The organism is Bradyrhizobium sp. USDA 4486, from assembly GCF_054057995.1.
The window spans coordinates 2,695,930-2,920,099 of record NZ_JBSRZV010000001.1 but is presented as its reverse complement, the minus strand read 5'-3'; the positions used below and the strand labels follow the sequence as shown (position 1 = coordinate 2,920,099).

205 protein-coding genes, 1 tRNA gene and 15 pseudogenes (2 of these 221 running past the window's edge) are annotated in these 224,170 nt (G+C 64.4%); 142 read left to right on the top strand and 79 right to left on the bottom strand.

The window, feature by feature from the left end; genetic code table 11:
* From ACVWY3_RS14410 to ACVWY3_RS14385, 6 genes are all read right to left on the bottom strand, one after another.
* On the bottom strand, positions 1 to 453 hold the beginning of the coding sequence (locus ACVWY3_RS14410) for a lipid A biosynthesis lauroyl acyltransferase (RefSeq protein WP_456839040.1). It extends 480 nt beyond the left edge of the window; 453 of the gene's 933 nt are visible here — the first part of the coding sequence; its start codon is at positions 451 to 453; its stop codon lies beyond the left edge, outside the window.
* Positions 454 to 461: 8 nt separating this feature from the next.
* On the bottom strand, positions 462 to 1,739 hold the full coding sequence (locus ACVWY3_RS14405) for a beta-ketoacyl-ACP synthase (protein ID WP_456839039.1): 1,278 nt from the start codon (positions 1,737 to 1,739) through the stop codon (positions 462 to 464).
* Between the two features lie 51 nt (positions 1,740 to 1,790).
* Positions 1,791 to 2,996: a beta-ketoacyl-ACP synthase gene (locus ACVWY3_RS14400; protein ID WP_456839038.1), complete on the bottom strand. Its 1,206-nt coding sequence runs from the start codon at positions 2,994 to 2,996 to the stop codon at positions 1,791 to 1,793.
* A complete protein-coding gene (locus ACVWY3_RS14395; RefSeq protein WP_200468413.1) occupies positions 2,993 to 3,463 on the bottom strand; it encodes a 3-hydroxyacyl-ACP dehydratase FabZ family protein in 471 nt (156 codons plus the stop codon). The genes ACVWY3_RS14400 and ACVWY3_RS14395 overlap by 4 nt, the downstream gene beginning before the upstream one ends.
* A gap of 10 nt (positions 3,464 to 3,473) precedes the next feature.
* On the bottom strand, positions 3,474 to 3,761 hold the full coding sequence (locus ACVWY3_RS14390) for an acyl carrier protein (RefSeq protein ID WP_007592476.1): 288 nt from the start codon (positions 3,759 to 3,761) through the stop codon (positions 3,474 to 3,476).
* 224 nt (positions 3,762 to 3,985) lie between these two features.
* Positions 3,986 to 4,327 (bottom strand): hypothetical protein, encoded by a 342-nt coding sequence (locus ACVWY3_RS14385; RefSeq protein ID WP_456839037.1) that lies wholly within the window; start codon positions 4,325 to 4,327, stop codon positions 3,986 to 3,988.
* 308 nt (positions 4,328 to 4,635) lie between these two features.
* Here ACVWY3_RS14385 and ACVWY3_RS14380 point away from each other — a divergent pair, with 308 nt between their 5' ends.
* Entirely contained in the window at positions 4,636 to 5,265 is a 630-nt protein-coding gene (locus ACVWY3_RS14380; RefSeq protein ID WP_456839036.1) for a ParB-like protein, read from the top strand.
* A gap of 15 nt (positions 5,266 to 5,280) precedes the next feature.
* On the opposite strand, the gene ACVWY3_RS14375 is transcribed toward ACVWY3_RS14380, so the two are convergent.
* Positions 5,281 to 5,436, bottom strand: a complete 156-nt coding sequence (locus ACVWY3_RS14375) for a hypothetical protein (RefSeq protein ID WP_456839035.1) — start codon at positions 5,434 to 5,436, stop codon at positions 5,281 to 5,283.
* 275 nt (positions 5,437 to 5,711) lie between these two features.
* Between ACVWY3_RS14375 and ACVWY3_RS14370 the strand changes: the two genes are divergently transcribed.
* Both ACVWY3_RS14370 and ACVWY3_RS14365 read left to right on the top strand, forming a co-directional pair.
* Positions 5,712 to 5,855, top strand: a complete 144-nt coding sequence (locus ACVWY3_RS14370) for a hypothetical protein (protein ID WP_456839034.1) — start codon at positions 5,712 to 5,714, stop codon at positions 5,853 to 5,855.
* A 163-nt stretch (positions 5,856 to 6,018) separates the two neighbouring features.
* A complete protein-coding gene (locus ACVWY3_RS14365; protein ID WP_456839033.1) occupies positions 6,019 to 6,186 on the top strand; it encodes a hypothetical protein in 168 nt (55 codons plus the stop codon).
* Positions 6,187 to 6,265: 79 nt separating this feature from the next.
* Here ACVWY3_RS14365 and ACVWY3_RS14360 read toward each other — a convergent pair whose 3' ends face one another.
* From ACVWY3_RS14360 to ACVWY3_RS14345, 4 genes are all read right to left on the bottom strand, one after another.
* Entirely contained in the window at positions 6,266 to 8,479 is a 2,214-nt protein-coding gene (locus ACVWY3_RS14360) for an alkaline phosphatase family protein (protein WP_456839032.1), read from the bottom strand.
* Between the two features lie 304 nt (positions 8,480 to 8,783).
* Positions 8,784 to 9,245 carry an MgtC/SapB family protein gene (locus ACVWY3_RS14355; RefSeq protein ID WP_456839031.1) on the bottom strand — a complete coding sequence of 154 codons (462 nt, stop codon included), beginning with the start codon at positions 9,243 to 9,245 and terminating at the stop codon, positions 8,784 to 8,786.
* A gap of 10 nt (positions 9,246 to 9,255) precedes the next feature.
* Positions 9,256 to 9,837, bottom strand: coding sequence for a peroxidase-related enzyme (locus ACVWY3_RS14350; RefSeq protein ID WP_456839030.1), 582 nt, complete (start codon positions 9,835 to 9,837; stop codon positions 9,256 to 9,258).
* A gap of 203 nt (positions 9,838 to 10,040) precedes the next feature.
* Positions 10,041 to 11,780 (bottom strand): ATP-binding protein, encoded by a 1,740-nt coding sequence (locus ACVWY3_RS14345; protein ID WP_456839029.1) that lies wholly within the window; start codon positions 11,778 to 11,780, stop codon positions 10,041 to 10,043.
* Between the two features lie 412 nt (positions 11,781 to 12,192).
* On the opposite strand from ACVWY3_RS14345, the gene ACVWY3_RS14340 reads away from it, so the two are divergent.
* Positions 12,193 to 13,161 carry a catechol 2,3-dioxygenase gene (locus tag ACVWY3_RS14340; protein WP_456839028.1) on the top strand — a complete coding sequence of 323 codons (969 nt, stop codon included), beginning with the start codon at positions 12,193 to 12,195 and terminating at the stop codon, positions 13,159 to 13,161.
* On the opposite strand, the gene ACVWY3_RS14335 is transcribed toward ACVWY3_RS14340, so the two are convergent.
* Entirely contained in the window at positions 13,158 to 16,676 is a 3,519-nt protein-coding gene (locus ACVWY3_RS14335; RefSeq protein WP_456839027.1) for a molybdopterin cofactor-binding domain-containing protein, read from the bottom strand. The two genes, ACVWY3_RS14340 and ACVWY3_RS14335, sit on opposite strands and share 4 nt — an antisense overlap.
* Positions 16,676 to 17,158 (bottom strand): (2Fe-2S)-binding protein, encoded by a 483-nt coding sequence (locus tag ACVWY3_RS14330; RefSeq protein WP_456839026.1) that lies wholly within the window; start codon positions 17,156 to 17,158, stop codon positions 16,676 to 16,678. Before ACVWY3_RS14330 ends, ACVWY3_RS14335 begins: the two co-directional genes overlap by 1 nt.
* 239 nt (positions 17,159 to 17,397) lie before the next feature.
* Here ACVWY3_RS14330 and ACVWY3_RS14325 point away from each other — a divergent pair.
* The 8 genes and pseudogenes from ACVWY3_RS14325 (at position 17,398) to ACVWY3_RS14290 (ending at position 25,517) form a co-directional block, all read left to right on the top strand.
* Positions 17,398 to 18,857, top strand: a pseudogene (locus ACVWY3_RS14325) (6-hydroxynicotinate reductase).
* Positions 18,854 to 19,750 (top strand): UPF0280 family protein, encoded by an 897-nt coding sequence (locus tag ACVWY3_RS14320; RefSeq protein ID WP_456839025.1) that lies wholly within the window; start codon positions 18,854 to 18,856, stop codon positions 19,748 to 19,750. The pseudogene ACVWY3_RS14325 and the gene ACVWY3_RS14320 overlap by 4 nt, the downstream one beginning before the upstream one ends.
* A gap of 15 nt (positions 19,751 to 19,765) precedes the next feature.
* Positions 19,766 to 20,350, top strand: a complete 585-nt coding sequence (locus ACVWY3_RS14315; RefSeq protein ID WP_024338309.1) for an amino acid synthesis family protein — start codon at positions 19,766 to 19,768, stop codon at positions 20,348 to 20,350.
* Between the two features lie 33 nt (positions 20,351 to 20,383).
* Positions 20,384 to 21,586 carry an ABC transporter substrate-binding protein gene (locus ACVWY3_RS14310; protein WP_456839024.1) on the top strand — a complete coding sequence of 401 codons (1,203 nt, stop codon included), beginning with the start codon at positions 20,384 to 20,386 and terminating at the stop codon, positions 21,584 to 21,586.
* A 70-nt stretch (positions 21,587 to 21,656) separates the two neighbouring features.
* A complete protein-coding gene (locus tag ACVWY3_RS14305; protein ID WP_456839023.1) occupies positions 21,657 to 23,546 on the top strand; it encodes an ABC transporter permease in 1,890 nt (629 codons plus the stop codon).
* Entirely contained in the window at positions 23,543 to 24,334 is a 792-nt protein-coding gene (locus tag ACVWY3_RS14300; protein ID WP_456839022.1) for an ABC transporter ATP-binding protein, read from the top strand. Before ACVWY3_RS14305 ends, ACVWY3_RS14300 begins: the two co-directional genes overlap by 4 nt.
* Positions 24,331 to 25,035: an ABC transporter ATP-binding protein gene (locus ACVWY3_RS14295; protein WP_456839021.1), complete on the top strand. Its 705-nt coding sequence runs from the start codon at positions 24,331 to 24,333 to the stop codon at positions 25,033 to 25,035. Before ACVWY3_RS14300 ends, ACVWY3_RS14295 begins: the two co-directional genes overlap by 4 nt.
* Before the next feature lie 14 nt (positions 25,036 to 25,049).
* Entirely contained in the window at positions 25,050 to 25,517 is a 468-nt protein-coding gene (locus ACVWY3_RS14290; protein ID WP_456839020.1) for a MarR family winged helix-turn-helix transcriptional regulator, read from the top strand.
* Positions 25,518 to 25,628: 111 nt separating this feature from the next.
* Here ACVWY3_RS14290 and ACVWY3_RS14285 read toward each other — a convergent pair whose 3' ends face one another.
* Complete coding sequence (locus ACVWY3_RS14285; RefSeq protein WP_456839019.1) at positions 25,629 to 26,825, bottom strand: amidohydrolase family protein; 1,197 nt, start codon at positions 26,823 to 26,825, stop codon at positions 25,629 to 25,631.
* Between the two features lie 157 nt (positions 26,826 to 26,982).
* Between ACVWY3_RS14285 and ACVWY3_RS14280 the strand changes: the two genes are divergently transcribed.
* From ACVWY3_RS14280 to ACVWY3_RS14245, 8 genes are all read left to right on the top strand, one after another.
* The gene (locus ACVWY3_RS14280; protein ID WP_456839018.1) at positions 26,983 to 27,756 is read left to right on the top strand and encodes a ferredoxin--NADP reductase; all 774 of its coding nucleotides are present in this window, start codon (positions 26,983 to 26,985) and stop codon (positions 27,754 to 27,756) included.
* Between the two features lie 204 nt (positions 27,757 to 27,960).
* Positions 27,961 to 28,287 carry a hypothetical protein gene (locus tag ACVWY3_RS14275; RefSeq protein ID WP_456839017.1) on the top strand — a complete coding sequence of 109 codons (327 nt, stop codon included), beginning with the start codon at positions 27,961 to 27,963 and terminating at the stop codon, positions 28,285 to 28,287.
* Positions 28,288 to 28,382: 95 nt separating this feature from the next.
* Positions 28,383 to 29,654, top strand: a complete 1,272-nt coding sequence (locus tag ACVWY3_RS14270; protein WP_456839016.1) for a cytochrome P450 — start codon at positions 28,383 to 28,385, stop codon at positions 29,652 to 29,654.
* A 151-nt stretch (positions 29,655 to 29,805) separates the two neighbouring features.
* A complete protein-coding gene (locus ACVWY3_RS14265; RefSeq protein WP_456839015.1) occupies positions 29,806 to 29,991 on the top strand; it encodes a hypothetical protein in 186 nt (61 codons plus the stop codon).
* A 13-nt stretch (positions 29,992 to 30,004) separates the two neighbouring features.
* Positions 30,005 to 30,202, top strand: coding sequence for a hypothetical protein (locus ACVWY3_RS14260; protein ID WP_456839014.1), 198 nt, complete (start codon positions 30,005 to 30,007; stop codon positions 30,200 to 30,202).
* On the top strand, positions 30,199 to 30,432 hold the full coding sequence (locus ACVWY3_RS14255) for a hypothetical protein (protein WP_456839013.1): 234 nt from the start codon (positions 30,199 to 30,201) through the stop codon (positions 30,430 to 30,432). The genes ACVWY3_RS14260 and ACVWY3_RS14255 overlap by 4 nt, the downstream gene beginning before the upstream one ends.
* Complete coding sequence (locus ACVWY3_RS14250; protein WP_456839012.1) at positions 30,433 to 30,588, top strand: hypothetical protein; 156 nt, start codon at positions 30,433 to 30,435, stop codon at positions 30,586 to 30,588.
* A 41-nt stretch (positions 30,589 to 30,629) separates the two neighbouring features.
* Positions 30,630 to 30,863, top strand: coding sequence for a hypothetical protein (locus tag ACVWY3_RS14245; RefSeq protein WP_456839011.1), 234 nt, complete (start codon positions 30,630 to 30,632; stop codon positions 30,861 to 30,863).
* A gap of 61 nt (positions 30,864 to 30,924) precedes the next feature.
* Here ACVWY3_RS14245 and ACVWY3_RS14240 read toward each other — a convergent pair whose 3' ends face one another.
* On the bottom strand, positions 30,925 to 32,175 hold the full coding sequence (locus tag ACVWY3_RS14240; RefSeq protein WP_456839010.1) for a DUF763 domain-containing protein: 1,251 nt from the start codon (positions 32,173 to 32,175) through the stop codon (positions 30,925 to 30,927).
* 123 nt (positions 32,176 to 32,298) lie between these two features.
* Between ACVWY3_RS14240 and ACVWY3_RS14235 the strand changes: the two genes are divergently transcribed.
* Positions 32,299 to 33,447 carry a mechanosensitive ion channel family protein gene (locus tag ACVWY3_RS14235; protein WP_456839009.1) on the top strand — a complete coding sequence of 383 codons (1,149 nt, stop codon included), beginning with the start codon at positions 32,299 to 32,301 and terminating at the stop codon, positions 33,445 to 33,447.
* Between the two features lie 62 nt (positions 33,448 to 33,509).
* Here the strand turns inward: ACVWY3_RS14235 and ACVWY3_RS14230 are convergent, their stop codons facing one another.
* On the bottom strand, positions 33,510 to 34,490 hold the full coding sequence (locus ACVWY3_RS14230) for a tripartite tricarboxylate transporter substrate binding protein (protein ID WP_456839008.1): 981 nt from the start codon (positions 34,488 to 34,490) through the stop codon (positions 33,510 to 33,512).
* Positions 34,491 to 34,602: 112 nt separating this feature from the next.
* Between ACVWY3_RS14230 and ACVWY3_RS14225 the strand changes: the two genes are divergently transcribed.
* The 7 genes and pseudogenes from ACVWY3_RS14225 (at position 34,603) to ACVWY3_RS14195 (ending at position 40,798) form a co-directional block, all read left to right on the top strand.
* Positions 34,603 to 35,310, top strand: coding sequence for a TetR/AcrR family transcriptional regulator (locus ACVWY3_RS14225; protein WP_456839007.1), 708 nt, complete (start codon positions 34,603 to 34,605; stop codon positions 35,308 to 35,310).
* A gap of 30 nt (positions 35,311 to 35,340) precedes the next feature.
* The gene (locus tag ACVWY3_RS14220; RefSeq protein ID WP_456839006.1) at positions 35,341 to 36,225 is read left to right on the top strand and encodes an amidohydrolase family protein; all 885 of its coding nucleotides are present in this window, start codon (positions 35,341 to 35,343) and stop codon (positions 36,223 to 36,225) included.
* Positions 36,222 to 37,523 (top strand): C4-dicarboxylate transporter DctA, encoded by a 1,302-nt coding sequence (dctA, locus tag ACVWY3_RS14215; protein WP_456839005.1) that lies wholly within the window; start codon positions 36,222 to 36,224, stop codon positions 37,521 to 37,523. The genes ACVWY3_RS14220 and dctA overlap by 4 nt, the downstream gene beginning before the upstream one ends.
* Before the next feature lie 68 nt (positions 37,524 to 37,591).
* Positions 37,592 to 38,305: a PIG-L deacetylase family protein gene (locus ACVWY3_RS14210; protein ID WP_456839004.1), complete on the top strand. Its 714-nt coding sequence runs from the start codon at positions 37,592 to 37,594 to the stop codon at positions 38,303 to 38,305.
* Entirely contained in the window at positions 38,302 to 38,985 is a 684-nt protein-coding gene (locus ACVWY3_RS14205; protein ID WP_456839003.1) for a 4-carboxy-4-hydroxy-2-oxoadipate aldolase/oxaloacetate decarboxylase, read from the top strand. The genes ACVWY3_RS14210 and ACVWY3_RS14205 overlap by 4 nt, the downstream gene beginning before the upstream one ends.
* A gap of 28 nt (positions 38,986 to 39,013) precedes the next feature.
* Positions 39,014 to 39,884 (top strand): annotated as a pseudogene (locus ACVWY3_RS14200) (ABC transporter substrate-binding protein).
* Entirely contained in the window at positions 39,881 to 40,798 is a 918-nt protein-coding gene (locus ACVWY3_RS14195) for a DUF1932 domain-containing protein (RefSeq protein WP_456843364.1), read from the top strand. Before ACVWY3_RS14200 ends, ACVWY3_RS14195 begins: the two are co-directional and overlap by 4 nt.
* Here ACVWY3_RS14195 and ACVWY3_RS14190 read toward each other — a convergent pair.
* Both ACVWY3_RS14190 and ACVWY3_RS14185 read right to left on the bottom strand, forming a co-directional pair.
* Positions 40,788 to 41,132, bottom strand: a complete 345-nt coding sequence (locus ACVWY3_RS14190) for a hypothetical protein (RefSeq protein WP_456839002.1) — start codon at positions 41,130 to 41,132, stop codon at positions 40,788 to 40,790. The two genes, ACVWY3_RS14195 and ACVWY3_RS14190, sit on opposite strands and share 11 nt — an antisense overlap.
* Before the next feature lie 193 nt (positions 41,133 to 41,325).
* Positions 41,326 to 42,567 (bottom strand): amidohydrolase family protein, encoded by a 1,242-nt coding sequence (locus ACVWY3_RS14185; protein ID WP_456839001.1) that lies wholly within the window; start codon positions 42,565 to 42,567, stop codon positions 41,326 to 41,328.
* Between the two features lie 207 nt (positions 42,568 to 42,774).
* On the opposite strand from ACVWY3_RS14185, the gene ACVWY3_RS14180 reads away from it, so the two are divergent.
* The 5 genes from ACVWY3_RS14180 (at position 42,775) to ACVWY3_RS14160 (ending at position 47,661) form a co-directional block, all read left to right on the top strand.
* Entirely contained in the window at positions 42,775 to 43,191 is a 417-nt protein-coding gene (locus tag ACVWY3_RS14180) for a nuclear transport factor 2 family protein (protein WP_456839000.1), read from the top strand.
* Positions 43,192 to 43,325: 134 nt separating this feature from the next.
* Positions 43,326 to 44,234 carry an amino acid ABC transporter substrate-binding protein gene (locus ACVWY3_RS14175; RefSeq protein WP_456838999.1) on the top strand — a complete coding sequence of 303 codons (909 nt, stop codon included), beginning with the start codon at positions 43,326 to 43,328 and terminating at the stop codon, positions 44,232 to 44,234.
* Between the two features lie 309 nt (positions 44,235 to 44,543).
* Positions 44,544 to 46,595, top strand: a complete 2,052-nt coding sequence (locus ACVWY3_RS14170) for an FUSC family protein (protein ID WP_456838998.1) — start codon at positions 44,544 to 44,546, stop codon at positions 46,593 to 46,595.
* On the top strand, positions 46,592 to 46,798 hold the full coding sequence (locus tag ACVWY3_RS14165; protein ID WP_456838997.1) for a DUF1656 domain-containing protein: 207 nt from the start codon (positions 46,592 to 46,594) through the stop codon (positions 46,796 to 46,798). Before ACVWY3_RS14170 ends, ACVWY3_RS14165 begins: the two co-directional genes overlap by 4 nt.
* A complete protein-coding gene (locus tag ACVWY3_RS14160) occupies positions 46,795 to 47,661 on the top strand; it encodes an efflux RND transporter periplasmic adaptor subunit (protein WP_456838996.1) in 867 nt (288 codons plus the stop codon). The genes ACVWY3_RS14165 and ACVWY3_RS14160 overlap by 4 nt, the downstream gene beginning before the upstream one ends.
* A gap of 699 nt (positions 47,662 to 48,360) precedes the next feature.
* Here ACVWY3_RS14160 and ACVWY3_RS14155 read toward each other — a convergent pair.
* From ACVWY3_RS14155 to ACVWY3_RS14145, 3 genes and pseudogenes are all read right to left on the bottom strand, one after another.
* Positions 48,361 to 48,584 (bottom strand): annotated as a pseudogene (locus ACVWY3_RS14155) (acyl-CoA dehydrogenase); the annotation flags it as partial.
* A gap of 39 nt (positions 48,585 to 48,623) precedes the next feature.
* Positions 48,624 to 49,742, bottom strand: a complete 1,119-nt coding sequence (locus tag ACVWY3_RS14150; RefSeq protein ID WP_456838995.1) for a glycoside hydrolase family 172 protein — start codon at positions 49,740 to 49,742, stop codon at positions 48,624 to 48,626.
* Positions 49,743 to 49,842: 100 nt separating this feature from the next.
* The gene (locus tag ACVWY3_RS14145) at positions 49,843 to 51,468 is read right to left on the bottom strand and encodes a long-chain fatty acid--CoA ligase (RefSeq protein ID WP_456838994.1); all 1,626 of its coding nucleotides are present in this window, start codon (positions 51,466 to 51,468) and stop codon (positions 49,843 to 49,845) included.
* A 179-nt stretch (positions 51,469 to 51,647) separates the two neighbouring features.
* Here ACVWY3_RS14145 and ACVWY3_RS14140 point away from each other — a divergent pair, with 179 nt between their 5' ends.
* The 9 genes and pseudogenes from ACVWY3_RS14140 (at position 51,648) to ACVWY3_RS14100 (ending at position 58,664) form a co-directional block, all read left to right on the top strand.
* Positions 51,648 to 53,480 carry a flavin-containing monooxygenase gene (locus ACVWY3_RS14140; RefSeq protein WP_456838993.1) on the top strand — a complete coding sequence of 611 codons (1,833 nt, stop codon included), beginning with the start codon at positions 51,648 to 51,650 and terminating at the stop codon, positions 53,478 to 53,480.
* Positions 53,481 to 53,485: 5 nt separating this feature from the next.
* On the top strand, positions 53,486 to 54,286 hold the full coding sequence (locus ACVWY3_RS14135) for a shikimate dehydrogenase family protein (protein WP_456843363.1): 801 nt from the start codon (positions 53,486 to 53,488) through the stop codon (positions 54,284 to 54,286).
* A gap of 121 nt (positions 54,287 to 54,407) precedes the next feature.
* A complete protein-coding gene (locus ACVWY3_RS14130) occupies positions 54,408 to 55,223 on the top strand; it encodes a lytic murein transglycosylase (RefSeq protein WP_456838992.1) in 816 nt (271 codons plus the stop codon).
* Positions 55,224 to 55,422: 199 nt separating this feature from the next.
* A complete protein-coding gene (locus ACVWY3_RS14125; protein WP_007592399.1) occupies positions 55,423 to 55,644 on the top strand; it encodes a hypothetical protein in 222 nt (73 codons plus the stop codon).
* A gap of 12 nt (positions 55,645 to 55,656) precedes the next feature.
* A complete protein-coding gene (locus ACVWY3_RS14120; RefSeq protein ID WP_456838991.1) occupies positions 55,657 to 56,079 on the top strand; it encodes a hypothetical protein in 423 nt (140 codons plus the stop codon).
* Between the two features lie 450 nt (positions 56,080 to 56,529).
* A complete protein-coding gene (locus tag ACVWY3_RS14115; protein ID WP_456838990.1) occupies positions 56,530 to 56,976 on the top strand; it encodes a MaoC family dehydratase in 447 nt (148 codons plus the stop codon).
* 195 nt (positions 56,977 to 57,171) lie between these two features.
* A pseudogene (locus tag ACVWY3_RS14110) lies at positions 57,172 to 57,288 on the top strand (LuxR family transcriptional regulator); the annotation flags it as partial.
* A 203-nt stretch (positions 57,289 to 57,491) separates the two neighbouring features.
* Positions 57,492 to 57,749 (top strand): hypothetical protein, encoded by a 258-nt coding sequence (locus ACVWY3_RS14105; protein ID WP_456838989.1) that lies wholly within the window; start codon positions 57,492 to 57,494, stop codon positions 57,747 to 57,749.
* Between the two features lie 186 nt (positions 57,750 to 57,935).
* Positions 57,936 to 58,664: a sulfite exporter TauE/SafE family protein gene (locus tag ACVWY3_RS14100; RefSeq protein WP_456838988.1), complete on the top strand. Its 729-nt coding sequence runs from the start codon at positions 57,936 to 57,938 to the stop codon at positions 58,662 to 58,664.
* 145 nt (positions 58,665 to 58,809) lie between these two features.
* Here ACVWY3_RS14100 and ACVWY3_RS14095 read toward each other — a convergent pair whose 3' ends face one another.
* Positions 58,810 to 62,010, bottom strand: coding sequence for an efflux RND transporter permease subunit (locus ACVWY3_RS14095; RefSeq protein ID WP_456838987.1), 3,201 nt, complete (start codon positions 62,008 to 62,010; stop codon positions 58,810 to 58,812).
* Between the two features lie 153 nt (positions 62,011 to 62,163).
* On the bottom strand, positions 62,164 to 63,405 hold the full coding sequence (locus tag ACVWY3_RS14090) for an efflux RND transporter periplasmic adaptor subunit (protein ID WP_456838986.1): 1,242 nt from the start codon (positions 63,403 to 63,405) through the stop codon (positions 62,164 to 62,166).
* A gap of 200 nt (positions 63,406 to 63,605) precedes the next feature.
* Here ACVWY3_RS14090 and ACVWY3_RS14085 point away from each other — a divergent pair, with 200 nt between their 5' ends.
* The gene (locus ACVWY3_RS14085) at positions 63,606 to 64,211 is read left to right on the top strand and encodes a TetR/AcrR family transcriptional regulator (protein ID WP_456838985.1); all 606 of its coding nucleotides are present in this window, start codon (positions 63,606 to 63,608) and stop codon (positions 64,209 to 64,211) included.
* Between the two features lies 1 nt (position 64,212).
* On the opposite strand, the gene ACVWY3_RS14080 is transcribed toward ACVWY3_RS14085, so the two are convergent.
* A complete protein-coding gene (locus tag ACVWY3_RS14080; protein WP_456838984.1) occupies positions 64,213 to 65,694 on the bottom strand; it encodes an amidase in 1,482 nt (493 codons plus the stop codon).
* Between the two features lie 514 nt (positions 65,695 to 66,208).
* Here ACVWY3_RS14080 and ACVWY3_RS14075 point away from each other — a divergent pair.
* The 6 genes from ACVWY3_RS14075 to ACVWY3_RS14050 all read left to right on the top strand — a co-directional run bounded on the left by ACVWY3_RS14075 (position 66,209) and on the right by ACVWY3_RS14050 (position 71,879).
* Positions 66,209 to 67,426, top strand: a complete 1,218-nt coding sequence (locus tag ACVWY3_RS14075; protein ID WP_456838983.1) for a multidrug effflux MFS transporter — start codon at positions 66,209 to 66,211, stop codon at positions 67,424 to 67,426.
* 29 nt (positions 67,427 to 67,455) lie between these two features.
* On the top strand, positions 67,456 to 68,838 hold the full coding sequence (gene guaD, locus ACVWY3_RS14070) for a guanine deaminase (protein WP_456843362.1): 1,383 nt from the start codon (positions 67,456 to 67,458) through the stop codon (positions 68,836 to 68,838).
* A 10-nt stretch (positions 68,839 to 68,848) separates the two neighbouring features.
* A complete protein-coding gene (locus ACVWY3_RS14065) occupies positions 68,849 to 69,832 on the top strand; it encodes an antibiotic biosynthesis monooxygenase (protein WP_456838982.1) in 984 nt (327 codons plus the stop codon).
* Between the two features lie 51 nt (positions 69,833 to 69,883).
* Positions 69,884 to 70,786, top strand: a complete 903-nt coding sequence (gene rnz, locus ACVWY3_RS14060) for a ribonuclease Z (protein ID WP_456838981.1) — start codon at positions 69,884 to 69,886, stop codon at positions 70,784 to 70,786.
* 406 nt (positions 70,787 to 71,192) lie between these two features.
* Positions 71,193 to 71,513 carry a hypothetical protein gene (locus tag ACVWY3_RS14055; RefSeq protein ID WP_456838980.1) on the top strand — a complete coding sequence of 107 codons (321 nt, stop codon included), beginning with the start codon at positions 71,193 to 71,195 and terminating at the stop codon, positions 71,511 to 71,513.
* A gap of 78 nt (positions 71,514 to 71,591) precedes the next feature.
* Positions 71,592 to 71,879, top strand: a complete 288-nt coding sequence (locus tag ACVWY3_RS14050) for a hypothetical protein (RefSeq protein WP_456838979.1) — start codon at positions 71,592 to 71,594, stop codon at positions 71,877 to 71,879.
* A gap of 53 nt (positions 71,880 to 71,932) precedes the next feature.
* Here ACVWY3_RS14050 and ACVWY3_RS14045 read toward each other — a convergent pair.
* A tRNA-Gln gene (locus tag ACVWY3_RS14045) sits at positions 71,933 to 72,006 on the bottom strand.
* A 257-nt stretch (positions 72,007 to 72,263) separates the two neighbouring features.
* Here ACVWY3_RS14045 and ACVWY3_RS14040 point away from each other — a divergent pair.
* From ACVWY3_RS14040 to ACVWY3_RS14015, 6 genes are all read left to right on the top strand, one after another.
* Positions 72,264 to 72,620 carry a DUF1428 domain-containing protein gene (locus ACVWY3_RS14040; protein ID WP_456838978.1) on the top strand — a complete coding sequence of 119 codons (357 nt, stop codon included), beginning with the start codon at positions 72,264 to 72,266 and terminating at the stop codon, positions 72,618 to 72,620.
* A 446-nt stretch (positions 72,621 to 73,066) separates the two neighbouring features.
* On the top strand, positions 73,067 to 74,320 hold the full coding sequence (locus ACVWY3_RS14035; protein ID WP_456838977.1) for an ABC transporter substrate-binding protein: 1,254 nt from the start codon (positions 73,067 to 73,069) through the stop codon (positions 74,318 to 74,320).
* 65 nt (positions 74,321 to 74,385) lie between these two features.
* Positions 74,386 to 75,249 (top strand): branched-chain amino acid ABC transporter permease, encoded by an 864-nt coding sequence (locus tag ACVWY3_RS14030; protein ID WP_456838976.1) that lies wholly within the window; start codon positions 74,386 to 74,388, stop codon positions 75,247 to 75,249.
* Positions 75,249 to 76,220: a branched-chain amino acid ABC transporter permease gene (locus ACVWY3_RS14025; protein WP_456838975.1), complete on the top strand. Its 972-nt coding sequence runs from the start codon at positions 75,249 to 75,251 to the stop codon at positions 76,218 to 76,220. The genes ACVWY3_RS14030 and ACVWY3_RS14025 overlap by 1 nt, the downstream gene beginning before the upstream one ends.
* Positions 76,210 to 76,977 (top strand): ABC transporter ATP-binding protein, encoded by a 768-nt coding sequence (locus ACVWY3_RS14020; RefSeq protein ID WP_456838974.1) that lies wholly within the window; start codon positions 76,210 to 76,212, stop codon positions 76,975 to 76,977. Before ACVWY3_RS14025 ends, ACVWY3_RS14020 begins: the two co-directional genes overlap by 11 nt.
* Entirely contained in the window at positions 76,974 to 77,693 is a 720-nt protein-coding gene (locus ACVWY3_RS14015) for an ABC transporter ATP-binding protein (RefSeq protein ID WP_456838973.1), read from the top strand. The genes ACVWY3_RS14020 and ACVWY3_RS14015 overlap by 4 nt, the downstream gene beginning before the upstream one ends.
* A gap of 24 nt (positions 77,694 to 77,717) precedes the next feature.
* Here ACVWY3_RS14015 and ACVWY3_RS14010 read toward each other — a convergent pair whose 3' ends face one another.
* From ACVWY3_RS14010 to ACVWY3_RS14000, 3 genes are all read right to left on the bottom strand, one after another.
* Complete coding sequence (locus ACVWY3_RS14010) at positions 77,718 to 78,281, bottom strand: invasion associated locus B family protein (RefSeq protein ID WP_456838972.1); 564 nt, start codon at positions 78,279 to 78,281, stop codon at positions 77,718 to 77,720.
* A 76-nt stretch (positions 78,282 to 78,357) separates the two neighbouring features.
* Positions 78,358 to 81,504, bottom strand: a complete 3,147-nt coding sequence (locus ACVWY3_RS14005) for a multidrug efflux RND transporter permease subunit (protein WP_456838971.1) — start codon at positions 81,502 to 81,504, stop codon at positions 78,358 to 78,360.
* Positions 81,501 to 82,673, bottom strand: a complete 1,173-nt coding sequence (locus ACVWY3_RS14000) for an efflux RND transporter periplasmic adaptor subunit (RefSeq protein ID WP_456838970.1) — start codon at positions 82,671 to 82,673, stop codon at positions 81,501 to 81,503. Before ACVWY3_RS14000 ends, ACVWY3_RS14005 begins: the two co-directional genes overlap by 4 nt.
* Before the next feature lie 389 nt (positions 82,674 to 83,062).
* Between ACVWY3_RS14000 and ACVWY3_RS13995 the strand changes: the two genes are divergently transcribed.
* The 6 genes from ACVWY3_RS13995 (at position 83,063) to ACVWY3_RS13970 (ending at position 88,985) form a co-directional block, all read left to right on the top strand.
* A complete protein-coding gene (locus ACVWY3_RS13995) occupies positions 83,063 to 83,302 on the top strand; it encodes a hypothetical protein (protein ID WP_456838969.1) in 240 nt (79 codons plus the stop codon).
* A gap of 225 nt (positions 83,303 to 83,527) precedes the next feature.
* The gene (locus ACVWY3_RS13990) at positions 83,528 to 86,071 is read left to right on the top strand and encodes a TonB-dependent receptor (RefSeq protein ID WP_456843361.1); all 2,544 of its coding nucleotides are present in this window, start codon (positions 83,528 to 83,530) and stop codon (positions 86,069 to 86,071) included.
* 19 nt (positions 86,072 to 86,090) lie between these two features.
* Positions 86,091 to 86,780 (top strand): Fe2+-dependent dioxygenase, encoded by a 690-nt coding sequence (locus ACVWY3_RS13985; RefSeq protein WP_456838968.1) that lies wholly within the window; start codon positions 86,091 to 86,093, stop codon positions 86,778 to 86,780.
* A complete protein-coding gene (gene exbB, locus ACVWY3_RS13980) occupies positions 86,777 to 87,721 on the top strand; it encodes a tonB-system energizer ExbB (protein ID WP_456838967.1) in 945 nt (314 codons plus the stop codon). The genes ACVWY3_RS13985 and exbB overlap by 4 nt, the downstream gene beginning before the upstream one ends.
* A gap of 3 nt (positions 87,722 to 87,724) precedes the next feature.
* Positions 87,725 to 88,186, top strand: a complete 462-nt coding sequence (gene exbD, locus ACVWY3_RS13975; protein ID WP_456838966.1) for a TonB system transport protein ExbD — start codon at positions 87,725 to 87,727, stop codon at positions 88,184 to 88,186.
* A 10-nt stretch (positions 88,187 to 88,196) separates the two neighbouring features.
* A complete protein-coding gene (locus ACVWY3_RS13970; RefSeq protein WP_456838965.1) occupies positions 88,197 to 88,985 on the top strand; it encodes an energy transducer TonB in 789 nt (262 codons plus the stop codon).
* A 33-nt stretch (positions 88,986 to 89,018) separates the two neighbouring features.
* Here ACVWY3_RS13970 and ACVWY3_RS13965 read toward each other — a convergent pair whose 3' ends face one another.
* From ACVWY3_RS13965 to ACVWY3_RS13950, 4 genes are all read right to left on the bottom strand, one after another.
* The gene (locus ACVWY3_RS13965) at positions 89,019 to 89,441 is read right to left on the bottom strand and encodes a hypothetical protein (protein ID WP_456843360.1); all 423 of its coding nucleotides are present in this window, start codon (positions 89,439 to 89,441) and stop codon (positions 89,019 to 89,021) included.
* A gap of 61 nt (positions 89,442 to 89,502) precedes the next feature.
* Positions 89,503 to 90,183 carry a site-2 protease family protein gene (locus ACVWY3_RS13960; protein ID WP_456838964.1) on the bottom strand — a complete coding sequence of 227 codons (681 nt, stop codon included), beginning with the start codon at positions 90,181 to 90,183 and terminating at the stop codon, positions 89,503 to 89,505.
* Positions 90,184 to 90,251: 68 nt separating this feature from the next.
* Positions 90,252 to 90,425, bottom strand: a complete 174-nt coding sequence (locus ACVWY3_RS13955; RefSeq protein ID WP_456838963.1) for a hypothetical protein — start codon at positions 90,423 to 90,425, stop codon at positions 90,252 to 90,254.
* The gene (locus ACVWY3_RS13950) at positions 90,422 to 91,135 is read right to left on the bottom strand and encodes a LysR family transcriptional regulator (protein ID WP_456838962.1); all 714 of its coding nucleotides are present in this window, start codon (positions 91,133 to 91,135) and stop codon (positions 90,422 to 90,424) included. Before ACVWY3_RS13950 ends, ACVWY3_RS13955 begins: the two co-directional genes overlap by 4 nt.
* 89 nt (positions 91,136 to 91,224) lie before the next feature.
* Here ACVWY3_RS13950 and ACVWY3_RS13945 point away from each other — a divergent pair.
* A pseudogene (locus ACVWY3_RS13945) lies at positions 91,225 to 92,125 on the top strand (DMT family transporter).
* Positions 92,126 to 92,133: 8 nt separating this feature from the next.
* Here the strand turns inward: ACVWY3_RS13945 and ACVWY3_RS13940 are convergent.
* From ACVWY3_RS13940 to gntR, 6 genes are all read right to left on the bottom strand, one after another.
* Positions 92,134 to 92,526: a GFA family protein gene (locus ACVWY3_RS13940; RefSeq protein ID WP_456838961.1), complete on the bottom strand. Its 393-nt coding sequence runs from the start codon at positions 92,524 to 92,526 to the stop codon at positions 92,134 to 92,136.
* 3 nt (positions 92,527 to 92,529) lie between these two features.
* Entirely contained in the window at positions 92,530 to 93,681 is a 1,152-nt protein-coding gene (locus ACVWY3_RS13935) for a serine hydrolase domain-containing protein (RefSeq protein ID WP_456838960.1), read from the bottom strand.
* 28 nt (positions 93,682 to 93,709) lie between these two features.
* Positions 93,710 to 94,456 carry an SDR family NAD(P)-dependent oxidoreductase gene (locus tag ACVWY3_RS13930; RefSeq protein WP_456838959.1) on the bottom strand — a complete coding sequence of 249 codons (747 nt, stop codon included), beginning with the start codon at positions 94,454 to 94,456 and terminating at the stop codon, positions 93,710 to 93,712.
* A gap of 118 nt (positions 94,457 to 94,574) precedes the next feature.
* Positions 94,575 to 95,306: an SDR family oxidoreductase gene (locus ACVWY3_RS13925; RefSeq protein WP_130362352.1), complete on the bottom strand. Its 732-nt coding sequence runs from the start codon at positions 95,304 to 95,306 to the stop codon at positions 94,575 to 94,577.
* A 163-nt stretch (positions 95,307 to 95,469) separates the two neighbouring features.
* Entirely contained in the window at positions 95,470 to 97,299 is a 1,830-nt protein-coding gene (locus ACVWY3_RS13920; protein WP_456838958.1) for an IlvD/Edd family dehydratase, read from the bottom strand.
* A gap of 122 nt (positions 97,300 to 97,421) precedes the next feature.
* Positions 97,422 to 98,522, bottom strand: a complete 1,101-nt coding sequence (gntR, locus tag ACVWY3_RS13915; RefSeq protein WP_456838957.1) for an HTH-type transcriptional regulator GntR — start codon at positions 98,520 to 98,522, stop codon at positions 97,422 to 97,424.
* Between the two features lie 201 nt (positions 98,523 to 98,723).
* Here gntR and ACVWY3_RS13910 point away from each other — a divergent pair, with 201 nt between their 5' ends.
* The 12 genes and pseudogenes from ACVWY3_RS13910 (at position 98,724) to ACVWY3_RS13855 (ending at position 110,321) form a co-directional block, all read left to right on the top strand.
* Complete coding sequence (locus ACVWY3_RS13910; protein ID WP_027557397.1) at positions 98,724 to 99,791, top strand: ABC transporter ATP-binding protein; 1,068 nt, start codon at positions 98,724 to 98,726, stop codon at positions 99,789 to 99,791.
* 39 nt (positions 99,792 to 99,830) lie between these two features.
* Positions 99,831 to 101,150 (top strand): ABC transporter substrate-binding protein, encoded by a 1,320-nt coding sequence (locus ACVWY3_RS13905; RefSeq protein ID WP_456838956.1) that lies wholly within the window; start codon positions 99,831 to 99,833, stop codon positions 101,148 to 101,150.
* Positions 101,151 to 101,214: 64 nt separating this feature from the next.
* Positions 101,215 to 102,168 carry a carbohydrate ABC transporter permease gene (locus ACVWY3_RS13900; protein ID WP_456838955.1) on the top strand — a complete coding sequence of 318 codons (954 nt, stop codon included), beginning with the start codon at positions 101,215 to 101,217 and terminating at the stop codon, positions 102,166 to 102,168.
* Positions 102,161 to 103,087 (top strand): carbohydrate ABC transporter permease, encoded by a 927-nt coding sequence (locus ACVWY3_RS13895; protein WP_456838954.1) that lies wholly within the window; start codon positions 102,161 to 102,163, stop codon positions 103,085 to 103,087. The genes ACVWY3_RS13900 and ACVWY3_RS13895 overlap by 8 nt, the downstream gene beginning before the upstream one ends.
* Before the next feature lie 68 nt (positions 103,088 to 103,155).
* On the top strand, positions 103,156 to 104,142 hold the full coding sequence (denD, locus tag ACVWY3_RS13890) for a D-erythronate dehydrogenase (protein ID WP_456838953.1): 987 nt from the start codon (positions 103,156 to 103,158) through the stop codon (positions 104,140 to 104,142).
* Between the two features lie 29 nt (positions 104,143 to 104,171).
* Positions 104,172 to 105,141 (top strand): annotated as a pseudogene (locus ACVWY3_RS13885) (sugar kinase).
* 13 nt (positions 105,142 to 105,154) lie between these two features.
* Positions 105,155 to 105,805, top strand: a complete 651-nt coding sequence (gene eda / locus ACVWY3_RS13880) for a bifunctional 4-hydroxy-2-oxoglutarate aldolase/2-dehydro-3-deoxy-phosphogluconate aldolase (RefSeq protein ID WP_456838952.1) — start codon at positions 105,155 to 105,157, stop codon at positions 105,803 to 105,805.
* 61 nt (positions 105,806 to 105,866) lie between these two features.
* Positions 105,867 to 107,036: an acetyl-CoA acetyltransferase gene (locus tag ACVWY3_RS13875; protein ID WP_456838951.1), complete on the top strand. Its 1,170-nt coding sequence runs from the start codon at positions 105,867 to 105,869 to the stop codon at positions 107,034 to 107,036.
* 119 nt (positions 107,037 to 107,155) lie between these two features.
* Positions 107,156 to 107,362, top strand: coding sequence for a hypothetical protein (locus ACVWY3_RS13870; RefSeq protein WP_456838950.1), 207 nt, complete (start codon positions 107,156 to 107,158; stop codon positions 107,360 to 107,362).
* A gap of 121 nt (positions 107,363 to 107,483) precedes the next feature.
* Complete coding sequence (locus tag ACVWY3_RS13865; RefSeq protein WP_456838949.1) at positions 107,484 to 108,683, top strand: CaiB/BaiF CoA transferase family protein; 1,200 nt, start codon at positions 107,484 to 107,486, stop codon at positions 108,681 to 108,683.
* Positions 108,684 to 108,828: 145 nt separating this feature from the next.
* Positions 108,829 to 109,965, top strand: a complete 1,137-nt coding sequence (locus ACVWY3_RS13860; protein ID WP_456838948.1) for a thiolase family protein — start codon at positions 108,829 to 108,831, stop codon at positions 109,963 to 109,965.
* Positions 109,962 to 110,321 (top strand): Zn-ribbon domain-containing OB-fold protein, encoded by a 360-nt coding sequence (locus ACVWY3_RS13855; protein ID WP_456838947.1) that lies wholly within the window; start codon positions 109,962 to 109,964, stop codon positions 110,319 to 110,321. Before ACVWY3_RS13860 ends, ACVWY3_RS13855 begins: the two co-directional genes overlap by 4 nt.
* Before the next feature lie 353 nt (positions 110,322 to 110,674).
* Here ACVWY3_RS13855 and ACVWY3_RS13850 read toward each other — a convergent pair whose 3' ends face one another.
* Positions 110,675 to 110,872: a hypothetical protein gene (locus ACVWY3_RS13850; protein ID WP_456838946.1), complete on the bottom strand. Its 198-nt coding sequence runs from the start codon at positions 110,870 to 110,872 to the stop codon at positions 110,675 to 110,677.
* Positions 110,873 to 110,892: 20 nt separating this feature from the next.
* Between ACVWY3_RS13850 and ACVWY3_RS13845 the strand changes: the two genes are divergently transcribed.
* Entirely contained in the window at positions 110,893 to 111,420 is a 528-nt protein-coding gene (locus tag ACVWY3_RS13845) for a carboxymuconolactone decarboxylase family protein (protein ID WP_456838945.1), read from the top strand.
* Positions 111,421 to 111,445: 25 nt separating this feature from the next.
* On the top strand, positions 111,446 to 111,748 hold the full coding sequence (locus ACVWY3_RS13840; RefSeq protein WP_456838944.1) for a nucleoside triphosphate pyrophosphohydrolase family protein: 303 nt from the start codon (positions 111,446 to 111,448) through the stop codon (positions 111,746 to 111,748).
* Between the two features lie 217 nt (positions 111,749 to 111,965).
* Here the strand turns inward: ACVWY3_RS13840 and glsA are convergent, their stop codons facing one another.
* The 4 genes and pseudogenes from glsA to ACVWY3_RS13820 form a co-directional block, all read right to left on the bottom strand.
* Positions 111,966 to 113,813, bottom strand: a complete 1,848-nt coding sequence (gene glsA / locus ACVWY3_RS13835; RefSeq protein WP_456838943.1) for a glutaminase A — start codon at positions 113,811 to 113,813, stop codon at positions 111,966 to 111,968.
* 21 nt (positions 113,814 to 113,834) lie between these two features.
* A complete protein-coding gene (locus ACVWY3_RS13830) occupies positions 113,835 to 115,910 on the bottom strand; it encodes a TRAP transporter permease (RefSeq protein WP_456843359.1) in 2,076 nt (691 codons plus the stop codon).
* Between the two features lie 425 nt (positions 115,911 to 116,335).
* Positions 116,336 to 117,503, bottom strand: a pseudogene (locus tag ACVWY3_RS13825) (TAXI family TRAP transporter solute-binding subunit).
* 346 nt (positions 117,504 to 117,849) lie between these two features.
* Positions 117,850 to 118,070 (bottom strand): annotated as a pseudogene (locus tag ACVWY3_RS13820) (acetyl-CoA carboxylase biotin carboxyl carrier protein subunit).
* Positions 118,071 to 118,165: 95 nt separating this feature from the next.
* Between ACVWY3_RS13820 and ACVWY3_RS13815 the strand changes: the two are divergent.
* The 4 genes from ACVWY3_RS13815 (at position 118,166) to ACVWY3_RS13800 (ending at position 123,111) form a co-directional block, all read left to right on the top strand.
* On the top strand, positions 118,166 to 119,140 hold the full coding sequence (locus ACVWY3_RS13815) for an IclR family transcriptional regulator (RefSeq protein ID WP_456838942.1): 975 nt from the start codon (positions 118,166 to 118,168) through the stop codon (positions 119,138 to 119,140).
* Positions 119,070 to 120,629, top strand: coding sequence for an acyl-CoA carboxylase subunit beta (locus tag ACVWY3_RS13810; RefSeq protein WP_456838941.1), 1,560 nt, complete (start codon positions 119,070 to 119,072; stop codon positions 120,627 to 120,629). Before ACVWY3_RS13815 ends, ACVWY3_RS13810 begins: the two co-directional genes overlap by 71 nt.
* Before the next feature lie 89 nt (positions 120,630 to 120,718).
* The gene (locus ACVWY3_RS13805) at positions 120,719 to 122,416 is read left to right on the top strand and encodes a GMC family oxidoreductase (RefSeq protein WP_456838940.1); all 1,698 of its coding nucleotides are present in this window, start codon (positions 120,719 to 120,721) and stop codon (positions 122,414 to 122,416) included.
* Positions 122,417 to 122,760: 344 nt separating this feature from the next.
* Positions 122,761 to 123,111: a hypothetical protein gene (locus ACVWY3_RS13800; protein ID WP_456838939.1), complete on the top strand. Its 351-nt coding sequence runs from the start codon at positions 122,761 to 122,763 to the stop codon at positions 123,109 to 123,111.
* 24 nt (positions 123,112 to 123,135) lie between these two features.
* Here the strand turns inward: ACVWY3_RS13800 and ACVWY3_RS13795 are convergent, their stop codons facing one another.
* The 3 genes and pseudogenes from ACVWY3_RS13795 to ACVWY3_RS13785 form a co-directional block, all read right to left on the bottom strand.
* The gene (locus ACVWY3_RS13795; RefSeq protein WP_456838938.1) at positions 123,136 to 124,611 is read right to left on the bottom strand and encodes an FAD-binding oxidoreductase; all 1,476 of its coding nucleotides are present in this window, start codon (positions 124,609 to 124,611) and stop codon (positions 123,136 to 123,138) included.
* Between the two features lie 187 nt (positions 124,612 to 124,798).
* A complete protein-coding gene (locus ACVWY3_RS13790; protein WP_456838937.1) occupies positions 124,799 to 125,083 on the bottom strand; it encodes a LysR substrate-binding domain-containing protein in 285 nt (94 codons plus the stop codon).
* Positions 125,084 to 125,130: 47 nt separating this feature from the next.
* A pseudogene (locus ACVWY3_RS13785) lies at positions 125,131 to 125,709 on the bottom strand (LysR family transcriptional regulator); the annotation flags it as partial.
* Between the two features lie 125 nt (positions 125,710 to 125,834).
* Here ACVWY3_RS13785 and ACVWY3_RS13780 point away from each other — a divergent pair.
* From ACVWY3_RS13780 to ACVWY3_RS13770, 3 genes are read left to right on the top strand one after another with little or no spacing between them, the layout of a single operon-like run.
* A complete protein-coding gene (locus ACVWY3_RS13780; protein ID WP_456838936.1) occupies positions 125,835 to 126,794 on the top strand; it encodes a hydroxymethylglutaryl-CoA lyase in 960 nt (319 codons plus the stop codon).
* Entirely contained in the window at positions 126,791 to 128,005 is a 1,215-nt protein-coding gene (locus ACVWY3_RS13775) for a CaiB/BaiF CoA transferase family protein (protein ID WP_456838935.1), read from the top strand. The genes ACVWY3_RS13780 and ACVWY3_RS13775 overlap by 4 nt, the downstream gene beginning before the upstream one ends.
* A 45-nt stretch (positions 128,006 to 128,050) precedes the next feature.
* Positions 128,051 to 129,046 (top strand): Bug family tripartite tricarboxylate transporter substrate binding protein, encoded by a 996-nt coding sequence (locus ACVWY3_RS13770; RefSeq protein ID WP_456838934.1) that lies wholly within the window; start codon positions 128,051 to 128,053, stop codon positions 129,044 to 129,046.
* A 416-nt stretch (positions 129,047 to 129,462) separates the two neighbouring features.
* Here ACVWY3_RS13770 and ACVWY3_RS13765 read toward each other — a convergent pair whose 3' ends face one another.
* Positions 129,463 to 129,738, bottom strand: a complete 276-nt coding sequence (locus ACVWY3_RS13765; RefSeq protein WP_456838933.1) for a DUF3303 domain-containing protein — start codon at positions 129,736 to 129,738, stop codon at positions 129,463 to 129,465.
* 265 nt (positions 129,739 to 130,003) lie between these two features.
* Here ACVWY3_RS13765 and ACVWY3_RS13760 point away from each other — a divergent pair, with 265 nt between their 5' ends.
* The 4 genes from ACVWY3_RS13760 to ACVWY3_RS13745 all read left to right on the top strand — a co-directional run bounded on the left by ACVWY3_RS13760 (position 130,004) and on the right by ACVWY3_RS13745 (position 133,601).
* Positions 130,004 to 130,573, top strand: a complete 570-nt coding sequence (locus ACVWY3_RS13760) for a TetR/AcrR family transcriptional regulator (RefSeq protein ID WP_456838932.1) — start codon at positions 130,004 to 130,006, stop codon at positions 130,571 to 130,573.
* 49 nt (positions 130,574 to 130,622) lie between these two features.
* Positions 130,623 to 132,071 carry an MFS transporter gene (locus tag ACVWY3_RS13755; protein WP_456838931.1) on the top strand — a complete coding sequence of 483 codons (1,449 nt, stop codon included), beginning with the start codon at positions 130,623 to 130,625 and terminating at the stop codon, positions 132,069 to 132,071.
* Complete coding sequence (locus ACVWY3_RS13750) at positions 132,068 to 132,592, top strand: nuclear transport factor 2 family protein (RefSeq protein WP_456838930.1); 525 nt, start codon at positions 132,068 to 132,070, stop codon at positions 132,590 to 132,592. Before ACVWY3_RS13755 ends, ACVWY3_RS13750 begins: the two co-directional genes overlap by 4 nt.
* Before the next feature lie 91 nt (positions 132,593 to 132,683).
* Positions 132,684 to 133,601, top strand: a complete 918-nt coding sequence (locus ACVWY3_RS13745; protein WP_456838929.1) for an alpha/beta fold hydrolase — start codon at positions 132,684 to 132,686, stop codon at positions 133,599 to 133,601.
* A 1,189-nt stretch (positions 133,602 to 134,790) separates the two neighbouring features.
* On the opposite strand, the gene ACVWY3_RS13740 is transcribed toward ACVWY3_RS13745, so the two are convergent.
* Positions 134,791 to 135,966 (bottom strand): patatin-like phospholipase family protein, encoded by a 1,176-nt coding sequence (locus tag ACVWY3_RS13740; protein ID WP_456838928.1) that lies wholly within the window; start codon positions 135,964 to 135,966, stop codon positions 134,791 to 134,793.
* A gap of 224 nt (positions 135,967 to 136,190) precedes the next feature.
* Between ACVWY3_RS13740 and ACVWY3_RS13735 the strand changes: the two genes are divergently transcribed.
* The 3 genes from ACVWY3_RS13735 (at position 136,191) to ACVWY3_RS13725 (ending at position 139,510) form a co-directional block, all read left to right on the top strand.
* Entirely contained in the window at positions 136,191 to 136,970 is a 780-nt protein-coding gene (locus ACVWY3_RS13735) for an acetoacetate decarboxylase (RefSeq protein ID WP_456838927.1), read from the top strand.
* A gap of 116 nt (positions 136,971 to 137,086) precedes the next feature.
* On the top strand, positions 137,087 to 138,106 hold the full coding sequence (locus tag ACVWY3_RS13730; protein WP_456838926.1) for a transporter: 1,020 nt from the start codon (positions 137,087 to 137,089) through the stop codon (positions 138,104 to 138,106).
* 6 nt (positions 138,107 to 138,112) lie between these two features.
* Positions 138,113 to 139,510, top strand: a complete 1,398-nt coding sequence (locus ACVWY3_RS13725) for a carbohydrate porin (protein WP_456838925.1) — start codon at positions 138,113 to 138,115, stop codon at positions 139,508 to 139,510.
* 97 nt (positions 139,511 to 139,607) lie between these two features.
* Here ACVWY3_RS13725 and ACVWY3_RS13720 read toward each other — a convergent pair whose 3' ends face one another.
* From ACVWY3_RS13720 to ACVWY3_RS13710, 3 genes are all read right to left on the bottom strand, one after another.
* Positions 139,608 to 140,903 (bottom strand): MFS transporter, encoded by a 1,296-nt coding sequence (locus tag ACVWY3_RS13720; protein WP_456838924.1) that lies wholly within the window; start codon positions 140,901 to 140,903, stop codon positions 139,608 to 139,610.
* A 228-nt stretch (positions 140,904 to 141,131) separates the two neighbouring features.
* Positions 141,132 to 142,328 (bottom strand): acetyl-CoA C-acyltransferase, encoded by a 1,197-nt coding sequence (locus ACVWY3_RS13715; protein WP_456838923.1) that lies wholly within the window; start codon positions 142,326 to 142,328, stop codon positions 141,132 to 141,134.
* 276 nt (positions 142,329 to 142,604) lie between these two features.
* Complete coding sequence (locus ACVWY3_RS13710) at positions 142,605 to 143,375, bottom strand: enoyl-CoA hydratase (protein ID WP_456838922.1); 771 nt, start codon at positions 143,373 to 143,375, stop codon at positions 142,605 to 142,607.
* 153 nt (positions 143,376 to 143,528) lie between these two features.
* Here ACVWY3_RS13710 and ACVWY3_RS13705 point away from each other — a divergent pair, with 153 nt between their 5' ends.
* Entirely contained in the window at positions 143,529 to 144,056 is a 528-nt protein-coding gene (locus ACVWY3_RS13705; RefSeq protein WP_456838921.1) for a PaaI family thioesterase, read from the top strand.
* Positions 144,057 to 144,126: 70 nt separating this feature from the next.
* A complete protein-coding gene (locus ACVWY3_RS13700; protein WP_456838920.1) occupies positions 144,127 to 144,744 on the top strand; it encodes a TetR/AcrR family transcriptional regulator in 618 nt (205 codons plus the stop codon).
* Positions 144,745 to 144,860: 116 nt separating this feature from the next.
* Here the strand turns inward: ACVWY3_RS13700 and ACVWY3_RS13695 are convergent, their stop codons facing one another.
* A complete protein-coding gene (locus tag ACVWY3_RS13695; RefSeq protein ID WP_456838919.1) occupies positions 144,861 to 145,769 on the bottom strand; it encodes a LysR family transcriptional regulator in 909 nt (302 codons plus the stop codon).
* 102 nt (positions 145,770 to 145,871) lie between these two features.
* Between ACVWY3_RS13695 and ACVWY3_RS13690 the strand changes: the two genes are divergently transcribed.
* The 8 genes from ACVWY3_RS13690 (at position 145,872) to ACVWY3_RS13655 (ending at position 155,279) form a co-directional block, all read left to right on the top strand.
* Positions 145,872 to 147,368 (top strand): CoA-acylating methylmalonate-semialdehyde dehydrogenase, encoded by a 1,497-nt coding sequence (locus tag ACVWY3_RS13690; RefSeq protein WP_407112707.1) that lies wholly within the window; start codon positions 145,872 to 145,874, stop codon positions 147,366 to 147,368.
* A 120-nt stretch (positions 147,369 to 147,488) separates the two neighbouring features.
* Positions 147,489 to 148,634: an isobutyryl-CoA dehydrogenase gene (locus ACVWY3_RS13685; protein ID WP_456838918.1), complete on the top strand. Its 1,146-nt coding sequence runs from the start codon at positions 147,489 to 147,491 to the stop codon at positions 148,632 to 148,634.
* Positions 148,631 to 149,698, top strand: coding sequence for an enoyl-CoA hydratase/isomerase family protein (locus tag ACVWY3_RS13680; protein WP_456838917.1), 1,068 nt, complete (start codon positions 148,631 to 148,633; stop codon positions 149,696 to 149,698). The genes ACVWY3_RS13685 and ACVWY3_RS13680 overlap by 4 nt, the downstream gene beginning before the upstream one ends.
* A 25-nt stretch (positions 149,699 to 149,723) precedes the next feature.
* Positions 149,724 to 150,614 (top strand): 3-hydroxyisobutyrate dehydrogenase, encoded by an 891-nt coding sequence (mmsB, locus tag ACVWY3_RS13675; RefSeq protein WP_456838916.1) that lies wholly within the window; start codon positions 149,724 to 149,726, stop codon positions 150,612 to 150,614.
* Positions 150,614 to 152,329 carry an AMP-binding protein gene (locus ACVWY3_RS13670; protein ID WP_456838915.1) on the top strand — a complete coding sequence of 572 codons (1,716 nt, stop codon included), beginning with the start codon at positions 150,614 to 150,616 and terminating at the stop codon, positions 152,327 to 152,329. The genes mmsB and ACVWY3_RS13670 overlap by 1 nt, the downstream gene beginning before the upstream one ends.
* Positions 152,330 to 152,809 (top strand): MaoC family dehydratase, encoded by a 480-nt coding sequence (locus ACVWY3_RS13665; RefSeq protein WP_456838914.1) that lies wholly within the window; start codon positions 152,330 to 152,332, stop codon positions 152,807 to 152,809.
* A 119-nt stretch (positions 152,810 to 152,928) separates the two neighbouring features.
* Positions 152,929 to 153,846 carry an SDR family NAD(P)-dependent oxidoreductase gene (locus ACVWY3_RS13660; protein WP_456838913.1) on the top strand — a complete coding sequence of 306 codons (918 nt, stop codon included), beginning with the start codon at positions 152,929 to 152,931 and terminating at the stop codon, positions 153,844 to 153,846.
* A gap of 194 nt (positions 153,847 to 154,040) precedes the next feature.
* Positions 154,041 to 155,279: an NAD(P)/FAD-dependent oxidoreductase gene (locus tag ACVWY3_RS13655; protein WP_456838912.1), complete on the top strand. Its 1,239-nt coding sequence runs from the start codon at positions 154,041 to 154,043 to the stop codon at positions 155,277 to 155,279.
* On the opposite strand, the gene ACVWY3_RS13650 is transcribed toward ACVWY3_RS13655, so the two are convergent.
* Positions 155,274 to 156,491, bottom strand: a complete 1,218-nt coding sequence (locus ACVWY3_RS13650) for an MFS transporter (RefSeq protein ID WP_456838911.1) — start codon at positions 156,489 to 156,491, stop codon at positions 155,274 to 155,276. The genes ACVWY3_RS13655 and ACVWY3_RS13650 overlap by 6 nt on opposite strands.
* Positions 156,492 to 156,583: 92 nt before the next feature.
* On the opposite strand from ACVWY3_RS13650, the gene ACVWY3_RS13645 reads away from it, so the two are divergent.
* A complete protein-coding gene (locus ACVWY3_RS13645) occupies positions 156,584 to 157,486 on the top strand; it encodes a LysR family transcriptional regulator (protein ID WP_456838910.1) in 903 nt (300 codons plus the stop codon).
* On the opposite strand, the gene ACVWY3_RS13640 is transcribed toward ACVWY3_RS13645, so the two are convergent.
* From ACVWY3_RS13640 to ACVWY3_RS13630, 3 genes are all read right to left on the bottom strand, one after another.
* Positions 157,483 to 158,562, bottom strand: coding sequence for a D-TA family PLP-dependent enzyme (locus ACVWY3_RS13640; RefSeq protein WP_456838909.1), 1,080 nt, complete (start codon positions 158,560 to 158,562; stop codon positions 157,483 to 157,485). The genes ACVWY3_RS13645 and ACVWY3_RS13640 overlap by 4 nt on opposite strands.
* A 64-nt stretch (positions 158,563 to 158,626) precedes the next feature.
* Positions 158,627 to 160,438 carry an ABC-F family ATP-binding cassette domain-containing protein gene (locus ACVWY3_RS13635; protein ID WP_456838908.1) on the bottom strand — a complete coding sequence of 604 codons (1,812 nt, stop codon included), beginning with the start codon at positions 160,436 to 160,438 and terminating at the stop codon, positions 158,627 to 158,629.
* A 2-nt stretch (positions 160,439 to 160,440) separates the two neighbouring features.
* A complete protein-coding gene (locus tag ACVWY3_RS13630) occupies positions 160,441 to 160,944 on the bottom strand; it encodes a YaiI/YqxD family protein (RefSeq protein ID WP_456838907.1) in 504 nt (167 codons plus the stop codon).
* A gap of 108 nt (positions 160,945 to 161,052) precedes the next feature.
* Here ACVWY3_RS13630 and ACVWY3_RS13625 point away from each other — a divergent pair, with 108 nt between their 5' ends.
* Positions 161,053 to 161,853, top strand: coding sequence for a hypothetical protein (locus ACVWY3_RS13625; RefSeq protein WP_456838906.1), 801 nt, complete (start codon positions 161,053 to 161,055; stop codon positions 161,851 to 161,853).
* A 188-nt stretch (positions 161,854 to 162,041) separates the two neighbouring features.
* On the opposite strand, the gene ACVWY3_RS13620 is transcribed toward ACVWY3_RS13625, so the two are convergent.
* Positions 162,042 to 164,414 carry a xanthine dehydrogenase family protein molybdopterin-binding subunit gene (locus ACVWY3_RS13620; protein ID WP_456838905.1) on the bottom strand — a complete coding sequence of 791 codons (2,373 nt, stop codon included), beginning with the start codon at positions 164,412 to 164,414 and terminating at the stop codon, positions 162,042 to 162,044.
* 216 nt (positions 164,415 to 164,630) lie between these two features.
* On the opposite strand from ACVWY3_RS13620, the pseudogene ACVWY3_RS13615 reads away from it, so the two are divergent.
* Together ACVWY3_RS13615 and ACVWY3_RS13610 are read left to right on the top strand one after the other, a co-directional pair.
* Positions 164,631 to 165,705: pseudogene (locus ACVWY3_RS13615) on the top strand (Ppx/GppA phosphatase family protein).
* Between the two features lies 1 nt (position 165,706).
* Positions 165,707 to 166,399, top strand: a complete 693-nt coding sequence (locus tag ACVWY3_RS13610) for an RlmE family RNA methyltransferase (protein WP_456838904.1) — start codon at positions 165,707 to 165,709, stop codon at positions 166,397 to 166,399.
* Between the two features lie 19 nt (positions 166,400 to 166,418).
* Here ACVWY3_RS13610 and ACVWY3_RS13605 read toward each other — a convergent pair whose 3' ends face one another.
* The 3 genes from ACVWY3_RS13605 to ACVWY3_RS13595 all read right to left on the bottom strand — a co-directional run bounded on the left by ACVWY3_RS13605 (position 166,419) and on the right by ACVWY3_RS13595 (position 171,137).
* A complete protein-coding gene (locus ACVWY3_RS13605) occupies positions 166,419 to 168,896 on the bottom strand; it encodes an Ig-like domain repeat protein (protein WP_456838903.1) in 2,478 nt (825 codons plus the stop codon).
* Positions 168,897 to 169,122: 226 nt separating this feature from the next.
* Positions 169,123 to 169,314, bottom strand: coding sequence for a hypothetical protein (locus tag ACVWY3_RS13600; RefSeq protein ID WP_456838902.1), 192 nt, complete (start codon positions 169,312 to 169,314; stop codon positions 169,123 to 169,125).
* A 77-nt stretch (positions 169,315 to 169,391) separates the two neighbouring features.
* Positions 169,392 to 171,137, bottom strand: coding sequence for an autotransporter domain-containing protein (locus ACVWY3_RS13595; RefSeq protein WP_456838901.1), 1,746 nt, complete (start codon positions 171,135 to 171,137; stop codon positions 169,392 to 169,394).
* A 264-nt stretch (positions 171,138 to 171,401) separates the two neighbouring features.
* Here ACVWY3_RS13595 and ACVWY3_RS13590 point away from each other — a divergent pair, with 264 nt between their 5' ends.
* The 3 genes from ACVWY3_RS13590 to ACVWY3_RS13580 are packed head-to-tail and all read left to right on the top strand — an operon-like array spanning position 171,402 to position 174,618.
* On the top strand, positions 171,402 to 173,402 hold the full coding sequence (locus ACVWY3_RS13590) for an ATP-binding protein (RefSeq protein WP_456838900.1): 2,001 nt from the start codon (positions 171,402 to 171,404) through the stop codon (positions 173,400 to 173,402).
* A 36-nt stretch (positions 173,403 to 173,438) separates the two neighbouring features.
* The gene (locus tag ACVWY3_RS13585; RefSeq protein WP_456838899.1) at positions 173,439 to 173,966 is read left to right on the top strand and encodes an Hpt domain-containing protein; all 528 of its coding nucleotides are present in this window, start codon (positions 173,439 to 173,441) and stop codon (positions 173,964 to 173,966) included.
* Entirely contained in the window at positions 173,941 to 174,618 is a 678-nt protein-coding gene (locus ACVWY3_RS13580) for a response regulator transcription factor (protein ID WP_456838898.1), read from the top strand. The genes ACVWY3_RS13585 and ACVWY3_RS13580 overlap by 26 nt, the downstream gene beginning before the upstream one ends.
* A gap of 4 nt (positions 174,619 to 174,622) precedes the next feature.
* On the opposite strand, the gene ACVWY3_RS13575 is transcribed toward ACVWY3_RS13580, so the two are convergent.
* The gene (locus tag ACVWY3_RS13575) at positions 174,623 to 176,113 is read right to left on the bottom strand and encodes an MFS transporter (protein WP_456838897.1); all 1,491 of its coding nucleotides are present in this window, start codon (positions 176,111 to 176,113) and stop codon (positions 174,623 to 174,625) included.
* A 441-nt stretch (positions 176,114 to 176,554) separates the two neighbouring features.
* On the opposite strand from ACVWY3_RS13575, the gene guaB reads away from it, so the two are divergent.
* The 3 genes from guaB to ACVWY3_RS13560 all read left to right on the top strand — a co-directional run bounded on the left by guaB (position 176,555) and on the right by ACVWY3_RS13560 (position 179,667).
* Positions 176,555 to 178,048 (top strand): IMP dehydrogenase, encoded by a 1,494-nt coding sequence (guaB, locus tag ACVWY3_RS13570; RefSeq protein WP_456838896.1) that lies wholly within the window; start codon positions 176,555 to 176,557, stop codon positions 178,046 to 178,048.
* Positions 178,049 to 178,197: 149 nt separating this feature from the next.
* Positions 178,198 to 179,220, top strand: coding sequence for an NADP-dependent oxidoreductase (locus ACVWY3_RS13565; protein ID WP_456838895.1), 1,023 nt, complete (start codon positions 178,198 to 178,200; stop codon positions 179,218 to 179,220).
* A 150-nt stretch (positions 179,221 to 179,370) separates the two neighbouring features.
* Positions 179,371 to 179,667: a hypothetical protein gene (locus ACVWY3_RS13560; RefSeq protein ID WP_456838894.1), complete on the top strand. Its 297-nt coding sequence runs from the start codon at positions 179,371 to 179,373 to the stop codon at positions 179,665 to 179,667.
* A gap of 113 nt (positions 179,668 to 179,780) precedes the next feature.
* On the opposite strand, the gene ACVWY3_RS13555 is transcribed toward ACVWY3_RS13560, so the two are convergent.
* On the bottom strand, positions 179,781 to 180,623 hold the full coding sequence (locus ACVWY3_RS13555) for a metallophosphoesterase family protein (RefSeq protein ID WP_456838893.1): 843 nt from the start codon (positions 180,621 to 180,623) through the stop codon (positions 179,781 to 179,783).
* A gap of 112 nt (positions 180,624 to 180,735) precedes the next feature.
* Positions 180,736 to 181,004, bottom strand: a pseudogene (locus ACVWY3_RS13550) (acriflavin resistance protein); the annotation flags it as partial.
* A 131-nt stretch (positions 181,005 to 181,135) separates the two neighbouring features.
* On the opposite strand from ACVWY3_RS13550, the gene ACVWY3_RS13545 reads away from it, so the two are divergent.
* Positions 181,136 to 181,558, top strand: a complete 423-nt coding sequence (locus tag ACVWY3_RS13545; RefSeq protein ID WP_456838892.1) for an MAPEG family protein — start codon at positions 181,136 to 181,138, stop codon at positions 181,556 to 181,558.
* 85 nt (positions 181,559 to 181,643) lie between these two features.
* A complete protein-coding gene (locus ACVWY3_RS13540; protein ID WP_456838891.1) occupies positions 181,644 to 182,945 on the top strand; it encodes an RsmB/NOP family class I SAM-dependent RNA methyltransferase in 1,302 nt (433 codons plus the stop codon).
* A 204-nt stretch (positions 182,946 to 183,149) separates the two neighbouring features.
* Here the strand turns inward: ACVWY3_RS13540 and ACVWY3_RS13535 are convergent, their stop codons facing one another.
* From ACVWY3_RS13535 to ACVWY3_RS13525, 3 genes are all read right to left on the bottom strand, one after another.
* Positions 183,150 to 183,359 carry a cold-shock protein gene (locus ACVWY3_RS13535; protein ID WP_084805523.1) on the bottom strand — a complete coding sequence of 70 codons (210 nt, stop codon included), beginning with the start codon at positions 183,357 to 183,359 and terminating at the stop codon, positions 183,150 to 183,152.
* Between the two features lie 267 nt (positions 183,360 to 183,626).
* Positions 183,627 to 183,959 (bottom strand): DHCW motif cupin fold protein, encoded by a 333-nt coding sequence (locus ACVWY3_RS13530; RefSeq protein ID WP_456838890.1) that lies wholly within the window; start codon positions 183,957 to 183,959, stop codon positions 183,627 to 183,629.
* A 220-nt stretch (positions 183,960 to 184,179) separates the two neighbouring features.
* A complete protein-coding gene (locus ACVWY3_RS13525) occupies positions 184,180 to 184,548 on the bottom strand; it encodes a nuclear transport factor 2 family protein (protein WP_456838889.1) in 369 nt (122 codons plus the stop codon).
* A gap of 149 nt (positions 184,549 to 184,697) precedes the next feature.
* Here ACVWY3_RS13525 and guaA point away from each other — a divergent pair, with 149 nt between their 5' ends.
* The 4 genes from guaA to ACVWY3_RS13505 all read left to right on the top strand — a co-directional run bounded on the left by guaA (position 184,698) and on the right by ACVWY3_RS13505 (position 189,404).
* Entirely contained in the window at positions 184,698 to 186,296 is a 1,599-nt protein-coding gene (gene guaA / locus ACVWY3_RS13520) for a glutamine-hydrolyzing GMP synthase (RefSeq protein ID WP_456838888.1), read from the top strand.
* Between the two features lie 162 nt (positions 186,297 to 186,458).
* Entirely contained in the window at positions 186,459 to 186,893 is a 435-nt protein-coding gene (locus tag ACVWY3_RS13515; protein ID WP_456838887.1) for a hypothetical protein, read from the top strand.
* Positions 186,894 to 187,077: 184 nt separating this feature from the next.
* Positions 187,078 to 188,325, top strand: coding sequence for a serine hydrolase domain-containing protein (locus ACVWY3_RS13510; RefSeq protein WP_456838886.1), 1,248 nt, complete (start codon positions 187,078 to 187,080; stop codon positions 188,323 to 188,325).
* Between the two features lie 197 nt (positions 188,326 to 188,522).
* Positions 188,523 to 189,404 carry an AraC family transcriptional regulator gene (locus ACVWY3_RS13505; RefSeq protein WP_456838885.1) on the top strand — a complete coding sequence of 294 codons (882 nt, stop codon included), beginning with the start codon at positions 188,523 to 188,525 and terminating at the stop codon, positions 189,402 to 189,404.
* Positions 189,405 to 189,464: 60 nt separating this feature from the next.
* Here ACVWY3_RS13505 and ACVWY3_RS13500 read toward each other — a convergent pair whose 3' ends face one another.
* Positions 189,465 to 189,974, bottom strand: coding sequence for a GFA family protein (locus ACVWY3_RS13500; RefSeq protein WP_456838884.1), 510 nt, complete (start codon positions 189,972 to 189,974; stop codon positions 189,465 to 189,467).
* A 114-nt stretch (positions 189,975 to 190,088) separates the two neighbouring features.
* On the bottom strand, positions 190,089 to 190,589 hold the full coding sequence (locus ACVWY3_RS13495) for a peptide deformylase (RefSeq protein ID WP_456838883.1): 501 nt from the start codon (positions 190,587 to 190,589) through the stop codon (positions 190,089 to 190,091).
* Positions 190,590 to 190,665: 76 nt separating this feature from the next.
* Between ACVWY3_RS13495 and ACVWY3_RS13490 the strand changes: the two genes are divergently transcribed.
* From ACVWY3_RS13490 to ACVWY3_RS13480, 3 genes are all read left to right on the top strand, one after another.
* Positions 190,666 to 191,250 carry a TetR/AcrR family transcriptional regulator gene (locus ACVWY3_RS13490; protein WP_456838882.1) on the top strand — a complete coding sequence of 195 codons (585 nt, stop codon included), beginning with the start codon at positions 190,666 to 190,668 and terminating at the stop codon, positions 191,248 to 191,250.
* A 94-nt stretch (positions 191,251 to 191,344) separates the two neighbouring features.
* The gene (locus ACVWY3_RS13485) at positions 191,345 to 191,935 is read left to right on the top strand and encodes a DUF308 domain-containing protein (RefSeq protein ID WP_456838881.1); all 591 of its coding nucleotides are present in this window, start codon (positions 191,345 to 191,347) and stop codon (positions 191,933 to 191,935) included.
* Positions 191,936 to 192,056: 121 nt separating this feature from the next.
* The gene (locus tag ACVWY3_RS13480; RefSeq protein ID WP_456838880.1) at positions 192,057 to 193,073 is read left to right on the top strand and encodes an esterase; all 1,017 of its coding nucleotides are present in this window, start codon (positions 192,057 to 192,059) and stop codon (positions 193,071 to 193,073) included.
* 670 nt (positions 193,074 to 193,743) lie between these two features.
* On the opposite strand, the gene ACVWY3_RS13475 is transcribed toward ACVWY3_RS13480, so the two are convergent.
* The 3 genes and pseudogenes from ACVWY3_RS13475 to ACVWY3_RS13465 all read right to left on the bottom strand — a co-directional run bounded on the left by ACVWY3_RS13475 (position 193,744) and on the right by ACVWY3_RS13465 (position 196,709).
* The gene (locus tag ACVWY3_RS13475; protein WP_456838879.1) at positions 193,744 to 194,205 is read right to left on the bottom strand and encodes a YybH family protein; all 462 of its coding nucleotides are present in this window, start codon (positions 194,203 to 194,205) and stop codon (positions 193,744 to 193,746) included.
* 750 nt (positions 194,206 to 194,955) lie between these two features.
* The gene (locus ACVWY3_RS13470) at positions 194,956 to 195,945 is read right to left on the bottom strand and encodes an ABC transporter substrate-binding protein (RefSeq protein ID WP_456838878.1); all 990 of its coding nucleotides are present in this window, start codon (positions 195,943 to 195,945) and stop codon (positions 194,956 to 194,958) included.
* A gap of 306 nt (positions 195,946 to 196,251) precedes the next feature.
* Positions 196,252 to 196,709 (bottom strand): annotated as a pseudogene (locus ACVWY3_RS13465) (cupin domain-containing protein).
* 376 nt (positions 196,710 to 197,085) lie between these two features.
* Between ACVWY3_RS13465 and ACVWY3_RS13460 the strand changes: the two are divergent.
* Positions 197,086 to 198,306, top strand: coding sequence for an MFS transporter (locus tag ACVWY3_RS13460; RefSeq protein WP_456838877.1), 1,221 nt, complete (start codon positions 197,086 to 197,088; stop codon positions 198,304 to 198,306).
* A 22-nt stretch (positions 198,307 to 198,328) separates the two neighbouring features.
* Here ACVWY3_RS13460 and ACVWY3_RS13455 read toward each other — a convergent pair whose 3' ends face one another.
* The 5 genes and pseudogenes from ACVWY3_RS13455 to ACVWY3_RS13435 all read right to left on the bottom strand — a co-directional run bounded on the left by ACVWY3_RS13455 (position 198,329) and on the right by ACVWY3_RS13435 (position 201,086).
* The gene (locus ACVWY3_RS13455) at positions 198,329 to 198,715 is read right to left on the bottom strand and encodes an ester cyclase (RefSeq protein WP_456838876.1); all 387 of its coding nucleotides are present in this window, start codon (positions 198,713 to 198,715) and stop codon (positions 198,329 to 198,331) included.
* 16 nt (positions 198,716 to 198,731) lie between these two features.
* Positions 198,732 to 198,883: pseudogene (locus ACVWY3_RS13450) on the bottom strand (LysR family transcriptional regulator); the annotation flags it as partial.
* 5 nt (positions 198,884 to 198,888) lie between these two features.
* Positions 198,889 to 199,761, bottom strand: coding sequence for a bifunctional helix-turn-helix transcriptional regulator/GNAT family N-acetyltransferase (locus ACVWY3_RS13445; RefSeq protein WP_456838875.1), 873 nt, complete (start codon positions 199,759 to 199,761; stop codon positions 198,889 to 198,891).
* A 138-nt stretch (positions 199,762 to 199,899) separates the two neighbouring features.
* Positions 199,900 to 200,296, bottom strand: a pseudogene (locus tag ACVWY3_RS13440) (beta-eliminating lyase-related protein).
* 49 nt (positions 200,297 to 200,345) lie between these two features.
* Positions 200,346 to 201,086 carry an SDR family oxidoreductase gene (locus tag ACVWY3_RS13435; protein WP_456838874.1) on the bottom strand — a complete coding sequence of 247 codons (741 nt, stop codon included), beginning with the start codon at positions 201,084 to 201,086 and terminating at the stop codon, positions 200,346 to 200,348.
* A 103-nt stretch (positions 201,087 to 201,189) separates the two neighbouring features.
* Here ACVWY3_RS13435 and ACVWY3_RS13430 point away from each other — a divergent pair, with 103 nt between their 5' ends.
* The 9 genes from ACVWY3_RS13430 to ACVWY3_RS13390 all read left to right on the top strand — a co-directional run bounded on the left by ACVWY3_RS13430 (position 201,190) and on the right by ACVWY3_RS13390 (position 210,371).
* The gene (locus tag ACVWY3_RS13430; RefSeq protein WP_456838873.1) at positions 201,190 to 202,083 is read left to right on the top strand and encodes a LysR family transcriptional regulator; all 894 of its coding nucleotides are present in this window, start codon (positions 201,190 to 201,192) and stop codon (positions 202,081 to 202,083) included.
* 679 nt (positions 202,084 to 202,762) lie between these two features.
* Positions 202,763 to 203,863 (top strand): IS4 family transposase, encoded by a 1,101-nt coding sequence (locus tag ACVWY3_RS13425; RefSeq protein ID WP_456836948.1) that lies wholly within the window; start codon positions 202,763 to 202,765, stop codon positions 203,861 to 203,863.
* A 558-nt stretch (positions 203,864 to 204,421) separates the two neighbouring features.
* Entirely contained in the window at positions 204,422 to 206,086 is a 1,665-nt protein-coding gene (locus ACVWY3_RS13420; protein WP_456843358.1) for an acetolactate synthase large subunit, read from the top strand.
* A gap of 261 nt (positions 206,087 to 206,347) precedes the next feature.
* On the top strand, positions 206,348 to 206,695 hold the full coding sequence (locus ACVWY3_RS13415) for a Lin0512 family protein (protein ID WP_456838872.1): 348 nt from the start codon (positions 206,348 to 206,350) through the stop codon (positions 206,693 to 206,695).
* A 4-nt stretch (positions 206,696 to 206,699) separates the two neighbouring features.
* Positions 206,700 to 207,392 (top strand): GNAT family N-acetyltransferase, encoded by a 693-nt coding sequence (locus ACVWY3_RS13410; RefSeq protein WP_456838871.1) that lies wholly within the window; start codon positions 206,700 to 206,702, stop codon positions 207,390 to 207,392.
* Between the two features lie 69 nt (positions 207,393 to 207,461).
* Positions 207,462 to 208,646, top strand: coding sequence for a serine hydrolase domain-containing protein (locus ACVWY3_RS13405; protein ID WP_456838870.1), 1,185 nt, complete (start codon positions 207,462 to 207,464; stop codon positions 208,644 to 208,646).
* Between the two features lie 13 nt (positions 208,647 to 208,659).
* Positions 208,660 to 209,325 carry a DUF429 domain-containing protein gene (locus ACVWY3_RS13400; protein WP_456838869.1) on the top strand — a complete coding sequence of 222 codons (666 nt, stop codon included), beginning with the start codon at positions 208,660 to 208,662 and terminating at the stop codon, positions 209,323 to 209,325.
* A gap of 118 nt (positions 209,326 to 209,443) precedes the next feature.
* Complete coding sequence (locus ACVWY3_RS13395) at positions 209,444 to 209,587, top strand: hypothetical protein (protein ID WP_456838868.1); 144 nt, start codon at positions 209,444 to 209,446, stop codon at positions 209,585 to 209,587.
* 79 nt (positions 209,588 to 209,666) lie between these two features.
* The gene (locus ACVWY3_RS13390; RefSeq protein ID WP_456838867.1) at positions 209,667 to 210,371 is read left to right on the top strand and encodes a glutathione S-transferase family protein; all 705 of its coding nucleotides are present in this window, start codon (positions 209,667 to 209,669) and stop codon (positions 210,369 to 210,371) included.
* A gap of 2 nt (positions 210,372 to 210,373) precedes the next feature.
* On the opposite strand, the gene ACVWY3_RS13385 is transcribed toward ACVWY3_RS13390, so the two are convergent.
* On the bottom strand, positions 210,374 to 210,745 hold the full coding sequence (locus ACVWY3_RS13385) for a tRNA-binding protein (RefSeq protein WP_456838866.1): 372 nt from the start codon (positions 210,743 to 210,745) through the stop codon (positions 210,374 to 210,376).
* A 103-nt stretch (positions 210,746 to 210,848) separates the two neighbouring features.
* Between ACVWY3_RS13385 and ACVWY3_RS13380 the strand changes: the two genes are divergently transcribed.
* Positions 210,849 to 211,202 (top strand): ArsC family reductase, encoded by a 354-nt coding sequence (locus tag ACVWY3_RS13380; protein WP_456838865.1) that lies wholly within the window; start codon positions 210,849 to 210,851, stop codon positions 211,200 to 211,202.
* A 24-nt stretch (positions 211,203 to 211,226) separates the two neighbouring features.
* On the opposite strand, the gene ACVWY3_RS13375 is transcribed toward ACVWY3_RS13380, so the two are convergent.
* A complete protein-coding gene (locus tag ACVWY3_RS13375) occupies positions 211,227 to 211,898 on the bottom strand; it encodes a hypothetical protein (protein ID WP_456838864.1) in 672 nt (223 codons plus the stop codon).
* A gap of 319 nt (positions 211,899 to 212,217) precedes the next feature.
* On the opposite strand from ACVWY3_RS13375, the gene ACVWY3_RS13370 reads away from it, so the two are divergent.
* The 7 genes from ACVWY3_RS13370 to ACVWY3_RS13340 all read left to right on the top strand — a co-directional run bounded on the left by ACVWY3_RS13370 (position 212,218) and on the right by ACVWY3_RS13340 (position 218,856).
* Positions 212,218 to 212,973, top strand: coding sequence for an ABC transporter ATP-binding protein (locus tag ACVWY3_RS13370; RefSeq protein ID WP_027557526.1), 756 nt, complete (start codon positions 212,218 to 212,220; stop codon positions 212,971 to 212,973).
* Positions 212,966 to 213,712, top strand: a complete 747-nt coding sequence (locus tag ACVWY3_RS13365) for an ABC transporter ATP-binding protein (protein WP_456838863.1) — start codon at positions 212,966 to 212,968, stop codon at positions 213,710 to 213,712. The genes ACVWY3_RS13370 and ACVWY3_RS13365 overlap by 8 nt, the downstream gene beginning before the upstream one ends.
* Before the next feature lie 114 nt (positions 213,713 to 213,826).
* The gene (locus tag ACVWY3_RS13360) at positions 213,827 to 215,044 is read left to right on the top strand and encodes an ABC transporter substrate-binding protein (RefSeq protein WP_456838862.1); all 1,218 of its coding nucleotides are present in this window, start codon (positions 213,827 to 213,829) and stop codon (positions 215,042 to 215,044) included.
* A 74-nt stretch (positions 215,045 to 215,118) separates the two neighbouring features.
* Positions 215,119 to 215,982 (top strand): branched-chain amino acid ABC transporter permease, encoded by an 864-nt coding sequence (locus ACVWY3_RS13355; protein ID WP_456838861.1) that lies wholly within the window; start codon positions 215,119 to 215,121, stop codon positions 215,980 to 215,982.
* Position 215,983: 1 nt separating this feature from the next.
* The gene (locus ACVWY3_RS13350) at positions 215,984 to 216,952 is read left to right on the top strand and encodes a branched-chain amino acid ABC transporter permease (protein WP_456838860.1); all 969 of its coding nucleotides are present in this window, start codon (positions 215,984 to 215,986) and stop codon (positions 216,950 to 216,952) included.
* A 156-nt stretch (positions 216,953 to 217,108) separates the two neighbouring features.
* Positions 217,109 to 217,753: a DUF47 domain-containing protein gene (locus ACVWY3_RS13345; protein ID WP_456838859.1), complete on the top strand. Its 645-nt coding sequence runs from the start codon at positions 217,109 to 217,111 to the stop codon at positions 217,751 to 217,753.
* Between the two features lie 98 nt (positions 217,754 to 217,851).
* Positions 217,852 to 218,856: an anion permease gene (locus ACVWY3_RS13340; RefSeq protein ID WP_456838858.1), complete on the top strand. Its 1,005-nt coding sequence runs from the start codon at positions 217,852 to 217,854 to the stop codon at positions 218,854 to 218,856.
* On the opposite strand, the pseudogene sugE reads toward ACVWY3_RS13340, so the two are convergent.
* Positions 218,849 to 219,164, bottom strand: a pseudogene (gene sugE, locus ACVWY3_RS13335) (quaternary ammonium compound efflux SMR transporter SugE). The gene ACVWY3_RS13340 and the pseudogene sugE sit on opposite strands and share 8 nt — an antisense overlap.
* Positions 219,165 to 219,321: 157 nt before the next feature.
* Here sugE and ACVWY3_RS13330 point away from each other — a divergent pair.
* From ACVWY3_RS13330 to ACVWY3_RS13310, 5 genes are all read left to right on the top strand, one after another.
* Positions 219,322 to 220,944, top strand: coding sequence for a peptide chain release factor 3 (locus tag ACVWY3_RS13330; RefSeq protein ID WP_456838857.1), 1,623 nt, complete (start codon positions 219,322 to 219,324; stop codon positions 220,942 to 220,944).
* 136 nt (positions 220,945 to 221,080) lie between these two features.
* Positions 221,081 to 221,659: a hypothetical protein gene (locus ACVWY3_RS13325; protein WP_456838856.1), complete on the top strand. Its 579-nt coding sequence runs from the start codon at positions 221,081 to 221,083 to the stop codon at positions 221,657 to 221,659.
* 71 nt (positions 221,660 to 221,730) lie between these two features.
* Positions 221,731 to 222,315 (top strand): NnrU family protein, encoded by a 585-nt coding sequence (locus tag ACVWY3_RS13320; protein ID WP_456838855.1) that lies wholly within the window; start codon positions 221,731 to 221,733, stop codon positions 222,313 to 222,315.
* A gap of 69 nt (positions 222,316 to 222,384) precedes the next feature.
* The gene (locus ACVWY3_RS13315) at positions 222,385 to 223,977 is read left to right on the top strand and encodes a class I adenylate-forming enzyme family protein (protein ID WP_456838854.1); all 1,593 of its coding nucleotides are present in this window, start codon (positions 222,385 to 222,387) and stop codon (positions 223,975 to 223,977) included.
* Positions 223,978 to 224,146: 169 nt separating this feature from the next.
* Positions 224,147 to 224,170, top strand: partial view of a tetratricopeptide repeat protein gene (locus ACVWY3_RS13310; protein WP_456838853.1) — the start only. The gene runs 630 nt beyond the window's last position; 24 of the gene's 654 nt are visible here — the first part of the coding sequence; it begins with the start codon at positions 224,147 to 224,149; its stop codon lies beyond the right edge, outside the window.

The window sequence follows — 224,170 nt, the reverse complement described above, 5'->3', positions numbered from 1 at the left end:
CGCCGGCAATTCCCAATTGGCCAGATGCGCGGCGAAGATCAGCGCGGGCTTGCCGTCGTCACGGATCTGGTCGAACAGCTCGATGCTGCGTTGGGGAATCTCGATCCGGCTCTTTTCCGGATGCGCGCGGTCGTAGTCCCAGACGTGGTCCATATGGGCGAATTCGGCGCCGACGCGGCCGAGATTGTCCCAGACCCCCATCAGGATCCGTTCGATCTCCTCCGGCGATTTCTCGGGAAACGCCGCGGTGAGGTTGGCGCGGCCGATGCGATGCTCGCGCAGGCGCGGCCCGATCAGCTTGGTCACGCGCGCGAAGACGTCCGAGGTCTTGACCGGATCGAAATAGCGCGTGGTGCGCAGCATGCCGACGGTGGCAGCCCCGATCAGGCTGCCGCTGACCGATTTGGCAGCCTCCCGCGCGCGGGCCCTCGTGCTCGCAGGAAGTAGCGCCATGCGTCCGGTCAGGCCGGTTCGCGCGTCAGGATCAGCGAGGCGTTCTGGCCACCGAAGCCGAACGAATTCGACATCACCGCGGTGACGCGGGCATCGCGCGCCTTGTTGCCGACGACGTCGAACAGGATCGTGGGATCGGGCGTCTCATAGTTGATCGTCGGCGGGATGCGCTGATGCTCAAGCGTGAGCAGCGAGAAGATCGCTTCGACCGCGCCCGCGGCCGAGATGGTGTGGCCGACCATCGACTTGTTGGAGGTGACCGGGATCTTCTGCGCGAGATCGCCGAATACGGCCGATGTCGTGTTGAACTCCATCTTGTCGTTCTCGGGCGTCGCGGTACCGTGCGCGTTGATGTGGTCGATCTGGTCCGGCGTCATGCCGGCATCGGCCAGGGTCTTGTTCATGCAGCCGATGATCGGCTTGCCGTCGGGCGAGGAGCGGGTCCGATGGAACGAGTCGGTGAGCTCGCCGCAGCCGGCGATCACGCCGAGGATCTTTGCGCCGCGCGCAGTTGCCGCTTCATAGCTTTCCAACACGAGCGCCCCGGCGCCTTCGGCCATGACGAAGCCGTCGCGGTTCTTGGAGAAGGGGCGGGAGGCCGCCTGCGGCGGATCGTTCTGGGTCGACAGCGCCGAGAGCAGCGAGAAGCGCACCAGCGCTTCCGGATTTACGGTGCCGTCGGTCGCGACGCACAGCGCAGCGTCGGTCTCGCCGCGGCGGATCGCCTCGACGCCGAGCTGGATCGAGGTGGCGCCGGATGCGCACGCCGTCGACAGCGAGATCGGCGAGCCCTTGGTGCCGAAGGTCTCGGCGAGGTGGGCTGCGACCGAGCCGAACATGAAGCGGTGGTGATAGGCGCTGTACTTGCCGCCGCCGGAGATGCGCAGCAAATCGTCATAGGTTAAGTCCAGCGCGCCGACGGCGCGGCCGAGCTCGCGGCGCTGAGGCCATTCGACCTCGACCGGCGCAACGGCGAGGAAGAGTGGACCCGGAAAATCAGCCTTGGCGCCGATGCCGGCCTGCTCGAGCGCTTCCTCCGTCACGATCTCGGCCATCCGCTCGGACAGGGCGGTGGAGGAGAACGGATCGACGCTGACGAAATCGACGGTGCCGGCCATCGTGGTCTTCAGGCCCTCGATCGGAAAGCGCGTGATGGTGCGGATGCCGGATTGACCGGCGACGAGCTTGGCCCAATTGTCGGCCTTGCCGGCGCCGAGCGAGGTCATGATGCCCATGCCGGTGACGACGACGACGGGACGCCCGAGTTTGTCGCGTGGTGCAGTCATGTCGATCCCCCGATCTGCTAGAGCGTGATCCAGCCAAAGCGCGAACGCGCTTCAGCTCACCGCCTCGACCAGCGCCATGCCTTCGCCGCGCCAATGTCCGGCTCCCACCACCACAATCTGGGTGGGCGCCCCCTGCATTTCAATCTCGGTCCCCGTCGAATCGTTCGGCGGGAACAGCGCGCCGCGCGAGATCGACAGCGCGGCGAGCGCGATGCCGAGCGGGAATTGCGTTTCCATGGTGTGGCCGAACATCGTGCCGGTCGAGCGCACCGGGAAGTCGGCGTGGTTCTTCAGGAAGCCGCGCTCCTCGCTGGTGGCGGGCTCGGCGCCGGTCGCGCCCGAGATGATCGCGCCCTTGCCCTCGCGCTTCGGCAGCTTTTGCCAAAGCTTCTCCAAGGTTGCGGCTATGTCGCCGGGTTGCTTGCGCCGGGCGAGGTCGGCAACGACGCTCGACAATTTTGCGAAAGGCTTTGCGCCGCGCGCTTCCGCATGCGCCTTCGATTCCAGCACCAGAAAGGCACCGGCCGAGCCGAGCGCGAAGCCGGCGCGGTCCTTGCGCGCCCACACGGGGGCGAACTTGTCCTTCAGATTGAAGTCGCCGAATTCGTAGAGGACCAGCAGGTCCTTGCGCTCGCCATTGTGCGAGCCGCCGACCAGCGCAATGTCGCTCTCGCCCGAGGCGATGCGCGCAAGCGCAATGCGGGCCGCATCTGCGCCCGCGACCTCTTCGCCCATAAAAGTGCGCGAGGTGCCGCCCAAGCCGTGCACGATGGCGATGTTGCCGGCGAGCAGGTTCGAGAGCTGCGCGAGGAACAGCGTCGGGCGCAAATCGCTCATCAGGCGTTCGTTGAGGAAGCCAGGCGCGTTCGCCCCCTTGGCCTCCGCCGAGAGCACGCCGGTGTCGACGTTGAGATCGCGCTCGCCGCCGCCGGCTGCCACCACCATGTCGATCTTGGCCACGATGTCCTTGTTGCCCTTGATGCCCGCGGAGTCGAGCGCAAGGCCGGCAGCGTAGGTGCCGATTCGCTGCCAGGCTTCCATCTGGCGTTGGTCGCCCTTCTTCGGGATCTGGCTGTCGAAGCTAACCGGCATCAGGGGATGCACGATGTAGGGCGCAAAGCCCTTCTCGTCGACATTGATGCGCCGCTCCTGAAGCGCGGCCCAGTTGGCGTCCAAGCCCTCGCCGAGCGAGGTGGCAAGCCCAATGCCGGTGATCCAGACTTCCGTCTGGCCGGGCTTCGAAGCAGTCTCAGTCATGGCGATACGGCCTGTTGCGGAAAGCCGATGCGCTTGGCGAACGAATCCATGTAGCCGCGCATATCCGCGTTGGGGAAGGGAATCTGCGTGAAAGTGAGCGTCGAGTTCGCGCGCAGCTTGCCGCCGACCCTGATCTTGGCTTCGGTCATGGCGTAGCCCGACCCCTCATGGGCCAGCGTCGCCTCGATGCTCATGAGGTCGCCGGGGAACACCGAGCCGCGGACCTTGGCCTCCTTGACGGCGGCCAGGATCGGCATGCGCTCGAACTTGAGCACGCCGAGCTGAAGCCAGCCCGAGGCCTGCGCCATCGATTCGATCAGCAGCACGCCGGGCATCAGCGGATAGCCCGGGAAATGCCCCTCGAAGATGGTGCTTTCCTTGGGGACCTGAGCCTCGACGACGATCTTCTTCTCGTCGACATTGAGGTCGACGATCCGATCGATCATGTGGAAGTATTCGAGTTGCATGACCGCGCGCTTAGGCGCTCGCGCCCTTGGCCGCAACCAGTTCGTCGATGCGGGCGCACAGATTCTTCAGCACGAAATACTGTTCGGTGGTCGCCTTGCCGTCGTTGACCTCCTGGGTCCACTTTTCCAGAGGCAACTTGATGCCGAACTGCTTGTCGATCGCAAACGCGATGTCCAGGAAATCGAGGCTGTCGATGCCGAGATCGTCGATGGCATGGCTATCCGGCGTGATCGTGTCGCGCGGGATGTCGCAGGTTTCAGCGATGATCGTGGCGACCTGATCGAATGTGGAAGACATCACTAAGCCTTTGATATATTGCTGATATTTGTCAGATTTCCAGAGTGGCGCGGTGGGCGGGCATCGCGCCCCAGATGACGCCCTCAAACCCCCCTCTGGCCGGGTCGAAAGCCCGTATATCGGAGCGCCGCCCTGAGTTCAATGGAGCCGGACAGGCCTCTCCGACAGGATTGGGGATGCTTCCCGAAGCGGTTTCGGCCGGGGGACCGGCAGCGGGATGGGCCCTAGATGTGCGGCGTCGTGATCTTGACGCAGTCGCGGCGGCCCATGAGCACGCAATCCTGGGTCCGCCTGATGTCGGCGATGCTTACGGCAAGCCAGATCCCGATCGCGGTCAGCGCGACCGTGAAGGCGAGGGCCGCGATGTTAGCGAGCATGCGGTGGCGGAAATCGTCCGGCTCGGTTCGGGGCTGCTCATAGCGGGACAGGTCGAGCCGCTCGGGCGGAACGCGGAGCGGCTGCACGGTACCGCTGCCCCGGTGGACCGTCGGGGAGGGCGAATTGCGCGGCCTGAACTGGAGCACCCGGTGCTCGCCATCAGAGCTTATGGGCCGCTGGGTCTTCATGTGTGAGGATCAACTCCGAAGCAGCGATTTTTAGATAGCATACGTGGTGAAGACGTTGCAGAAAATCTTCTCAACGCGCACGTGCATTGTGTGTTCGCACTATTCCCGCGCGACGCTGTCGCCGAGCGCTGTCATGCCTGAGTCAGGAAGGTGCGGGTTGCGCTGCAGCAATGGCCACGGCGTTATTGCCGTATACGTCGGCTTGTGATCCCGCTGGCGGAACCGAATGCATTTTGCCGCTGTCGGGCCCGTGTCATAATCCGGGAACCGGGACCACCGGTTACGAACAATGCGAGGGATCTTCGACCATGACCACCACCAACGCGCGCGAGCCGAGAGTTCATCCGGTGCCGATCCTGTCGCTGCGGCCGACCCAGATGACGGTCGGCATGCGCGAGGTCAAGGAGAAGCGCAAGCGCTGGCGCGAGCATGGCAAGAAGAAGCAGTCCGATCTGCTCGGCACGCACATGATCCCGGTCGTCTACGGGCCGGACCTGCGCTACTACGTGATCGATCATCATCATCTCGGCCGCGCGCTGCATGACGAGGGCATCAAGGAGGTGCTGGTGACTGTCGTCGGCGACCTTCGGATGGTCGAGCGCGAGGCGTTCTGGGGCGTGATGGACAACAAGCGCTGGGTCTATCCCTACGACGCCAAGGGCGAGCGGCGTCCGTTCCGCGATTTGCCGAAATCGGTCGCCGATCTCAAGGACGACCCGTTCCGCAGCCTTGCCGGCGAGCTCCGCCGCATGGGCGGCTTCGCCAAGGACACCACGCCGTTCTCGGAATTCCTGTGGGCCGACTTTCTGCGCCGGAAGCTGTCGCGCAAGGCGGTGGACGCCAATTTCGACAAGGCGCTCGAGAAGGCGATGTCATCCGCCAAGAGCAAGGACGCGATCTATCTGCCCGGCTGGTGCGGACCGGCGGAGGATGATTAGGCGCGCTCTCCCGCATCAATCGCGCTGGAAAATCTTAGCGCCGGGATAGGCGCGTCGGGCGTAAGTGACGACCAGCGCGCGCTCCTGGGTGTCCAGGAAGGGCGTTCGGATCTGGCTCGATTCGACGACGAGGTGCCACAGGCCATTGAGCTTTCGGACGACGATTTTCATCTGCGCAAGTCCTCGATAACCCCGCATCCAGCAAAAGGTGGCTGTCGCGGTCGCCCTGTCTTTCGCGATCGCGACCGCGGGTGCAAAATTCCCGGCACGGTCGGCGCTCGCCGCACGACAGCAGCAACACTTGCTAGTTGGTTACCGCACGCGGCCCGATAAGACGGGTCCGATCACAGCCGCTTGAGCGAAATCATTTTCCGCGACCATGAAACAGTCCTGAAACAGAGCGGTCTCATCTCTGTGGGCTAGTCGAGCTCACACAGGAGGCGAACATGCGCCGTCTGGTTCTAGTAGTTGCCTTGCTCGCGGTTGCTTCAGCGGGAATCTCGGCGTCGTTCGCTGCGGTCCACCACGCCAAGTCGTTAACGTTTGCCGAGCGCTTTGCGCCCGCGCTCGAGCTGATGGCGAAGCAGTAGCGGCATACGCTTCGGGGCAGGCTTGATCTGCCGCAAATCCGCGTCGTGGCGGCCAGCTAGAGTCCGCCTTGCATGATCGCCTATGGCGTGCTGTGCCCCGATGTCGAGGGCCCGGGCTCCAGGTCGTGCTGACCTCAGGTCGTGCTGACCTGGAGACGTGGCCATGAGCTTGATCTTTCGTATCCTCTTTGTCGCGGCCGGCGCTATCACCGCGCTGTTCGTCACGCGCGATGCGCTCAACTTCACCATCATCCAGACGTTCGTCGCCATTCTGCTCGTGACCGCCGTCGTGGGCGCCGGAACGCTCTGGAGCCTGCGGCGGAAGACGTAAGCGGCACGGCGCCAAGAAGGATGCCGATGAGCGCCGGGTCGGCGCCCATCTGCTGAGCTCGAAGGTGATGCGGCCTGCTTCAGCGCAGGATCTCGCGCAGCACCTCGCCGTCGACCTGGTGCGGCCGGACGCCGAGGATCTGCATGATGGTCGGCGCCACGTCGAGATTGCGCATGCGCCGCATCGTCGTCTTGCGGATGTCCGGACCTGCGGCGATCAAGGTCGCGCTCATCACCGGCAGCTCGGGATCATGGCCGTGCGCGCCGTAGAAATTCGGCATCGACAGCGTGGTCGTTGCCGCGTTGAACGCCGCGTCGCCGAGGCGCGCGACGCCGGGGCTCTGGATGCCGTCGAAATTGTAGCCCGGCGCCATCAGCGCGAACACATCGCCGAAATCCTGGCCGATGGTCTTGCTGGTGCACAGCCCGGTTCCGGCGTTGCATTGCAGCGGGCGCGTCTCGACCACGTTGAAGATGCGTCCGCTGTCGAGCGAATAGTTGAACTTCGGATTGGGATCGACCGCGTTCTTCACTGCGTCCGCGATCTGCGCGACCAGCGCCTTGTAGGTCGCGAGATCGACGGTGCCGCCCTGTTCGCGGTTCTGGAGGTTGACGTAGATGTTGACCGCCGGACCCGAGGTCCGGATCGCCAGCTTGGTAGTGTCGATGCCGGCGTTCTTCAGGATGTTGGTCATGCTGACTGATGTGTGGAACGGGGCGAAGCCGTGGTCGGACACCACGATGACGTTGCTGTCGGAGCCCGCCGCATCGGCGATCTTCTTCACCGCCTTGTCGGCGACCTGATAGGCGAAGCGGATGTAGGAGGCGTAGCGCTTGACCTTGTCAGGATCCTGGCCGGCGCCGATCGAGTTCGGGTCCTTCGGGTTGGTGCCCTGGCGCGGATCGGTGAGCAGGAACTGATGCTCCGATCCGTCGGGCTGCTCGATATAGACCATGACGAGATCGGCGTCGGGATGATTCTGGATCGCACGCTCACCGATCTCGGCCTGGTAGCGCACGAAGGTCTTGACCATGTCCTCGAACATCGCCTCGATCTCGACGTCGGGGAAATTGGTGAAGCCGGGGCTCAGCCGCTCCGGAATGCGGAAATCGGCCTGCGGACGCCAGAAGCCGATGTTGTTGTTGATGTCGTCGACATCGGCCAGCACCGGCGTGTTGCGCGGGATGTAGTTGGCGCCATAGCGGGCGAAGCGCACGACGGAGAGATCGGGCGACAGTTGCGAGACGTAATAGGCGGCACCGACCTTGGCGCCGCTGCCCTCGAAGAAGAACGGCGCGTTCTCATCGCCGAACTTGGCATAGGCAGGTCCCGTCGAGGGGGCGTGGAACGGCCCCGCTTTGATGCCCTGCGCGGTGTCGAAGAACACCAGCGTGTCGTAGTTCACCTTGTTGTCGTTGGTGGTGTCGATCGCCGCAACGCGGATCGAATATTTGATGTCGAACGTCGCCGCATTGCTGGAGCAGGTCGAGATCTGCGCCGAGGCGCACGAGAACGACTCGATCGGGTTGGTCGTCACCAGCACCGGACTGAAGGAGAAATGGCCGGCTGCCTGGAGGCCTGCGACGACGCCCGCATCGGCCGCGAAGTCGGATTGGCTCAGCGAGAAGCCCTGGGCGGAGAGACCGCCGAACGCGCCGAACGGCACGGTGTAGTTGGTCACACGCGTCGGCTGCGCCGGTTGCACCACGGTGCCGTTGATGGAGATGGCGGCGCCGTCGCCGCCAGGCCAGGTCGCGGTGGCCACTTTCTTGCCCTGCTGGCGGAGCTGCACCCACAGCGGTTCGGCCGTCGGGTGCGGCGATGGCCCGAGCGGACTCTCCTGATAGCCGCCGATCGGGGCTGCGAAGCCGCTGATGCTCGAGGTGATCGGCGCGACGGCGGCCTGGAACGTGTTCGAGGGGATGTCATTGTGCACCGCGTTCGAGCCGGTGGCGATCTCGATATGCGACACCGCCGTGAGCGACGGCGAGGCCGTCACGTTCTGCAGTGCCACCGCGCCGTGGCGGCTCAGCCGCGCCAGGCCACCGTCACGCGGCAACACGCCTTCCTCGATGAATTGCTGGATGAAATTGGGCTTGGCGCCGTCGAGCGAGATCAGCACGACCTGCTTCGACTTGTGGCCATGATGGCCGCGACCGTGATCGCGATCGCGGAAATTGCCGAAGTCGCGGTCCCGGTCGTCGTCGGCCGCACGCACAGGCGTTGCAACACCGGCCAGCGACGTGGCGAGCGACATCGCCGCAATCATGGAAAGGAGAATCTTCTTGTTCATGTGATCGCCCCAGGCTGGCTGCGCAATCTGCGCGGATGTTGCTTGCAACGGAGAGCGATTATCGAGTGCGGCCGACGACGCGCATGTGACACGTGTACGTCGAAGCGATTACGCCAACGGGATGTCGGTGCATGATGCGGAAGGTGAGACAATCGCTTGTCGAAAAGGCCACGCTCGAACAACGGTCTAAAGCGCCATGATAGCGATTTCGAACACAAGCGTGCTTGGACGTGAACGACGGAAGGAACCCGGCGATCTCGAGCAGCATCTGCACGTGCATCAGATTTATGGCGTCGCTTCCGTCCTACGTGTGACTGTCATTGCCACCAAGCAAGCGGTGCAGCCAGCGCTCGACGGGGCGGCCGACCGTGAGCAGCACGATCGCGATCACCAGCGCGACCAGGACGATCTTCCATTCGCCGGCGCCGCAGGCGATGCCGAGGCAGGCGGCTAGGAAGGCGCAGGCCGCACTGGTCAAACCATGGACGCGGAACCGGTGGCCCTCGCGCACGATGACGCCGGCGCCGAGAAAGCCGATGCCGGTGAGGATGCCCTGGATCACGCGGCTCGCCGCATCACTGATCTTGCCGGGCTCGGCGAACTGTACCGTGAGCAGCACGACGGTCGCCGTGGAAAGCCCGACGATGCCGAGCGTTTTCAGCCCGATCGGCTTGCCGTGCAGGTCCCGGTCCAGCCCGATTGCGGCGCCGGCGAGCGTCGCAACGCCAAGGCGCAGCAGAATCTCGGGCCAGTCCAGCTCGGTCATGTCTTGTCGGTCACGTCTTCGGCAACCGTCCCATCAGGTAGAACTCCTCGTTCGGGCGCATGCCGGTGAAGTTGGCAAGGCGGTTCGAGAGCGCGAAGAAGGCGGAGATGGCGGCGATGTCCCAAATGTCGTCGTCACTGAAGCCGTGGGGCGCGAGGACGGCAAAATCCTCCTCCGAGACGCGCTGTGCGTCGGCGGACACCTTCATCGCGAAATCGAGCATCGCCTTCTGTCGCGGCGTGATGTCGGCCTTGCGGTAGTTCACGGCGATCTGGTCGGCAATCAAAGGATTCTTGGCGCGGATGCGCAGGATGGCGCCATGCGCGATCACGCAATACTGACACTCGTTGGCGGCCGAGGTCGCGACCACGATCATCTCGCGCTCGGCCTTGGTGAGCCCGCTGTCCTTCTCCATCAGCGCGTCATGATAAGCGAAGAAGGCGCGGAACTCGTCGGGACGGTAGGCCAGCGTCAGGAACACATTCGGCACGAAGCCGCTCTTCTCCTGCACGGCGAGGAGCCGCGTGCGGATGTCCTCGGGCAGCATGTCGAGGGCGGGTGCGGGGAAGCGTTGTGCTGCGGTCTTTGTCATTGGCGTGGATTCCGGCTTGGGGCGGGAAACATAGTCGATGCGGGCGGCCGCCTCAACGTGCTCAGTGCGCGCCACGCACGTCATCGCCCGCGCAGCGGGGCATCCAGTACTTCGTGACGGGAGCGGTTTTACCGATAGGCTGCAGCGTACTGGATGACCCGCCTCGCGGGGCATGACAATTTACCTGGAGATCGAGTGAGGCCTTACCGCAACGGCTTCTTCAGCAGCGAGAAGCGGTCGGGGTCGAGGCCCATCGACGGTTGCAGCATCGGGGCTTCGAGGCTGGACATCATCTTGGCGGGCGGGGCCGAGAACACCGGATCGTTCGGCACGTCGCGCTGCGAGGTGGCGCCGCGCCAGCGCTCGAGCACGGCGCTGACGAAATGCATGTCGTGACCGGAGGTCATGGAGGGCACGCTCGAGATGGTGGCTTCGCCGCGCGGCAATTGGTGCGGCGGCACCTCCTTGAAACGCAGGCGCGTCGGCAGCGCGACACCTTCGCCGAACGCCAGCACCTCGCGGGTGCCGAGCGAGGGTACGAAGGACAGCAAGTTCGCGGCCGCATCCGACACAGCAGCGCGCAGCAGCGCCTGGTCGCGGTCGTTCGCAAGACGCATCGTGAACAGCGTGTTGCACTGGGAGATGATGGTGGCGTCGAGCTCGGCCGGGCGCTGGGTGATGAGGCCGAGATAGACGCCGTATTTGCGGCCCTCCTTGGCGATGCGCGACACCGCCTTGCGGGTCGGGCCGAAGCCGATGTTGCGGTCGGCGGAGGCGTAGCGGTGCGCCTCTTCGCAGACGAACAGCAGCGGCGAAACGCCGTCGCTCCACAGGCCGAAGTCGAAGGCCATGCGGCAGAGCACAGACACGACGGAATCGATGACCTCGGCCGGGAAGCCGGCGAGCTGCATCACCGTCATCGGCTTGCCGTTGGCCGGCAGGCGGAACAGATGGCTGATCACCTCGGCCATGGTGTCACCGCCGACATTGGCGTTGTCGAACATGAAGGCGTAGCGCGGATCGTTGCGGACGGCCTCGATGCGCGAGATCAGCTTGTGATAGATGATGCGCGAGGAGCGGTTCTCGAGCTTGCCCATGCGCTCGTCGATCAGCGACAGCAGGTCGACGAGGCGATACGGCACCGGCGTGTCGACGGTGTAGCCGATCTGCTTGGGATCGATGCGCTTGAGGCCGATGCGATCGGCGTTCTGGTATTGGGTGTAGACGCCTTTGGCGAGTGGGATCACCTCGGCGAGGATGTCGAGCTCTTCGGGCACGCCGGCGCGGCCGCCGAACAGCACGTCGACGATCTCCTCGAAATTGAACAGCCAGAACGGCAGCTTCAGGTTCCGCGGATTCAGCACCAGCGCACGATCGCCGAAGCAGCGGCCATATTCGTTGTGAACGTCGAGCAGGAAGATGCGCAGGTTCGGCCGCGCCTTCAGGATCTCGTTGAGCAGCAGCGATACGCCCGTGGACTTGCCGACGCCGGTCGAACCCAGCACCGCAAAATGCTTGGAGAGCATTTCCTCGACATCGACATAGGCGACGACGGAACGGTCCTGCTGGAGGAAGCCGACATTGATCTGGTCCGAGCCGGTCGGCGCGTAGATCGTGCGCAGCTCCTGGCTGGTGATCAGGTCGACCGCGTCGCCGATGGTCGGATAATTGGTGACGCCGCGCTGGAATTTGGCCTTGTCGGCGGCATTGAGGATCTCGCCGAGCAGATCGACCGACGCGATGGCGATGTAATTGTCCGCGCCCGACAGATTCTCGCAGGAGACCTCGGTGATCATGGCGACGATGACCGAGCCGGCGCAACGAATGCTGACGAAGCGGCCGACGGTCGCCCGAACTTCCGAGATGGGCATGCGGCTTTCCGCCAAAAGCCCGACCCGGGCGAGCGATCCGCGAACCGAAATCACGCGTCCAAAGGATGTCACGATGAATGAACCTGGCAAGAGCAAGGGATTTGCTCCGGACTATGCTGGGCCGTCGCTGGACAAACGGTTAAATGGCAGGTGCGCCCGCTTCGTTAAATCCGCGACAATTCGGCTCCTCGCTTTGTTCCCAACGCATATTTGCGGACGGAATCGGCTGAAAAAATGCTGGTTTTGAGCGCCAGCGCGGCTGAAAGGCGCTTAAGGAAGATTTTACCATTCGGCCACTCCGTCCCGTGGGCTTTGTCATCGGGAGGGGGCGGATTTCGACCGGCACCGCGCCGTTTGATTTGTTGACGGGACCTAATCATGTGTACATTAGTACAAATGACCCCTCGGGCGCGAGCGCGTTGCAGCTCTGTGCCCGATCGCGCGATCCGGCGCAGCGGGTCGCAAGCCACCTCTGGAGGACGTCATGCAGCCCGAACCGATCCTCGATCTCGCCCATCTCGGCCACATGGAACTGCTGACGCCGAAGCCCGACGAGAGCCTGAAGTTCTTCGTCGACGTCATGGGCATGACGGTGAGTGGGCAGAAGGGCGAGTCGGTGTACTTGCGTGGCTGGGACGATTACGAGCGCTATTCGCTCAAGCTCACGGCATCGAAGACCTCAGGCATGGAGCACATGGCGCTGCGCGCGCGCAGTCAGCAGGCGCTGGAGCGCCGCGTCGCCGCGCTGCAGGGCTCCGGGTTCGACATCGGCTGGATCGAGGGCGACATGGGGCAGGGGCCGGCCTTCCGCTGCCGCGATCCCGACGGCCATATCGTCGAGCTCTATTACGAGACCGAATGGTATCAGGCCCCGCCGGAGCTCAAGCCCGCGCTGAAGAACCAGGCGCAGCGCTTTCCGGCGCGCGGCATTAACGTCCGCCGCCTCGACCATCTCAACTGCCTCGCCGTCGACATCAAGGCGAACCGCGAATTCTTCGAAAATTATCTCGGCTGCCGCCTCACCGAGCAGATCGTGCTCAACGACGGGCGTGAGGCGGCGATGTGGCTGACCATGTCGAACAAGAGCTACGACTTCGCCTATTCGCTCGACCATTCCGGCACGCCCGGCCGCTTCCACCATGTCACCTATGCGCTCGACAGCCGCGAGGAGATCCTTCGTGCCGCCGACATCTTCCTCGAGAACGGCGTGCACATCGAGACCGGCCCGCACAAGCACGCGATCCAGCAGACCTTCTTCCTCTATGTCTACGAGCCCGGCGGCAACCGCGTCGAGGTCGCCAATGCCGGCGCGCGCCTCATCCTCGCGCCCGACTGGAAGCCGATCGTGTGGACCGAGGAAGAGCGCAAGAAGGGCCAGGCCTGGGGCTTGAAGACGATCGAGTCCTTCCACACCCACGGCACGCCGCCGGTGGAGATGAAGAAGCACGGCTAATGCGTTGAAGCGCGTACACGTGCGATCGTCTCCCGCACGCCCGTCCAGGCCGGCTTGTCCGGCGCAAACTGCCCGCGCAGGAAGCTGACGAGCTCTTCGACCTGTGCGTCGCTCATGCTGTTCCTGAATGCGGGCATGTAGCCGAGGTCGCTCGACACAGGCTCGGCGATGCCGTGCAGGATGACCTGGACGAGATTGTCCGGCTTCGCGCTGTGCAGGTTGCTGTTGAGCGCGAGCGAGGGCCTGGTGCCGAACAGCGGCAGGCCGCCGACCTCGTGGCAGACGGCGCAGGCGCCCTGATAAAGGCGCGCGCCGGGGGACGAGGCCACGGTGACTTGCGTTGCGCCCTCGAGCTTTACGGCGAGTGCCGGCGCATCAGCCGCGGTGTCGTTGAACGAGTTGAGATAGACCGCCATCGCGCGGATGTCGTGGTCGGGCAGGGCCTTGAGATCCCTGATAACAGGCGCCATCGGACCGGCAGCGACACCGTGATAGCGGGAATGGCCGGTGCGCAAGTACGCGAACAGCTCGTCCTCACTCCACGGGATCGGCGCGTGCGAGACCGAGGTCAGCGGCGGCGCCTCCCAGCCCTCGGCAAACCCGCCGGCGAGATAGGCATTGCGCTGCTCGGCGCCGAGCGCGTTGCGTGGCGAATGGCAGCCGCTGCAATGGCCGAGGCTCTCGACGAGATAGGCGCCGCGATTCCATTCCTCCGATGCGGCGGGATTGGGCTTGAACTCCTTTGCGTGATGGAACAGCGCGTTCCATCCGGCGAGCAGTGGGCGAAGGTTGAACGGGAAGGCCAGTTCGTTCGCCGGCGCTGTCGCGCGCACTGCCGGTTGCGCCATCAGATAGGCATAGAGCGCCTGCATATCGGCGTCGCTGGTCCTCGCAAAATGCGTGTAGGGGAAGGCGGGATAGAGCTGCCGTCCGTCGCGATGCAAGCCCTCGCGCATCGCGCGCTCGAAGGCGGGATAGGACCAGGCGCCGATACCGGTCTCGACGTCGGGTGTGATGTTGGTCGAGAAGATCGTGCCGAACGGCGTCTCCAGCGCGCGGCCGCCGGCGTTGAGTGCGCCGTTGAGGCTGGTGTGGCACTCCGCGCAATTGCCGAGCGCCGCAAGCTGCCGGCCGCGCGCGATGGTCGCGGCGGAGTAGACCGATGCGTCGGGCCGCGCGATTGGCGCGATGACGCGGCCGGGCAGCAGCGCCGCGCCGATGCCGAGCGCCGCAGTGCAGACGGCCGCGATCGTTGCGACAATACCGGCACTTTTGGCGAAGGGATTTTCCCAGATGCGACGCGGTTTTGGCGCAGCGGGCGCGGGCAGGGCCTGCGGCACGGGCGATGCTTCCCCATGCAGGCCCTTCAGGATGCGCTCTGGCGTGAACGGCGGCTCGCGGAAGCGCACCCCGGTGGCATCGAAGATCGCATTGGCAATCGCTGCAGCGCTCGGGACCGACGCGGACTCGCCGACGCCGAGCGGGGGCTGGTCTTGCCGCGGCAGCATCAAGACGTCGATCTTGGGCACATCAGGCAAGGGAATGATCGGATAGGCACCCCATTCCCGCGCCGCCACCGCGCCGCGCTCGAACGAGACCTCCTCCATCAACGCGCGGCTGGTGGACTGGATGACGTTGCCGTGGATCTGGTGGCGCACGCCGTCCGGATTGATCATCAGGCCGGAATCCTGCCCGGCGACGACGCGCGTCACGCTGACATCGCCGGTGGTCTTGTTCACCGCGACGTCGGCGATCCAGGCCGACCACGCCGCACCGTAGCCGGGAAACTTGCTGTGGACATACAGCGCATAGGCAAAGCCGCGCCCGTGCACGATCTCGCCGTTCTTGTCCTCGCGGACCGGACGCGGCCTCCAGCCCGCGCGCTCGGCAACCGCGTTGACGAGATCGACCGCGCGCGGATCCTTCAGATAGCGCAGACGGTATTCGATCGGGTCGACGCCGGCCTCGGTGGCGGCCTCGTCGATGTAGGACTCATGTGCAAAGGTGTTTGGCAAGGCCGAGACGCCGCGAAACCAGGAGGCGCGCACGATCGGCGGCATGTCGTGGGCGACCACGCGCATATTTTCGTAGTCGTAAGGCGGGATCGCGGTGCGGTCGCCCATCTGCAGCACGGCAGGCTCGGATGGAATGCGACCGGTCAGCAGCAGTGCGAGCGTCGGCGCGGCATTCGACGGATAGCGCGTGGCGAGATCGTAACCGGCGATGCCGCCGTTGGCGTCGAGGCCGCCATTGACGTCGATGAGCTGCGCGGTGCCCTTGGGCTCCCAGGCGTGTTCCTGCTCGCGCGTGAGCTGCACACGGACGGGCCGGCCGACTGCGCGCGATAGCAATAGCGCGTCGGCGCTCACGTCATCGGCGCAATTGCGGCCGTAGCAGCCGGCGGCCTCTAAGCGGATGACCTCGATCTCGCTCTCTGGACGTTCGATCAGTAACGCGAGATCGGCGCGAAGCACGTGCGGATTCTGCGTGCCCGACCAGACGCGGATGTTGCCGTCCTGGACATCGGCGACGGCGCAGGAGGGGCCGATCGAGGCGTGCATCTGATACGGCCAGACGTAAGTGCGTTGCATCGGCTTGGCCGCGCTAGCGATGGCGGCATCCACGTTGCCCTTGTCGATCAGCGTGCGGGGCGTCGACGGATTGGCGCGCAGCGCGGTCTCGACATCAGAGAGGTCGGTGAGAGCAGGCGTCGGCTTCCAGCTCACCTTGAGCTGCTCGGCCGCGCGCATCGCGTTCTCCTCGCGCTCGGCAACCACGCCGACGAAATCACCGATGCGAACGACAGCGACAAGGCCGGGTATGTCGCGCACCGAGGATTCGTCGATGCCGATCAGGCTGGTGCCGACGAACGGGCCGGCATCGACGCCGGCATAGGGCGGGCGCACCACGCGGCCGTGCAGCATGCCGGGCAGGCGAATATCGTGCACGAAGGTCAATTCGCCCGTGGCCTTGGCGGGCAGGTCGACGCGCGGGACCGACTGGCCGACGATGGCGTAATCGCCGACAGGCTTCACGGCGATATCGTCGGCAAGCTCGAGCCGGATCTCTTCGCCGCCGATCAACTCCCCATAGCTGACGCTGCGATTATGCCCGCGGACGAGACCGTCCTCGATCTTCAGCTCAGCCCCAGGCAGCTCCAGCCGCTCCGCCGCGCGCGCGATCAGGAACTGCCGCGCTTGCGCTGCGGCCTTGCGCAGGGGCACGGCGGTGATCTGGATGGTTTCGCTGGCAATCGTCGCGCCCTGGTTCGGCACCACTGCGGTGTCGCCGAGCACGACGACGACGCGCGCAAAGGATACATCCAACTCTTCGGCGACGATCTGGCCCAGCGCGGTGCGGATGCCGGTGCCGAGATCGACATGGCCGTTATAGGCGGTGACCGAGCCGTCCGCGGTGATGCGGACGAAGGTCTCTGTTGTGACCTCGTCCACGGTGCGGACGACGACGAGCGAACCTGGTGGCCGCTCAGCTCCGTTCGAGACAGGGGAGGCCATCAATCCGCGGCCTCGGTGAGCTGGCCGGAGGCGCGCATCACGGCGCGCAAAATTTCGACATGCGTGCCGCAGCGGCAGAGATTGTAGCGCAGCGCGGCGAGCGCCTCCTGCTCGGTCGGCTGCGGATTGATCGCGAGCAGCGCCTTGGTGGTCATGATGATGCCGTTGAGGCAGTAGCCGCATTGCGCGGCCTGCTCGTCGATGAAGGCCTGCTGCACCACGTCGGGCTCGTCGCGGGTGCCGAGCCCTTCGAGCGTCACGATGTCGCGGCCGGCGCAGCCGCCGATGGGAATCACGCAGGAGCGCGCGGCACTGCCGTCAATCAGGACAGTACAGGTGCCGCATTCACCGAGGCCGCAACCGTATTTCGGGCCGTTGAGCGCGAGATCGTTGCGCAGCACATAGAGCAGCGGCGTGTCGCGCGCCGCGCTGACCTCGCGGATCCGGCCGTTGACGGTGAGGCGGATCGGTGCCTGCATCATCCCTGTTCCCAAGCGCGCAAATGAAATTCGACGTCGTGACGATACCGTTTGTACACAAACGTGCAAGCCGTGCATGCCGCACTGCAGCGCGGCTGCCTTGTTTCTGTACAGCGCGGCTAGGCAAATGAGGTTTTATGCGGCAGCAGCATCTTTTGCGCTGCACCGGTCCTTGACAGCCCCGGGGACCGCGCGCAACATCGTTCGTATACGAATGATAACGACGTCTCCGCTGGCCCCATATGGTGATGGAAACAACGAGCGCTGCCACCGACAAGATCCGCTGCGATGCCTGTCCGGTGATGTGCTACATCAAGCCGGGCGCGGCGGGCGCCTGCGACCGCTATGCCAACCATGACGGCAAGCTCGTCCGCGTCGATCCGCATGTGATCCTGGAGCGCACGGTCGAGCACGGCGGCAAGCTGGTGCCGTTCAGCCGCACCGAAGACTGGGACGGCAAGATCGTCCACGAGCCTTCAACCTTTGTCACCGCGATCGGCGCGGGTACGACCTATCCCGACTACAAGCCGGCGCCATTCATCGTCTCGGCGGAGGTCGACGGCGTCGACATGGTGACCGTAGTCACCGAGGGCATCTTCTCTTATTGCGGCATCAAGGTGAAGATCGACACCGACCGCTATCTGGGGCCGGAGACCGCGACCGTGCGCGCGCAGGGCGAGGCGGTCGGCCACGTCACGACCAGCGAATACGGCTCGCAGATGCTGTCGCTCGGCGGCGTGCATCATCTCACCGGCGGCTCCAAGAAGGAGGGCCGCGTCACCTGCGATACGCTGATGGATCTCGCCAATTGCAAGGCGGTAGAGCTGACCATCGATGGCGGCGCCACGGTCGTGGTGCAGGCCGGTCAGCCGCCGATCGTCAACGGCGTGAAGGAAGAGCGCATGCGCGTCGGCTGCGGCTCGGCGACGATCGGCATGTTCGCCAAGCAGTGGCACGGCAAGGTCGATGAAGTCGTCGTGGTCGACGACCACATCACCGGCGTTCTCAGTGAGCATCAGGCGGGAAAACTGCTCGGCATCCCCGACACCGGCATCAAGATGAAGGGCCGGCGCTCGACGCCCGGCCGCTATTTTCAGGTCGCCGATCCCGGCACGGGCTGGGGCGGCACCAACATCTCCGATCCGCTGTCGATTCTGGGGCCATTCGATCCCAAGGAAGCAAGGCCCGGCCTGTCGATGCTGATGGTCTCCACGACCGGCGAGCATTCGTCCTATTACGTGCTCGATGAGGCCTTGAAGCCGGTCGAAACCGAGATGCCGGCCGACCTGAAATTCTCCGTCGAGCGCATCCAGGAGAACTGCGAGCCGGCGCTGTGCACGGTGCTGTTCATGGCGGGGGCCGGCGGCTCGCTGCGCGCGCCGGCGTCACCGACAATCCGGTGCGGCTGACGCGCTCGGTGAAGGATGCGCTGACACGCGTCACCAGCGGCGGCGCGCCTGTTTATGTCTGGCCCGGCGGCGGTATCACCTACATGGTCGACGTGACGCAGATGCCGGCGGGAGCGTTCGGCTATGTGCCGACGCCGGCGCTGGTCGCGCCGATCGAGTTCACGATGAAGCTGTCCGACTATGCCGCGCTCGGCGGGCACATGGACTACGTCAAGCCCCTCGCCGAAGTGCAGAACGGCGAAGATGTCCGCCAGCTGCCCTGGCAGAACCCGCTCCCGGGACGCCGGGCATGACACGGCTCCCGCAAATCGCATTGCTGTCTGATGGCCGGCGGCTGCATTTGCAGGATGGACCGATTGATCTGGTCGTTGAGGCGAGGGGAGAGCGGGACGAGGTGCGAGCGGCTTATGAGGCTGCGGCGCGAAGGTTTACCGGACTGCTCGACGAACTCTGCACGGAACTGCCGGACCTGCGGACGGCCGCTGGGGCGCGGACCTCGCTGAAGGGCGTGGTGACGCGTCGCATGCACGCCGCCGTCGCGCCCTATGCTGCCGATTGCTTCATCACGCCGATGGCCGCGGTTGCCGGCAGCGTGGCGGAGGAAATTCTGGGTGCGATGGTCTGCGCGGCGAGGCTCGATCAGGCCTATGTCAACAATGGCGGCGATATCGCGCTTCACCTCGGCGCAGGCGAGCACTTCTCGGTCGGCCTGATGGACCGGCCCGATCGCAATGGCGTGATGCGGGTGATGAAGGTCGATGCCGACGATCCCGTGCGCGGCATCGCGACCAGTGGACGGCACGGGCGCAGCTTTTCGCTTGGCATTGCGGATGCCGTAACGGTGTTGGCGGCGACGGCATCGCAGGCCGATGCGGCGGCGACGATCGTTGCCAATGCAGTCGATCTGCCCGGCCATCCCGCCATCACCCGGACGCCTGCGAACGAGCTTCAGCCGGACAGCGATCTCGGCGCGCGTCTCGTCACCCGCGGCGTCGGTGAATTGTCGCAGAAGGACATTGCGGCTGCGCTGGAATCTGGCGCGGAATGTGCACGGCAATTATTCGATCGCGGTCTGATCGAGGGTGCCATGCTCAGGCTTTGTGGTGATATGCTTGTCATAGGACCTAAGGATGTAAAAGAGCAGCGACCGCGCTCGCTTGTGCTGGAGAATGCGGTCGGTGCCTGAACAGGGAAGCGAAACATGAGTGCGATCATCCGCAAGATCGTCACGGTCGTCGAAGAGACGCAGATGGAGATGGGCCGCCAGGTCTCGCCGCCGACCCGGCGCGCCGCGGCAATTGCCGTGATCGAAAATCCCTTTGCCGGAAAATATGTCGAGGACCTTTCGCCGTTGATCGCGATCGGCGAGGAGCTCGGCGAGCTCCTGTCGAAGCGCGCAGTAGCCGCGCTCGGCATCGACGGCGCGAAGGCGCAGAGCTACGGCAAGGCCGCGGCCGTCGGCGAGAACGGCGAGCTGGAGCATGCCGCCGCGATCCTGCATCCCAAGATGGGCGCGCCGGTGCGCAAGGTGCTGGGCAAGGGCGCGGCACTGATCCCGTCGTCGAAGAAGCGCAGTGGTCCCGGCACGACGCTGGATATTCCGCTCGGGCACAAAGACGCTGCCTTTGTGCGCAGCCATTTTGACGGAATGGAAGTGCAGATCAATGACGCGCCGCGCGCCAATGAGATCATGGTCGCGGTCGCCGTCACCGACAGCGGCCGTCCGCTGCCGCGCGTCGGCGGGCTGACGGTCGCGGAGATCAAGGGCGAAGACGGTTTGCGCTAGAACACGCAAGAGAGTTCAAAACTGGAGGTTGGGATGCGAGCAAGAAACTACTTCGTCGGCGCGGCCTTCGCGCTTCTGGCCGGCGGCATCGCCCATTCGGCCATGGCGCAGGACATCAAGATCGGCGAGATCAACAGCTATTCGCTGCTGCCGGCGTTCACCGAGCCCTATCGCAAGGGCTGGCAGCTCGCGGTCGAGGAGATCAACGCGGCCGGCGGCATCAACGGCAAGAAGCTCGTCGTGATCTCCAAGGACGACGGCGGCAAGCCGGCCGACGCGCAGACCGCGGCCAATGAGCTCGTGTCGAGCGAGGGCGTGGCAATGCTGACGGGCACGTTCCTGTCAAACATCGGACTCGCGGTCAGCGACTTCGCCAACCAGAAGAAGGTCTTCTTCCTCGCGGCCGAGCCGCTGACGGACGCCGTGACCTGGGCGAAGGGCAACAAATACACGTTCCGCCTGCGCCCCTCCAACTACATGCAGGCCGCGATGCTGGTGGAAGCCGCCGCGAAGCTGCCGGCAAAGCGCTGGGCGACGATCGCGCCGAACTATGAATACGGGCAGTCGGCGGTGTCGGTGTTCAAGAAGCTGATGTCGGAGAAGCGCCCCGACATTCAGTGGGTCGACGAGCAGTGGCCGCCGCAGGGCAAGATAGACGCAGGTCCCGTGGTGCAGGCGGTTGCCGCCGCCAATCCGGAGGCGATCCTCAACGTCACCTTCGGCGCCGACCTCGTCAAGCTCGTGCGCGAGGGCAACACCCGCGGCCTGTTCAAGGGGCGCGAGGTCGTCTCGTTCCTGACCGGCGAGCCCGAATATCTCGACCCGCTCAAGGACGAGACGCCGGAGGGCTGGATCGTCACCGGCTATCCCTGGTACTCGATCAAGACGCCTGAGCACGACGCGTTCCTGAAGGCCTACCAGGGCAAGTACAACGACTATCCGCGCCTCGGCTCGATCGTCGGCTACCAGACCATCAAGGCGGCGGCGGCGATCCTCGCGAAGGCCGGCTCGACCGATCCGGAGAAGCTGATCGCTGCGGCGGAGGGTCTCTCCATGCCGTCTCCGTTTGGCGAGATCACGTTCCGCAAGATCGACCACCAGTCGACGCTCGGCGCCTATGTCGGCAAGACCGCGCTGAAGGATGGCAAGGGCGTGATGGTGGATTCGTCCTACAAGAAGGGTTCGGACTATCTGCCCAGCGATGCCGAAGTCGAGAAGCTGCGGCCGAAGGATTGATCGCTCTTTGTCTCTCCCTCTCCCCGCTCTTCGCGGGGAGAGGTGACTTCAAACCTAACCCGGACCGCCGATGGCCTTTTACGTCGTACAGTTTCTGACAGGTCTTGCCAGCGCAGCGTCGCTGTTCCTGGTGGCCTCGGGCCTGTCGATCATCTTTGGCGTGACGCGGATCGTGAATTTCGCGCATGGCGCCTTCTACATGATCGGCGCCTATATCGCCTTTACGCTGAGCGAGCGCCTCTCCGGCGCGTTCGGCTTCTGGGGCAGCATCGTGCTGGCCGCGTTGGCCGTGGCGGTGATCGGCGTCATCGTCGAGATGGTGCTGCTTCGCCGCATTTATCATGCGCCGGAACTGTTCCAGCTGCTCGCGACCTTCGGCCTGACCTTGATGGTCGAGGACCTCGTCGTGCTGATCTGGGGTCCGGACGATCTCGTCGGGCGCCGCGCGCCGGGCTTCAAGGGCGCGATCGATTTCTTCGGCCAAAACATCCCGAGCTACGACCTGTTCCTGATCGTGCTCGGCCCCGTCGTGCTCGGCATTCTCTGGCTGTTGTTCCAGCGCACCCGATGGGGCGTGCTGGTGCGCGCCGCGACGCAGGACCGCGACATGGTGGCAGCGCTCGGTGTCAATCAGAAATGGCTGTTCACGAGCGTCTTCGCGGTCGGCGTCTTTCTCGCCGCCCTCGGCGGAGCGCTCCAGATCCCGCGCGATGCCGTGCATCATGCGATGGACCTGCGCATCATCGTCGAGGTCTTTGTCGTCGTGGTGATCGGCGGCCTCGGCAGCATCGTCGGTGCGTTCGTTGCGGCGGTGCTGGTCTCCGAGCTCAATGCCTTCGGCATCCTCATCTTTCCGAAAATCTCCATCATCCTGGTCTTCCTGGTGATGGCCGTGGTACTGATCGTGCGGCCCTGGGGCCTATTCGGCAAGCCGGAGGCGGCCGCCCGCAAGACGCCGGGCCTCACCGTCAATCCCTGGCGACCTCTGACCTCGAACGAGCGGCTGGCCGCGCTGGCAGCGCTCGTGATCGCGGCGATGCTGCCGCTGTTCGCCGGCAATTATCTTCTCACGGTCGGCTCGGAGATCGCGATCTTCGTGATCTTCGCCGTCTCCTTGCATTTCCTGATGTCGGTCGGCGGGCTCGCATCGTTCGGCCACGCCGCCTATTTCGGCCTCGGCGCCTACGGCATCGCCTTCCTCGCCAAGATGGCGGGGCTGCCGATGATCGTGTGCCTTCTGCTCGGGCCGCTGCTCGGCTGCATGGGCGCCGCCGTGTTCGGCTTCTTCGCCGTGCAGCTCTCCGGCGTCTATTTTGCCATGCTGACGCTCGCCTTTGCGCAGATCGTCTGGTCGATCGCGTTCCAATGGGTGAGCGTCACGGGCGGCGACAACGGCATTCTCGGCGTCTGGCCTTCGAGCTGGGCGGCGAGCCCGTCGCATTTCTATTGGCTGGCGCTCGGCATTACCGCGCTCGTCACGATCGCACTGCGGATCATGGTGTTCTCGCCGTTCGGCTACGCGCTCCGCGCGACACGCGACTCGCTGCTGCGCAGCGAGGCCATCGGCATCAACGCCAAGCGCATCCAGTGGACCGCCTTCGTGATCGCGGGCACGACTGCCGGCATCGGCGGCGCGCTGTTCGCTTATCTGAAGGGCAGCGTCTTCCCTGACAATCTCGGCATCTCGCTCTCCGTCGATGCGCTGGTCATGGTGCTGCTCGGCGGCGTCGAGACGGTGTCGGGCGCGGTGATCGGCGCCATCGTCTACAAGGCTTTGAACATCTGGCTGGTCAGCCAGACCGATCTGTCAAAACTCGTGCTCGGCGGCTTCATTGTGCTGATCGTCGTGGTCTTCCCGAAAGGCATCGTCGGCATGCTGGAGATGCTGGCGCAGCGCCGCCGGAAGTCGTCGCCGCCGGGATCACCCTTGCTTGCCAAGCCGATCGAGTCCGCCGAATGAGCGTCGCACCCCCACTTCTCGCGGTCGAAGGCCTGACCAAATCGTACGGCGGCATCCATGCCGTCCGCGGCGTGTCGTTCTCGTTGCGCGCGGGCGAAATCCTGGCGCTGATCGGCCCGAACGGCGCCGGCAAGAGCACCTGCTTCGACATGCTCAACGGCCAGAACAAGCCTGATAGCGGCCATGTCCGGCTGCTCGGCGAAGAGACCACCGGCAAGAAGCCGCGCGACATCTGGCGCATGGGCGTCGGGCGCACTTTCCAGATCACCGCGACCTTCGCCACGATGACCGTGCGCGAGAATGTGCAGGTCGCGCTGATCTCCCATGGCAGGCATCTGTTCAATCTGTTCGGCTCGGCGCCGAATTTCGATCGCGGCGAGGCCGGGCGGCTGCTGGAGCTGGTCGGCATGGGCGGCTATGCTGATCGGCCGTGCGGCGAGCTCGCCTATGGCGACCTCAAGCGGCTCGAGCTTGCGGTGGCGCTCGCCAACCAGCCGAAGCTCTTGCTGATGGACGAGCCGACCGCCGGCATGGCGCCGCGCGAGCGCGTCGATCTGATGCGGCTCACGGCTCAAATCGCGCGAGAAAAATCCATCGGCGTGCTCTTCACCGAGCACGACATGGACGTGGTGTTCGAGCATGCCGACCGCATCATCGTGCTCAATCGCGGCACGCTGATCGCCGAGGGCTCGCCGGCCGAGGTGCGCGGCAATCCGCAGGTGCAGGCGGTCTATCTCGGCGAGGGCCTCGTCTACGATGCCCGCCATCGCGAGGGAACCTCGGCATGAAGCTCTTGGTGCAGGACCTCAACAGCCATTACGGCCCGGCGCATATCCTGTTCGACATCGGTTTCGAGGTCGGCGAGGGCGAGGTGGTGGCGCTGCTCGGCCGCAACGGCGCCGGCAAGTCGACGACGTTCCGTTCGATCGTCGGGCTCGTCGCACAGCGCTCCGGCCGCATCATGTTCGAGGGCAAGGACGTCTCGGCGAAGCCGACCCACGAGATCGTGCGCGAGGGGCTCGGCTATGTGCCGGAGGAGCGGCGCATCTTCACGGATTTGACGGTGGAGGAGAATCTCGAAGTCGGCCGCCAGCCGAAGCGAGCGAATGCGCCGCACTGGACGCGCGAAAAGCTGTTCGCGCTGTTCCCCAATCTCGGCGAGATGAAGAACCGCCCGGGCGGCCGCATGAGCGGCGGCGAGCAGCAGATGCTGACGATTGCGCGCACGCTGATGGGCAATCCGTCGTTGGTGCTGCTGGACGAGCCCTCGGAGGGCCTGTCGCCGAAGATCGTGGAGCAGATGGTCGATGCCATCCTGACCATGAAGAGAGAAGGCGTCAGCATCGTCGTCTCCGAGCAGAATCTGCATTTCGCGCGGTTGATCTCCGATCGCGCCTATATCATCGAGCGCGGCCGCATCTGCTTCGGCGGCACCATGGCCGAGCTCGACGCGCGTCCGGATATCCGCGACGCGCATCTGTCGTTGTGAGGGGTGGGGAAGGGATGGCGAGAAGCGTCGCGGTGAAGAAGGGCGTCAAGCCGGCCAAATCGCCTTCCAAGCTGCCCTACGTGCTCGACGAGCAGGTCGGCTTCATCCTGCGCCAGGTCTGGCAGCGCCACAGCGCGATCTTCTCCCGCGACATCGGCACCAACCTGACGCCGACGCAATGGGCGGCGTTGTCGAAGCTCGCCGAGACCGGCGCGTGTTCGCAGAACCAGCTCGGACGGCTCACGGCGATGGACGTCGCGACCATCAAGGGCGTGATCGACCGCCTGACCGCGCGCGGCCTGACCGAGACCAGTCAGGACCCCGAGGACGGCCGGCGCTTGCTGGTGAGTCTCACGCGCGCCGGCCAGCAGCTCGCGGAGAAGCTCGCGCCGAACGCGCTCGCAATCACCCGGGAGACCCTGGCGCCGCTCGATGCGAAAGAGCGCGAGACGCTGATGGCGCTTCTCAACAAGCTGAGGTGATTCATCGTCATTCCGGGGCACGCGCATTGCGCGTGAACCCGGAATCCAGAGGTCGTGGCGCGAGATTCCGGGTTCGCGCTGACGCGCGCCCCGGAATGACGGCACGTGCCGTCACTTCCCCACCACCTCCGGCACTTTCCCCGCCGGCGGCGTATTGCGGCTGCGCTGGGTGCGCACGATGCCGTCGATGATGGTCATGCCGATGCCGGGCAGGTCGCCGAGCTGGACGCTCTCCAGGATGTTCTTGCCGGGCGAGTGCTGCGCCTTGTCCATGATGACGAAATCGGCGGAGCGGCCGACTTCAATGAGGCCGCAATCGAGCTGTCGCATCCGCGCGGTGTTGCCGGTGGCAAGGCAGAACGCGATCTCGGCCGGAAGCTCACCGAGCGAGGACAGCATCGAGACCATGCGCAGGATGCCGAGCGGCTGCACGCCGGAGCCGGCGGGCGCGTCGGTGCCGAGGATGACGCGGTGCAGATCGCCCATCTCGCGCGCGGTGCGCAGGGTGAACAGGGCCGAGCGCTCATTGCCGTTGTGCACCAGCTCGAGGCCGCGCTTGCAGCCCTCGCAGATGCAGCGGATCTGGTCGTCGGGCAGGGCGGTGTGGCCGCCATTGATGTGACCGACCACGTCGGTGTCGGCCTCCAGCACCACGTCCTTGTCGATCAGGCCAGAACCGGGGATCGAGGGACCACCGGTGTGGATCGTGCTCTGGATGCCGTATTTGCGGGCCCAGCCGACCATCTTGCGCGCGGTCGGACCGTCCTTGACGCCGCCGAGGCCGACCTCGCCGAGCAGCTTGACGCCATTGGCGGCCATCTCCTTGAAGTCTTCCTCGACCATCTCGCATTCGATCACCGGCGCGCCGGCGTGAACCTTCACGCCGCCGGGCCGCAAGGTCCAGAACGCGCGTTGGGCGAACACCGCCATGGCCTTGAGCCCAACGACGTCGCGGGGCCGGCCGGGCATGTGCACTTCGCCCGCCGAGATCATGGTGGTGACGCCGCCGTGGAGATAGCTGTCGATCCAGTTGATCTGGTTCTGCCGCGGCGTCCAGTCGCCGGCGACAGGATGGACATGGCTGTCGATCAGGCCCGGCGCCACCGTGGTGCCGTGGGCGTCGACGATGGTGGTCGCGCCTTCCGTGTTGCAGTCCTTGAAGCGGCCGATCGCGGTGATCTTGCCGTTCTCGGCGACGATGGTGTCGCCGTCCAGGATCGGCTTTTCCAGGGCGCCGGACAGGATCAGGCCGATATTGCGGATCACGAGCTTCGAGGGTCCGGTGGCCTGGGGGGCGTCATGCGCCATGGAAGGGCTCCTTATTCCTAACTGCAACGCTCGCGATCTTGGGCAGGCTTGACCCCGGGATCAAGCAGGATTATTCATTAGTATACGAATGATAGTGTACAAACGACGCATAGCTGCCCGCCTCGAGAACCGCAATTGACGCGACAGGGAAGGTGTGATGAGCAATTTCAATCAGGAAAGCGTTTTGAGCGTCCACCACTGGACCGACACGCTGTTCTCCTTCAAGACCACCCGCAGCCCGACCTTCCGCTTCCGTAACGGCGAATTCACCATGATCGGGCTCAAGGTCGGCGAGAAGCCCTTGCTGCGGGCCTACAGCGTCGCCAGCGCCAATTACGAGGACACGCTGGAGTTCTTCTCGATCAAGGTGCCGGACGGCCCGCTGACCTCGCGGCTCCAGCACCTGAAGCAAGGCGACGAGATCATCGTCAGCCGCAAGGCCACCGGGACGCTGGTGATCGATAACCTGGAAGAAGGGCGCAACCTCTACCTGATCGGCACCGGCACTGGCCTGGCGCCGTTCCTGAGCGTGATCAAGGACCCCGAGACCTATGAGCGGTTCGAGAAGGTCGTGCTGCTGCATGGCTGCCGCCATGTGAAGGAGCTCGCCTATGGCGAGATGATCACCGAGCATCTGCCGAAGGACGAGTTGCTCGGCGAGTACATCCGCGAGCAGCTGATCTATTATCCGACCGTGACCCGCGATCCCTTCCGCAACCGCGGCCGCATCACCGACCTCATCACGTCAGGCAAGCTGTTCACCGATATCGGCCTGCCGGTGCTGGAAGCCGCACACGACCGCGTCATGATCTGCGGCAGCCCGGCGCTGGTGGCGGACACTCGCGTGCTGCTCGGCGAGCGCGGTTTCGTCGAAGGCAACCACGGCGAGCCGGCCCAGTTCGTCGTCGAAAAGGCCTTTGCCGAACGCTAGAGCCAATTCCGCTGAAGCGGAACAGGCTCTGGAGTCTTATTTTGACGCGTTTTTCTTCACGCGAACCGGTATCCACTTCGCCCGAAAACGCTATGGGCCCCAGACTTTCTGCGCAACAAAGCCGCATTTTGGCCGCGGGGCGCCCGTTGCCCCGTCGATTCGGCGCTTGATACACTTGTGGGAACGAATCAGCGGAGTTCCCACATGGTTGCGGACAGCGACAGCAACATCGCCTGGCACCGGGTTCAGTTGAAGAAGAACCGCGCCGAGTTGAAGGCGCTCGAGACCGCGCGCTTCACGATGGGCGAGATCGCCTCCTCGAAGCGGAATGGCCAGACCCAGAAGGCGATTGCGGAACTCAAGCGCAAGATCGCGCAGTCCGAGCGCGCCATCGCCGATCACGACAAGCGCACGCGCCGGCCGCTCGGCACCGACCTGCAAAGCCTCAGTAACGGCAGCTGGAGCCATTGGGACTCCTACACCAACCAGCAACAGCGCAAGACCGGTCAGCGCTCGTCGGGACGCCGATAGGCGTCTCGCTCCCCGCGGTGAGGCGGTTCCGGCTCTTGCGCCGGCCGCTCCGCATCCCATCTGGTTGAGGCGCCACCAACCATCCCGGTGATCCCATGACACCGCGCCTCGATTTCACCAGCGAGGCCTTCTTTCGCGATCCGCCAAGGGTCGTTGCCGCGTTGCGCGCGCAGGGCCCCGTGGTTGCGACGCGCTTTCCCCTGGTCGGCGACGTCTGGATCACGACGACGCACGACGCGACCGCCCAGGTGCTGAAGGACAGTGCGACCTTCACGCTGCGCAAGGAGGGCGGCGGCCTCGCGGGCGTCCGCTGGTGGATGCCAAAGCTCGTCACAACCATCGCCAACAACATGCTGACGATGGACGAGCCTGACCATACGCGGCTGCGCAGCATCGTCGACGAAGCGTTCCGCCGCCGCGCCATCGTCGCGATGGAGCCGCGCATCCGCGACATTGCCGACGATCTTGCGTCAAAACTCTTCGCGGCCGGAAGCCCCGCCGATCTCGTCGAGCGCTATGCGCGCATCCTGCCGCTGTCGGTGATCTCGGAGCTGCTTGGCCTGCCCATGGCCGATCGCCCGAAGTTCATCGCCTGGGCCAACGCGATGTCCTCGCTGACAAATATCGTCAGCTTCGTCCGCCTGTTGTTCGCGTTCCGCAAGATGCGCGCGTACTTGGCGGAGCAGTTGCAGGTCGCGCGAGAGCAGGGCGGCGAGGGGCTGATCGCCGAGCTGGTCCAGGTCGAGCGCGAGGGCGGTCAGATCACACCGGACGAAATGGTGGCGATGGTGTTCCTGCTGCTGGCGGCGGGCTCGGAGACGACGACGCATCTCATCAGCGGCTCCGTCTACGAGCTGCTGAGAAATCCCGGCTTGCGCGACTGGCTGGAACAGGACTGGAGCCGCGCGGCCCTTGCGGTCGAGGAGTTCTTGCGTTTCGTCTCGCCAGTGCAATTCTCAAAACCGCGCTATGTGCGGCGGGACATCGAGCTCGACGGCGTACGCCTGAAGAAGGGCGATCGCGTGATGGTCATGCTCGCGGCGGCGAACATGGACCCTGCGGTGCACGACCAGCCGGAGCGGCTCGATCTCGAACGCAAGCCGAACCGCCATATATCCTTCGGCACGGGAATCCATTTCTGCCTCGGACATCAGCTCGCGCGGATCGAGGCGAGTTGCGCGCTCGAGGCCTTGTTCACGCGCTGGCCGCGGCTTGGTCTTGCCGTCGATCCATCGCACATACATTGGCGCAAGCGGCCCGGCATCCGCATGATTGCGAAACTGCCGGTCACAGCCGAGTCCCGCGGAACACAAATGCCGGCTGCGGCATCCGCGATAGTTGATCGTTCCCTCGTACAAGCGAGCTGACGCTTCTTTCTTCGAAATCCTCGCGCAATGCGTTCCGTCAGGAACGGGCCGTGGTGGCGACCGTTGTCCTGAGAGCTCGCGGCGACGAGAGTCGGGCACGAGTTCCGTGCCATCCGCACCGCAAGGGTTTCCACCTCTCAGGAGGCAAACTATGACCGGCAAGATGCCACCCGTTCCACCCGCCAATCGAAGCACGAAGGGAACTGGCGACAGCAAGCAGACGGCTGCTGATCAGGCGGGGCATGGCCAGCAGCGCGCGCAAAACCCTGACCAGCAGGGCCAGCAAGCCAACATCAAGCAGAACACGACCAACCAGGGCTATCAGCAGGACCGCTGAGGAGGCGACACTGATGTCGACATCCACCAAGACACCGAACAGCATTCGTCAGGGCGGACCCGGCGCATCGCACGAGAATGCGAAGGCTCCGCTGGAGGTCAAGAAGCCGGCGCCTGACCCGCAGCGCAGCCACAGCCGCGTATCAGGCGGCGGAGGCGAGCGCGATTCCCATCACCGGCACGATCCCGCAGACAAGGGTGGACGAGCATGAGCAGCAAGCACGCGAAACTGCACGCACCGACAAGCAAGGATCTTCGCGACAATCCGCTGATCGGCGGATCCAAGGGCGCGAACATGGCGAGCGCGTCGCCTGACGATGTCGAGGAGGCGCTCGGCGAGAACACGATGGAGGGCGACAGCGAAAACGACGTGACGTTTGCAGGCGGCATCGACAAGGACGTCGCGCATAGTGGAGCACCGCGCAGAGGCCGGAGGCCGTGAATGCAAGGCAAGAAGACCCACGAGCAGCAGATACGCATTCTCGAGCGCAAGCCTGACACGCCCGATGCGCGCGAGCTGGATCAGGCATTGCGCTCCGGTGATGACAGCGGACGCAGCACTGGCCCCAACGAGGGTGGTCAGAAGCCGCGAAAATGATCCGCGAGGAACCAAACGGTTCACTGCAAGAGGAGAAATCAATGCCAAGTGGACATGGCAGCAAGACGCATTTCAGGTCCGGCATGCATGGCAAGAGCGACGGCACCGGCGCCTTCGCCGAGGTGCCCAAGGAGAAGATCGGCGACAATATGGTGCTGTCGAACCGCGACAAGAAGCAGCATTCCGACATCCGCGGCATGGACAGCAAGTCGATCCAGACCGAGCAGTATCAGGATCATTCCGCCAACCGGCTCGGAAGCGACGACCAAGACTGAGACCTGAGAAGATCGAACTTCGGTCGTGTCCTCCACGACCGACCCTCTGGCGGACCGGCGATCAGCCGGTCCGCTTCTTTGTTTCGACGAGATCGCGCTCCCAGCCGAACACGGAGCGGCCGTCGAGATCGGGCGAAGCGGCGCGCTCGCCGGCAATGTAGGCCTCGACCGACGGCCCGCGCGCGGTTCGCTCGAGTCGGCGTGCCTGGTCGTCGAGGCGCTTGATCGCCTGCATCTCTTCCTCGCGTCCGAGCTTTGCGTTCCGGATCGCGCCCTTCAGCACGCGGATGGTCTCGTCATAGACCTTGATCGGAACGGGGTAGGGATGCCGGTCCTTGCCGCCATGGGCGAGCGAGAAGCGCGCGGGATCGGTGAAACGATAGGGCGCGCCATGTACGACCTCGGCGACCATCGCCAGCGAGCGCACCGTGCGTGCGCCGACGCCGGGCGTCAGCAATAACTCCGGGAAATCGACTGGCCCGCGCTCGGCCGCCGCGGCCAGCGTGCCGTGCAGGCGCCGCGCGAATACATCCTTTGGCCGGACATCGTGATGTGCTGGCATGATGAGGTGCGGCAGCATGGCCTGCGCAGGCTCGGGTGCGGTGCCGCTGAGCCGCTCGAATTCGGCGAGGATACGATCCGGCCCGAGATCGGAGAGCAGCTCGAGCTGGGCGACGCGCGAGACATCGGCGCGATGGTCGGTGAGGTTCACGATCTCACCCTGCTGCGGGCCGTCGATCGCGCTGTGCGGCGCATCGACAAAGCTCTTCAGCGCTTCCGAATGCCAGTGATAGCGGCGGGCCTGCCGCTTGTCGCCGTTCATGCCCTGCTGCACCACCGTCCATTTGCCGTCAACGGTGACGAAGAAGCCGTGGAGATAAAGGTCAAAGCCGTCCTGCACCGCGGCGCTGTCGACCTTCGCCACCAGGCGGCTGGCGCGGGTGAGGCTCGCGCCGTCGAAGCCGACGCGCTCGCCGAGCTGCAGCAGCTCGTCCGGCGTCTTGCGCGAATGCTGGCCGCGGCCGCCGCAGACATAGATGCCGAGCTCGTCCTGGAGCGGGCCAAGCCCGCGTTTCAGCGCGCCGATGACGGAGGTGGTGATGCCGGAGGAATGCCAGTCCATCCCCATCACGGCGCCGAATGACTGGAACCAGAACGGATGCGACAGACGCTGGAGGAATGCATCGCGCCCATAATGAAGCACGATCGCCTGCGTGACGATCGCCCCGAGCGAGGCCATGCGGCTCGCAAGCCAGGGGGGAACCCGCCCGGTGTGGAGAGGAAGGTCGGCGCTGCCGGTACGTCTGGTCATGTAGGTTTCAAATTAGCGCAATTCGGTACGGTTGCACCAGAAGAATGCTGCGTTGCGTGAGGCAAGGGAGCGAAGCCGGGCGGAACGCGTTGGCGAGCAGCGAATGCAAATCCAGGAACGCGAATGAATTGGCAGGCCCTCATGGCCGACATCGACAAGATGTTCGGGTGGATTCCCTCATGGATCATCGGTCTCGGCCTGGTAGGCGGGGCGATTCTGCTGGCGCTCGTGTTCCATCGATTCGCGGCTTGGCTGCTCAACCGCGCCTTCAGAACGCGCCTGCCTCTCATCAGCGTATTCATCGAGCGCACGTCGGGGCCGGCCCAACTGGCCCTCTGCCTTGCCGCCGTCGCATTGGTCCTGCCGCTTGCGCCGCTCGACGACGCGTTCCGCACGCCGTTGACGCGGCTGTTCGTGGTCGCCTTCATCGCGCTGATCGGCTGGATCTCGATCCGGATCGTCGACATGAGCGCGGCGCGCTATCTCCAGAACTTTCGCGACGTCACCGAGAACTTTGTCGCGCGCAAGCACGTGACGCAGGTGCGCGTGTTCAAGCGCGTCACCGACATCATCATCGTCATTATCACGGTGTCGACCGCGCTGATGACGTTCGACTCGGTCAGGCAATATGGCGTCAGCCTGTTCGCCTCGGCCGGTGCTGCCGGTATCATCGTCGGTCTTGCCGCACGGCCGCTGCTCAGCAACCTGATCGCGGGCTTGCAGATCGCCATCACCCAGCCGATCCGCATCGAGGATGCCGTGATCATCGAGAACGAGTGGGGCTGGGTCGAGGATATTGCCGCGACCTATGTCGTGATCCGGCTGTGGGACTGGCGCCGCATGGTGGTGCCGCTGTCCTATTTCATCGAAAAGCCGTTCCAGAACTGGACCCGCGACACCGCCTCCCTGATCGGCGTCATCGCGCTCCATGTCGACTATCGCGCCGACGTGCCCCGGATCCGGCGCTGGCTGGAGGCGGCGGTGAAGGAGTCCAAGCTATGGGACGGCGCCGTCGTCAATCTTCAGGTGATCGACGCGGATTCCCGGACTATCGAGCTGCGGGCGCTGGTCAGTGCACGAAATGCGCCGCAATCCTGGGACCTGCGCTGCGAGATCAGGGAGAAGCTCGTCGCCTTCATCCGCGACGAGATGCCGGAGGCTCTGCCGCGCGAGCGCGCGATCCTGATTCCGTCGCAGGGCGGCGGCGACGACATCGACCTGCTGCAGCGCCCCGCGGCGCCGGAGAAGATGCGGGCGAGCGCCCACAATTGAATCGAAGCGATCAGCCGGCGCCGACCACGGCAGCGTCAAACGAGATCCTTGTATGAAGAGCCTCACTGCGCGCGGATATCGGCGGCCTTCAGCACCGGCTCCCACTTGGTGGCTTCGGCATGGATATAGGCGTCAAAGTCCTTGGCGGAGGAGCCGACCGGGGTGGCACCGATCTTGCCGAGCGTCGACAGCACGTTCGGATCCTGCAGCGCCGCCTTCAGGTCGTTCTCCAGTCTTGCGACGATCTCCGGCGGCATTTTTGCGGGGCCGAGCACGCCCCACCAGACCGAGACGTCGTAGCCGGGCACGCCTGATTCCGCGACGGTCGGTACATCAGGCAGCGCCTTGGAGCGCTCGGCCGAGGTCACCGCGAGCGCGCGCACTGGGCCGCCTTCGAGCTGGCCGATCGCTTCCGCGAGCGGGTTGATGCTGAGCGGGATCTCGCCGGCGATCACGGCGGTCAGCGCCGGCGCGCCGCCCTTGTAGGGGATCGCGACGATCTTGGTGCCGGACATGTGTTTGAGCAGTTCGCCGGCGAGATGCGCCGAAGTGCCGTTGCCGGACATGCCATAGGAGAGCTTGTCCGGGTCCTTCCTGGCGGCGGCGAGGAGATCGCCGAGCGTCTTGTGGGGGCTGTCCTTGGCCACCACGATCGCGAGCGGCGAGGAGGCGACCTCGGTGATCGCGGTGAAATCCTTGAACGTGTCGTAGGGCACGCTCGGATAGATGAACTGGTTGAGCGGATGGCCGCTGGCGACCAGGATCAGCGTGTAGCCGTCGGCCGCGGACTGCGTCAGCGCCTGCGAGGCGACGATGCCGCCGGCGCCGGGACGGTTGTCGATGACAGGTTGCTGGCCCCAGGTCTTCGCCAGGGCCTGGGCCAGCGTGCGCGCGAGCACGTCGACCGCGCCGCCGGCGGCGTAGGGCACGAGGATGTGAACCGGCCTGCTCGGATAAGTGTCCGCCGCCTGCGCGGCGTCCGCAGCCAGCAGCAGGCTCGCGCCGAGCATCACGCCGGCGATCTTCTTGTTCAAACCCAGCATTCCCAGCACTCCTTGCGGGCACTTGCACCTGACGGCGGTCTCCGAGCCGTGCGGGCGCTGCCCATGGTTTTTGTTGACGAGACCTGATCTTTTGTACGATAGTACAAATCACATGGTACGCAAGCCCACCAGGGAAACGGCCCGCAAGCCGAACATGCGCGAGGCAATCCTCGCCGCGGCCGAGGAGCTGTTCGCGACCAACGGCTTCAACGCCGTTTCGGTGCGCGATATCGCGCAGGCTGCCGGGGCCAATCCGGGCAGCGTCACCTATCATTTCAAGACCAAGGACGGCCTGCTGCTGGAGATCTACCGGCGGCATTGTGGGCCGATGAATTTGCGCCGCTCCGAGCTGCTCGCCGCCGCAAAACGCGTGCGCGATCTGCAGGACCGGCTGGAGGCGATCGTTCGCGCCTATATTGTGCCGGCCTTCACCTCCGGCAGCGATCTCGCGGGCGGGGGCGCACGCTTCACGCGGCTGCGCGCGGTGATGTCGGCTGAGGGTAACGAGGTCGCGCGAAAGATCATCGCGCAGACCTTTGACGACACCAGCCACGCCTTCATCGACGCGATCCACGAGAGCCTGCCGCACATTCCGCGCACCGACATCGTCTGGCGCAGCCACTTCCTGCTCGGCGCGCTCTATTATTCGCTGGTGACGCCGGACCGCGTCTCGCGCCTCTCACGCGGCGAGGCCGACGGCAGCGATGCTGCGGGCGCGATCGAGCAATTGGTGCAGGCCACCGTCGCTGCCTTCCAGGCGCCGGCGCTCGATCAGGCCGCACCGGCACGGCGGCGGACTGCCGCAAGCAGCAAGATTTGAAAGCAGCGCTCGCGTTCGGCGGCTCACCTGATGTCGATGATGTATACGCCCACCATTCCGCCGCCAGATCCGAACACGCGCAGGCCGAAGTTCAAGCTGCCAAAGCTGTCCTGTGACGCGCATTGCCACATCTTCGGGCCTGGCTCCAAATATCCTTACGCCCCTGATCGCTCGTACACGCCGCCGGATGCGCCGCTAGAGGATTTTCGCGCGCTGCATACCACGCTTGGGGTGGAGCGCGCGGTCATCGTCAATGCCAGCGTGCACGGCACCGACAACACGGTGGCGCTCGATGCGATCGCGCAAAGCAATGGCGCCTATCGCGCCGTCGCCAATATCGGCGACACGATCACCGAGCGCGAGCTTCGTGTGCTGCACGAAGGCGGCTTCCGCGGCTGCCGTTTCAATTTCGTCCGGCATCTCGGCGGCGTCCCCGACAAGGGTGTGTTCAACCGCATCGTCGCGATGGTCGCACCGCTCGGCTGGCACATCGACCTGCATTTCGACGCGATCGATCTGCCGGAATATGCCGACGTGCTGACCAGGCTGCCGCTGAGCTACACCATCGACCATATGGGACGTGTGAAAGCGTCCGAGGGGCTCGACCAGCTTCCGTTCAAGATCTTGATCGAGCTGATGCAGCGCGACCAGAAGTGCTGGGTCAAGATCTGCGGCTCGGAGCGGGTCTCCTCCGCAGGTCCGCCCTTCACCGACGCGGTGCCGTTCGCGCGCAAGATCGTCGAGACTGCGCCTGATCGCGTCATCTGGGGCACGGATTGGCCGCATCCCAATGTCAAGGTGATGCCGAACGATGGCGACCTCGTCGACCTGATCCCGCTGTTCGCGCCGGAGCCGGAGTTCCAGCAGAAGATTCTGGTCGACAATCCCGCGCGCCTGTTCGAGTTCGACCGATGACCGCGATGGCGATCGACAAGCCGCGCGGGCGGGCCTGGTGGAAGGAACTCTGGATCCAGGTGCTCATCGCCATGGCGGCGGGCATCGCGCTTGGGATCGCCAGCCCCGAGGCGGGCGCCAGAATGCAACCGCTGGGGGATGCCTTCATCAAGGCTATCCGCATGCTGATCGCGCCGATCATCTTCTGCACTGTGGTGCACGGTATTGCCCATATGGCCGACATGGCGCGGGTCGGGCGCCTGGCGGTCAAGGCGATCATCTATTTCGAGATCATGACCACGATCGCGCTGATCATCGGTCTCGTCGCGGTGAACCTGCTCCGGCCCGGCGTCGGCATGAACATCGATCCCGCCAGCATCAACGCCAGCGCGATCGAGCCTTATGTCAAGCAGACCGGCGCGATCGGATTCGTACCATTCCTGATGAATATCGTGCCTGCGACCTTCATCGGCGCCTTTGCGGAAGGCAACATCCTCCAGGTGCTGTTCATCTCGGTGCTATCGGGCTTTGCGCTGGTGCAGCTTGGCGAGAGGGCCGCGCCGCTGGTGAGTCTGATCGACATCGCCGCCAGGATGGTGTTCGCGGTCGTCGGCTTCGTGATGTGGGCGGCGCCGATCGGCGCGTTCGGCGCCATTGCCTTTACCGTCGGCAAGTTCGGCGTCGGCTCGCTGGCCTCGCTCGGCAAGCTGCTCGGCGGCTTCTATCTCACATGCGTGGTCTTCATCATCGTAGCGCTCGGCCCGGTCGCGCGGCTGTGCGGCTTCTCGCTGCTCAAGTTGATCCGCTACATCTGGGAGGAGCTGCTGATCTGCATCGCCACCACATCGTCAGAGACGGTGCTGCCGCGGATGCTGACCAAGCTGGAGAAGGCCGGCTGCGAGAAGAGCGTGGTGGGACTCGTGATCCCCACCGGCTATTCTTTCAACCTCGACGGCACCTGTCTCTATCTCGCCGCCGCGTCGGTGTTCCTGGCGCAGGCGACCAATACGCCGTTCGGCCTCGCCGCGCAGATCGAGCTCTTGCTGATCCTGCTCGTGACCTCCAAGGGCGCGGCGGGGATCGCGGGTGCGGCCTTCGTCGTGCTGGCGGCGACGCTGTCGACGACCGACACCATACCGGTGACGAGCGTGGCGCTGGTGCTCGGCATCCATCGTCTGATGTCGCAGGGGCTGACGCCGACCAATCTGATCGGGAACGCGGTTGCGACCATCGCGATTGCAAAATGGGAAGGCGCGCTCGATGGCGAGCGGTTGAGGCGCGTGCTCGACGGCGCCGAACCAGCGGCTGTCGCGGCGTGAATGAACTGGCTTCCTGCATGAGGCAGGCAGCCCAAAATGCTTACGAACGAAAAAGGGGAGTTTGTCCCATGAAAGCAGGTCTTGTCGTCACTGCCCATCCCGGTGATTTCGTCTGGCGCGCCGGCGGCGCCATCGCGCTGCATGCGAAGAAGGGCTATCGCATGAAGATCGTCTGCATGTCCTTCGGCGAGCGCGGCGAGAGCCAGTTCGCCTGGAAGGAAAAGGGCGCGACCCTGGAATCGGTCAAGGCCGGCCGCAAGGACGAGGCGGAGCGGGCGGCCAAGGTACTCGGTGCCGAGATCGAGTTCTTCGATTGCGGCGACTATCCGCTGAAGCTGAAGGAGGCGCATTTCGACCGCATGGTCGATATCTACCGCGAGCTCAATCCCAGCTTCGTGCTGACCCACGCGCTGGAAGACCCCTATAATTTCGACCATCCAAACGCGGCGCATTTCGCGCAGGAGACCCGCGTCGTCGCGCAAGCCATGGGCCACAAGCCCGGTGCGCAGTACAAATATTCGGCGCCGCCGGTGTTCCTGTTCGAGCCGCACCAGCCCGAGCAGTGCAATTACAAGCCGGACCTGCTGCTCAAGATCGACGAGGTCTGGAAGGAGAAATATGAGGCCTTCCAGATCCTCGCCGCGCAGAAGCACCTGTGGGGCTATTACGAGCGCGTCGCGCTCAATCGCGGCATCCAGGGCAGCCGCAACACCGGCGTGCCCATGACCTACGGCGAGGCCTATCAGCGCCTGTTCCCGACCGTTGCGGAGGAACTGGCATGAAGTCCGTCGTCGTTCGCAACATCAAGCGTGCCGATTCCGCCGGAATGGCGGAATACGGCGTCTCGACCGTGCACGAGGCCTTTGGCCGCATCGGCCTGATGAAGCCGTATCTGCGCCCCGTCTGGGCGGGCGCCTCGATTGCCGGACCTGCCGTCACCGTGCTGGCGCAGCCCGGCGACAACTGGATGATCCATGTCGCGGTCGAGCAGTGCAGGAAGGGCGACATCCTCGTCGTCGGCTGCACCACCGACAACACCGACGGCATGTTCGGCGAGCTGCTGGCGACCTCGCTCCAGGCGCGCGGCGTGCAGGGGCTGGTCATCGATGCCGGCTGCCGCGACGTCAAAGCGCTGCACGAGATGGAGTTTCCGGTGTGGTCGCGCGCGGTCTCGGCCAAGGGCACGGTGAAGGCGACGCTCGGCTCGGTCAACGTTCCCGTGGTTTGCGCCGGCGTCAACGTCGATCCCGGCGACATCATCGTCGCCGATGACGACGGCGTCGTGGTGGTGCCGAAGCGCTACGCCGCCGAAGTCGCCGAGAAAGCGAAGAAGCGCAACGCTGACGAAGGCGGCAAGCGCAAACGGCTCGCCTCGGGCGAGCTGGGGCTCGACATGTACAGCATGCGCGAGGCGCTGGCGAAGGCCGGGCTTGTCTACGTCGACAATCCCGAGGACGCCTGAAGCGGAATGAGAGAAGCGGGGCGGGCGGATGGATCGTCTCAAGCTGAAGGGCCGTGCTCGGCAGTCATCCTCATGTCCAGGCGGTGAAGAGCGGCGCGCTCCGCTCCGAGCTTTTCGACCTCGACTTCGTCGAGTACACGCCAACCAACACGGCGTTCAAGCCGATGGTGCGCGAGCAGGCTTTTGATGTCTGCGAGATGGCGATCGTCACCTATCTGATGGCAAGGGCGCACGGCAAGCCGTTGGTGCTGTTGCCGGCCACCATACTCGGCCGCTTCCAGCATTCCTATGCTCTCTATAACCCCGCGCATGGCACGCTCGGGCCGTCCGATCTCGAAGGCAAGCGCGTCGGCATCCGCTCGTTCACGACAACGACCGGCGCCTGGATCAGGGGCATCCTCGCCAACGACTATGGCGTCAATCTCGACAAGATCAAATGGGTGACCTTCGAGGATCCGCACGTCGCCGAATATGTCGACACCACCGAGCGCGCGCCAAAGGACAAGAAGATCTTGCAGATGCTCATCGACGGCGAGATCGATGCCGTCCTCGGCGAGACCTCTGACAATCCCAAGCTGAAGCCGCTCTTCGCCGATCCGGCCGCGGAAGCCGCCAAATGGTACGCCAGGCGTGGCGTCGTTCCGGTCAATCATCTCGTGGTCGTGACCGGGCGGCTTGCAAAATCGCGTCCCGACGTGGTCGCGGGCGTCTATGATCTGCTCAAGCGGAACAAGCAGCAGATGGGCGCTGCAGCGACACCCGACCTCCTACCGTTCGGGATCGAGGCCAACAGAAAACCCTTGGAGCTGATCATCGACTACGCATTCCAGCAGGCGCTGATCCCGCGCCGCTATGCGGTCGAGGAGCTGTTCGACGAGACGACACGAGGACTGAACTGATGGCGGATCCGAAACGGTGGCAGATCGGACTGGTCGGCTATGGCGAGGTCGGCCGCATCCTGGCCGAGGATTTGCGCCAGCAAGGCATCAAGGTCGCAGCCTATGACATCAAGCTCGGGACCGAGCAGGGTGCGCCGCTGAAGGCGCATGCGGCGAAGCACGGCGTGACGCTTGCGGCGTCTCATGCCGAGCTGAGCGCAAAGTCCGATTTCATCATCTCCGCCGTCACCGCGAGCCAGGCCGTGCCTGTTGCAAAAGCCTGCGCAGCCGCGATCAACCAGGGCACCTGGTTCCTCGATTTCAACTCGGCCTCGCCAGGCGCCAAGCAGCGCGCGGCGGCCTTGATCGACGGTGCCGCGGGGCGCTATGTCGAGGGCGCGGTGATGACCTCGGTGCCGCCGTACCGCATCAAGGTGCCGCTGCTGCTCGGCGGCCCCGGCGCGAAGGAGCTCGAGCCGCTGCTGAATGCGATCGGCTTCGCGGCGAAGGTCGCGAGCGACAAGCTCGGCGTGTCCTCGGCGGTGAAGATGTGCCGCAGCATCATGATCAAGGGCCTCGAGGCCATGGTCATCGAAAGCTTCACGACCGCGCGCGCCTATGGCGTCGAGGACGCCGTGCTGGCCTCGCTGGCGGAGACGTTTCCCGCCATCGATTGGGAGAAGCAAGGCGCCTATTTCTTCCAGCGCGTGATCGAGCACGGCCGCCGCCGGGCCGAAGAAATGCGCGAGGTAGCCGAGACCGTGCGCGAGGCGGGACTGACGCCGTGGTCGGCGCAGGGTACGGCCGAGCGTCAGGCCTGGGTCGCCGATCTCGCCGATGAAGGGCTGTTTGGCACCAAGGGAACGAAAGAGTTCGCCCGCAGCGCCGACTGGCGCATCGAGGCGGATCGCATCCTCGCGAAGATCAAGCGCTGACCGCGCGCGTTCGGGTCAGGGTCTTGCCGCCGGCGCCATCGCCGGAAATTGCGCTGCGGGCTTGCTCGATCAAGCCGATCAGGCTCTTGGCCTTGCGCACAACGTCCGCGCTGCGCTCGGCGCGGAACTCCGCCAGGATCATGCCAATGCACTTGTCGGCCGTATCGAGCGCCCAGAGCGCGTGAGCCATGTCGCTCTCGGTCTGGGTTGCCGAGATATCGAGCGCCGACAGCACTTCGCCGATGCCGTTCAATCGCTTGATGGCCATTTCTGCGGGCGTGTTGGCCCGCACCGACTGATAGTCGATGCTGCCGAATGCGCTGAACAAATCCATGCTTCCCCACCGACGCTGATCAGGGCGCCCCGTAGTACGATCCGGCAGGCCCTTTGGGCAATGCGCACGGCTACGGTCCGGGATTCTACCGGGGCCGGATTGTCGAGCGATTGCAGCCGAAATCGGGTCGACGCAGCGCGAAGCGGAGGCCCGCTGCCCGACCATCTTACCGCCGGACCCGAGCAATGGCCGCTCAGTGGCCGGGGCGGAACAGCGTCGGCCGCTGCCGCTCGAACGTTTGCCGGCCGCGCTTGAACCCCATCACGACCTCCGGCAGCTCCGCGATGGCGAAGCGGCTGTCCTGCGTGTCGAGCACGACGAGATCGGCGGGATTGCCGACTTTGACGCCGTAATCGTCGAGGTTCATCAGCCGGGCCGGCAGCTCGGTCACGAGGTCGAGGCAGGTGTCGAAATCGCTGACCGAGGCGTGCGCGACATTGGCGTAGAAGTTCGCCATGCGCAGCAGCGAGGCGTCGCCGAACGGCGTGAAGGGATTGAGCACGTTGTTGGTCGCAACCGAGCACAGCACGCCGTCGCGGGCGAGCTTGTGGGCCAGCGTCAATCCGCGCGGAGCGTTGTGGGTGGCTTCGCGGCCCATGAGATAGAGATCGGTCGCCGGCAGCACCGTCACGGCAACGCCCGCTTTCGCCAGCTGCGCGGTGGCGGTCTTCAGCCGCTGCGGCGGCAATGCCGAGAGCTTTGTCGCATGGCCGATCGCAACGCGCCCCTCATAGCTGCGCCGCTCGGTCTGCCGGCAGACCTCGTCGAGATGCCACCAGGACGGATCGAGATCGAAGTCGAGGTGGAGGTCGACATCGACGTCGAATTCCTGCGCGAGATCGAAGACGCGTTCGAGATGGACGCTCGGGTCGGTGTCCGTATAGGGACAGCCGCCGACGACCTCGCCACCCTCGCGCAGCGCCTGGATCAGCAGGTCCTCGGCTCCGGGATCGTTGGTCAGGCCTTCCTGCGGGAAGACGCAGAGCGAGAGGTCAATCGCCCAGGCATAGTCGCGCTTCAGCGCCTTGACCGCTTCGAAGCCGCGCAAGCCGATGCGCGGGTCAATCTCGACATGCGTCCGCATCCGCGTCGTGCCATGCACGATGGCGCGTTCGAGCACCTTTGCGCCGCGCGCATAGACGTCCTCGACGGTGAAATCCTTCTTCATTCCGGCGACGGCGCGGATGGCCTCGGAGACGCTGCCGTGGCCATGCCCGCAGCGGCCGAGCAGGCAGGCCTTGTCGAGATGGATGTGGGTATCGACAAAGCCGGGCAAGGCGAGGCGTCCGCCGACCTCGACCTCGACGGCTTCGCACGAAAGCTTTGGCTCGATCGCGGCGATGCGGCCGCCTTTCACGGCGATGTCGACGGGCGCGGCTGATGATCGCAACAGCACGTTGCGGAAAACGAGATCGAAGGCGGCCTGGGTGGTCATGAAGTCGGATTCGCGTGGGACAGGCTAGCGGACAAGGCGTAAGCCGGCAGCTCCAGATTCTGGGCAACTCTGCCACGAAAATGTTCAAAAATATGCATGCAGTTCAGTGCACGAATTGTAGAATATACGTCCGGTGAACCCGCCAATAGAACCCGCCAATAGAACCCGCCAATAGAACCCGCCAAGAGACCCACCAAGAGACCCACGATGTCCGCCCCAGCAAGAGCCGACCGCCCGATGACCGACGCCGAAATCGTCGAAGCTTATCTTAAAGCATCAATGATCCCCGATCCCGACGCCGCGGCGGCCTATATGAAGCCAGGTACGGTGATCACCTTTACCGGCGGGCGCGAGTTCGATCACCCGCGCGGGCCGGCTGGCTTCAATGCCAGGCGTTATCGCTGGGTCAAGAAGAAGATGGACCGCTTCGATGTCTGCCCCGGCGCGGACGAGACCATCGTCTACAGCATCGGCACGCTCTATGGCGAGTGGACCGACGGCACGCCGTTCGAGGGCAATCGCTACGTCGACCGCTTCGTCGTCAAGGGCGGCCAGATCGTGAAGATGGACGTCTGGAACGACAGCGCCGAGCGCATCCTGGTCCAGCGCGGGATCGAGGCTTAATCCCTCGGCCGCGAAATATACAAAAGCGCAAGAGCTGATAGACGCAGCCACCTCTGGCGGCAGGCGCATACGTAGGCTATCACCTCCGCGATCGCGTCTCGCCATGAGACGATGACCCCTTGAGGAGCCCCGCGATGCGTTTTCCTACCGTTGTCCTCGCCCTGACATGCCTTGCAGGCGCAGCTTCAGCCGAGGACCTCACCGGCACGCTCCAGAAGATCAAGGAGACCAAGAAGATCACGCTGGGCTATCAGGAGGCTTCGGTCCCATTCAGCTATCTGGACGGCAACCAGAAGCCGGTCGGCTTTGCCCTGGACATCTGCCTCAAGATCGTCGACGCGGTGAAGAAGCAGCTTGCCATGCCCGACATTGCCGTCGACTATGTCGCCGTGACGTCGTCGAACCGCATTCCGCTGATGGTCAACGGCACGCTCGACCTGCATTGCTCGGCGACCACGAATAATGCCGACCGCCAGAAGCAGGTCGCCTTCACCAACACGCATTTCCTCAGCGCGACGCGCTTCGCGGCGAAGAAGGCGGCCAAGATCAACACTGTCGACGATCTCAAGGGCAAGGCGGTCACCGCGGTCGCGGGCTCTGTCAACTTGAACCAGCTCGCCAAGGTCAATACCGAGCGCAACCTCGGCATCAAGATCATGCCGGCCGTGGATCAGGCTGAGGCTTTCCTGCTGCTGGAGACCGACCGGGCCCAGGCCTACGCGCTCGACGACGTCCAGCTCGCGGTCGCCATTGCGCGCTCGAAGGAGCCGGGACTCTACATGATCAGCGAGGAGACGTTTGCGAAGGCCGAGCCGTTCGGGATCATGCTGCGGAGAGAGGACGCGCCGTTCAAGGCGCTGGCCGACCGCGCCACGGCCGAGCTCTACGCCAGCCCGGAAATCGAGGTGCTTTACAAGCGCTGGCTGGAATCGCCGACGCCGCCGAATGGCATCAACTACAACGTCCCGATGTCGCCGGCCCTGCGCAATGCCTTCAAGAACCCAAGCTCCAGCGCCGATCCGGACGTCTATGTGGTGAGGTGAGGCGACAGGGCTGTAGGGTACGATTGGTGCTGTCCGAGCAAGCGCCTCGTCCTTCGAGCAGACCGCTTTCAGCGGCCTCCTCATGAATCAGGCTGAGCGGCAGCTTGGCCTGCCGAAATTTGCTGCCAAGCACTCCGCCCTCATCCTGAGGGCCTGACGCGCCTGTCCTCGTTCGCTTCTGCGGTGCGGGCGAGCCTGCTAAGGGATATCGAGCCCGAGGAACTTGCGATAACCTTCGAGACTCTTCAGCGCATCGAACGGCGGGCTGCCGTCTGCAAGACGCCAAGACGGGCCTAGAGGCGAAGTAGCATGCGCACGGACGAGTCCTTCCTGGTCCGCCACGCGGACCTGATTTTTGCTTTAAAGACGTTCGCCGCGTCGATGCTGGCGCTCGTCATCGCGCTCGCCATGGATTTGCCGCGGCCCTATTGGGCGATGGCGACGGTCTACATCACCTCGCAGCCGCTCGCGGGCGCGACCAGCTCGAAGGCGTTCTTCCGCGTGATTGGCACGCTGGTCGGCGCGGCCATGACGGTGGCGCTGGTGCCGAATCTGATCGACGCGCCGGAACTGCTGTGCCTCGCGATCGCGCTCTGGGTCGGACTCTGCCTTTACCTCTCGCTGCTCGACGGCACGCCGCGCAGCTATGTCTTCATGCTGGCAGGATACACGGTCGCCTTGATCGGCTTTCCCTCGGTCTCCGAGCCCGGCGCCATCTTCGACATCGCAGTGGCGCGGGTGGAGGAGATCTCGCTCGGCATCATCTCCGCCAGCCTCGTCTCCACCATCGTCTTTCCGCGCAGCGTCGGGCCGGCCGTCGCCCATCGGGTCGACACCTGGCTCTCGGATGCGCAGCGCCTGAGCCAGGTGGTGCTGCTGCGGCAGGGCACGAGCGAAACGCGTCGCGGCCGGCGCCTCAAGCTTGCGACCGACATCGTCGAGATCGACACGCTCTCCACCCATCTGGCTTATGACCGGCTGACCGATCGCAATGCCGTGATCGGCCTTGGCGAGATCCGGCTGCGCATGCTGATGCTGCTGCCGGTGGTCGCCTCGCTGGAGGATCGGCTGGCCGCACTGGGGGAGGAGGTGTTACGGCGTCAGCCCGAACTGAAGCGGCTGCTGGAGGATCTCGCGCAATGGATCACGAGCGATGTCGGCGCGCGGCAGCCGGCCGAGCGCATCCGCGCCATGATCGCGGAGCGGCAGGCGGTGCTCGATGACAGTGCCTCCTGGGAACGGATCATCACTACCAGCCTGTTGTCACGGCTGCGCGAACTCGTCGATCTCTCGCGCGATTGCCGCACGCTGACTGCGGCGATCGGCGATGGGCGCAACGTTTCGACGCTCGATCTCGCCTTCCAATCCGAGGCGGGCGCCGCACCCGTGCGGCACAGGGACCGTGGCCTCGCGCTGTGGTCGGCAGCCGGTGCCGCCACGGCGATCCTGATCTGCTGCGCCTTCTGGATCGGCACCGGCTGGCCGGACGGCGCATCGGCGCCGATGATGGCGGCGGTCGCTTGCTCATTCTTTGCCGCGCAGGACGAGCCGGCGCGTTTCATCCGCAGTTTCGGTCTATGGTCGCTGGTCGCGATCGTCGTCGTCGCGGTCTATCTGTTCGCGATCGTGCCCGCGATCTCCCATCTCGAGGTCCTGATCGTCGCGCTGGCGCCGACGTTCCTGCTCTATGGCTTCTTGATCGGCCGTCCCGCCACCGCGGGAACCGGCATGGCGCTCGCGGCCAACACCGCGACCCTGCTTGCGATCCAATCGACCTACAGCGCGGATTTCGCCTCCTACGCCAACTCGGCGGTCGCCTTCTTCGTCGGCGTCGTCATCGCCGAAATCGTGACGCGGATCGCGCGCGGGGTCGGCGCGGAGTGGATCGCCAACCGCCTGGTGCTGTCGAGCTGGAAGACGATCGCGATTGCCGCCGAGCGCCGCGGCAAGCGCGACCGCGCCGAATTCGCCGGCCTGATGCTGCACCGTCTTGGATTGCTGGTGCAGCGCATCGCCTTCCTCTCCGAGAGCGATCGCCGCGACACCGACAGCCTGGTCCAGCTCCGCATCGGGCTGAACATCATCGACCTGCGCCGCGCCCGCTATGGTCTTGCGATATCGACCATCTCGGTCATCGACGACATGCTCGACCAGCTTGCCGCCGCCTGCCGCAGCTATGCCGGCGGAGGGATGCCTGCAGAATTGTTGCGGCATGTCGATCGGGCGCTGGCCCAGGCCGTCAAGGATCCCAATGACAGCGCGCGGGAAGACGCGCTGATCGGCCTCGTCGGCATCCGCCGCGGCCTGTTCCCGGACGCGCCGGCCTATCGGCCACGCGCAGGCGAGAGTGTTGCGGCATGAGGTATGTGATCGACATTTACGGCGTGCTGGTGCCGGCCTTGCTGCTGTGGATCATCGTCGCCTATGCGCTGAGCGCGGTGCAGCGCCGCCTGATGCAGCGCTTCGACCTCTACCGGCTGGTGTGGCACCGCGCGCTGTTCGATTTCTCGATTTTCGTCTGCCTTCTCGGCGGCGTCGTCTATCTCTCGGAGTATCTGCCATGAAAGGAAATCTCGCCGGGCTTGGCCGCCTCGCGCTGACCGTCATCGTCATCGTCGCTGCGCTCGCGGTCGGCCGCGAGCTCTGGGTCTACTACATGGAGTCGCCCTGGACCCGCGACGGCCGCGTCCGCGCCGACGTGGTGCAGGTTGCCCCTGACGTCTCCGGCTTCGTGACCGAGGTGCTGGTCAAGGACAACCAGAAGGTCCGACGCGGCGACGTGCTGTTCCGGATCGACCGCGAGCGCTTCGCGCTGGCGCTGCGGCAGGCCGATGCCTCGGTCGCCGGTCATCAGGCGACGCTCGATCAGGCCAATGCCGATCTGAAGCGCTATAGCGCGCTGACGACCGACGCCGTCTCGCAGCAGAAGCAGGAGCAGGTGCTGGCGACCCAGCTCCAGGCCAAGGCGGCGTTCGATCAGGCCGTCGCCGACCGTGCGGTGGCGCAGCTCAACCTCGACCGCAGCGAGGTCCGTGCCTCCGTGAACGGCGTGATCACCAACATGGATCTGCGCCCCGGCGCTTACGTCACGGCCGGGAAGGGCGTGATGGCGCTGGTCGACACCGACACGCTGCATGTCGAAGGCTATTTCGAGGAGACCAAGCTTGCGCGCATCCGCGTCGGCGACAAGGTGCAGGTTCGCCTGATGGGCGAGAAGGCCACACTGACCGGCCACGTCGAGAGCATCGCGGCCGGCATCGAGGATCGCGACCGCGCCGAGGGCGCGAGCCTGCTCGCGAACGTCAATCCCACCTTCAGCTGGGTGCGGCTGGCCCAACGCGTCCCGGTGCGGATTGCGCTGGATCCGGTGCCTGAAGCCTTGTCACTGGTGGCGGGACGGTCGGCGACGGTCGAGGTATTAGACTAACGCCGCGAGCAGATGGTCGCGCTTGGCCCTGGGGAAAACCGGTAACAAGCGTTTCAATGCCATACCGTGAGGCTAATTCTGATCGCGTGTGTTGAGTCGGGAGACTGCATGAGCGTTTGGTTTTTAGTTCTAGCAGCCTGTATCGTCGGCACGTTGGTCCTTTTGGCGTTCTGCCGATAGCACCGATAGCAGATGCAATTGTTGCGGCGAAGCATCAGCGAGCTGCAGAATAGCGGTTCCAGACCGATGGTTTTTGACTGTGCACGGATGAACGCGTTCACTTCCGGGATCGGAGGCGGACGTGAGCTGGTTGTTTGTGTTTCTCATTGCCGCAAGCGCAGTCGTTCTGATCGCCCATGCGATTGACGCGATGCGCTCTTGATACGGCCTGCGAATCATTTGTCGTCGGTAGCTTGGTAAGCACCAACAATGTTCCGCGGCGGGCGAGCGTCAATTTGAGGAACCTGGCCTCACGGGCCCAAGTTGTCACAGCAGGAGGAATACAATGCTTGCGTTCTATCTGCCGATCATCATTTTCGGAGCGATGCTCGAAGCGATTTCGAATCTGAATGTATCTTCGCCCATGCAGGATCCGCCAAGAGTCGACTAGACGACGATCCCTCTAGCGCATTCTCTGGTACCTACGCACCAGCGTCGGCTTACGCGTTCGAATACTTCTTCAGCTCGAGCCTTGCGATCTTCGGGCGCAAGATGCGAGCGGCCCATGACTTCGCAGAGCGGGGCGTATTCGAGCTTGGTGAGGCCGGCGCGCCATGGCGCGATTCCGGCAGGAACAGATTCCAGAGGCCCTCCGCACGCGCCAGCGGCTTCAGCTCCTCGACGACGGGATAGACCTTCCACGGCCCGAGCTCCTCCGCCTCGCGATAGAACCGCTCCCCGTTCGGATAGATGTGCCGGTCCATGAAACTTTCGAGCGTGCGCTTGAGCTCGACGGTAGCGGCTTAGCCGATTTCGAGATAGTCCGGGCCAGGCAGCTTGAGAAATGGTGCCGTCGGCAATCCCTGATACCAGAACGCGACCGACGCGATGTCGTCCTGCAACGGAAGGTATTTTGCCTCCTTAACGCCGGGCAGCCAGCCCAGCGCCTGGATGGTCACGCGCAGGTCGGAGCGGAAACGTACGGGATCGGGGATGTGCCAGCGGTAGAGGCCGAAGCGCTGTTGTGACTTGTAGACGCCATCGGGGCGGATCACCTGAGGCAGGCCGGCGTAGGGTGTGGTGAATTCCTGATAGCGCGATTGCTGCGGCGGACCCTGGCGGGAATGCGCGACATAGGGATCGAAATTGTAGGCCCCGCAGAAATAATCTTCGGTGCCGGTGCCGCAGATCGACGGGAAGTCGCCGTCGCCGTCGATGAAGAACTTGATCTCGCCTTCGCCCCACCAGCCGTTGTTGTTGACGCCCCAGGCCATGTAGGTGCCGACATAATGGCCCGCGCCGCTGACGCCATCGAGGATGGTGTAGACCTCCTTGTAAGGCAGCGGATTGGTGCGCCGGAACTGCGCATGGAAATAGGCGCAATCCTCAGGGACATCAGTCAGTGTGTAGTTGATCTGATAGTAGAGGGTGATCTGCTCCTCGCTGCGATTCTCCAGCGTGAAGCGCGCGCGCTTGCGGAATGGCATTTCCCAGTAACAGTTGAAGGCGCGGCCGGGGTTGACGCAGACCGCGAGCGAGGACACCTGCGCGAACTCCTCCCAGCCGCAGGCGAAGAAATCGCCGGCGGGGCATTCGACGCTGGGCTGCTCTTGATCGTCCCAGTACACGCGCAGGATCGAATGGCGCAGCCGCCCGCGCGCCAGCGTCATCCAGATCTGTTGGATCGCGCCCTGGCCCTCGATGTCGGCGAGCGTGAACGTCGCGCCCGGCTCGATGACGACGTAAGGCGAGACCTTCCAGCCCTGGCCGAGATCGCGGGCCTGGCGGGCGGCGGGGCCATCGACGGACATGCCGCCTCTGCCCTTTTCGCCCGAAAAGTTCTCCGGGCTGATCGAGCGCGTCTGCGCGTTCGACAGGCGCGACAGATTGCCGAGATGCAGGCCCAGGCCGGAAAACGCCATGATGTCCTCCATATGGGTTCGCGACGTCCCGGTATATCGTTCCCGAATTGACCAAAACATGAAGATCGCGCACGGAATTGTCCGCACGCGACCGATCTCGTCATGCGACGCGATAGTCCCTGAACTTCTCGCGCAGCGCCGATTTCAGCACCTTGCCGGTGCCGGTCATCGGGAATTCGTCGAGGAATTCGACGGCGTCGGGCAGCCACCAGCTCGCGATCTTCGGGCGCATGTGATCGAGCAGCGCCTTGCCGTCGACGGTCGCGCCCTTCTTGCGGACGACGAGGAGCAGAGGACGCTCCTGCCATTTCTCATGGCTGATCGCGACCACGGCGGCTTGCAGCACGTCGGGATGCGACAGCGCGATATCCTCGAGCTGGATCGAGGAGATCCATTCACCGCCGGACTTGATCACGTCCTTGGAGCGGTCGGTGAGGGTGACGTGGCCCTGGCTGTCGATCACGGCCATGTCGCCGGTGATCAGCCAGCCGTCGCGGTCGAGCCCTTCGTCGAGCTTCATGTAGCCGGAAGCGACCCAGGGACCGCGCGCGCGCAAATGGCCGACGGTCTTGCCATCGCGCGGCAGCTCATTGCCGGCATCGTCGACGATGCGCAAATGGGTGCCGAAGCAGGCCCGGCCCGAGACCTGGCGGCGGTCGAACTTCTCCTTATCGCTGAGATGCTCCGAGCCCGGCCGCAAGCTCGGCATCGAGCAGCCCAGCGCCTCGGTCATGCCCCAAGCCTGGATGTAGTCGACATTGTAGTCGCGCTTGAGCTTCTCGACCATCGCGCGCGGCGGGGCGGAGCCCGACGAGAGCGTCGCGCGCAGCGTGGTGAATTTGTTGCCGGTGCGGCCGAGCCAGTCGAGCAGGATCAGCCAGAAGCTCGGCACGCCCGCCGACAGCGTCACCTTCTCGCCTTCGAGCAATTCATAGAGCTTGTCGGGCTCATAATTGCGGCCGGGCAGCACCAGCTTCGAGCCGGTATAGGGCGCGGTGAACGGCATGTTCCAGCCATTGCCGTGGAACAGCGGCGCCATCGGCATCATCACCTCGCGCACGCCTTCGACATGTCCCGGAAGGAAGTCGAAATTGCAGGAGGTCATCGTCTGCAGGATCGCGGCGCGGTGCGAGTAGATCACGCCTTTGGGATTGCCTGTTGTGCCCGAGGTGTAGCAGATGGTGGAGGCGGATTTTTCGTCGAACTCCGGCCAGGCGAAGCCGGCCTCGTTCTCCTGTTGCAGCAGCTCCTCATAGCAATGCACGTTGGCGAGCTTCGTGTCCGGCATCCGCTCGCGCGAGGACATCACCACATAGGCCTCGATCGTCTTCAGCTGCGGCGCGATCGCCTCGACGATCGGCAGCGTGGCGCGGTCGATGAACAGAAGTCGGTCCTCGGCGTGGTTGATGATATAGACGAGCTGCTCGGGAAACAGTCGCGGGTTGACGGTGTGCAGCACATATCCCATGCCCGGCGCGGCATAGAACATCTCGAAATGCCGGTGGGTATTCCAGGCGAGCGTGCCGACGCGGTCGCCACGCTGCATGCCGAGCCGCTTGAGTGCCAGCGCCATACGCTTGATGCGCGGATGCGCGTCCGCATAGGTATAGCGATGGATGTCGCCCTCGATCTCGCGCGCGACGATCTCCGCTTCGCCGTGATGGTCGGCGGCGTACTGGATCAGGCCGCTGATCAGGAGCGGCATGTCCATCATCAATCCCTGCATCGTTTCCCTCCGGAGCGCCATGTCGTTGCACGGCATAGGCTTGTGATTTGCGCGCGAGGTTAGCGGAACGTCACGCGGCGTTCACGCAAAAAGCGAGGGAGGTGATTGCATGCGTCACTTTTTCGGGGCTAACGTGCGGTGAGCTGCCGGCGAAGCAGCTGCCGCCGTGGAGGAAATGGATGTCAGCGGAAAGACACAAGACCGGTACAGCCGGCGAGTCTACGGTCGACATTTCCGCACTGCGTGCGCGTTATCGCAACGAGCGCGACCGCCGTCTGCGCGCCGAGGGCAAGGCGCAATACGTCGAGGTCACCGGCGAGTTCGGCCGCTATCTCGACGATCCCTGGGCCGATCCCGGTTTTGCGCGCGCGCCCGTCTGCGAACAGACCGAGGTGCTCATTGTCGGCGGCGGCTTCGGCGGTCTGCTCTGCGGCGCGCGTCTGCGTGGAGCCGGCATCGATGATTTTCGTATCGTGGAAAAGGCCGCCGATTTCGGCGGCACGTGGTACTGGAATCGCTACCCCGGTGCGGCCTGCGATACCGAGAGCTACATCTATCTGCCGCTGCTGGAAGAGACCGGCTACATGCCGGTGCGCAAATATGCGCGGGCGCCGGAGATCTACGAGCACTCCCGCCGCATCGGCCGTCACTTCGCGCTCTATGAGCGCGCATTGTTTCAAACCGTGATCGCGCGGATGGAATGGCAGGAGCAGGAGGCGCGCTGGCTGGTCGAGACCGATCGCGGCGACCGCATCCGCGCGCGCTTCGTCATCCTGGCCGGCGGCCCGCTGAGTCGTCCCAAGCTGCCGGGCATTCCCGGCATCGAAAGCTTCAAGGGCCACAGCTTCCACACCAGCCGCTGGGACTATGGCTATACCGGCGGCACCGCCGAGGGAGATCTGACAGGTCTTGCCGACAAGCGCGTCGGCATCATCGGCACCGGCGCCACCGCCGTGCAATGCGTGCCGCATCTCGGCCGCTCCGCCAAGGAGCTCTATGTCTTCCAGCGTACGCCCTCGGCGATCGGCGTGCGCGACGACCGTCCGACGGACCAGGCCTGGGCGCAGAGCCTCAAGCCCGGCTGGCAGCGCGAGCGCATGGACAATTTCACCGCGGTGATATCCGGCGAGCCGTTCGAGCGAGACCTGGTGCAGGACGGCTGGACCGGTCTGCTCGGCGAGATCCTGCTGGCGCCGCGCCGCCAGCCCCGGCCGGTCACGTCGCTGGAAGAGGCTCTCAAGGTCATCGAGCAAGCCGACTATCGGAAGATGGAGGAAATCCGGGCCCGCGTCGATGCGATCGTGAGGGACGAGGCGGCCGCGGCGGCGCTAAAACCCTGGTACAAGGCGTTCTGCAAGCGGCCGTGCTTTCATGACGAATATCTCGACACTTTCAATCGTCCCAACGTTCATCTCGTCGACACCAAGGGGCAGGGCGTCGAGCGCATCACCGAAAGTGCCGTTGTGGTCGACGGCAAGGCCTATGAACTCGATTGCCTGATCTATGCCAGCGGTTTTGAGGTCGGCACCGATTACGCGCGTCGCATGGGCTTCGAGGTCTACGGCCGCGACGGCATCAGCCTGTCCGAGCGCTGGCGCGACGGCGTCAAGACGCTGCACGGTTTCTACAGCCGAGGCTTCCCGAACTGTTTCCTGATCGTCACGGTGCAGGCCGGCCAGAGCGCCAACTTCCCGCACATCATCGACGAGCAGTCGCAGCACATCGCCTATGTGATCGCAGAAGTCCGCAAGCGCAGGGCGCGCACGCTGGAGCCGACGCTGGCGGCCGAGAACGCCTGGGTCGAGGAGGTCGTCAAGGCCGCGCTCGGCCGCCAGACTTATCTCGCTGAATGCACGCCGGGCTATTACAACAACGAAGGCGTGTTCGATCCGATCGCGGCGCGAAACAGCCAATATTGGCGTGGGCCGGTGGCGTTCCTGCGGCTGCTCGAGAAGTGGCGCAAGGAGGGCAATCTGGATGGACTGGAATTGACCTCCGAGGTCCCGGCTTGAGCGGCATGATCCCGGCTCCGACAGGCGCCACGCGGCTCTACGTCATCGTCGGCGATCCCATCGCGCAGGTGCGCTCGCCCGCAGGCGTCAGCGCCGCCTTTGCCGCACGCGGCCATGACGGCACCTTGATGCCCGTTCAGGTCGCCCCGAGCGATTTAGCCGACTTCCTCTCGGTCGCAACGCGGCTGAAGAATCTCGACGGCATCGTCGTGACCATCCCGCACAAATTCGCCTGCTACCGGGCCTGCGCCAGCGCGACCAAGCGGGCGCATTTCCTGCGCACCGTGAACCTGATGCGCCGGCGCGCCGACGGCGCCTGGCATGGCGACATGGTGGACGGCCTTGGCTTCGTCGGTGCGGCGCGGGCGAAGGGGATCAACCCCGCCGGCATGCGGGCACTGCTCGTCGGCGCCGGCGGCGCGGGGTCGGCGATCGCGCTGGCGCTGGTCGAGGCCGGCGTGCGCGAGCTTGCCATTCACGACACCGCGGCCGAGCGCCGCGACGCGCTGATCGGCCGGCTCAACGCCCTCGGCAAGGCGCCGGTGCGGGTCGGCACCAGCGATCCCGCGAGCTTCGATTTTGTCGCCAATGCGACACCGGCGGGGATGCAAGAGGGCGATCCGCTGCCCGTCGATGTCGCGCGGCTCGCGCCGGCTTCCTATTGCGGCTGCGTCATCACCAAGCCTGAAGTGTCGCCCTTCATCGCGGCGGCCCGCCGGATCGGCTGCGTGACCGGGACCGGCACGGACATGTACCAGCAGCATGAGGCCATCATGGTGGATTTCCTGCTTCACCGCGACGGCTAGGGCCAGGCGTTCACCCTGGTGTCAAGCCATCCGTTGCGCCCCATGGGGCTTGAGCGATCAGCGCCGGCGTAGGATCATGCCCCCCGCGCGAGCCGGTCGCGCATGAGAGAGAGGAACGAGAATGACCAAGGGCGGGACCGTTGCGATGGCCATCATTGGCGCTGTTGCGCTGCTTCTTTCTCTGCCGCCGACCGCCGAGGCCGCGCAATGTGGTAGCTCGCCCGCGGGTTTCGAGGCCTGGAAGCGCGAGTTCAGCGCGGAGGCGCAAGGCAAGGGCATCGGCCAGACCGCGATCTCGGCGCTGATGCAGGCCAATTACGCCAGCGCCACCATTGCTGCCGACCGCGGCCAGCGCAGCTTCTCGCTCTCGCTCGACCAGTTCCTCGCCAAGCGTGGCGCCGCCACCATCGTCGCCAAGGGGCGGCAGCTCAAGCAGTCGCACGCCGCCTTGTTCGCCTCGATTCAGCAGCAGTACGGCGTCCCGCCGGGGCCCTTGATCGCGATCTGGGGCATGGAGACCGGTTTCGGCAGCCAGCGCGGCAACCAGAACATGCTCTCGTCGATCGCGACCCTGGCCTATGACTGCCGCCGTCCCGAATTCTTCACCGACCAGCTCTATGCCGCGCTGAAGCTGATCGACCGTGGCACGCTGTCGGGGGCTACCCGCGGCTCCATGCATGGCGAAGTCGGGCAGACCCAGTTCATGCCCAAGAACATCCTGGCCTACGGCACCGGCAATCTCGACGTTGCCGCCAACGCGCTGAGCTCGACGGCGAATTTCCTCCGGGCCCATGGCTGGCGGGCGGGAGCCGGTTACCAGCCGGGCGAGCCGAACTTTGCCGCCATCGAGGCCTGGAATGCCGCCGGCGTGTATCAGAAGGCGATCGCTCTGATGGGCCGGCAGATCGACGAGGGCGGGGCGGCGGCCTCCCGCTGAGCAAATCCCCGTTCGTACAGAGCTTTAGATTCCTGTTTTGACGCGTTTTCTTGGCGCGCGAACCGGCGTCCCCGTCGCTCGAAATGCTTCTGCTCAGCAAGGCGTGATGCGCCGGCGCGAGAAAGTTGTTGCTATCAGGAACTGACGGCACGACGTTTGCTTTGATCAGGTTCGGGGCTGGGCATGAGGAGACTCAACGATGGCAACCCAGATCGTGATGGACCAGACTGGCGATACGCGCCATGAGTTTGATCCTGGCAATGCCGAAGCGCTGGCGCGAGCTGAACGGCGCTTTCGGGAGCTGACCGGAGCCGGCTTCACCGCCGCCCTCCGGACCGGGCCGGGCGAAGTCACCCGGATTCGATCATTCGATCCGACCGCGCAGGAAACGCTGTTCTATCCCCGCCTGGTCGGCGGCTGATCTGAGCTGCTCATGATCGCGGCAGTTTGGCTTCGCGCGCCGGCGCGTGCGCGTCTGCATGCGCTGCGCGAGCTCTATCGGCGCTTCTTCGGCGAGAACACGCCGGATGCGCGCGGTCGCCGGTTGCTCGCCGAATGGCTGTCGCCGGAACAGCGCGCGCAGTTCGAGGAGCACCGGTATTTCGATGTGATCGGCTGCGATACCGGCAAGACCTATCGCATCCATTACGGCACGGCCGCCAATGTCCACGAAATCGATGGCGACGGGCACGCGACGATGGGATGGTGCTTCGTCCCCTCAGGCTTCCTGGTGCCGGGCGACGTGATGCTGGCACAGAAGATCGCGCTCGAGACGGACGAGAGGGGCGCGATCGCACTCGCCAACCGGTTTCCGCCGGCGACACATTCGGAGCATTTTTACCGGCGGCCGTTCTAGCTAGAGCGCGATGGATCAGGATAGATCGTCATCGCGCTTTAGGTTGCTGTTTCAGCGAGCGCCGCGAGGGTGCGGCGGTCAGTAATGCGTGGTGCGGTAGGCATCCAGCGCATGCGCTGCAAAGACGCCGATGCTGCAAAGGGCGAGGAGGGCGGAGATCAGTTCGATCATAGCTCGTCCTCCCGTAGCGGCTGGGCGACGAGGTGCTGACAGCAGGCGTAATCATAGATCAGGTCGATGAGGAATTGCATGGTGGCCGTCCCTGTATTTATTTTGACAACCACTTAAGCGGCTATCTGTTTCAGGCGTGTTTCGTCGCATCGGGAAAGGGGTTTCGCGGGAACCCCAGGCTGGCTTTGTGCGCCGCGGAGCGGCTATGTCCTGTTTCCAGTCAATTCCTTTCAGCCGCGCGCCTGTCGCGGGCGGCACGTCATATTGCGAGGCAAAATCATGGCGCAGGTCGAGTGGTTCGACGATCTCACCATCGGAATGCGGTTCAAATCGCCGGAAGTTCAGGTCACCGAAGCCGACATCAAGCGCTTTGCGGCCGAGTTCGATCCGCAGCCGATGCACCTCGACCACGAGGCCGCCAAGGCGACCCTGTTCAAGGGCCTCGCTGCCTCGGGATGGCACACCGCGGCAATCGCCATGAACCTCGCCATCCAGACCCGCCCCTTCGGCCCGCATCCGCTGATCGGCGCAGGCGTCGATGGCCTGCGCTGGACCATGCCGGTGCGGCCGAACGACCGCCTGCATCTGCTCGGCGAAGTCATGAGCCTGACGCCGTCGAAGTCGAAGCCGCAAGGTATCGCGCTGGTGAAATGGACAATGTTCAACCAGAACGGCGAAGAGGTTTACACCTTCACCCCGATCGCCATCGTGCCGCGGCGGCCGTAAGGCCTCGCCGTCACTATCGACCTTGGTCGGCCTCGTCGCACCCTTGCGGGCCGCCGGGACAGATGGGTCATCCGTGCGGGGAACGCGATGGGAGGCTGACATGAAACGATTGTTCTTGCGGCCGGGATGCTCGCAAGGGTTCTGAGCGCAGCCGCCTTGAATACAAGCCCGGAGCTTGGCCAAATCCAAGGTCGGCTCGCCGAGACGACCATGAAGACCCATCTGCATCGCGTCTTCGCCAAGGCCTGCGTTTCGCGCCAGTCCGATCTCGTCAAGCTCGCGGCCGGATTCTCCAATCCGCTCGTGCGCTGACGCGCAAGGCATGATCCGCGCGCAACCCGAGTCGCTGCAGCTCGCATCAGGTTCAAAGCCAAGCCATCATTAGAAAGTTATCGCACCTCATTCGTTCGGGTGACGCGATTTTCCGCGCTCTCTTTTACGAGATGTCACGCGATCAACTCACGGCACGTGAGGGTGATCTGATTGATTTCCCGCGCTGGTTGAGGGCGATTGTCATGCGAACGGCGTCAACGGTTTGGGTCGGCAAGTTCCGCGACATCGCCGCACGGATAGGCGCAGCATTCCGTGAGCAGCGCGGGATCGAGGCGCGGCGCGCGTTGCGGCGCTATCGCCATCTGCTGGAGCCGGCGCACGAACCATTGCCTTTGAACCAATTCATTCCGGTCAGCAATCAAGAGGATATTTCAGAAAATGCCCACGAACCCGATGCGCGCGAGCGCGCCGCCGGCGCTCCCGCGTTCAAGCGCGCGTAACGCCAATATCGTCGCGGTCGCCCTGACCGCGGCGCTCGTCACGCTCGAGTTGATCGGGCTCGCAATGCTGGAACGGTCTCACGTCCACGCGATGCACGTGTCGTTGCCTCGTGAACAGGCCGTTTGCTCCGGGAGCGCCGACGTTCCTGTCTCGCAGGTTTCCTACGATTGACTGGAGGACGGCTTGTGCCTGACGCCACGACCCTGATCCTGCTCAGCGTTGCCGTCTTCGCCGGCGCCTTCGTCTCGGGCCTTTCGGGCTTCGCGTTCTCGGCCGTGGCTGGCGCGATCCTGCTTCGCGTGTTTCAACCGCTCGAAGCCGTGCCGGTGATGATGGCGTGCAGTATCGGCGTGCAGGCGACCAATCTGTGGGCCCTTCGGCGCAGCATCCGCTGGGAGGGCAGCCTGCTGCTGATCGTCGGCGGGCTGATTGGCGTTCCCATTGCGGTGTCGCTGTTGCAGACCGCGGACACGCATGTGCTTCGGCGCGGTTTCGGCATCGTCGTCGCGCTCTATGCCGCCTACATGCTGCTGCGGCCGACGCTGGTCACGGCCGGCGAGGCGGTCGGCCGTCACTGGGTGGCGCTGATCGGATTCGGGGGAGGGCTGGTCGGCGGGCTCACCGCGATGCCCGGCGCGATTCCGACGATCTGGTGCGACATGCGCGGCATGCCCAAGAGCGAGCAGCGCGGCCTGGTTCAGCCCTTCATCGCTGCGATGCAGCTGTTCGCGATCGCGCTGCTGGTCGGACACCAGGACCTATCGTCAAAGGTCTTCGTCGATCTCGCGGTCAGCCTGCCGGCGCTGTTCGCTGGCTCGGCGCTCGGTGTGATCGCTTTCCATCGGGTCAACGAGACGGTCTTTCGCAAGACCGTGCTCGCTCTGTTGCTGGTATCAGGTCTGTCCCTGATCTAGCGCATGATCCGGACCCGGAGGGCCGCGTCAGCGCAAAGTGCGCAGCGGTTTTCCCTCGCGACAAACGCAGAACGCGTTTGCGCGGAGATCATGCTCAAACAACAACTTAAAGCGCGATGATGATTCATCCAAAGCTCCTCGCGCATTAGTGACCGGCCTCGTGGCTCATGCCCTGCACAGGCGCCGCGCTGACGTCGCTGCCATGATGCACCAGCGGCTTGTTGCGGGTGATGGTTCTGAGCAGCACGTAGAACACGGGCGTCAGGAACAGGCCGAACACGGTGACGCCGATCATGCCGGAGAACACGGCGACGCCCATGGCCCGGCGCATCTCCGAGCCTGCGCCGGTCGAGAGCACCAGCGGCAAGACGCCCATGATGAACGCCATCGACGTCATCAGGATCGGGCGCAGCCGCAAGCGGCTCGCCTCGATCGCGGCCCTGATCGGTGTGCGTCCTGCAAATTCGAGCTCGCGCGCGAATTCGACGATCAGGATCGCGTTTTTGGCGGAGAGGCCGACCAGCACGATGAGGCCGATCTGGGTGAAGACGTTGTTGTCGCCCTTCGAGATCCAGACGCCGAACATCGCAGCCAATAGGCCCATCGGCACGATCATGATGATCGAGAGCGGCAGGGTCAGGCTCTCATAGAGCGCGGCCAGCACCAGGAACACCAGGAGGATCGCCAGCGGAAACACCCAGATGCCGGAATTGCCGGCGATGAACTCCTGATAGGTCAGGTCGGTCCATTCGAAGGCGAAGCCGGGCGGCAGCACTTCCGCCGCGATCCGGGTCGCCGCTTCCTGAGCTTGGCCCGAGGAGAAGCCGGGCGCAGCCGCCGCGTTGATGTCGGAGGACAGGAAACCGTTGTAGCGGATCGCACGCTCCGGCCCCGCGCTCTGGCGGATCTTGAGCAGCGCCGACAGCGGCACCATGTCGCCCGACGACGAGCGCACCTTCAACTGCCTGATGTCGTCGGCACGCGCGCGGAACGGCGCGTCGGCCTGGACCCGGACCGAATAGGTGCGGCCAAACTTGTTGAAGTCGTTGACGTAATAGGAGCCGAGGTAAATTTGCAGCGTGTTGAACACCTCCGTCACGGGCACCCCTAGCTGGAGCGCCTTGGTGCGGTCGATGTCGGCGAACAGCTGCGGCACGTTGACCTGGAAGCTCGAGAACACGCCGGCGATCTCCGGCGCCTTTTGCATCGCCGCCATGAACGCTTTCGTCGCTTCGTTCAGCGCGTCATAGCCCAGACCAGCGCGGTCCTCGATCTGCAGCTTGAAGCCGCCGATGGTGCCGAGGCCGTTGACCGGCGGCGGCGGGAACATGGCGATGAAGGCCTCCTGAATGCCGGCATACTTCTTGTTCAACTCGGCCGCGATCGCAGGCCCGCTGAGCGAAGGATCCTTGCGTTCGTCGAACGGTTTCAGCGTCGAGAACACGATGCCGGCATTGGAGGAGTTGGTGAAGCCGGAGATCGACAGGCCGGGGAAGGCCACCGAGCTCTCGACACCGGGCTGGGTCAGCGCGATGTCGCTCATCTTGCGGATCACCTCTTCGCTGCGGTCGAGCGTGGCGCCGTCGGGCAGGCGGGCGAAGCCGACCAGATATTGCTTGTCCTGTCCGGGCACGAAGCCGCTCGGCACTTGCTGGAACAGCAGGGCCGTGACGCCGACCAGCAGCACATAGAGGCCCATCACCGCGGCCTTGCCCGAGATCACCTTGGTGACGCTGCCGCTGTAGCTCTCCGACGAATAGGTGAACACCCGATTGAAGCCGCGGAAGAACCAGCCGAGGCTCTTTTCCATGATCAGCGTCAGCCGGTCCTTCGGCTCGTTGTGGCCCTTGAGCAGCAGCGCCGACAGCGCCGGCGACAAGGTCAGCGAGTTGACGGCGGAGATCACGGTCGAGATCGCGATCGTCAGCGCGAACTGCTTGTAGAACTGCCCGGTCAGGCCGGAGATGAAGGCGAGCGGCACGAACACCGCGATCAGCACTAACGCGATGGCGATGATCGGTCCCGACACCTCGCGCATGGCCTGGTAGGTGGCATCGCGCGGCGACAACCCCGCTTCGATGTTGCGCTCGACGTTCTCGACCACGACGATGGCGTCGTCGACGACGATGCCGATCGCGAGCACGAGGCCGAACAGGCTGAGCGCGTTGATGGAGAAGCCGAACACGTGCATCACTGCAAACGTGCCGACGATGGAGACCGGCACGGCGAGCAGGGGGATGATCGAAGCGCGCCAGGTCTGCAGGAACAGGATCACGACCAGAACCACCAGCGCGATCGCCTCCAACAGCGTGTGGATCACGGCCTCGATCGAGGAGCGCACGAACTGGGTGGGATCGTAGACGATCTGGTAGGATACGCCTTCCGGCATGTTCCTCTTGATCTCGGCCATGGTGGCGCGGACATGGTCGGAGATCTGCAGCGCGTTGGAGCCGGGCGCCTGGAAGATCGGGATCGCCACCGCCTGCTTGTTGTCGAGCAGCGAGCGCAGGCCGTATTCGGAGGCGCCAAGCTCGATGCGCGCGACGTCACGAAGGCGAACCACTTCGCCGCGCGAGCCGGTCTTGACCACGATGTCGCCGAACTGCTCCTCGTTAGCGAGACGTCCTTCGGCGTTGACCGAGAGCTGGAGATCGATGCCCTTGACGTTGGGCGAGGAGCCGACCACGCCCGCCGCAGCCTCGACGTTCTGCGCCTGGATCGCTCTCACGATATCGCTGGCGGTCAGCCCATGCTCGGCCGCCCTCTGCGGATCGACCCAGACCCGCATCGAATAGTCGCCGGCCCCATAAAGCTGGACATCGCCGACGCCGTCGATCCGGGCAAGGCGATCCTTGACGTTGAGCACTGCGTAGTTGCGCAAATACGTCATGTCGTAGCGGCCGTTCGGGGACAGCAGATGCACCACCATGGTCAGGTCGGGCGAGGATTTCTTGGTGATGATGCCGAGCTGGCGCACCACGGCCGGCAGGCGCGGCTCGGCCTGCTGCACGCGGTTCTGCACGAGCTGCGTCGCCTTGTCGGGGTCGGTGCCGAGGCGGAACGTCACCGTCAGCGTCATCGCGCCGTCGGTGGTGGCCTGGCTCGACATGTACAGCATGTTCTCGACGCCGTTGATCTGCTCCTCGATCGGCGTCGCGACAGTCTCCGCGATCACCTTGGGATTGGCGCCGGGATAGGTCGCGCGCACCACGACGGAGGGCGGCACGACATCAGGATATTCCGAGATCGGCATCGCGAACAGCGAGATCAGGCCAGCGAGAAAGATCATGACCGACAGCACGCCGGCGAAAATCGGACGATCGATGAAGAACTTTGAGAGATTCATGGCTTTGCCCCTGTATCAGAGACAACTCTCCCGTCATTCCGGGGCGCGGGCAGAGCCCGCGAACCCGGAATCCGGAAGTTATGTCTTGGCCGTTCTATGACGTCGAGGTTCCGGGTTCGCGACTTCGTCGCGCCCCGGAACGATGCGGTATAACTAGCGTTGCACCACGTCCTGGTTGCTGTGGTTGGAAGCCTGCTGCCCCCGCGCCCCCATCGCCGCGATCTCCGTCTTGAGGAGGGCGCCGGGACGCACGCGCTGCAAACCGTTGACGACGATGCGATCGCCTGGCTTCAGGCCCGACGTCACGATGCGGAGTCCATCGACGGCGCCGCCCAGCGTGACCGGCCGGTAGACCGCGCGGCTGTCGTCACCGACCGCCATCACGAACTTCTTGTCCTGGTCAGTGCCGATCGCGCGCTCATCGATCATCACCAGCGTCTGCTGCTTGGGCTGGCCCATGCGCACGCGGGCGAACTGCCCTGGGATCAGACGCCCGTCCTCGTTGGGGAAGACGGCGCGGACGCGGATGGTCCCGCTCTGACCGTTGACCTGGTTGTCGATCAGCTGGATGTGGCCCTTGGACGAGAGGCCGCCTGACGTCGTCATCTCGACCGGAATCTGGTCGAGCTTGCCACGCTGGCCCGTGCCATCCGCGATCGAGTTCAGCGCCCGCAGCACCACCTCTTCGTCCGCATCGAACGAGGCGTAGATCGGATTGACCGAGACCAGCGAGGTCAGCACTGGGGAAGCAGTGCCGGCGGCGACGAGATTGCCGACGGTGACCTCGATCTTGCCGACGCGGCCATCCACCGGTGCCCGAACCTCGGTGTAGTCGAGATTGAGCTTTGCAGTCTGCAGCGTCGCCTCGGCCGCCTTCACATTGGCGATCGCTTCGCGATTGGCGTTGTCGCGCTGGTCATAGTCGCGCCGCGTGACCACGGCGTTCCCAACCAGCTGCGCGCCGCGCTCGAGCTCGCTCTGGGTGAACACCACGCGGGCCTTGGCGGCCTCGAGCTGCGCGGCAGCCTTGTCGACCTCGGCGGCGTAGGGCGCCGGATCGATCTTGAACAGCACGTCGCCGGCCTTCACCAGCGCGCCCTCGGTGAAGTTGGTCGACAGGATCGCGCCGGCCACGCGCGGGCGAAGCTCGACGCGTTGGATGGCCTCGAGCCGGCCGGAAAAATCGTCCCACAGCACGGTCTGCTTGGGTTCGATCATCGCGACGGTGACGGAGACGGCTTGTTCAGCCGCGGCGCCGGTTGCGGTCGCTTGCGCAGCGTGGAAGTAGTGGCCGGTCGCGATCGAGCCGGCAACGGCGAGTGCGCCCACGATGGCGACGCCGCCGAGAAGACGGCGGAAACGGCCGGTAGGGGCGGTATTTTGGGAGGGATGCATTTGCGCGCTCCAGATATGTAGTGTTTGCTACAGATGTGGAGCTGGATGCCGCAGTGCAAGATACTTATGTACCATTCACTAAGAAAATTGTAGCTGCATACCGCGACAATTGGAAGGCGCTGAAAAAAGTAAGCTAGAACAAATAGATAGGATTTGACGTTAAGCCTCAGGCAGAACGTGAAGTCCAAGGAGACGGGCACATGGGCATGGGACGCCCCCGCGAATTCGACGCCGAGACGGCGTTGGACCGGGCGATGGAAGTGTTTTGGCGCCATGGCTATGAGGGCGCGACCATTGCCCAGCTCACCGAGGCCATGGGCATCAATCCCCCCAGCCTCTATGCCTGCTTCGGCAACAAGGAAGGCCTGCTGAAGGCCGCGCTCGACCGCTACACCAAGCTGCGCGGCGTCTGGATGGACGAGGTCGTCGCGGCCCCGACCGCCCGCGAGGTCGCCGAGCGAATGCTGATGGGCATCGCCGACAAGCAGACCGATCCCGCCAATCCGCCCGGCTGCCTGCTCGTGCAGGGCGGAATTGCCTGCGGCACCGGCTCCGAGAACGTCCCCTTTGAGCTCGCCGCCCGCCGCGCCCAGAACGAGGACCAGCTCCGCGAGCGTTTTGTCCGCGCCAAGGCGGAGGGCGATCTCAAGGACACGTCAGATCCGGCCGCGCTCGCTCGCTATGTCTCGGCGGTGTCCGTCGGTATGGGCGTGATGGCGTCATCGGGCGCGGACCGCGAAGCGCTGCGGCAAGTCGCAAGCGTCGCGGTGCAGGCGGTTGAGGCGCAGTCGGTGGACAGAACCTGATTCATCCCGGCAACGCCGGCGGCGGGACGAACCCGCCGAACTCGCGTTCGATCAATCCCGCCAGTGCAATCGTTGTGCGGTCCTCCAGATACGGTCCGATGATCTGCACGCCGACCGGCAGGCCCGACGGCGTGCGCTCGATCGGAACGGCGGTCGCAGGCAGTCCGCAGGTCGAGGCGGGATCGGCCCAAATGAAGCATGCATCGGAATAGTTGTAGAGCTTGCCATCGATGTCGAGCTTCCGCGCCTCGAACGGCTCGGAATGGTCATGCGGAAAGGCGGGCACGGCGGCGGCCGGATAGATCACCGCGTCGAACTCGCGGAAGAGCTGATACCACTTTTGCTGCAGCTGCAGGCGGGCCGCATCAGCCGCCAGCCAATCGCGATGGATCATGCCCCAGCCGCGGGCGCGCTCGGCCTGCAGGTTGCGGTCGTCGGGCGTGAGCGCTGCGGCAGCTTCCTGCGCCTCGGCGAGGGCGGCTGGTGTCAGTCGCGGGCTTCGCGCGCCATTGAGCAGCTTCATGTAGAGCCGCGCGGACTCCGCGAGATCGGGCAGCGATGCGCTTGTGCGAGCGACGCGGGCGCCCGATCGTTCGAGCCGTTCCGCCAATCGTCCGATGGCTGACCGCATGGCGTCGCTCGTTGGCATCAGCGGATGGGTGTCGATCACGAGAATCCTGAAATCCCTGAGCTGACCATGGCGCGGGGCGGGCAGAGCAAGCCGGTAGCCGATGCCGTCGCGCATCTCGTCGGGGCCGGCAATCACGTCGAGCGACAATGCGAGATCCGAGGCGGTGCGCGCCATCGGCCCGACGACGGCGAGATCGCCCTGGCCGGGGACGGGCGGTGCCGGCGGCAGGCTGTATCCGCGCAGCGGGACGAGACCGAGGCTCGGCTTGTGGCCGAACACGCCACAGAAATGCGAGGGCACCCGGATTGAGCCGCCGATGTCCGAGCCGATCGAGAGCGGACCGAACCCTGCGGCCAGCGCCGCGCCACATCCACCCGAGGAGCCGCCGGGTGAGCGGCCAAGATCCCACGGATTGTTGGTCGTTCCGTAGATCTCATTGTAGCTCTGGAAATCGCGCAAGCCGATCGGGATGTTGCTCTTGCCGATGATGACGGCGCCCGCCGCCTTCAACCGCGAGACGACAAGGGCATCTTCGGCCGGCTTAAAATTCTTAAAGTGCGGAAAGCCCCAGGTCGTCGACAAGCCGGCGACGTTGAATGGCTCTTTGAGGGTTACGGGGACGCCGAGCAGCGGCAGCCGCTCGCCGCGTCCGAGCGCGGCATCGGCGGCATGCGCGGCCGCCTTCGCGCGATCGAAATCGCGAACGACGATGGCGTTGATCGGGCTGTCCAGGGCCTCGATGCGCCCGATCGTGTGTTCGAGCAACTCCGATGCGGAGATCTTGCGCGCGTGCAACGCGCTCAGAAGCGTGCCGATCGAGCCGTAGTCCAGGTCAACGCCATCCGCGCTCATCATAAGCTCCATTCTATCTTATTGCCGCGTCGAAGCTATTCCCCCACAGATGGCCTGGGGCATCGAACGTACGATCTCGGAAGGGGGACGAGAGGGGCCGTGCAACAGGCACCAGACCTGTCCGCCGATTGGCGAATACCATTGTTCGAGACGACCGTGCTTTCCTAACTGTAAATGGCCCCGCTCTGGCGGGGAGCCGACGGTCGGCGATGATGCAATTCTGCACCTGTTTTGCCCGACGGAGCAAGTCGATATTTCGCTTTTCCCGGATTTTAAGAATCGGTGAATGATTTCGATCCGCTCCTACTGTGCATGGGGTTGTTTTCGCATTTAACTGGAGCGTCATCACGTCCCACCGTGTCGCGGCGTGAGCCGCCAGGGTGGGCCGGAACCTCCTAAGAGTTTCTACACACAGTTCTGGCACGCTCCGCGCGTCAATACCGCAACCTGCATCGTCGCCTCTCATTGCGCGCACGAAAAGACGGGGCCCGCGGGCATCGAGGGGGCGTAAGCCATGACTGCACTTGCTTCGGACGCCGGTCGCGCCAGAAGTGGGATCGTGCCGATCCTGCTGTGCGTCGTGCCGTTCAGCCAGATTCCGCTCGATGCCTACACGCCCGGCCTGCCGCAGATGGTGGTGGATCTCGCCGCCGATCCCGCCGCGATGCAGAATACCGTCACCGCCTACATGCTCGGCATGAGTCTGGCGCTGGTGCCTGTCGGTATCGCCTCCGACACGCTCGGCCGCCGCAACGTCCTGCTCGCGGGGCTGTCGGTGCTGATCGCGATGAGCATCGCCTGCGCGCTCGCCACTAGCGCCTCGCTGCTGCTGGGCTTGCGCTTCCTGCAAGGCATCGGCGGCTGCACCTGCCTCGTCGTCGCCTATGCGGTGGCGGCCGACTGCTTTCGCGGCCGTGAGCTCACCGCGATCTCCGGCCTGCTTGGCGCAGCCTGGGGACTTGCGCCGGTGCTGGCACCTGCGGCCGGCGGCTTCATCGTCGAGCTGGCGTCCTGGCGCGGGGTCTTCATCGTCATCGCGATCGCCGCGGCCATCGTCGCCACCATCGTGGTGTTTCTTCTGCCCGAAACGCTGCCCACAGATCGCCGCGCGCCGTTCGATCCGCGCCGCACCGCCGGCATCTTGCGCGATGCGCTTGTCCGTCCAGGCTTCCTCGCTTTCGTGCTGGTGTTTGCGGCCGCTGCAAGCGCGCAGCTCGCCTTCGGCGTCGTTGCGCCGTTCTTCTACCAGACCGGCCTCGGCCATTCGGCGGCCATCTACGGCCTCGTCGCGCTTGGCCTCGGCGGCGTCAATCTCGCCGGCGAGCTCGGCTGCGCGCATTTCGCGCAGCTTTTACCGGCCCGTGTCATGGGCTTCGGCGCCTTCGCGCTGTTCCTTGCTGGCGCTGCGGTCCTGACCGCAACCGGCACGACGGTCGGGCTTGATTTCACGTCGATTACGATCGGCGGCGCGCTGGTGCTCGGCGGCTGCGGCGTGCTGTGCCCGATGATGTACGGCATGGCGCTCGGCCTGTTCGAGCGCGACCACGGCCTGATCGGCGGCCTCATCAGCGCGCTCTGCTATCTCGCCGTCAGCGGCGCCATGGCGATCGCGGCGGTGCTGCCCGAAACGACGCAGGCGCCGATCGGCTGGCTCTATCTCGGCCTCTGCGCCATCGCGGGCGCGCTGCTTGCGATCTCGCTGCCCTCGGCGCGCAACGCCACACAGACTTAAGGAAGGAACCTCCTCATGACACCGTCGGCATTCGCGGCACGTTCTTCGACTTTGTCGACGATCCCTGGAAGCACATCGGCAACGAGCAGGCCGCCGCACGCTTTCATCAGGACGGCCTGATGGTCGTCGCGGATGGCGTCATCAAGGCGTTCGGTCCCTACGACAAGATCGCCGCCGCGCATCGGAGCGTCGAGATCACCCATATCAAGGACCGCATCATTCTGCCGGGCTTCATCGATGGCCACATCCATCTGCCGCAGACCCGCGTGCTGGGGGCTTATGGCGAGCAGCTGCTGCCGTGGCTGCAGAAGTCGATCTACCCCGAGGAAATCAAGTACAAGGATCGCAACTACGCGCGCGAGGGCGCGAAGCGTTTTCTCGACGCACTGCTCGCCGCCGGCACCACCACCTGCCAGGCGTTCACCAGCTCCTCGCCGGTCTCGACCGAAGAGCTGTTCGAGGAAGCCAGCAGGCGCAACATGCGCGTGATCGCGGGCCTCACCGGGATCGACCGCAATGCGCCGGCCGACTTCATCGACACGCCCGAGAACTTCTATCGCGACAGCAAGCGGCTGATCGCGCAGTACCACAACAAGGGCCGCAACCTCTACGCCATCACACCGCGCTTCGCCTTCGGCGCCTCGCCGGAGCTGCTCAAGGCGTGCCAGCGCCTCAAGCACGAGCACCCAGACTGCTGGGTCAACACCCATATCTCCGAGAACCCGGCCGAATGCACCGGCGTGCTGGTCGAGCATCCGGATTGTCAGGACTATCTCGGCGTCTACGAGAAGTTCGACCTGGTCGGCCCGAAATTCTCCGGCGGCCACGGCGTCTATCTCTCCAACAACGAGTTCCGCCGCATGTCGAAGAAGGGCGCGGCGGTGGTGTTCTGCCCGTGCTCCAACCTGTTCCTCGGCAGCGGCCTGTTCCGTCTCGGCCGCGCAACGGATCCGGAGCATCGCGTCAAGATGTCGTTCGGTACCGACGTCGGCGGCGGCAACCGCTTCTCGATGATCGCCGTGCTGGACGACGCCTACAAGGTCGGCATGTGCAACAACACGATGCTCGACGGCAGCATCGATCCGGCGCGCAAGGATCTCGCCGAGGCCGAGCGCAACAAGCTCTCGCCCTATCGCGGCTTCTGGTCGATCACGCTCGGCGGTGCCGAAGGCCTTTATATCGATGACAAGCTCGGCAATTTCGAGCCCGGCAAGGAGGCCGATTTCGTCGCGCTCGATCCCAATGCGGGGCAGCTGGCGCAGCCCTGGCACCAGTCGCTGGTCGCCGACGGCGCCGGCCCGCGCACGGTCGACGAAGCCGCGAACATGCTGTTCGCCGTCATGATGGTCGGCGACGACCGCTGCGTCGACGAGACCTGGGTGATGGGCAAGCGTCTCTACAAGAAGAGCTGAAGCCGACGCGATGAGCGCATCTCCTGATACGGTCGGCCAGCCGGTCGCTCTCGTCATCCAGCGCCGCATCGCGGATGACGGCTTCGCCGCGTTCGCGCGCTGGAACGGCGAGGTCGGCGAGGTGCTCAAGACCTGGCCTGGCTTTCTCGGCCAGGAGGTGGTGCCGCCGCAGCCGCCCGCCCATGTGGACTGGGTGACGATCGTGCGTTTCGCAAGCCCTGCCGCCGCCCGCGCCTGGCTCCAGAGCGAGGTGCGCGCGAAACTGATCGCAGAGGTGCAGCGCTACTTCGTCGGTTCGGAGGATGTCCATATCCTGCCGGACACCGGCGTCCAGCGCGATAGCGCAGTCTCCGCCGTCATCTCCTTCAAGGTTCCGGATGGGCTCGAGGATGCGTTCCTCAAATGGCAGCAACGCATCCAGGCCGCGGAAGCCGAGTTTAGGGGATTCCTGCGGCACAAGATCGAGCGGCCGATTCCGGGCCTGCACGATGAGTGGATCATCATCCTGTCGTTCGACAGCGATGCCAATCTCAATGCCTGGCTCGACTCGCCGTCGCGGCAGACGCTGCTGAAAGAGGGGGAGCGTTTCAACGCCGGCATGAACGTGAAGCGGGCGAGCTACGGCTTCAATTTCTGGTTTCCGGCCGGCAAGCTTGAGGCACCGGAGCAGGGGCCCGGCTTCATCTGGAAGAGCAACCTTATCGTGCTGCTGGTGCTCTATCCCGTCGTGTATCTCTGGGGCTATTTCGTCAGCAGGCCGCTGATCGACAGTCATGGCGTGCCGGTCTGGCTCTCCCTCTTCATCGGCAATCTCGTCAGCACCCAGCTGCTCGGCTGGTGCCTGGTGCCCGCCGCCTTCAAGGCGCTGGACTGGTGGATCGCGCCGAAGGCCGCGATCGGTCGCCAGATCGCGGGCTATGCGCTGCTCACCGCGCTCTATGCCGCCTCGATGGGCCTATACGCGCTGCTGCTCGCGTGGCATTGGGGACGGTGAGGCCGTCCATCGATTGAAGGCGGCTTCAAAACCGCTGGACAATTGACGCACATGTTCGCCCTGACATTTCTCGGCACCTCGGCCAGCGTTCCCTCGGCGGAACGCAACCATCCGGCGCTGCTCGTGGAAGCTGCGGGCAAGCGCATCCTGGTCGATTGCGGCGAGGGCACGCAGCGGCAATTGCTGCGCAGTGGTGCCGGCTTTCGGCGGCTCGACCGCATCCTGCTGACGCACGGCCATCTTGATCACGTGCTCGGCATTCCCGGCCTGTTCTCGACGCTGGGCTTGCGGCAGACCTCCGGCGTGATGACCATTCACGGCGGGGAAGGCACGCTCGATATCGTGATCCGCATGCTGGCAGGCCTGTGGGGTGCGGGCAGGGCGCCGATCGCGGTGTCGTTCGCGCCGCTCACCGAAGGACAGGTTCTCGACGACGGCGATTTCACCATCGACTGTTTTCCGGTTCGCCACCGCGACACCGACAGTTTTGGTTTCTCCTTCCAGAGTCCCGCACGCCGCCATCTTCTGTCCGATCACCTCGCGACGCTCGGCGTTCCCGACGGCCCCATGCGCGGCGAGCTCGCCGCGGGGCGGCCGGTCGTGATCGCCGACCGAACCATCGATCCGGAAGACGTGCTCGGACCTCCGAGCGGCGGAAAGAAGCTCGTTGTGGTCGGCGATACCGAGACCACCGAGGGGCTGTCGCAATACGTTGCAGATGCCGACTTGCTGGTGATCGAGGCGACGTTCCTCGATCGCGATGCGTCGACCGCACGCGACTACGGCCATCTCACCGCGGCAGAGGCGGCGTCCTTTGCGGCCGCGAACAACGTCGGCCAGCTCATGCTGACCCATATGTCGGGACGCTACGCGGATGACGAGATCCTGACCGAAGCGGCAAGAATCTTCCCGAACAGCCGGATCGCCGCCGATTTCGATCACATCGTGATCTAACGGCCGCTCAGCTCGACAGCCCTGACTTGATCGCGAGATCCTGCACGTTGGTCGTCGCTGCATCAGCCGCGGCAGGGCGGATGAATCGTCATCGCGCTTTGAGCATGATCTATTCGGAAAACCGCAGCGCACTTTCCGGATCATGCTTCAGGGAAGAGCCTGGTTGGCTCGTCTGCCGACCTTGGAGCGGAACCCGCGCGGCTCGGCGCGGTCGCGCGGTTCCCGTCAGCGTCGGCCGGCAAATAGGTTCCTGCGACTGGAGAATAGGTCGCTTTCCGGAAATCCCACCCGTCAAGCGGCGTCGGGAGACCCCAATTCACGGGCCGTTCACGTTCCGCTTCGCCTCGCCCCCTATGTTGCGCCCGTGACTGAAGGATCGCGCAACTTGGCAAAGGAGGGACGCGTCATGACTGTCCTGCTGAGAAACACCTTCAAGGCCTGGATCGACCGTGAACCGGGCGCCCCGCCCAAGCTGATCATGGTCGGCGACGTCAGGGTGCCGAGTAACGGGTGGCAGGCCCGCCTGACCAAGCGCTCGCCGCAGGGCATCAATCCGAAGATCCTGATCCTCGACGTGAGCGCGCAGCAGCTGAGCGGCGAACCGCTGGAGGAGATCACCACGATCCCGCTGCGCTATGAGGAGAGTCCGCCGCAGGACGAGTACGGGCAGGTCATGATCGCACACGGCAGGGGCGAGATCGTCGTCAACATCGGACGCCCGAACTAAAGCATGATCGGAAAATGCGCCGCGCTTTTCCGGGCGCGCGGCGGTTTCGCGCCCGGGCCGTTAGCCTTACGGTCAAGGTTGACGCGACATGGCGCTCACTTCGAAGGCGGCGATTGCTATATTTTCAGGGCTCAAACCGTAATCCCGCGTATCGAGAGTACGACGTCCCGTTCCCTTGAACTGATCGTCGGAGGCTATGTACGGCTGAACGACCGCGATGCGCTTCACGACATCCTGGCGCACAGGCAGGATCTGCCGCGGCAGTTGATCTCGGTCACCGGCGTCGATCCGAAGCAGGCCATCGCGCAGGTCAGTGAGGAGATCACGATCATCGAGGCCGGCCTCGCGACGCTCGCGCCGGACTAGCCGTTGTCCGAACAGTTCAAAAGCAGGGCTTACTTAGGGAAAACGCCCGGAATTGGCTGGGGAACCTGGATTCGAACCAAGACAAACAGAGTCAGAGTCTGTTGTGCTACCGTTACACCATTCCCCAACGGAATAGCCGGGCAAATTCAATAGCTTATTGACTTGTCCGGCTGTGGCCGGAAGCGCGTTTGGCGCAAATCACGGCTCAGGCGTGGCAGCGTTCTACCCGCTCGGCCTTGGGCTGGCAAGCGCCGCGGTGCACGGAGCTTTGACCCGCGGGCACCCATGAGGACGCCGTGGCTCGCGACGGTTTGCCTCAGCCCAGCCCGGTCGGATCGGGCCCCGTTCCATCGTCCTTGGATACACAACCCAAGGAGATCCGAAATGCCCTATGTCGATGGTTTCGTGCTGGCCGTGCCCAAGGACAAGATCGAGGCCTACAAGGCGCTGGCGCGAACGGCCTGCGCGGTCTGGATGGAGCACGGCGCGCTTGATTACGTCGAGTGCATCGGCGACGACGTGCCCTATGGCGAGCTGACTTCGTTTCCGCGCGCGGTGATGGCGAAAGAGGACGAGGTGGTCGTGTTCTCCTGGATCATCTACCGCGACCGCGAGACCCGCGATGCCGTCAACAAGAAGGTGATGGCCGATGCGCGACTCAAGGGCGGCGACATGCCGTTCGACGGCAAGCGCATGATCTATGGCGGCTTCACGACGCTGCTTCAGGCACACTCGCCATAGGCAAGCCTGCCGTTGAGGCAACCGTCGGGCAAGCTTTGCCCGACGAACGTCGCGGTCCCGGCGCCTCGATTGGCACAATGCCTCGTCTGGCCGGCGCGGGCGATCAGCTGCGCCGCTTCCGGACGAGGTCGCTAATTCCTGAACGACGTGTTCGTGCCGCGATCGCGCCGCTCGCGCAACGTCTTTGCCATGCAGAACGTATAGGCGCCGTACGACGCGACTTGTCTCCGTGAGGGAAAGGCGTGGAGGTTGTTGGGTTCATATCGAACGACCCAGACAGAACGCGGCTCGCCCCGCGCGCAACATCGGAGGTACCCCGTTTCACCTTGCCGGTATCCGGCCGTCATGCCATCCTCCCAAGGCCAGGGATAAACAAACGGAAGCGGGCGCTTAGCCATGGCTTCCAAAAATCTTGGTCGGGGAAACCCTTTGGGAGGTCTGATTTCATGAATTTGAAGCATCTCACCGGGCTGCTTTGCGTAGCCGCGATATCGCTTGCGCTGGCGCCCGTCGCGCAGGCGCAGGACAAGGTCGTCAAGATCGGCGTGATCATGCCGATGTCCGGCGGCACCGCCTCGATCGGCGCACACGCCAAGGCAGCGCTTGATGTCGCAACCGACATCATCAACAACGCTCATCCCGAGCTTGGCAATTTCCCACTCGCGAAGAACGCAGGCCTTGCCGGCCTCGGCGGTGCCAAGGTCGAGGTGATCATCGCCGACAACCAGGGCAACCCGGCAACGGGCCAGAACCAGGCGCTGCGCCTGATCACGGAAGAGAAGGTGGCCGCGGTGTTCGGCTCCTACCAGTCCGGCGTGACGCTGACCTCGAGCGCGATCGCGGAGAAATACGGCGTGCCGTTCCTGAATTCGGAGTCGGTTGCCGCCAATCTCACCGAGCGCGGCTTCAAATGGTTCTTCCGGACCACGCCGATCGCCACCGACTTCGCCAAGATCTATGTCGAGTTCCTCGCCGACCTCAAGGCGCAGGGCGCCAAGACCGAGAGCGTCGCGATCGTTCACGACAACACCGAATACGGCACCTCGGTCGCGAACACGATCGCCGGCGCCTTCAAGGACAAGGGCCAGCCGATCGCGCTCGACGTCGCCTATCCCGTCAACGCGACCGACGTGCAGGGGCAGGTGCTCCAGCTCAAGGACAAGAAGCCCGACGTCGTCATCATGATCAGCTACACGTCGGACGCGATCCTGTTCGCCAAGACCATGCAGTCGCTCGACTACAAGCCGGCCGTGCTGCTCGCCGACGATGCCGGCTATTCCGATCCGTCCTTCACCAAGGCGGTCGGCAAGATTTCGCAAGGCGTCTTCAACCGCTCGTCCTGGGTGGTCGGTCCGTCGGGCTCGCCGTCCGCGATCATCGCCGACATGTACAAGAAGAAGAGCGGCGAGGAGATGGACGACACGGTCGCTCGGCAGATGCAGGGCTTCTTCGTGCTGGCCGACGCCATCGACCGCGCCGGCTCGACTGAGCCTGCCAAGATCCAGGCCGCGCTGAAGGCCACGGACCTGAAGCCCGAGCAGCTCATGATCGGCTACAAGGGCGTCAAGTTCGACGACAAGGGCCAGAACATCCTCGCCTCCGGCGCCATCATCCAGCTCCAGGACGGCGAGAACTATGTCGCGGTGTGGCCCAAGACCAATGCCGAGAAGCCGCCGGTGCTGCCCTACAAGGGCTGGTGATTTTTGAAGGCGGGGCCGCGCGCCCCGCCTTTTTCCAAATGATTTGAATCAGAGCAACGCGGCTCATGTCCTTCGTTCTCGTGCAGGTGATCGTCGGCGGGCTGCTGCTTGGCGCCGTCTACGCCCTGTTTTCCTCCGGCCTCACGCTGGTGTGGGGCATGATGAACATCGTCAATTTCGCGCATGGCGACTTCGTCATGCTCGGCATGTACGTCGCTTATGTCGTCTACACGCTGATGGGAGGAGGGCCCATCGTCGGCGCGCCGCTGGCGACGCTGGTGCTCGCGACCGTCGGCGTTGTGGTCTATTTCGGCCTGATCCGCGACATCATGAAGGGGCCGATGCTGGCCCAGATCCTCGGCACCTTCGGGCTCGCGCTGCTGCTGCGCTATTCCGTGTTCTGGTGGTTCGGCGCCAATTTCCTGTCGATGCCGCCGAACATCGTCGGGGGCACCTATGCATTCGCGGGCCTGCGCATCGAGGCCTCGCGGCTGCTGGCCGGCGTCGTCGCGCTGCTGGTGACGCTCGGCCTGCATCTCTTGCTGACGCGGACCTCGCTCGGCTCGAAGATGCTGGCGGTGGCGGAGGACCAGACTGCGGCCCAGCTCATGGGCATCAGGCCCGACAGCATGCAGGCGATCGCCTGGGCGATCGCGGCGGGCGCCACGGGGCTCGCAGGTGCGCTGATTGCGAACTTCTTCTACATCGTGCCGACCGTCGGTGAGACGCTCGGCATCGTCGCCTTCGTCACGGTGTCGCTCGGCGGCTTTGGCAGCGTGCCGGGCGCGCTCGTCGCAGGCCTCCTGATCGGCGTCATCGAGTCGCTCTCGGGCTATCTGATCGGCGCGGTCTACAAGGACATCGTCGTCTATGTCCTGTTCCTGTTCTTCCTCTGGTTTCGGCCTCAGGGCCTGATGGGGAAGACGTGATGCGGCGCTGGATCTGGCTCTCGGCCGTCGCGGCATTCGCGATCGCCTATCCGCTGCTGCTGTCATCGCCGTTCCAGCAACGCCTCGGCGCGCTGGTGCTGCTCTATGCCATCGCGGCCTCCGCATGGAACATCGTCGGCGGCTATGCCGGGCAGGTCTCGGTCGGTCATGTCGTGTTCTTCGGCTGCGGCGCCTATGCCGCGATGGGGTCTTACGCCAAATTCGGCCTGTCGCCGCTGTTCGGCATTCCCGGCGGCATCGTGCTGGCGGTCGGGCTCGCCGCGATCGTCGGCGTGCCGACGCTGCGGCTGTCAGGCCACTATTTCAGCATGGCGACGATTGCCGTCGCCGAGACCATGCGGCTCATCGTCACCAACACCGAATGGCTGGGCGCGGCCGTCGGCCTCTCCGGTCCAGCCGTGCCGCGCAACATCTTCGATCTCTCATTCCTGTCGTCGCTGCCGTACTACTATCTGTTCCTCGCCGTCCTCGTGATCACGCTGCTCATCACCTGGTGGATGACCAGCAGCCGGATGGGATTTTACCTGCGCGCGATCAAGGATTCCGAACGCGCCGCGCGCTCCCTCGGCGCGCCTGCCAGCCGCACCAAGCTTTACGCCTATATGCTGAGTGCAGCGCTGACGAGCGTTGCCGGTGCGCTCTATGCGATGATGTTCGGCTTCGTCGATCCAGAGTCCGGGCTCGGCATCCTGATCTCGGTGAAGATCCTGATCATGGCGGCGCTGGGAGGAGCAGGGCTGCTGTTCGGTCCGCTGGTGGGAGCCGCGATCCTGGTGCCGCTGGAGGAGATCTCCAATAGCTGGCTCGGTGGCAAGGGCGCCGGCCTCACTTTCGTGGTCTATGGCGCGATCATCGTGCTGATCGCGCGCTTCCAGCCCGGCGGCCTGCTCAGCCTGCTCACGGGACGGAGCAAGCGCAAGACTGAGAAGGGAGCAAGCCATGCTCCTTGAGGCGCGCGGAATTACAAAAGCGTTCGGCAGCTTCAAGGCGGTGGACGATGCGTCCGTCACGCTGGAGCAGGGCGACATTCTCGGCCTGATCGGCCCGAACGGCGCGGGAAAATCCACGTTCTTCAACTGCCTCACCGGCGACCTCGAGGCCACCTCCGGCCGCGTGCTGTTCGAAGGCCGCGACATTACCGACTTCACGCCGGAGCAGCGCGCCGGCCTCGGTCTTGCCCGTACCTTCCAGGTGCCGCAGACGTTCGAGGGCATGACGGTGCTGGAGAACGCCATGATCGGCGCCTTCCTCCGCACCTCGCATCGCAAGGAGGCCGAAGCGAAGGCGCGCGCCGTGCTCGAGCGTGTCGGCATGAGCCGTCTTGCGGATGCGCCGGCACGCTCGCTCGGCACGCCGGGCCGCAAGCGGCTGGAGATCGCCCGCGCACTTGCGACCGAGCCAAAACTGCTGCTGCTCGATGAGGCCATGGCCGGCCTCAACGCCAACGAGGTGAAGCTCGCGATCGATCTCGTCCGCGACATCCATCACTCCGGCATCACGCTCGTCATCGTCGAGCACATCATGGAAGTGATCATGTCGCTGGCGAGCCGCGTGATGGTGTTTCATCAAGGCAAGGAGATCGCCCGCGGGAGCCCACGCGAGGTCACCGCGAACCCGGCGGTGATCGCGGCCTATCTCGGCACGCGCGCGGCCAAGGCCGCCGCCGGCCACACTCCGGTTGAGCTGATGGGCGGGCCGGACCTATGAGCGGAGCGCTTCTGCGGATCGAGCACCTCGAAGTGCGATATGGCGACCTCATCGGCGTCTCCGATGTGTCGCTGGAGGTGCCCGAAGGCAGCGTCGTCGCGCTGCTCGGCTCCAATGGCGGCGGCAAGACCACGACGCTGAACGCGATCGCCGGCCTCATCCCCGTGCATTCCGGATCGATCAGCTTCCGCGGCGAGGAGATTGCGGGACAGAAGGCCTTTGCGATCGTGCGCAAGGGGCTCGCCCTGTCGCCGGAAGGCTGGCGGCTGTTCGTGCAACAGAGCGTCGAAAACAACCTCATGCTCGGCGCGACGCCGTTGCACGACAAATCGCGCCAGACGGCGCTGCTGGAGCGCGTCTACGAGATCTTTCCGCGTCTGAAGGAGCGCCGCAACCAGCGCGCCGGCACTATGTCCGGCGGCGAGCGGCAGATGCTTGCGGTCGGCCGCGCCTTGATGAGCGATCCGAAGCTCCTGATGCTGGACGAGCCGTCGCTCGGTCTCGCGCCGGCCGTGGTCGAATCCATGTACGAGACGTTTGGCCGCCTGCATCGCGAGGGCCTCACCATCCTGCTCGCCGAGCAGTCGATCGAACTCGCGCTGGAGGTGTCGGACTTTGCCACCGTGCTCCAGGTCGGCAAGAGCGTGCTGTCAGGCACGGCCGCGGCGCTCGCGGAAGACCCGCAGGTGCAGAAGGCCTATCTCGGGGTGGACTGAGCGATCTCAGCCCCGGCGAGGCCGTTACTTGATCTTGTCGTAGGCTGTCGCGAAATCGTTCAGCGGCATCGGGATCGCGATCGTCTCCTTGGCCATGTTCTGGAAGGAGACCTTGAGCTGCTTGCCCGAGCGCAGGGCGGCGAGCAGGTCGGCTGCAATCGGCGTCGAGGCGTAGCAGCCGCGGTTCTCACAAGTCTGGATCTGAAGGTCGAACGTCTTGCCCTCGTCGACCTGGAGCTTGGCGCCGACGGGCAGGTTGAGGCCGAGCGGCAATTGCAGCAGCGCGATCGGCGTGCGGGTGTCGGGCGCGACGCGGATGTTGATGAGCACGACGGTCTGGCCGGTCTTGGTCAACACCGCGTTCTGCTCCATCGCGCATTCCAGCGGCGCATCGCGGCTGGCGCTGGTGCAGCGGACGATCCAGCCCGGCTGTCCCGGAGTGCCTTCTGCCGGTTGCTGCGTCGGGGCGGGAGCGGGCTGCGCGGCGGCAGGAGCTGCGTTCTTCTTGGCGCCCTGCTGGGCGTACGCGGCGCCGGTCGACAGCAGGACGGCAGCAGCGAGGGCGACAAGTCTGGATTGCAGGAGCATGACGAAACCGCGTTGGCGTGAACCGAGGGCCTCGCTGTAGCGTCGCGGCAGCCGCGGCGCAAGGCTGCTCGCAATGCTACTCGGCGGCTTCTTTGACGGTACGGTGCTCGTGCGTCTCGCGGCCTTCGCCGTCACCCGAACGGCCCCAGCCGGAGAACCAGTTGTTGAGCTTGTCGAGATAGAGATAGACCACAGGCGTCGTGAACAGCGTCAGCGCTTGGCTGACGATCAGGCCACCGACCATGGCGTAGCCGAGCGGCTGTCGAATCTCGGCGCCTGTGCCGTGGCCGAGCATCAAGGGCACGCCGCCGAGCAATGCTGCCATCGTCGTCATCATGATCGGGCGGAAGCGGAGCAGCGCGGCCTGCCGGATCGATTCCTCGGGCGTCTTGTGCTCGTCGCGTTCGGCGGCGATGGCGAAGTCGACCATCATGATGCCGTTCTTCTTCACGATGCCGATCAGCAGAATGATGCCGATCAACGCGATGAGGCTGAAGTCGAAGCCGGCCGCCATCAGGATCGCGAGCGCGCCGACACCCGCCGAGGGCAGGGTCGACAGAATCGTGATCGGATGGATGTAGCTCTCGTAGAGGATGCCGAGGATCAGATAGACCACGACGAGCGCGGCGAGGATCAACAGCGGCACGGTGCCGAGCGACTGCTGGAACGCCTGCGCGGTGCCCTGGAAGCTCGAGTTCAGCGTCGGCGGCGCGCTGAGATCGGCCATCGCTTTCTGCACGGCCTCGGTGGCCTGGCCGAGCGCGACGCCCTGGGCGAGGTTGAAGCTGATCGTGATCGCCGGGAACTGGCCCTGGTGGCTGATCGAGAGCGGGCGGACCGGATCCGTGGTCCAGGTCGCAAAGGTCGACAGCGGCACCTGGTCGCCGGTCAGCGGCGATTTCAGATAGAGCTTGTTCAGGCTGTCGAGGCTGCCCTGCATCTCTGGCAGGATCTCCAGGATCACCTTGTAGGTGTTGAGCTGGGTGAAATACTGCGTCACCTGACGCTGCCCGAACGCGTCATACAGCGTGTCGTCGATCAGCTGCGGCTGGATGCCGTAGCGCGAGGCGGTGTCGCGGTTGATCTTGAGCTGGACCGTGGTGCCCTGGGTCTGCTGATCGGTCGCGACGTCGCGCAACTCCGGCAGCGTTTGCATCTTGGCGAGGATTTTCGGCGCCCAGTCGTTGAGCTCGGCGAGATCGGCGTCCTGCAGGGTGAACTCGAACTGCGTGCGCGTCGGCCGGCCGCCGAGGCGGACGTCCTGCGCCGCCTGCATGTACAGGCGGGCGCCGGACACCTTCTCGAGCTTGGGACGCAGCCGCGCGATGATCTGCTGCGCCGAGGCCTCGCGCTCGTTGCGCGGCTTCAGGGTGATGAACATGTTGCCGTTGTTGCCGGCGCGGCCGCTGCCGCCAATGTTCATCGCGATGGTGGCGACGTCAGGGTCTTCCATCACGATCTTGCCGAGCTCGACCTGCCGCCGCTGCATCTCCTTGAACGAGATGTCCTGCGAGGCTTCCGAGGTCGCGGTGATCAGGCCCACGTCCTGCTGCGGGAAGAAACCCTTCGGGATCAGCACGAACAAATAGACCGAGAGGCCGAGCGTGGCGAAGAAGATCACGAGCGTGGTGCGCCGCCAGGCCAGGGCATGGTCGAGCACGTATCCGTAGCCGCGCAGCATTCCGTCGAAGGCGCGTTCGCTCCACTGGTAGAACTTGCCGTGGGTCACCTCGCCATGGGCGCGCAGGAAGCGCGAGGCCATCATCGGCGTCAGCGTCAGCGACACGAACATCGAGACGAAGATCGTCATTGCCAGGACGACGGCGAATTCGCGGAACAGACGGCCGATGATGCCGCCCATCAGCAGCAGCGGGATCAGCACCGCGACCAGCGAGATGCTGATCGAGACGATCGTGAAGCCGATCTCCTTGGAACCGCGGAAGGCCGCCGCCATCGGCGATTCGCCTTCCTCGATGTAGCGCGTGATGTTTTCCAGCATCACGATGGCGTCGTCGACGACGAATCCGACCGCGATGGTGAGCGCCATCAGCGACAGATTGTCGAGCGAATAGCCGAACACCCACATCAGGGCGCAGGCGCCCAGCAGCGCCAGCGGAACCGTGACGGTCGGAATGACGGTCGCCCAGAAGCTGCGCAGGAAGATGAAGATGACCATGACCACGAGGGCGATGGTCAAGAGCAGCGTGAACTGCACGTCCTCGACCGCGGCGCGGATGGTGGTGGTGCGGTCGCTGATGAGCTCGATCTTGATCGCAGGCGGGATTGCGGCCACGAGGCGGGGCAGGGTCGCCTTGATCCGGTCGACGGTCTCGATGACGTTGGCGCCCGGCTGCTTGAACACGACGAGGAACACGCCGCGCTTGCCGTTGGCCCAGGCCGCCTGCTTGGCGTCCTCAGGGCCGCTGACCGCCTGGCCGATGTCGCGTATGCGCAACGGACCGCCGTTGCGATAGGCGATGATGACGTCGTTCCAGTCCTTGGACTGGGTCAGCTGGTCGTTGGCGTAGATCGTGTAGGCGCGCTTCTCGCCGTCGATATTGCCCTTGGGGCTGTCGACCGTGGTGATCGCGATCTGGCTGCGCACGTCCTCCATCGACAGGCCCTTGGCCACCAGCTTTGCCGGATCGACCTGGATGCGGATCGAGGGTTTCTGCTGGCCGCCGATGAAGACCTGGGCCACACCCGAGAGCTGGCTGATCTGCTGGGCGAGCTGGGCGTCGACGGCGTCGCTGACGCTGGTCAAGGGCAGCGTCTCTGACGTTGCCGACAGCAGCAGAATCGGCGCGTCGGCCGGGTTGACCTTGCGGTAGGTCGGCGGCGAGGGCAGGTTCTTGGGCAATTGGCCGCTGGCGGCGTTGATCGCGCCCTGCACGTCGTTGGCGGCGCCGTCGATGCTGCGGTTGAGGTCGAACTGGATGGTGATCGAGGCCGTGCCGAGATAACTCGTCGAGGTCATCTGGGCGATGCCGGGGATCTGCGCGAACTGGCGCTCCAGCGGCTGGGCCACCGAGGAAGCCATGGTCTCGGGGCTGCCGCCCGGCAAATTGGCCGTGATCTGGATGGTCGGGAAGTCCACCTGCGGCAGCGGCGCGACCGGCAGCAGGGGGTAGGCGACGAGACCGACAAAGAGAATGCCGGCCATCAGCAGCGAGGTGCCGATGGGATAACGGATGAAAGGTGCCGAAATCCCGCCCTCGGTCATTCCTGTCGTACCTTGTTCTGGGCCGGATCCGAGCTCGCCACCGTCGTCGAGACGAGGCTTCCGGGCTGCACCTTGAATTGACCACCCGTGATGACCTGCTGGCCGGGGCTCAAGCCTTCGTCGACGACCGAACGTCCGTCGATGGCGTAGCTGACCTTGATCTTGTGCACTTCGGCCTTGTTGTCCTGGTTGACGGTATAAGCGTAGAGGCCGTTGGTGGAATGCTGAACCGCATCATCCGGGACCACGGTCGCGTCCTTGAGAGTGCGGACCAGAAGGCGCGTCGACACCGACTGCCCCGGCCACAGGACGTGGTCCTTGTTGTCGAACACCGCCTTGAGCCGAATAGTCCCGCTGGTCGTGTCGACCTGGTTGTTGATGACCGCGAGCTTGCCTTCGGCCAGCGTCTTCTTGCCGTCGGTGGTGAAGGCGATCACCTTGAGCGCGCCGGCCTTCTGGCCTTCACTGATATAGGGAAGCTGGTCCTCCGGCGCGGTGAAGATCACCGAGATCGGCTCGACCTGCGAGATCGTGACGATGCCAGTCTGCGAGGAGGCGTTGACGATGTTGCCGATGTCGACCTGGCGCAGGCCCGCGACGCCGGTGATCGGCGACTTGACCTGGGTGTAGTCGAGCTGGGTCTGGGCGTTGGCGATCGCAGCCTCGTCGGCGGCGATCTGCGCGGTGAGCTGGGCGACCGTGGAGCGCTGGGTATCGACCCGTTGCGCGGTCGCGAATTCGCCGAGCTTCATGGCGCGCTGGAGCTCGAGATTGGCATTGGCGAGATTGGCCTCGTCCTGCGCCTTCTTCGCCTTCGCCTGGTCGAGCGCGGCTTGATAGGGACGCGGATCGATCGAGACGAGAAGGTCGCCTTCGTTGACGATCTGGCCCTCTTTGAACTCGAGCTTGTCGATCTGGCCGTCAACCCGGGTGCGGACCTGGACCGTGTTGAAGCCCTGCACCGTGCCGAGACCGGTGAGGTAGACGGGGAAATCGGCCTTCTGGACCGGCGCGACGCTGACGGGAACGGCGGGCGCGCGCGGCGGTCCTTTCTGCGCTGTCTGGGCTTTTCCGGCGTCGGGCGAGCCGTATTTCTGCCAACCATAGTAACCCGCGGAGGCCACGGCCGCGATGATCAGAATCCAGAGGATCGGCCGGGACTTTTGCATATCGTCTCGTGTCGGCTCTTGTGCCCTACTTAAACGAATTATGGGGCAATCGTAGGGTTCCAGCGCGCTTGTATAATACACGCCAAGTTCCAGTGTAAACAGCACTATCAGTGCAGAATCCTAAACAATTGGAAAGCTTTGCACGGTCTGGGCAGCACCATGGCGCCACGGTGTGCAGTGCTGCATTTTCCGACCGTGAACGATCAGCGTGCAAACCTTGTGCGATGCCCGGAGATGGTGTGCGCGACAGCCAAATGCGACGCGGAAGTCCGGCGGAGGCGAGCCCAAGAACGGTTCTGCAAGAACGGTTCTAAACCTCGCGCAGACCGTTTCGGTTGTCAGGAAATTCGGCATCGTCCATATCGGCGCCGCCACAAGGGGAGCGCAGGATGGACGAATTGAACGGCAAGCTGATCGCGTGTCAGATCTTGATCACGGGTTTGATCGCGCGGGTCGCCAACGAACAGCGCGATCCCTTGCGCTTCCTCACCGACTTCCGCGACGAGATCAAAGCCGTCGTCAACGGTGTCAACATCGCCGGGCTGGAGAACACCGATCGTGTGCGCGCGATCGCGCAGAAAAGCGTCGACGAATTGTTCTCGCTGATGAAGCCGCCGAGCAGCGACTGAAGCCGTGCGCGCGATGCAGAATTCGACGTGCTTTTTCGCGCTCGTTTAGAATGACTCCAATCTCCTTTTAGAACCGTTTCAAACTACAGTTTAGAATCGTTTTGATCTTGACGTATTCAAGGGTTCTCGCGGCTTGCCCGCATTGACCCGCTATTTTGCCGCCGATACCAACAGCCCGTCGTTCATCGAAGTGAATGAGCGAACAAGAAGATGGGGCGTGTTGTAATGGGGCAGGTGGTCGCACCGAAATCGTTGCGTTCGGTCGTAGCGTTCGACGTGGCGGATGAGAAGTCCGCTGGCATTTCCGGCAAGAAGGTCTCGACGGTCGCGAGCCTGATCGCGGCGGCGACGGTGTCGACCGGCGCGGAAGCGCAGCAGTCGAATCTGCCGCCGGTCACGGTCGATGCTCCGGTTCAGCGCCCGCGTCCGGCGGCTTCGAAGCCCACGCCGGACCAGGTCCGCGCGCGCAATGCGCTTCGCCGCGCCGCGCAGCGCCAGCAGGCGCAGCAGGCTGCTCCCATCACACCGTCCGGCCCCGCCGATGCCGATCCCTATGCCGATCCGGCCGCGCCCTACAAGGTCGATCACGTGCAGGCCGGTGGCAAATTTCCGGAGAAGCTGGTTGATACGCCGAAGTCGATCACGGTGCTCAGCAAGGAAGTGCTCGCCGATAAGAACGCCACGTCGCTGAAGCAGGCGATCCTGAGCACGGCCGGTGTGACGCTCGGAACGGGCGAGGGTGGCAATGCCTTCGGCGATCGCTTCTTCATCCGCGGCTTCGACGCGCGCAACGACGTCTTCATCGACGGCGTGCGCGACGCCGGCGTCAGCGTCCGCGAAAACTTCTTCACCGAGCAGGTCGAGATCCTGCGCGGCCCCGGTTCGACCTTCGCGGGTCGTGGCACCGCTGGCGGTGCGATCAACATCGTCACCAAGCAGGCGACGACGGAGAAGAGCTTCTACAATATGGACACCACGTTTGGCACCGACAGGACGAAACGCGTGGTGCTCGACGTCAACCAAGTGATCGACCTGACCTGGTCGGTGCGTGCGGGCGGCCTGTTTCAGGACGCGGGCGTCGCCGGGCGTGACTACGTGAAGGACAATCGCGATGGCGCGTTCGTCGCCACGACCTGGAAGCCGGTCGATGCGGTCAAGATCCAGGCAAATTACATTCATACCGAACTGACCGGCCTTCCGGATTTCGGTGTGCCTTACTATCGGCCGAGCACCGCAAGCACCGCCGGCGGTCCGTTTCCGGATTTCGGATCGAACCGCAATAACTGGTACGGCTTCGTCAACCGCGATTTCTATCGCACCGGTCAGGACATCGGTTCGCTCAATGCGGAGGTGCAGATCACACCTGATTTGCTGATCACCAACAGGTTCCGGGATTCCTATTCCACACAGAATTACATCGGTACGCTTCCGGAGGCGCCAGTTATCGCCAATCCGCTTTCGGCCTCGACGCTCAGCGCCAATCCGCAAAGCCGTTTCCAGGCCACGAGTGTGATCGCTAATCAGACGGAGGCGACCTACAAGTTCAATGACGGCGTCGGCTTCAAGCACACCGCGCTGGCCGGCTTCGAATACGACCACGAGAAATCGTCGATCGATAAGTACCTCGGTCTCAGCTCCGAAGCTCTTCCTGGTGGTTTCTCAGGCTCGGGATCACTTTCCGGCGTGAGCGTGTTCAATCCGCAATTCACGAATCTCCCGTTTGGAATCCCGGGAGGGCTCTCGGGTCTGCCTACCAAGATCACGATCGACACCAAGAGTGTCTACGCGATGGATAGCGCGAACTATCACGATCTGCTCATCCTGAACGGTGGCGTTCGCTATGACGACTATACCATCCAAACGAGCGGCTATGGCACCGTCAACGGCGTTGCCAATGTCTTCGGTCAGCAGCAGCAAAATTACGGGATGCCGAACTTCAACCTCGGCCTGACGCTGAAGCCACTCCCGAACGGCAGTGTCTATGCCGCCTACGCGACCTCGTCGAACCCGGTTGGCGCGGAATTCGACGGGACGAGCGTGCAATACGGTGGCCTCGCTCCGGTGCTAAATGGTAATCCCACGCAGATCTTCGGCCCCGAAAAGAACAAGGCAATCGAACTTGGCACGAAGTGGGAGCTTTTCGATCGTCACCTTCTGCTGACGGCCGCCCTGTTCCAGACGGAGAAAGAGAACGCGCGGGAGTCTCGCAACGTCACGGCTGCAACTGCGACTGCGGCCTGCCCCTACACCGCGACGACTGGCACCGTCTCTTGTATCTCGGCAGGAGCAGCCTACCGCATAAGTGGCATCGACCTTGGAGTAGGCGGCAAGATCACCGACAAATGGAGTGTTTTCGGCGGTCTCGTGCTGATGCAGTCGGAGGTCACCAAGTCGTTGATCCCGCCGGCCAATACGACTCTTTACAGGACGAACGTCGGCCTTCCGTTGTCCAACATCGCCCACCAGTCCTTCAGCTTGCTCAGCAAGTATCAGTTGAATGACACCTGGGAGCTGGGTGGCCAGGCCGTCTATCGCTCGAAGATCTATGGTGGCACTTTCCTCGCCGCCAACCAGGGCACGTCGATCCCGAGCTATTGGCGCTTCGATGCGTTCGCGGAGGCGAAGATCAATCAGAACTGGCAGCTGAAGCTGTTCGTCAACAACATCTTCGACAAGCGTTACTACGACGCGCTGTACCAGAGCGCCGCGCCCTTCGTGCTGGAAGCACCGGGACGTGCCGCCTATCTGGTGATCTCGGCGCGCTACTGAGGGATGACGAAGAGCGGCCATGCTGACATGCATAGAAGGCGTCCTGAGCAAGGATGATGTGGCGGAGTTCCGCCGCATCATGGACGCCAGCGAATGGGAAGACGGCCGTTCCACGGCCGGCGCGCAGTCGGCAATGGTCAAGCGCAACGAGCAGTTGCCGCCGGATAGCGAGATCGCACGCAAGCTCGGCCATCGCATCATCTCGGCGCTGACGGCGAACCCGCGATTCCTGGCGGCCGCGATCCCGCTCCAGATCTTCCCGCCGCTGTTCAACCGCTATGCGGCGGACAGCGGCCACCATTTCGGGCTGCATGTCGACAATGCGATCCGCGGCGATCGTCTGACGGGCCTTCGCATCCGCACAGACCTGTCGGTGACACTGTTCCTCGCCGAGCCGGAGGAATACGATGGTGGCGAACTTGTGATCGAGGACACCTACGGTTCGCACGAAGTCAAGTTGCCAGCCGGCGACTGCGTGCTCTATCCCTCGACTAGCCTGCATCTCGTGACGCCCGTGACGAGGGGAACGCGGGTTGCGTCTTTCTTCTGGCTGCAGAGCATGATACGGGACGATCAAGCCCGTACCATGATCTTTGACCTCGACACCGCGATACAGGCGCTGGTGGAACGGCTCGGGCGTGACGATCCCGAAACGGTCAAATTGACGGGTATCTATCACAATCTCATTCGCTACTGGGCCGAAGTATGAAGATCATGTCCTTCCGAGCAAGCCTTGCTGCAGCTGTCGTCCTGACGGCCGCCTGGCTGGCATCTCCTGTTTCCGCCCAGACCCCGCCGGCGGCCCCTGCACAAGCGACGGCTCAGCCGGCTGCGACCAGCCCGGCCCCAGTGGCTGCTCCCGCCCCCGCGGCAGCTCCGGCTACGGCGGCGCCCGCGGCCCCTTCAGCCACCGCGCCGGCGGCCGCAAAGCCCGATACGGTGGCAGGCATCGCCCCGGCCATGAAGGAATTGTCGCCTTGGGTGATGTTCATGTCGGCGGACGTCATCGTGAAGGCGGTGATGATCGGGCTCGCCTTCGCCTCGCTGATGACCTGGACCGTCCTGATCGCCAAATCGATCGAGCTGTCGGTCGCATCAAGGAAGCTTCGTTCGGCGCTGAGGAAGATCGCGGAGGCCCGCTCGCTCGCCGAAGCCCAGATGGCACTTGGCGCCAAGGAGGGCATCCTGCCGTCCTTCCTGGCGGCGGCGCTGCGCGAGGCGCGGATGTCGGCCGGCCTGTCCAGCGATGCCGGCATCAAGGAACGCGCGGCCTCGAGCTTCCAGGAGATCGTGCGTGCGGAGGCGCGGCGCATCCGCGTCGGCATGGGCGTGCTCGCGACCATCGGCTCGACATCGCCCTTCGTCGGCCTGTTCGGCACGGTCTGGGGCATCATGAACAGCTTCATCGGCATCTCGAAGTCGCAGACCACGAACCTTGCCGTGGTCGCGCCGGGCATCGCCGAAGCGCTGCTCGCCACCGCGATCGGCCTCGTCGCCGCCATTCCCGCCGTCATCATCTACAATCACTTCTCGCGCATGACGAAGGGCTATCTCGAGCTCGTCAGCCGTGCCTCGGGCGCGGCGGCGCGGCTATTGTCACGCGATCTCGACCGCAGCCACGGCAGCGCGCATTCACGCGCGGCGGAGTGAACCATGGGCGTTTCGCTCGCAGATAACGATGACGACGACGATTTCGCGGAAACGCATGACATCAACGTCACGCCGTTCATCGACGTCATCCTGGTGCTGCTGATCATCTTCATGGTCGCAGCTCCGCTCTCGACCGTCGATCTGCCGATCGACCTGCCGACCTCGAGCGCGATGCCGCAGAAGAAGCCGGATAAGCCGACTTATGTCAGCATCAAGCCCGATCTGAGCCTGGCGATCGGGGAGAACCCGGTCAAGCGGACCGAGCTGATCGGCTCTCTCGACGCCATGTCCGAGATGAGCAAGGACAAATACGTGTTCCTGCGCGCCGACCGCGCCGTTCCCTACGGCGAGTTGATGGCTGTCATGGAAATCCTGCGTGCCGGCGGCTATTCTCGGGTCAAGCTGGTGGCACTCGAAGCGCCTGCTGCGGCGGCTGGGCCGTCGCAAGCGGCGCCCCAACCTTGAGTATGGCGCGATGTCCGATCCTGTGACCGAGGTGAAAACGCCGCGGTGGCTCTGGGTTCTGGCCGCGGTGGCGGCGCTCGTCCTACATCTTGGCGGTGCCGCGCTGGCGCTGGCGAACTTGCGGGCGAACGACGGCGACGACGGCCTCGGGGCCAATGGTGCTGAATTTGCCGTCGAAATGACCTCGCCGAAGCTGCCGGAGACGGACCTGCCGCCGGGCCCGGATAGCGAGGCCTCGCAGTTTCAGCCGCAGCAGATGGACCAGAAGGCCGAGGTCAAGGAGACCGATCTCCCGAAGGAGATCCCGCAGGAGGCCGAGGACCCCGACCGGCTCGTGACCGAGAACGACTCCAAGAAGCCGGTCGAGGACACCACGAAGGTCGCCAAGGTCGAAACCCAGGCCGTCGAGGAGGCGCCGAACTCGGTCGAGTCGGCCAAGCAGGCGTTGAACGAGACTGCGCGCGAGGACGAAAAGGCTGCCGCTCCCCATCAGGGCATCGGCAAGGACATCCGGAAGCTGACCGCGGAGTGGGGCAAGCGGATCAGCGCCTATTTCGAGCTCCACAAGCGCTATCCCAAGGACAAGAGCAAGACGACGACGGTCAAGCTCAGTCTGGTGCTGAACCGGCGCGGCAACGTGGTCTCGGTCGATGTCACGGAGTCCTCGGGCGATCCGGCTTTCGATAACGAGGCTGTCTCGATGGTCCGCCGCTCCGACCCGGTGCCGGTTCCGCCGGCCGAGCTCACGGCGGATCAGTTCGCCTTCAGCCTGCCCGTGAACTTCAAGAAGCCGAAATAACTTGGCTCAGATCTTGGCTGGCGTGTTGGCGTGTCAGCGCCAGTAGAGCCGGATCCCGACATAGACCACGACCAGGCAGGCGAAGATCAGCGCCACCGGCAATGGCCGCTTCTGGCTTCCGCTGGATGTGGCCGGGCCGAAGAAGCTGGCCTTCTTCGGCTTCGGCGCCGGGCGGCGGAAAGCGGTAACATTGTCTGCGGCCGGCTCGGCCTGGCGGGGGCGGACGTCAGGCGCGGTTCCCGCGCCGCCCATCTCGGCATAGTAGGCCTTGTAGATCGCGCCGATAGTGGCCTCGGTAGCCTCGCCCTCGCTCATCTGCGCCAGCAGGTTTTGATAGCTCGCCAGGAACTCCTGGGCCTCCGGAGGCAGGGCAGACGCCCCATTGAGCTTGGCCATCATCTTCCAGGTGGCAAAATCGGCGCGGGCACGGGTGTCCGCGCGTCGCGCGATCAGCATATCGGCAGCTTTGACCAAGTCGGCCTCGAGCCTTTCGGCGTGTTCAGGTGTCACTTTTCAACTACGCATTGCCGGTCAGGAGGAGAACAGCTTCAATCACATAACCGGTCAACGTTCGCAGTATTGCTGAAATAACATCAAGATTTAGACCGAACTGCGAGCCCGCCAGCGGCAGCAGGATCAGGAGGCCGATCAGGATCAACATACCGAACGGCTCGAGCCGGGCCAACGGCCAGGCGAGCGGCGGCGGCAAGAGCCCGACCGCGACGCGGCCGCCGTCGAGCGGCGGGATCGGCAGCATGTTGAACACGGCCAGCACCGCGTTGATCAGAAGCGCATTCTTGAGGTTGTCGAAGATCCATTGCGCTGCGCCGGCCGGCGCGAAGGGCAGGGCGTGCAGCGCAAGCGCCGCCGCGAGCGCCAGCAGGATGTTGGTGGCAGGGCCCGCCAGCGCCACCCAGACCATGTCGAGCCTCGGATGGTTCAGCTTGCGGAAATTGACCGGCACCGGCTTGGCGTAGCCGAAGAGGAACGGCGAATGCGCAAACAGCAGCATCGCCGGCAGGATCAGGGTGCCGAACGTGTCGATGTGCCTGATCGGGTTGAAGCTGACGCGGCCGAGCTGCGCGGCCGTGTCGTCGCCGAGACGGTGCGCGACGAAGGCGTGCGCCGCCTCGTGAAAGGTGATGGCGAGCACCAGCGGCAGCACCCACACCGAAATGTCATAAAGGGAAATGTTCACGGCTCGTATCCCGGTTTGTGCCTCGTGGCCTTGCAGCCAACCCGGCCAATCCGGTGGTTGGGCACGCGTCAGGGCAGGATATGGGACGCCGGTTGCGAAATCCCAAGCTGTAAATGATCCGCCAGCAGGCCGCCCGCGCGCGACAGGTTGCGCGCGCGGTGGAGGCGGATGTCCGCTCCCGGCAGCGGCGGCAGGCCGTCCGACAGGATATGCAGGCAGGGCGGCAGGGTGCCGGCTTTCACCACCGTAATCGCAAGGCTTTGCGCCGCGATCGCTTCGACTGCCGCAAGCGTGCGGCTGACAAAGGCAAGGCGCCAAGGCAGGCGGGCGGCATCGAGCGCGTCCGTAGCCCATTGCCGGAACAGGCAGCCGGGCGGGTAGAGTGCGACCGGCAGCGTAGCGCGTGCTCCGACGTAGCGCGTGCTCCGATTGGATAGGACCCGGCCGCAGCCCAGACCGCCTGCTCGCGCCGCAACAGCTCGCCATCGCCGTATCCTTCGGGGTGCATGGCGATGACCAGATCATAGGCCTCGCCGAGCCGTGCCGGCATCGTTGCCGTCAGTCCCGTCTCGATCTCGACCCTGACGTCCGGATGGTTCTTGGCAAAGCGCGCCAGCAAGGGCGGAATGACGATCGTGCCGTAATCGTCCATCACGCCGAGGCGGACCACGGCTGCGTGCTTGCGCGCGCGGAGCGCATCGATGGCTTCCGCATTGAGCTCGAGAAGCCGCCGCGCATAGACGAGGAGTTCGGCGCCTGCCGTGGTCAGCACGATGCCCGCCCTGGTGCGTTGAAACAGCGTTGCACCAAGCCGCTCTTCCAGGCGCTTGATCTGGACGCTCACCGCCGATTGCGTGCGGTGGAGCGTCGCGGCAGCGCGTGTGAACGAGCGATGTTCGGCGACGGCGACGAACGCCTTCAGCAGGTCGGGATCGAGAGCAGGTGCGGTCATGATGAAAACTTATCCGAGCATGACGGAAACTCCATTCCCTGTTTCGGCGCGCCTCGTATGCTGCTTTCAAAGCACCAACGGGAGGAAGCGTGAGCGAGACTTTCGGCGTTTTGGCCGCGGTGCTGTCGAGCGGCCTTGGCGGGACCTCGATCGGCGCCACGCGGTACCTCGTGGGCAGCATCGACCCGCTCGCGATCGGCTCGTTCCGGTTCGGCCTCGGCTTTCTGCTGCTGTTGCCGCTGACGATGCTGCGCGGCGACCGCTGGCCGGGGCGAAGCGACTGGCTTGCCGCAGCGGGGCTCGGCATTCTGTTTTTCGCCGTATTCCCGATCCTGTTCAACGCCTCGCTGATCTTCACGACCGCCGCGCGTGGCGCGCTGGCTTTGTCGACGCGTTCCCCTGCTGTCGCTCGTGATCGGGGCGGTGCTCGGTGTCGAAGCTTTGACCTGGCGCAAATCGATTGGTGTCGTGATGGCCACGTTTGGCGTTGCGGTCGCGCTGCTCACCGACTTGACCTCGGCGCCGCCGGGTGCCTGGCGCGGCGATCTCCTGATGATGGCGGCGGCACTGTGCATGGCGCTCTATGGCATCTGGTCGAAGCCGCTGATCCGCCGCTCCAGCCCGATCGCTTTCACCACGATGAGCATGGCGGCGGGCGCGGCCTGCCTCATCCTGCTCTCGTATGGCCGCGGCAGCTTTGCGCCGGTCGCAAGCTTCGGCTCGCCGCAATGGCTGGCGGCCTTCTATCTCGGAGCGTTCGGCGCCGCGCTGACCTTCTATCTCTGGGCCTTCGCGCTGGAGCGGACGACGCCGACGCGCGTCGCCATCTCGGTGACAGTGAACCCGATCACGGCCTCGCTGGTCGGCGCCTGGTTGCTGCACGAACCGCTGCGGTGGAATCTCGCCGCTGGCATCGTCGCGGTGTTTGCCGGAATCTGGATTGCGACCACGACGAGCCGGCGCGTCGAAGCGGCCGGTGCCTCAGGCTGATCGCGACCTCACGTCGGGATCGTCGTCTGATACTGCACCAGACCGTCGTCGAGCTTCAGCCAGGCGAGCTTCTCACTCACCCAGATGTGCTCGGTCGGCGTAAAGGCGTTGCGGTCGTCGAACGTGGTGAGCGCGACACCCGCGAGCGTGCCGTTGCGGCGCCAGGAGAACAGGCGCGTGCCGCAGCGCTTGCAGAACACGCGGTCGATGTTCTCGGATGACGCATAGCGCTCGGTCTCGCCCTCGACGGTTAGCGCGCGTTGATCAAATTGCGCGCGGGCGAAGTAGGGCGATCCCATCGCCTTCTGGCACAAGCGGCAATGGCAGATACGGACGTTGAGCGGCTCGCCCTCCGCCTTGAACCGCACCGCGCCGCACAGGCATCCGCCTTCCCGGATCATGGCTCAGGCCACCCGCCATTCGCCGACCTGGCGCGCCATGCTCCAGTTGAGATTGTCGAGATCGCTATCCATGTTGGAATTCCCGCGTCTGGTGTTGGTGAAGGCGGCCCAGCAGAAGCCGCCATGGGTGCGCACGGCAATCGTGCTCGTGCCTGGCAGGCTGCCATTGTGCCACCAATTGCCGAATTTGTTGACACAGAAGCCCTTGGCATAGTCCGGGCTGTAGCTGGGCGCTGTCGTCATGACCTGGATGGTGCGCGGCCGCAGGATGTTCGCAGGCCTCGTATAGCCGTCGACATGCATCAGGAACTGGACGAGATCCGACGGCGTCGCGATCCAGCCGCCATGGGAATCCATCCGCCTCACTTTCATGTCGTAGGGGCTTTCGCCCTGGCCGTAATAGGCGACTTCGCCGGCCTGGCGCTGGTCGCGCGTGTTGCCCGCCAACGTCATGTCGGTGACGCCGCAGCGTGCCAGTACCTCGCTGTGGACATGCTCGGCATAGAGCTGGCCAGTGAGCTTCTCGATCACGCGCCCCAGCACGCAATAGCCGAAATTGGAGTAAGCGTAATGCTGGCCGGGCGGCCGGTCCAGCGGCCGATTGGCGAGCGTCCAGGCGATCAGCTCGGCATGATCCATCCGCGGATGAGTGAACATGGGATCGCGGTTGTCGTTGCTCCAGCCGCCGCCGGTATGGGTCAACAGATGCTCGAGCGTGATCTGGTCGATGCCGGCAGAGTAGGGCCGCTGCCCGTAATCGGTGCCGAGCAGGGCACCCGGGCCGAACACGCGATCCGTCAGCTTGAGACGGTTCTCCTCGATCAGGCGGAAGATCGTGACCGAGGTGATCATCTTGCTGACGCTGGCGATCCGGAACAGATGCCGCGGCGTCACGGTCTCGTTGCGCTCGCGATCGGCAAGCCCGAAAGCATCTTCGTGGACGACAGTGCCGGCATAGCCGATCGCAAAGGACAGCGCTGGCACGTCGTATTTGTCCATGAAGCTGCGCGCGAGCCGCGCCATGGCGCCGCGCTCGGCCGGCGAGGGCGGGCGGATGCTCGGCGGGTTGGGCGCGAGCTGCGCCAGCGCTGGGCGCGACAGCAACGGCAGCGCGCCCGCTGCGAGCTTCACGAAGTCACGTCGCCGGAATTGCATGGTCCGCCCCCCTCGGACGGCCCGTGCCTCAGTAGGTCGCCCGTCCACCCGAAATATCAAACACCGCGCCGGTGGAGAAGGCACAATCTTCGGATGCGAGCCAGCTCACCATCGCGGCGAGCTCTTCCACCTTCACGAAGCGCGCTTTCGGGATCTTCGACAGCATGAAGTCGATGTGCTGCTGCGTCATCTGGTCGAAGATCGCGGTCTTCGCTGCGGCCGGCGTCACCGCATTCACCAGGATGTCATGCGCGGCGAGCTCCTTGCCGAGCGATTTGGTCAGCGCGATCAGGCCAGCCTTGGACGCCGAATAATGCGAGGCGTTCGGATTGCCTTCCTTGCCGGCGATCGAGGCGATGTTCACGATCCGCCCGTATTTCTGCCTGAGCATTTCGGGCACAATGGCCTTGCAGCAGATGAAGGGGCCGTCGAGATTGATGCGCAGGACTTTCCGCCATTCGTCGAGATCGGTCTCCCAGACCGGCTTGTTGGTGCCGGCGATGCCGGCATTGTTGACGAGGATGTCGATCTTGCCGAAGGCGGCCAGCGTCGCATCGCGGGCCTGCTCGACTTCAGCGGTGTCGGTGACGTCGACCTTGAAGACGCTGACGTTGTCGCCGATTTCCTTCGCAGTCTTCTCGGCCAAGCCTGCGTCAAAATCCCAGATCGCGACCTTGGCGCCGGAGGCGACGAAGCGCTCGGTGATGGCGCGGCCAAAGCCCTGCGCGCCGCCGGTGACAACAGCGACGCGGCTATCGAGATCGATCTTGTTCATTGACTAGCTCCCTAATCCCTCATGGTGAGGCGCGCGCATTTGCGCGCGTCTCGAACCATAGAGCCCGTGGCCCATCCCTCGAGACGGCGCTAGCGCGCCTCCTCGGGATGAGGAGTGATCAGAGCATGTAGCCGCCATCGACGACGAGGTCGACGCCGGTGGTGAAGGCGCTCTCGTCGCTGCCGAGATAGACCGCCATCGATGCGATCTCCTCGGCGGTGCCGAGCCGGCCCATCTTTTGGCGCGAGATGAACATCTCCTTGCCCTGCGGTCCTTGCGCGGCGGCGCGATCGAGCATCGAGGGCGTCTCGACGGTCCCGGGGCAGATCGAGTTGCAGCGGATGCCCTTGGTGATGAAGTCGAGCGCGACCGCGCGCGACAGCAGCGACACTGCCGCCTTCGACGAGCTGTAAACGTAGCGGTTCGCCGGCGGCCTCAAGGCCGCGCAGGACGAGATGTTGACGATGCTGCCGCCGCCGCCCGCGATCATGTCGGGCAGGAAAGCCTTGATGGTCCGGTGCATCGACTTGACGTTGAGGTCGAAGGAGAAATCGAAATCCTCTTCCGAGCACTCCAGGATGGTGCCGTGGTGCACGAAGCCGGCGGCGTTGAGCAGGATGTCGATCTTGCCGACACGCTTGGCAAAGGCGTTGACGTCTGCGGTGTTGCGGACGTCGAGCTTTGCCACTTCCGCGATGCCTTCCTTGGTCAGGCCAGCGATGCCGGCCTCGTTGATGTCGGTGGCGATGACGGTTGCGCCTTCACGTGCGAATGCGATCGCGCAAGCGCGCCCGATGCCTGCTGCCGCTGCCGTGACGACGGCGCGCTTTCCCTTGAGGCGGTCTGCCATTTTCTTCTCCCTCGTGTTCATTCGAATGCCAACGCCACGTCATTGCGAAAAGCCCGTGACAAAATTGCGTAGCAATTTTGCACTGGTGCGGCGAAGCATCCAGACTGTCTCCGTGGACAAATCTCTGGATTGCTTCGCTTTGCTCGCAATGACGGCGTGGCTGTCAGTGATTGTCCCTCGGCACGCCAAACGCTGTGGCGACGTTCTGGTAGCGCGTGGCGAGCTCTATGCACCCGCCGGTCGATTGCTGGCCGACGGTGTTGCGGTAGATCTCCTGCCACGGCGTCTGGTTCGGCGGATGCTTGAAGCCGCCACTGGCCTTCAGCTCGGCGTGGCGCTTCTTCAGCTCCTCGTCCGAGATCAGGATGTTGGCGCTGCCCTTGTTGAGGTCGATGCGGACCTTGTCGCCGGTCTTGAGGATCGCAAGACCGCCATTGGCGGCGGCTTCCGGCGAGGCGTTCAGGATGGACGGCGAGCCCGAGGTGCCGGACTGGCGGCCATCGCCGATGCAGGGCAGGGACAGGATGCCGCGTTTGATCAGCGCCGCCGGCGGCTGCATGTTCACGACCTCGGCTCCTCCGGGGTAGCCGATCGGGCCGGTGCCGCGGATGAACAGCACGCAGTGTTCATCGATGTCGAGCGAGGGATCGTCGATCCGCTCGTGGTAATCCTCTGGCCCCTCGAAAACGATGGCACGGCCCTCGAAGGCGTTCAGATCCTTCGGGTTGCTGAGATAGCGGTCGCGGAATTCCTTGGAGATCACCGAGGTCTTCATGATCGCGGAATCGAACAGATTGCCCTTCAGCACCAGGAATCCGGCATCCTTCACCAGCGGCTTGTCATAGGCCCAGATCACGTCGTTGTCGGGCTTGGGCGCGTCCTTGCAGTTCTCGCCGATGCCGCGGCCGTTCACGGTGATCGCGTCCTCGTGGATGCGCTTGTGCTTCATCAATTCGCGCACCACGGCCGGCACGCCGCCGGCGCGGTGGAATTCCTCGCCGAGATAGAAGCCGGCCGGCTGCATGTTGACCAGTAGCGGCACGTCGTGACCTACCTTCTGCCAGTCGTCGATCGACAGTTCGACGCCGATATGGCGGGCGAGGGCGTTGATGTGGATCGGTGCATTGGTCGAGCCGCCGATCGCCGAGTTGATCACGATGCAGTTCTCGAAGGCCTTGCGGGTCAGGATGTCCGAAGGCTTGAGGTCTTCCCACACCATCTCGACGATGCGTTTTCCCGTCTCGTAGGCGATCTGGCCGCGCTCGCGGTAGGGGGCGGGGATCGCGGCGCAGCCCGGCAACGAGAAGCCGAGCGCTTCGGCAAGCCCGTTCATGGTCGAGGCGGTGCCCATGGTGTTGCAATGGCCGACCGAGGGCGCCGAGGAGGCCACGATCTCCATGAACTCTTCATAATCGATCTCGCCGGCGGCAAGCCGCTCGCGCGATTTCCAAACGATGGTGCCCGAGCCGGTGCGCTGGCCGTCATGCCAGCCGTTCAGCATCGGGCCGCCCGACAGCACGATCGCGGGCAGGTTCACGGTGGCGGCCGCCATCATGCAGGCCGGCGTGGTCTTGTCGCAGCCGGTGGTCAGCACCACGCCGTCGAGCGGATAGCCGTAGAGGATCTCGACCAGGCCGAGATAGGCGAGGTTGCGGTCGAGCGCGGCGGTCGGGCGCTTGCCGGTCTCCTGGATCGGGTGGGTCGGGAATTCCATCGCGATGCCGCCGGCCTCGCGGATGCCTTCGCGGACGCGGTGCGCCAGCTCGATATGATGGCGGTTGCAGGGGGAGAGATCGTTGCCGGTCTGGGCAATGCCGATGATCGGCTTGCCGGACTGCAGCTCGGCGCGGGTAAGGCCGTAGTTCAGGTAACGCTCCATATAGAGCGCGGTCATGCCCGGATTATGCGGGTTGTTGAACCATTCCTGCGAGCGGAGGTGGCGGCGCGTGCCGTTACCGGCGCCCGCGTGCCCATTGGTTGGCTTTTTTGTCATTGGTTTCTCCTGCAATGCAAACGCACTGGCGTCCGTCTTGTGCTGTCGGCTTGTGCGATGCCCAACGGTGTGAGCGGTGATGGGCCTGCCCGTTGGCGGGTCGTTTCCTCACAAGTCCGATACTAGTCATGGCTGCTTGGTAACGCTACCATTTTGTTCGCCGTGCCCGCGCCCGATGACACTGGCCGATTGTCCAAGCGACGTGCCGACGAGCTTTGTCGCTCGATCACCTTGAAACCGAGATCGAGCACCGGCTGCTCCGGCCGTCGTCCGTCGATCGCATCGATCAGCATGGTGGCGGCGGTCTTGCCCATCTCGTAGCGGTTGGTGCGCACGCTGGTGAGCGTGGGGACGGCGGAGGCCATGAATTCCAGGTCGTTGAAGCCGACGATCGCGATCTGCTCGGGTACCGCGATCTCCCGGCGCCGGCATTCGAACAGCACGCCGAGCGCGAGATCGTCATTGGCGCAGAACACCGCATCGAGACCGGGCTCCCGCGCCAAGAGATCGGTGAACAGGGCGCCGCCGAGCGTCACCGAGGTTGGTGTCGCCGTGGTGACGACGAGGCGTTGCTCGAACAGGCCGGCATCCTTCATGGCCGAGACATATCCGTCCAGCCGCCGCTGGACCCTGGGATCCATGCGCGCGCCGACGAAGCCGATCTTGCGGTGGCCTTGCGCGAACAGGTGCGCAACCGCCGCGCGGGCTGCATCATAGTGGGAAAAGCCAATCATCATGTCGACCGGATTGGGGCCGATCTCCATGATCTGCACGATCGGGCAGTCGGCGGCCTCCAGCATCGCGCGCGATTCCGCGGTCTGGTCGATGCCGGTCACGATCAGACCGGCCGGCTTCTGCGCCAGAAACAGGCGCAGCAGCTTCTCCTCCTGGAGGATGCTGTAGCGCGTGTTGGACAACTGGATCGAGTAGCGGCTGCCCTCGGAGGCATCGTAGATGCCGCGCAGCACGTCGGAGAACACGTTGTTGGTGAGCGAGGGGATCAAGACGCCGATCACTTCGGTGCGCTGCGAGGCGAGGGCGCGTGCCGCAAGGTTGGGCACATAGCCGAGCTCCTTGGCCGCGCTTTCGACCCGCGTCCGTTTGGCGACCGACAGCGCCTCCGGATTACGGAAGAAGCGGGACGCGGTGATGGGGCTGACGCCGGCAAGCTCGGCGACTTCGGCCAGCCGGATTTTGCCTGACTTGGTGCGTTTTCGACCCATTCGTTGCTCTTAGCATAGCCAATGTCGAAACCAAAGGATCGTTGACAGCGCTACCAGCAACGACTAACCAAAGACAAATTGCCAAAACCGCACAAACTGCCGACAATGTCGCCTGCTAAGTTCGGGCTTCGGGTTGGCGAAGTCTGAAAACAAGACGGTCGCGGCGCAAGAGGCGTCGTGGACTTTCGAGGAGGGAGCTAGATGTCGTCTGTGCAAATCCGCGACGTGCGGAAATCGTTCGGCAATTTTGAAGTCCTGCACGGCGTGACGATCCCGATCGAGGATGGCCAGTTCGTCGTCCTGGTTGGCCCCTCCGGCTGCGGCAAGTCGACGCTGCTGCGCATGCTGGCCGGTCTCGAGAACATCACCTCCGGCACGATCTCGATCGGCGACCGCGTCGTCAACAATGTCCAGCCCAAGGAGCGGGACATTGCGATGGTGTTCCAGAACTACGCGCTCTATCCGCACATGACGGTCGCCGACAACATGGGCTTCTCGCTGAAGCTGCGGAACGCGAGCTCCGACGAGATCAACAAGCGCGTCAAGCGCGCCGCCGAGATCCTCGCGCTGTCGCCGCTGCTCGATCGCTATCCGCGCCAGCTTTCCGGCGGCCAGCGCCAGCGCGTCGCCATGGGCCGCGCCATCGTGCGCGATCCGCAGGTCTTCCTGTTCGACGAACCTTTGTCGAACCTCGATGCCAAGCTGCGCGTCGCCATGCGCACCGAGATCAAGGAGCTGCACCAGCGGCTGAAGACCACCACCGTCTACGTCACCCACGACCAGATCGAGGCCATGACCATGGCCGACAAGATCGTCGTCATGCATGACGGCATCGTCGAGCAGATGGGCACGCCGCTCGAGCTCTACGACAAGCCCGACAACCAATTCGTCGCCGGCTTCATCGGCTCGCCCGCGATGAACTTCCTCAAGGGCCATGTGCGCGTCAACGGCGTTGCGACCTTCGAGGGACCGAACGGCGTCAAGCTGCCGCTCAAGAACGCACCCGCTGCGTCCGACGGCCGTCCCGCGGTCTACGGCGTGCGGCCGGAGCATTTCACCATCGCCGATGACGGCGCCGAGGCCGAGATCATCGTTGTCGAGCCGACCGGCTCGGAGACGCAGGTGTTCGCCAAGGTCGGCGGCGAGCAGGTCGTCGCGGTATTCCGCGAGCGTCACCAGTTCAACCCGGGCGACAAGGTCCGGCTGAAGCCAGATCCGTCGCTGGTTCATCTGTTCGACGATGCGACAGGCAAACGCCTCAACGCGTAGAAGACCAAGACAATAAAAAAGAATCACAGGGAGGACGACATGCAAGACTTTACCCGCCGGACTCTGCTTCAGGGCGGAACGGCTCTGGCCGCGACCGGCATGCTCACCGGGCCGGCACTGTTCGACTTCGCTAGGGCCTGGGCGCAGAGCGCGCCCTGGAAGGCGGAGCCGGGCGCGAAGCTGACCGTGATGCGGTGGAAGCGCTTCGTGCCGGCGGAAGATGATGCGTTCAATGCGATGGTGGCGGCGTTCAAGTCCGCGACCGGCACCGAGATGAACGTGTTCAGCGAGTCCTTCGAGGACGTGCAGCCGAAGGCCTCGGTTGCGGCCAATACCGGCTCGGGACTCGATCTCGCCTGGGGTCTGCACACGCTGCCGCAGCTGTTCCCGACCAAAGTGCTGAAGATGAACGACGTCGCCGATTATCTCGGCAAGAAATATGGCGGCTGGACCGATGCGGCCGCCAAGACCTGCAAGCTCGGCGACGATTGGCTCGGCATTCCCGTCGCGACCAACGGCGGTTACATGACCTACCGCAAGTCGGCGCTCGACAAGGCCGGCTTCAAGGAGTTCCCGAAGGACTTCCCCGGCTTCCTCGAGATGTGCAAGGCCCTCAAGGCCAACAACACGCCGGCCGGTTTCGCGCTCGGCCATGCCTCGGGCGACGGCAATTCGTGGCTGCACTGGGTGCTGTGGGGCCACGGCGCCTACACGGTCGACCAGAACGACAAGATCATCATCAATTCGCCGGAGACGGCGAAGGCGCTGGAGTACTGCAAGGCGCTCTACGAGAACTTCATTCCAGGCACCCCGTCCTGGAACGACTCCTCCAACAACAAGGCGTACCTCGCCGGCGAGCTCTATTGCACGGCGAACGGCATCTCGATCTACGTTGCCGCCAAGACCGACCCGAGCAAGAAGGAGCTTGCCGAGGATACCTATCACGCGCTGTGGCCGGTCGGGCCGGTCGGCAAGCCGACCGAGCTGCAGCTCGCGCTGCCGATCCTCGCGTTCAACTTCACCAAATATCCGAACGCAGCCAAGGCCTTCATCGCCTTTATGCTGGAGAAGGAGAACTACGAGAAGTGGCTGGACGGCGCGCAGGGCTATCTCACGCAGACCCTGAACGCCTACGAGTCGGCGCCGATCTGGACCGCCGATCCGAAGAACGCCGTGTTCTCCCAGGCCTCCAAGCGCACGCTGCCGGCGTCCGGCATCGGCACGGTCGGTGAGAAGGCGGCGACCGCGATCGCCGATTTCATCGTCGTCGACATGTTCGCTAACTACTGCACCGGCGCCAAGGATGCGAAGGGCGCGATGGCGGAAGCCGAGCGCCAGCTGAAGCGCATCTATCGCTGACGGTCACGGGGCGGGCGGCCCACCGGCCGCCCGCTCGTCAACATTTCGATCAGGGATATCGGGCATGGCTGATGTCGCAATTCCCCGGGCCAAGCCTCAGATGAGCGAGGCGAGCGCCTGGAACCAGCTCAAACACAATCGCAACTGGCTCGGCTTCTGGTTCATGCTGCCGGCCATGGCGATCCTGATCTTCTTCCTGGCCTATCCGCTGGGGCTCGGCATCTGGTTGTCCTTCACGGACACCCGCATCGGCAGGGTCGGGCACTTCATCGCAACCGAGAACTATGAGTGGCTTTGGGACGACTCCATCTTCTGGTTATCGGTGACCAACACGCTGCTCTACACCTTCGTCGCCAGCGCCTTCAAATTCGGCATCGGGCTCTACCTCGCGCTGCTGTTGAACGAGCACATGCCGTTCAAGGCGATGCTGCGCGCGCTGGTCCTGATCCCCTTCATCGTTCCGACGGTGCTCTCCGCGCTCGCCTTCTGGTGGATCTTCGACTCGCAATTCTCGATCATCTCCTGGTCGTTGAGGCACCTCGGGCTGATCAGCCAGAACATCAATTTCCTCGGCGATACCACGTGGGCACGCATCTGCGTGATCTTCGCCAATGTCTGGCGTGGCGTGCCGTTCGTGGCGATCACGCTGCTTGCGGGACTGCAGACCGTCTCGCCGTCGCTCTATGAGGCGGCGACCTTGGACGGTGCCTCGCGCTGGCAGATGTTCCGGCATATCACCTATCCGCTGCTGACACCGATCATCGCCGTCGTCATGACATTCTCGGTGCTGTTCACCTTTACCGACTTCCAGCTGATCTGGGCCATGACCCGCGGCGGCCCGGTCAATGCCACCCATCTGATGGCGACCCTGTCCTATCAGCGCGCGATCATCGCCGGGCAGCTCGGCGAGGGCGCCGCGATCTCCAGCGCCATGATTCCGTTCCTGCTCGCTGCGATCATGGTGTCCTGGTTCGGCCTGCAGCGCCGGAAATGGCAGCAGGGAGAGAGCAATGACTGACCTGCCCACCAGATCCATCGATCTCAAGAATGTGCTGTCGGGCTCGGCGCCTACGGCAGATCACAGCGAGGGCATGAGCTATCTGCAGTCGGTGCCGCGCAGGATCGTGACGCTGTATCTGCCGCTCGGGATCATCGTCTTCGTCCTGCTGTTCCCGTTCTACTGGATGGCGCTGACGTCGGTGAAGCCCGACGAGCAGCTGCTCGATCTCGACAGGTTCAATCCGTTCTGGACCTGGAATCCGACGTTCAAGCACTTCCACAAGCTGCTGTTCGAGAGCTACTATCCGCACTGGCTCTGGAATACGATGTACGTGGCTGTCTGCGCGACGGTGCTTTCGATCTTCGCAAGCGTGCTGGCCGCCTATGCCATCGTGCGGTTGCGCTACAAGGGCGCCCATCTCGTCGGCGGGCTGATCTTCCTCGCCTATCTGGTGCCGCCGTCGATCCTGTTCATTCCGCTCGCGACCGTCGTGTTCCAGTATGGCCTGTTCGACTCGCCGCTGGCGCTGATCCTGACCTATCCAACCATCCTGATCCCGTTCTCGACCTGGCTGTTGATGGGCTATTTCAAGACCATCCCGTTCGAGCTCGAGGAATGCGCTCTGATCGACGGGGCGAGCCGCTGGCAGATCCTGATCAAGATCGTGCTGCCGCTCGCGATCCCCGGTCTGATCTCGGCCTTCATCTTCTGCTTCACACTGTGCTGGAACGAGTTCATCTATGCGTTGACCTTCCTGCAATCGACCAGCAACAAGACGGTGCCGGTCGCGATCGTCAACGAGTTCGTGGACGGCGACATCTATCGCTGGGGGTCGCTGATGGCGGGAGCGCTGGCCGGCTCGCTGCCGCTCGTCATCCTTTACGCCTTCTTCGTGGAGCATTATGTCTCGGCGATGACCGGCGCCGTGAAGGAATGACCAGCGGCGCCCGCCTTGAGAGCGCGCCAGGAGCGGCGCGTTCCGGCCAATAAGAAGGAGTTAAGCTCTTGCACATTCTGGTTCTGGGCGCCGCCGGCATGGTCGGCCGTAAATTGTGTGAACGGCTGCAGCGCGACGGCCGGCTCGGCAAGAGCGACATCACCAAATTGACCATGCATGACGTAGTCGAGCCGAAGAAGCCGGAGAAGGCCGGCTTCCCCGTCGAGACCGTCTCGGGCGATTTCGCCGTCCCCGGCGCAGCCGAGAAGCTGATCGCCGGCCGCCCCGACGTGATCTTCCATCTCGCCGCGATCGTGTCGGGCGAGGCCGAGCTCGATTTCGACAAGGGCTACCGCATCAATCTCGACGGCACGCGGATGCTGCTCGACGCCATCCGCCTGGCCGGCGGCGGCTACAAGCCGCGCGTGGTGTTCACATCCTCGATCGCGGTGTTCGGCGCCCCGTTCCCGGATGCGATCGGCGATGAGTTCTTCCACACCCCGCTGCTCAGCTACGGCACCCAGAAGGCGATCGGCGAATTGCTGCTGGCCGACTATTCGCGCCGCGGCTTCCTCGACGGCATCGGCATCCGCCTGCCGACTATCTGCATCCGGCCCGGCCTGCCCAACAAGGCGGCATCGGGCTTCTTCTCCAACATTCTGCGCGAGCCGCTCGCCGGCAAGGAAGCGGTGCTCCCGGTCTCCGAGGACGTCCGCCACTGGCACGCGACGCCGCGCTCCGCCGTCGGTTTCCTGCTGCATGCCGGCACCATTGACCTCGCCAAGGTCGGGCCGCGCCGCAACCTGACCATGCCCGGCCTCTCGGCCACGGTGGGCGAGCAGATCGCCGCGCTCCGGCGCGTCGCCGGCGACAAGGTCGCCGCGCGCATCAAGCATGAGCTCGATCCGTTCATCGTCGGCATCGTCGGCGGCTGGCCGCGCAATTTCGAGGCGAAGCGCGCGCGCGAGCTCGGCTTCACCACCGAAGAAAAGTCCTTCGACGACATCATCCGCATTCACATCGAAGACGAGCTCGGCGGCAACTTCGTCGCCTGAGCTATCAGATGAACAGCGTGGATATGACGATGGCGAGCGTTGCTTGCATCGGTGAATGCATGGTCGAGCTCCGGCAGGCCCAAGGGGGACATTCCTCAGGGCAGGGCGGCGGCCTGTACTCGCGAGGCTTCGGCGGCGATACCCTCAACACGGCCGTGTATCTCGCGCGGCTCGAGGTCAAGGTCGACTATCTCACCGCGCTCGGCGATGATGCGCTCAGCGACGAGATGATCGCGGCCTGGAATGCGGAGAGCGTCGGCACGCGGCGGGTCGTGCGGCTGCCGGGCAAGCTGCCCGGCCTCTACATGATCCAGACGGACGCCAAGGGCGAGCGCCAGTTCTTTCACTGGCGCGACAGCGCGGCGGCGCGGCAACTGATGAGCCTGCGCGGAGACGGACGAGCTGCTCAACTCGCTGATGAGCTACGACATCGTCTATCTCTCCGCGATCACGCTCTCGATCTATGATCAGGCGGGGCGCGAGCGCCTGTTCGCCGCGATCAAGCGCGCGCGGCTCCTCGGCACGCGCTTCGTGTTCGACACGAATTTTCGCGCGCGCGGCTGGCCCGATCGCGATGTCGCGCGCGAGGTGTTTGCCACTGCCTTTGCGGCCGCCGACATCGTGCTGACCTCGACCGAAGATCTGCTCGCGCTCTATCCCGGCGAGAACCACGATCAGCTGATGGCGCGCATCCCGACGCCCGAGCTGGTGTTCCGCCTGGCCGAACCAGTGAGCCTGCTGCGTTTCCCCGGCGGGACGCACGAGGTGCGCGCCGAGCCGATGACCAAGCCGGTCGTCGACACCACCGCCGCCGGCGACAGCTTTGCCGCGGCCTATATCGCCGCCCGGCTGGCCGGCGCCGAGCCGGTCGAGGCGGCCCAGGCCGGTCACCGTCTCGCCAGCCTCGTGATCTGCTATCCCGGCGCCATCATTCCGGGCTATGCCATGCCGCCGAAGAAGCGGCACCGGCCGGCGACCTCGCGCCAGGCGACCAAGTGAAGAAGCGATCAATATGACCACGACTGCCCAACAGAACCACCTCGTCGCGCTGTTCAAGGCCGCGACCGTCATTCCCGTCCTCACCATCGAGCGCATCCAGGACGCGGTGCCGCTGGCGCGTGCGCTGGTGGCCGGCGGCATCCGCACCCTGGAGGTGACCCTGCGCACCCCCGTCGCGATCGAGGCGGCGCGGGCGATGATGGCCGAGGTCCCCGAGGCGGTCGTCGGCATCGGCACGATCCTCAATCCGGCCGACTTCACCCGCGTCGAGAAGCTCGGCGTCGCCTTCGGCATCAGTCCGGGCCTGACGCCCGATCTCCTCAAGGCCGCCGCCCACAGCTCCTTGCCGTTCGCGCCGGGCATCGCCACCGCCTCCGAGCTGATGCTGGCGTTGTCGCACGGCTTCGACGTCGCAAAATTCTTCCCGGCCGAGCAGGCCGGTGGCATCAAGGGCCTGCGCGCCCTCGGCGGGCCGTTCCCGAACGTGCGGTTCTGCCCGACCGGCGGGGTCGGCGAGGCCAATGCGGCGAGCTGGCTGGCCGAGCCAAATGTGGTCGCGGTCGGCGGTTCCTGGCTGTGTCCGACGGCCGAGATCCGGGCCGGCAACTGGGCCGGCATAACTGCCATCTGCCAGCGCACCCTCGCGGCCCTGAAAGCCGCGTGAAGTCTTGCCATCCCTGGGCTAAGACTTAGCTCAGGCTAAGAGACCCCAGGGAGAAGAGACCATGACCGCCAGCATCGTCGGATGGGCGCATACGCCGTTCGGCAAGTTCGACACCGAAACCGTCGAAAGCCTCGTCACCCGCGTGGCCAATGAGGCGCTGGCCGATGCCGGCATTTCGGCCTCCGACGTCGACGAGATCGTGCTCGGCCATTTCAACGCCGGCTTCTCGCCGCAGGATTTTACCGCCTCGCTGGTGCTCCAGGCCGATCCGAATCTGCGCTTCAAGCCGGCGACCCGTGTCGAGAACGCCTGCGCCACCGGGTCCGCCGCCGTCCACCAGGGCCTGCGCGCGATCGCCGCAGGCGCGGCCAAGATCGTGCTGGTCGTCGGCGTCGAGCAGATGACCCGCACCCCGGGTCCGGAGATCGGCAAGAATCTGCTCAAGGCATCCTACCTGCCTGAGGACGGCGACACCGTCGGCGGTTTTGCGGGCGTGTTCGGCAAGATCGCCAGCTCCTATTTCCAGAAATACGGCGACCAGTCCGACGCGCTGGCGCTGATCGCGGCCAAGAACCACAAGAACGGCGTCGCCAATCCCTTCGCCCAGATGCGCAAGGACTTCGGCTTCGACTTCTGCCGCGCCGAGAGCGAGAAGAACCCCTACGTCGCCGGCCCCCTGAAGCGCACCGACTGCTCGCTGGTGTCCGACGGCGCCGCGGCGCTGGTTTTGGCCGATGCCGAGACCGCCAAGGGCATGGCTAAGTCGATCGGCTTCCGCGCCACCGCGCATGCCCAGGACTTCCTGCCGATGTCCAAGCGCGACATCCTCCAGTTCGAGGGCTGCACGATTGCCTGGCAGCGTGCATTGGAGAAGGCGGGCGTGACGCTGTCCGATCTCTCCTTCGTCGAGACCCATGACTGCTTCACCGTCGCCGAGCTGATCGAGTACGAAGCAATGGGCCTGACGCCGAAGGGGCAGGGCGCCCACGCCATCAAGGAGGGCTGGACGCTGAAGGACGGCAAGCTGCCGGTCAATCCGTCCGGCGGCCTCAAGGCCAAGGGCCATCCGATCGGTGCCACCGGCGTCTCCATGCATGTGATGACCGCGATGCAGCTCGCCGGCCAGGCGCCCGAGGGCATGCAGCTCAAGAACGCCAAGCTCGGCGGCATCTTCAACATGGGCGGGGCGGCGGTCGCCAACTACGTCTCCGTGCTGGAGCCGCTGAAGTAAGCTTTCGGGTGGGCAAAGGCGCCATAGCGCCGCGCCTGCCATTTTCCTTGCGCTAGATCATGGTGGGCACACTTTGCTTTGCCCACCCTCCGGCTCTGATCGATTTGCGGAAAAACATCATGAGCAATGATTACGAAGCCTCACTCTCGCTGGAAGCCCTCAACGACCGCATCGCGATCATCGAGGACAATATTCGCCAGTTGATCGAGCAGGCCGCGGCCGCCTCCGGCGAGCAGAACGAGTCGCGGATCGCCGACCGCATCAACCAGCAGAACGAAGAGCTCGACCGTCTCATCAAGATCCGCGAATCCCGCCAGAAGAAATAGCGGGCGCGCCGCCGCGCATGTGGCCATACGCCAGCCGCCCTTGCGCGCGCGGCGCCGCTGCCTTTAGCTGGACCGAAATCGCGGGGCCGCTTTCGGAGCCCGCGCAATCGGGAGCGAACGCATGGGGCCGCTGAAGGGCATCAAGGTCGTCGACATGACCACCGTGCTGATGGGGCCCTATGCGACCCAGATGCTCGGCGACTACGGTGCCGACGTCATCAAGGTGGAATCGCTCGACGGCGACGTCACCCGCCTGATCGGCCCGACCCGCCATGCCGGCATGGGACCGGTGTTCCTCAACACCAACCGCAGCAAGCGCTCGATCTGTCTCGACCTGAAGAAGCCCGCCGGCCGCGAGGCGGTGCTGCGGCTGCTGAAGGACGCCGACGTCCTCGTCTACAACGTCCGCCCGCAGGCGATGGCCCGGCTTCAGCTCGGCTACGACGTGGTCTCGAAAATCAATCCGCGCCTCGTCTATGCCGGCGTGTTCGGTTTTGGTCAGGACGGGCCCTATGCGGCAAAGCCCGCCTATGACGATCTGATCCAGGGCGCCACCGCATTGCCGGCGCTGATGGCGCAGACTGGCGACGGCGTGCCGCGCTACGTGCCGAACGCGCTGGTCGACCGCATCGTCGGCCTCACCGCCGTCGGCGCGATCTGCGCCAGCCTCGTGCACCGCGACCGCACCGGCCGCGGCCAGCGCGTCGACATCCCGATGTTCGAAACCATGGCGGGCTTCGTCATGGGCGACCACATGGGCGGGCTCACCTATGAGCCGCCGCTCGACAAAGGCGGCTACGCCCGCCACCTCTCGCGCGACCGCAGGCCGTACAAGACCTCGGACGGCTATCTCAGCGTGATCGTCTACAACGACAAGCAGTGGCAGAATTTCTTCAACGCCACGGGACGCGACGACCTCCGCGCCGATCCCAAATTTGCAACCTTTGCAGGCCGCGCCGCCAATATCGACGTCGTCTACGCCGAGCTCGCCCGCATCTTCGAGACGCGCACGACCGCCGAGTGGATCGATCTTCTGACCAAGGCCGACGTGCCCGTGATGCCGATGCACGACCTCGCATCGATCCTGCACGATCCACACCTCGAGGCGACCGGCTTCTTCCCGGTCGTGACGCATCCGACCGAAGGCCCGATCCGCAGCATGAAGGTGACGGCGAGCTGGTCGGAGACCGAGGCCGAGCCGGTGCGGCTGGCGCCGCGCCTCAACGAGCACGGCGCGGAGATTCTTCGCGAGATCGGGTACTCCGAAGACGAGATCGCCACCATGGTCCGCGACGGCGTCACGCGCACGGCGCCGGAGTAGGGGAAGCAATGGCGCAAGCTCACTCATCCGTCATTCCGGCGCGGTCCGTAGGACCGAACCCGGAATCTCGAGATTCTCAGGTGCGCAATCGCGCACCGGAGTTCGATGCTTCGCATCGCCCCGGAATGACGACGGGGGTTGCACCATGACCTTCGTCACCGGCGTCGGCCTCACGCCCTACGGCAGGCACGAAGGCTCGTCCTCGCTCGACCTGATGAGCAAGGCGGCGCAACTCGCACTCGACGATGCCGGGCTCAAGCGCGCCGAGATCGACGGCATTCTCTGCGGCTACTCCACCGTCTCACCGCACATCATGCTTGCGACCGTCTTCGCCGAGCATTTCGGCATCCGTCCGTCCTACGCTCACGCCGTGCAGGTCGGCGGCGCCACCGGTCTCGCGATGACCATGCTCGCCCATCATCTCGTCGAGGCAGGCGTCGCGCGCAACGTGCTCGTGGTTGCCGGCGAGAACCGCTTGACCGGGCAGAGCCGCGATGCCTCGATCCAGGCGCTGGCGCAGGTCGGCCATCCCGACTACGAGGTGCCACTGGGGCCGACCATTCCCGCCTATTACGGTCTCGTCGCGTCGCGCTACATGCACGAATACGGCGTGACCGAAGAAGACCTCGCCGAATTCGCGGTGCTGATGCGTGCCCACGCCTGCACCCATCCCGGCGCGCAGTTCCACGATCCCATTACGGTCGCGGACGTCATGGCGTCAAAGCCGGTGGCGATGCCGCTCAAGCTGCTCGATTGCTGTCCGGTGTCCGACGGCGGCGCTGCCTTCATCATCAGCCGCGAACAGATCGGCGAGGCTGGCGTCCGCATCCGCGGCTGTGCCCAGGCGCATACCCATCAGCATGTCACCGCTGCACCCGCCCTCAGCGAGCTCGGCGCCGAGATCTCGATCGCGCGCGCCAAGGAAGCGACCGGCCTTGCGATTTCCGACGTGCGCTACGCCGCGATCTACGACAGTTTTACCATCACACTCGCGATGCTGCTGGAAGACCTTGGCCTCGCCGGCCGCGGCGAGGCGGCCGCCCGCGTGCGATCAGGTCATTTCGGCCGCGACGGCGCGATGCCCCTGAATACCCATGGCGGCCTGCTCAGCTACGGCCATTGCGGCGTCGGCGGCGCCATGGCGCATTTGGTCGAGGCGTACTTGCAGATGACGGGCGGGGCGGCGAATCGGCAGGTGCGTGACGCCTCGATCGCGCTCCTGCACGGCGACGGCGGCGTGCTGTCGTCCCATGTCAGCATGTTCCTGGAGCGGGTGCGATGAGCGGGCGTCTGGCCGACTGGACCAAGGGCGAAGAGGCCATCACCTACCAGACCTGCACCGCATGCGGGCACGTCCAATATTTCCATCGCGCCTTTTGCGCGGCCTGCGGAGCTGCCGACCCGCGCGAGCAATGCGCCAGCGGCAAGGGCAGGGTCTATGCGACCTCGCTGGTCTGCCGCGCCGCCACGCCCGAGGCGCGCGCGCACGTGCCCTATAACATCCTCTTGGTCGATTGCGCCGAAGGCTTCCGCATGATGGCGCATGGCGAGCAGGATCTCATCATCGGTGATGAGGTGACTGCGAGCTTCAAATCCTTTGCCGGGAAACGCGTGCCGTTCTTCACGAAGAAAGCTTAGAGCTTTTCTTGAGCGAATTGGATACGGGCTTGCGTCAGGAAAGCACCTCGATACCGGAAGCTAAAGCCCCATCCCGCTCGGAACGAGGCCTTAGCCTGATTCGCCATTCGGGGGCGGTCCTAGCGGACCGAACCTGGAACGGGATTCTGGGCCTGGCGCTGTGCGAGACGCCACCCCGGAATGACGAAAACTGCCAACTCAACGCAACTAACGCGCGTAGAACAATATGCTGGCGATGACGAGCATCGCCGTCACCGCCAGCATATGCGCGAGCGCTCCCGAGGCCGCCCCCTTGGTGGCTTCCTTCATGCCTTTTCTCCCTAGACTTGGGCGTGACTCATCGCTGCGCGTGGCTAGCGCAATCGACGGCCAATTGTTTTTACTCGGAACACCCCTTGCGAGTATTCACCGCGATTTGTCCCCACGCGGCGAATATCGACTGTGCCAACGTCGATCAGCAATGCGGCGGCAATTTGACTCGATGATGTTGCTCCTGGGGTCGCGCAAGAATAGAGTTTTGGGGAAACTTCGCCGCTGACGACAAAAAGCATGGGAAATCTTCAGGAAATTCATGGCCCGCATCCGCTACAGCGACCCAGTCAACGCATCCGACCGCACCCGCGAGATCCTCGACAAGAACCGCCACGCCAACATCTTCCGGATGATGGCGCATTCACCGAGCTATTTCGAGCAGTACTGCCGCCTCGGCGGCGCGATCCGCCACAAGGGCGAGCTCGATCCGGTCGTGCGCGAGCTTGCGATCACGCGCACCGGCATTCTGTGCGAGGCGCCGTACGAGATCGTCGCGCACAAGCGCATCGGCAAGAATGTCGGCGTCACCGACGAGCAGAACGAGGCGCTCGAGAACTGGCAGGCCGCGACCTGCTTCAACGAGGTGCAGCGCGCCGCGCTCGCCTTCACCGACGAGATCGTCAAGCTGAGAAAGCCGACGGACGCCACCTTCAAGGCGATCGCGTCGAAACTGACGCCGGCTGCGCTGGTCGAATTGCAGCTCTCGGTCGGCTTCTACATCATGACGTCAAAATTCCTGGAGACGTTCGAGATCGATCTCCAGCCGGTCACCGAAGTGGTGGGCTGATCCAAATCCGCAGCGAGGGATGTCCATGACGATCGATGAATATGCGGTCTGGGCCGCGAGCATTGCGAAAGTCGATGAGCATCCGTCCAACGAGCGGCTGTCCTATCTCGGTCTTGGCCTTGCCGGCGAATCCGGCGAGGTTGCCGACCACATCAAGAAGCTGCTGCGCGACGACTGGCTCGACAAAGCCGGCCTCGTCGATGAGCTCGGCGACGTCATCTACTACTGGGCCTGCCTGTGCGCCGCGACCGGCCAGCAGCCGTCCGAAGTGCTCAAGGCAAGCGCGGCGAAGATCAAGCGGCGGCTTGGCGAGGCCGCGAGCCGCTAAAGCGCGATGAGATTGGGATAAATCGTCATCGCACTTTAGGTTGTTGTTTGCGCATGATCTTTTCGGAAAACCGCTTCGCACTTTTCCGGATCATGCTTAAGTGATTATCCCTGTGGCCATCCGTCGAGACGCCCGCCGTTGGCGGGCCCTCAGGATGAGGACCGAGTGCGCGGCGTGGAGGCCGCGAAGCGGTCGTCTCGAAGGACGAGGCGTGCGCTCACGTCGACGTCAAAATATCGACCTTCGCATTGGCCACGATCAGGCGATCGGCGAGCAGCTGCGCGAGGTTGCGCATGATGCGCTCGCCGGCGTGTGGATGCTGGTCGCGGAAGCGCTCAAAGGCCTTCAGCGGTACTTCGAACGCGGTCGCCGCCATGTCCGCGAACACGTCGGCGGAGCGGGTGGTCTCGATCAGCGCCATCTCGCCGAACGCCATGCCGGCCGTGAGCGTTGCCAGCCTGATGCCGTCGGGCAGGGTGACGTGCACCGCGCCGCTGCGCAGAAAGAATAGCGCATCGGCCGGGTCGCCTGCGCTGATGATCTTCACGCCGGACTGATAGGTCCTGATCGTGCAGATCGAGGCGAGGTCGGTCAGGTCTTCCGCGCTGAGCCCGGCCAGCAGCGGCTGCTCGTCCAGCTCGGTGGTCTCGTGGAAATCGATCGAGCCGCCGTAGCGGTAGACGATCTGGTCTTCCGCCCATTCGATCGCGGTGTCGAGCAGGTAGAAGTCGCGGACGTTCTTCAGCTCCGCCGTCCACTCCCGCAGCGTATTCCACTCCCTGGAGGCGCGCCTGACGCCTGACAGCACAACCGTGACGTTCAGCGCGGCGAGCTCCTCGAAGGCCTCGGCGATCAGCCGCGCACCGGCGCGCGTCGTCGCGGTGACGCGGTGCAGGTCGAACACCACGATCTGCGGCCGCGGCCGCCCGGCAAGCCGGCGCGAGACGTAGTCGACCGCGGACAGCGACAGCGTGCCGACCAGCTCGATGATCCGCACCTCCTGCTCATGCGCGGCCAAAATCTCGCGCTCCTGCGGACGACGGACGCGGCGGGACGGGCTCTTGCCGATATCGTAGTCGGCGATGACGGCGTTGCGCGCGTCGTCGCTGCGGTTGAGCATGTGCAGGTCGTAATGGGAGGACAGCGCTTCGCAGACCTTGATGCCGCGCACGCTGTTGCCGTGCTTGTCGAGCTTTGGCGAATAGCTGCCGAGCCCGAGCCGGGCGGGCAGGGCGGCGAGAATGCCGCCGCCGACGCCGCTCTTGGCGGGAATGCCGATCCGGTAGATCCATTCGCCGGCATAGTCATACATGCCCGACGACGTCATCACCGACAGCGTGCGCGAGATCGCATACGGCGTCAGCACCTGCTCGCCGGTGACGGGATTGACGCCGCGATTGGCGAGCGTTGCCGCCATCACCGCGATGTCGCGCGCGGTGACCAGCACCGCGCATTGCCGGAAATAGACGTCGAGCACGCCTGTGACATTGTCCGAGATCACCGAATTGGTCTTGAGCAGATAGCCGATGGCGCGGTTGCGGTCGCCGGTCTGGCTTTCGGACGTATAGACGGCTTCATCCACAGCAAGGTCCCGGCCGGCAAAGCGGCTGAGCGCGAGCCGGATCTGCTCGAAGGCGTCTGCGCCCTTGCTATCGTAGATCAGCCCGGTGCAGGCGATCGCGCCGGCATTGACCATCGGGTTGAACGGGTGGTTGTCGGAATTGAGCCGGATCGAGTTGAAGGGATCGCCCGACGGCTCGACCCCGATCGCGCTCTCGACCTTGCTCGCGCCCAACAGATCCAGCGCCAGCGCGAACACGAACGGCTTCGACATCGACTGGATGGTGAAGGGCACCCTGGAGTCGCCGGCCTCGTAGACGTGCCCGTCCAGCGTGGCGAGGCTGATGCCAAAATGGGCAGGGTCAGCCTTGCCCAGCTCCGGAATGTAGTTGGCGACATTGCCCGAAGTTTCGGCAGAGAATTCATTGAGGCAAGTGTCCAAAAACCGCAGCAACGGCGGTTTCGAACGGGTCCAGGCGGCGGCGAGAGGCGAGAGCGGTTTCATCGCGCCTGTTGTGCAACGCAATCAGGGCGCGCGCAACCCGTCAGGGACGGTGGCCTGTCGCCGGACCAGCAGCAGGGCGATCAAGACGGTGGGCGCGAGGATGGCAAGGCCAAGCAGCGTCACCTGCATCTGCGACAGCGGCATGATTCCGCCGCCGGGCGTCGCCACCACGAAGCCGCCGATCACCAGCAGCACGCGGACCGGCCATTCCAGCGCGCCGCTGCCGCGCAAGTCCCCGACGAAGGCCTGGTAGCCCTGGATGCCGCCGCAGATGAACATCGTCCCGAATGCGGCGAGCCCCATCAGGCCGAGGCCGGCGAGATAAGGGCTCGGGCCCTGCAGCACAAGCGCCGGGTTGAGCACGAAGAAGAACGGGATGAAATAGATGATGCTGCCCACCCACATCGATTCCCATCCGGTCTTCATCGCCGGCGAGCCGGCAATGCCTGCGGCCGCGAAGGAGGCGATCGCGACCGGCGGGGTGATCGACGACAGCATGCCCCAGTAGAAGATGAACATGTGCACGGCCATCCTGTTGAGGCCGAGCTTCTCCAGTGCGGGTGCGACCAGGATGGCGAGGAAGATGTAGCAGGCCGTGGTGGTTAGCCCGAGGCCGAGGATCAGGCTGGTGAGGGCGCACATGCCGAGCAGCAGGAACGGATTGTCGCCAGCGAGGTGCAGGAGGTCGTTGGCAAGGCTCGACACCACGCCGGTCATCGAGAACGCGCCGATCAGCAGGCCACAGCCGGCGAGGATGCCGACCAGCTCGACGAAGGTACGGCCGTTGACCTCGAGGAACTTGCCGATGGTCGCGAGCGTCCAGCGCGTGTCCTTGGAGAAGAACTGGTTGAGCACCAGCAGCAGCGCGGTTGCGTAGAATGGCGCGTGGCTCTCGCGCTTGAAATAGAGCAGCATTACGATCAGGAGCGCGATAACGAAAACGTAGTACCAGCCGTCCTTGATCGTATCCCTGATCCGCGGCAGCTCGGCGCGCGGAATGCCCTTCAGCCCGTGACGGGCGGCATAGGCGTCGACCTGCATGAACAGGCCGACATAATAGAGCGCCGCCGGAATGATCGCGGCGACCGCGACGTCGGCGTAGCTGACATTGAGGAACTGCGCGATCACGAAGGCGGTCGCGCCCATCACCGGCGGCGCCAGCACCGCGCCGGTGGAGGCGCAGGCTTCGATCGCGCCGGCATAGGAGGCGCGAAAGCCGCTCTTCTTCATGACTGGAATGGTCATGGTGCCGGCGGTGAGAACGTTGGAAATGATCGAGCCCGACATCATGCCGAGCAGGCCACTCGCAAAGATGCAAACCTTCGCCGCGCCGCCGCGGAAGGTGCCGCACAGCGCGAAGGCGAGATTGATGAAGAATTTTCCGGCGCCCGTCATCATCAGCGCGGTGCCGAACACCAGGAAGCCGATCACGGTGTCGGCAAAGGCCTGAATGGGAATGCCGAGCAGGCTCTCGCCCGAGAGCACGTGATAGGCGGTCGCCTGCTCGATCGTGGACTGCGTGCCCCGGAACGGCCCGAGCCAGGCGGATTCAGCGAACAGCGGATAGACGGTGAAGGGCAGCACGCTCAGCAGCAGGCTCCAGCCGCCGGTGCGGCGCAGCGCCTCCATCAGCATCGCCCACATCACGAGGCCTGCCGCGATCACGGTATTCGGTGCGCCGCCGAATTCCCAGCCGGCCTCGGCGGCCTTGCGCACGTTCGACATCAGCAGCAATGCCGCAGCGAAGCTCACGACGAAGAAGAGGAGGTCGTACCAGGGAATGCGGTCGAGCGGCGCGCGCTCGGTGCCCGGGAAGATCAAGAACGTGAACGGCAGCATCAAGGCGATCAGGAGATAGAAATACTCCGTGTTGAGCTGGGTGTAGCCGATGAAGAAGCGCAGCGAGAATTGCTGGTTGATGCAGAGCAGGATGGTCGCTGCGGTTGCGACGATCAGCATCCAGCGCCAGGCGCCGCGCAGCGTCCGGACGCGGGTGACTTCGGCTTCCTGCATGTTGCCGGCGGCCCCGTGCGGATCGTCGAGCACGACCCGCCTTGCCTCGTCCTTCGGGCCGGTGGAGTTGGAAGCAGAAGACATCATCGACCCCGCGTGGGCTGGTAACTACTAACCAAGCGAATGACTGTTGGTTGACGCGATCGGGCTGCGAGCTCCCCAGCCTCTTCCGCTTGCGGGAGAGGTCGCTGCGCAGCGGCGGGTGAGGGCTCTCTCCTCTGGGGAATTCCCCCGCAAGCGGGTAGGGCAATCGCATATGAAAACGGTGTGATTTTTGGCGCTATTGTTTCCACATCGTCATGGCCGGGCTTGTCCCGGCCATCCACCTCTTCACTCCTGCAAAACAAGACGTGGATGCCCGGGACAAGCCCGGGCATGACGAGTTTGTGGAGCGATCGGCTGCTCACAAGACACATCGAACCTGCAGCATTATCCGCATATGCGATAGCCCTGCGCAAGCCGGGGACGGAGCGCACCTGTCGGGTAGCAACGAACGAGCCCATCTCGCGCTAATCCTCGAACCCGTTCGGCATGTCCGCTTTCGCCAGCGCCGCCGCGCGCGCCTTCATCCAGCCGTCGAGGAAGGCCTTGTCGTCCGATGGCGGATTGGACTTGCCGTACTCCGCCCAGGCGGCAGCGAGCACCTCCTGGCGCTTGAACAGCTTGTTGTTGTGGGCCTCCTGCGCATCGGACCATTGTCCGGGCCTCTTTGAGCGCCTTCACCGCGCCGGGGTGCACCGGCACCACCCAGTTCTTGGTCTGGCGGTCGGCGGCGAGACCGCCGGCGCCGGGCGCGGAGTCCTTGTAGGCATCGTAATTCACGATCATCGCTTTCGTCATCGCATAGACCTGGTCAGCCGGTTGCGAGGCGTAGGCGACGAAGATCGGGTAGGGGTAGTTGCCGAGCTCGACCGGCTTCTCGGGCGAGATGCCGGCGCCGCAGGTCGCGACTTGCGGGAAGAAGAACGAGCCGACCTTCTGCATCCGTGCCCAGCCCTCCTTGTCCTTGGCGGGCAGCGGCGGCCAGATCAGCCCGCGCGGCGAGGTCTCGGCTTCCTTGGCAGGGCCGGTGATCGTGGTGCCGAAGGCGGCATCGACGTCGTTGTTGATGAGGCCTTTCCACATCGCACCGTAGCTGGCGAACTCGACCGCCTTGACGTCCTTCTGCGTCAGGCCGGCGAAGGCGAGCACCGCGAGCGAGTTCTGGTTGAGCGCGGGCGAGCCGACCACGAAGCCGACGCGCTTGCCTTTCAGGTCTTTCAGTTCTTTCACGCCGGTGTCGGCTGCGACTCCAAGCGAACCGCAATTGCAATCGACCGTCGAGAGCAGGATCTGGAGCGGCTGCGGGCCCCATTCCTTCGCGCCGAACTCGAACACGCCCTCCTGCGCGAAATAGGTGCCCGATCCCATCGCCGATGATGCGGCCCGCTTTGCGCGCAGCGGCGCGAGACGGGCGACGTCGTTGCCTGCGGGCAGCACGCGCACGTCGGTGCCGTATTTGTCCTTCATCATTTTGCCGACGCCGACCGCGATATTGAAGCCGGCGGTGCCGGTGTCATAGGCGGTGAACGTCAATGTCGCCGGCAACTTGATGTCTTCGGCCAAAGCATAGCGTGTAGACGCAAATGAAATGCCCGCAACCAACGCAGGCGCGAGCAGGATCAGCCCACGAAACATGTTTATTCCCTCCAATGATCCTCGCTTTGCCGCGAAGATTTTCGTTCTTTGTTTGAAACACAGTTTTGTTTGAAAGAGATCATGTCATCGCGATCAGGCGATGGCAACGCCGTCCCGCGAATGCACAATGCCCGCTTCTAGCGCGATGTCTCGCAATCGTCATGGCCGCTTGTCCGGGCTTGTCCCGGCCATCCACCTTCTTTTCACGTAAAATACAGGCACGTGGATGCGCGGGACAAGCCCGGGCAGGACAAGCTTGTGGAGCAGCTGATCGCATAACGAGCACTTTATCATCCGCGACGCGAGAGCCCTCTGACACATTGTCGCGCTCGGCGATGACCGGCACTCAGCTCGCGACAATCGCGATCGCCTGTCCTTCGGCAACGACGTCATCCACCTTGACGAGCAGTGATGTGATCGTCCCGCTCGCGGGCGAGGGCACGGGGATCTCCATCTTCATCGCCTCGACCACTACAACGTCCTCGCCATCCGCACGGTTCCTCCAACTTGCACGGGAGTTGCGCAGATGCGACCCGCGACTTCGGTGACGATCTTAATTTCTGGCATGCCATCGCCTTTTTGTTGTCGTCGCAAAATGACTGAGGTAGCGTCGTTCACAAAGTGGAATTTAATTCCGCAGAGCGGAACAAACGGTAGGAAACATGGGACGACGATCGGAGCGGTTGAGTAGGCAAGGTGCGCTCGCTGGCGACGCCGGCGAGGGTGATGTCATCCAGGTGGTGTCGCGCGCGTTCGACGTGTTGCGATGCTTCGAGGGCCACGAGGCGAGGCTCGGCAATCTCGAGATTTCGAATCGCTGCGGCCTGCCGCGATCGACGGTGTCGCGGCTCACGCACACGCTGACGCGGATGGGACAGCTGGTCTATCTGCCGCGCGATCAGAAGTATCGCATCGGCCCGAGCGCGGTGGCGATGAGCGCCTCGATGATGAAGGGCGCGCAGCTGCGCAGCATGATCCGCCAGCGGCTTCAGGAACTCGCCGAGCAGCTGCCGGGCACGGTCGGCTTCGTCGTCCCCGATCGCTTCCATCTCGTCTATCTCCAGTTCGCGCGCTCGGCCGCGGCGCTCGGCCTGCACGAGGGCACCGGCAGCCGCATCTCGATGGCGTCGACCGCCGCGGGCGCGGCCTACACCGCGGCGCTGGCGCCGGAAGTCGGCGACGCCTTCATCGCGGAGATGGAGCGGGAAGCGCCCGAGGCTGCGAAGATCCTGAGGCCCCGCATCGAGGCCAACCGTCAGTCGCTGCGCGAGCGCGGCTATGTCGTGGCCTGCGGCCTGTGGAGCCCGCACATCAACGGCCTCGCGGTGCCGATCTGGTCCCCGCAATATCAGACCTTCGTCGTCATCACGATCGGTCTACTCTCGGCGATGTATGACGAAGAGCGGCTGCATGCCGAGGTCGCGCCGCCGATGCTCGCGCTCGGCCGTTCGCTCGCCAGCCTGATGGAGGGCGCCGAAGGCGATGCCTTCAACAACCGTATCTCGCGCAAACCGGTCGCGATGGCCTTGCACAACAATAACAAGCCGATCCATTCGGAGGGAGTGAATGAACTGGAAGCCGGAACTCGACGAGCTCGCCCGGCGCGAAGCCTTCGCGCGGGAGATGGGCGGCGTTGACAAGGTCAAGCGACAGCATGACCAGGGCCGGCTGACTGTTCGGGAGCGTATCGACAGACTGATCGACAAAGGCAGCTTCCACGAGATCGGTGCCGTCTCCGGCATCGGTGAGTACGATTCCAGCGGCGATCTGAAGAAACTGACGCCGGCCAACTGTGTGTTCGGCCGCGCGCGCGTCGACGGCCGCACTGTGGTGGTCGTCGGCGACGATTTCACCGTGCGCGGTGGATCTGCGGATGCCTCCATTTCTGCAAAGCCGCTGATGGCGGAGGAGATGGCGCACGACTTCCGGCTACCCATCGTCCGGATCATCGAAGGGTCCGGCGGCGGCGGCTCGGTCAAGACCATCGAGACCAAGGGCGCGGCGAACTTGCCGGGCGGCATCGGCGGCACGCGCTGGTATCGCTTCACGACCGAGAACCTGTCGCGCGTGCCCGTGGTCGCGCTCGGTCTCGGCTCGGTCGCAGGCCTCGGCGCGGCGCGTCTTGCCGCCAGCCACTATTCCATCATGACGCGGAAGTCTGCGATGTTCGTCGCGGGGCCGCCGGTGGTGAAGGCGCTGGGCCAGGACCTCTCGAAGGAGGAGCTCGGCGGGGCCGACATCCAGACCCGCGCCGGCGCGGTCGATCATGCCGTCGACACCGAGGATGAGGCTTTTGCCTGCGCGCGGCGCTTCCTCTCTTACCTGCCGTCGTCGGTCTACGAGCTGCCGCCGACTGTGCCTTGCACCGACAATCCCGAACGCGGCGACGAAGCGCTGATGAATGCGGTGCCGCGCAACCGCAAGCAGGTCTACAAGATGCGGCCCATTGTCGAGTCGGTCGTCGACAAGGGATCGTTCTTCGAGGTCGCCAGGAATTTTGGCAAGCCGATCATCGTTGGTCTTGCCCGGCTCGAAGGCCGGGCGGTGATGGTGCTCGCCAGCGACAGCTTTCACTATGGCGGCTCCTGGACCGCGGATGCCTGCCAGAAGGTGGTGCGCTGGGTTGACTTCGCGGAAACCTTCCATCTGCCGATCGTTTATCTCATGGACTGCCCCGGCTTCATGATCGGCCTCGAGGCCGAGAAGGCGGCGACCATCCGCCACGGTGTCCGCGCCATGGCGGCGGTCAACCAGACCACGGTGCCGTGGTGCACCGTGATCCTGCGCAACGCTTTTGGTGTGGCTGGTGTGGTGCATCAGCCGGCCGACCGCTTCTCGATCCGCTATGCCTGGCCGTCGGCCTATTGGGGCTCGCTGCCGCTCGAAGGCGGCATCGAGGCGGCCTACCGCGCCGAGATCGATGCGGCCGAGGACAAGGCGGGGAAGCTGAAGGAGATTGAGGAGCGCCTCAACAAGCTGCGCTCGCCGTTCCGTTCGGCCGAAAAATTCTGGGTCGAGGAGATCATCGATCCCCGGAGGACACGGTCGCTGCTGTGCGAGTTCGCGCGGCTGGCAGAGCCCTTGCGCAAAGTCGGGCCACCGGAGAACATCACGATCAGGCCGTAGACCCAGGTCACTGCGAGCGCAGCGAAGCAAGCCAGAATCTCAAAAAACGCGCTAAGCTCCGCCAACAAGAACAAGAGGAAGCGCCAATCGTGTACGACTACATCATCGTGGGCGGCGGCTCGGCGGGGTCCGTGCTGGCCCACCGGCTCTCCGCCAGGAGCGCCAACAAGGTCCTGCTGTGCGAGGCCGGGCAGGACACGCCGCCGGGCAACGAGCCGGCCGAGATCAGGGACAGCTATCCGGGCACGGCGTATTTCGACCCGCGCTTCCACTGGACCGAGCTCAAGGTCACCACCCAGGTCGTCAGCCACAACAACCCCAACGAAGCGCGTCCACCCTTGCGCAAATACGAGCAGGCGCGCGTGCTCGGCGGCGGCTCGTCGATCAATGGCCAGATGGCCAATCGCGGCGCGCCGACCGATTACGACGAATGGGACGCGCGCGGCGCCGAGGGGTGGGCGTGGAACGACGTACTGCCGTTCTTCAAGAAAGTCGAACGTGACCTCGATTTCGACGGCCCGTATCACGGCAAGGACGGCCGCATCCCGGTGCGTCGAATCCCCAGGGAGCACTGGACGCGGCATTCGGAGGCGTTCGCGCAAGCCTTCCAGCAGGCCGGCTATCAGTACGTCGCCGATCAGAACGGCGAGTTCGTCGACGGCTATTTCCCGGTGACGCATTCCAACCAGGCCGAGCAGCGCGTCTCGGCGGCGATGGGCTATCTCGATCGTGCCACGCGCCAGCGCCCCAATCTCACCATCTCCACCAACACGCATGTGAGAGAGCTGCTGTTCGAAGGCACGCAATGCGTCGGCGTGAAGGCCCTGGTCGACGGCCGCGAGCAGGAATTCCGCGGCCGTGAGATCATCATCTCCAGCGGCGCCATCCATTCGCCGGCGCATCTGCTCCGCGCCGGCATCGGCCCGGTCGGTCATCTCAAGGATATGGGCATTCCGGTCCTGATGGGACTTGCCGGCGTCGGCCAGCGGCTGATGGATCATCCCTCGATCTCGCTGTCGTCCTTCGTCCGCCGCGGTGCGCGCATGAACGAGCACACAAGGCGCCACATGCAGCTCGGCTTGCGCTATTCGTCCGGGCTGCCGGGCGTGCCGAAGGGCGACATGTTCGTCGTGGTCATCAGCAAATCGGCCTGGCACGCCGTCGGCGCGCAGATCGGCTCGCTCTTGACCTTCGTCAACAAGACCTATTCGGAGACCGGTCAGGTCAAGCTCGCCTCGCGCGATCCGGCGGCCGAGCCGATCGTCGAATTCAATCTGTTGTCCGATCGGCGCGATCTCGACCGTCTGATGAGCGGCTTCCGCAAGATGGCCGCGGTGCAGATGAGCGAGGTCGTCAGGAAGGTGACGGACAAGCCGTTCCCCGCCGCCTATACCGACCGCGTCCGCAAGATCGGCGTGGTCAACACCAAGAACAGGATTTTGACCAAGATCGCCGCGACGCTGATGGATGGGCCGGCGGCGCTGCGCCACTACATGATCGACAATTTCGTCGTCGAAGGTTTTACCTTCGACGACGTGATCAACGACGACGAGGCGCTGGAAGCCTTCGTGCGCAAGGCGACGATCGGCGTGTGGCACGCCTCGTGCTCATGCCGCATGGGCCGCGCCGACGACCCGATGGCGGTGGTCGACAGCCAAGGCCGCGTCAAGGGCATCCAGGGCCTGCGCGTCGTCGATGCCTCGATCTTCCCGGTGGTGCCATGCGCCAACACAAATTTTCCGGTGCTGATGTCGGCGGAGAAGATCGCGGCTGCGATGATGCAGTAGGGGCGGACAAATCGCGCCGCGAACCGGACACTTTGAACATCATCTAAGTTAAGTACCTAAGTAAAAGCGGCTTTTCCGCCGCCCTTTAGGCTCATTTCGGCCAAACCTTTATTGATTTCTGCCGCCCGGGGCGGGACCCTCCAACTCAGAGTCCTGCAATGATCAAGCAAGTTGTTTCTGCGTGCATCATCTTTATCGTCACCTCCGCTGCCTCGGAAGCGCGGCCTTATCGCGCTCTCCAGGCGCCTGAATGCAACGTGACCATGCCCTGCGATTTCTCGTATTCGCAAACGCGCCGCGAGCGGTCTCCGAGACACTCGTTGCAAGCCTATCGCTCAACGCAAATGACATTGACCGATGCAGGCAGCACTCCAACCACGATCATCGCGTCCGGCGAGCGCATCGTTGGCGGCCGACCGGCGGGGTGCCCTTCTTCGTTCTGCGGCTGCGGCGCGTCGCTGCGCGTGTTCGGTCGTGTCGTGCCGGAATTGAACCTCGCCTCGAACTGGCTGCGCTTCCCGCGCGCGGCGCCGGCGCCCGGAATGGTCGCGGCCAGGCGCGGTCATGTGTTCGTCTTGGAGCAGCACCTCGGAGGCGACATGTGGATGGCCTATGACGCCAATTCCGGCGGGCACGCCACGCGCATGCACGCGCGCTCCTTGCGGGGCTACACCATCGTCAACCCGCGCGGCTGAGACCATGGCGGGTGCCCGGCGTCATCACAGCCGGAGCACCTTGCCGGGGTTCATGATGTTCTGCGGATCGAGCGCACGCTTGATGGTCCGCATGATGTCGAGCTCGGTCTTCGAGCGGTAGTGGCTGAGCTCATCGAGCTTGTCGATGCCGATGCCGTGCTCCGCCGAGATCGAGCCGCCCATGGAGGTGATGAGGTCGTTCACGGCCCGCGTGATCGCGGCGGTGTACTGGTTCAGCGTCTGCTGATCCATGCCCTTCGGTCCCATGAACGAGAAATGCAGATTGCCGTCGCCGATGTGCCCGAGCGGGTAGGGGCGAATGCTCGGGAGGATGTCGAGCACGGCCTTGAGCCCCTTGTCGACGAAATCAGGAATTTTGGAGGTCGCCACCGAGACGTCGTAGCTGAGCCCCGGACCTTCGGCCCGCGACGCCTCGGCGACGCTCTCGCGGATGCGCCACATGTTGCGGGATTGGCTGACCGTGCTTGCGATCGCCGCGTCCAGCACGCGCCCGGCCTCGAGCTGATCGGCGAGGAACTGCTCCAGTTTCTCGGACATGCCCTCAGCTCCGTCCTGGCGCGGGCGCGCCGACGACCATTCCATCAGCAGGTACCATGGCGTCTCCGCCTTCAGCGGATCCTGGGTGCCTGGAATATGGCGCAGCACCATGTCGATGGCGGCACGGCTCATCAGCTCGCAGGAGCTGACATTGTCCTCGGACGCCGCATATGCGTCCGACAGGATCTGAAGCGCCGCGCGCGGATCGCGGATCGCCAGCCACGCCGTGCAGACGTCCTTGGGCGCCGGCCACAGCTTGAGCACGGCCTTGGTGATGATGCCGAGCGTGCCTTCGGCGCCCATGAAGAGGTGTTTGAGGTCGTAGCCGGTGTTGTCCTTCTTGAGCGCGCGCAGTCCATCCCAGACCTCGCCGTTGGGCAGGACGACCTCCAGCCCCAACACGAGATTGCGGGCATTGCCATAGCGCAGCACCTGCACGCCGCCGGCATTGGTCGAAAGATTGCCGCCGATCATGCACGAGCCCTGCGCGCCGAGGCTGAGCGGCAGGAACCTGTCGTGCTGGCTTGCGGTCTCCTGAAGCGTCTGGAGCACGCAGCCGGCCTCCACCGTCATCGCGTAGCCGACGGGATCTACGTTCAACACGCGGTTCAAGCGGCCGAGCGACAGCACGATGCCTGTGTGCGCGGGCCAGGGTGTGGCTCCGCCCATCAACCCGGTGTTGCCGCCCTGCGGCACGATGGCGACGCCGTGCTGATGGCACAGCCGCACCACCTTCGAGACTTCCTCGGTGCTGCCGGGACGCACGACCGCTCCGGCGCCCCCGACCAGCAGGCCGCGCCAGTCCGTCACGAATGGCTGCTTGCCGTGGTCATCCTCGATCAGGCCCTTGTCGCCCACGATCGCGCGCAGCGCATCGCGAATGGAGGCGGTCAACGGGGTGGTCGGAATGGCGGGTAGGGAGGATGGAAAGGTCGCTGGCATTTTGTTTCCTCTGGCGCATCTTGGCGTGCACTGCGCGCGCGAAGCGCTTTCCGTCATTGTCCACGTTTGAGGCGGCGGAGTCTAACGGCAATATGGCCAAGACCTGTGAACCGGCCCGCAGAGAGAGCCACGACGATCAGCCGGCCGCGCCGGAGTGCTTCTTCCGTCGCTCGCTCGTCTTTGCTGGCTATCGCCGTTCGTCCACGGCCTCGCGGACAACCTCGGTCACGGTCTTGCGGACTTCGAGGAAGGCCTTGGTCTGTGGCCGGTCTGCGAGAGCCACCAGCGCAAGGGAACGCGACAGTGGCGGATCGACGATGCGGCGCGCGTGATATTTCTCCGCCGCGATGTCGGCAAGGACGGTTGCGCGGGAGAGGATGGCGCATCCGAGACCGGCTTCGAGCGCCATGCGCAGTGCCGACAGGGAATCGACCTCCAGCGTTTCGCTCGGGACGATCTGGTTGCGCAGCACCTGCGTCTGGATGATGGCGCGCGATGCCGGAAGCGGTTCAGCCCGAGCACGCTCCTCTGCGGAATGGCTGAGAAGGCGATCGGTGTGGAGGACCGGCCGATCAGGCTCGGATGGCCGACGAGGTAGAGGTCTTCCTCATGCAGCCACGCCACGTCGAGGCGGGCATCTCGCGGCGGATTGTACGCCAGCGCGAGATCGACCGTGCCGGAGAGGACGCGCTCGATCAGCGCCGGTGACAGCGCTTCGACGACGCTCAGATGCACGCCGGGGGAGTGCTTGCGGACCGCCTTCATGAGCTCGAGGCCGACCATCGAGATCGCGGTGTGGCTGAGGCCGAGGCTGACCGGTCCGGTTGCCGCCTCGTTGAAGGTCCGCACATCCTCCTCGGCCTTGCCGAGGCTCGCAAGCACCGCGCTGCCGTGCTCGTAGAGACGGCGGCCGGCCGCAGTCAGGGCGACGCCACGTGGCCGCCGTTCCAGCAGCTTCACGCCGAGATCGGCTTCGAGCGCCGCGACGTGATGGCTGAGCGCGGACTGCGCGATGTTGAGGGTCTCGGCCGCCCGCGACAGCACGCCCGCGTCGGCGATCGCGATGAAATATCTGATCTGCCGCAATCCGAGCGCCATGGCATGGCTCGCCTATCGATCTAATAATCAGAACACAGTGATCTTGATATTATATTTGTCAGATGTCTCGCGTCCCGGCAAGCTTTTGCCTGGACCAATAAGACCAGCTCCGGGAGCGTCGCGGCATGGATCTGCCGACCAGGATCGTCATCACCGAGGAGGGGCCGCGCGAAGGCTTTCAGATCGAGCCGGGGCCGATCGCGACCGCGGACAAGATCGCCCTGATCGATGCGCTCTCGGCGACCGGGCTTTCGCGCATTCAGGTTGCCTCCTTCGTCAATCCCAAGCACGTGCCGGGCTGGGCCGACGCCGAGCCGGTTGTCGCGGGATTCAGCCCGCATGCGGGCGTCGCATACTCGGCGCTCTGGTTCAACGACAGCGGATTGCAACGCGCTTTGGCGTTCAAGGACAGGCTGACGCTCGCAGGCTTTGTCTCGCTGAGCGCCTCCGAACCGTTCGCACGTCGCAACCTCAATCGTGATCGCGCCGGTCAGATCGAGGCGATGCGAAACTATGTGCGCGCGCACCGGCAGGCGGGCGTGCCGATTGCCAAGATCATCGTCATGGCTGCGTTCGGCTGTAATTTTGGCGGAGACGTGCCGGCTGCCAAGGTGGTCGAGACGGTGTCCGACGGGCTCGCCATCGCGCGCGACGCCGGCATCGAGGTCCGCGAGGTGTCGCTTGCGGATTCGATGGGCTGGGCCACACCGCGGCGGGTCGCCACGGCCGTCGGCGCCGTACGTGACCGCTGGAGCGATCTGAGGATTGCGCTGCATCTGCACGATACCCGCGGCCAGGGCATCGCGTGCGCCTATGAGGGGCTGCGGCTTGGTGTCACCGCGTTCGACGCCGCGGTGGCGGGGCTCGGCGGCTGTCCGTTTGCGGGCCAGCCGGGCGCGCCCGGCAACATCGCCACGGAGGAGCTGGCGCTGCTGTGTGAGGAAATGGGCATTGCGACCGGTCTCGATATCGAGGCGCTGATCGAGGCCGGACGGCTTGCCGAGCGGATCGTCGGGCATCGCCTGCCGAGCGCCGCGCTGCGATCGGGCACGCTCGCCGCATTGCGGAGGAGTGCGGGCGCATGACCCTCGCAAAGCCGCTCGCCGGACTGAAGGTGCTGGATTTCGGCCACACCATCATGGGTCCCTGCGCGGGCGTTCTGTTCGCCGACCTCGGCGCCGACGTGGTGAAGATCGAGCCCGCGGACGGCGACCCGACCCGCAGGTTGCCGGGCTTTGCAGCCGGTTTCTTCGCGACCTACAACCGCAACAAGCGCTCGATCGCGATCGATCTGAAGCGGCCGGAGGGGCAGGCGATCGTGCACCGGCTGGTCAGGGATGCCGACGTGGTGCTGGAGAATTTCGGACCCGGGACGATCGAGCGGCTGAAGTGCAGCTGGGACGATCTGCGCAAGCTCAATCCGCGGCTCGTGTACCTGTCGATGAAGGGCTTCCTGAAGGGCCCTTACGAAAATCGCGGCGCGCTCGACGAAGTCGTGCAGATGCAATCCGGCCTTGCCTACATGACAGGACCGCCCGGCCGGCCGCTGCGCGCAGGCGCGCCTGTGATCGATATCCTCGGCGGCGTCTTCGGCGTCGTGGCAGCCTTGTCGGCGCTGCGCGAGCGCGACGCCACCGGCATGGGCCAGAAGGTCTCGAGCTCGCTGTTCGAGAGTGCGACCTTCATGCTCGGCGCGCTGGTGGTCGGCAGCGCCGTGATCGGCGGTCCGATGCCGCCAATGCCGGCCCGCAAGAATGCCTGGGGCGTGTACGACGTCTTCACGGCATCGGATGGCGGCCAGGTCTTCATCGGATGCACCTCCGACGGACACTGGCAACGCTTCTGCGACGCGTTCGGTTTCGACGACTGGCGCGAGGATCCGAGGCTGCTCGGCAACGCCAATCGATGCGAGGCGCGCGAATGGATGCTGCCCGAGCTGGAGCGGCGGATCACGCGGCTGCCCCTCGAGGAGATTCTCGCCAAATGCGAAGCCGCCCGGGTGGCCTATTCGCGGGTGGGACGGCCGGATGAGTTGTCGGTCGATCCGCATCTGCTGGCCAATGGCGGACTGCTGGCAACCGCCATCGCCGGTTTCGGTGGCGGACCGCTGGTCGGGATTCCGGCGCTGCCCGTCGAGTTCGGCGACACGCGCGACCGGCCAAGCCTCGAACGCCAGCCGCCTCGCGTCGGCGAACACGCTGACGAGATCCTCGGCGCGGCCGGATATTCGGCGCGCGAGATCGCCGATCTCCGCGCGTCCGGCATATTGGGCGCGCCCGCGAACATGTCTGCATAAAAAAGAGTGGCCGAGCCACCATCTGCAACAGGGAGGAAAGGGATCATGATGTCCCGCATGCTGCTTCGTTGGAAGGTGAGTATTCCGGCAGCCGCGAGCGCGCTTCTTGGGCTGGTGACGATGGTTGAGCCCGCACGGGCGCAATCCTATCCGGCGCGAACGATCACGATGCTGGTCGGCTATTCCGCGGGAGGACAGGCCGATGCGCTCGCGCGGATCATCGGCAAGCAGCTCGGCGACACCTTCAAGATCTCCGTCGTCATCGAGAACAAGACCGGCGCCAACGGCATGACCGCCGCGCAGGCAGCGGCGCGGGCGGAGCCGGACGGATACACGGTGCTGATGGTGACGGATGCAATGCTCACGATCGATCCGCACCTTGCCACCAGCAACCATTTCGACCTGTCGAAGGCGATGGAGCCCGTCGTCAGCGTCGCCTGGTCGCCCCTGTTGCTGGCCGCGGCGAAGGATGTGCCGGCCAATTCCGTCGCCGAGCTCGTCGCTTTCGGCAAGCAGAAGCCGCAGGCGCTGAGCTTTGGCAGCTCCGGCGCGTCGACGCCGCATCGCCTCGCCGGCGAGATGCTGCAGAAATCCGGTGGATTCACCATGACCCACATTCCCTACAAGGGGACGGCGGCCTCGGTGAGCGACCTCCTTGCGGGGCAGATACCGCTGATCTTCGGCGCGCCGACGGCCGTGGAGCCGCTGGCGACCGCGGGCCAGATCAAGCTGCTCGCTGTCACGTCGGAGCAGCGCTATCCGCTGCTGCCGGACGTGCCGGCCATCAGCGAGACGTATCCCGGCTTCAAGATCATCAGCTATATCGGGCTGATGCTGCCGAAGCAGACGCCGGCGCCGGTGGTCGCGGCTCTGAACAAGGAGATCAACGCGATCCTTGCGACCGAGACGATGCGCACCTGGCTCGACAAGCAGGGCATGGTCGCCATGGGCGGCACCCAGGATGACTTCAAGCGTCAGATCGACCTCGACTACAAGGCGCGGGGCGAGCTTGTCCGCGCGCTCGGCATCACAGGCGAATGAGGTACCTCGAACGAGGTAGGCTGAATTCCCTCTTGAAGTACTTGACCGGGCGCCCCTTGCATTGCGGATGGGTGAAATCGATCCGATCCGCGATCGCCATACGCGTCACAAGCAACCAAAGCACGCTGACGAGGATGACGGCATACGCGTTTTTCGTGGCCTGCTGATCGGCGGGGCGGTGAGCCTGTTACTCTGGTTATGCATCGCAGTTGCATTCACAATAATCGTCAAGGGTCATCTACTTCCCCGAGGGGAGCGGACGAGCATCCCCAAGTGAGCGGCGAAGGGCGCGACGAACGCCCCGGACTCACAGCTGGTTGCGAAGGAGCGCTATCCATCAGCGCCGGGCGCGCATGTCACTGCCGCCGGTTTCGGCGGCGACAGCGACTTGTGTATCGATGATCGACGCTTGATCGTCACCGTTTGGGGAGCGACGCCATCACTTCGCCCGCGTCTCCGTCCTCGAGGCAAGGCGTAACGGTCAAGGGGAGCAGGTCAGACCATTGCGCGAGCCAACGATACATGGCTTTGGGATCGCTCGATTCAGAGATCGCAAATCCCTGTCCATTCATGCCATGCCAACGACCCAGCATCTTGACGCCTTCGGGGGGCGCGCCACCGGTCTCCAGAAAGCGGGCGACGGCTGAGTTGAAGGTGCCTTGGGGTACGCTCCAGGTGGTTATGAATTTCATGCGATTCTCCCATCACTAGAATTATCGGATGAATGTCGCGGCCATGCCGCATACGCACGATAGCGCCGGCGTCTCGAATGACAACGGCGAATGAACGGGTGCGCCGGTTCGATCCGGCGGCCCCGATCCTTCCCCTCCGGCTCAGGAAAGATTCCTTTTTCCGAAGTTCGGAAACATCCGGTGCGAGCGCGGCACGACGGCGAGCGTCGGCTTGACTTAGGCAAAAGGAGGCGCTAGTGGTTACGGACCAATCGGTCCAGTAAGCATGGCGCGCCCCAGAGAATTCGACTACGACAAGGCCCTTGAGGGTGGACTACAGCAGTTTTGGCGGGCTGGTTACGGAGCGACGTCGCTCGATGACCTGCTCGAGAAAACCGGCTTGAGCAAGAGCAGTCTGTACGGGACGTTCGGCAGCAAGCATCAGATGCTTCTGGCATCGCTCGATCGCTACATCGAGACCGTGTTGCAGGCGAACGTTGTTGACCTCCAGCGCGGGCCGGCGCGGCAGGCCATCACGCGCAGTTTTGAAAAAATCCTCGGTTTGGCGCCTTCGGGCAAGGTTTGTTTCCTGCAAGTTTGCGCATCGGAACTGGCCGCCCACGACCAGCTTGTTCGCTCGCGCGTTCGCTGTGGACTCGAGCGGCTCCAGCAGGCCTACCGCGATGCGGTTCTGCGAGGGCAGAAGGATGGAGAATTTGATTCCGATGCCGACGCTGACTCCCTTTCGACCTTTCTCGTCGCCAATCTCTATGGCCTTCAGACGCTGGGACGCGCGGGTCTTGATACGGCTTCGCGGAACAAGGTTCTCGCCCTGGTGCTGAGGGCGTTAGGCTGATTTTTTTTGCTCAAATATGGACTGGATGGTCCGTAATTGTGAGGAGATCATGAGCGTCGAAAAATTCACTAGCCAGCAGCGCTGGGTGCTCACCCTGACAGCGGCGGCTTCGTTCGTCGCCGTGATGGACGGCATGGTGGTGACAACGGCACTGGATGCGATCCGTCGCGATCTGTCCGCGCCTCTTTCCGAGCTGCACTGGACCATGACGGCCTACAGCCTCAGCTTTGCCGCGCTCTTGATGGCCGGCGCTGCGTTGGGTGACCGGTTCGGCCGTCGTTCGATGTTCATTCTGGGCCTTGCCGCTTTCGCGATCGCTTCGGCTGGCTGTGCGGCGGCAAGCTCAATTGAATGGCTGATCGCGGGACGTGCCGTGCAGGGCGCGGCCTCCGCGTTGCTTGTTCCGGTCGCGATGACCTTGCTCGGAACGGCGGTGACGCCGGCCCAGCGGCCGCGCGCGATGGGCCTGTTCAGCAGTCTCACGGGTCTGGCCGTCTTGTCAGGGCCGATCCTCGGCGGCGTGCTGGTCGACGCCCTTGGCTGGCGGTGGGTGTTCTGGATCAATCTGCCGCTTTGCGCCGCTATCGCACTCGTTGCGGCGTTACGTCTCGCGCGCAACGACCGGCTCGCGGCTCAAATCGACTGGTTCGGCGTTGCCCTGCTGACGACGGTGATGACGTCCGTGGTGTGGGGACTGTCGGAAGCCAATGCACAGGGCCGATCGGGGGCGACCGTTGTTTCGGCGTTCACGGTCGGCGCAGCGGCGGCGCTCGGCTTCTTCGCTTGGCAGCGCAGGGGGGCGCACCCGCTGATCCCGGGGCGGCTGCTCGCCTCGGCTCCCTTCAAGGCAGGCAACATTGCGTGCCTTCTGATGTTCATGAGCATGATGGGGACGCTCCTGTTCATGGCGCAATTTTTTTCGATCGTTCAGCAGGCGAGTGCGTCGGGCGCGGGCGAGCGGATGCTGCCCTGGACCTTGGCGCTGTTCGTCGCTGCACCGGCTGGCGGAATTGCCGCGGGCCGTTTCGGGGAGAGAGGCCCGGCCGTGGCGGGCCTGCTCCTGCAAGGCGCGGCGCTGTTGTGGATGTCGCTCCTCTGCGACGCGAATTCCGGCTATGGGGCCTGGATCGCGCCTCTGGTGCTGGCCGGCGCCGGCGTAGCCACGGCGATGCCCGCGGTGCAGAGCGCTGTGCTCGGCTCCGTTGCGCCGGCCGACATGGGCAAGGCATCCGGCATCTACAACACGATGCGCCAGCTCGGATGGGCATGCGGTGCGGCTGCAGCGGTTGCAGTGTTTGGCGCCTTTGGAAATCTAGCAAGGGCAGAGACCATGGCGGCCGGCTACTCGGCGGTCCTGCTGATGACAGCCGCGTTGTCAGCGGCCGCCGCGCTCGTCGCCTCGCGATTACCCAGCGCCGCCTCGTCTGCATCGGCCGCTGCCGGCCCCGCGAACCCTCCCGCCGCGAGCGATCTCGGCAAGGCCGTTGAGACCGTATGATGGTCGCGCAATCCCACACCTATCCCCTCCATCCAGATCCATGCACTCAAGGAGATGAAATGATTGATCGGCGAACATTCGGCCTTACTCTTGCGACGGCCGGAGCCGTGCCCGTTGGGACGGGCGCCGCGGCGGCTGTAGACGATGCTCGCGAAGCCAATAAGCGGGCGGTGCTGGCATTTTACGATGCCGCGCTCAATCAGTCGGACTTCTCGGCCGCCGCCGTCCACTTCGGGCCGCACTACATCCAGCATAATCCGATGATCGCAGACGGCATCGACGGCTTTCGTTCGTTCCTGCACGATCTCAAGCGGCAATTTCCGGAGCTGCGGAGCGATATCAAGCGCGTCTTCGCCGACGGCGATTTCGTGATCCTTCATGTCCATGCCAGGCGGCAACCGGACGAGCTGGGGCTCGCGATCGTTGATATCTTCAGGCTCGAGCAGGGAAAGATCGTCGAGCACTGGGACGTGCGTCAGCCGCTTGCCGAGATCTCGGCCAACAACAACGGAATGTTCTAGGCAGCCACGAGGACACGAACCGACGTGGTCGCCGACCGGCATCGTCGGATGCGTGGGGCTTTCGCGAGGACAATGAAACGGGGCAAGCTCAATGGAACACGCTGTCACGGACACGATCCGAGGATCCGCCGAGAGAGGCGGTAGCTCATTCAGGCATGCGATCGCGGATATCGAGCCGGGCGTCAGCATCCACTACGTTATTGCTGGAGACGGGCCTCACACGGTGGTTCTGCTCCATGGGTTTCCCCAGACCTGGCGAGCGTGGCGTTACACCATATCGCCTTTGGTTGATGCTGGCTTTCGGGTCGTCGCACCCGATTATAGAGGCGCGGGCAATTCGTCGAAACCGGCCTTCGGATATGACAAGCGGACGATGGCAGGCGACATTCGTCGGCTGCTGCGCGACCATCTCGGTATCAAAGGCCAGATTATTCTGGTGGGGCATGATGTAGGACTCATGGTGGCATATGCGTATGCCCAGGTCTATCGCGAGGAGGTAAGTCGTCTCGTCGCCGTGGATGCGCCGCTGCCTGGGACGGCAATCTTCGATCAGCTGCGCGGAAACCCTCGAAACTGGCAGTTTTCGTTTCACAATGTTCGGGATCTACCGGAGTTTTTGGTCTCGGGTCGCGAGAGGCAGTATCTCCAATGGTTTTTCAACTTCCGGATTTCCAACCCGGTGGCGATCACCGAGCTCGATTTTCAGGCCTACTTGATGGCGTACTCGGCGCCCGGCGCGATGCGCGCGGCCTTCGAACTCTATCGCTCGTTCGACCAGGACAGCAAAACAAATCGGGAGCTGCTCGCGGCAAACGGCAAACTTGCGATTCCGGTTCTTGTCGTTGTAGGCGCGACCAGCCCGACGGCGCCGCTCGTCCAACGGATGATGGAGGAAGTCGCCGATGCGCCAACGGTTCTTCCCGTTGACGGTGCTGCTCACTGGATTGCCGAGGAAAACCCGCAGGAATTCACGGCCGGGTTGATCGGATTCATCGGATCCGCGAGATAGATCACTTGGCTCTAATCTTGTAGATACGGAAAACCTGCGGTCCGCGCCAAGGCTATTGCAGAGAATGGAAGCTTTCACGTTGGCTTCGATTATCGAACATTACTTGCCTCTCGAGTCTTCGATGTTATCGGCCGAATTTGAATCATGTCATTTGTTGTAGGCGCAATCGCCCGGGCTTACGTCGCGATCCGCTTCCCCTGAGGGAGCGGACGGAGGAGGCACTCCTCCGAAAGTCGGTGATTTCCCGGCTTGATTGTGCATCGCAACCGCTGGTAGGCCGTTCCTGACTGAGGGTTTACTTGATGCGATTGTTTACTTGGTGGCGCGACCGGAAGTATCCGGACGCCGAATTGACTTGGCACGAATGCGCGCCGCCGATCATTCCGCAACGGACTGTTGATGGCGGATGGACGTCGTCACAGTTGTACCCTGGCAAAACATGGCGGCGCCGAGGCATGGGCGGAAGGTGGGAGTACCGCCAGGATCCGCAGGCCCCCGAAGATATGGGGCGCGATCAATGGTAGGAGGCATGAGCCGGCGCGAGAAGATCGCGCTGTCGCTTATCTCGATAGTCGCACTGAGCCTAGTTGCCATTCTGATCGCGTCTGGCGGTTAGAGGCCCGGGCATCCTCCGACTACAAGGATGTTGAGGGACCAACGAGAAGGAGTGCACGCGGCACGCCGCCGCCAGCGGTGAGGGCGCCGATGCCGTCCTTCAACTCGGTCCTGTTCTGATGCCAAGCAGACAACGTTGTTCGTTCTGAAGTTCGTGCTGATCGGCCGTAGACCGAGCGAACCCGCAGCGGGGTTGAAGTAACACCACAGCTCATACTGCGAGCCAGCCAGCGCCGTGAAGGCAGCGCGGGCTGGTGTCGTCGTTCTGATTTCCAACACCCCCAAAGGAGAGTGGAATCGATAAGCTCGGCGCAGCATCGCTGGCCGCTGGCGTTCAACTCAGCTTACCGATTGTGCCGCAGGCGCGTGACTTGATTGACGGCGCAACGTGTGCATAGAAGCCTCGACACGAGCGTCCCGCGCAGTCCTGCGATGATGCCATTATGCCGGTGTGTTGCCCGACGTGTCAAACCCGCGTGCGCAACGTGCAAATCATTGATCCGCCATGCCCGGCTACTGTGCATGGGGTTGTTTTCGAATTTTTGTTTGGAGCGCCTCGTACGAAGCGCGCTCGTCACGCGCTCTCCGTCTCCCGATGCACGTCGTGCACGACGAGGCCCATGCCTTCCTCGGGCATCTTGATCCAGTCGCGGCGCTTCAGCGTGCGCTTGGTGTCCTCGTAGCCGCTTGTCCAGTGCTCGCGCATCGAGGTGCCCGAGAACTCGTGATCCTTGGCATCGCCCTCATAGGCCTTCTGCTGGTAGATCAGATGCAGGATCGCGATCTCCGGCATGTTGCGCAGGCTCGCCTTGAGCTTGCGCTCCTCCTCGGACAGCTGCTCCTCCGGCAGCTTCGCGAGCGCCTTGTAGAGCAGGACCTTGAGATTGTGGGTGCGACGGTAGACGTCGGTGTTGTGGCGCGTGCGCGAGGAATACATGATGTCCTTGTGGCGGGCCATCACGTCCTGGATCGAGCGCGGCAGCACGCCGCGGGCGCTGAACAGGTCGACCTGGAACACCAGCGAGTTGAGCGCGTCCTCCTGGTCGAGCAGATGCTGCAGCGGCGTGTTGGAGACGATGCCGCCATCCCAGAAATGATCGGTGCCGATCCGCACCATCGGCAGCGCCGGGGGCAGCGCGCCGGAGGCCATGATGTGCTCCGGCTCGATCTCGTCATGGGCGTTGTCGAAATAGATGAAGTTGCCGGAGAGCACGTTGACCGCGCCGACCGCGAAGCGGACCTTCTTCTCGTTGAGGAGGTCGAAGTCGACGAGCTCGAGCAGGCTCTCCTTCAGCGGCATCGTGTCGTAATAGCTGGTGGCGGTCCTGGCGCCGACCGGGCTGAACCAGGGATTGATCTGGTGCGGGGTGAAGAAGCCCGGCTGGCCCATCGCCGACGTCATCCAGGCGCTGGTGAGATTGCGCCACTGCCGGAAGACGTCGCCATCCGGCGTGTAGTGCCAGATCTTGCGGCTGGTGATGCGCTCCCAGAAGATGCGCAGCGCCTCCAGCCGCTTCTCCGGCTTGTTGCCGGCGATGATGGCGGAGTTGATCGCGCCGATCGAAACACCGCAGACCCAATCGGGCTCGATGCCCGCCTCGTGCAGCGCCTGGTAGACGCCGGCCTGGTAGGCGCCGAGCGCACCGCCGCCTTGCAACACCAGCGCGACGCGGTCGCAACGCTCGGGCCGCCAGCCGCACGAAGGGGGCTGATGGGTCGAATGTGTCGGATGCGACGTGCGGGCGTCCATGGCGATGCCTCCTGCCTCTCCCAAACGATTGCGTCCGGTGGTGACGGTGTGATGACAATTGCGGCGCCGATGCATCGCCCGCATGCACGGTGGCCGCAGCGGGAATGGCGGCGGGTCGCCCGGCTGACGGAAATCCTTCACATCGCAGTCAATGACGGCGGCTAGCAATTTGCATAAAGCCCGTGAGCCGGACGAGCGTCAGAGGCATCACACAGGAGATCAGGATGCGCAGGGAAGACGTGCTGAGACTTCCGTCCATGCCGGCTGCAGGACCGAGCTATCCGGCCGGACCCTATCGTTTCGTCAACCGCGAATTCCTGGTCATCACCTACGAGACCGATCCGGACCTGATCCGCGCCGGCCTGCCTGAGCCGCTCGAGCCGATCGACCAGCCGATCGTGCATTACGAATGGATCAAGATGCCGGATTCCTCCGGCTTCGGCAGCTACACTGAATCTGGTCTCGTCATCCCCGCGCGTCTCAACGGCGAGGAGGTCAACTTCGTCTCGCAGATGTATCTGGACGACGATCCGCCGATCGCGGCCGGACGCGAGATCTGGGGCTTTCCCAAGAAGTACGCCCATCCCAAGCTCGAGATCGTCAAGGACACGCTGACGGGCACGTTGGAATATGCCGGCCAGCTCGTCGCCATGGGCACCATGGGCTACAAGCACGAGAGCATGGCCGGCAACGGCGATCTCACCCGCGCCACGCTGTCGAAGACGCAAGTTAATCTGAAGATGATCCCCGGCGTCGACGGGCGGCTCGAAGTCTGTCAGCTCGTTGCCATCAACCTGATCGACATCGTGCCGAAGGGCTCGTGGATCGGGCCGGGCCGGCTGCATCTGGTGCCGCACGTCAACGCACCGGTTGCCGACTTCCCGGTTCGCCGTTGTCTCGGCGCGCACCATTACATCGCCGACCTGACGCTGCCGTTCGGCCGCGTCGTCCACGACTACGTCAGGGAAGCTGAAGCCGCCGCGACGGGGCTCGCCGCCGAGTAGGCCGGCCTGTTATCATCAAACTGTAACAAAGCCGTAATTGAGTACGCGCGTGGGTCTGGAAGATGCCGTCAGCCATGCTCCGGAGTGGGACTATCTGTTGACGGTTGGGGTTGGCCATGGCTGAGCCGGCGAAGCTTGTCAGCGCGATAGAGAACACCGAGCCCGCCATTCCCGGGCTGGTCTGGGCGTTTCGCCTGCATGCCGACGGCAGCGCCGAGGCGCTTCCGATCGACCAGCCGATCGAGTTCACTCATGATGGCCGGCTGTGGCTGCACTTCAATTTGACAGATGGTCGCGTGCGGCCGTGGATCGCGGCATCGCCGCTGCCGCCGCTCGCGCGCGAGCTGCTGCTGTCGAACGACACGTTCCAGCAGCTTCACGTCATCGACCATTGCGTCTACGGCGTGTTCTCCGATCTCGTGCGCGAGATCGACCGCGTGACGGAGGAAACCGCGTTCCTGCGCTTTGCCATGACCGAGCATTTGCTCGTCAGTGGCCGCCATCAGGCGCTGTGCTCGGCGGACGCCACGCGCCGCGTACTCGAAGGCGGCTACCGCGTCGACAATGTCGCCCATCTCCTGGAAAAGATCGTCGACGAGGTCGCCGACACGCTCGACCGGATGGCCGATAAGCTCGGCCAGGAGATCGACGACATCGAGGAGCGCATTCTCGCCGACGAGGCCAAGCCCGAGATGCGCCGCAATCTCGGCCGACTGCGCCGGACCTGCGTCAGGCTGCATCGCCAGCTCACGGGCCTGCGCGTGCTGTTCCATCGCCTCGATCAGAAGAACACCGACCACCTCGCGCCCGCCCTGCGTATCCATGCCGGCAAGCTCGCGCAGCGGCTCGACGGCCTCGACCACGACATCGTCGAGCTGCGCGAACGCAGCCGCCTGCTCGAGGAGGAGCTGCGCTTCAAGAACGAGGAAGAGAGCAATCGCCACCTCCACACGCTCTCGATCGTCACCTCGCTATTGCTGCCGCCGACGCTGATCACCGGCATCTTCGGCATGAACACCAAGGGCCTGCCGCTGACCGATGTCGACGAGGGCTTCATCTGGGCGGCTGCGATGATGATCTGCTCGGTCGGTGCGGCCTATCTGTTCATGCGGCGCACGGGCATCTTCAAAAGATAGCCTGCCGTGATCGGGACTGCCCACAGACTGCTGCTGCAAAGCGCCGCCGCCATCGCGCTCGCTCTGGCGAGCACGGATGCATTCGCCGGTGCCAAGGACGAGAGCGCGGCCGAATGGCTGTTTCCGAAATGGTTCAACGCGTGGCATGACGGCCTCGCCGACAAGGGACTGAACTTCGGCGCGACCTATATCGCGGATAACATCGCCAACGTCTCCGGCGGCGCGAAGCGCGGCGCCATCCAATTCGGCCGCCTCGACCTGTCGGTCGATGCCGATCTCGACAGGCTGGTCGGCTGGACCGGCGGCCGCTTCTACGCCAATGCCTTCGTGATCTACGGCCAGGGGCTCTCGCGCAACTACGTGATCAATCTCGCCACCATCAGCGAGATCGAGGCGCTGCCTGACCAGCGGCTCTACAACGCCTATTTCGAGCAGAGTTTTTTCAACGACCGCCTCAACATCAGGGCCGGTCAGCAGGCCGCCGACGTCGAGTTCTTCGACAGCGAGACCGACGATCTCTTCATCAACGGCACCTTCGGCTGGCCGGCGATCAAGGCGTCAAACCTTCCGGCCGGCGGCCCGGCGCCGCCGATTGCGGTGCCCGGCATTCGCGTCAAGGCCACGCTGTCGGACCAGATCACGCTGTTCGGTGCCGTGTTCAACGGCGATCCGTCGGGCCCGGGCGATCTGGATCCGCAGCTGCGCGACCATCATGGCCTCGCGTTCCGCGTCAACGATCCGCCTTGGGTGATCGGCCAAGTGCGCTTCAACTACGATATCAATATCGGCGGCCGGCCGCTCGCCGGCAATTTCACGCCCGGCGCCTGGAAGCATTATGGCTCGTTCGACAGCCAGCGTTTTACCGCGGTGGGCCAATCGATCGCCGACCCCGATGGCAGCGGCATTGCGGCCAAGCTTCATGGCAATTACGGAATCTTCGCCGTCGTCGAGCAGGTGCTCTACCGCCCGCCGGAGGTCAAGGAAAACAGCACCTCGGCCTCGCTCCCCGGTATCACCGCGTTTGGCCGCATCGCCTACAGCCCGCCGGACCGCAATTTGATCGATCTTTATCTGGACGGCGGTATCGGTTTCGTCGGCTTCACGCCAGGCCGTCCGCTCGACCGATTCGGCGTGGCGATGGCCTACATGCGGATCTCGAACACCGCGCGCAATCTCGATCTCGACACCAATTTCTATACCGGCGTGCAGGGGCCGGTGCGCAGCAACGAGACCTTGCTCGAGATGATCTACGAGGCGCATATCAGGCCGGGCTGGCTGATTGCCCCTTACTTCCAGTATGTGTGGCGTCCCTCCGGCGGCATCCCGAATCCGAACGACCCGACCGGCGTGTCGCGGATCGGTGACGCCGCAGTGTTCGGCGTCACCACCACGATCAGGTACTAAAGCATGATCCGGAAAAGTGCGCAGCGGTTTTCCGAAAAGATCATGCTCAAATAATAACCTAAAGCGCGATGACGATTCATCCTGATCTCATCGCGCTTTAAGCCATCGCAGGTTTCGGTTGCGGCTTCGGCTGCCGCGACAGCGCGAGCACGATCAGCGCGGCGAACACGCAGAGCGCGCCGGCGATGAAGAATGCGGGCAGATAGCTCTGATAGACCGTCCGCGAGAAACCGGCGCCGAATGCGGCGGTGCCGGCGCCGAGCTGGTGGCCGGCAAAGATCCAGCCGAACACCAGATTGGCGCGTTCGGGTCCGAACTTCTGCGCGGTGAGCCGCACCGTCGGCGGCACCGTCGCGATCCAGTCCAGCCCGTAGAACATCGCGAAGATCGAGAGGCCGTAGAACGAGAAGTCGCTGAAGGGCAGGAAGATCAGCGAGAGGCCGCGCAGGCCGTAATACCAGAACAGCAGATAGCGGTTGTCGTAGCGGTCCGAGAGCCAGCCCGACATGATGGTGCCGAAGAAATCGAAGATGCCCATCGCGGCGAGCAGGCTTGCGGCCTGCACCTGCGGGATGCCGAAATCGAGGCACATCGGGATCAGGTGCACCTGAACGAGGCCATTGGTGGAGGCGCCGCAGACGAAGAAGGTCCCAAACAGGATCCAGAATGCAGTTGATTTCGAGGCGTCGCGCAGCGTGCCGAGCGCAACGCCCGTGATCGAGCCGTGGTTGACCGGCGGAGGGGGCAGGGGCTGGGTGCCTTCGTCGCCGAATGGGCGCAAGCCCACATCGCTCGGCCGGTCGCGCATGGCGAGCAGCACCGCGAGGGCGGACACGCCGAGGGCGATGCAGACGAAGCCGAGCGCAAGCCGCCAGCCGTAGCGTTCGGTGAGGCTTGCGAGCAGCGGCAGGAACACGAGCTGTCCGGTGGCGACGCTCGCGGTCATGATGCCGACGACGAGGCCGCGACGCGCCGCGAACCAGCGCGTGGCAATGGTGGCGCCCAGCACCAGCGCGGTCATGCCGGTGCCGATGCCGATCACGACGCCCCACAGGGCGATCAGCTGCCAGACCTGAGTCATGCCGAGCGAGGCGACCAGCGCCGAGACCACGATGAGCTGCGCCGCCAGCGTGACGTTGCGCAGGCCGTAGCGGTTGAGCAGCGCAGCCGCGAACGGCGCCATCAACCCGAACAGGATGAAGCGAATCGACAGCGCGGAGGAGATCTCCGCCGTGCTCCAACCAAACTCCTTCTGAAGCGGGACGATGAACACGCCGGGCGCACCGACCGTGCCGGCGCTGATCAGCGCGGTGAGGAAGGTGACGCCGACCATCACCCAGCCGTAGTGGATATTGCGGCGGCCGAGTGCCGCCGCGAGCCAGTTCGAGATCATTGGGCCTCAATCTTGGTTGGCAGGTCTTGGAGACCTGCGTCAGCGTTGCAGTCTGGCACGGAAGAGGGAAGTCTGAAATGACGGACTTCCCTTAATTCAGGACATCGGAGATTCAGGACATCCGGCGTTAGAGTATGATCCGGAAAACTGCGCAGCGGGTTTCCGAAAAGATCATGCTCAAAAAACAGCCTAAAGCGCGATGACGATTCATCCTGATCTCAGCGGGCTTTAGTGCGTCACCCGCTCCACCGCGATCGCGGTGGCTTCGCCGCCGCCGATGCAGAGCGCCGCGACACCGCGCTTGAGATTGTTGGCCTCGAGCGCATGCAGCAGCGTCACGATCAGCCGCGCACCGGTCGCACCGATGGGATGGCCGAGCGCGCACGCGCCGCCGTTGATATTGAGCTTCTCGCGGGGGATGCCGAGGTCGCGCTGCGCCGCCATCGCCACCACGGCGAAGGCGTCGTTGACCTCGAACAGGTCGACCTCACCGGCGCTCCAGCCGACCTTGTCGAGCAGCTTGCGGATTGCGGGGATCGGCGCCGTGGTGAACCATTGCGGCTCCTGGCTGTGAGTGGCATGGCCTTTGATCTCGGCGATGGCAGGCAAACCGTTACGATCCGCCAGCGAGCGCTTCGTCAGCACGAGGGCTGCGGCGCCGTCAGCATTCGCGGACGATGCAGCCGGCGTGATGGTGCCGTTGGCGCGGAACGCCGGCTTCAGCCCGGGGATCTTGGCGGGGTCGACCTTCAGCGGATGCTCGTCATTTGCGACGATGCGTGGGCCGGCCTTCTCGGTCAGCGTCATCGGCGCGATCTCGGGCTTGAACGCGCCGCCCTCGACCGCTTTGCGGGCGCGGCTGAGCGTCTCTATCGCATAGGCGTCCTGGTCCTTGCGAGTGAACTGATAGGCTTCCGCGGTGGCCTCGCCGAAATCGCCCATGGAGCGGCCCGTCTCGTAGGCGTCCTCGAGGCCGTCCATCATCATGTGGTCGATGATGCGGTCGTGGCCGGCGCGATAGCCGCCGCGCGCCTTCGCGAGCAGATAGGGCGCGTTGCTCATGCTCTCCATGCCGCCGGAGACGACGATCTCGGCCGAGCCGGCACGGATGATGTCGTGCGCCAGCATGGTCGCCTTCATGCCGGAGCCGCAGACCTTGTTGACCGTGGTGGCGCCGGTGGCATCGGGCAGACCGGCGCTACGCGCAGCCTGCCGCGCCGGCGCCTGGCCTTGTCCTGCCGGCAGCACGCAGCCCATGAAAACCTCGTCGACCTTCTCCGGCGCAAGCTTGGCGCGCTCCAGCGCGGCGCCGATCGCATGCGAGCCGAGCTTGTGCGCGGGAAGCGGCGACAGCTCGCCCATGAAGCGGCCGAGTGGGGTGCGCGCGGCGGAGACGATGACGACGGGATCGGCGGCTTCGGCCATGACAAACTCCCTGGCGGTGATGACTAAGATTATGATCATCATATGATGCGGCGCAAAAAATGCAACCGCGCAAGGGATGAGAAAATGTCGTGGGTCGGATGAGATTTGTTGGGGCGGCGACTTGCTCGTGCGTGTCCCGGACGCGGCGCAATATGCAACGTTGCGACGCAGAGCCGGGACCAGATTCGCGCCGGCCTTGTTGGTGCATGGGCCCCGGCTCAGCAGCGCACCGCAAAGGTGCGCTGCGCTGCGTCCGGGGCACCGAAAAACTGGATCCTACCGCTTCCGGTTGACAAACGCGCCCATCAACCGCGTCGGCTCGTCCGTCAGGAACGACTCGCCGAACACTTTGACACTCAAGTTCACCGACTCCGTCAGCGGTAGCTCCTCCCATTGCTGCAGTAGCGCCTTTTGCGAGCGCAGCGCTTCGGGGCCGCATTCGAGCAGGGCCTGGACCAGATGCTCGACTTCAGCGTCCAGGCCGCCTTCCGGCGCGACCTTGTCGATCAGTCCCCAGGCCAGCGCCGTGGGGGCGTCGATGTTCTCAGCCGTCATCACCAGCCAGCGGGCGCGGGCCCAGCCGATCAGGCGCGGCAACAGCGCGGCATGGATCACCGAGGGGATGCCGACGCGCACCTCCGGCATGCCGAAATGCGCGTCCTGCGCGGCGATCCGGAAGTCGCAGGCGGCGGCGACCTCGAGTCCGCCGCCAAGGCACCAGCCGGGCATCCGCGCGATCACGGGGGTGGGGAACCGGCGCACGGCTTCGCAGAGATCGCGCAGGCGGCTGATGAAGGCTTCGGCCGATCTCTGGTCGAGCTTGGCCATCTCCTTGATGTCGGCGCCGCCGATCATGCTCTTCTCGCTCTGGCCGCGCAGCACCAGGACGCGGATGCTGCGATCGGAGGAGAGCTGCTGCAGACCCTCGCGTACCGCGTCGGTCACGGGCGAACTCAGAATATTGAGCGACCCGGCGTTGCAGATCGCGACATGAACGACACCGCGCGCATCGCGCGTCACGCCGCAGTGATTGTTGAGCATTTCCATCCTGGCATCCCGAAGTTTCGTGGACAGGCGCACGGCGCGCGCGTCGGCATCACTTCCGGGCCGAAACGGCCAGCTTGTCAAGCAGGCAGGGGCAGAGTTGCCAGTGCGAAGTCCGTGGCGTAGTATGATGCATATCATTCAAAGAGGCGGTCCATGAACGAATCTGAGCAACTCGACCTGTTTTCGCCCACGCAGCGACGCGAGCGCGTGGTGGACTGGCAGATGCCGGCGCCGGTTGCGAAAGTGGCCATGGGGTTGTCGGGCATGGAGGCCATGCTCGGCATCCGCGACGGCCGGCTGCCGCCGCCGCCCTTCGCAAAACTGATCGGCTTCGTCATGGCCGTGGTCGAGCCGGGGCGGGTCGTCATGGAATTGGAGCCGCGCGAGGATCTCGAAAATACCATCGGCCTCCTGCATGGCGCGACGGCGGCGGCGCTGATCGACACCGCCATGGGCTGCGCCATTTCGACACGGCTGGAGGCCGGCCAATCGTCCGTGACCCTCGACCTGAAAATGACGTTCCTGCGCCCGCTGTCGGTGCGGTCCGGGCTGATCTCGGCCGAAGGCAAGATCATCAAGCTGGGCCGCCAGACCAGCTACACCGAGGGTTATGTGCGCGACGGCAAGGGCGCTCTCGCAGTCCATGCAACTGCAACCTTTTCGATGATCGGCAATGTCTAAATACGAATTAATGCACCGCCTGGTTGATTTCTGTGTTATGAGATGATCTCCGACATTCAATGAGACCCGCATGCGCTATTCCCGGGAACACAAGCAGGAAACCCACGACCGGATCGTGAAGAAGGCCTCGGTGCGGCTGCGCGAGAGGGGCGCCCATGGCATCGGCGTCGCCGACCTCATGAAGGAGGCGGGCCTGACCCACGGCGGCTTCTACGCGCATTTCGACTCGCGCGAGGCGCTGGTGATCGAGGCCTTTGCCTACGCCATGGACCGCTCGATGGAGCATTGGCGCAAGCAGTCCTATCAGGTCGCGCCGGAGAAGCAACTGGCCCAGATCGTCGAGACCTATCTCTCCGCGTTGCATCGCGACAATCCCGGCCATGGCTGCTCGATTCCCGCGCTCGGCGCCGAGATCGCCCGCGAGAGCCCGAAGACGCGAAAAGCCTTCGCCGGCAAGCTCGACGAGATGATCGAGATGATGACCGGCTATATCCCGAACCAGCCGCGCAAGGCCGCGCGCAAGCAGGCGATCGCGACGCTGGCGACGATGGCGGGCACCATGCTGCTGGCGCGCATCGCCGGCACCAGCGAGCTGTCGGATGAGGTGCTGAAAGCGGGCAAGGACAGCGCGCTTGAAGGCGCGAAGCGCGAGCTGAAGGTGACTGCGGCGAGAAAGGCGAAGCAGTAGCGAGATGCCGTAGGGTGGGCAAAGGCGCTCTTGCGCCGTGCCCACGTTCTTTCCATGGTTGCAAAGATGTGGTGGGCACGCTTCGCTTTGCCCACCTACGGGATTACGGGACCGTGCTAGCGCCCCGCGAACAGCCCCCGCTCGCGTTCCACGATCTCGCCGATGTAATCCGCCACGGCCCTGATTCGCGCGAGATCCTTGCTGTCCGCGTGCATCAGCATCCAGAACGTCCGGGTGATCGAGATCTCCTCCGGCAGCACGGCCATAAGCTGCGGATAATCGCTCGCCATGAAGTGCGGCAGCACCGCGATGCCGAAGCCGGCGAGGGTGGCGTTGAGCTGCGCGATCAGGTTGGCGCTGCGGAAGCGCGCCGAAATCCGCGGCGACACCTGCGGCAGATAATCGAGCTCCGGTGTGAACAGCAGTTCCTCAATGTAGCCGACGAAGCGGTGCTGCGGCAGGTCCTGCCGCGAGGCGATTTCCGGGAAGCGGTCGAGATAGGCGGGTGCGGCGTAAAGCCCGAGGCGGTAGTCCAGCAGCTTGCGGCCGACGATGCGGCCTTCCTTCGGCATGGTCAGGCTGATCGCGATATCGGCCTCGCGCTTGGAGAGGCTGAACAGCCGTGCGGTGGCTACAAGTTGCAGATCGAGGTCGGGATAGCGGTCGGCGAAGGGCGCCAGCCGCGGCGCCAGGAAGGCGGTGCCGAAGCCGTCGGGCGCGCCGATCCGCACCGTGCCGGTCAGCCGCGCCACGGACCCGCCGACCTGCTCCTGATTGGCGACAATAGTGGATTCCATTGCTTCCGCGCTGTCGGCGACGCGCTGGCCGGCCTCGGTCAGGAGATAGCCGGTCTTGCGCCGGTCAAACAGTTTTGCCGAAAGATGCTTCTCCAGCCGGTCGACGCGGCGGATCACCGTGGCATGGTCGACGCCGAGCTGTTTTGCCGCAGCCGACACCGAGCCGCCCCGCACGATGGCCAGCACGAAGCGAAAGTCGTCCCAGTCGATGCTACCTTGATCCAGCATTTTCGCACATCTATGGTGCAATATCTCAGACTTGAATCCTATAAAATGCAGGTCAATAGGATTTGTCAAAGCGACCGCGCTCGGCCTGAAGGAGATCATTCCATGCGTTCAATCGGACATTTCATCGGTGGCAAGGAGGTCAAGGGTACCTCGGGCCGCACCGCCGACGTCTTCGAGCCGATGACCGGTGACGTCCAGGCCAAGGTCGCACTGGCGTCCAAGGCCGAGGTCCGCGCCGCCGTCGAGAACGCGCGTGCCGCGCAGCCCGAGTGGGCGGCGACCAACCCGCAGCGCCGCGCCCGCGTGATGATGAAATTCCTGGAGCTGATCCAGCGGGACTACGACAAGCTCGCCGAGCTGCTGGCGCGTGAGCACGGCAAAACCGTGCCGGACGCGAAGGGCGACATCCAGCGCGGCCTCGAGGTGGTCGAGTTCGCCTGCGGCATTCCGCATCTGATGAAGGGCGAGTACACGGAAGGAGCAGGCCCCGGCATTGACATCTACTCAATGCGCCAGCCGCTCGGCGTCGTGGCCGGCATCACGCCGTTCAACTTCCCGGCCATGATCCCGATGTGGAAGTTCGCGCCCGCGATCGCCTGCGGCAACGCCTTCATCCTCAAGCCGTCGGAGCGCGATCCCGGCGTGCCGATGAAGCTCGCCGAGTTGATGATCGAGGCGGGCCTGCCGGCCGGCATCCTCAACGTCGTCAACGGCGACAAGGAAGCGGTCGACGCCATCCTCGACGATCCCGATATCAAGGCCGTCGGCTTCGTCGGCTCGACACCGATCGCGCAGTACATCTATGAGCGCGCCGCGCAAACCGGCAAGCGCTGCCAGTGCTTCGGCGGCGCCAAGAACCACGCCATCGTGATGCCCGACGCCGATATGGACCAGGCCGTGGACGCGCTGATCGGCGCCGGCTACGGCTCGGCCGGCGAGCGCTGTATGGCGGTCTCCGTCGCAGTGCCCGTCGGCAAGTCCACCGCCGACCGCCTGATGGAAAAGCTGATCCCGCGCGTCGAATCCTTGAAGATCGGTACCTCGATCGATCCGTCGGCCGATTACGGTCCGCTGGTGACGCGCGAGGCGGTCGAGAAGGTCAAGAGCTACATCGACATCGGCATCAAGGAGGGCGCGACGCTTGCCGTCGACGGCCGCGGCTTCAAGATGCAGGGCTACGAGAACGGTTTCTATCTCGGCGGCTCGCTGTTCGACAACGTCACCAAAGACATGCGGATCTACAAGGAAGAGATCTTTGGCCCGGTGCTCTCGGTGGTGCGCGCGCATGACTACAAGGAAGCGCTGGCGCTGCCGTCCGACCATGACTACGGCAACGGCGTTGCCATCTTCACGCGCGACGGCGACGCAGCGCGCGACTTCGCGGCCAAGGTCAACGTCGGCATGGTCGGCATCAACGTGCCGATCCCGGTGCCGATTGCCTATTACACCTTCGGCGGCTGGAAGAAGTCCGGCTTCGGCGATCTCAACCAGCACGGTCCGGACTCGGTCCGCTTCTACACCAAAACCAAGACGGTGACCTCGCGCTGGCCGTCCGGCGTCAAGGAAGGCGCGGAGTTCTCGATCCCGCTGATGAAGTAATCCTCGGCCGTCATTGCGAGGAGCGTAGCGACGAAGCAATCCAGAGTCTTTCCGCGGAGACAGCCTGGATTTGCTTCGCTGCGCTCGCCATGACGATGGAGTGAAAGGGTAGGCCGCAGCATGCAGTTCGCTCTGAACGAGGATCAGGTCGCGGTTCGCGAGATGGCGTTGGCGTTTGCGGCGGAGAAGATCGCGCCGCACGCGCTGCGCTGGGACGAAGAGAAGCACTTCCCCGTCGACGTGATGCGCGAGGCAGCAAGCCTCGGTATGGGCGGCATCTACATCCGCGACGATGTCGGCGGCTCTGCCATGACGCGGTTCGACGCGGCGCTGATCTTCGAGGCGCTGGCGACGGGCTGCCCGACCACCTCGGCCTTCATCTCCATCCACAACATGGCGTCCTGGATGATCGATGCCTTCGGCAGCGACACCCAGCGCCATCAATGGCTGCCGAAGCTCTGCACCATGGAGCTGATCGCGAGCTACTGCCTGACCGAGCCGGGCGCCGGCTCCGATGCGGCAGCGCTCCGTACGCGCGCCGTGCGCGATGGCGATCACTACGTCCTCAATGGCCAGAAGCAGTTCATCTCAGGCGCTGGCGGTACCGACCTTTTGGTCGCCATGGTCCGCACCGGCGGCGATGGTCCCGGCGGCATCTCGACGCTTGTGATCGATGGCAAGACGCCGGGCGTCTCGTTCGGCGCCAATGAGCGCAAGATGGGCTGGAACGCGCAGCCGACCCGCGCCGTGATGTTCGAGAACGCCCGCGTCCCGGTCGCCAATCGGCTCAGCGAAGAGGGTGTCGGCTTCAAGATCGCGATGGCCGGGCTCGACGGCGGCCGCCTCAACATCACGGCCTGCTCGCTTGGCGGCGCCCAGACTGCGCTCGACAAGGCGCGCGCCTACATGAAAGAGCGCAAGGCGTTTGGGAAGCGCCTCGACGAATTCCAGGCTTTGCAATTCCGCCTTGCCGACATGGCGATCGAGCTCGAGGCTGCGCGCACCTTTTTATGGCGCGCCGCTGCGGCGCTCGACCGCAGGGACCCCGACGCCACCATGCTGTGCGCGATGGCCAAGCGCTTCGGCACCGATGTCGGTTTCGAGGTCGCCAATCACGCGTTGCAGCTTCACGGGGGCTACGGCTATCTCAGTGAATACGGTATCGAGAAGATCGTGCGCGATCTGCGCGTGCACCAGATCCTCGAGGGCACCAATGAAATCATGCGGCTCATCGTGGCGCGCAAACTGATCGAGGGCGCGCGATGAGTTCGGTGGAAGAGAGTGATCTCGTCGCCCGCGTCGAGGGCGCGGCCGGTATCGTCAGGCTCAACCGCCCGAAAGCCATTAACGCCGTGACACTGGAGATGTTTCGCGACATCGACAAGGCGCTCGACCGTTTCGAGGCGGATCCCGCCATTGCCGTGATCTTGCTGGAGGGCTCTGGCGAGCGCGGCCTGTGCGCCGGCGGTGACATTCGCGCCCTCTGGGAGAGCTCGAAGGTCAATGGAGACCTCGGCAAGATCCTCTGGCGTGAGGAATATATCCTCAATGCCCGCATCAAGAAGTTTCCTAAGCCCTATGTCGCGTTCATGGACGGCATCGTGATGGGCGGCGGCGTCGGACTTTCCGCTCATGCCAGCCACCGCATCGTCACCGATCGCACCAAGCTCGCGATGCCCGAGGTCGGGCTCGGCTTTTTCCCCGATGTCGGCGGCACCTGGCTGCTGTCGCGCTCGCCCGGCGAGATCGGCACCTATTTTGGCTTGACCGGCCAGACCATGAACGGGCCCGATGCGATCCACGCGAAGTTCGCGGATGCCGTGGTGCCGGCCGCCAAATGGCCGGAGCTGCGCGAGGCGCTGACCAAGGTTCGCCCTGGCGTGACTGCGGCCGAGGTCACCAAGCTCATCAACGGTTTTGCGACAGGCGAGACCGCAGGGCCGGTCGCCGCCAAAGAGCCTGTCATCGACGCCTTGTTCGGCTTCGACCGCATGGAAGACATCTTCGCGGCGCTCAAGCGCGACGGCTCGGAGTTCGCGCTCGCAACGCTGAAGACGCTCAACGAGAAATCGCCGCGCGGCATGGTGGTGACGCTCAAACTGCTGCGGCTCGCGCGTACTGCCTCAAGCCTGGAGGAGTGCCTGGTGCGCGAATATCGCGCCGCATGCGAAGTCTTCCGCAGCGACGATTTCCGCGAGGGCGTGCGCGCCGCCGTGATCGACAAGGACCGCAACCCGACCTGGTCGCCGCCGCGGATCGAGGATGTCACGCCAGAGATGCTGGCGCCGTATCTTGCCGAGATCGGTGCCGACGAGCTGAAATTCAATTAACAACGTTCAAGCGGAGGAAACGACAATGGCCACGATCGCATTCATCGGTCTCGGCAACATGGGCGGCCCGATGGCGGCCAACCTCGTCAAGGGGGGCCACAAGGTCGTGGCGTTCGACCTGGTCGAGGCCTCCCGCAACCAGGCCAGGGTCGACGGTGCCAGTATTGCCGACAGCGCGGCTAACGCGGTGAGGGGCGCCGACGTCGTCGTCACCATGCTTCCCGCCGGCAAGCACGTGCTCGGCGTCTGGAACGAGGTCGTTCCTGTCATGGCCAAGGGCGCGCTGATCATCGACAGCTCCACCATCGACGTCGAAAGCGCGCGGCAGGCGCATGCGCTGGCGGTGAAGAACGGCGTGCTCTCGGTCGATGCACCGGTGTCCGGCGGCACCGGCGGCGCCAAGGGTGCGACGCTCACCTTCATGTGCGGCGGCGAGGAGGGCGCGTTCGCGGCGGCCAAGCCGGTGCTGGAGAAGATGGGCAAGAAGATCGTCCATTGCGGCGGGGCCGGCGCCGGGCAGGCGGCGAAAATCTGCAACAACATGATCCTCGGCATTTCCATGATCGCGGTGAGCGAGGCCTTTGCGCTCGGCGAAAAGCTCGGCCTCTCGCACCAGGCGCTGTTCGACGTCGCCTCGACCTCGTCGGGTCAGTGCTGGTCGCTGACGACCTATTGCCCGGTACCGGGCCCGGTGCCGACCTCGCCGGCGAACAACGACTACAAGCCGGGCTTTGCCTCGGCGCTGATGGTGAAGGATCTGACCCTGGCACAGGACGCGGCGAAGGCCGCGGGCGCGGCGACGCCGCTCGGCAAGCACGCGCAGGAGATCTATCAGTCTTTCGACGCAGCCGGCCATGGTGGGGTGGATTTTTCCGGAATTATCAAGCACGTTAGGGGGCTGGCCGGGAAAGCTTAATGACGACATTTCAGGAAGCGCGCGCGTTTCTGCTTCATCACCGCACGGACTACGAGACAGCGGTCAAAGATTTCCGCTGGCCTGATCCGGTTCCGTTCAACTGGGCGCTCGACTGGTTCGACGAGCTCGCGAAGGATGCGGACGCCAAGGACCGGCCCGCGCTCTGGATTGTCGATACCGCGCAGGACAAGCAGACAAAGCTATCCTTCGCGGCGCTTTCGCAGCGCTCCAACCAGGTCGCAAATTTCCTCCGCGCGCAAGGCTTGAGCCGCAGCGATCATCTCCTGCTGCTGCTCGGCAATGTGGTTCCGCTGTGGGAGACGATGCTGGCGGCGATCAAGCTCGGCGTCGTCGTGATTCCCGCGACCACGCTGCTGACGGCCGAGGAACTGCGCGACCGGCTCGATCGCGGCAAGGCCAAGGCGGTGGTGGCGGCCGAAGACCAGGTTGCGAAATTCGCGAGCCTTGGTGCCGAGAACATCGTCCGTATCGTGGTCGGCGCTGCCTCGGATGGCTGGCTTGCCTATGACGAGGCGGCGAGGGCGCCCGCGAGTTTTACGGCTGACGGTCCGACCAATGCCGACGACCCGATGCTGCTGTATTTCACCTCGGGCACCACGGCAAAACCAAAACTCGTCCGACACAGCCAGCGCAGCTATCCGGTTGGGCATTTGTCGACCATGTATTGGATCGGGCTCAAGCCTGGTGACATCCATCTCAACATCTCGTCGCCCGGTTGGGCCAAGCACGCCTGGAGCTGTTTCTTCGCGCCATGGAATGCGGGCGCGACCGTGTTCGTGGTCAACCAGCCGCGCTTTGATGCAAAAGGCCTGCTCGCCACGATCGGCCGCTGCGGCGTGACGACGCTGTGCGCGCCACCGACGGTGTGGCGATTGTTCATCCAGGAGAACCTGGCCTCGTTCAACGTTGCGCTGCGCGAAGTCTGTGGCGCCGGCGAGCCGCTCAATCCCGAAGTGATCGACCAGGTGCAGGCCGCCTGGGGCCTCACCATCCGTGACGGCTACGGCCAGACCGAGACCACCGCGCTCGCCGGCAACCCGCCGGGGCAGAAGATCAAGGTCGGCTCGATGGGCCGGCCGCTGCCGGGCTATCGCGTGCAGGTCAGCGATGCCGACGGCCATCCGGCGAAAGAGGGCGAGGTGGCGCTGCTGCTCGGCGCGGACCGCCCCGCCGGTCTGATGCAGGGCTATCAGGGCGACGACGGAAAACTGTCCGGCGCCGAAGGCGAACTCTATCGCAGCGGCGACGTCGTCTTCGCAGACGAGGACGGCTATCTCACCTTCGTCGGCCGCTCCGACGACGTGTTCAAATCCTCCGACTACCGCATCAGCCCGTTCGAGCTGGAGAGCGTGCTGCTCGAGCACGAGCTCGTTGCGGAAGCCGCGGTGGTGCCGAGCCCGGATCCGATCCGGCTCGCGATCCCCAAGGCCTTCGTGCTGCTGACGTCGGGCGCGGAGCGGACACCGGAGACGGCGCTCTCGATCTTCAAGCACCTGCACACGCGCCTTGCGCCGTTCAAGCGCATCCGCCGGCTCGAGATCGTTACCGAGCTGCCGAAGACGATCTCTGGCAAAATCCGCCGTGTGCAGCTACGACGGCTTGAGCGCGATGATGATCGGGGCGATCCGCTGCGCGGCCGGGAATTCCGCGAGGAGGATTTTCCCGAGCTGCCGAAAATACGGAGTGAGAGCTAAGTGAACGAAGTCTGGAAGAAGCCGCCGATTCCCCTTGAGGCCTATCAGGCCATGGTCGGCAAGGAGATCGGCGTATCGTCATGGCACCTGGTCGATCAAGCCCGCATCGACACCTATGCCGACGTGATCGAGGATCACCAGTTCATCCATGTCGATCCGGAGCGCGCCAAAAAGGAGACCGCGTTCGGCACCACCATCGCACACGGTTTCCTGACGATGTCGCTGCTCTCGATCATGTCCTACGAGGTGATGCCCGTGATCGCGGGCACCACGATGGGCGTGAATTACGGCTTCGACAGGCTGCGCTTCATCTCGCCGGTCCGTTCGGGCAAGCGCGTACGCGGCCGTTTCGTGCTGGCGGAAGCCAAGCTGCGCAAGCCAGGCGAGTTGCAGTCCCGCACCAACGTGACGGTCGAGATCGAAGGCGAGGACAAGCCCGCGCTGGTCGCCGACTGGCTCGGCCTGATCTATTTCGCCTAAGGCAGCCCGTGATGGCCGGGCTTGACCTGGCCATCCATCGCTGCTCAAAAGCCCCTCAATTTTGATACATGGCCGGGTCAAGCCCGGCCATGATGTCCTAACATCCAGGAAACGCACTCATGGCAATCAGGTTCGACGGACGCGTCGCCATCGTCACCGGCGCGGGCAATGGTCTCGGCAAGGCGCATGCGCTGGGGCTCGCCAGCCGCGGCGCCAAGGTCGTCGTCAACGATTTCGGCGGCGCGCGCGACGGCACCGGCGGTTCGCTGTCGCCGGCGGAGGCCGTGGTCGAGGAGATCCGTAAAGCCGGCGGCACCGCCATGGCCGATGGCGCCGACGTCTCGAACTTCGAGCAGGTCACTGCCATGGTCGAGCGCGCCACCAAGGAGTGGGGCAGCGTCGATCTGATGTGCGCCAATGCCGGCATCCTGCGCGACAAGTCGTTCGGCAAGATGGAGGCGGCCGATTTCCAGAAGGTGCTCGACGTGCATCTCGTCGGGACCTTCTATTGCTGCAAGGCGGTCTGGGCCGGGATGCGCGACCGCAACTACGGCCGCATCGTCCTGACGACCTCGTCCTCCGGCCTCTACGGCAATTTCGGCCAGGCCAATTACGGCGCGGCCAAATCCGGCATGGTCGGCCTGATGAACGTGCTGGCCGAGGAAGGCCGCAAGAACAACATCCGCGTCAACATCATCTCGCCGACCGCCGCGACCCGCATGACCGAAGAGCTGCTGCCGCCGCAGGCGCTGCAGCTGATGAAGCCGAACGCGATCACGCCCGCGGTCGAATACATGCTGAGCGAGGACGCGCCGACCCGCACCATCATGGGCGCCGGTGCCGGCTCCTTTGCCGTGATCAAGATCATCGAGAGCGAAGGCATCAACCTGCCGGAATCCGATTGGACCCCGGACGCGATCGCCGCGCATTTCGGAGAGATCAGCGACATGTCGAAGGCGAGGGCGCTGCAGGGCGCGTTCGAGCAGACGCAGAAGTATGTGGCGCAGGCCGCGGCACGGGCGGGGATCAAGCTCTGAGTTGTCATTCCGGGGCGCGCGCCCCGGAAAGACATTTTCCGTCACGGCCGGGCTTGGCCCGCCATCCACGTCTTTGGCGCCGCGTGCTTGGCTCTCGTGGATGCCCAGGACATCTAGCGCGAAGACGCGCTTCGCGCTTTTGCCCGGGCATGACGATGTGTTGTTTGATGCTCGGCCTGCCCTAAACTCCCGCCATGACCTCACCTGACACCCACATCGCCGTCATCGGCGCCGGGCCCGCCGGCTTGATGGCGGCGGAGGTGCTGGCGCAGGGCGGCGCCCGCGTCACCGTGTATGACGCCATGCCGTCCGCGGGCCGCAAATTCCTGATGGCCGGCCGCGGCGGGCTCAATCTCACCCACAGCGAGCGGCTCCAGGATTTCCTCGCGCGCTACGGCGAGGCGATGCCGCACTTGCGCGCCGCAATCCAGGCGTTTCCGCCTGAGGCGTTGCGCGCCTGGAGCGAAGCGCTGGGCGAGCCGACCTTCGTTGGCAGTAGCGGGCGGGTGTTTCCGAAAGCATTCAAGGCCTCGCCGTTGCTGCGCGCCTGGCTGCGGCGGCTCGGTGTGGCCGGCGTACGGTTTGCGTTTCGGCATCGCTGGACCGGCTGGGACGCGGAAGGGCGATTGCTGTTTCAAACGCCCAGCGGCAACTCGGCGGTTGCAGCGAGTGCCACGGTGCTGGCCCTCGGTGGCGCAAGCTGGCCGCGGCTCGGATCGGACGGTGGCTGGGTCGGTCCTCTCGCCGCGAAGGGCATCGCCATCTCAAAGCTGCGGCCGGCCAATTCCGGCTTCACGGTCGCATGGTCCGAAGTGTTCCGCGACCGCTTCGAGGGCCAGCCGCTCAAGGGCGTGGGGCTGACGGTCGGTGCACATACGGTACGCGGCGAAGCCATGATCACGCGCAGCGGCATCGAAGGCGGGGCGATCTACGCGCTCTCGGCCGAGCTGCGTGAGGCGGTGCTGGGCCTCGGCCTGGCGACGCTGACAATCGCGTTGCGACCGGACCTCGACCTCGCCGGGCTGACCAAGCGTCTGTCGGGCACGCGCGGCAAGCAATCGCTGGCAAACTTCCTGCGCAAGGCGGCGCAATTGTCGCCGGTCGGCATGGGCCTGATGCAGGAGGCGGCCATTGCGTCGGGGCGGCAACTGGCCTCGTTCTCGCCGGCGGAGCTGGCGCATCTCGTGAACGCGATTCCGGTCCAGCTCACCGGTGTCGCCCCGATCGACCGCGCCATCTCGACCGCAGGCGGGATTGCCTTCGACGAGCTCGACGACCGTTTCATGTTGCGCAAATTGCCCGGCATGTTCGCGGCCGGCGAGATGCTGGACTGGGAAGCCCCGACCGGGGGCTATCTGCTCCAGGCGTCGTTTGCGACGGGAGCGGCCGCGGGCGGGGGCGTGCTGCGATGGCTTGCGCCGTCTCGATCATGATGTGCCGGTCCTGGTCAGAAGATCGGTGAGGAGACCGAGCACGCCAAAGCTCGCCGCGACGACGCAGACCGCAGTCCATCCGCCGTAACTCCAGGCCAGCGAGGCCGCCGCGGAGCCGACGCCTCCGCCGATGAAGAACAGCGCCACGAACAGGCCGTTGATGCGGCCGCGCGCTTCGGGTCGGAGCAGATTGACAGCCCGGCGTCCGAGCGTCTGGTCGGCCGTGATGCCGACGTCGAGCAGGATCGTGCCGAGGCTCAACACCAGCAGAGCCGCCATGCGGGACTCCATCGCACCGGCCCAGGCGCAGAGCGCGAGCGAGCCGATGATGCACAGATGGGCCGCGAAGAACAGCGGCCGTGCCCAGCCCTTGTCGCCCCAACGTCCGGCGAACGGCGTCGCCGCGGCTCCCGCAACGCCAATCAGCGCGAACGCCGCAATGCCCTTGGCGTCCAGAGCGAATGGTGCATCCGGCAGGCGCAGCGCGATCGCGGACCAGAATGCGGTGAACGATGCCATGACGAGGGAGGCGGTCCAGGCGCGCACGCGCAGCACAGGCTCTTCCTGCAACAGTTTGGGGAACGAGCGCAGCAATTCGCCATAGCTCACGCATCCAGCCGGCTGCAGCATCGGCAGGTAGCGGCCGAGAGCGCCGGCGAGCAGCGTCATCAGAATGGCTGAGACGAGATAATAAGCACGCCAGCTCCAGAGATCGGCGATCAGGCTTGCGGCAGGCCGCGACAGCAGGATCCCGATCATCAGTCCGCTCATAACTTCGCCGATCGCCTGGCCGCGGCGTTCCGGCGCCACCATGGATGCGACCAATGGAACGGTCATCTGGATGGCCGCGCACGAAGCACCGAGAACAAACGTGGCGAGCAACAAGAGCGAAGGTGACGGCGCCAGTGCGGTCGCGAGGGCCGCGACGATGGCGCAGACGAGTGTGCGCACGATCAGACGCCGGTTCTCGATGAGATCGACAAGGGGGACCAGCAACAACAGGCCGAGCGCGTAGCCGAGCACGGTCAACGTGCTGACGAGGCCGGCCTGAAAGGTGGTCATGGCCAGGGATCGGCCGATCAGGCCAACCAGGATTTGCGGCGCGAACAGATTGGTGACGACGACGCCGGTCGTCATGGCGCCGAGCCAGATCAGCGATCGTTCGGCGAGCTGGTTTCCGGACGCGAGCTTGGCGCTTTCGGAGATGGTCATGGGACCTCGCGGGCTGGGTGCGGGTCCTCTTTAAGCGGGTCGGCCAATATGCTACAATTCAATTAAGCCTATAAAGAATATGCGAGTTAGTTATGAACACTCATGACCTCGTCGCCTTCGTCGCAGTGGTGGAGACCGGATCGATCGTGGCGGCGTCAGCCCGACTCAATCTCACGCAGCCCGGCGTGACCCGGCGCATCCAGAATCTCGAGGAGATGCTCGGGGCACAACTGCTCGATCGGCTCTCTAAGCCGTTGAAGCCGACGGCGGCTGGCCACGAGGCTTATGAGCAGGGCCGGCGCCTTCTTCGGATGCTCGATGACCTCAAGTCAGGCGTCGCCAATGACGGCGTGGTGCGCGGCGAATTCAGGCTCGGCCTCACGCCGTTTCTCTCAGAGGCAGGGTTGAGCGCGCCGCTCGATGCCGTGCGTGCCGAATTTCCGGCACTCAGCGTGCGCGTCGTCTCGGGCTGGTCGCCCAGCCAGGTCGAGCGGGTCAGCCGCAACGAACTCGATGCCGCAGCGATCTGCCTGCCCGACGGGGCCGCGCCGCCCGCCGATCTCGTTGCTGACGATCTCGGTTCGCAGCCCGTTGTGTTCGTCGTCGCGCGCGGGATGAAGATTCCGCGCACTATCGACCTCGCGCGCCTGTCGCAGCTCTCATGGGTCATCAACCAGGATGGCTGCGGATTCCGCGACACCCTCAAGCGCCGCTTCGATGCCGAGCATTTGCCATTTACGGTTGCCGTGGAAGCGCTTGACAGCGAGCTTCGCCTCTCCCTCGTAGCGCGCGGCCTCGGGGTCGGCCTGGTGACGCCGCTCGCATTGAAGCGCAGCGCGTTTCGCGACAAGCTCAAGCCAATTGCTGCGCGGGACTTCAATCCTGCCGTGCGCGCATGGCTGGTGCATCGCCCGCCGGCCGGTCGATTGGCCCGCCCCATCAACCTGTTCCGTGAACGCCTGGATCGGGAGCTACAGGCGCTCATTCGCGCCTAGCGCAGCTTCCCGCGCGCGGCCACCGGCAGCGTGCCTATGATCTCCTCGCCGCGCACCATCACCACCTCGTCCATCATGTTGACGACGACGCAGACGTGGTTCGGCACGATGCGGACGACGTCGCCGACGTTGGGCCGGGTGTTGCTGCGGGAGAGGTCGAGGAAGCCGTGCTCTTCGGCGAACTTCGCGATTTTGGCTTCGGGGTGCTCCAGGATCAGGCCGTGGCCATCGAGACCGCCGGTGTCCGTGGTCAGCGTCTTCGAGCCGGCATCCAGAATGCCGCGCTCAGGCGCGGCGCGGCTCACCACTGTCGAATAGATGTGCAGCGCGCAGTCGTCCCAGGTGGCGGAGCCGGCAGCGACCTGCATGCGATCGTTGTAGATGTATGTGCCGAAGCGATGCTCGGTGCCGCCCTTGAGCTTGCCGATATTGACGAGGTTCGGCGTGCCACCGGTCGAGACGATTTTTGCGTCCAGCCCGTGCGCGCGCACGCCGGCCAGCGCTTCGTCGAAGAACTTCTGCGCATCGCCCCAGCCGGTCTCGGTCGGATAGAGCATGAAGCCTGCGAACTCGAGGCCCTTGGAGCCAGCGATCTCGCGTGCCAGCGCAATCGCTTCCGCCGGCGTCTCGACGCCCGCGCGCTTGCGGCCCGTGTCGCATTCGACCACGACCGAGAGCGGACGGCCCGAGGCCGCGGCCGCTTTGGGCAGGCCGGCGACCACAGTCGAATTGTCGGCGGCAACCGTCATCTTGGTCTTGGCATTCAGCGCGCCGAGCCGCGCCATCTTCTCTTCGCCGAGCAGATTGTAACTGATCAGGATGTCGTCGATGCCGGCATTGGCCATGATCTCGGCCTCGCCGATCTTCTGGCAGGTGATGCCCTTGGCGCCGGCCGCGACCTGCATCTTCGCGATGGTCGGGTTCTTGTGCGTCTTGATGTGCGGGCGGTTGGCGATGCCCGCGTCATCGCAGGCCCTCTGGATGCGCGCGATGTTACGCTCGACCTTGTCCATGTCGATGACGGCGCAGGGAGTGCCGTATTCGCGGGCGATCTTGGCGGCGAGGGGAGTGGTCATGGAAGTCCTCTAGTTGGCGCATATTCTGATCGCAAAACCGGTGCCCACTTTTGCGAAATACGCGCTAAGCCTGTTCAATTTCTTCGCGAAGCATTTCCAGTTCGAGCCAGCGCTCTTCGGCGGCAGATAGTTCCTCATGTGCCTTCGCGATCGCAGCCGACGTATCGTCGAATTTCTTGCGATCCCTGGCATAGAGGTTGGGGTCGTCGAGCACGCGCTGTAATTCTGCAATATCGGCCTGGAGCGTTTCCATCCTCTTCGGCAGCGTCTCCAGCGCGTGCTTCTCGTTGAAGCTCAGCTTTCGCTTGGGCGCCGACGCGGCCGGAGCAGGGCGGTCCTCTCGCTTCTCCGCTATTGGCTGCGCCTTCGCCGTCTCGCGCTTCAGGTCCGCGCCGCGCTGGCTCAGCATGTCGCTGTAGCCGCCGGCATATTCGATCCACTTGCCGTTACCCTCTGGCGCGATCACGGAGGTGACGACGCGGTCGAGGAAGTCGCGGTCGTGGCTGATCAGGATGACGGTGCCCTCATAGTCGCCGAGCATCTCCTCGAGCACGTCGAGCGTCTCCAGGTCGAGATCGTTGGTCGGCTCGTCCAGCACCAGGAGATTCGATGGCTTTGCCAGCGCTCGCGCCAGCATCAGGCGGCCCCGCTCACCGCCGGAAAGCACCTCCAGCGGCGTGCCGCGCTGCTCCTGCGCGAACAGAAAGTCCTTCATGTAGCCGACCACGTGCTTCGGCTTGCCGCCGACCATGACGTGGTCGCCGCGGCCGCCGGTCAGCGCTTCCGCCAACGTCGATTTCGGATCGAGGCTTTCGCGGTGCTGGTCGAGGGTTGCCACCTCGAGATTGGCGCCGAGCCGCACCGTGCCGGCGTCGGGCTGGATCCCGCCGGTGAGCAGGTTGACCAGCGTGGTCTTGCCGGCGCCGTTCGGGCCGATGATGCCGAGCCGGTCGCCGCGCTGGATGCGGGTCGAAAAGTTCTCGACGATCTTGCGCTGGCCATAGGCCTTGGTGATGCCCTTGGCCTCGATCACCAGCTTGCCGGATTGCTCGGCTTCCGCCGCGGCGAGCGTGGCGGCGCCGGCGGTGCCGCGATAGTTGCGGCGCTGGTCGCGCAGCGCATGCAGGTTGGCGAGCCGCTTGACGTTACGCTTGCGGCGCCCGGAGACGCCGTGACGCAGCCAGTGCTCCTCGTCGACGATCTTGCGGTCGAGCTTGTGCTGGTCGCGCTCTTCCTCGGCCAGCACCTCGTCGCGCCAGCTCTCGAACGAGGCAAAACCGCGGTCGATCTGCTTGATCTTGCCGCGGTCGAGCCAGGCGGTCGAGCGCGACAGGTTGGTGAGGAAGCGGCGGTCGTGGCTGATGATCACCAGCGCGCTGCGCCTGGAGTCGAGCTCCTGTTCCAGCCATTCGATGGTGGAGAGATCGAGATGGTTGGTCGGCTCGTCCAGGAGCAGGATGTCGGGCGAGGGTGCCAGCACATAGGCCAGCGCCGCGCGGCGGGCCTCGCCGCCGGAAAGATTGTGCGGGCTCTCGTCGCCAGTGAGGCCAAGCTGCTCCAGCAGATAGCGCGCCTGGTGTTGATCGTCGCCGGGGGCGAGCCCGGCCTCGACATAAGCGAGCGTAGTCTTGTACGCGCCGAAATTCGGCTCCTGCGGCAGATAGCGCACTGTGGCGCCGGGCTGCACGAAGCGCGTGCCGCTATCGGGCTCGACCAGCCCGGCCGCGATCTTCAACAGCGTCGATTTGCCGGAGCCGTTGCGGCCGATCAGGCAGACGCGCTCGGAAGGCGCGACATTGAGCTCGACGCCCGATAGCAGCGGCGTGCCGCCGAAGGTCAGTCTGATGTCTTTCAGTTGGATCAGCGGCGGCGCCATGATTAGCCTTGACTCAAATTCTGGCTCGTTGCGGCTGCCTCAGTGCGGCGACGCTGGATCCGGCGCAGCGTCTGGTCGAGCGCCGAAAGGAAGGCGGAACGGTCGCGCGGCGAGAACGATCGCGGGCCGCCGGTGACTTCGCCGGCCGAGCGCAGATCCGTCATCAGATTGCGGACTGCTAGCGTCATCCCGATCGATTCCTCGGTGAACGGTTTCCCGTTCGGCGCGATCACGTCTGCGCCGGCCTTCACGCAGCGGCTCGCCAGCGGAATGTCGGAGGTGATGACCACGTCACCCGGCTTGGCCCGCTCCGCGATCCAGTCATCGGCCGCGTCCATGCCGTTACCTGCCGCGATGCGCTCGATCATCGGGTCCTGCGGCACGCGGATAAAATTGCCGGCGACCACGCTCACGGGCACGCCGTGCCGGAGCGCGACGCGGTAGATCTCGTCCTTCACCGGACAGGCATCGGCGTCGACATAGATGCGGGTGGGGGCGTCAGTCATTGGCCGCGTGGTACCCCATTCGGGCCGCAAAGGCGAGGGGATTGACGGCTGTTCCCGGGGGCCTACGATTGCGCCTCCAACAACAAAAACACAGGGAAAGACGACCTAATGCCGAACCGGCTCGAAACCTGGCGCGTCGAGGCCTACAACACCGCCAAACAGTCCGAAAACAAGATGCATGATGACACGGTGGCGCGCCGCTTCGGCTTTTCCGGCGGGCTGGTCCCGGGCGTCGACGTCTTCGCCTACATGATGCACGTGCCGATCGCGTGCTGGGGCCGCGATTTCCTCTCCCGCGGGCTGGTCGAGGCCCGCTTCATCAAGCCGGTCTATGACGGCGAGACGGCCGACGTGGATGCGACCGAGCACAACGGGCTGCTCACGATCGAGGTGTTCAGCCGCACCGAGCTTTGCGCGACAGGGATCGCCTCGCTGCCCGCGGCAGCTCCAGCGGTGGCACGAGGCGACTATGTCGAGGTCTCCGCAGTTGCCGAGCGCAAGCCGGTCAGCCCGGCGACGTTCGAGACGGGCAAATGGCTCGGCACGATGCCGCGCCGCTGGGCCGGCCAGGACGCGACCGACTATCTCGCCGACATCAGGGAGACCGACCCGATCTTCGCGCGCGAGGGGCTCGGCCATCCCGGCCTGATCCAGCGCGTGATGAACCGTGTGCTGGTCGACAACACCATTCTGGGCCCGTGGATCCATGTCGGTAGCCGCATGCAGCTGTTGTCCGCCGCGCGCACCGGCGATGAGATCACCGCGCGGGCGAAGGTCACGGCGAATTACGAGAAGAAGGGGCACCGCTTCGTCGAACTCGACGCGCTGGTCGTCGCCAACGACACGACGCCGATTGCGCATTGCCAGCATACCGCGATCTACCAGCCACGCGAGCAGGCGGCGGCGTAGGCGGGAGCAACATGCATCCTCACAAGCGGGTGTCATGCCCCGCGAAGGCGGGGCATCCAGTACGCCGCGGCTTATCGCTTCTAGCCGCGCCGTCTCTGGAATACTGGATCGCCCGGTCGAGCCGGGCGATGACAGTTGTGAGCGTGGAGGCAGCGACTGCTCCTGTACAAGCAAAGGAGCCCCGGCCCTTACGCCGCCTTCCCCTTCGCCTCCTGGATCGCCCGCCACACCCTCTCCGGCGTTAGCGGCATGTCGATGTGCTTGACGCCGTAGTCCGACAATGCATCGAGCACCGCGTTCACCACCGTCGACAGGCTGCCGGCGCAGCCTGCTTCGCCGCAGCCTTTGCTGCCAAGCGGGTTGGTCGTCGCCGGCACCGGGTGATCGCCGACCGTCATGTTCGGCACGTCCCCGGCGCGCGGCAGGGCGTAGTCCATCAGCGAGCCCGTGATCGGCTGGCCGCTCTCGTCGTAACGGATGTGCTCCATCAGCGCCTGGCCGATGCCCTGGACGACGCCGCCATGGAGCTGACCGGCGACCAGCATCGGATTGATCACGGTGCCGAAGTCGTTGACGGCGCTGTAGCGCACGATCTCCACCACGCCGGTGTCAGGATCGATCTCGACCTCGGCGACGTGACAGCCGTTCGGGAAGGCCGACGGCACCGGCTCGCTGGTGTGGTCCACGTCGAGTGAGTCAGGCACGCCCTCCGGCACCTTGCCGTCATGCAGCTTCCTCGCCAGCTCCATGATATCGATGCTGCGGTCGGTGCCGGCGATGGTGAAGCTGCCGCCTTCGAACTCGATGTCGGCTTCGGAGGCCTCCAGCATGTGCGCGGCGGCACGCTTGCCTTTTTCGATGACGAGCTTGGCGGCGCCCACGATCGCCATGCCGCTCGCGGTGATCGAGCGCGAGCCGCCGGTGCCGTTGCCGGCGTGGACGATGTCGCTGTCGCCTTGCACCAGCTTGACGCTCTCGAAGGGCACCCCGAGCTGCTCGCACAGCACCTGCGCGAACGGCGTGGCGTGGCCCTGGCCGTAGTCCAGCGTGCCGGTGATGAGCTGCACGGTGCCGTCAGGATCGAACACGATCTTGCCTAGCTCGACGCTCGGCGGCGCGGTGACCTCGAGATAGGAGCCGACCGCGATGCCGCGCAGCTTGCCGGCCTTCTTGCTCTCTCTCTTGCGCTTGGCGAAATTCTCGTAATCGGAGATTTCGAGCGCCTTGTTGAACACCGCCTGGAAGTCGCCGCTGTCATAGGTGACGCCGGAGGACGCGGCGAACGGCATCTGGTTCTGTTTGATGAAGTTGCGCTTGCGCAAACTGAGGCGGTTGATGCCCATCTCGTCGGCGGCTCGGTCGATCAGCCGCTCCATATAGTAGTTCGCTTCGGGCCGGCCGGCGCCGCGATAGGCGCCCATCAGCGTGGTATTGGTCAGCACCGTCTTGATGTCGACCGCCATCAGCGGCGTGCGGTAGACGCTGGAGAAATTCTTGGCGGTGTTGAGCGAAAGCGGGCTCGGCGCGACGCCGGTGATGTAGGCACCGAGATTGCCGTAACCCGAAAGCTTCGCCGCGAGGAAGTGTCCCTCGGCATCGAGCGCGAGCTCGGCATGGATCTTCTGTGCGCGCCCGTGGCTGTCGGAGAGGAAGCTGGTCGAGCGCTCGTCCAGCCACTTCACCGGGCGTCCTAGTTCCTTCGCCGCGTACAGGATGCACATGTATTCGGGATAGTTGACGTTCTTCATGCCGAAGGAGCCGCCGACATTGGCGGTGAGGATGCGCACTTTCTCGTTCGGTACCTTCAGGTTCTTGGCGAGGTTGGCGCGGTTGCCGGCAACGCCCTGCGTCGGCACCTGAAGCGTGTAACGCTCGGTCTTCTTGTCGTAGGAGGCCAGCCCCACGCGCGGCTCCATCGAGACCACGGCGACGCGGGTGTTCTCGATATCAAGCTTGGTCACGTGAGCGGCGCCGGCGAAGGCCGCGTTGACCTTGTCCGTGTCGCCATAATGGTAGTCGAGCGCGACATTATTCGGGATGTGGTCGTAAAGCTGCGGCGCGCCGGGTTTGGCGGCCTCCTCGGGATCGGTCACCGCGGGCAGCGGCTCGATATCGAGCTCGACCGCTTCGGCGGCATCGCGCGCCTGCGCCAGCGTCTCAGCGACCACGAAAGCGACGGGATCGCCGACGAAGCGGACCTTGTCGGTCGCGAGCGGCTGACGGTTGGTCTGGAGCAGGGGCGAGCCGTCACGGCTCTTCAGCGGCAGGCCGCAGGTGAAGGGGCCATAGCCGGCGGCGTCGAGGTCGGTTCCAGTCCACACCCCTAGCACGCCCGGCATCGCCTTGGCGGCGGCGATGCCGATGCCGCGAATGATGCCGTGGGCATGGGTCGAGCGGACGATCACTGCATAGGCCTGGCCGGGCAGGTTGAAATCGTCGGTGTAGCGGCCTTTGCCGCGCACCAGCGTGTCGTCCTCCTTGCGGCGGACCGGCTGCCCGACGCCGTATTTTTGCAGTGCAATAGCGTTTTCGAGCGTGGAGGATTTGGTGTGTTCTTGCATGGAAATGACCTGAAAAGCCGGCATTTGCGCGATTTCGCGGGGCGCGTGGAGGGGGCCGGACCCTCTTTCAGATAGCCCAGGGGCCCGTTCACGACAACGCACGAATGGGCATGGTCCTATGTGATGCGATGTTGCGCAGGCCTGCCGCGCTGCTAATGTTTCAGGCGAAAAAGCAATTCCGGATCGGCCCCCTGAGGTCGTGGAAAGACAGTTTGTATGAATGACCACACGCGGCTCCGCGACGGCCATGTGCCGCACGGTGAGCTGGAGGGGTCGATGGCGGCGGTGGCGTTGGCCACCGAGCCTGCCGTCCCCGTGCAGGCCGCCGGAACCGGCGTCTACGCGGCGCTGGACCTCGGCACCAACAATTGCAGGCTGCTGATCGCCTGTCCGACCCACGACGGATTTCGCGTGGTCGATTCCTTCTCGCGGATCATCCGGCTCGGCGAGGGGGTCTCGGCGACCGGATGCATCAGCGAGGCCGCGATCGAGCGCGCCATCGCCGCGCTCAGCATCTGCCGCGACAAGATCAATCTGCGCAAGGCGCGGCGGCTGCGGCTGATCGCGACCGAAGCCTGCCGCGCCGCCTCCAACGCCGAAGGTTTCCGCAGCCCGCGTCGCGGCCGAGACCGGCATCGAACTCGAGGTGATCGACCGCGAGACCGAGGCCGCGCTCGCCGTGCTCGGCTGCTCGCCGCTGGTCGATCCCAGGGGCAGGGGCGCGATCCTGTTCGACATCGGCGGCGGCTCGACCGAGCTGGTGCGGATCGAGCGCGATCCGGAAAATCCGGAACCGCGCATCAAGGCCTGGATGTCGATCCCTTATGGCGTGGTTACGCTCGCCGAACAGTTCGGCGGCCGCGACGTGACGCCGGAGATCTATGCCGCGATGGAGCGCGAGGTGGCCAGCCACGTCGCCCCCTTCGCGGAGGAGCACGGCCGCGACCTCATGGATATGCACCTGCTCGGCACCTCGGGCACGGTGACGACGCTTGCCGGCATCCATCTCAACCTGCCGCGCTACGACCGTCGCCGCATCGACAGCATCTGGATGAACGATGCCGATATCACCGCGACCATCAACAAGCTGCTCGGCATGAGCTACGAGGAGCGCGCCGGCAACAGCTGCATCAGCGTCGAACGCGCCGATCTCGTGCTCGCCGGCTGCGCCATCCTCGATGCGATCCGCCGCGCCTTCCCGCTGCCGCGCCTGCGCGTCGCCGACCGCGGCCTGCGCGAAGGCATGCTGGTCGAGATGATGCGCGAGGACGGCGCGATTCGGAGCTGGTGAGATGGCGAAAGACACCACCGGCCGCTTGCACGTCCAGGTCAAGACCGGCGGCAAGCGCAAGCTGTCGTCGAAGCTGTGGCTGGAACGGCAGCTCAACGATCCCTATGTCGCGAAGGCCAAGGCGGCAGGCTATCGCTCGCGCGCCGCGTTCAAGCTACTCGAGATCGATGACAAGTTCCGGCTGCTGAAATCAGGCATGGCCGTGGTCGATCTTGGCGCTGCGCCCGGCGGCTGGAGCCAGATCGCCGCCAAGCGCGTTGGCTCCGCGGAGGGCAAGGGCAAGGTCGTCGCCATCGATCTCTTGGAAATGCCGGAGATCGTCGGCGTCGATTTCGCGCAGCTCGATTTCATGGACAATGATGCGCCTGACAAGCTTACAGAAATGCTGGGTGGCAAGGCCGACGTCGTGATGTCCGACATGGCCGCCAACACCACCGGGCATCGCAAGACCGACCAGCTCCGCATCGTCGGCCTGGTCGAGACGGCGGCGGCGTTTGCCTGCGACGTGCTCAAGCCCGGCGGGACTTTCCTGGCCAAGACGTTCCAGAGCGGTGCCGACGCCGATCTGCTCGCCCAGCTCAAGCGCGATTTTGCAACGGTGCGTCACGTCAAGCCGGCGGCAAGCCGTCAGGACTCGTCGGAACGGTATGTGCTGGCGACGGGATTTCGCGGTGGCGCGCGGGGCGAGGCTTAGGCGCGGACGTCCCTTCCTCTCAGAAGCCGTACTTCATCGCGCCGCGCACCCGCTGGCTTTCGATCCCGCTGGCCGAGCTCGTCAGCAGATATTCGAGATCGAGGCTGAGCGCGCCGCCGACCTCGGCTCGCAGGCCAAGCCCGCCGGTGAGCGTGTCGCGCGCCGTGGACGTGCCTGAGATCGTGTAGTTGGAGCTCAGGCCGACAAGATCGACGTAGTTCAGGCCCTGCACATAGCTGCCGTCGAAGGCATGCCGCCATTCCGCGCGGGTGGTCGGCGTCAGCACGCCCCAACTCTGCAGGATCGGGTAGGCGAGGCGTCCACCGAGCACGCTCGCGATGTTCGTCGTGTTCATCCTGTCGTAGCTCAGCGCCCATGCGCTCGAACCCGTTTCGGCGTAACCGTCGAGCGTTACCCTGATAACGTCGAGGCGGCCGTAGGACGACAGCCTGAAGCCGTCCCATCTGGATACATGGCTTACGCCAACCGAGCCGAACACGACGCTGCCCGAGCGTGTTCCTGACAGCATGACGTTGCCGTCGCTCGACCAGCGCTTGCTGTCGAAGCGCAGGGCGCCATAGCCACCGGCGACGTCGAGATAGGTGTGCGGCAGGAAGCGCCAGCTTGCGTAGAGCGTCGCATCGAAATTGCGCGCATCGATCCGCGAGCCGTCGCTGCCGATCTCGCTCCGATCAAGGCCCAAACCGAACGCCGCGCCCGCCTTCAGTCCGTCCGTGATGCGGCGGTCGAAGCCGAGCGTCAGGCCTGACGAGGTGAAGCGATTGTCGAAGCTGTCGTCGCTGCGCAGACGGCCGAAGCCGACAGTGCCGAAGGCCCAGACATGGAACGGCAGCGCATTGGTCTTGTTGAGCGCGTCCATGGCTTGCGGCAGCGCGGCCGAGAGCTGGCTGATGGCGCGGCCGGCGTCGCTCTGCGTGGCGGGGATGTGGATCGGCAGGTCACCCGCATAGGCAAGGGCTGGAGCAGCATCCGCCTGGCTGTTGAGCGGACCGGCCGTCCGGCTGCCACCGAGGCCGCCCGCGGAGGCGACCGTTTCGTTCGCGGCGCCGCTCCGAGAAGCCTGGCTGCTACTGCCGCCGCTGCTTGCTTCGCTATCGTCTTCTTCATGCAGCGCCTCGAAACGGCTGAAGACGTTGGCGATCTGGGTTTGGCCAAACCGCACGGCACTCGACACTTGGGAGCTGACCAGCCCACGCACGGTCGCGTCGCTGGTCGGATCGGAACGGCCCACGGTCAGCGTGATCGCGCTCGACGTCGCCGCCGCATTGTGGCCATCGCCCGCATACACGGCCGTGATCGAATGCGCGCCCATCGCCAGGGCCAGCGTCGTGAGGATTGCCGTCGTGCCCGACACCGTCGCGGTTCCGAGAACGGTCGTGCCATCCTTGAACGTGATGGCACCCGTCGGCGAAATCGCGCTCGACAGCGTCGCGGTAAGGGTGACCGATTGTGCCACGGCCGGTGATGTCGTCGAGCTCGCGACCGAGAGCGTCGTGGCGGCCTTGACGACTGACATCGTAGCCGCGGCCGACGTCACGGAGGCGTTGTTGGTGTCGCCATTGTAGATCGCGGTGAACGTGTGCGCGCCCAGCGGATAAGAGGAGAGCATCAGGATGGCACTCGAGCCCGAGAGGGTGGCGCTGCCGAGCTGTGTCGAGCCTTCGTAGAAAGTCACGGTGCCGGTCGGGGAGCCTGCGCCAGTGACCGCCGCGACCACCGCGACCGACATGCCATTGCTCGCGGGCGTGGAGGAGGCGTTGACTGCGATGGAGGGCGTCGCCTGTGTCACCGTCACGGCCGTCCCGCCCGTCGCGGTGTTGTTGTTGGAATCGCCATCATAGCTCGCTGTGATCGTATGCGAGCCGACCGAAAGGGTGCTCACCGTCAGGCTGGCGGTCGTGCCGGAGACGGTCGCAGTGCCGATCGAGGTCCCGCCATCATAGAAGGTGACTGTTCCGGTGGGCGAGTAGCTGTTGCTCAACGTCGCCGTCAGCGTGAGCGGGCTGGCATAGGCGACCGGCGAAGGCGAGGGCGAAACGGAGAGAGTCGGTGACGTCTTATCGATCGTGAGCTGATAATAGAGGATGAAACTCGCACCCGTCGTGGAATCCGGCGGGTGGTTCCCCGACCCGGTCAAGAAGGTAAAGAAGCCGGTGACTGTCCCTGCCGCGGTGGGCGTACCGGTCAACGAGAAGGAGCAGGTCTTCGAACCGAAAGGGTTGGTGGTGTTGGTGAAAGTGACGCCCGGAAAATTGTTGAACCCCCAGGCCTGGGGATTACACGAGACAGTGTCGGTGTAGACCGTGGTGGATTGGGAATAAGCCGTACCGACCGTTGCGTTCGGCAGCGTCCGGTTGGCACAGGCCGTGCCCTGCATGATGAAGAACGCGAAGAGCGCCAACATCGCGGAGAAGCTTGGCTGCCGCAGGTGAAGCCGGCTGCGGCACGCAAGCATGTCGAAATAGACAGAGATCATTTTCCCGCCCCTCGTACGGACCCAGGCCGAAGACTCGTTTCGGCGGACCCGCCACGGGCGGGATGTGCGGCCTTCGAACGGCCTGCAAATTCGCGCGACACACGACCTTGCGTGTCTGGATCGTCCGATGCCCAGTTAGGCGAGGAGCGCGGAATCCACCATCAATGCGGGTTGATGTTGTGGATTGGGTCGGCTTGCCCGGCACTTAGAATCGGCGCCGTCAAGGTTAGTCGCACAGCTCCGATATCGCCGATTGCCAAGGAGGTGTCTGGCCTGCGAAGGCGCGCTGGAAGATCGTCAAGGCAGCGACATGGACGATCAGAAATGCGGCGGCTATGGCCAGGAGCCAGGCCGTTTCATTCTGGGCTGGGCGCCGGCTGGTCAACCTGGCGCGCGCGGTACTGCTTGCATCGATCATGTCTGGGCCTCCGGACCCCGTGTTGAAAATCGTCTGGTGTGCGTGAGATTGGGACCGAGGCCGCAATACCGTCGTCCTCAGAACGCGAACTTGACTTGTGCCCGGCCGCTCTCGCTCCTCGCCTGGTTTGCGATCAGCTCGTCGAATCGCGCGCTGAGGCTGAGCGATTTGTTCACCTGCAGTTCGAGACCGAGACCAATGAGGGCCTGGTCGCGCTTCTCTGCCAGACCGAACAGGCTGTAGGCCGTCGCCGCATCGAAGCTGTAATAGGCAATCTGCGTGTAGGCGCCGTTGAAGCTGTGGCGATAGGCGAGCTCGAGGCTCGATTTAAGGGCGCCGGCCGAAGTGTCCATCACATGGCTGAACCTCGTCCCGAGTACGCCGGCGGCATCGACGGCCGAGGTCCGATTGAAGGTCAAATTGTAGATGCCCGCGCCGGTCTCGGCGTAGCCGTCGAGCCGGAGCCATTGCAGGTCGAGCCGCGCATAAGGCGCGATCTTCCAGCGATCGAACTTGACCTCGTGGTTGATGGACAGCGAGCCGAAGAGATCGCCGGCCGACCTGTCCCCCGAGCCGAACGCCAACGCCGTGCTGTCGTAACGATAGTTTGCGAGGCGGCCTGCCGCGTAACCGAGGATGGCGTCGATGAACCAGAACGGCGCCACGCGGTAGCTGGCATAGGCCTGCGCCGACCAGACATTCGCATTGATCCGCGAGCCGTTGCTTCCGATCGTCGCACGATCGATGCCGAAGCCGACGGCGACACCGGCTGTCAGATTTCGGGCAAGGCGCGCGTCGACGCCGGCGGTCATGCCGGTCGAAGACACGTTGTATTTGGCGTCGGCGTAGGTGGTATCCCGGCCGAATTGCAGCGCGCCGGCAGTCCAGTAGCGCAGCGATGAATCGGGAACCGCTGCGATCGGCGCCGCCTGTCCATCTTGCGGCTTCTGCCGAGGCGAGGCTGCATCGGATCCGGCACCTGCATTCGCAGCGTCCGCGGGCGGGCCGTATTGTCGCTGTGGGGCCGGCATCTGTGAGAAGGAGGCCCTGTTGCTGACCAGCGGTACGTCGTCGTTGTGCAGCTCGGCCAAGCGGTCCTGCACGTTGTCGATCTGTTGCTGCCCCATGACCTGCACGGTGTGGACCTGAAAGTCGACCATCGCCTTCACGGTCGGATCCGTGGTGGGATCCGGCATGGCGGCATAGCGATAGATAGCGGTGCCCGTGCCTGAGCCGAGCGGCGTCGTTACGGTGACGTCGACTGGGCCAGCCGCATGTGGCGGCGTCACCACCGAGATCCGTGTCGCGCTCAACACGGTGAAACCGAGCACGTTGACGCCACCGAATTTGACCGAGGTCGCACCGGTGAGGTTCTGTCCGGTGACAACGGTCGTTTGCTGGCCGGCGACAGGGCCCGACGATGGACTGGCGCCGGTCACGACCGGGCCGGGAACGACAGCGGCGGTGCATACCACGGTGACGTCGATCCGCGAGGGCATGCCTTCGCTCAGCGAGCGCCAGCTGAAGGTCTGCGTGCCTGTTGTCGTTACGGTGACATGCAGCGTGCCCGAGACCACGCTGGAGCCGTCGGCATAATGGCCGCCGACACCGAGTTCGATGCCGTAGAAGAGCGTCGTGTCGACGACGAAGGTGTAATTCAGTGTGATGACGTCGCCAGCGGTCAGCGACACCGTGGTGGACCGGTTGTCAGCTCCGCCCCCATTGAAGGCGCCGCTGTTGATGTCGGCGCAGGTGGTCGCCGCAAAAGCCGGACCGGTCCCGAGGACATGCGCCACAGCGAACAGCGCTATCGCGCGGAGCATGGTCGCCGAAATGGCCCGACAAAAACAGACGAGACGCAGGTGCGCGTCGACACAAAAGCAAATCATACCCCAATCCCAATCGTGCGACGTCCTGCCGAACACAGGCCATCGACAGGGCTCGTAGGCGAAAGGGGCGGAAACAACCATCAACGCTGGTTGATCTTCGAGGAGCAGGCGCGCCGCCTCGGGATATTGGCTCTGGACGAGAGCGGATCACTTCTGCAATGGAAAGTCTTCAGGTGGTAAGCGCGAGGATTGGCCGGGATGCCGGCGGTAGAATTTGACCTTCCCGGACTGATCGGCAAGACCGGCGAGTTTCGCGACGGCAAGACCGAAGAGGCGTTCTCCGAAAGCGTCTGGCAATCTGCACGTGCGATGGCCCTGTTGTGCATCTTCGCCGAGACGGCGGCGAGCCTGTCCTTCGTGCCGCTGGATTTCCTGATGCTCACCGGCCCCCGGCTGGCGTTCTTCACGGAAGTGCGGCTCCTGATCGCCCTGTCGGCGGTTTCCGCCGTGATCGCCGTGCTGCGGACGAACAGATATCCCCGCATCGTCGTGATCACGTACGTGCACCAGTTCGCGTTCTTCACGCTCAACGCGCTGGTCTTCGACCATCCGAGCCTGACCCGTCATGGCGGATTGTTGCTGCCGCTGATCGCCATTGCACTGAACCTGTGTGTCCCCGGGCGATTTCGCTGGGTCGCGCTGATGAGCGCCTACGCGCCCGTTGTCAGCCTGTTGTTCTGGGCGGTGCTCAGGCCGGACCCGGAGAGCCCGCTCGATCTGATGATCATCCTGCTGGTCGTCGCGGTCGGCTACGTCGTCGGTGCGGTGGCGCGCACGCAGTTCAACCGGCTGCGGCGCGAGGAATATCTGCGCATCGCGCGCGAGCGGCAGGTCAACCTCGACCTGCGTGAGGCCAAAGATGCGGCGGAAGCGGCCGCGAACGTCAAGGCCGACTTCCTTGCCGTCATGAGCCACGAGATCCGCACGCCCATGAACGGCATCCTCGGCATGGCGCATTTGGCGCTCGACGAGCCGCTGCCGCCCTCGCAGCGCAAGCGCCTGTCGATCATCAAATCCTCGGCGGAGGGGCTGCTCAACATTCTAGACGACATCCTGGACATCTCGAAGCTGGAACGGCAGGCCGAGGTCTACGAGCGCGCGCCATTCGACCTCAGGCAAGGCCTGCGCGAGATCGTGCACCTGATGACGCCTCGCGCGCAGGAGAAGGGATTGAGCCTGCAGCTGGCGCTTTCGCCGCTCGTGCCGCAATGGGTGCTCGGCGATCAGTCGCGCGTGAGGCAGATCCTGTTCAACCTGATCGGCAATGCTGTGAAGTTCACGAGCCAGGGCAGTGTCACCGTCGAGGTCACGACAGCCGAACCTCAGGACCGAGCGCTGATCACGTTCTGCGTGTCCGACACCGGCATCGGGATCACGCCCGAGCAACGGGCGCATCTGTTCCAGGCGTTCGGGCAGGCGGACGCGTCGATCCGGCGACGCTTCGGCGGCACCGGGCTCGGACTTGCGATCTGCAAGCGACTTGTCGACGGCATGAACGGCGAGATCGACGTCGAGAGCACACCGGGGCAGGGTAGCCGCTTTCGCGTCAGCCTGCCGCTGCCGGCAACCCATGAGCCGGGGGAGCGCCATGCAATCGACGCGGCGGCTTCGCAGGCCAGGCGTCTCAATCTGCTGCTCGTCGAGGACCTTCCCATCAATGCGATGGTCGCCCGTGGGATCCTGGAAAAGGCGGGGCACAGCATCGCGCTGGTGAAGTCCGGCGAGCAGGCGATCGAACTCGTGCAGAGCGCGCGGTTCGATGCGGTCCTGATGGACATGCAGATGCCTGACGTGGACGGGCTCGAGGCGACGCGTCGAATCCGGGCCCTGCCGCCTCCGCACAGCCAGGTCCCGATCGTTGCGCTGACCGCCAATGTCATGTCGGAGGATGTCGCCGCATGCCTCGCCGCGGGCATGGATGGACATCTGGCGAAACCGATCAACGTCGCAGCGCTGCATGCCGCGATCGAGGCCGCGCTGCAATCCCGGCGCTGGCCCATATCCGGCCCGCGCGCATCCCTGAAAGCCGGCGGCGACGTTCTCGTGGTGGGCGACGAGCGCAAGGCAACGCACCTTCCGCTCCAGCAGCTGGGATTTCGCGTTTTTCCGGCCCAATCGTTCGAAGCCGCCGGCACGATGGTGTCTGCGCGGGAATTCGCGGCGATGGTGGCCGTCGTCCCGCCGTCGGGGTTTCTGTGATCGCTGCGTCAGCGCGCAGCAGGAGAGGGCGGCGGCATGTTCGTCGTGGGCGTGCCCGCCGAAGGCGAAGCCGCGCGGCTGCTTGATGAGGGCGCCGACCTCGTGCTGGCGGCGGGCCTTGCGCCGGATGACATCGCCTGGAAGATCGAGGCGTTCCTCGCGCCCCAGCAGCCGCACGGATCGTTCGCGCTCGAAGAGGTCTTCGAGCGTGATCGCATCGATGAATTGCAGGTGTTGTTCGCGAGCAGCCTCGTCGAGCTGGACCGCGCTTTGACGCGAGACGATCTGGCGCCGAAGGATCTTGCGGGCATCGCCCACCGCATCAAGGGGAGCGCGGCGAACTTGCGGATGCCCGAGCTTGCCACGCGCGCCGATGATGCGCTGATGGCGGCCAAGGCAGCCGGCGCAAGCCGAGGCGACCGGGACGAAGCCGTCAAGGCCCTGAGGCGGCAGATCAGGCTCGTCCTGCGGGACCTCGATGTCGCCGGGCAGAGCAGGCTGGCGCCGGCAGCCATCAACAACGCGTTCGAAGGGGCCGATGTCGACGATCGTACTCGTGGTTGAAGACGCGCCGGAGATCCGGCTGATGCTGACGGCGTTCCTGAAGGAGGAGGGCATGATCGTCCACGGCATGGCAACCGGCGGCGAGCTGCGGGCTGGACTCGCCACGATGCGGCCCGACATCGTTCTGCTCGATATCAATCTGCCCGATGCGGACGGCATCGCGCTGGCGCGTGAATTGCGGCTCGGCGAACAGTGCGGGCTGATCTTCGTCACCAGCCGCGACTCGGACGACGACGTGCTGTCGGGCCTCGAGGCGGGAGGCGACGACTATGTCTCCAAGCCGATCAACCTGCGCACGCTGCTCGCCCGCATCCGCAGCGTCTTGCGGCGGACCAAGGAAAAGGTCATGACGTTCGACGGCTGGATTCTGGATCCGGTCCGGCGCGAGCTGTTCCGTCCCGACGGAAGCATGGTCAAGTTGACCTCGGGCGAATTCAACATCCTGGTCGCCCTTGCGTCCCACATGACGCAACCCCTGAGCCGCGATTTCCTGCTCGACGTGATCTCCAACCGCGATCCCCGCGAGATCAGCGAGCATACGGTCGACAATCTGATCGTGAGGCTGCGCCGCAAGATGCAGCACGACGGCACGGCGGCGCCGATCACCACCATCCGGGGTGTCGGCTATGCCCTGGTGCCGTTGCAGCAGTAGCCTTCTATCCCAGCCGCTGATCGCGCATGTCCTGCGTATCTTCCGTCGCTGCCTTGACGGCGGCGCTGGCGGCGCTCTTCGCTGCCCCCTTGCGGCTTGCGATCTCCACCGCCTTGCGGCCGGAGATCTCGTGGCCGGCGTCCGCCGGCATCTGCCAGAAGAACCAGCTCGAGGCCGCCGAGGTCAGCGCCACCACGACGAAGGCGGGCGCGAACATGGTGGCGTTGAGCTCGCTGACATGGCTGAGCCACATCGTCGTCTCGACCGAGGCGGCTCCGACGGCGACGCCGGCGGACACTGCGAGCTGCTGGTTGACGCTGACGAGCGTGGTGGCCCGGCTCATCTGCGCGGTCTCGACGTCGGCATAGGCGACGGTGTTGATCGCGGTGAACTCCAGCGAGCGGAAGAAGCCGCCGACCACCAGCATCACCATGATGATCAAGAGCGGCGTCGTCACCGTGAACAGCGCACAGACGCCGAGGAAGAACGCGCTGATGATCGCGTTCACCGTCATCAAATTGCGGAAGCCGAAGGTGCGGATGATGCGCGCCGCCAGCGTCTTCATGCCCATGGCGCCGAGCGAGGAGCCGAAAGTGACGAGGCCGGAATGGAACGGCGACAGGCCAAAACCGATCTGCATCAACAGCGGCAGCAGGAACGGCAGCGCGCCGATGCCGAGCCGGAACATGAAGCCGCCGAAAATGGCCGCGCGCAACGTCGGCAGCTTCAGCAGCGAGAAGTCGAGCACCGGCGATCCCGTCCGCCGGGCGTGGATGACGTAGAGCGTCATCGAGATCGAGCCGCCGACGACCAGCGCCGCGACCGTGCTCCAGGGCAGCAGGTTGAGCCCGGCGACGGAGAGGCCGAACGCGATGCCGGCAAGGCCGATGCCGGCAAGCACCATGCCGTAGAGATCGAAAGGCTCCTGCGTCTCGCTCTTGATGGGATCGATGAACTTCAGCGCCATGAAGATGCCGAGCAGCCCGATCGGGATGTTGATCAGGAAGATCCAGTGCCACGATGCATACGTGGTGATGAAGCCGCCGAGCGGTGGGCCGATCACGGGGCCGATGAGGGCAGGGACCGTCACCCAGGCCATGGCGTTGACCAGCGCGCTCTTGTCGACGGAGCGCAGCAGCACGAGGCGCCCGACCGGCGTCATCATCGCCCCGCCCATGCCCTGCAGGATACGTGCGAACACGAAGTCGGTGACCGAGCCTGAGAGCGCGCAGCCGACCGAGCCCACCATGAACACGCCGACCGCGATCGCGAACACCATGCGCGCGCCGAACCGGTCCGCGGTCCAGCCGCTCGCCGGGATGAACACCGCGAGCGACAAGAGGTACGAGGTGATGGCGAGCTTGAGCGTCAGGGGGCTTGTGCCGATATCGGCCGCGATCGCCGGCAGCGAGGTGGCGATGACCGTCGAGTCCATGTTCTCCATGAAGAGAGCAGTGGCCACGATCAGCGGAATGACGCGTTGCTTGTCGACCATGACAGATTGGTAATGAAAATCAGAAGAGAGGGTGGACTTGCGGCTTAACACCGCCGCCCGGCGGGGACCATTGTGGATCAACGCATAGCACCTAAATCCTGTGCTCGCCCCTGCGTGATTTCCGGCGCGCGCACCTGGCGCGAGCCCGAATCCACGGGGGCGGCAGGGACCGCCGCGGGATGGATTCCGGGCTCGCGACGTTGTCGCGCCCCGGAATGACAATGGGTGGGCCGCCCCGGGCTATCCCAGCCGAATTTGCGTAAAAAGCCTGTGCATGGCTGGCCGGCGGTCCGAATTGCTTTGATTCGTCACGCGGCCGTGCTATCGACCGGCGTCAACCCCACCGATGGGCTCCGATTCTTAGGGCGATGCCGCAAGGCACGCCGAGGGCGGCGCTCATCCATAAGCATTTGCGGCTCGGCCGCAGGAAGGAGTTGGCATATGGCCACGGTGCAACTTCAGGGCATCCGCGAAGCCTTTACGTTCGACGACGTGCTGTTGAAGCCGGGCCTGTCCGACGTGATGCCGGGCGAGGTCGACATCCGCTCTCGCGTCACCCGCGCCATTCCGCTCAACATCCCGATCATGGCCTCCGCCATGGACACGGTCACCGAAGCTCGCATGGCGATCGCCATGGCGCAGGCCGGCGGCCTCGGCGTCATCCACCGCAATTTCGATCCCGAAGGGCAGGCGGCCCAGGTGCGGCAGGTCAAGCGCTACGAGTCGGGCATGGTGGTGAACCCGCTCACCATCAGCCCCGAGGCGACGCTGGACGACGCGCTCAAGCTGATGAGCGACCACGGCATCTCCGGCATTCCCGTCGTCACCGGCGCCGGCAAGTCCACGCCGGGCAAGCTGGTCGGCATTCTCACCAACCGCGACGTACGCTTTGCCACCGATCGGCGGCAGAAAGTCTCCGAGTTGATGACGCACGAGAACCTCGTCACGGTGCGCGAGAATGTCAGCCAGGACGAAGCGCGACGGATGCTGCACAAGCACCGCATCGAGAAGCTGCTGGTGGTCGACGAGCAATATCGCTGCGTCGGCCTGATCACCGTCAAGGACATGGAGAAGGCGGTCGCCCATCCGCTCGCCTGCAAGGACGCTCAAGGCCGCCTGCGCGTCGCCGCCGCCACCACGGTCGGCGACACCGGCTTCGAGCGCACCGAGCGCCTGATCGATGCCGGCGTCGACCTCGTCGTCGTCGACACCGCGCACGGCCATTCCCGTCACGTGCTGCATGCGGTGAACCGCATCAAGCGCCTGTCCAATTCCGTGCAGGTCGTTGCCGGCAACGTCGCCACCACCGACGGCGCGCAGGCCCTGATCGATTCCGGCGCTGATTGCATCAAGGTCGGCATCGGCCCGGGCTCGATCTGCACTACGCGCATCGTCGCCGGCGTCGGCGTGCCGCAGCTCACCGCGATCATGGATGCGGTGGAAGCGGCCAAGAAGGCCGACATTCCCGTGATCGCCGACGGCGGCATCAAGTTCTCCGGCGACCTTGCGAAAGCGCTCGCCGCCGGCGCCGACATCGCCATGGTCGGCTCGCTGCTCGCCGGCACCGACGAGACGCCAGGCGAAGTGTTCTTGTGGCAGGGCCGTTCCTACAAGGCCTATCGCGGCATGGGCTCGGTCGGCGCGATGGCGCGGGGATCGGCCGACCGCTACTTCCAGCAGGACATCAAGGATTCGCTCAAGCTCGTGCCTGAAGGCATCGAGGGCCAGGTGCCCTATAAGGGCCCGGTCGGCAACGTCATGCACCAGCTCGCCGGCGGCCTCCGCGCCGCGATGGGCTATGTCGGCGCAAAGGACATGAAGGACCTGCACGAGAAGGCCCAGTTCGTCCGCATCACCGGCGCGGGCCTGCGCGAAAGCCACGTCCACGACGTGACGATCACGCGTGAGGCGCCGAACTATCCGGGCGGCGGCTAGTTCGTTAGTCATTCCGGGGCGCGAAGCGCAACCCGGAATCTCGAGATTCCAGGTTCGATGCTACGCATCGCCCCGGAATGACAGTGTCGAAGTTTGCGTCGGTGCATTGCTTCTCCTAAATGACTGCAACAAGCAGTCAGGAGGAAGCCATGTCCCAAGCCAAACGCATCGTTCTCGCCGCGCGTCCCGTCGGCGAACCAAAGCCGTCCGATTTTCGCCTGGAGGAATTCGCGGTGCCGACGCCCGGCGCCGGCGAAGTGCTGCTGCGCACGATCTGGCTTTCGCTCGATCCCTATATGCGCGGGCGCATGAGCGAGGGCCCGTCTTACGCAGCGCCGGTGCCGGTCGGCGGCGTGATGGAAGGCGAGGCGGTGAGCGAGGTCGCGGCCTCGAACCATCCGGATTTCGCGGTCGGCGACATCGTCCGCATCCGCTCCGGCTGGCAGACGCATGCGATCTCCAACGGCAAGGGCCTGATCAAGGTCGATCCGAAGCTCGGCCCGATTTCCACTTCCATCGGCGTGCTCGGCATGCCCGGCATGACCGCCTACACGGGCCTGCTCGACATCGGCAAGCCGCAAGAGGGCGAGACCGTCGTCGTTGCCGGCGCCTCCGGCGCGGTCGGCTCGGCCGTCGGGCAGATTGCGAAGATCAAGGGCGCCCGCGCGGTCGGCATCGCCGGCGGCAAGGACAAGTGCGATTACGTCGTGAAGGAGCTCGGCTTCGACGCCTGCATCGACCACCGCGATCCCGATTTCGCCGCAAAGCTGAAAGAGGCCTGTCCGAAAGGCATCGACGTCTATTTCGAGAATGTCGGCGGCGCCGTGTTCGAGGCGGTGTTCCCGCTGCTCAATCCGTTCGCGCGCGTGCCGGTCTGCGGCCTGATCGCACATTACAACGACACCGAGGCCAAGCCGCCGAAATGGGCGGCATCGATGATGCGTGCGACGCTGACCAAGCGGCTGACCTTCCGCGGCTTCATCGTCTCCGATTTCGCCTCCCGCCACCGCGACTTCCTGCGCGACATGTCGGCCTGGGTCCGTGACGGCAAGGTGAAATACAAGGAGTTCGTGACCGAGGGCCTGGAGAGCGCGCCGGGCGCCTTCATCGGCCTGCTGAAAGGCGCCAATTTCGGCAAGCAGCTGGTGCGGGTCGGTCCCGACAAGCTGTAGTTGTTGCGTCGGCGTCACGCGCCGGGCGTCAATGGTTAACAAAGAGTCACCAATCGGCCACACCTGCCCGCAAAGTGCGCAGGTGTGACCGCCGGTTCATTGACGCCAAAGCGAAGTCATTGAATCATCGCGCATATTTTAGGTGTAGCGATGTTAGAGATCAGTGTTTTCTGCGTAATCCTGTTGGCTGCCGGCTATTGGGTGGCGATGTTCGTCATGGGCCGCCATGACGACGTGATCCACGGGAAGTTCGTGCATCGCGAGGAAGGCGATTTCAGCCAACCTGGCATGTCGGCCCCACCGCCGCCATTTCCGAAACGTCCGCTCAGGGCTCCCAAAGTCGCGGGCGAACTGCCGCCCGATGACGCGGTGGCCAATCCCGTCAACAGCGCGGCGCTGCAATCCCTGCTCGCCGCGATCCAGCAGGATCTGAAGAGCGTCGCTTAACAGACGCGCGCTCCTAAAGTGCGATGGATCGGGATGAATCGTCATCGCGCTTTAGTTTATTCTCTGAGCATGATCTTTTCGGAAAACCGCTGCGCACTTTTCCGGATCGTGCCTTAATGCTCGCCGCCCATCTGGGCGAACAGCTCCTCGATGTCGATATCGGCCTGGCCCGGCGCGCGGACGTGGCGGACCTCGACGCTGTCGGGCCGGAATCGGTATTCCACCAGTCCAACTTCCTTGATCGCGATGCGGTCCTGGCGCGCGTCGTTGATCACGAAGCCGGCCGAAGGCGCCCAGACGTGGCGCGTGTGACGATAGGTGAAGTCGCGGCGCTGGTGCACGTGACCGCTGGCGATCAGGCGCAGATCGACATGCGCAAACATCTCGATCAGCCGCGCCCGTGCCGGCTGCGGCACGTAGCGGATCGAGGTCTCCGGCGTCTCGGGGTCGTCGGGCAGGTGGAGAAACACCGGCTTGTGCAGGAACAGCGCAACCGGCTTGCCATTCACGCGCGCGATCTCTTCGGTGAGCCAGTCGAACTGCTCCGCCTCGAAGGCGAGCCCTGAATTCATCACCAGCGAGTTGAGGCCGATGAAGCGCCAGCCGGCCGCTTCGAACGACCAATGGTCTTCGCCGATGATGTCGCAGAATTGCCGGCGGTACGCTTCGGCGACCGGCGGCTTTGGCACTGGACCGATCGCGGTCGGATTGTCGCCGATATCGTGATTGCCCGGCAGATAGCGGCAGGCGACAGGCAGGGCGGCGTGCAGGCTCTTGGCGAATTCGACATCATCGCGGCTGCTCGGCCCATCAAAGGAGACGTCGCCGGTGTTGATGACGAGATCAGGCCGCTCGGTGTCGATATGCGCGCTGATCGCCTGGAAGTTGGCGATCAGGCCGGGAAAGCGCCGGCCAAGATGCGTGTCGGAAATTTGGGTCAGGCGAAATTCGGACATGCCTTGAGCATACAGATCGTCACGCGTCGAAACGATGACGGCGCACGCATGCATCGCAACGAACAAAGTTTAAAACGCGCTGCGGCCATCCCCTCCTTCGTTCGAAGCATGGTCAGAGCACGCGATAGCGGATCGTGTAGCCGTCCTGCGGAGGGACATTGCCGCGACCGCCGAGGCAACGCTGTCGACGAGGTGCCAGGGGCCGAACTCTGCGGAGCGATGCGGCTCGGCGGGCAGGCGGAGGCGGAATTCGAAGATGCCTTGGCCGGGCGGGTTCACGACAAGCACGCGGTCCGCCGTGCGGTGGTTGAGCGCGACGGCGCCGCGCAGCACCGCGCGTCCGTCGGTGAGGTCGCTGACGCCGCCGACCAGCGCCAGCGTTGGCTCAAACGGGCCGAAAATCGCGGTGGTTGGTCGCCTGATCGGGAACAGCGGTTCAACTGTTTGATTGTCAGCGCGAGGAGTCGCGGCTAATGACGGTCCGCGGCTCTCCGCTCTACGTGAAAGTTCCGATGTCCATTCAGATGGTCTTGCTGCCTGTCTTCGTGCAGGTCTGTCTCACCTTCGCGCTGCTGATCGGCATGGTGCTGGCGCGCCGGCGCTCGCTGGTCTCGGGCGAGACCGAGATCCGCGACATTGCGCTGGGCGAGCCGAACTGGCCCAAGGGTGCCACACAAATCGCCAATTGCTACCGCAACCAGTTCGAGCTGCCGGTGCTGTTCTACGCCCTGATCGCGCTGGCGCTGCCGCTGCGCCATGCCGATCTCTTCATCGTGCTGATGTCCTGGGTGTTCGTGGTGACGCGCTTTGCCCATGCCGGCGTTTTCGTCTCCTCGAACGATCTCGGACGGCGCTCCACGATCTGGCTCGCCGGCGTGCTGGTGCTGCTGGCGATGTGGATCTACTTCGCGCTGAAAATGCTCCTGTTGATCTAGGCGCCCGCATGGTCCGGAAAAGCGGAAGACCGGTTTTCCGACAAGATCATGCGCAAAGACTCCGATCCCGATCTGAAAGATTCAAATGACTCCCGCTGCCCGGCTGTCCGCAGCCATCGAACTGATCGACACCATCGAGAAGGACCGCGTGCCCGCCGCGAAAGCGCTGAAGGAGTGGGGCACCGCGCACCGCTTCGCCGGCTCCGGCGACCGCGCCGCGATCGCCGGCCTCGTCTGGGACGTGCTGCGCCGCTACGCCTCGAGCGCCTGGCTCATGGACGCCGACACTGCGCGTGCCAGGCTGATCGGCATGCTCCGCCTCGAGCGCGACATGGACTCGGCCACCATGGCCGCAATGTTCGACGGCAGCCGCTTTGCGCCGGCGCCGCTGACCGACGCCGAGCAGGCCGCGCTCGCCTCGCGTTCTCTCAAGGACGCGCCCGCTGCCGTGGCGGGCGACTATCCGGAATGGCTCGATCCGTACCTGGCAAAAGTGTTCGGCGAGGATCGCGCTGCGGAAGCCGCCGCGATGGCGAGCCGGGCCCCGCTCGATCTGCGCGTCAACACGCTAAAATCCAATCGCGACAAGGTGCTGCGCGCGCTTTCTCATCTTCACGCGAAGCCTGCGCCATGGTCGGCAACGGGTTTGCGCATCGAGCTTTCGGCCGACGCGCGCAACCCCGGCATCCAGGCCGAGGAAGATTTCATCAAGGGCGGCGTTGAAGTTCAGGATGAGGGATCGCAGCTTGCGGCCCAGTTCACCGCGGCAAAACCCGGCGAGCAGGTGATTGATCTCTGCGCCGGCGCCGGCGGCAAGACGCTGGCGCTCGCAGCCCTGATGCAGGGCAAGGGCCGGCTGATCGCGACCGATCGCGACAAGCGCCAGCTCGCGCCGATCCACGAGCGCCTGTCGCGCGCCGGCGTCCATAACGCCGATGTGCGCACGCCCAAGGGCGAGGCCGATCCGCTCGCAGACATCCGCGCCTCGGCCGACCTCGTCGTCATCGACGCGCCCTGCACGGGAACCGGAACCTGGCGCCGCAACCCCGACGCCAAATGGCGTATGCGCCCCGGCGCGCTCGAGATTCGTCTGCGCGACCAGGCCGAGGTGCTCGACCGCGCGGTTCCGCTGGTGAAGCCGGGTGGGCGTATCGCCTACATCACCTGCTCGGTACTGTCGGAGGAGAATGGCGAGCAGGTGAGGGCGTTCGCGGAGCGCCATCCCGAGTTCGCGGTCGTTCCGCCCGAGCAGACCGCCAGCGTGCTCTGGGACAAGGCCGAGGCGTTTGCGGACGCCGCGCTGCAGTCAGCCGAAGGCTGGCTGATGACGCCGCGGCGCACGGGCACGGACGGTTTTTTTGTGTCGGTGCTGAAAAAGGTTTCGTAGGTTTGGGCAAAGCGAAGCGTGCCCACCGTTTGCCCATTTGACGGGTGATGGCACGTCGCGCGAGCGGCGCCTTTGCCCACTCTACGGCACCAGCGCACGGCCGTTCCCGCAAAACAAAAGCCCCACGGGCCGGATACCGGCCGCGGGGCTTTCGAGTTCCTAACGCTCTGCCGGTACGTCCGTGGTCAGAGCGCGCGCTGGCGATTAGCCGACGCGGAGATTGTCAGCCGACGACTTGCCGCTGCGGCGGTCGGCGACGACGTCGAACGAGACCTTCTGGCCCTCGTTGAGGGTCGACAGGCCGGCGCGCTCGACGGCGCTGATGTGGACGAACACGTCCTTGTTGCCGTCGTCCGGCTGGATGAAACCATAACCCTTTTGGGTGTTGAACCACTTCACGGTGCCCATAGCCATGGGAATTTCCTTTAGTTAGTTAAAGACGGTACGCACGTGGACCGGTACGCATTGCAGCGCCCATAGTCCTGATGAGTCGATGTTTTGGAGAAATCATCTGAAGCGTGCGCGCCTGTCTTAGACGAGGCGAAGCGGCCCAGTCGTTCGGCCAAGTATCGATGATCACAATATAGCGAGATAATTAGACTTCTTCAAGGCACCACCCGTGGTCCGGCATGTTGCGCCGGTGTTCAATTTTGCGGTGTAAATTGATCGTTCTCGCGCGTCTCAATCGACGATGAAGAGCGTCGCCCCTGTCGTCGTCGAGGACCGGTGCGCGGCATCGCCGAAATCGGAGACCTGGTAGCTCATCCCCGCCGTGAGCTTGAATTTGCGTCCGTCACGCAGCTCCGAGTCGAGCTCGCCCTTCAGGACGTGCAGCACGTGGCCGCGGTCACACCAATGATCCGCGAGATAGCCGGGCGAATACTCGACCATCCGCACACGCAAATCGCCGATGTTGAGCGTGCGCCATCTGGCCTCGCCGATTTCGCCGGGATGTAGCGTGGCCTCGACCTTGCTCCAGTCGGTCACGGTAAACGGGGAGGCGGGGAGCTTCATGGGGGGTCCTGTCTTTGGGCCGGCGGGCGCAGTGTTAGCGCACGCTGTCGCCTCCGTCATTGCAGGTGTGGCTCACGAACCTTCGTCACCCGCGGTGTCATCGCCCGACTTGATTGGGCGATCCAGTATTCCAGAGCGGTCGGGATTGAATCGATGGGCCGCGGCGTACTGGATTCCCCGCTTTCGCGGGGAATGACAGTGGCGAGTGCGGTTGCACCCTTCAATGCAAATGGTTCGCCGATCCCTGCACGATCAGCCCGGCATCATTCACGCGCAGATATTCGCAGATCTTCTTGCCCCGCTCGTTCTCGTAAAACACCACCACGCTATCAGGGCTGACGAACAGATCGATCAGCGAGAAATGCAGCTCCGGCAGCAGGGCGAGCGCCTTGCCCCAATAGGCCCGCAAGCTTTCCTTGCCCTGCACGGTGCCGCTGGCGTCGAATCCCATCGCCGGCATGCGGTCGGAGGTCATCACGACCGTCTCGTCATAGAGCGTGAGCACCCGCTCGAGGTCGCGCGCGTTCCAGGCCTCAACCCAGGTTCGGCCGAGCGCGGCCAGCGTTGCTGGCTGATGATGCTGTGGCATGACGTTCTCCCTGATCAGCCCTGTTTGCAGGTGGGGCAAAAGTAGGTCAATAATACTTACCTATGTCGGTTTGTCCATGCCCAAAGAAGCATGTGGGCGCGCGTGCCAGCGCGGTTGCGGGCAGGGGCGTGGTCGCGTATTTGCTTGCCATGACAGCAGCACAGAACGACCGCTCCGCGTCGACGCCCTCAGTGGCCTCGGCGCACGACAAGATTCTCATCGTCGACTTCGGCAGCCAGGTGACGCAGCTGATCGCGCGTCGCGTGCGCGAGGACGGCGTCTATTGCGAGATCGTCCCGTTCAACAAGGCCGAAGCCGCCTTCAACGAGATGAAGCCGAAAGCGGTGATCCTCTCCGGCGGCCCTGAGTCGGTGCATGAGGCCGGCTCGCCCCGCGCTCCGCAAGCGATCTTCGATTCCGGCGTACCGGTGATGGGCATCTGCTACGGCCAGATGACCATGGCAGCCCAGCTCGGCGGGGAGGTCGAGGGCGGCCATCACCGCGAATTCGGCCGCGCCGATGTCGAGGTGAAGGCGCAGAGCCAGCTATTCGAGGACGTCTGGACTCTCGGGGGCAAGAACCAGGTCTGGATGAGCCATGGCGACCGCATTACTAAAATGCCGCCGGGCTTCTCCGTTGCCGGCACCTCGCCGAACGCGCCGTTCGCGATCATCCAGGACGAGACGCGCAAATATTACGGCCTGATGTTCCACCCCGAAGTGGTGCACACGCCCGACGGCGCAAAACTGATCCGCAATTTCGTCCGCAAGATCGCCGGCCTTACCGGCGACTGGACCATGCGCGCCTTCCGCGAGGAGGAGATCGCAAAGATCCGCCAGCAGGTCGGCAAGGGCAAGGTGATCTGCGGCCTCTCCGGGGGCGTCGATTCAGCCGTCGCCGCTGTGCTGATCCACGAAGCCATCGGCGACCAGCTGACTTGCGTGTTCGTCGATCATGGCCTCTTGCGCCTCGACGAAGCCAAGACCGTCGTCGACCTGTTCCGGCACCACTACAACATCCCGCTCGTGCACGTGGATGCCTCGAAGCAATTCCTGGGCGAGCTCGAAGGCGTCACCGATCCCGAAGTGAAGCGCAAGACCATCGGCCGCCTCTTCATCGAGGTGTTCGAGCGGGAGGCCAAGAAGATCGGCGGCGCCGATTTCCTCGCGCAAGGCACGCTCTACCCCGACGTGATCGAGAGCGTCTCCTTCACCGGTGGCCCCTCGGTGACGATCAAGTCCCACCACAATGTCGGCGGACTGCCCGAGCGCATGAACATGAAGCTCGTCGAGCCCCTGCGCGAGCTGTTCAAGGACGAGGTGCGCAAGTTAGGCCGCGAGCTCGGCCTGCCCGAAATCTTCGTCGGCCGCCACCCGTTCCCGGGCCCAGGCCTCGCCATCCGCTGCCCCGGCGAGATCACCATGGACAAGCTCGACATCCTGCGCAAGGCGGACGCCGTGTACATCGACCAGATCAGGAAGCACGGCCTCTACGACGAGATCTGGCAGGCCTTTGCCGTGCTGCTCCCCGTCAAGACCGTCGGCGTCATGGGCGACGGCCGCACCTACGACTACGTCGTGGGCCTGCGCGCCGTCACCTCCACCGACGGCATGACCGCGGACTTCTACAAGTTCGACATGAAGTTCCTGGGCGAGACCGCCACGCGCATCATCAACGAGGTGAAGGGCGTGAATAGGGTGGTCTATGATGTGACGAGCAAGCCGCCGGGGACGATAGAGTGGGAGTAGCGCGCGCGACACCCTCAAGAGCGAACATCGTGTGATCAGTCAGCTCGTAGGATGGGTAGAGCGCAGCGAAACCCATCGCGATCGGCATTGATGGGTGTCGCATTGCTCCACCCATCCTACAAGTTCTGTCAAAGGCAATGTCGATAGTAGCGGAAGGGCAGCATGGGTGAGGACAACAAGAAGAAGGAATTCGTTGAACGGGTACGGCGGCACTTTCAGGAGATCGCGCCTCAACTGAATATGGAAATGGCGATGATCGCAGGAACGTCATGGGGCGACGCGACGAGCTTCCTGCCGATCGAATACGACTCGCAACTCTTTAGTGATGAATTTGCTGTCGCACTGTGGGCGATGGATGCAGATGGCGAGCCCGTTGACCGGGAGGGGCACCGGTTTCAAGGACCGACGGTCGTCGTTCCCTCCGAAATTTATGATGATGAAAAATACGAGGCGACTGAACCGTCCGAAACCGCTTCAGAGCTTCTGGAGCAGTGGTTCGCCCAAGCGTGGCGTGCCCATGGGCATGAGGCGCTTCGGGCATACATCGGTCACCATGACAGCTATTCAAGACCGATCTGGCCACCAGCGAACAGGTGAATTGGGACAGCATCGTTGCGCGAGCAAAGACTGAGCTCGCCTCATAGTCTCGCATTTCGGGCGCAGGATAGTAGAGCCCTGCCCACCGTCCTGACCGCCGCGCAGGTGCCCAGCGCTTGCGTTGGATGTGCACTGTGCCTGCTCATGCTACGACGTCTGCATCGCCTCTCTGGAGCCAGTGTTGATGTCCGTCCCGCCCACCCAACTCACCTCCACCGAATCCGACCCCGAAACCCTCGGCTGGATGCGCGGCTTCCCGCCATCCCCCGATCGCCTCATCACCTTCCAGGACGGCTCGTTCCGCAGCTTCCCCGAGCTGCGCTGGGCCTGGAGCAATATCCGCCAGCTGGTGCCGACGGTGAATGTCTGGCGCGGAGCGGGGCCTGCATCCGTGCTGCCGCGCGAAGATCATGACATCGGCGCGGTCGCCTCGACCACCATGGAGGGCCGGCCCATGACGTTCGCAAAGATGCTGGAGGAGACCTACACCGACGGCATCGCGGTGCTGCATCGGGGCAGGCTGATCTACGAGCGCTATTTCGGCGCGCTGAAGCCGCACAAGCCGCACATCGCGATGTCGGTGACGAAATCGTTCACCGGCGTGCTCGCAGGGCTCCTGGTCAGCGAGGGCAGGATCGATCCGCAGGCGCCGGTTACGGACTATGTGCCGGAGCTTAAGGAGAGTGCATTTGGCGATGCGCGCGTGCACGAGGTCATGGATATGACCACGGGGCTCGAATACACCGAAGTCTACACCGACAAGAACTCGCATGTCTGGGGCTTGCGGCGCGCCAACGGCATGGCGCCGATTCCGCCGGATTATGACGGCCCCACCACCATCTTCGATTTCCTGCTCGCGCAGAAGAAGCAGGGCGAGCACGGCAAGGCCTTTGCCTACAAGACCGTCAACACCGACGTGCTCGCCTGGATCATCAGGCGCGTCAGCGGCAGATCATTGTCGGATCTGCTCTCGGAGCAGATCTGGACCCAGATCGGCGCGGAGGAGGACGCGCATTATCACGTCGACCGCATCGGCACCGAAAGCGGCGGCGGCGGTCTGTCCACGACGCTGCGCGATCTCGCCCGCTTCGGCGAGACCATGCGCAATTTTGGCCGCTTCAACGGCCGTCAGATCGTGCCGTCGTCCGTGGTCGAGGACATCGCGCGCGGCGGCGACCCCGAAAAGTTCAAGCCGGCCGGTTACACCACGCTTCCCGGCGCGTCCTATCGCAATCAATGGTGGGTCACGCACAACGCCCACGGCGCCTATATGGCCCGCGGCGTTCACGGCCAGGGCATCTACATCGATCCCAAGGCCGAGATGGTGATCGCGCGCTACGCCTCGCATCCCATGGCGGGTAACGCCGCCAACGACCCCGTGACGCTGCCGGCCTATATGGCCCTGGCGAAGGCGCTGATGGCGGGCGGGTAGACTGCGCCATACACTCTTGTCATCGCCCGATTAATCGGGCGTTCCAATATTCCAGAGAAGCTGGTGATTGAACCGAGGGGCCGCGGCGTACTGGGTCGCCCGGTCGAGCCGGGCGACGACAGTGTACCAAACCGCAAGATCGGTCGAGCACGCCAAGGCCGTCACCGGCTAACTGCACCCGCCACGGAGGAGGGACGATGACGGCGGCGCTGCAAAACTATCAGGCTCGGATGCGCAGGGTGCTGGAGCATATTGACCGGCATCTCGACACGGATCTGGACCTGGACAGCCTGAGCGGCGTTGCAGCCTTCTCGAAATTTCATTTCCACCGGCAGTTCTCGGCAATTTTCGGGTTGTCAGTGCATCGTTATGTCCAGCTCGCCCGACTGAAGCGCGCTTCCTACCGGCTGGCTTACAGCGACGCGCACAGCGTCACTGACATCGCGATGGACGCCGGCTACGATGCACCGGATGCCTTCGCCCGCGCCTTTCGGCAACGGTTCGGGCAGTCGCCGTCGTCGTTCCGGAAATCGCCGGATTGGGAGCCGTGGCTTGCGGCCTTCGGGCCACTCGATATTGCGAGGAGCAAGCTCATGCAGACGACCTTTACCCCTGACGACGTGACGATCCGCGACGTGCCGACCATCAAGGTGGCGATCATGGAACACCGCGGCGACCCGGCGATGCTTGGCGCTACCATCCAGCGCTTCATCGCCTGGCGCAGGTCCGCCGGCCTGCATCCCAGCACGAGCCCGACCTTCAATGTCTGGCGCTCCGAACGGCGACCGGCGCGGCCGGGCGATTACAGTGCGGACCTATGCGTCGGGACCGATCAATCGATCGTGGCGAATGGCGAAGACATCAAGGCCGGCGAGATCCCCGGCGGACGCTGCGCGGTGCTGCGCGTCGTCGGCTACACCGACAATCTGGAGCCCGCTGCGCTCTATCTATATCGCGACTGGCTTCCGGCCAGCGGCGAGGAAGCGCGCGACTTTCCGCTCTATTGCCAGCGGCTGAGCTTTTTCCCAGATGTGCCGGAGCACGAGACGGTCGCCGAACTGTTCCTGCCGCTGAAGTAGCGCCGAGAACGGAGGTTACTGATGGGTAGAGCTTCGCAGCGCTCTACCCATCCTACGCGCTCACATCCCCAGCGCCATCGCGATGCGCGAGGCCAGCAGCTTGACGATGAAGCTTGGCGGATAGCTGCGATAGCTCGGCACATCCTCGGACAACACGGCGCCCTCGGGCTTGAACTTCGTACAGATCCGCGCCTGCAGCGGCGGCAGGTCACCATGAAAGCGCGCCCGGTACGCGGAGACCCAGTGCGGGCCGCGATCGAAATTCATGAACATCGCCGAATGGCAGCAGGTCGCGACCACCCGGTTGGTCGGCGACATCTCCTTGAGCTTGTGCGGCTTCAGAAGTTCGGCCCCCCGGGAGCACTCGAACCGGTCTTTGCGAAAGAGCATGTACGCCGTCCCACCGTCGCGATCGCGCACGGGCGCCGCATGCGGCAGCGCTTCGATCTGGGCCGCAGCCTTCTGGCAATCGTCGCAATAGCAGGCGGCGCTGACGATCGGCCTGCCGAAGGCTTTGACTTCGACGCTGCCGCAGGCGCAGGTTGTGGTGACGATGGGAGCATTGGTCATAAGTTGCATCTCATGGGGTTCTTGGCATGTCTCAAGCCGCCGCTTGAGCTCACAGGACGGATGAGCGAAGCCTGATCCGACATCATGAGTGCGGCGCGACGTAAATTGTCCGCCCTAAAGATCCCGCGACAGCTTCTCAAACTTCTTCATCAGCCGCTCACGTTTCAGCCGCGACAGCCGCTGGATCCAGAATATGCCGTCGAGCTGGTCGATCTCGTGCTGGTGACAGACGGCGCGCAGGGCCTCCGCTTCCTCGGTTTGCATGTGGCCGTCGACATCGAAATGGCTGATCCGCACCCGGGCGTGGCGCTGGACCTCGTCGTTGACGCCGGGCATCGAGACGCTGCCCTCGCGGTGCGTGATCATCTCGGGCGAGGCCCATTCGATCACCGGATTGACGTGAGTGCGTGCGCCGTCCTTGGCATCGAGCTCGAGCACGACGACGCGCAAGGGCACGCCGATATGCGGCGCGGTGATGCCGATGCCGGGCGCGGCGCGCATCGTGTCGAGCAAATCTGCCGCAAGCTCGCACAAGCCGTCGTCGAACGCGGTGACGGCGCGGGCAGGGACCGTGAGGCGGCGGTCGGGATAACGAACGATCGGGCGAATGGTCATACCCGCTCCTAGCACTCACGGACGGTTGAAGCACCTCGTCGTTGACTCCCTACCAACTGGAAGGTAGTCATCCGTCATGAGCAACGTGTCCTCGACCGCCGACGACATCCTCGCCTGCGCGCGCAGCCTGATCATCGCGGGCGGCTTTAACGGCTTCAGCTATGCCGACATCGCCGAGGTCGTCGGCATCCGCAAGCCGAGCATTCACCACCATTTCGCCGGCAAGGTGGATCTGGTCCGCACCCTCGTGTCGCGCTATCGGGCGGAAGCCGAGGCGGGACTGGCTGCCCTGGAGCGCAACATCCCCGATCCGCGCGACCAGCTCAAAAGCTATCTCGCATACTGGGAGGCGTGCATTGCCGACGCGACGGCGCCCTTCTGCGTCTGCGCGCTGCTCGCCACCGAGCTTCCGATCCTGCCGGAGGAGGTGGCGCTCGAAGTCCGCGCCCACTTCCGCGCGCTCGCGTCCTGGCTGACATCGGTGATGGAGCGCGGCAAGAGGAAAGGGCGGCTTCACCTCTCGAGCTCGGCCAAGGTCGAAGCGGAAGGATTCATGGCGACCATTCACGGCGCGATGCTGTCGGCGCGCGCGTATGGCGATCCAAAAATGTTCGGCGTGATCACCGGCCCGCTGCTGGAGCGGCTGTCAACCAGGCACTGAAGACATCGGCAAGAGGATCACAGCACCCCCGCAGGCGATCCGGGGGGCGCCTTGCTGGGAAAACTACCAACTAGTAGGTAAAGGAGAAGCTGCGATGGTGCAACATCAATTGGATCTGGTTCGTGTCGATCGCGAGCGGTGGCTGAAGGAATACTACTTCTTGCGCGCGGCGTTCTCGATCGCCTGGGTCGTTGCCGCATTTGCAGTCGGGCCGTCGTCGGCCGTGATCGCCGGCGTCCTGCTCGTGCTCTATCCGGCATGGGACGCTGCGGCCAATCTTGTGGATGGCTTGCGCAGTGGCGGGCTCGAGCAAAACCGCACGCAGGTGTTGAACGTCGGGGTCAGCCTTGCGACCGCGATCGCGGTCCTTCTCGCGCTGCAGACGAGCATGAACTGGGTCCTCGGCGTGTTCGGTGCATGGGCGATCCTATCCGGATTGCTCCAGCTGGGCACGGCCGTGCGGCGCTGGAAAAGTTTTGGTGCGCAGTGGGCCATGGTGCTCAGCGGTGGCCAGTCGGCACTCGCGGGCGCGTTCTTCATCTTCCAGGCCACGACGCCGATGTCGCCGTCGATCGCAACCGTCACGGGCTATGCCGCCGTCGGCGCGCTCTATTTCCTGGTCTCGGCGGTCTGGCTCACCGTCAGCGCATGGCGCCGGCGCGCCAAGCGAGCTCAGCTGGGATGATGCGATGGCGTCATCCCGCTGTCTGCCGGGCGAGTCAAATCGCGCTCTGGCGATTGCCCCGCATCGTCGCGTGGCCTAACGTTGCCGCCAACAACAAGAGTCGAAAGCGGAGGACAACTTCATGCGCTCGATCGCGATCGCCCTGGCGGCAACCATCACAGCGGCAACGCCTGTTGCGGCCGATTATCTGGTCAAGGAGGTCGGCAGCTTCCACATCGGCGGGCGCACCGAGACGCTGAACGGACTTCCCTCCAAGGAGATCGTGTTTTCGCCCGGAGCCCCGCCGATCAAGGTCGATCCGAACGGCGAGTTCGAGGTCGAGCAGATGTATGTCCAGTTCGTCAAGCTCGCGCAGCCGAAATCGAAGCTGCCGCTGCTGCTCTGGCATGGCGGCGGCCTGTCCGGAGTGACGTGGGAGACCAAGCCCGACGGCAAGCCGGGCTGGCAGCAGTTCTTCCTCAATGCCGGCTACGACGTCTACGTCTCCGATGCGGTCGAGCGCGGCCGCGCCTCCTGGGCGCGCTACCCCGAGATATTCAAGAGCGAGCCGTTCTTCCGGCCGAAGAAGGAGGCCTGGGAGCTGTTCCGGATCGGGCCGAGCTACGAGGTCGGCGGCAGGCGCGAGGCCTTCGAGGGCGAGCAATTCCCGATCGAGGCCTTCGACCAGTTCGCCAAGCAGGGCATCCCGCGCTGGGCGACGAATGACGCCGCCACGCAAAAAGCGTATGACGCGCTGGTGCAGAAGGTGTGCCCATGCATCGTTCTGGTCCACAGCCAGGGCGGCAATTTCGGCTTCACGGCCGCGCTCAACGCGCCCGACAAGGTCAAGGCGCTGATCACGATCGAGCCGTCGGGCGCGCCGGACCCCGCCAAGGCGGATGCGGCAAAGCTCAAGGGCGTGCCGCATCTGATCGTGTGGGGCGATTTCCTCGACAAGGTCCCGGTGTGGTCGAAACTCGCAGTCAACCCGACCAAATGGGGCCAGGCGATCGCCACCGCCGGCGGCAAGGTCGATACGTTCGAGCTGCCCAAGATGGGGATCAAGGGCAACACCCACATGCTGATGATGGACCGCAACTCTGATGATGTCGCACGGCTGATCAACGACTGGATCGGCAAGCAGGGGCTGGAGAATTAGAGCGGGGATTGAAGGCGCAGCTATAGCCTGATTGACACGAGTTGAACGATGGCATGATGCACCCCCAGGCACCGGCCCGCGACCAACGGAAATTCCTTGAGCAGGGCGGGCTCGAGGCAGTCGCAACTACTAGACGAGCAGATAACTCTTCCGCGGACGAGATCGAACGGTTGTGGGACCAAGTTGCTGGCTTGGAGGACGAACGGTCGATGCGCATTCGTGGAGTAGGTAGAGCGAAGCGACACGCACGAGAGCCGCTAGCTGCTACGTGCCGCCGTCACGGGCGATGGATTTCGAACGGGTGCAACCCATCTTGCGAGCTGGTCGGCCGCCGGCGCTGCGTGCATCATTCTCGGCTGCACCGAGGTCACGATGCTGGTGGGTGCTACGGATGCGTCGGTCGAGACGTTCGACACGACGGCGATTCACGTCCGAGAAGGCGGCCGATTTTGTCGTCGGGTGATGGCGAGCGCGGCGGAGGCTTAGGTGCTTGTCATGCGAAGCTGTGAGTTCGGCTTGTGTCCGCTTGGGTCGGAAGCCGACTCCATCTCATGGACGCTTACGCCTGTCATGGGGCCAATTTCGGAAGCCGCTTGCGTCAGAAACCAAGGGCTGTTGTCGAAAGCGGCGGTGCCGGTTGGTCACCGCCGCTGTGATCGCTCTCATTGAGCTACTTTGCTGCTTGCTGCGATTGCGGCGGCGGCTTAGGAAGCGACGTCAGCATGCGGATCTTCCATTGTCCATTCTCACGAACATCAACAGACGTCCAAATGACGTTCAACTCGAGAGGATCGCCCTTGTCGTTCTTGCCAGCTACGCGGGCCTCGCCGGTAAGCAGAGCCATGTTCTCTGACAGAGGTTGAATGTCGGTCGTCTTTATTTCGAGATGGTTCATTCCAGCCTTGAAGGCGCCTTCGTAATATTTCGTATTGTCGGGCTCAATTCCATTCTGAGTGACGCGGAGGTAGTCCTTCGTGAAGAGGGAGGTAATCCCTGCAGCGTCCTGCTTGTTGAAGTGGTGCTCGTATGCGGAAGCTACCCTCCCAAGCTCCTCCCTAAGATTTTGATCCGAAGCGGTCGCAGCCATTGTTGATAGCAGCAGCGAAAAACATACGACTCCAAAAGTGCGCATGATGTTACTCCCTACTGTTAGATGCCTCCCTCAACTTGAGGATGGAGACGAGGCTGATCCCCATCCTCCTTGGCGACACCGGGTGGTTGGCCGGTATGGGAGGAGCATGTTCTATCGGTGTCGGAGAAAAGCTCTCCAGATCCGAGACATGCTCGACTGTTTACGGCTGAGGCCCAGCCGATTCTTCCAAACCGCGAAGCTGCCTAACCATCAATTCTCCGATCTTCGTGCCCATATCCTTCCCCACAATTGTTGAGAACCGGTCGTGGAAAACGTCAATTCGCGCACTGGCCACTTGATCGCTGTGATCTCGCAGGTGGACCTGTTTGCGTACGATACCCGGCGCGGTCGGGCTCTTAAGCGAAGATTCCCCGAACTCGTCACTGACGAAAGTCATGAGTGCGGCGGATATCGCAGCTGCACGATCCGTGCGAGCCACCGCGATAAAATACAAACTAGCAAAGCGAGCAGACCTGCCTTGTGAGGTAGCTTACATCTCTGCACGCGTGTTCGGCGGGATTATTCAAGAAAGATTTTGCCAGGTTGGCCAAATGCGTCAGATGCAATGACCTGAACAGCACTCAAATCTCGATAGGGTCGAGAAGCCAAATTGGACGCTGAGAGCCGACATTCCGGGGAAAGAGAAAGCGTCGGCAAAGAGCGTCAAAGCCGACTTCAATCCTCTGGATTGCTACAACACAAGGCCGCAAAGTCGTGGGCCTTTCGACCGAACGCCGTAGTCCCAAAGGCCTACTCAATCACCTCATCGGCGCTCGCAAGCAATGTCGGTGGTATGCTCACGCCAAGCACCATTGCAGCCTTGAGGTTGATTACCAGCTTCAAGCGAGTGGGTTGTTCGACAGGAAGGTCCGCGGGCTTTGCGCCCCTCAAGATTCTATCGACATAACCGGCCAGCTTGCGAAAAGTCTCACCAACGTCTTGTCCATACGACATTAGCAGACCGAAGCGCACCTTTTCGGACCAGATAGATAGAGTCGGTACTCGATGCGTCAACGCTGATGCTCCAACTCGCACTCCTTCGTTTGCCAGCATTGCGCCGACTAAAATCGCAGCTTGGCAACCTTGTTCAGCTGCCACTGAGAATGCCCCGTCGATTGCGTCGGGTGTTGGGACTTCAACCCGATCCAGAATAAGCCCCATCGCCTTCGCGGCTTTCGAGTAGAGTTCGAGGTTCGTCGTTGACGCGACGGAACCCAACGAGCGGTCTTGGAGAAGTGCCACTCGACTCAAACTCGGGATTGCTTCCTTCAACAGGCTCAGACGCTTGCCGGTAAGATCGATAGCCATAAACGACAGGCCGGTTAAATTTCCGCCAGGGTGCGCCAGACTAGCGACAAGACCAGAACCGACTGGGTCCGCCACCACACCGAATACGATTGGGCTTGTGCTTGTGATCTGCTTGAGCGCAACGGCTCCCGGTTCAGTTATGGCAACGATCACGTCAAGATTGCTCTCGACCAGCTCTTTAGCGAGGCTCCGATACCGATCCGGCTGTTCGGCGGGAAATCGATGTGAGAACACAACGTTCTTGCCTTCAACATAACCAAGATCACCGAGGGCCTTGGTCAGGATACCCAAATAGACCTCTTCTTCTTCCGCGCTGCCCGCGTGCCAAAGCACGCCGATTTTCGCCGTTTTTGTTTTGTGCTGCGCGTGCGCGATCAGCGGCCAAACAGCTGAGAGCCCAGCAATCCAAATGATGAATTCTCGCCGTCGCATGTGTCCCCTCGAAGGACCACGCCCATGGGATGAACAGATTAGCACTTTGTGGCAGAGCCGCGAGAGGCAAATGAAGCGGCAGCGATGTGTGGATGTTCGGCTTCGGGTTACGATGAAGCATCCCGGACTTGCGGAGCTTGGTCTCCTCATGGCGCAGAAGCGGACGCTCGGATTTGTGAGTACAAGTCCTGGAGCAGATTAGATTTGCCCGCTCTGAATCTTCGCGTTGTAGCCTGCAAGCTGTACCCGCGTCGGGCAGGGTATCATTGGAACGCTTCGGCAGTCTGGCTCACTCCCGCCGTTTGCTTAGTCCGGATAGGGCGTGCCGTCCTTGTGCACGAACCGGCCGTCGGAGTTCGCGCTCATCATGCCGATGTCGGAGCAGGTCGTGAGGTCCTCGGGCGCGCGGGAGCCGACCTCGAGATAGACGGCGACCGCATCCGAGCGGTTGATCATGTGATGGCCGTTGCCGCTGCCTTTCGGGAAGGGGCGCAGTCGCCTGCGCGCAGCTCGGTTTCGCCCTCGTCCTCGATCAGCACTACTTCGCCTTCGAGCACATAGACGAACTCGTCCTCATGCGAATGCCAGTGCCGCTGGCTCGACCAGTTGCCCGGCGGCAGGCGCATCAGGTTGACGCCGAAGTCGGAAAGGCCGCCGGCATTGCCGAGCCGCTTGCGGATGCGCTCGGCACTGGGCGCGTCGAAGGGGGCTGGATAGCCCGAGCCCTTGCGGGCCGGGACGGTGGCGAGGTCGATCTTTGGCATGCGAAGGGTCCGTTCAAAGTCAGTGCATCGAAACGGGCACGGATCGGCGACCGAGCCGCCACGATCGGCGGGCGTCAAACCGTGATGCGACTATGCTGGCGGGATGATGACATCATGCCGGTGTTTTGCCCGACGTGTCAAATCGGTTGCTGGCATCGCGATTCATAGCAATTCTTGGGCTCCGAAAGCGATGAATCTCGCAAGCCATTGATCCCGCTGCTGCCGGCTACTGTGCATGGGGTTGTTTTCGATATTCTTTGATGTGCGGGCCCAAATTCACGCGGCCAGAGGCCCGCCGCAAAAAATCGCGATACTCTGTCGGCCCGCGCAGTTCCCATTCGTCTTCCACGCGAGACAGATCTGACGGGAGACCAAAATGAACGCTTCCTCCTATCGCTGGGTGATCGTCGCCGCCGGCGGCTTGCTCGGCTGCGTCGCGATCGGCGGCATGTTCTCGCTGCCGGTGTTCCTGCAGCCGATCACAAAGGACACCGGCTGGTCGGTGACCGGCATCTCCAGCGCGATGACGATCGGCTTCCTGGCGATGGCCTGCACCAGCATGGCCTGGGGCACGGCCACGGACCGGTTCGGGCCGCGTCCGGTGGTGCTGACGGGATCGACCGTGCTGGCACTGAGCCTGTTCGCCGCGAGCCACGCGACCTCGCTCGTCGTGTTCCAGTTCGTGTTCGGTCTTCTGGTCGGCGCCTCCTGCGCCGCGATCTTCGCGCCGATGATGGCGACCGTCACCGGCTGGTTCGACACCCATCGCAGCCTCGCGGTGTCGCTGGTGTCGGCCGGCATGGGCATGGCGCCGATGACGATGTCGCCGTTCGCGGCCTGGCTCGTCTCCGGCCATGACTGGCGCACCTCCATGCAGATCGTGGCGCTCGTGGTCGGCGCCATCATGATCCCGGCCTCGCTGCTGGTGCGCCGCCCGCCCGCGCTCGCGCAAGCCGTGGCCGCGCCGATGGCTGAGGAGAGCGCGCAGGCGGAGATGTCGATGGCGGAGGCGCTGCGCTCGCCGCAATTCCTGATCCTGCTCGCGACCAACTTCTTCTGCTGCGCCACTCATTCCGGCCCGATCATCCACACCGTGTCCTATGCGGTGAGCTGCGGCATCCCGCTGATCGCGGCGGTGACGATCTACAGCGTCGAGGGGCTTGCCGGCATGGGCGGCCGCATCGCCTTCGGCCTGATGGGCGACCGCTTCGGCGCCAAGCGCGTGCTGGTCTCGGGACTGCTGCTCCAGGCGTTCGGCGCGCTCGCTTATGTCTTCGCCCATCAGCTCGCGACGTTCTACGCGGTCGGCGCCGTGTTCGGCTTCATCTATGCCGGCACCATGCCGCTCTATGCCGTGCTCGCCCGCGAAAACTTTCCGCTGCGGATGATGGGTACCGTGATCGGCGGCACCGCGATGGCCGGCAGCCTCGGCATGGCGACCGGCCCGCTCGCTGGCGGTCTGATCTATGACGCGTTCTCCAGCTACGCCTGGCTCTACATCGCCTCCTGGGCGATGGGTCTGGGTGCATTCCTGATGTCGATGACGTTCCGCCCCTTTGCCAGGCCGCAAGGTGAGGCGGCGCCGGCGGCGGCGTGATGGCGACCGTCGAGGCGCAGCGTCAGAGCTGCGCCTCGATCGCGGTCTTGTCGATCACCGACCACACCTGCCGGATCTTTCCGTCGCGAAATTCGTAGAACACGTTCTCGCAAAAGGACACGCGCCTGCCATTGACGGCCAGCCCAAGGAACGTCCCGACTGGCGCGCAATCGAACTTCAGCCGGGCTGCGATGCGAGGCGGATCGCAGATTAGCATCTCGATCTCAAATCGCAGATCCGGAATGTCGCGAAAATCCTGCTCCAGCATCGCGCGATAACCGGAGAGTCCGAGCGGCCGCGCGTTGCGGGCGACGTCGTCATGCACGAACTGCCCGAGCGCCGGCCAGTCCTGACGGTTCAGGCAGGCGATGTAGGCGCGATAGATGCCGGCGAGGTCGGCTCCGGTCATGGCAAATTCCTTCGGTTCACGCGCGCCGCCGCAGCTGCTCGATCAGCGCGCGCAGTTTCGGCGCACGTTGCGGCGGTTCGGATAATGGAGATAAGAGCCAGCGAAGAGCGGGCAATGGTACTCCAGGATCGGCACCAGCTCGCCGCGTGCGATCGCGGGGCGAAAGCTCGGCGCTAAAGCTGCTTCTCGAAGAACAAGTCCGGATAGGGATCGTCGTTGAAACGCGGGATCTCGCGCCAGCCAGTGCTGCGATAGAGCTGGCCGGCCTCGGGCAGCGCGCTGTTGGTGTCGAGCCGCAGCAGCGCGATGCCGAGCTCGCGCGCTGTGGCCTCGGCTGCGTCCATCAGGCGCCGGCCGAGCCGCAAACCGCGCGCAGCAGGGGCAACCCAAAGCCGCTTGATCTCGGCGTAGCCGTGATCGGTTCCCTTCAAGCCAACGCAGCCGATCGGCAGCGCGTCCGACATCGCGACGATGAAGCTGCCGCGCGGGCGGCGCATGTCGTTGGCATCGGGATCGCGCGACAGCGAGACGTCAAAGCCTTGTTTGAAACGGCGGCCGAGCTCGGCATAGTACTCGCCGAGGCAGTAGCGCGCCTCCTGGCTCTGCGGATCCATCTCATCCAGCCGGACGCGCTCGTGCGTCAGGGCGGAAGCGATCAGGTCCATCGCCGCCAGCAGCGCCTCGCGTTGCGAATGGCGGGCGAGGAAGCCCTCGGCCTGGGTGTTGGACAGCGCTTCATACGCTGCGAACTCGCGCCGGCCCGCGCGCGTCAGCGTGGCGACGCGCCGGCGCGCATCGTCCGCATGGGCATTGGTCTCGACAAGCCCTTCGTCCTCGAGGCTGCGCAGCAGCCGGCTCATCAGCCCGGAATCGAGACCGAGATAATCGCGGATCTCGGCGACGTCCGAACGCCCGTGCCCGATCGCGTTGAGCACGCGTGCGGCCCCGAGCGCCCGGCCTCGGCCGAGGAACGAATTGTCGAGGGCACCGACGGCGGAGGTGACGGCACGGTTGAAGCGACGGACGCGGGAGATGGGATCGAGCATGATATCTGACTGTAGTCAGATATCGTTTTCGGGTCAATCGGGGGGTACCTCGTCAGCGTCAGCAGGGGCTTGCTCTTCTCGACGGTGCCTTCCCACAGCACCACTTTGGTGGTCGCGGGCAGACGCAGGCAGCGGATCTCAAAGCTCTTCGGAGTCATGGCACTGGCCGGGATCGGCCAGGGCTGGGTCGAGCCAGCTCAACGACGTCGCGAGCCGTTTCGCGGCCGCATGATCCTCGGAGAGACGCGCAATCATCGTCTCCAGCGCAACGATGCCTGCGGCCGCAACGATGCCGGACTGCCGCATGGTGCCGCCGACGATTTTTCGCAAAGTGCGGGCCCGCGCGACGAAAGCTGCGCTTCCGCAGAGCAGGCTGCCGACCGGCGCACTCAGGCCCTTGGCAGACCATGACGCTGTCGGCATGCGCGGCGATCTGCGCCGCCGGCACGCCGAGCGCGATCGAGGCGTTGAAAAGGCGGGCGCCATCGAGATGAACGGGAATCCCGTGCGCCCGCCCGAGCGCATGAATTCGCATCATGCCTTGATATTGGCGAAAGGCATGATGGGTCTCTCCGTGTGATGCGTCAGACCACGCCGCCATTGGCGCGGATGATTTGGCCGTTGACCCAGCCGCCGTCGCGGCCGGCGAGGAAGGCGACGATGCCTGCGATGTCGTCGGGCTGGCCGAGGCGGCCGAACGGGTTCATGGCGGCGATGGCGCGCACCTGCTGCTCGCTCTTGCCCTGCAGAAACAGCCGGGTTTCGACCGGGCCGGGCGCGACCGCGTTGACGGTGATCTGCCGGTCGCCGAGCTCCTTGGCGAGGATGTGCGTCATGGCTTCGATCGCGGCCTTGGTTGCGGCGTAGACCCCGTAGCCGGGCTGATAAAGGCCGATGACGCTGGAGGAGAAGCTGACGATGCGGCCGCCCTCGCGCAGCCGCCGCGCTGCTTCGCGCAACGACCGGAACACGCTGTCGAGGTTGATCGACGTCTGCCGCGCGAAGGCTTCGTCGGTCACCTCGGCGAGCCGGCCGAGCTCCATGACGCCGGCGTTGTTGACGAGGATGTCGACGCCGCCGAACGCCTGCTCGGCCGCATCGAACAGCCGCGCCGGGGTCGCCGGATCGGCGAGGTCAGCCTGCACGGCGATGGCGCGCCCGCCGGCAGCCGCGATCTCGCCGACGAGTTCATCGGCAGCCGCTTTGCCGCTGGCATAGTTGATCGCAACCGCGATTCCGTCACGGGCCAGGCGGCGGGCGATCGCCGCGCCGATGCCGCGGGAGCCGCCGGTGACGATGGCGGCGCGCTGATGTTGATTGGTCATGGCGGCTCTCCTCAATGTTGATGGAGCGAGAATAGCTGGTCGCTATGCTCGGATAATCGCCTTGGTCTTGCCATCACTTGTCGGTTGTGGTGAACAATCGGCCATGGACCGCTTTGACGCCATGCGCCTGTTCGTCCGCCTCGTCGAGCGGCAGAGCTTTACGGCCGCGGCTGCCGACCTCGGCATTCCGCGCTCGACGGCGAGCGAGGTGCTGCGCGGGCTCGAGGCACGCCTCGGCGCGCGTCTGCTGGAGCGGACGACCCGTCACGTCACGCCGACGCTCGACGGCGAGGACTTTTATCGCCGCTGCGTCGTCATCCTCGCCGAGGTCGAGGAGGCGGAGGCCGCGATGCGCGACGCGCAACCTCGCGGCCTGCTCCGCATCGACGCGCATCCCTTGCTGACCCGCACCTTCATCCTGCCGCATCTGCCGGAGTTTCTTTCGCGCCATCCGCAGCTCGAATTGCAGATCGGGCAGGGCGACCGTCTGGTCGATCTGGTGCGCGAGGGTGTCGACTGCGTGATCAGGTCGGGTGAGCCCGGCGACAGCGGCATGATCCAGCGCCGGCTCGGCACGATCGCGGAGATCACGGTGGCGAGCCCGGCCTATCTTGCGCGGCACGGCATGCCCGCGACACCGGATACGCTCGACGGGCATCAGATGGTGGCCTTCGTCTCGTCACGAACCGGCGACGTGCTGCCGCTGGAATTTTCTGTCGCCGGCGCGCTGCGACATGTCGTGCTGCCGAGCCGGGTGCGCGTGAACAATTCCGACACCATGGCCGATCTCGCAAGGCTCGGCTTCGGCCTTGCGCAGGCGCCGCGTTATCGCTTCGCCGACGCTCTCGCCAGCGGCGCGCTGGTCGAGGTGCTGGCCGACTATCCGCCGTCGCCGACGCCGCTGTCGGCGCTCTATCCGCAAAACCGCCAGCTCGCGCTGCGCCTGCGCGTGTTTCTGGACTGGATTGCGGGCATCTTTGCCGCGGCGAAGCTGTGAGGGCCTTGCCCGCCTCGTAGGCCGGATGGAGCGCAGCGCAATCCGGGCCTTTTTGTCCGCGTGGATGCAATCCCGGGTTCCGCTGCGCTCCATTCGGGCTACTAGACCTTGCGTTGCCCGACGGGCAAGACACGCCACGGCTCGGTCAATCGCCCCTCGCGAAAAGATTCCACTTTACCGAATTTCTGATTTGGCGTATCCATGCGCCACCTCATCCCGGTCAGAGGGGCGTATCGCGATCGTCACGACACGTGGGGTGAGCTGCGGTGGACGCAAGTCACATCGGCGCGACAGGCATCGCAGGGCGGGAAGCCGTGAGCGAAGGCCATCGCGCACACGACCGGTGTGATCTCGCGTACGGCAAAACCGTGTCGTCCTGGCGCCCGGGGTCTGTGCGCCAAGTCTTGTGGTGATGTGGCGGCCCGACCGGGTTCGCGCATCAGCTATCTGCAAGGCGACGGGGGCAATAGTGCATCGCTCCCCGGGGAGAGCTCGGCATAAGCCGTCAAGCCACTGCGCAGGGAAGGCCGGATGTCTGGCTCCACCTGTATGCCGCTGTGCAGCTCTTCTTAGCGCAATCTTCGCACAGTGGACCGTGGGTGCCCGGCCGGCACCCGGTCTTCCCCATAGGCGTTAAGTTTATTCTTGAGTGTTGGAATCACACGTGATTCCAAGGGGCATGGCAGACGAATCGCTTCTAAATGAGGACTGGACGAGAGTGGTTGCGCAGCTGGGTGGGGCTGAGCAGCTTGAGATAAGCGCGCGCCAGACGAAGGCTTTCGCGCGGCGGCGCCAAATTCCAGACGCGGTGGCGTTGCTTCGGCTGATGCTGGCCTATTGTTTAGGGGAAAGAGGATTGAGATCGACAGCTGCGTGGGCGGCTTCTGTTGGCCTTGCGGACCTCAGCAGCGTGGCGTTGTTCTATCGCCTGCGTCAATGTGGCGATTGGTTTGCAGTGCTGGTGGAGAGCTTGCTCGATGCGGCAGCGCCGAAGGCGAGCCGAGGCCGCCTGATCCGCATCGTCGATGCGACGACAGTACCTCAGGCCGGGCCGACTGCCCGCAGGAGCAGTGAGCTTTGGCGGCTTCATAGTGCATTTGATCTGCCAAGTGAGCGCTTTGGTCACTTCGAGCTAACGGATCAGCAAGAGGGCGAAACGTTTGACCGGATACCAGTAGTCAAGAACGAGATCCGCATTGCTGATCGCGCTTATCTGCAACCTGACCGCATCGCGGCTGTCCGCGCGGCTGGTGCCGACGTTCTGATCCGAGCAGGCTGGAAGAACGCGCGCTGGCTTGATGCCCAAGGCCTTCCATTCGATCTGATGGCCCAATTGCGTGCGGCAAAGGCACGCGGACTGATCGATCGGAGGATTTGGATCAAACGCAAGGACGGGGCGCCTCTGGCTATGCGTCTGGTTGCGGTCAAGAAGCCCACCGGTGCGGCCGCGGCTTCGCGTCGTAAAGCTCGGCGAGACGCACGAGACGAAAACCGCATCATCTCCAAAGGGACTCTGGAAGCCGCGGATTGGGTCATTCTGGTCACGTCGCTCGCACGGGACGAGTTCTCCGCCAAGGATGTGCTTGCACTCTATCGACTGCGATGGCGGATCGAACTTGGCTTCAAGCGACTGAAAAGCCTGATTGGTCTCAAGACACCGCCTGGAACTGATCAGCGTTCGGCGAAGCCCTACCTGCTGGCTCACCTCTTGATTATCCTGCTGCTCGAGCCGCTTGTCCGCGACTTCGAGGACTCTCCCCACTGGAAGCAGGCCGCCTGACGACACCTGGCGGTTGGCGTATCTTGCAACAACTCGTTGCATCCTTGCTGCAAGCAATCATTCCACAACCAACCATCCGCCGCTTGCGCCGCAGTAAGCGAGCGCTTGCGCGGCACCTGCGCGAGCCTCCCCGAAAACGTCAATATCAATCAATGCTTGCGCTACCTTAACGCCTATGCGGTCTTCCCTGCGCCCTCTCTCAGTTGAGGGCGAGGCGTTCAAGCAGAGCTCGGGCGAGATAAGCCGCGAGGATAATTATGCATGTCAGTCATTGAGCGAGGGTTCGTGCCCGGACGCAGCGCAGCGCCCTTCAGCGGTGCGCTGCAGAGCCGGGGCCCACGCTACAGCGCACCGTGCGCCTTCCTGGGCCCCGGCTCCGCGCAGCAACGCAAGAGCGTTGAAGCGCGTCCGGGACACGAGGGCAACGGACCCATCGGAAAATTCGTGCACCCTGAAAAGCCCGCCGCATTGTGAGTTGTACCTGAGCGCCATGAGGTTACCATGCGCGCCAAGTTCCTGGTTCGTGCGGGAGCGAACAGCAAGACAGCGGGAGGCGACATGAGCGGGCAGAACCACAAGGTGAAGGGCTCGGACCTGTTTGTCGCGGCGCTGGAGAACGAAGGCGTCGACCGCATTTTTGGCGTGCCCGGCGAGGAAAACCTCGATCTCGTCGAATCGCTGCGCACCTCCAAAATCGAACTGGTCCTGACCCGCCACGAGCAGGCCGCGGCGTTCATGGCTGCGACGCACGGGCGACTGACCGGCAAGCCTGGCGTGTGCCTTTCCACTCTCGGCCCCGGCGCGCTCAATTTGTCCACGGGAGCGGCCTACGCGCATCTCGGCGCGATGCCGATGATCCTGATCACCGGCCAGAAGCCGATCATGAGCAGCCGGCAGGCGCGCTTCCAGATCGTGGACGTGGTGGCAACCATGAAGCCGCTGACAAAGCTGTCGCGACAGATCGTCAGCGCCTCCTCGATCCCGACCGTGGTGCGCGATGCCTTCCGTGTGGCGATGGAGGAGCGGCCCGGACCGGTGCATCTCGAACTACCCGAGGACATCGCAGGCGACGAAGTGCCTGCCGTCCCCGCAATCCCGGTCCATCCGATCGAGATTCCGGTCGCTCATCGCGCCGCGCTCGACCGCGCCGCGGAGATGATCTTGGCGGCAAAGCGTCCGCTGGTGATGATGGGGGCGGCGACCAGCCGGCCGCGCTCGACCCACGGCATCGCCAGTTTCGTGCGGCGGACCGGCATTCCGTTCTTCACCACGCAGATGGGGAAGGGCACCGTGCCTGGCGGCACCAATCTTTATATGGGCACCGCGGCGCTTTCCGAACGCGATTACGTCCACGATGCCATCGACGCCGCCGACCTGATCGTCGCGATTGGCCACGACCCTGTCGAGAAGCCGCCCTTCATCATGGGGCCGTCCGGGCCGAAGGTCATTCACGTCAGCTACACGCCGGCAAGCGTCGAGCTGGTCTATTTCCCCGATGCCGAGGTCGTCGGCGATGTCGGCCCGAGCCTGGAACTGCTCGCCGATCGGCTCGAAGGCAAGCTGCCGCAAGCCGCAGCGCTGTTGCCGCTCCGCGAAGAGATTCTCAATCACATCGCCGACCGCGCCACCGAGGCGCGCTGGCCGCCGACGCCGCAGCGCATCGTGCACGACATCCGCCAGGTGATCCCCGAGAACGGCATCGTCGCGCTCGACAACGGCATGTACAAGATCTGGTTCGCGCGCAACTACCGCACCCGCGTCGCCAACACGCTGCTGCTCGACAACGCGCTGGCGACGATGGGCGCTGGCCTGCCGTCGGCGATGATGGCGGCGATGCTCTATCCCGACCGCCGCGTGCTCGCGGTCGCCGGTGACGGCGGCTTCATGATGAACAGCCAGGAGATGGAGACGGCCGTCCGCCTCAAGCTCAATCTGGTCGTACTGGTGCTGGAGGACAACGCCTACGGCATGATCCGCTGGAAGCAGGCCGTCGACCATTTCGCCGATTACGGCATGACCTTCGGCAATCCCGACTTTACGCTGTACGCAAAATCGTACGGGGCCAAGGGCCACCGAATCGCAAGCATCGACAGCTTTGGTCCAACGCTCGAGGCGGCGTTCAAAGAAGGCGGCGTGCACCTGGTCTCGATCCCGATCGACTATTCCGAGAACGTGCGCGTGCTCGTCGATGAGCTGCGGGGGCACGAAAAGGCGAAGGCTTGAAAATCACAATCTCGTGCCCCGGACGCAGCGCAGCGCTCCTTCAGCGGTGCGCTGCAGAGCCGGGGCCCATGCATCAGCGCATTTTGTGGCCTCCTGGGTCCCGGCTCTGCGCAGCAACGCCACAAGCGCGTCCACGCGCGTCTTCGACGCGCTATGGGCGTTGCAGCGCGTCCGGGACACCTGGGATGCGCTCGCAGTTGTATTGCGACCACCGATCGCCGACATTCGTAACAATCACTTCACCAACCACAGGACTATGAAATGACTCGCGTTCGCTGCGTTACCGAGATGGGCATGGGCGTCGACGTTCACGGCAGGGACGCCACCAAGGCGGCGAAGCGGGCGGTGTCCGATGCCATCAGGCATTCGAGCCTGGGCTTCTTCCGGATGATCGGCAAGACCGCCAACGACATGTTCGTGGACGTCACGATCGGGGTACCCAACCCCGAGGCGGTCGACAAGGAAGCCGTTGCGAAGGAGCTTCCTTACGGCAGGGTGACCGTCACCGCGGTCAAGGGCGGGCTGGAGATTCCCTCGGCAACGGAAGTGGCCAACGATCCCATCCTAATCGCCAACGCCGCCGTCATCGTCAGCTTCGACAAGGACTAGAGCGGTGCCCGACAGCGATGAGGCCCTGCTGGATCGGCCGATCTGGAGCGCACTGACGACGAGCCAGAAGCATCTGGCGGAGGGCGGTCCGCGCGCGCTGCGCTATCCCCAGGACATGACGCCATTTGCCGACATGGTCGATATGTCAGCGGCAAGCTTTGCCGCACTCGGTGATTTGATGTTGGGCTCGCAGGTCGCCGCGCTGTTCACGCCCGAGCCGGTCGACGTGCCCGCCGGCTTCAAGGTCGTGCTCGCCGAGACCGGCGAGCAGATGATCGGCTCGCCCGCCGACAGCTCGCTGCGCGATGCCGAGATCGTCACGCTAGGGGCAGCGGACGTTCCCGCCATGATGGCACTGACGGAGCTGACCAAGCCCGGGCCGTTCGCCGCGCGGACGCACCAGCTCGGCACGTTTCTCGGCATCCGTTCGGGCGGCGAGCTGGTCGCGATGACCGGTGAGCGGATGAAGCCTGGAAAGTTCGTGGAGATGACCGCCGTCTGCGTGCATCCCGACTATCGCGGCCGCGGCTACGCGCAGGCGCTGCTCGCGGCGGTCGCGCGCCGGATCGAGGCGCGCGGCGAGATTCCGTTCCTGCACGTGTTTTCGAACAACACCTCGGCCATTGCGCTGTACCAGCGGCAGGGCATGCGGATCCGCCGCCGCCTGCATGTCACCGCGCTGATGAAACAGGGGTGAGCTGCGCGAGGGGCTTCATATCCCACGAATTCGCGCTATATCCACCTCGACCACTTTTGGGGGAAACACATGGACGCCAGGACAGCCGATTTTTCCGCCGCGCGGACGGCGATGCAGCGCTACGTCGATCAGGAAATCATTCCCGGCGTGTCCTGGGCGGTGCTGCGAGGCCGGGAGGTCGTCGACCAGCAATGCGTCGGCTTCGCCGATCGCGAGGCGAACACTGTGTTGCGTCCCGACCACATCTTCCGCGCGTTTTCCAACACCAAGATCTTCGTCACCTGCGCGGTCATGCTGCTGGTCGAGGAAGGCCGTATCGGGCTCGATGACCCCATCGAAAAATTCCTGCCGCAGCTCGGCAATCGCAAGGTCCTGAAGCACGGCGCCGCGAGCCTCGCCGATGTCGAGCCGGCGAACGGCCCGATCACGATCCGCCAGCTCCTGACGCACACCTCCGGTCTCAGCTACGGGATCTTCGATCCCGGCACGGTGCTGTTCAAGGGCTATAACGAGGCGCGCGTGCTCGATCCGCTGACGCCGCTCGCCGACATGATCGACAAGCTCGCCGATCTGCCGCTGTCCTATCATCCCGGCACTGGCTGGGAATATTCGGTCTCGACCGACGTGCTCGGCCGCGTCGTCGAGGTCGTCTCGGGCAAAACCCTTGATGCCTTCCTCAAGGCGCGCATCTTCGATCCCCTCGGCATGACCGATACCGGCTTCTACGTCCCCGAGGCGCAGCAGGGCAGGCTGGTCGCGCTCTACAATGGTGCGGACGTACTCGATCCCATGAAACCGGGCCTGACGCGCGCCGACAATCTGCCTTACCTGCAGGCCTATCGGCGGCCGTTCCCTCGCCTGTCGGGCGGCGGCGGTCTGGTCTCGACCTTGCCAGATATGCTCGCGCTGGTCCGCGCGCTGCTGCCGGGCCCGGATGCGCTGCTCAAGCCCGACACGCTGCGGCAGATGATGACGAACCAGCTGCCTGCGGGGCAGACCATCCGCTTTGCCAATCTCGGGCCAATGCCCGGCAAGGGCTTTGGCCTCGGCGGCGCCGTCACTTTCGCGCCGACGCGTTTTGATCCGCCGAATTCAGTTGGCGAATTCCAGTGGGGCGGCCTTGCCGGCACCCATTGGTGGATTTGCCCTGAGGCCAACACCGCCGGCGTGCTGATGGCCCAGCGCTATATGGGCTTCTGGAATCCGTTCTTCTTCGAGTTCAAGCGCCTGGCCTATCAGGCCGCCGGAGGCTGACCCGCGGATTGACGTGCCCAACTATCTCGGCCTTGACGGATTTCGCTTCGGCTGGGTCGCAGCCTGGATCGACGAGTGCGGCGATCAGGGCTTCGATTACTCGCCGGGGCTGACGCGGCTGCTCGCGATGCCGCATGTGCGCGCGATGATCGACATGCCGATCGGATTGAATCCGAGCGGCTATCGTACCTGCGATTTGCGCGCACGCGAGCTGGTTGGCCCCGCCGTGTTTCTCGGCGCGCGCCGCAACCTCTGGACCTTTCCCGATATGGCGGCAGCCAATCGGCACTATTGGAAGCATGAAGGCAAGGGCAGGGGCGTCTCGGCGCAGCTCTGGAATATCAGGGACAAGATCAGGGACGTCGATGCGATCATGACGCCGGCGCGGCAGGCGACGATCGGCGAATCGCATCCGGAATTGATTTTCTGGAATCTGGCCGGCGGCGTGCGGCTTGCGACGAAGACGTCGGCGGAGGGCCGCGAGCAACGCATTGCGCTGCTCGCGCAACGCGGCTTCATCCGCCTGCCGAAATGGCTGACGCAGCGGCACGGCACCGGCATCAGCTGCGACGATCTGATCGATGCCTGCGCCTGTGCGGTGGCTGCACGCGACAGCACGCAACGTGTGGCCGGGGAGGAGGTCGATCCGCGCGGGCTGCGGATGGAGATCAACTATTGAGGCAGCTCGCGGCACGGCCATAAATCGGGAAAAAGCGGCAAGTTTTTTGATGCATAAAGGAACTGCCTGTGGGCGGACCGCGTTCTCCGTGCGAAACGATTACGGAGAATTCCTCGCGATGAATGATGCCAGTCAATTCGCGACCGCGATGCTCGCGCTCGTTTTCATAGGAGCGCTCCTCGTGACCGGGCAGCTCTTCATCGAGCAGCGCGCACAGCACGACGTGGTTTACGCAACCAGCCATTTATTGCGGCCATTGTGATCCGGCCAGCTACCCGCCTTGCGCCGTTCGCCGTCTCGCCTAGATTAGGCGGAATCTCACGAACGCAGCCGGGGTTCCGATGTCCGATCTGTCCGCCTTTCCCATCACCAAGCGCTGGCCGGCCGAGCATCCCGAGCTGCTCCAGCTCTATTCGCTGCCGACGCCGAACGGCGTCAAGGTCTCGATCATGCTGGAGGAGATCGGATTGCCATACGAGGTGCATCTCGTCGACTTCGGCAAGGACGACCAAAACACGGCGGAGTTTCTCTCGCTCAATCCGAACGGCAAGATCCCGGCGATCCTCGATCCCAACGGTCCTGGCGGCAGGCCGCTGCCGCTGTTCGAGTCCGGCGCCATCCTGCAATATCTCGCGGAGAAGACCGGCAAGCTGCTGCCGGAGGACGCAGCGCGCCGCTACCAGACCATCCAGTGGCTGCATTTCCAGATGGGCGGCATCGGCCCGATGTTCGGCCAGGTCGGCTTCTTCCACAAATTCGCCGGCAAGGATTTCGAGGACAAACGGCCCCGCGATCGTTACGTCAGCGAGGCCAAGCGTTTGCTCGGGGTGATGGAGACGCATCTCGCCGGCCGGCACTGGTTCATGGATGACGACTACACCATCGCGGACATCTCCATGCTCGGCTGGGTGCGCAATCTCATCGGCTTCTACGGTGCCGGCGATCTCGTCGAATTCAGCCGGTTCAAATCGGTCGGCGCCTGGCTCGAACGCGGGCTGGCGCGCCCCGCCGTGCAGCGCGGGCTGAACATTCCGAAGCGGCCCTGAGACTAGAACAGCCGTCCACCGTTCGGCACCGGCTTGCTCGGCTGCGCCAGCACCACCTTGCCTTCGGTATCGGGGAAACCGAGCGTCAGCACCTCTGAGACAACGGGGCCGATCTGGCGCGGCGGGAAATTCACGACGGCCGCGACCTGCTGTCCGATCAGCGTCTCGAGCGGGTGATTTTCGGTGATCTGGGCCGAGCTCTTGCGCACGCCGATCTTGGGCCCGAAGTCGATCCACAACCGCCAGGCCGGCTTGCGCGCCTCCGGAAACGGTTTTGCATCGACGATGGTGCCGACCCGGATATCGACCGCCAGGAAGCTGTTGAAGTCGATGGTCGGTGAGGCGCCAGCAGTGGGATCGTGGGTGACGTGCATGAGCTGTCCATTCGGAAAGTTGGCGTCGTTCGCAATATTGTGGCGCGACGCGGAGTTTCGTACAACGCCGTGGTCACGATATGACCCATGTGCGGGGGACGTCTTGCCCAACATCATCTACGGCATCAAGAACTGCGACACCATGAAGAAGGCGCGCGCCTGGCTCGACACCCATGGCGTTGCATATGAATTCCACGACTACAAGGCGGCGGGCGTCGAAAAGGACAAGCTCAAGCAGTGGAGCGACAAGGTCGGCTGGGAGACGTTGCTCAATCGCGCCGGCACGACTTTCAAGAAGCTGCCCGATGCCGACAAGGAAGGCCTTACCGAGAAGAAAGCGCTGGCGTTGATGCTGGCGCATCCATCGATGATCAAGCGGCCGGTGCTGGAGATCGGCGGCAAGCTGCTGGTCGGCTTCAAGCCGGACATCTATGCCAAGGACGTCAAGGTCAAATAGGCCGGTGGCCGACCTCGCTGGACGTCAGTTCAGCTCAATGATCTTCGTGGTGATGCCGGGCTGATCGACCAACTCGACGACGTCGGCCGCGATCCGGCCAGGGGCGCGATGAAACAGGTCGCAATCGATCACCGCGCGCAGCTTCGGGCGTGGCAGCGCGTCATTTCCGCGCATCAGATTCTTGATCTCGAAACCGCCGTCCTCGCAGAAGGTCTTGAGCGAGGCGATGACGTGGCAGATCTTGCCGTCGGTCTGGAACGGCAGCAGCAGGCGCTCATAGGCGACGACGCGGCCGTAGATGTCGTCGACATCAGCAACGCTGTAGACCGGAAGTCCGCGGGCGACGCATTCGTAATAGATCGGCATCACGAAGGGCACGAGTCGTGGCCCGATATAGTCGTCGAGCAGAATGCCCTTGCCGGTATGTCCATAGGCGCGCGAAATCCGCGAGCCTTCGCTCTGGATGGTCAGCCGCGGCGTCAGAGCCGAGGTGTCCACCGTGTAGTAGATGAGATCGGACAGCTCGTCCTCGAGTCTTGCCGGCTGATACTCCCGGATCGCCGGCACCATCTGCTCGCGCGCATAAAGTCGCAGCCAGGTGTTCAGGAGATCACGCTGCCGGATCGACTTGACGACGGAGGGAGCGGCGCTTGCGAAATCCAAAACAATATTCCCGGCATGCAAAAGCCCGCACATGATCCACGTTGCGGGAAAATTTTCTATGAAGGCTGGCGCGGGGAACGAAAGACCGTTAACGACGGCTTGATGACCGGAGCTTTCGCGGACCGGGAGGCCGGGCAGGCGACATGAAAACATCTCCGACTAAGGGAGCATTTGTATCCCAGCCGGAGGCCTGATCTGCTCAGCTTTCCGCCTTGCCTAACCCCGGTCACCTCCGGCATATTCCGCGCCCGGAGGCGGCGTTCCGGGACGGGCTCCAAGGCCTCCGGAAAGCCGAAGTCAACAAGGACAGCCACGCGCGACCAGCGCGTCGTGCGGGCAGGGGGAAATCTGTTTGGCCGATGAGTTCATTCTCGAAACGGAAGGCTTGACCAAGGAGTTCGCGGGTTTCTTCGCCGTCCGCGACGTTGCGCTCAAAGTCCGCCGTGGGAGCATTCACGCGTTGATCGGCCCGAACGGCGCCGGCAAGACGACGTGCTTCAATCTGTTGACCAAGTTCCTGAAACCCTCTGCCGGGAAAATCCTGTACAAGGGCCAGGACATCACCGCGATGGCTCCGGCCGACGTGGCCCGCATGGGTCTCGTCCGTTCGTTCCAGATCTCGGCGGTATTTCCGCATCTCACCGCGCTGGAGAACGTCCGTGTCGCGCTCCAGCGCCAGCACGGCTCCTCGTTCGATTTCTGGCGCTCGAAGTCCGTGCTCAACCGCTTCAACGACCGCGCACGCGAGCTGTTGAACGATGTCGGCCTCAGCGAGTTTGCCAATACGCCTGCGGTCGAGATGCCCTACGGGCGCAAGCGCGCACTTGAGATCGCAACCACGCTCGCGCTGGACCCCGAGATGATGCTGCTGGACGAGCCGATGGCCGGCATGGGCCACGAGGACATCGACAAGATCGCGGCGCTGATCAAGCGCATCTCCGCGAAATACACCATCCTGATGGTCGAGCATAATTTGAGCGTCGTCGCCAATCTCTCCGACATCATCACCGTGCTGACGCGCGGACAGGTGCTGGCGCAGGGCCACTACGCCGAGCTCACCAAGGACGAGCGCGTCAAGGAAGCCTATCTGGGAGCCGGTCATGCCTGAGACTGCGATGGCCGAGGCCCCAGCGAAAGCTGCAACCGGCGGCAATATTCTCCAGGTCCGCAACCTCGAAGCCTGGTACGGCGAGTCCCACATCCTGCACGGGATCAACTTCGACGTGAATGCCGGCGAGGTCGTCACCCTGCTCGGGCGCAACGGCGCCGGCAAGACGACCACGTTGAAGTCGATCATGGGTATCATCGGCAAGCGCGCCGGCTCGATCAAATTCAACAACCAGGAGATCATCCGCGCGACCTCCGACAAGATTGCGCGGATGGGCATCGCGTTTTGCCCGGAAGAGCGGGGGATATTCTCCAGCCTCGACGTGCGGGAGAACCTGCTGCTGCCGCCAGTGGTGCGTCCAGGCGGACTGCCGCTCGATCAGATCTTCGACCTGTTCCCGAACCTGAAGGAGCGGCTGAGCAGCCAGGGTACCAAACTGTCCGGCGGCGAGCAGCAGATGCTGGCGATCGCGCGCATCCTGCGTACCGGCGCGAGCTTCCTGATGCTGGACGAGCCGACCGAAGGTCTTGCGCCCGTCATCATCCAGCAGATCGGTCACACCATTGCGCGGCTCAAGAAGGAGGGCTTCACGATCCTCCTCGTCGAGCAGAACTTCCGCTTCGCATCCACCGTCGCCGATCGCTACTACGTGGTCGAGCACGGCAAGATCATTGACGGGTTTTCCAATTCGGAGCTTGCCGCCAACATGGACAAGCTCCACACCTATCTCGGTGTCTAAAGCATGATCAGGACCCGGAGGGCCGCGTTAGCGCAAGGTGCGTAGCGGTTTTCCGAAGAGAGATCGCGCTCAAACTGAAGAACGGCCAACGAGAAAATTCAAAAGGAACGTTGCATGAAGTCGATTGCGTCATTGCTGCTGACTACCGCGCTCACCTTCGCCGCAACAGGCGTCGCGTTCGCGCAGGACAAGACTGTCAAGATCGGCGCGCTGTCCGATCAATCGGGCCTCTATGCCGATCTCGGCGGTCCCGGCTCGACGCTCGCAGCGCAGATGGCCGTTGAAGATTCTGGTCTGGCGGCGAAGGGCTGGAAGATCGACATTATCTCCGGCGATCACCAGAACAAGCCCGACATCGGTACTGCGATCGCGCGGCAGTGGTTCGATGTCGACAAGGTCGACGTCATCGTCGACGTGCCGAACTCCGGCGTGGCGCTCGCGGTCAACAACGTCATCAAGGAAAAGAACGGCGTCTACATCAACTCTGGCGCGGCGACCTCGGACCTCACCAACGCGCAGTGCTCGCCCAACACCGTGCACTGGACCTACGACACCTACATGCTGGCCCACACCACCGGCCAGGCGCTGGTGAAGGCGGGTGGCGATACCTGGTTCTTTCTGACCGCGGACTACGCCTTCGGCGCGGCGCTGGAGCGCGACACTACGGCGGTGGTCACCGCCAACGGCGGCAAGGTTGTCGGCGGCGTCAAGCATCCGCTGAACACGCCGGACTTCTCGTCCTTCCTGCTCCAGGCCCAGGCCTCCAAGGCCAAGATCATCGGTCTTGCCAATGCCGGCGGCGACACCACCAACTCGATCAAGCAGGCGGCCGAATTCGGCATCGTCAAGGGTGGCCAGAAGCTCGCGGCGCTGCTGTTGTTCCTCACCGACGTCAAGGCGATCGGCCTCGAGACGGCGCAGGGCCTCAACTTCACCGAGACCTTCTACTGGGACATGGACGACAAGACCCGTGCCTTCTCCAAGCGTTTCGCCGACAAGATGAAGAACAACGCTCCGCCGACCATGGTGCAGGCGGGCGTCTATGCGGGCGTGCGCCACTACCTCAAGGCGCTCGAAGCGCTCGGCGGCAATCCGCATGACGGCGTCAAGGTCGTCGAGAAGATGAAGTCGATGCCGACCGAGGACGATCTGTTCGGCAAGGGCGAGATCCAGCCCAACGGCCGCACCATCCACAACGCCTATCTGTTCGAGGTGAAGAAGCCCTCGGAGTCCAAGGGACCGTGGGACTTCTACAAGCTGGTCGGCACGGTGCCGGGCGACCAGGCCTTCACGCCTCTCTCCGAGAGCAAGTGCGCGCTGTTGAAGAAGTAAGATAACGGCCCGCAGGCCTCAAAGGCCTGCGGGCGAGTTTCAGGGGAACGCCGAAGGGACCGGGTACGGGATCGATGCAGGCTCTATACGCTCAGCTACTGGTGGGACTGATCAACGGCTCGTTCTACGCGCTGCTCAGTCTCGGGCTTGCCGTCATCTTCGGCATGCTCAACATCATCAATTTCGCCCATGGCGCGCTCTACATGATGGGCGCGTTCGTCGCCTATTTCCTGCTCAACCTCGGCGGCATCAATTACTGGTGGGCGTTGCTGCTGGCCCCCGTCATCGTCGGCATCTTCGGCATGATCCTGGAAAGGACCATGCTGCAATGGCTGACCGGGCTCGATCATCTCTACGGCCTGCTGCTGACCTTCGGCATTGCGTTGATCGTGCAGGGCGTGTTCCAGAACTATTTCGGCTCCTCGGGCCTGCCTTACGCCATTCCGGACCAGCTCAAGGGGGGCATGAATCTCGGCTTCATGTTCCTGCCGATCTACCGCGGCTGGGTCGTGATCTTCTCGCTGGTGGTGTGCCTAGCCACCTGGTTCCTGATCGAGAAGACGCGGCTCGGCGCTTACCTGCGCGCCGCCACCGAAAATCCGACGTTGGTGCGCGCCTTCGGCATCAATGTGCCACGCATGATCACGCTGACCTACGGTCTCGGCGTCGGCCTTGCCGCGCTCGCCGGCGTGCTCTCGGCCCCGATCAACCAGGTGCGGCCGCTGATGGGCGCCGACCTCATCATCGTCGTGTTCGCGGTGGTGGTGATCGGCGGCATGGGATCGATCATGGGCTCCATCATCACCGGCTTTGCGCTCGGTGTGATCGAGGGCCTGACCAAATATTTCTACCCCGAGGCCTCCAACACCGTGGTGTTCGTGCTGATGGTGCTGGTGCTCTTGGTGAAGCCAACGGGATTGACGGGAAGGGCGGCCTGAGATGACAGCCTTGACGGACGACACGCTGCCGGTAAGCCCGCGCGCGATGCGCGACGAGATGATCGTCTTCGTAGTGATGGCGCTGCTGCTGGCGTCGGTGCCCTTCACGGGGGTCTATCCATTCTTCGTGATGCAGGCGCTGTGCTTCGCGCTGCTCGCCTGCGCCTTCAACCTGCTGATCGGCTACGGCGGACTGCTGTCGTTCGGACACGCGATGTTTCTGGGCACCGCCGGCTATTGCAGCGCGCATGCGCTGAAAGTCTGGGCGCTGCCGCCGGAGCTCGGCATTCTCGTCGGTGTCGCCGCGGCTTTCGCGCTCTCGATCGTGACCGGCTACATCTCGATCCGCCGCCAGGGCATCTATTTCTCGATGATCACGCTGGCGCTGTCGCAGCTCTTGTACTTCATCTATCTCCAGGCGCCGTTCACCCATGGTGAGGACGGCATCCAGGGCATTCCGCAAGGGCGCATGTTCGGCCTGCTCGATCTGTCGAAGCCGACCGTGCTCTATTACGTCGTGCTGGTCGGCTTCCTCGCCGGATTCCTGCTGATCTACCGCATCATCAACTCGCCGTTCGGCGAGGTCCTGAAATCGATCCGCGAGAACGAGCCGCGCGCGATCTCGCTCGGTTACCGCACCGACCAGTACAAGTTCCTGGCCTTCGTGCTGTCGGGAACGCTGGCGGGCTTTGCCGGTGCGCTGAAAGTGTTCGTGGCGCAGAACGCCTCGCTCACCGACGTGCACTGGTCGATGTCGGGCGAAGTCGTGCTGATGACGCTGGTCGGTGGTCTCGGCACCATCTTCGGCCCCGTGGTCGGCGCGTTCGTGATCATCGCCATGCAGCAATACCTGGCGGGCTTCGGCCAGTGGGTGACGGTGATTCAGGGCTCGATTTTCGTAATCTGCGTGCTTACCTTCCGCCGCGGCGTCATCGGCGAAATCGCCCATTACTTCCGGCGATCTCTATAACATACTGATATCACACCAATTTCTTTGGTGTGTGAAAGCGGTGGATGATCCGGTTCCGCGCGCGGGAGATGACACGCGCGCGGATCGAAAATGGTCTATGACAGTTTTATGACGGCCTGCTCGGGCCGGACCATTTCCAACCGGTAGCCTTTCCCCATGATGCGATGGTTTCGCGCTTTCCTCCCCAAGGAAGAACGGTTCTTCGACCTGTTCGACCGCCATGCCCAGACCGTGATTCAGGGCGCGATCGCGCTCCAGGGAATGCTCAATGGGGGTGAGGAGACGCCGGTCTATTGCCAGCGGGTCAACCAGTTCGAGAACGACGCCGACAACATCACCCGCGAGGTGCTGACGGCGGTGCGCCGCACCTTCATCACCCCGTTCGATCGCGGCGACATCAAGAACCTGATCACCTCGCTCGACGACGCCATCGACCAGATGCAGCAGACCGCCAAGGCCGTGATGCTGTTCGAGGTCCGCGCCTTCGAGCCGCCGATGCGCGAGATCGGCGGGCTCCTGATCGAATGTGCCAATCTGGTCGGCCGGGCGCTGCCCCTGATGCAGGAGATCGGCAAGAACGTCGCCATGCTGACCGCGATCACTGAAGAGCTGGGCAAGCTGGAAGGCCGCGTCGACGACCTCCACGACATCGGGCTGAAGGAATTGTTCCTCAAGCATCGCGACGGCAACGCGATGGATTTCATCGTCGGCGTCGAGATCTACGACCACCTCGAAAAGGTGGCCGATCGCTTCGACGACGTCGCCAACGAGATCAACAGCATCGTCATCGAGCAGGTCTAGCGCATGATCCGGAAAAGCGTGCAGCGGTTTTTCCCCGCGACAAACGCGGAACGCGTTTGCGCGGAGATCATGCGCCAACCTTAAGGCAGGGCCGCGCCGTGGATGCCGCGTTGGGTCTTCCCGTCCTCGTCGGACTGATCGCCGTCGCGCTGCTGTTCGACTTCCTGAACGGCCTGCACGATGCCGCCAATTCGATCGCGACCATCGTTTCGACCCGCGTTCTGCGGCCGCAATTCGCTGTGTTTTGGGCGGCCTTCTTCAATTTCATCGCCTTCATGGTGTTCGGCCTGCACGTCGCCCAGACCATCGGCACCGGCATCATCGATCCGTCGATCGTCGATGCCCAGGTGATCTTCGCGGCCCTCATCGGCGCCATCGTCTGGAACTTGGTGACTTGGGGGCTCGGCATCCCGTCCTCCTCGTCGCATGCGCTGATCGGCGGCCTCGTCGGCGGCGGCATGGCCAAAGCGGGGATCTCGGCGGCGGTGTGGAGCGGTCTTTCCAAGACGATACTGGCCATCGTGCTGTCGCCGCTGGTCGGCTTCCTGCTCGCCATGATGCTGGTCGCGATCGTGTCGTGGCTGTCGGTGCGCTCGACGCCGTTCGCGGTCGATCGCGCGTTCCGCATCCTGCAATTCGCCTCCGCCTCGCTCTATTCGCTCGGCCATGGCGGCAACGACGCGCAGAAGACCATGGGCATCATTGCCGTGCTGCTCTATTCACAGGGCCACCTCGGCAGCGAATTCTCGGTGCCGTTCTGGGTGGTGCTGTCGTGCCAGGCGGCGATGGCGCTGGGCACGCTGATGGGCGGCTGGCGCATCGTCCGCACCATGGGGCTGCGCATCACCAAGCTGACCCCGATGCAGGGCTTCTGCGCCGAGACCGGGGGCGCGGCGACCCTGTTCATGGCGACGTTCCTCGGCGTTCCCGTCTCGACCACCCACACCATCACCGGCGCAATCGTCGGCGTCGGCGCCGCCCGGCGGGTCTCGGCGGTGCGCTGGAACGTGGCAAGCTCGATCGTCTATGCCTGGGTGATCACGATTCCGGCCTCCGCGATCGTCGCTGCGCTGACCTGGTGGGCGGTCCAGCTCTTCAGGTAACGAGCTTCAGCCCGGCGATGCCGGCAACGATCAGCCCGATGCTGGCGAGGCGGAAGGCGGTGGCGGGCTCGCCGAAATAGGATCATGCCCAGCGTGGCGGTGCCGACCGCGCCGATCCCGGTCCAGACCGCATAAGCGGTCCCGACGGGCAGCGATTTGAGGGCAAGTCCCAGCAGGATGACGCTGCCGGCCATCGCCGCGAGCGTGACGACGGAGGGGACAAGCCTGGAGAAACCCTCGGTGTATTTCAGCCCGATCGCCCACGTGATCTCGAGAAGACCGGCGACGAACAGGATGCTCCAGGCCATGGCGACCCTCCATTCAAGGCAGGGTCGTCCCCGCGGCTGATAGGCTGGTGGAGAGGAGGGCCGTCCCTCCATCGGCGGATATGGGGCTGGCCGAAGGCCTGCGCAATCACCAAATCAGGCTTGATCAGGCCCATTTTCCCTGCCAAACGCTCCCGCCATGTCCGACATCGCCACCACCACAGCCGAATCGCCGGCCCGTTCCCCGCTTGCCGCTGAAGTGGCGCGACGACGGACCTTTGCGATCATCTCCCATCCTGACGCCGGCAAGACCACGCTGACCGAAAAGCTCCTGCTGTTCGGCGGCGCCATCAACCTCGCCGGCCAGGTCAAGGCCAAGGGCGAGCGGCGCAACACGCGTTCGGACTGGATGAAGATCGAGCGCGAGCGCGGCATCTCAGTCGTCACCTCGGTCATGACCTTCGAGTTCGAGGGTCTCGTGTTCAACCTCCTGGACACGCCGGGCCACGAGGACTTCTCGGAAGACACCTATCGCACGCTCACCGCGGTCGATTCCGCCGTCATGGTGATCGACGCCGCGAAGGGCATCGAGGCGCGCACCCGCAAGCTGTTCGAGGTGTGCCGGTTGCGCGATATCCCGATCATCACCTTCATCAACAAGATGGACCGCGAGAGCCGCGACGTGTTCGAGCTGCTCGACGAGATCGAGAAGACGCTGGCGCTCGACACCACGCCGATGACCTGGCCGGTCGGCCGCGGCCGCGACTTTCTCGGCACCTATGACGTCATCAATGGGGGCGTCCGCCTGCTCGAAGGCGGCGGCGCCAAGACCGGCGCGGCGCAGCAGATCGAGATCGAGGAGCTTGCCAAGCTCAACGCCAATCTGGACGCCTCCGCGGTGAAGGACGAGCTTGAGCTCGTCACCGAAGCCTCAAAACCGTTCGAGCTCGAAGCGTTCCGCGAAGGCCATCTGACACCGGTCTATTTCGGCAGCGCGCTGCGCAATTTTGGCGTCGGCGATCTCCTGGAAGGGCTCGGCAAGTTCGCGCCCGAGCCGCGCGCGCAGGACAGCGACCAGCGCAAGGTCGAGGCCACCGATCCGCGCATGAGCGCCTTCGTGTTCAAGATCCAGGCCAACATGGATCCGAACCATCGCGACCGTATCGCGTTTGCGCGCCTTTGCTCCGGCAAGCTCAGCCGCGGCATGAAGGCGAAGCTCGTGCGCACCGGCAAGAGCATGCCGCTGTCGAGCCCGCAATTTTTCTTCGCGCAGGACCGTTCGGTCGCGGACGAGGCCTTTGCCGGCGATGTCGTCGGCATCCCCAATCACGGCACGCTGCGCATCGGCGATACCTTGACCGAAGGCGAGGATTTCAACTTCGTGGGCGTGCCGAGTTTTGCGCCGGAAATCGTCCGCCGCGTGCGGCTCACCGACGCCATGAAGGCGAAGAAGCTGAAGGAAGCGCTTCAGCAGATGTCGGAAGAGGGCGTGGTCCAAGTGTTCCGGCCGCGCGACGGCGCTCCGGCATTGGTCGGCGTGGTCGGCGCGCTCCAACTCGACGTGCTGAAGGCGCGCCTTGAAGCCGAATATTCGCTGCCGGTCGAGTTCGAGGTCAGCGAGTTCCAGCTTGCGCGCTGGGTCTCCTCCGATGACCGCAAGAAGCTCGACACCTTCATCGCCGCCAACACGTCCAGCATTGCCGACGACGTCGACGGCGATCCCGTGTACCTCGCCCGGAACGAATTCTATCTCGGCTACACCAGGGAACGCGCAGAGGGTATCGAGTTCACCAACGTCAAGGACGTCAAGAGGAAGGGTTAGGGCGTCTCGTAGTGCTGGGTCGCCCGGTCAAGTCCGGGCGATGACAGCGGGGCGAACGCGAGCATGTGAACGCGCGCAGACTTGATGCGGTCATCGACAGCGCCACTTATTTGCGGTGGCATTGTGAGCTCACTCCATGTGGCGCGTCATCTTTCCTTTTCTCCTTCTGGCGATCTCGACAATGGCCGCCGACGCGCGGCCGCGCCAGATCAATCCGATTCCGTTTTCGCACGAGCCGTGCAGCGTGCTCGACGGCCCGCCCTGTACGCCGTCTTACTGCAGCCCGCTCGAGCCCGGTCCCTGCATTCCCGAAATCTACTATCCCTACGGACAGAATCTCCAGCTGACGATCGAGAGCGTTCCATCCGATGCCGATCGCGGCAAATATCGGAAGCCGGATCACGACCTCGACACGATCGGCGACCTCTTCGCCGAGTTGCGCAGCTGCTGGGCGCCGCCCTCCGACAATGCACAGGCGGGCATGCAGATGTCGGTACGTTTCAGCTTCAACAAGGCAGGCGGTCTGATCGGCCCGCCACGCCTGACCTATGCGACCGCGGGCGTCCCGGCTGAGATCCGAACGACCTATCTCAACGCGATCAATTCGTCGCTGAAAGCCTGTCTGCCGCTGAAATTCACCAGCGGCCTCGGCGGCGCGCTGGCGGGCCGGCCGATCGCGATCCGCTACGTCGACAATCGGGAGCTCGGCAAGTAGCGCGTCAGTTGCGACCGGCGGCCAATCGATGATACGCCATGGGCGGGGGCGTTGGACGAGGGGAGGATATCGTGGGTCTGCTGGTCATGATCCTGGGGCTGGTGCTGTTTCTCGCGGCCCATGTTTTCACCACGAAACGCGACGCGCGCGCGCAAGCCATCGCGAGGCTGGGCGAGGGAACCTACAAGCTCCTCTACTCCGTCGTTTCGCTTGCGGGGCTGGCGCTGATCATCTGGGGCTTTGCCCATTATCGCAGCTCCGGCTGGATCGACGTCTGGTACCCGCCGAAGGCGCTCAAGCATATCACGGTCGCCCTGATGCTTCCCGCGGTCATCCTGGTGGTCGCCTCCTACCTGCGCGGCCGCATCTATGCGACGGTGAAGCATCCAATGCTGGCCGGCATCAAGCTCTGGGCCGCGGCGCATCTGCTCGCCAATGGCGATCTCGGCTCCATCATCCTGTTCGGCTCGTTCCTGGGCTGGGCGGTGTATGACCGCATTTCGCTCAAGCATCGCAAGGATGCTGGCGCGCCGCCAATCCCGGTGGGCGGCATCACCAACGATTTGATCGCGGTCGCCGTCGGCCTCGTGGCCTATTTGGCGCTGGCCTTTGCGTTCCACCCGGTTGTCATCGGTGTTCCCGTCGTGGGGGTCTAGCCGATCAGCCAAGACAACTCAGCATGCCCGTGCGCGGAAGATAACAAGAGCAACAAGCCGAGGATTCTGATGGACTGGTGGCAATCTCAGATCCCGCCAATGCGGCTCGAGGCGCGCTTTGGTGATCGGGTGGTGCCGGCGTTCTGCGACCGTCCGGCGAGCTTGTGGGCCATGATTGCGGAGGCCTGCGCACGCAATGCCGATAGCGAAGCCCTGATTGCAGGCGACGTTCGCCTGAGCTGGCGGCAGGCGGTGGAGCAGGCCGCGCGGATCGCGGCCGGTTTTCGCAAGCTCGGCCTGCAACGCGGCGATCGTGTTGCGATCCTGCTCGGCAACCGCATCGAGTTTCCGTTGCTGCTGTTCGCCGCCGCGCATGAGGGCCTCGTCGCGGTGCTGCTCAGCACGCGCCAGCAGAAACCGGAGATCGCCTATGTCCTCGCCGATTGCGGCGCCAGGATCCTGATCCACGAAGCGGCGCTCGCCGAGCGCCTGCCCGATGCATCGGATGTCCCCGATCTGATCCACCGCATCGCCATCGACAGCGATCCGGCTCTGTCGCGTTTCGCCACGCTCGCTGACCACGCACCAGCTGCAGCGCCGGTCGAGGTCCGCGAAGAGGACACCGCGATGATCCTCTACACCTCGGGCACCACGGGCAAGCCGAAGGGCGCGATGCTCGCCCATTGCAACATCGTGCATTCCTCGATGGTATTCGTGTCTTGCCTGCAATTGACGGCGGCGGACCGTTCGATCGCGGCCGTGCCGCTCGGCCACGTCACCGGCGTGGTCGCCAACATCACGACCATGATCCGCTGCGGCGGCGCGCTGATCATCATGCCGGAGTTCAAGGCGGCGGATTATCTCAAGCTCGCCGCGCGTGAGCGCGTCACCTACACGGTGATGGTGCCGGCGATGTACAATCTCTGTCTGCTCCAGCCCGATTTCGACAGCTATGATCTGTCGAGCTGGCGCATCGGCGGCTTCGGCGGCGCGCCGATGCCGATCGCGACCATCGAGAAGCTCAAGGCGACGATCCCCGGCTTGAAGCTTGCGAACTGCTACGGCGCGACCGAAACGACATCGCCGTCGACGATCATGCCGGGCGAGCTGACGGCGAGCCACATCGATAGCGTTGGCCTGCCGTGCCCTGGGGCACGCATCATCGCGATGGGGGCGGACGGCCGCGAGCTGCCGCCCGGCGAGATCGGCGAACTCTGGATCCAGAGCGCCTCGGTCATCAAGGGCTACTGGAACAATCCGAAGGCGACGGCCGAGAGCTTCACCGCCGGATTCTGGCACTCCGGGGATCTCGGCTCGGTCGATGCCGAAGGCTTCGTACGCGTGTTCGACCGGCAGAAGGACATGATCAATCGTGGCGGGCTGAAGGTCTATTCCGCCGAGGTGGAGTCGGTGCTGGCCGGCCACCCCGCGGTGGTGGAGAGTGCGATCATCGCCAAGGCGTGCCCGGTGCTGGGCGAGCGCGTCCATGCCGTCGTGGTGACGCGCGCGCCGGTTGCCGCTGAAGCCTTGCGGGCGTGGTGCGCGGAACGGCTGTCCGACTACAAGGTCCCCGAGACCATGGCCATCAGCGCCGAGCCGCTGCCGCGCAACGCCAATGGCAAGGTGCTGAAGCGGCAGCTGCGGGAGTTCCTGAGAGCCTGAGCCGGGCAGGGCGGTCCTCCGGCCTCTCGCCGGGTGGTTAACGCCTTGATCGGGCTGGCTTTGCCTTGCCACCGCCATATCGTTAGGGTACCTCGCCGCCACACGGGGACGGGATTCCTGACGCGGACGCATTGGCGCGCGCACCCGGACGCGCATGGGATTAGCATAAGTGTCTGAATTATTTGACGAAGTC

Excerpts from the sequence above, each read along its gene's own strand:
- ACVWY3_RS13935 (WP_456838960.1), bottom strand. The coding sequence starts at position 93,681 with ATGCAATTCCGGCGACGTGACTTCGTGAAGCTCGCAGCGGGCGCGCTG.
- ACVWY3_RS13325 (WP_456838856.1), top strand. The coding sequence starts at position 221,081 with ATGTGGCGCGTCATCTTTCCTTTTCTCCTTCTGGCGATCTCGACAATG.
- ACVWY3_RS13630 (WP_456838907.1), bottom strand. The coding sequence starts at position 160,944 with ATGACTGACGCCCCCACCCGCATCTATGTCGACGCCGATGCCTGTCCG.
- ACVWY3_RS14365 (WP_456839033.1), top strand. The coding sequence starts at position 6,019 with ATGAGCTTGATCTTTCGTATCCTCTTTGTCGCGGCCGGCGCTATCACC.
- ACVWY3_RS13685 (WP_456838918.1), top strand. The coding sequence starts at position 147,489 with ATGCAGTTCGCTCTGAACGAGGATCAGGTCGCGGTTCGCGAGATGGCG.
- ACVWY3_RS13580 (WP_456838898.1), top strand. The coding sequence starts at position 173,941 with ATGTCGACGATCGTACTCGTGGTTGAAGACGCGCCGGAGATCCGGCTG.
- ACVWY3_RS13460 (WP_456838877.1), top strand. The coding sequence starts at position 197,086 with ATGAACGCTTCCTCCTATCGCTGGGTGATCGTCGCCGCCGGCGGCTTG.
- ACVWY3_RS14025 (WP_456838975.1), top strand. The coding sequence starts at position 75,249 with ATGCGGCGCTGGATCTGGCTCTCGGCCGTCGCGGCATTCGCGATCGCC.
- ACVWY3_RS13490 (WP_456838882.1), top strand. The coding sequence starts at position 190,666 with ATGAGCAACGTGTCCTCGACCGCCGACGACATCCTCGCCTGCGCGCGC.
- ACVWY3_RS13425 (WP_456836948.1), top strand. The coding sequence starts at position 202,763 with ATGGCAGACGAATCGCTTCTAAATGAGGACTGGACGAGAGTGGTTGCG.
- ACVWY3_RS13640 (WP_456838909.1), bottom strand. The coding sequence starts at position 158,562 with ATGACCACTCCCCTCGCCGCCAAGATCGCCCGCGAATACGGCACTCCC.
- ACVWY3_RS13540 (WP_456838891.1), top strand. The coding sequence starts at position 181,644 with ATGACTCCCGCTGCCCGGCTGTCCGCAGCCATCGAACTGATCGACACC.
- exbD (WP_456838966.1), top strand. The coding sequence starts at position 87,725 with ATGGGCGTTTCGCTCGCAGATAACGATGACGACGACGATTTCGCGGAA.
- ACVWY3_RS14210 (WP_456839004.1), top strand. The coding sequence starts at position 37,592 with ATGAAAGCAGGTCTTGTCGTCACTGCCCATCCCGGTGATTTCGTCTGG.
- ACVWY3_RS13995 (WP_456838969.1), top strand. The coding sequence starts at position 83,063 with ATGGACGAATTGAACGGCAAGCTGATCGCGTGTCAGATCTTGATCACG.
- ACVWY3_RS14310 (WP_456839024.1), top strand. The coding sequence starts at position 20,384 with ATGCGAGCAAGAAACTACTTCGTCGGCGCGGCCTTCGCGCTTCTGGCC.
- ACVWY3_RS13360 (WP_456838862.1), top strand. The coding sequence starts at position 213,827 with ATGAAGTCGATTGCGTCATTGCTGCTGACTACCGCGCTCACCTTCGCC.
- ACVWY3_RS13940 (WP_456838961.1), bottom strand. The coding sequence starts at position 92,526 with ATGATCCGGGAAGGCGGATGCCTGTGCGGCGCGGTGCGGTTCAAGGCG.
- ACVWY3_RS14290 (WP_456839020.1), top strand. The coding sequence starts at position 25,050 with ATGGCGAGAAGCGTCGCGGTGAAGAAGGGCGTCAAGCCGGCCAAATCG.
- ACVWY3_RS13715 (WP_456838923.1), bottom strand. The coding sequence starts at position 142,328 with ATGGCCGAAGCCGCCGATCCCGTCGTCATCGTCTCCGCCGCGCGCACC.
- ACVWY3_RS13800 (WP_456838939.1), top strand. The coding sequence starts at position 122,761 with ATGACATTGACCGATGCAGGCAGCACTCCAACCACGATCATCGCGTCC.
- ACVWY3_RS14115 (WP_456838990.1), top strand. The coding sequence starts at position 56,530 with ATGGCGCAGGTCGAGTGGTTCGACGATCTCACCATCGGAATGCGGTTC.
- guaB (WP_456838896.1), top strand. The coding sequence starts at position 176,555 with ATGGCCACGGTGCAACTTCAGGGCATCCGCGAAGCCTTTACGTTCGAC.
- ACVWY3_RS13875 (WP_456838951.1), top strand. The coding sequence starts at position 105,867 with ATGACCGCCAGCATCGTCGGATGGGCGCATACGCCGTTCGGCAAGTTC.
- ACVWY3_RS13635 (WP_456838908.1), bottom strand. The coding sequence starts at position 160,438 with ATGGCGCCGCCGCTGATCCAACTGAAAGACATCAGACTGACCTTCGGC.
- ACVWY3_RS14075 (WP_456838983.1), top strand. The coding sequence starts at position 66,209 with ATGACTGCACTTGCTTCGGACGCCGGTCGCGCCAGAAGTGGGATCGTG.
- ACVWY3_RS14380 (WP_456839036.1), top strand. The coding sequence starts at position 4,636 with ATGACCACCACCAACGCGCGCGAGCCGAGAGTTCATCCGGTGCCGATC.
- ACVWY3_RS13810 (WP_456838941.1), top strand. The coding sequence starts at position 119,070 with ATGAACTGGAAGCCGGAACTCGACGAGCTCGCCCGGCGCGAAGCCTTC.
- ACVWY3_RS14040 (WP_456838978.1), top strand. The coding sequence starts at position 72,264 with ATGCCCTATGTCGATGGTTTCGTGCTGGCCGTGCCCAAGGACAAGATC.
- ACVWY3_RS14005 (WP_456838971.1), bottom strand. The coding sequence starts at position 81,504 with ATGACCGAGGGCGGGATTTCGGCACCTTTCATCCGTTATCCCATCGGC.
- ACVWY3_RS14385 (WP_456839037.1), bottom strand. The coding sequence starts at position 4,327 with ATGAAGACCCAGCGGCCCATAAGCTCTGATGGCGAGCACCGGGTGCTC.
- ACVWY3_RS13745 (WP_456838929.1), top strand. The coding sequence starts at position 132,684 with ATGGAACACGCTGTCACGGACACGATCCGAGGATCCGCCGAGAGAGGC.
- ACVWY3_RS13405 (WP_456838870.1), top strand. The coding sequence starts at position 207,462 with ATGGACGCCAGGACAGCCGATTTTTCCGCCGCGCGGACGGCGATGCAG.
- ACVWY3_RS14360 (WP_456839032.1), bottom strand. The coding sequence starts at position 8,479 with ATGAACAAGAAGATTCTCCTTTCCATGATTGCGGCGATGTCGCTCGCC.
- ACVWY3_RS13315 (WP_456838854.1), top strand. The coding sequence starts at position 222,385 with ATGGACTGGTGGCAATCTCAGATCCCGCCAATGCGGCTCGAGGCGCGC.
- ACVWY3_RS13655 (WP_456838912.1), top strand. The coding sequence starts at position 154,041 with ATGACCTCACCTGACACCCACATCGCCGTCATCGGCGCCGGGCCCGCC.
- ACVWY3_RS13385 (WP_456838866.1), bottom strand. The coding sequence starts at position 210,745 with ATGCACGTCACCCACGATCCCACTGCTGGCGCCTCACCGACCATCGAC.
- ACVWY3_RS13355 (WP_456838861.1), top strand. The coding sequence starts at position 215,119 with ATGCAGGCTCTATACGCTCAGCTACTGGTGGGACTGATCAACGGCTCG.
- ACVWY3_RS13840 (WP_456838944.1), top strand. The coding sequence starts at position 111,446 with ATGACGATCGATGAATATGCGGTCTGGGCCGCGAGCATTGCGAAAGTC.
- ACVWY3_RS14350 (WP_456839030.1), bottom strand. The coding sequence starts at position 9,837 with ATGACAAAGACCGCAGCACAACGCTTCCCCGCACCCGCCCTCGACATG.
- ACVWY3_RS14340 (WP_456839028.1), top strand. The coding sequence starts at position 12,193 with ATGCAGCCCGAACCGATCCTCGATCTCGCCCATCTCGGCCACATGGAA.
- ACVWY3_RS13965 (WP_456843360.1), bottom strand. The coding sequence starts at position 89,441 with ATGCTGATCGCGCGACGCGCGGACACCCGTGCCCGCGCCGATTTTGCC.
- guaA (WP_456838888.1), top strand. The coding sequence starts at position 184,698 with ATGACAGCAGCACAGAACGACCGCTCCGCGTCGACGCCCTCAGTGGCC.
- ACVWY3_RS13560 (WP_456838894.1), top strand. The coding sequence starts at position 179,371 with ATGTTAGAGATCAGTGTTTTCTGCGTAATCCTGTTGGCTGCCGGCTAT.
- ACVWY3_RS13990 (WP_456843361.1), top strand. The coding sequence starts at position 83,528 with ATGGGGCAGGTGGTCGCACCGAAATCGTTGCGTTCGGTCGTAGCGTTC.
- ACVWY3_RS13375 (WP_456838864.1), bottom strand. The coding sequence starts at position 211,898 with ATGTGCGGGCTTTTGCATGCCGGGAATATTGTTTTGGATTTCGCAAGC.
- ACVWY3_RS14120 (WP_456838991.1), top strand. The coding sequence starts at position 55,657 with ATGATCGCGGCAGTTTGGCTTCGCGCGCCGGCGCGTGCGCGTCTGCAT.
- ACVWY3_RS14270 (WP_456839016.1), top strand. The coding sequence starts at position 28,383 with ATGACACCGCGCCTCGATTTCACCAGCGAGGCCTTCTTTCGCGATCCG.
- ACVWY3_RS14035 (WP_456838977.1), top strand. The coding sequence starts at position 73,067 with ATGAATTTGAAGCATCTCACCGGGCTGCTTTGCGTAGCCGCGATATCG.
- ACVWY3_RS13985 (WP_456838968.1), top strand. The coding sequence starts at position 86,091 with ATGCTGACATGCATAGAAGGCGTCCTGAGCAAGGATGATGTGGCGGAG.
- ACVWY3_RS13740 (WP_456838928.1), bottom strand. The coding sequence starts at position 135,966 with ATGGACGCCCGCACGTCGCATCCGACACATTCGACCCATCAGCCCCCT.
- eda (WP_456838952.1), top strand. The coding sequence starts at position 105,155 with ATGACCACGACTGCCCAACAGAACCACCTCGTCGCGCTGTTCAAGGCC.
- ACVWY3_RS14140 (WP_456838993.1), top strand. The coding sequence starts at position 51,648 with ATGTCAGCGGAAAGACACAAGACCGGTACAGCCGGCGAGTCTACGGTC.
- mmsB (WP_456838916.1), top strand. The coding sequence starts at position 149,724 with ATGGCCACGATCGCATTCATCGGTCTCGGCAACATGGGCGGCCCGATG.
- ACVWY3_RS13365 (WP_456838863.1), top strand. The coding sequence starts at position 212,966 with ATGCCTGAGACTGCGATGGCCGAGGCCCCAGCGAAAGCTGCAACCGGC.
- ACVWY3_RS13830 (WP_456843359.1), bottom strand. The coding sequence starts at position 115,910 with ATGTCTTCTGCTTCCAACTCCACCGGCCCGAAGGACGAGGCAAGGCGG.
- ACVWY3_RS13695 (WP_456838919.1), bottom strand. The coding sequence starts at position 145,769 with ATGCTGGATCAAGGTAGCATCGACTGGGACGACTTTCGCTTCGTGCTG.
- ACVWY3_RS13500 (WP_456838884.1), bottom strand. The coding sequence starts at position 189,974 with ATGACCAATGCTCCCATCGTCACCACAACCTGCGCCTGCGGCAGCGTC.
- ACVWY3_RS14130 (WP_456838992.1), top strand. The coding sequence starts at position 54,408 with ATGACCAAGGGCGGGACCGTTGCGATGGCCATCATTGGCGCTGTTGCG.
- ACVWY3_RS13525 (WP_456838889.1), bottom strand. The coding sequence starts at position 184,548 with ATGCCACAGCATCATCAGCCAGCAACGCTGGCCGCGCTCGGCCGAACC.
- ACVWY3_RS13910 (WP_027557397.1), top strand. The coding sequence starts at position 98,724 with ATGTCGTCTGTGCAAATCCGCGACGTGCGGAAATCGTTCGGCAATTTT.
- ACVWY3_RS13850 (WP_456838946.1), bottom strand. The coding sequence starts at position 110,872 with ATGCTTTTTGTCGTCAGCGGCGAAGTTTCCCCAAAACTCTATTCTTGC.
- ACVWY3_RS13435 (WP_456838874.1), bottom strand. The coding sequence starts at position 201,086 with ATGACCAATCAACATCAGCGCGCCGCCATCGTCACCGGCGGCTCCCGC.
- ACVWY3_RS14085 (WP_456838985.1), top strand. The coding sequence starts at position 63,606 with ATGGGCATGGGACGCCCCCGCGAATTCGACGCCGAGACGGCGTTGGAC.
- ACVWY3_RS13645 (WP_456838910.1), top strand. The coding sequence starts at position 156,584 with ATGAACACTCATGACCTCGTCGCCTTCGTCGCAGTGGTGGAGACCGGA.
- ACVWY3_RS13700 (WP_456838920.1), top strand. The coding sequence starts at position 144,127 with ATGCGCTATTCCCGGGAACACAAGCAGGAAACCCACGACCGGATCGTG.
- ACVWY3_RS13585 (WP_456838899.1), top strand. The coding sequence starts at position 173,439 with ATGTTCGTCGTGGGCGTGCCCGCCGAAGGCGAAGCCGCGCGGCTGCTT.
- ACVWY3_RS13330 (WP_456838857.1), top strand. The coding sequence starts at position 219,322 with ATGTCCGACATCGCCACCACCACAGCCGAATCGCCGGCCCGTTCCCCG.
- ACVWY3_RS13505 (WP_456838885.1), top strand. The coding sequence starts at position 188,523 with ATGACGGCGGCGCTGCAAAACTATCAGGCTCGGATGCGCAGGGTGCTG.
- ACVWY3_RS14135 (WP_456843363.1), top strand. The coding sequence starts at position 53,486 with ATGATCCCGGCTCCGACAGGCGCCACGCGGCTCTACGTCATCGTCGGC.
- dctA (WP_456839005.1), top strand. The coding sequence starts at position 36,222 with ATGACCGCGATGGCGATCGACAAGCCGCGCGGGCGGGCCTGGTGGAAG.
- ACVWY3_RS13705 (WP_456838921.1), top strand. The coding sequence starts at position 143,529 with ATGAACGAATCTGAGCAACTCGACCTGTTTTCGCCCACGCAGCGACGC.
- ACVWY3_RS14370 (WP_456839034.1), top strand. The coding sequence starts at position 5,712 with ATGCGCCGTCTGGTTCTAGTAGTTGCCTTGCTCGCGGTTGCTTCAGCG.
- ACVWY3_RS14400 (WP_456839038.1), bottom strand. The coding sequence starts at position 2,996 with ATGACTGAGACTGCTTCGAAGCCCGGCCAGACGGAAGTCTGGATCACC.
- ACVWY3_RS14245 (WP_456839011.1), top strand. The coding sequence starts at position 30,630 with ATGCCAAGTGGACATGGCAGCAAGACGCATTTCAGGTCCGGCATGCAT.
- ACVWY3_RS14160 (WP_456838996.1), top strand. The coding sequence starts at position 46,795 with ATGAAAGGAAATCTCGCCGGGCTTGGCCGCCTCGCGCTGACCGTCATC.
- gntR (WP_456838957.1), bottom strand. The coding sequence starts at position 98,522 with ATGGGTCGAAAACGCACCAAGTCAGGCAAAATCCGGCTGGCCGAAGTC.
- ACVWY3_RS14165 (WP_456838997.1), top strand. The coding sequence starts at position 46,592 with ATGAGGTATGTGATCGACATTTACGGCGTGCTGGTGCCGGCCTTGCTG.
- ACVWY3_RS13475 (WP_456838879.1), bottom strand. The coding sequence starts at position 194,205 with ATGCGCACTTTTGGAGTCGTATGTTTTTCGCTGCTGCTATCAACAATG.
- ACVWY3_RS13795 (WP_456838938.1), bottom strand. The coding sequence starts at position 124,611 with ATGCCAGCGACCTTTCCATCCTCCCTACCCGCCATTCCGACCACCCCG.
- ACVWY3_RS14220 (WP_456839006.1), top strand. The coding sequence starts at position 35,341 with ATGTCGATGATGTATACGCCCACCATTCCGCCGCCAGATCCGAACACG.
- ACVWY3_RS13590 (WP_456838900.1), top strand. The coding sequence starts at position 171,402 with ATGCCGGCGGTAGAATTTGACCTTCCCGGACTGATCGGCAAGACCGGC.
- ACVWY3_RS13510 (WP_456838886.1), top strand. The coding sequence starts at position 187,078 with ATGTCCGTCCCGCCCACCCAACTCACCTCCACCGAATCCGACCCCGAA.
- ACVWY3_RS14105 (WP_456838989.1), top strand. The coding sequence starts at position 57,492 with ATGCGAACGGCGTCAACGGTTTGGGTCGGCAAGTTCCGCGACATCGCC.
- ACVWY3_RS13895 (WP_456838954.1), top strand. The coding sequence starts at position 102,161 with ATGACTGACCTGCCCACCAGATCCATCGATCTCAAGAATGTGCTGTCG.
- ACVWY3_RS13485 (WP_456838881.1), top strand. The coding sequence starts at position 191,345 with ATGGTGCAACATCAATTGGATCTGGTTCGTGTCGATCGCGAGCGGTGG.
- ACVWY3_RS14240 (WP_456839010.1), bottom strand. The coding sequence starts at position 32,175 with ATGACCAGACGTACCGGCAGCGCCGACCTTCCTCTCCACACCGGGCGG.
- ACVWY3_RS13750 (WP_456838930.1), top strand. The coding sequence starts at position 132,068 with ATGATGGTCGCGCAATCCCACACCTATCCCCTCCATCCAGATCCATGC.
- ACVWY3_RS13860 (WP_456838948.1), top strand. The coding sequence starts at position 108,829 with ATGACCTTCGTCACCGGCGTCGGCCTCACGCCCTACGGCAGGCACGAA.
- ACVWY3_RS13775 (WP_456838935.1), top strand. The coding sequence starts at position 126,791 with ATGACCCTCGCAAAGCCGCTCGCCGGACTGAAGGTGCTGGATTTCGGC.
- ACVWY3_RS14285 (WP_456839019.1), bottom strand. The coding sequence starts at position 26,825 with ATGGCGCATGACGCCCCCCAGGCCACCGGACCCTCGAAGCTCGTGATC.
- ACVWY3_RS13625 (WP_456838906.1), top strand. The coding sequence starts at position 161,053 with ATGCCGAACCGGCTCGAAACCTGGCGCGTCGAGGCCTACAACACCGCC.
- ACVWY3_RS14280 (WP_456839018.1), top strand. The coding sequence starts at position 26,983 with ATGAGCAATTTCAATCAGGAAAGCGTTTTGAGCGTCCACCACTGGACC.
- ACVWY3_RS13670 (WP_456838915.1), top strand. The coding sequence starts at position 150,614 with ATGACGACATTTCAGGAAGCGCGCGCGTTTCTGCTTCATCACCGCACG.
- ACVWY3_RS14300 (WP_456839022.1), top strand. The coding sequence starts at position 23,543 with ATGAGCGTCGCACCCCCACTTCTCGCGGTCGAAGGCCTGACCAAATCG.
- ACVWY3_RS14250 (WP_456839012.1), top strand. The coding sequence starts at position 30,433 with ATGCAAGGCAAGAAGACCCACGAGCAGCAGATACGCATTCTCGAGCGC.
- ACVWY3_RS14030 (WP_456838976.1), top strand. The coding sequence starts at position 74,386 with ATGTCCTTCGTTCTCGTGCAGGTGATCGTCGGCGGGCTGCTGCTTGGC.
- ACVWY3_RS13720 (WP_456838924.1), bottom strand. The coding sequence starts at position 140,903 with ATGATCTCGAACTGGCTCGCGGCGGCACTCGGCCGCCGCAATATCCAC.
- ACVWY3_RS13495 (WP_456838883.1), bottom strand. The coding sequence starts at position 190,589 with ATGACCATTCGCCCGATCGTTCGTTATCCCGACCGCCGCCTCACGGTC.
- ACVWY3_RS14205 (WP_456839003.1), top strand. The coding sequence starts at position 38,302 with ATGAAGTCCGTCGTCGTTCGCAACATCAAGCGTGCCGATTCCGCCGGA.
- ACVWY3_RS14150 (WP_456838995.1), bottom strand. The coding sequence starts at position 49,742 with ATGGCGTTTTCCGGCCTGGGCCTGCATCTCGGCAATCTGTCGCGCCTG.
- ACVWY3_RS13735 (WP_456838927.1), top strand. The coding sequence starts at position 136,191 with ATGCGCAGGGAAGACGTGCTGAGACTTCCGTCCATGCCGGCTGCAGGA.
- ACVWY3_RS13865 (WP_456838949.1), top strand. The coding sequence starts at position 107,484 with ATGGGGCCGCTGAAGGGCATCAAGGTCGTCGACATGACCACCGTGCTG.
- ACVWY3_RS13815 (WP_456838942.1), top strand. The coding sequence starts at position 118,166 with ATGGGACGACGATCGGAGCGGTTGAGTAGGCAAGGTGCGCTCGCTGGC.
- ACVWY3_RS13755 (WP_456838931.1), top strand. The coding sequence starts at position 130,623 with ATGAGCGTCGAAAAATTCACTAGCCAGCAGCGCTGGGTGCTCACCCTG.
- ACVWY3_RS14405 (WP_456839039.1), bottom strand. The coding sequence starts at position 1,739 with ATGACTGCACCACGCGACAAACTCGGGCGTCCCGTCGTCGTCGTCACC.
- ACVWY3_RS13610 (WP_456838904.1), top strand. The coding sequence starts at position 165,707 with ATGGCGAAAGACACCACCGGCCGCTTGCACGTCCAGGTCAAGACCGGC.
- ACVWY3_RS13430 (WP_456838873.1), top strand. The coding sequence starts at position 201,190 with ATGGACCGCTTTGACGCCATGCGCCTGTTCGTCCGCCTCGTCGAGCGG.
- ACVWY3_RS13350 (WP_456838860.1), top strand. The coding sequence starts at position 215,984 with ATGACAGCCTTGACGGACGACACGCTGCCGGTAAGCCCGCGCGCGATG.
- ACVWY3_RS13970 (WP_456838965.1), top strand. The coding sequence starts at position 88,197 with ATGTCCGATCCTGTGACCGAGGTGAAAACGCCGCGGTGGCTCTGGGTT.
- ACVWY3_RS13870 (WP_456838950.1), top strand. The coding sequence starts at position 107,156 with ATGAGCAATGATTACGAAGCCTCACTCTCGCTGGAAGCCCTCAACGAC.
- ACVWY3_RS14230 (WP_456839008.1), bottom strand. The coding sequence starts at position 34,490 with ATGCTGGGTTTGAACAAGAAGATCGCCGGCGTGATGCTCGGCGCGAGC.
- ACVWY3_RS13760 (WP_456838932.1), top strand. The coding sequence starts at position 130,004 with ATGGCGCGCCCCAGAGAATTCGACTACGACAAGGCCCTTGAGGGTGGA.
- ACVWY3_RS13535 (WP_084805523.1), bottom strand. The coding sequence starts at position 183,359 with ATGGCTATGGGCACCGTGAAGTGGTTCAACACCCAAAAGGGTTATGGT.
- ACVWY3_RS13415 (WP_456838872.1), top strand. The coding sequence starts at position 206,348 with ATGACTCGCGTTCGCTGCGTTACCGAGATGGGCATGGGCGTCGACGTT.
- ACVWY3_RS14175 (WP_456838999.1), top strand. The coding sequence starts at position 43,326 with ATGCGTTTTCCTACCGTTGTCCTCGCCCTGACATGCCTTGCAGGCGCA.
- ACVWY3_RS14000 (WP_456838970.1), bottom strand. The coding sequence starts at position 82,673 with ATGCAAAAGTCCCGGCCGATCCTCTGGATTCTGATCATCGCGGCCGTG.
- ACVWY3_RS14170 (WP_456838998.1), top strand. The coding sequence starts at position 44,544 with ATGCGCACGGACGAGTCCTTCCTGGTCCGCCACGCGGACCTGATTTTT.
- ACVWY3_RS14305 (WP_456839023.1), top strand. The coding sequence starts at position 21,657 with ATGGCCTTTTACGTCGTACAGTTTCTGACAGGTCTTGCCAGCGCAGCG.
- ACVWY3_RS13855 (WP_456838947.1), top strand. The coding sequence starts at position 109,962 with ATGAGCGGGCGTCTGGCCGACTGGACCAAGGGCGAAGAGGCCATCACC.
- ACVWY3_RS14235 (WP_456839009.1), top strand. The coding sequence starts at position 32,299 with ATGAATTGGCAGGCCCTCATGGCCGACATCGACAAGATGTTCGGGTGG.
- ACVWY3_RS14180 (WP_456839000.1), top strand. The coding sequence starts at position 42,775 with ATGTCCGCCCCAGCAAGAGCCGACCGCCCGATGACCGACGCCGAAATC.
- ACVWY3_RS13555 (WP_456838893.1), bottom strand. The coding sequence starts at position 180,623 with ATGTCCGAATTTCGCCTGACCCAAATTTCCGACACGCATCTTGGCCGG.
- ACVWY3_RS13595 (WP_456838901.1), bottom strand. The coding sequence starts at position 171,137 with ATGCTCCGCGCGATAGCGCTGTTCGCTGTGGCGCATGTCCTCGGGACC.
- glsA (WP_456838943.1), bottom strand. The coding sequence starts at position 113,813 with ATGAAACCGCTCTCGCCTCTCGCCGCCGCCTGGACCCGTTCGAAACCG.
- ACVWY3_RS14090 (WP_456838986.1), bottom strand. The coding sequence starts at position 63,405 with ATGCATCCCTCCCAAAATACCGCCCCTACCGGCCGTTTCCGCCGTCTT.
- ACVWY3_RS13480 (WP_456838880.1), top strand. The coding sequence starts at position 192,057 with ATGCGCTCGATCGCGATCGCCCTGGCGGCAACCATCACAGCGGCAACG.
- ACVWY3_RS13600 (WP_456838902.1), bottom strand. The coding sequence starts at position 169,314 with ATGATCGATGCAAGCAGTACCGCGCGCGCCAGGTTGACCAGCCGGCGC.
- ACVWY3_RS13660 (WP_456838913.1), top strand. The coding sequence starts at position 152,929 with ATGGCAATCAGGTTCGACGGACGCGTCGCCATCGTCACCGGCGCGGGC.
- ACVWY3_RS14395 (WP_200468413.1), bottom strand. The coding sequence starts at position 3,463 with ATGCAACTCGAATACTTCCACATGATCGATCGGATCGTCGACCTCAAT.
- ACVWY3_RS13690 (WP_407112707.1), top strand. The coding sequence starts at position 145,872 with ATGCGTTCAATCGGACATTTCATCGGTGGCAAGGAGGTCAAGGGTACC.
- ACVWY3_RS14125 (WP_007592399.1), top strand. The coding sequence starts at position 55,423 with ATGGCAACCCAGATCGTGATGGACCAGACTGGCGATACGCGCCATGAG.
- ACVWY3_RS13455 (WP_456838876.1), bottom strand. The coding sequence starts at position 198,715 with ATGACCGGAGCCGACCTCGCCGGCATCTATCGCGCCTACATCGCCTGC.
- ACVWY3_RS14190 (WP_456839002.1), bottom strand. The coding sequence starts at position 41,132 with ATGGATTTGTTCAGCGCATTCGGCAGCATCGACTATCAGTCGGTGCGG.
- ACVWY3_RS14315 (WP_024338309.1), top strand. The coding sequence starts at position 19,766 with ATGAGTGCGATCATCCGCAAGATCGTCACGGTCGTCGAAGAGACGCAG.
- ACVWY3_RS13515 (WP_456838887.1), top strand. The coding sequence starts at position 186,459 with ATGGGTGAGGACAACAAGAAGAAGGAATTCGTTGAACGGGTACGGCGG.
- ACVWY3_RS13470 (WP_456838878.1), bottom strand. The coding sequence starts at position 195,945 with ATGCGACGGCGAGAATTCATCATTTGGATTGCTGGGCTCTCAGCTGTT.
- ACVWY3_RS14390 (WP_007592476.1), bottom strand. The coding sequence starts at position 3,761 with ATGTCTTCCACATTCGATCAGGTCGCCACGATCATCGCTGAAACCTGC.
- ACVWY3_RS14185 (WP_456839001.1), bottom strand. The coding sequence starts at position 42,567 with ATGACCACCCAGGCCGCCTTCGATCTCGTTTTCCGCAACGTGCTGTTG.
- ACVWY3_RS13900 (WP_456838955.1), top strand. The coding sequence starts at position 101,215 with ATGGCTGATGTCGCAATTCCCCGGGCCAAGCCTCAGATGAGCGAGGCG.
- ACVWY3_RS14145 (WP_456838994.1), bottom strand. The coding sequence starts at position 51,468 with ATGCAGGGATTGATGATGGACATGCCGCTCCTGATCAGCGGCCTGATC.
- ACVWY3_RS14225 (WP_456839007.1), top strand. The coding sequence starts at position 34,603 with ATGGTACGCAAGCCCACCAGGGAAACGGCCCGCAAGCCGAACATGCGC.
- ACVWY3_RS13680 (WP_456838917.1), top strand. The coding sequence starts at position 148,631 with ATGAGTTCGGTGGAAGAGAGTGATCTCGTCGCCCGCGTCGAGGGCGCG.
- ACVWY3_RS14275 (WP_456839017.1), top strand. The coding sequence starts at position 27,961 with ATGGTTGCGGACAGCGACAGCAACATCGCCTGGCACCGGGTTCAGTTG.
- ACVWY3_RS13730 (WP_456838926.1), top strand. The coding sequence starts at position 137,087 with ATGGCTGAGCCGGCGAAGCTTGTCAGCGCGATAGAGAACACCGAGCCC.
- ACVWY3_RS14095 (WP_456838987.1), bottom strand. The coding sequence starts at position 62,010 with ATGAATCTCTCAAAGTTCTTCATCGATCGTCCGATTTTCGCCGGCGTG.
- ACVWY3_RS13445 (WP_456838875.1), bottom strand. The coding sequence starts at position 199,761 with ATGCTCGATCCCATCTCCCGCGTCCGTCGCTTCAACCGTGCCGTCACC.
- ACVWY3_RS14010 (WP_456838972.1), bottom strand. The coding sequence starts at position 78,281 with ATGCTCCTGCAATCCAGACTTGTCGCCCTCGCTGCTGCCGTCCTGCTG.
- ACVWY3_RS14355 (WP_456839031.1), bottom strand. The coding sequence starts at position 9,245 with ATGACCGAGCTGGACTGGCCCGAGATTCTGCTGCGCCTTGGCGTTGCG.
- ACVWY3_RS13925 (WP_130362352.1), bottom strand. The coding sequence starts at position 95,306 with ATGGCAGACCGCCTCAAGGGAAAGCGCGCCGTCGTCACGGCAGCGGCA.
- ACVWY3_RS14260 (WP_456839014.1), top strand. The coding sequence starts at position 30,005 with ATGTCGACATCCACCAAGACACCGAACAGCATTCGTCAGGGCGGACCC.
- ACVWY3_RS14320 (WP_456839025.1), top strand. The coding sequence starts at position 18,854 with ATGACACGGCTCCCGCAAATCGCATTGCTGTCTGATGGCCGGCGGCTG.
- ACVWY3_RS14015 (WP_456838973.1), top strand. The coding sequence starts at position 76,974 with ATGAGCGGAGCGCTTCTGCGGATCGAGCACCTCGAAGTGCGATATGGC.
- ACVWY3_RS13780 (WP_456838936.1), top strand. The coding sequence starts at position 125,835 with ATGGATCTGCCGACCAGGATCGTCATCACCGAGGAGGGGCCGCGCGAA.
- ACVWY3_RS13395 (WP_456838868.1), top strand. The coding sequence starts at position 209,444 with ATGAATGATGCCAGTCAATTCGCGACCGCGATGCTCGCGCTCGTTTTC.
- ACVWY3_RS13530 (WP_456838890.1), bottom strand. The coding sequence starts at position 183,959 with ATGAAGCTCCCCGCCTCCCCGTTTACCGTGACCGACTGGAGCAAGGTC.
- ACVWY3_RS14335 (WP_456839027.1), bottom strand. The coding sequence starts at position 16,676 with ATGGCCTCCCCTGTCTCGAACGGAGCTGAGCGGCCACCAGGTTCGCTC.
- ACVWY3_RS13565 (WP_456838895.1), top strand. The coding sequence starts at position 178,198 with ATGTCCCAAGCCAAACGCATCGTTCTCGCCGCGCGTCCCGTCGGCGAA.
- ACVWY3_RS13390 (WP_456838867.1), top strand. The coding sequence starts at position 209,667 with ATGTCCGATCTGTCCGCCTTTCCCATCACCAAGCGCTGGCCGGCCGAG.
- ACVWY3_RS13920 (WP_456838958.1), bottom strand. The coding sequence starts at position 97,299 with ATGACAAAAAAGCCAACCAATGGGCACGCGGGCGCCGGTAACGGCACG.
- ACVWY3_RS14330 (WP_456839026.1), bottom strand. The coding sequence starts at position 17,158 with ATGATGCAGGCACCGATCCGCCTCACCGTCAACGGCCGGATCCGCGAG.
- ACVWY3_RS14255 (WP_456839013.1), top strand. The coding sequence starts at position 30,199 with ATGAGCAGCAAGCACGCGAAACTGCACGCACCGACAAGCAAGGATCTT.
- ACVWY3_RS13845 (WP_456838945.1), top strand. The coding sequence starts at position 110,893 with ATGGCCCGCATCCGCTACAGCGACCCAGTCAACGCATCCGACCGCACC.
- ACVWY3_RS13765 (WP_456838933.1), bottom strand. The coding sequence starts at position 129,738 with ATGAAATTCATAACCACCTGGAGCGTACCCCAAGGCACCTTCAACTCA.
- ACVWY3_RS13605 (WP_456838903.1), bottom strand. The coding sequence starts at position 168,896 with ATGATCTCTGTCTATTTCGACATGCTTGCGTGCCGCAGCCGGCTTCAC.
- ACVWY3_RS13710 (WP_456838922.1), bottom strand. The coding sequence starts at position 143,375 with ATGGAAATGCTCAACAATCACTGCGGCGTGACGCGCGATGCGCGCGGT.
- ACVWY3_RS13950 (WP_456838962.1), bottom strand. The coding sequence starts at position 91,135 with ATGACCGCACCTGCTCTCGATCCCGACCTGCTGAAGGCGTTCGTCGCC.
- ACVWY3_RS13620 (WP_456838905.1), bottom strand. The coding sequence starts at position 164,414 with ATGCAAGAACACACCAAATCCTCCACGCTCGAAAACGCTATTGCACTG.
- ACVWY3_RS13345 (WP_456838859.1), top strand. The coding sequence starts at position 217,109 with ATGATGCGATGGTTTCGCGCTTTCCTCCCCAAGGAAGAACGGTTCTTC.
- ACVWY3_RS14375 (WP_456839035.1), bottom strand. The coding sequence starts at position 5,436 with ATGAAAATCGTCGTCCGAAAGCTCAATGGCCTGTGGCACCTCGTCGTC.
- ACVWY3_RS14295 (WP_456839021.1), top strand. The coding sequence starts at position 24,331 with ATGAAGCTCTTGGTGCAGGACCTCAACAGCCATTACGGCCCGGCGCAT.
- ACVWY3_RS14080 (WP_456838984.1), bottom strand. The coding sequence starts at position 65,694 with ATGAGCGCGGATGGCGTTGACCTGGACTACGGCTCGATCGGCACGCTT.
- rnz (WP_456838981.1), top strand. The coding sequence starts at position 69,884 with ATGTTCGCCCTGACATTTCTCGGCACCTCGGCCAGCGTTCCCTCGGCG.
- ACVWY3_RS13930 (WP_456838959.1), bottom strand. The coding sequence starts at position 94,456 with ATGAACAAGATCGATCTCGATAGCCGCGTCGCTGTTGTCACCGGCGGC.
- exbB (WP_456838967.1), top strand. The coding sequence starts at position 86,777 with ATGAAGATCATGTCCTTCCGAGCAAGCCTTGCTGCAGCTGTCGTCCTG.
- ACVWY3_RS14065 (WP_456838982.1), top strand. The coding sequence starts at position 68,849 with ATGAGCGCATCTCCTGATACGGTCGGCCAGCCGGTCGCTCTCGTCATC.
- ACVWY3_RS13905 (WP_456838956.1), top strand. The coding sequence starts at position 99,831 with ATGCAAGACTTTACCCGCCGGACTCTGCTTCAGGGCGGAACGGCTCTG.
- ACVWY3_RS14020 (WP_456838974.1), top strand. The coding sequence starts at position 76,210 with ATGCTCCTTGAGGCGCGCGGAATTACAAAAGCGTTCGGCAGCTTCAAG.
- ACVWY3_RS14265 (WP_456839015.1), top strand. The coding sequence starts at position 29,806 with ATGACCGGCAAGATGCCACCCGTTCCACCCGCCAATCGAAGCACGAAG.
- ACVWY3_RS14055 (WP_456838980.1), top strand. The coding sequence starts at position 71,193 with ATGACTGTCCTGCTGAGAAACACCTTCAAGGCCTGGATCGACCGTGAA.
- ACVWY3_RS13650 (WP_456838911.1), bottom strand. The coding sequence starts at position 156,491 with ATGACCATCTCCGAAAGCGCCAAGCTCGCGTCCGGAAACCAGCTCGCC.
- ACVWY3_RS13545 (WP_456838892.1), top strand. The coding sequence starts at position 181,136 with ATGTCCATTCAGATGGTCTTGCTGCCTGTCTTCGTGCAGGTCTGTCTC.
- ACVWY3_RS13770 (WP_456838934.1), top strand. The coding sequence starts at position 128,051 with ATGATGTCCCGCATGCTGCTTCGTTGGAAGGTGAGTATTCCGGCAGCC.
- ACVWY3_RS13575 (WP_456838897.1), bottom strand. The coding sequence starts at position 176,113 with ATGGTCGACAAGCAACGCGTCATTCCGCTGATCGTGGCCACTGCTCTC.
- ACVWY3_RS13420 (WP_456843358.1), top strand. The coding sequence starts at position 204,422 with ATGAGCGGGCAGAACCACAAGGTGAAGGGCTCGGACCTGTTTGTCGCG.